This is a genomic window from Vibrio sp. B1REV9 (assembly GCF_905175395.2).
GTDB lineage: Bacteria > Pseudomonadota > Gammaproteobacteria > Enterobacterales > Vibrionaceae > Vibrio > Vibrio alfacsensis.
In genome coordinates this window covers 346,029-576,714 of the sequence record NZ_CAJIMW020000221.1, presented here as the reverse complement: position 1 = coordinate 576,714, position 230,686 = coordinate 346,029, and the positions used below count along the sequence as shown (strand labels likewise).

180 protein-coding genes, 4 tRNA genes, 11 pseudogenes and 1 riboswitch (2 of these 196 only partly in view) are annotated in these 230,686 nt (G+C 44.4%); of the genes and pseudogenes, 118 read left to right on the top strand and 77 right to left on the bottom strand.

The genetic code is table 11. The annotated features are described in order from the left end of the window. The 6 genes and pseudogenes from clpP to KHN78_RS02980 all read left to right on the top strand — a co-directional run. Window positions 1-367 carry the 3' portion of an ATP-dependent Clp endopeptidase proteolytic subunit ClpP gene (gene clpP / locus KHN78_RS03005; protein ID WP_211919766.1) on the top strand. The gene continues 260 nt to the left of window position 1, outside the view, so only the last 367 of its 627 coding nucleotides appear in the window; its start codon lies beyond the left edge, outside the window; its stop codon occupies window positions 365-367. 71 nt (window positions 368-438) lie between these two features. Beyond that, window positions 439-1,719, top strand: coding sequence for an ATP-dependent protease ATP-binding subunit ClpX (clpX, locus tag KHN78_RS03000; protein ID WP_128811312.1), 1,281 nt, complete (start codon window positions 439-441; stop codon window positions 1,717-1,719). Window positions 1,720-1,849: 130 nt separating this feature from the next. Then, window positions 1,850-4,201, top strand: a complete 2,352-nt coding sequence (gene lon / locus KHN78_RS02995) for an endopeptidase La (protein WP_128811311.1) — start codon at window positions 1,850-1,852, stop codon at window positions 4,199-4,201. Between the two features lie 191 nt (window positions 4,202-4,392). Beyond that, complete coding sequence (locus KHN78_RS02990; protein ID WP_128811310.1) at window positions 4,393-4,665, top strand: HU family DNA-binding protein; 273 nt, start codon at window positions 4,393-4,395, stop codon at window positions 4,663-4,665. 234 nt (window positions 4,666-4,899) lie between these two features. Continuing rightward, a pseudogene (gene ppiD, locus KHN78_RS02985) lies at window positions 4,900-6,758 on the top strand (peptidylprolyl isomerase). 189 nt (window positions 6,759-6,947) lie between these two features. Beyond that, window positions 6,948-7,262 carry a ComEA family DNA-binding protein gene (locus tag KHN78_RS02980; protein ID WP_128811308.1) on the top strand — a complete coding sequence of 105 codons (315 nt, stop codon included), beginning with the start codon at window positions 6,948-6,950 and terminating at the stop codon, window positions 7,260-7,262. Window positions 7,263-7,401: 139 nt separating this feature from the next. On the opposite strand, the gene rrtA is transcribed toward KHN78_RS02980, so the two are convergent. Further along, window positions 7,402-7,953 (bottom strand): rhombosortase, encoded by a 552-nt coding sequence (rrtA, locus tag KHN78_RS02975; protein ID WP_211919765.1) that lies wholly within the window; start codon window positions 7,951-7,953, stop codon window positions 7,402-7,404. Window positions 7,954-7,956: 3 nt separating this feature from the next. Here rrtA and KHN78_RS02970 point away from each other — a divergent pair, with 3 nt between their 5' ends. Next, window positions 7,957-8,574: a tRNA-uridine aminocarboxypropyltransferase gene (locus KHN78_RS02970; protein WP_211919764.1), complete on the top strand. Its 618-nt coding sequence runs from the start codon at window positions 7,957-7,959 to the stop codon at window positions 8,572-8,574. A gap of 82 nt (window positions 8,575-8,656) precedes the next feature. Here KHN78_RS02970 and KHN78_RS02965 read toward each other — a convergent pair whose 3' ends face one another. From KHN78_RS02965 to KHN78_RS02955, 3 genes are all read right to left on the bottom strand, one after another. Then, complete coding sequence (locus KHN78_RS02965) at window positions 8,657-9,979, bottom strand: anti-phage deoxyguanosine triphosphatase (protein WP_211919763.1); 1,323 nt, start codon at window positions 9,977-9,979, stop codon at window positions 8,657-8,659. 15 nt (window positions 9,980-9,994) lie between these two features. Further along, window positions 9,995-10,579 carry a 5'-deoxynucleotidase gene (gene yfbR, locus KHN78_RS02960; RefSeq protein WP_211919762.1) on the bottom strand — a complete coding sequence of 195 codons (585 nt, stop codon included), beginning with the start codon at window positions 10,577-10,579 and terminating at the stop codon, window positions 9,995-9,997. 113 nt (window positions 10,580-10,692) lie between these two features. Continuing rightward, complete coding sequence (locus tag KHN78_RS02955) at window positions 10,693-11,907, bottom strand: pyridoxal phosphate-dependent aminotransferase (RefSeq protein ID WP_128811305.1); 1,215 nt, start codon at window positions 11,905-11,907, stop codon at window positions 10,693-10,695. A 217-nt stretch (window positions 11,908-12,124) separates the two neighbouring features. On the opposite strand from KHN78_RS02955, the pseudogene KHN78_RS02950 reads away from it, so the two are divergent. The 7 genes and pseudogenes from KHN78_RS02950 to KHN78_RS02920 all read left to right on the top strand — a co-directional run bounded on the left by KHN78_RS02950 (window position 12,125) and on the right by KHN78_RS02920 (window position 19,670). After that, window positions 12,125-13,431, top strand: a pseudogene (locus KHN78_RS02950) (isochorismate synthase MenF). Further along, complete coding sequence (gene menD / locus KHN78_RS02945; protein ID WP_211919761.1) at window positions 13,428-15,137, top strand: 2-succinyl-5-enolpyruvyl-6-hydroxy-3-cyclohexene-1-carboxylic-acid synthase; 1,710 nt, start codon at window positions 13,428-13,430, stop codon at window positions 15,135-15,137. Before KHN78_RS02950 ends, menD begins: the two are co-directional and overlap by 4 nt. Then, complete coding sequence (gene menH / locus KHN78_RS02940) at window positions 15,124-15,951, top strand: 2-succinyl-6-hydroxy-2,4-cyclohexadiene-1-carboxylate synthase (protein ID WP_211919760.1); 828 nt, start codon at window positions 15,124-15,126, stop codon at window positions 15,949-15,951. Before menD ends, menH begins: the two co-directional genes overlap by 14 nt. After that, window positions 15,944-16,810: a 1,4-dihydroxy-2-naphthoyl-CoA synthase gene (gene menB / locus KHN78_RS02935; protein ID WP_128811301.1), complete on the top strand. Its 867-nt coding sequence runs from the start codon at window positions 15,944-15,946 to the stop codon at window positions 16,808-16,810. Before menH ends, menB begins: the two co-directional genes overlap by 8 nt. 131 nt (window positions 16,811-16,941) lie before the next feature. Further along, entirely contained in the window at window positions 16,942-17,931 is a 990-nt protein-coding gene (gene menC / locus KHN78_RS02930; protein ID WP_211919759.1) for an o-succinylbenzoate synthase, read from the top strand. Then, window positions 17,916-19,346 (top strand): o-succinylbenzoate--CoA ligase, encoded by a 1,431-nt coding sequence (gene menE, locus KHN78_RS02925; protein WP_211919758.1) that lies wholly within the window; start codon window positions 17,916-17,918, stop codon window positions 19,344-19,346. The genes menC and menE overlap by 16 nt, the downstream gene beginning before the upstream one ends. Before the next feature lie 135 nt (window positions 19,347-19,481). Further along, complete coding sequence (locus KHN78_RS02920) at window positions 19,482-19,670, top strand: hypothetical protein (RefSeq protein WP_128811299.1); 189 nt, start codon at window positions 19,482-19,484, stop codon at window positions 19,668-19,670. A gap of 11 nt (window positions 19,671-19,681) precedes the next feature. Here KHN78_RS02920 and KHN78_RS02915 read toward each other — a convergent pair whose 3' ends face one another. The 3 genes from KHN78_RS02915 to KHN78_RS02905 all read right to left on the bottom strand — a co-directional run bounded on the left by KHN78_RS02915 (window position 19,682) and on the right by KHN78_RS02905 (window position 23,226). Continuing rightward, on the bottom strand, window positions 19,682-20,587 hold the full coding sequence (locus KHN78_RS02915) for a YeiH family protein (protein WP_211919972.1): 906 nt from the start codon (window positions 20,585-20,587) through the stop codon (window positions 19,682-19,684). Window positions 20,588-20,747: 160 nt separating this feature from the next. Continuing rightward, window positions 20,748-22,622 (bottom strand): MFS transporter, encoded by a 1,875-nt coding sequence (locus KHN78_RS02910; RefSeq protein ID WP_211919757.1) that lies wholly within the window; start codon window positions 22,620-22,622, stop codon window positions 20,748-20,750. Between the two features lie 13 nt (window positions 22,623-22,635). Continuing rightward, a complete protein-coding gene (locus tag KHN78_RS02905; RefSeq protein ID WP_211919756.1) occupies window positions 22,636-23,226 on the bottom strand; it encodes a TetR/AcrR family transcriptional regulator in 591 nt (196 codons plus the stop codon). A 246-nt stretch (window positions 23,227-23,472) separates the two neighbouring features. Here KHN78_RS02905 and KHN78_RS02900 point away from each other — a divergent pair, with 246 nt between their 5' ends. Further along, entirely contained in the window at window positions 23,473-24,345 is an 873-nt protein-coding gene (locus KHN78_RS02900) for a Tim44 domain-containing protein (protein WP_211919755.1), read from the top strand. Window positions 24,346-24,865: 520 nt separating this feature from the next. Here the strand turns inward: KHN78_RS02900 and KHN78_RS02895 are convergent. Both KHN78_RS02895 and KHN78_RS02890 read right to left on the bottom strand, forming a co-directional pair. Continuing rightward, window positions 24,866-24,950 (bottom strand) — tRNA-Tyr (locus KHN78_RS02895). A gap of 95 nt (window positions 24,951-25,045) precedes the next feature. Then, window positions 25,046-25,130: transfer RNA gene (locus KHN78_RS02890), tRNA-Tyr, on the bottom strand. 304 nt (window positions 25,131-25,434) lie between these two features. Here KHN78_RS02890 and KHN78_RS02885 point away from each other — a divergent pair. Together KHN78_RS02885 and vmeF are read left to right on the top strand one after the other, a co-directional pair. After that, complete coding sequence (locus KHN78_RS02885; RefSeq protein ID WP_211919754.1) at window positions 25,435-26,514, top strand: efflux RND transporter periplasmic adaptor subunit; 1,080 nt, start codon at window positions 25,435-25,437, stop codon at window positions 26,512-26,514. After that, window positions 26,514-29,627 carry a multidrug efflux RND transporter permease subunit VmeF gene (gene vmeF, locus KHN78_RS02880; protein ID WP_128811293.1) on the top strand — a complete coding sequence of 1,038 codons (3,114 nt, stop codon included), beginning with the start codon at window positions 26,514-26,516 and terminating at the stop codon, window positions 29,625-29,627. Before KHN78_RS02885 ends, vmeF begins: the two co-directional genes overlap by 1 nt. Before the next feature lie 332 nt (window positions 29,628-29,959). On the opposite strand, the gene KHN78_RS02875 is transcribed toward vmeF, so the two are convergent. The 6 genes and pseudogenes from KHN78_RS02875 to gap form a co-directional block, all read right to left on the bottom strand. Next, window positions 29,960-31,858: a BCCT family transporter gene (locus KHN78_RS02875; RefSeq protein WP_211919753.1), complete on the bottom strand. Its 1,899-nt coding sequence runs from the start codon at window positions 31,856-31,858 to the stop codon at window positions 29,960-29,962. Between the two features lie 118 nt (window positions 31,859-31,976). Further along, entirely contained in the window at window positions 31,977-32,354 is a 378-nt protein-coding gene (locus KHN78_RS02870; protein ID WP_211919752.1) for a hypothetical protein, read from the bottom strand. 250 nt (window positions 32,355-32,604) lie between these two features. After that, a complete protein-coding gene (locus KHN78_RS02865) occupies window positions 32,605-33,552 on the bottom strand; it encodes a ChaN family lipoprotein (RefSeq protein WP_211919751.1) in 948 nt (315 codons plus the stop codon). 83 nt (window positions 33,553-33,635) lie between these two features. Then, window positions 33,636-34,477 (bottom strand): annotated as a pseudogene (gene rlmA / locus KHN78_RS02860) (23S rRNA (guanine(745)-N(1))-methyltransferase). Between the two features lie 96 nt (window positions 34,478-34,573). Then, complete coding sequence (locus KHN78_RS02855; protein ID WP_211919750.1) at window positions 34,574-35,458, bottom strand: D-hexose-6-phosphate mutarotase; 885 nt, start codon at window positions 35,456-35,458, stop codon at window positions 34,574-34,576. 134 nt (window positions 35,459-35,592) lie between these two features. Beyond that, window positions 35,593-36,588 (bottom strand): type I glyceraldehyde-3-phosphate dehydrogenase, encoded by a 996-nt coding sequence (gene gap, locus KHN78_RS02850; RefSeq protein ID WP_128811287.1) that lies wholly within the window; start codon window positions 36,586-36,588, stop codon window positions 35,593-35,595. Between the two features lie 335 nt (window positions 36,589-36,923). Between gap and msrB the strand changes: the two genes are divergently transcribed. Continuing rightward, window positions 36,924-37,334, top strand: a complete 411-nt coding sequence (gene msrB / locus KHN78_RS02845; protein WP_211919749.1) for a peptide-methionine (R)-S-oxide reductase MsrB — start codon at window positions 36,924-36,926, stop codon at window positions 37,332-37,334. 148 nt (window positions 37,335-37,482) lie between these two features. Here the strand turns inward: msrB and KHN78_RS02840 are convergent, their stop codons facing one another. Next, the gene (locus KHN78_RS02840; protein WP_211919748.1) at window positions 37,483-38,304 is read right to left on the bottom strand and encodes a DUF2989 domain-containing protein; all 822 of its coding nucleotides are present in this window, start codon (window positions 38,302-38,304) and stop codon (window positions 37,483-37,485) included. Window positions 38,305-38,405: 101 nt separating this feature from the next. On the opposite strand from KHN78_RS02840, the gene KHN78_RS02835 reads away from it, so the two are divergent. Beyond that, window positions 38,406-38,690 carry a YeaC family protein gene (locus KHN78_RS02835; RefSeq protein WP_128811284.1) on the top strand — a complete coding sequence of 95 codons (285 nt, stop codon included), beginning with the start codon at window positions 38,406-38,408 and terminating at the stop codon, window positions 38,688-38,690. 54 nt (window positions 38,691-38,744) lie between these two features. Here KHN78_RS02835 and ansA read toward each other — a convergent pair whose 3' ends face one another. Continuing rightward, on the bottom strand, window positions 38,745-39,758 hold the full coding sequence (gene ansA, locus KHN78_RS02830) for an asparaginase (protein ID WP_128811283.1): 1,014 nt from the start codon (window positions 39,756-39,758) through the stop codon (window positions 38,745-38,747). Window positions 39,759-39,870: 112 nt separating this feature from the next. Beyond that, window positions 39,871-41,721: a signal peptide peptidase SppA gene (sppA, locus tag KHN78_RS02825; RefSeq protein ID WP_211919747.1), complete on the bottom strand. Its 1,851-nt coding sequence runs from the start codon at window positions 41,719-41,721 to the stop codon at window positions 39,871-39,873. 226 nt (window positions 41,722-41,947) lie between these two features. Here sppA and KHN78_RS02820 point away from each other — a divergent pair, with 226 nt between their 5' ends. From KHN78_RS02820 to KHN78_RS02810, 3 genes are all read left to right on the top strand, one after another. After that, window positions 41,948-43,960: an NADPH-dependent 2,4-dienoyl-CoA reductase gene (locus tag KHN78_RS02820; protein ID WP_164837255.1), complete on the top strand. Its 2,013-nt coding sequence runs from the start codon at window positions 41,948-41,950 to the stop codon at window positions 43,958-43,960. Window positions 43,961-44,144: 184 nt separating this feature from the next. Then, complete coding sequence (locus tag KHN78_RS02815) at window positions 44,145-44,693, top strand: NAD(P)H nitroreductase (RefSeq protein WP_128811281.1); 549 nt, start codon at window positions 44,145-44,147, stop codon at window positions 44,691-44,693. Window positions 44,694-44,795: 102 nt separating this feature from the next. Continuing rightward, window positions 44,796-46,763 carry a DNA topoisomerase III gene (locus KHN78_RS02810; protein ID WP_211919746.1) on the top strand — a complete coding sequence of 656 codons (1,968 nt, stop codon included), beginning with the start codon at window positions 44,796-44,798 and terminating at the stop codon, window positions 46,761-46,763. Window positions 46,764-46,922: 159 nt separating this feature from the next. Here KHN78_RS02810 and KHN78_RS02805 read toward each other — a convergent pair whose 3' ends face one another. Continuing rightward, a complete protein-coding gene (locus KHN78_RS02805; protein WP_211919745.1) occupies window positions 46,923-47,129 on the bottom strand; it encodes a hypothetical protein in 207 nt (68 codons plus the stop codon). Between the two features lie 606 nt (window positions 47,130-47,735). Here KHN78_RS02805 and KHN78_RS02800 point away from each other — a divergent pair. The 5 genes from KHN78_RS02800 (at window position 47,736) to KHN78_RS02780 (ending at window position 52,719) form a co-directional block, all read left to right on the top strand. After that, window positions 47,736-48,065 (top strand): UxaA family hydrolase, encoded by a 330-nt coding sequence (locus KHN78_RS02800; RefSeq protein WP_211919744.1) that lies wholly within the window; start codon window positions 47,736-47,738, stop codon window positions 48,063-48,065. Next, on the top strand, window positions 48,065-49,240 hold the full coding sequence (locus KHN78_RS02795) for a UxaA family hydrolase (protein WP_211919743.1): 1,176 nt from the start codon (window positions 48,065-48,067) through the stop codon (window positions 49,238-49,240). Before KHN78_RS02800 ends, KHN78_RS02795 begins: the two co-directional genes overlap by 1 nt. A 56-nt stretch (window positions 49,241-49,296) precedes the next feature. Next, complete coding sequence (locus KHN78_RS02790; protein WP_211919742.1) at window positions 49,297-50,256, top strand: DMT family transporter; 960 nt, start codon at window positions 49,297-49,299, stop codon at window positions 50,254-50,256. 113 nt (window positions 50,257-50,369) lie between these two features. Next, window positions 50,370-51,512 (top strand): mandelate racemase/muconate lactonizing enzyme family protein, encoded by a 1,143-nt coding sequence (locus KHN78_RS02785; RefSeq protein WP_211919741.1) that lies wholly within the window; start codon window positions 50,370-50,372, stop codon window positions 51,510-51,512. 280 nt (window positions 51,513-51,792) lie between these two features. Further along, window positions 51,793-52,719, top strand: coding sequence for a histone deacetylase (locus KHN78_RS02780; RefSeq protein ID WP_211919971.1), 927 nt, complete (start codon window positions 51,793-51,795; stop codon window positions 52,717-52,719). 245 nt (window positions 52,720-52,964) lie between these two features. Here KHN78_RS02780 and KHN78_RS02775 read toward each other — a convergent pair whose 3' ends face one another. The 4 genes from KHN78_RS02775 to KHN78_RS02760 form a co-directional block, all read right to left on the bottom strand. After that, the gene (locus KHN78_RS02775) at window positions 52,965-53,588 is read right to left on the bottom strand and encodes a cytochrome b/b6 domain-containing protein (RefSeq protein ID WP_223917757.1); all 624 of its coding nucleotides are present in this window, start codon (window positions 53,586-53,588) and stop codon (window positions 52,965-52,967) included. A gap of 423 nt (window positions 53,589-54,011) precedes the next feature. After that, window positions 54,012-54,102 (bottom strand) — tRNA-Ser (locus KHN78_RS02770). Between the two features lie 139 nt (window positions 54,103-54,241). Beyond that, on the bottom strand, window positions 54,242-56,050 hold the full coding sequence (locus KHN78_RS02765; protein WP_211919740.1) for a DUF3413 domain-containing protein: 1,809 nt from the start codon (window positions 56,048-56,050) through the stop codon (window positions 54,242-54,244). A gap of 22 nt (window positions 56,051-56,072) precedes the next feature. Further along, a complete protein-coding gene (locus KHN78_RS02760; protein ID WP_128811274.1) occupies window positions 56,073-56,300 on the bottom strand; it encodes a YejL family protein in 228 nt (75 codons plus the stop codon). An 85-nt stretch (window positions 56,301-56,385) separates the two neighbouring features. Between KHN78_RS02760 and yejK the strand changes: the two genes are divergently transcribed. The 3 genes from yejK to KHN78_RS02745 all read left to right on the top strand — a co-directional run bounded on the left by yejK (window position 56,386) and on the right by KHN78_RS02745 (window position 60,111). After that, window positions 56,386-57,384, top strand: a complete 999-nt coding sequence (yejK, locus tag KHN78_RS02755) for a nucleoid-associated protein YejK (RefSeq protein WP_211919739.1) — start codon at window positions 56,386-56,388, stop codon at window positions 57,382-57,384. A 180-nt stretch (window positions 57,385-57,564) separates the two neighbouring features. After that, window positions 57,565-58,872: an Hpt domain-containing protein gene (locus KHN78_RS02750; RefSeq protein WP_223917756.1), complete on the top strand. Its 1,308-nt coding sequence runs from the start codon at window positions 57,565-57,567 to the stop codon at window positions 58,870-58,872. Between the two features lie 75 nt (window positions 58,873-58,947). Further along, a complete protein-coding gene (locus KHN78_RS02745) occupies window positions 58,948-60,111 on the top strand; it encodes a chemotaxis protein (protein WP_211919738.1) in 1,164 nt (387 codons plus the stop codon). A 101-nt stretch (window positions 60,112-60,212) separates the two neighbouring features. On the opposite strand, the gene nhaC is transcribed toward KHN78_RS02745, so the two are convergent. Further along, window positions 60,213-61,649, bottom strand: a complete 1,437-nt coding sequence (gene nhaC / locus KHN78_RS02740; RefSeq protein WP_211919737.1) for a Na+/H+ antiporter NhaC — start codon at window positions 61,647-61,649, stop codon at window positions 60,213-60,215. A gap of 439 nt (window positions 61,650-62,088) precedes the next feature. Here nhaC and asd point away from each other — a divergent pair, with 439 nt between their 5' ends. Then, window positions 62,089-63,219, top strand: a complete 1,131-nt coding sequence (gene asd, locus KHN78_RS02735; RefSeq protein WP_211919736.1) for an aspartate-semialdehyde dehydrogenase — start codon at window positions 62,089-62,091, stop codon at window positions 63,217-63,219. 38 nt (window positions 63,220-63,257) lie between these two features. Here the strand turns inward: asd and KHN78_RS02730 are convergent, their stop codons facing one another. Together KHN78_RS02730 and KHN78_RS02725 are read right to left on the bottom strand one after the other, a co-directional pair. Beyond that, window positions 63,258-64,109 (bottom strand): ion transporter, encoded by an 852-nt coding sequence (locus KHN78_RS02730; RefSeq protein WP_211919735.1) that lies wholly within the window; start codon window positions 64,107-64,109, stop codon window positions 63,258-63,260. Between the two features lie 62 nt (window positions 64,110-64,171). After that, entirely contained in the window at window positions 64,172-64,810 is a 639-nt protein-coding gene (locus KHN78_RS02725) for a YchE family NAAT transporter (RefSeq protein WP_211919734.1), read from the bottom strand. A 665-nt stretch (window positions 64,811-65,475) separates the two neighbouring features. Between KHN78_RS02725 and adhE the strand changes: the two genes are divergently transcribed. After that, on the top strand, window positions 65,476-68,178 hold the full coding sequence (gene adhE / locus KHN78_RS02720) for a bifunctional acetaldehyde-CoA/alcohol dehydrogenase (RefSeq protein WP_211919733.1): 2,703 nt from the start codon (window positions 65,476-65,478) through the stop codon (window positions 68,176-68,178). Between the two features lie 155 nt (window positions 68,179-68,333). Here the strand turns inward: adhE and KHN78_RS02715 are convergent, their stop codons facing one another. The 3 genes from KHN78_RS02715 to sodB all read right to left on the bottom strand — a co-directional run bounded on the left by KHN78_RS02715 (window position 68,334) and on the right by sodB (window position 70,448). Beyond that, window positions 68,334-69,023, bottom strand: coding sequence for an SDR family oxidoreductase (locus KHN78_RS02715; protein ID WP_128811267.1), 690 nt, complete (start codon window positions 69,021-69,023; stop codon window positions 68,334-68,336). A gap of 193 nt (window positions 69,024-69,216) precedes the next feature. Then, the gene (locus KHN78_RS02710) at window positions 69,217-69,720 is read right to left on the bottom strand and encodes a VC2046/SO_2500 family protein (RefSeq protein ID WP_128811266.1); all 504 of its coding nucleotides are present in this window, start codon (window positions 69,718-69,720) and stop codon (window positions 69,217-69,219) included. A 143-nt stretch (window positions 69,721-69,863) separates the two neighbouring features. Continuing rightward, window positions 69,864-70,448, bottom strand: coding sequence for a superoxide dismutase [Fe] (sodB, locus tag KHN78_RS02705; RefSeq protein ID WP_128811265.1), 585 nt, complete (start codon window positions 70,446-70,448; stop codon window positions 69,864-69,866). A gap of 242 nt (window positions 70,449-70,690) precedes the next feature. Between sodB and KHN78_RS02700 the strand changes: the two genes are divergently transcribed. Both KHN78_RS02700 and KHN78_RS02695 read left to right on the top strand, forming a co-directional pair. Continuing rightward, entirely contained in the window at window positions 70,691-71,026 is a 336-nt protein-coding gene (locus tag KHN78_RS02700; RefSeq protein WP_099079483.1) for a Grx4 family monothiol glutaredoxin, read from the top strand. 75 nt (window positions 71,027-71,101) lie between these two features. Beyond that, window positions 71,102-71,731 (top strand): DsbA family protein, encoded by a 630-nt coding sequence (locus KHN78_RS02695; protein WP_211919732.1) that lies wholly within the window; start codon window positions 71,102-71,104, stop codon window positions 71,729-71,731. A 118-nt stretch (window positions 71,732-71,849) separates the two neighbouring features. Here the strand turns inward: KHN78_RS02695 and KHN78_RS02690 are convergent, their stop codons facing one another. After that, window positions 71,850-73,175 (bottom strand): Na+/H+ antiporter family protein, encoded by a 1,326-nt coding sequence (locus KHN78_RS02690; protein ID WP_211919731.1) that lies wholly within the window; start codon window positions 73,173-73,175, stop codon window positions 71,850-71,852. Between the two features lie 28 nt (window positions 73,176-73,203). Beyond that, on the bottom strand, window positions 73,204-73,848 hold the full coding sequence (rnt, locus tag KHN78_RS02685) for a ribonuclease T (protein ID WP_211919730.1): 645 nt from the start codon (window positions 73,846-73,848) through the stop codon (window positions 73,204-73,206). A gap of 472 nt (window positions 73,849-74,320) precedes the next feature. Here rnt and motY point away from each other — a divergent pair, with 472 nt between their 5' ends. Next, window positions 74,321-75,202: a flagellar protein MotY gene (gene motY, locus KHN78_RS02680; RefSeq protein ID WP_211919729.1), complete on the top strand. Its 882-nt coding sequence runs from the start codon at window positions 74,321-74,323 to the stop codon at window positions 75,200-75,202. 151 nt (window positions 75,203-75,353) lie between these two features. Here motY and KHN78_RS02675 read toward each other — a convergent pair whose 3' ends face one another. From KHN78_RS02675 to KHN78_RS02625, 11 genes are all read right to left on the bottom strand, one after another. After that, a complete protein-coding gene (locus tag KHN78_RS02675; protein WP_211919969.1) occupies window positions 75,354-75,788 on the bottom strand; it encodes a DUF2753 domain-containing protein in 435 nt (144 codons plus the stop codon). A gap of 142 nt (window positions 75,789-75,930) precedes the next feature. After that, entirely contained in the window at window positions 75,931-76,347 is a 417-nt protein-coding gene (gene gloA, locus KHN78_RS02670) for a lactoylglutathione lyase (protein ID WP_128811260.1), read from the bottom strand. Window positions 76,348-76,378: 31 nt separating this feature from the next. Further along, window positions 76,379-77,020, bottom strand: a complete 642-nt coding sequence (gene nth, locus KHN78_RS02665) for an endonuclease III (protein ID WP_211919728.1) — start codon at window positions 77,018-77,020, stop codon at window positions 76,379-76,381. Between the two features lie 79 nt (window positions 77,021-77,099). Then, entirely contained in the window at window positions 77,100-77,792 is a 693-nt protein-coding gene (locus tag KHN78_RS02660) for an electron transport complex subunit E (RefSeq protein ID WP_010645729.1), read from the bottom strand. Continuing rightward, window positions 77,785-78,423: an electron transport complex subunit RsxG gene (gene rsxG, locus KHN78_RS02655; RefSeq protein WP_211919727.1), complete on the bottom strand. Its 639-nt coding sequence runs from the start codon at window positions 78,421-78,423 to the stop codon at window positions 77,785-77,787. The genes KHN78_RS02660 and rsxG overlap by 8 nt, the downstream gene beginning before the upstream one ends. Before the next feature lie 7 nt (window positions 78,424-78,430). Beyond that, the gene (rsxD, locus tag KHN78_RS02650; RefSeq protein WP_211919726.1) at window positions 78,431-79,477 is read right to left on the bottom strand and encodes an electron transport complex subunit RsxD; all 1,047 of its coding nucleotides are present in this window, start codon (window positions 79,475-79,477) and stop codon (window positions 78,431-78,433) included. After that, window positions 79,477-82,005: an electron transport complex subunit RsxC gene (gene rsxC / locus KHN78_RS02645; RefSeq protein ID WP_211919725.1), complete on the bottom strand. Its 2,529-nt coding sequence runs from the start codon at window positions 82,003-82,005 to the stop codon at window positions 79,477-79,479. The genes rsxD and rsxC overlap by 1 nt, the downstream gene beginning before the upstream one ends. A gap of 8 nt (window positions 82,006-82,013) precedes the next feature. Beyond that, on the bottom strand, window positions 82,014-82,592 hold the full coding sequence (gene rsxB / locus KHN78_RS02640) for an electron transport complex subunit RsxB (RefSeq protein WP_211919968.1): 579 nt from the start codon (window positions 82,590-82,592) through the stop codon (window positions 82,014-82,016). A 17-nt stretch (window positions 82,593-82,609) separates the two neighbouring features. Next, window positions 82,610-83,188, bottom strand: a complete 579-nt coding sequence (rsxA, locus tag KHN78_RS02635; protein ID WP_042523119.1) for an electron transport complex subunit RsxA — start codon at window positions 83,186-83,188, stop codon at window positions 82,610-82,612. 311 nt (window positions 83,189-83,499) lie between these two features. Continuing rightward, window positions 83,500-85,797: a formate C-acetyltransferase gene (gene pflB, locus KHN78_RS02630; protein ID WP_211919724.1), complete on the bottom strand. Its 2,298-nt coding sequence runs from the start codon at window positions 85,795-85,797 to the stop codon at window positions 83,500-83,502. 388 nt (window positions 85,798-86,185) lie between these two features. Further along, a tRNA-Asn gene (locus KHN78_RS02625) sits at window positions 86,186-86,261 on the bottom strand. A 558-nt stretch (window positions 86,262-86,819) separates the two neighbouring features. On the opposite strand from KHN78_RS02625, the gene uvrB reads away from it, so the two are divergent. The 3 genes from uvrB (at window position 86,820) to luxU (ending at window position 90,957) form a co-directional block, all read left to right on the top strand. Then, window positions 86,820-88,850 carry an excinuclease ABC subunit UvrB gene (uvrB, locus tag KHN78_RS02620; RefSeq protein WP_211919723.1) on the top strand — a complete coding sequence of 677 codons (2,031 nt, stop codon included), beginning with the start codon at window positions 86,820-86,822 and terminating at the stop codon, window positions 88,848-88,850. Window positions 88,851-89,212: 362 nt separating this feature from the next. Continuing rightward, on the top strand, window positions 89,213-90,616 hold the full coding sequence (gene luxO, locus KHN78_RS02615; protein ID WP_211919722.1) for a quorum-sensing sigma-54 dependent transcriptional regulator LuxO: 1,404 nt from the start codon (window positions 89,213-89,215) through the stop codon (window positions 90,614-90,616). Next, window positions 90,613-90,957 carry a quorum-sensing phosphorelay protein LuxU gene (gene luxU / locus KHN78_RS02610; protein WP_128811254.1) on the top strand — a complete coding sequence of 115 codons (345 nt, stop codon included), beginning with the start codon at window positions 90,613-90,615 and terminating at the stop codon, window positions 90,955-90,957. Before luxO ends, luxU begins: the two co-directional genes overlap by 4 nt. 76 nt (window positions 90,958-91,033) lie before the next feature. Here the strand turns inward: luxU and KHN78_RS02605 are convergent. Further along, window positions 91,034-91,928: pseudogene (locus KHN78_RS02605) on the bottom strand (YvcK family protein). Between the two features lie 173 nt (window positions 91,929-92,101). Further along, window positions 92,102-92,234: riboswitch (molybdenum cofactor riboswitch) on the top strand. Between KHN78_RS02605 and moaA the strand changes: the two are divergent. The 14 genes and pseudogenes from moaA to KHN78_RS02535 all read left to right on the top strand — a co-directional run bounded on the left by moaA (window position 92,223) and on the right by KHN78_RS02535 (window position 106,083). Further along, window positions 92,223-93,213, top strand: a pseudogene (moaA, locus tag KHN78_RS02600) (GTP 3',8-cyclase MoaA). (Overlaps the previous riboswitch by 12 nt.) Before the next feature lie 96 nt (window positions 93,214-93,309). Then, entirely contained in the window at window positions 93,310-93,822 is a 513-nt protein-coding gene (moaB, locus tag KHN78_RS02595) for a molybdenum cofactor biosynthesis protein B (RefSeq protein ID WP_128811251.1), read from the top strand. A 26-nt stretch (window positions 93,823-93,848) separates the two neighbouring features. Then, complete coding sequence (moaC, locus tag KHN78_RS02590; protein WP_211919721.1) at window positions 93,849-94,325, top strand: cyclic pyranopterin monophosphate synthase MoaC; 477 nt, start codon at window positions 93,849-93,851, stop codon at window positions 94,323-94,325. After that, complete coding sequence (gene moaD, locus KHN78_RS02585; protein WP_211919720.1) at window positions 94,325-94,582, top strand: molybdopterin synthase sulfur carrier subunit; 258 nt, start codon at window positions 94,325-94,327, stop codon at window positions 94,580-94,582. Before moaC ends, moaD begins: the two co-directional genes overlap by 1 nt. A 1-nt stretch (window position 94,583) precedes the next feature. Next, complete coding sequence (gene moaE / locus KHN78_RS02580; RefSeq protein ID WP_211919719.1) at window positions 94,584-95,039, top strand: molybdopterin synthase catalytic subunit MoaE; 456 nt, start codon at window positions 94,584-94,586, stop codon at window positions 95,037-95,039. 553 nt (window positions 95,040-95,592) lie between these two features. Beyond that, entirely contained in the window at window positions 95,593-97,224 is a 1,632-nt protein-coding gene (locus KHN78_RS02575; protein WP_211919718.1) for an ABC transporter substrate-binding protein, read from the top strand. 106 nt (window positions 97,225-97,330) lie between these two features. Next, a complete protein-coding gene (oppB, locus tag KHN78_RS02570; RefSeq protein ID WP_211919717.1) occupies window positions 97,331-98,251 on the top strand; it encodes an oligopeptide ABC transporter permease OppB in 921 nt (306 codons plus the stop codon). 15 nt (window positions 98,252-98,266) lie between these two features. Then, on the top strand, window positions 98,267-99,169 hold the full coding sequence (oppC, locus tag KHN78_RS02565) for an oligopeptide ABC transporter permease OppC (protein ID WP_211919716.1): 903 nt from the start codon (window positions 98,267-98,269) through the stop codon (window positions 99,167-99,169). A 30-nt stretch (window positions 99,170-99,199) separates the two neighbouring features. After that, window positions 99,200-100,171, top strand: a complete 972-nt coding sequence (locus tag KHN78_RS02560) for an ABC transporter ATP-binding protein (protein WP_211919715.1) — start codon at window positions 99,200-99,202, stop codon at window positions 100,169-100,171. Continuing rightward, on the top strand, window positions 100,168-101,160 hold the full coding sequence (gene oppF, locus KHN78_RS02555) for a murein tripeptide/oligopeptide ABC transporter ATP binding protein OppF (protein WP_317984245.1): 993 nt from the start codon (window positions 100,168-100,170) through the stop codon (window positions 101,158-101,160). The genes KHN78_RS02560 and oppF overlap by 4 nt, the downstream gene beginning before the upstream one ends. Window positions 101,161-101,400: 240 nt before the next feature. Beyond that, on the top strand, window positions 101,401-102,429 hold the full coding sequence (locus KHN78_RS02550) for an extracellular solute-binding protein (protein ID WP_211919713.1): 1,029 nt from the start codon (window positions 101,401-101,403) through the stop codon (window positions 102,427-102,429). Further along, complete coding sequence (locus KHN78_RS02545) at window positions 102,429-103,472, top strand: histone deacetylase family protein (RefSeq protein ID WP_211919712.1); 1,044 nt, start codon at window positions 102,429-102,431, stop codon at window positions 103,470-103,472. Before KHN78_RS02550 ends, KHN78_RS02545 begins: the two co-directional genes overlap by 1 nt. 190 nt (window positions 103,473-103,662) lie before the next feature. Then, the gene (locus tag KHN78_RS02540) at window positions 103,663-104,607 is read left to right on the top strand and encodes a glutathione S-transferase family protein (RefSeq protein WP_211919711.1); all 945 of its coding nucleotides are present in this window, start codon (window positions 103,663-103,665) and stop codon (window positions 104,605-104,607) included. A 201-nt stretch (window positions 104,608-104,808) separates the two neighbouring features. After that, on the top strand, window positions 104,809-106,083 hold the full coding sequence (locus tag KHN78_RS02535; RefSeq protein WP_211919710.1) for an MgtC/SapB family protein: 1,275 nt from the start codon (window positions 104,809-104,811) through the stop codon (window positions 106,081-106,083). Window positions 106,084-106,165: 82 nt separating this feature from the next. On the opposite strand, the gene pta is transcribed toward KHN78_RS02535, so the two are convergent. Both pta and KHN78_RS02525 read right to left on the bottom strand, forming a co-directional pair. Beyond that, on the bottom strand, window positions 106,166-108,331 hold the full coding sequence (gene pta / locus KHN78_RS02530; protein ID WP_128811239.1) for a phosphate acetyltransferase: 2,166 nt from the start codon (window positions 108,329-108,331) through the stop codon (window positions 106,166-106,168). Between the two features lie 134 nt (window positions 108,332-108,465). Then, window positions 108,466-109,662 (bottom strand): acetate kinase, encoded by a 1,197-nt coding sequence (locus KHN78_RS02525; protein ID WP_211919709.1) that lies wholly within the window; start codon window positions 109,660-109,662, stop codon window positions 108,466-108,468. 345 nt (window positions 109,663-110,007) lie between these two features. Here KHN78_RS02525 and yfbV point away from each other — a divergent pair, with 345 nt between their 5' ends. The 6 genes from yfbV to KHN78_RS02495 all read left to right on the top strand — a co-directional run bounded on the left by yfbV (window position 110,008) and on the right by KHN78_RS02495 (window position 117,187). Beyond that, the gene (yfbV, locus tag KHN78_RS02520) at window positions 110,008-110,460 is read left to right on the top strand and encodes a terminus macrodomain insulation protein YfbV (protein ID WP_211919708.1); all 453 of its coding nucleotides are present in this window, start codon (window positions 110,008-110,010) and stop codon (window positions 110,458-110,460) included. Between the two features lie 424 nt (window positions 110,461-110,884). Beyond that, window positions 110,885-111,850, top strand: a complete 966-nt coding sequence (locus tag KHN78_RS02515; protein WP_211919707.1) for an ABC transporter substrate-binding protein — start codon at window positions 110,885-110,887, stop codon at window positions 111,848-111,850. A gap of 71 nt (window positions 111,851-111,921) precedes the next feature. Beyond that, window positions 111,922-112,857: an ABC transporter permease gene (locus KHN78_RS02510; RefSeq protein ID WP_211919706.1), complete on the top strand. Its 936-nt coding sequence runs from the start codon at window positions 111,922-111,924 to the stop codon at window positions 112,855-112,857. Continuing rightward, a complete protein-coding gene (locus KHN78_RS02505; RefSeq protein ID WP_211919705.1) occupies window positions 112,854-113,648 on the top strand; it encodes an ABC transporter ATP-binding protein in 795 nt (264 codons plus the stop codon). The genes KHN78_RS02510 and KHN78_RS02505 overlap by 4 nt, the downstream gene beginning before the upstream one ends. Before the next feature lie 140 nt (window positions 113,649-113,788). Further along, a complete protein-coding gene (gene malZ, locus KHN78_RS02500) occupies window positions 113,789-115,615 on the top strand; it encodes a maltodextrin glucosidase (RefSeq protein WP_211919704.1) in 1,827 nt (608 codons plus the stop codon). A 111-nt stretch (window positions 115,616-115,726) separates the two neighbouring features. Then, window positions 115,727-117,187, top strand: a complete 1,461-nt coding sequence (locus KHN78_RS02495; RefSeq protein WP_211919703.1) for a diguanylate cyclase — start codon at window positions 115,727-115,729, stop codon at window positions 117,185-117,187. 101 nt (window positions 117,188-117,288) lie between these two features. Here the strand turns inward: KHN78_RS02495 and dusC are convergent, their stop codons facing one another. Next, window positions 117,289-118,248 carry a tRNA dihydrouridine(16) synthase DusC gene (gene dusC, locus KHN78_RS02490; RefSeq protein ID WP_128811234.1) on the bottom strand — a complete coding sequence of 320 codons (960 nt, stop codon included), beginning with the start codon at window positions 118,246-118,248 and terminating at the stop codon, window positions 117,289-117,291. 156 nt (window positions 118,249-118,404) lie between these two features. Between dusC and KHN78_RS02485 the strand changes: the two genes are divergently transcribed. Continuing rightward, a complete protein-coding gene (locus KHN78_RS02485) occupies window positions 118,405-119,028 on the top strand; it encodes an SEC-C metal-binding domain-containing protein (RefSeq protein ID WP_211919702.1) in 624 nt (207 codons plus the stop codon). Between the two features lie 245 nt (window positions 119,029-119,273). Here KHN78_RS02485 and dsbB read toward each other — a convergent pair whose 3' ends face one another. Continuing rightward, window positions 119,274-119,810, bottom strand: a complete 537-nt coding sequence (gene dsbB, locus KHN78_RS02480) for a disulfide bond formation protein DsbB (RefSeq protein WP_211919701.1) — start codon at window positions 119,808-119,810, stop codon at window positions 119,274-119,276. 85 nt (window positions 119,811-119,895) lie between these two features. After that, on the bottom strand, window positions 119,896-121,482 hold the full coding sequence (gene nhaB, locus KHN78_RS02475; protein ID WP_211919700.1) for a Na(+)/H(+) antiporter NhaB: 1,587 nt from the start codon (window positions 121,480-121,482) through the stop codon (window positions 119,896-119,898). Window positions 121,483-122,124: 642 nt separating this feature from the next. Between nhaB and fadR the strand changes: the two genes are divergently transcribed. Continuing rightward, entirely contained in the window at window positions 122,125-122,964 is an 840-nt protein-coding gene (gene fadR / locus KHN78_RS02470; RefSeq protein ID WP_211919699.1) for a fatty acid metabolism transcriptional regulator FadR, read from the top strand. A 169-nt stretch (window positions 122,965-123,133) separates the two neighbouring features. On the opposite strand, the gene KHN78_RS02465 is transcribed toward fadR, so the two are convergent. Next, entirely contained in the window at window positions 123,134-123,940 is an 807-nt protein-coding gene (locus KHN78_RS02465) for a hypothetical protein (RefSeq protein ID WP_211919698.1), read from the bottom strand. 214 nt (window positions 123,941-124,154) lie between these two features. After that, window positions 124,155-126,230, bottom strand: a complete 2,076-nt coding sequence (gene metG, locus KHN78_RS02460; protein ID WP_211919697.1) for a methionine--tRNA ligase — start codon at window positions 126,228-126,230, stop codon at window positions 124,155-124,157. Window positions 126,231-126,424: 194 nt separating this feature from the next. On the opposite strand from metG, the gene apbC reads away from it, so the two are divergent. The 3 genes and pseudogenes from apbC (at window position 126,425) to KHN78_RS02445 (ending at window position 130,601) form a co-directional block, all read left to right on the top strand. Beyond that, entirely contained in the window at window positions 126,425-127,501 is a 1,077-nt protein-coding gene (gene apbC, locus KHN78_RS02455) for an iron-sulfur cluster carrier protein ApbC (protein WP_211919696.1), read from the top strand. 181 nt (window positions 127,502-127,682) lie between these two features. Continuing rightward, window positions 127,683-128,323, top strand: a pseudogene (gene udk / locus KHN78_RS02450) (uridine kinase). Between the two features lie 190 nt (window positions 128,324-128,513). Then, entirely contained in the window at window positions 128,514-130,601 is a 2,088-nt protein-coding gene (locus tag KHN78_RS02445) for an AsmA family protein (protein ID WP_211919695.1), read from the top strand. A 140-nt stretch (window positions 130,602-130,741) separates the two neighbouring features. Here KHN78_RS02445 and cobO read toward each other — a convergent pair whose 3' ends face one another. After that, a complete protein-coding gene (gene cobO, locus KHN78_RS02440; RefSeq protein ID WP_211919694.1) occupies window positions 130,742-131,347 on the bottom strand; it encodes a cob(I)yrinic acid a,c-diamide adenosyltransferase in 606 nt (201 codons plus the stop codon). A gap of 99 nt (window positions 131,348-131,446) precedes the next feature. Here cobO and KHN78_RS02435 point away from each other — a divergent pair, with 99 nt between their 5' ends. Next, window positions 131,447-131,896, top strand: coding sequence for a low molecular weight protein-tyrosine-phosphatase (locus KHN78_RS02435; protein ID WP_211919693.1), 450 nt, complete (start codon window positions 131,447-131,449; stop codon window positions 131,894-131,896). A gap of 76 nt (window positions 131,897-131,972) precedes the next feature. On the opposite strand, the gene KHN78_RS02430 is transcribed toward KHN78_RS02435, so the two are convergent. Continuing rightward, window positions 131,973-133,532 carry a SulP family inorganic anion transporter gene (locus KHN78_RS02430; RefSeq protein ID WP_211919692.1) on the bottom strand — a complete coding sequence of 520 codons (1,560 nt, stop codon included), beginning with the start codon at window positions 133,530-133,532 and terminating at the stop codon, window positions 131,973-131,975. 313 nt (window positions 133,533-133,845) lie between these two features. After that, complete coding sequence (gene rne, locus KHN78_RS02425) at window positions 133,846-136,989, bottom strand: ribonuclease E (RefSeq protein WP_211919691.1); 3,144 nt, start codon at window positions 136,987-136,989, stop codon at window positions 133,846-133,848. 630 nt (window positions 136,990-137,619) lie between these two features. On the opposite strand from rne, the gene rluC reads away from it, so the two are divergent. Next, the gene (rluC, locus tag KHN78_RS02420) at window positions 137,620-138,582 is read left to right on the top strand and encodes a 23S rRNA pseudouridine(955/2504/2580) synthase RluC (protein WP_211919690.1); all 963 of its coding nucleotides are present in this window, start codon (window positions 137,620-137,622) and stop codon (window positions 138,580-138,582) included. A gap of 156 nt (window positions 138,583-138,738) precedes the next feature. On the opposite strand, the gene KHN78_RS02415 is transcribed toward rluC, so the two are convergent. After that, a complete protein-coding gene (locus tag KHN78_RS02415; RefSeq protein WP_211919689.1) occupies window positions 138,739-139,320 on the bottom strand; it encodes a Maf family protein in 582 nt (193 codons plus the stop codon). 149 nt (window positions 139,321-139,469) lie between these two features. On the opposite strand from KHN78_RS02415, the gene yceD reads away from it, so the two are divergent. From yceD to KHN78_RS02340, 15 genes and pseudogenes are all read left to right on the top strand, one after another. Next, the gene (yceD, locus tag KHN78_RS02410) at window positions 139,470-139,994 is read left to right on the top strand and encodes a 23S rRNA accumulation protein YceD (protein WP_128811220.1); all 525 of its coding nucleotides are present in this window, start codon (window positions 139,470-139,472) and stop codon (window positions 139,992-139,994) included. Between the two features lie 56 nt (window positions 139,995-140,050). Next, window positions 140,051-140,221, top strand: a complete 171-nt coding sequence (gene rpmF / locus KHN78_RS02405; RefSeq protein WP_004414666.1) for a 50S ribosomal protein L32 — start codon at window positions 140,051-140,053, stop codon at window positions 140,219-140,221. Window positions 140,222-140,231: 10 nt separating this feature from the next. Continuing rightward, on the top strand, window positions 140,232-141,257 hold the full coding sequence (plsX, locus tag KHN78_RS02400; protein ID WP_128811219.1) for a phosphate acyltransferase PlsX: 1,026 nt from the start codon (window positions 140,232-140,234) through the stop codon (window positions 141,255-141,257). 5 nt (window positions 141,258-141,262) lie between these two features. After that, window positions 141,263-142,213: a beta-ketoacyl-ACP synthase III gene (locus KHN78_RS02395; protein ID WP_211919688.1), complete on the top strand. Its 951-nt coding sequence runs from the start codon at window positions 141,263-141,265 to the stop codon at window positions 142,211-142,213. 76 nt (window positions 142,214-142,289) lie between these two features. Continuing rightward, window positions 142,290-143,213 (top strand): ACP S-malonyltransferase, encoded by a 924-nt coding sequence (gene fabD, locus KHN78_RS02390; RefSeq protein WP_211919687.1) that lies wholly within the window; start codon window positions 142,290-142,292, stop codon window positions 143,211-143,213. A 34-nt stretch (window positions 143,214-143,247) separates the two neighbouring features. Then, window positions 143,248-143,982, top strand: a complete 735-nt coding sequence (gene fabG, locus KHN78_RS02385) for a 3-oxoacyl-ACP reductase FabG (RefSeq protein WP_211919967.1) — start codon at window positions 143,248-143,250, stop codon at window positions 143,980-143,982. Between the two features lie 245 nt (window positions 143,983-144,227). Beyond that, the gene (gene acpP / locus KHN78_RS02380) at window positions 144,228-144,461 is read left to right on the top strand and encodes an acyl carrier protein (protein ID WP_004406112.1); all 234 of its coding nucleotides are present in this window, start codon (window positions 144,228-144,230) and stop codon (window positions 144,459-144,461) included. Between the two features lie 93 nt (window positions 144,462-144,554). Continuing rightward, window positions 144,555-145,805 (top strand): beta-ketoacyl-ACP synthase II, encoded by a 1,251-nt coding sequence (gene fabF, locus KHN78_RS02375; protein WP_128811215.1) that lies wholly within the window; start codon window positions 144,555-144,557, stop codon window positions 145,803-145,805. Window positions 145,806-145,914: 109 nt separating this feature from the next. Continuing rightward, window positions 145,915-146,730, top strand: a complete 816-nt coding sequence (gene pabC / locus KHN78_RS02370; RefSeq protein WP_211919686.1) for an aminodeoxychorismate lyase — start codon at window positions 145,915-145,917, stop codon at window positions 146,728-146,730. After that, window positions 146,727-147,743, top strand: coding sequence for an endolytic transglycosylase MltG (gene mltG / locus KHN78_RS02365; RefSeq protein WP_211919685.1), 1,017 nt, complete (start codon window positions 146,727-146,729; stop codon window positions 147,741-147,743). Before pabC ends, mltG begins: the two co-directional genes overlap by 4 nt. Then, window positions 147,740-148,372 carry a dTMP kinase gene (gene tmk, locus KHN78_RS02360; RefSeq protein ID WP_211919684.1) on the top strand — a complete coding sequence of 211 codons (633 nt, stop codon included), beginning with the start codon at window positions 147,740-147,742 and terminating at the stop codon, window positions 148,370-148,372. Before mltG ends, tmk begins: the two co-directional genes overlap by 4 nt. Before the next feature lie 24 nt (window positions 148,373-148,396). After that, window positions 148,397-149,359, top strand: coding sequence for a DNA polymerase III subunit delta' (locus KHN78_RS02355; protein WP_211919683.1), 963 nt, complete (start codon window positions 148,397-148,399; stop codon window positions 149,357-149,359). Next, window positions 149,350-150,125 (top strand): annotated as a pseudogene (locus KHN78_RS02350) (TatD family hydrolase). Before KHN78_RS02355 ends, KHN78_RS02350 begins: the two are co-directional and overlap by 10 nt. A gap of 435 nt (window positions 150,126-150,560) precedes the next feature. Further along, complete coding sequence (gene ptsG, locus KHN78_RS02345) at window positions 150,561-151,991, top strand: PTS glucose transporter subunit IIBC (protein WP_211919682.1); 1,431 nt, start codon at window positions 150,561-150,563, stop codon at window positions 151,989-151,991. A 314-nt stretch (window positions 151,992-152,305) separates the two neighbouring features. Next, window positions 152,306-152,707, top strand: coding sequence for a hypothetical protein (locus KHN78_RS02340; RefSeq protein ID WP_211919681.1), 402 nt, complete (start codon window positions 152,306-152,308; stop codon window positions 152,705-152,707). Between the two features lie 110 nt (window positions 152,708-152,817). Here KHN78_RS02340 and KHN78_RS02335 read toward each other — a convergent pair. After that, window positions 152,818-153,407: pseudogene (locus KHN78_RS02335) on the bottom strand (outer membrane beta-barrel protein). A 126-nt stretch (window positions 153,408-153,533) separates the two neighbouring features. Here KHN78_RS02335 and KHN78_RS02330 point away from each other — a divergent pair. Then, the gene (locus tag KHN78_RS02330; RefSeq protein WP_099079546.1) at window positions 153,534-153,626 is read left to right on the top strand and encodes a YnhF family membrane protein; all 93 of its coding nucleotides are present in this window, start codon (window positions 153,534-153,536) and stop codon (window positions 153,624-153,626) included. Window positions 153,627-153,643: 17 nt separating this feature from the next. Further along, a complete protein-coding gene (locus KHN78_RS02325) occupies window positions 153,644-154,789 on the top strand; it encodes a patatin family protein (protein WP_211919680.1) in 1,146 nt (381 codons plus the stop codon). A 245-nt stretch (window positions 154,790-155,034) separates the two neighbouring features. Here KHN78_RS02325 and pyk read toward each other — a convergent pair. Beyond that, window positions 155,035-156,478 (bottom strand): annotated as a pseudogene (gene pyk, locus KHN78_RS02320) (pyruvate kinase). Between the two features lie 307 nt (window positions 156,479-156,785). Here pyk and KHN78_RS02315 point away from each other — a divergent pair. Both KHN78_RS02315 and KHN78_RS02310 read left to right on the top strand, forming a co-directional pair. Then, window positions 156,786-158,002 (top strand): annotated as a pseudogene (locus KHN78_RS02315) (ROK family protein). Between the two features lie 262 nt (window positions 158,003-158,264). Then, entirely contained in the window at window positions 158,265-159,206 is a 942-nt protein-coding gene (locus KHN78_RS02310; RefSeq protein ID WP_211919679.1) for a chemotaxis protein CheV, read from the top strand. A gap of 330 nt (window positions 159,207-159,536) precedes the next feature. Here KHN78_RS02310 and KHN78_RS02305 read toward each other — a convergent pair whose 3' ends face one another. The 4 genes from KHN78_RS02305 to KHN78_RS02290 all read right to left on the bottom strand — a co-directional run bounded on the left by KHN78_RS02305 (window position 159,537) and on the right by KHN78_RS02290 (window position 165,589). Continuing rightward, window positions 159,537-162,611, bottom strand: coding sequence for an error-prone DNA polymerase (locus KHN78_RS02305; protein WP_211919678.1), 3,075 nt, complete (start codon window positions 162,609-162,611; stop codon window positions 159,537-159,539). A 6-nt stretch (window positions 162,612-162,617) separates the two neighbouring features. Beyond that, window positions 162,618-164,021, bottom strand: coding sequence for a Y-family DNA polymerase (locus KHN78_RS02300; RefSeq protein WP_211919677.1), 1,404 nt, complete (start codon window positions 164,019-164,021; stop codon window positions 162,618-162,620). 4 nt (window positions 164,022-164,025) lie between these two features. After that, window positions 164,026-164,718 carry a translesion DNA synthesis-associated protein ImuA gene (gene imuA, locus KHN78_RS02295; RefSeq protein WP_211919676.1) on the bottom strand — a complete coding sequence of 231 codons (693 nt, stop codon included), beginning with the start codon at window positions 164,716-164,718 and terminating at the stop codon, window positions 164,026-164,028. Window positions 164,719-164,848: 130 nt separating this feature from the next. Further along, the gene (locus KHN78_RS02290) at window positions 164,849-165,589 is read right to left on the bottom strand and encodes a YciK family oxidoreductase (RefSeq protein ID WP_211919675.1); all 741 of its coding nucleotides are present in this window, start codon (window positions 165,587-165,589) and stop codon (window positions 164,849-164,851) included. Window positions 165,590-165,902: 313 nt separating this feature from the next. Here KHN78_RS02290 and sohB point away from each other — a divergent pair, with 313 nt between their 5' ends. From sohB to KHN78_RS02250, 8 genes are all read left to right on the top strand, one after another. Then, window positions 165,903-166,964 carry a protease SohB gene (gene sohB / locus KHN78_RS02285; RefSeq protein WP_211919674.1) on the top strand — a complete coding sequence of 354 codons (1,062 nt, stop codon included), beginning with the start codon at window positions 165,903-165,905 and terminating at the stop codon, window positions 166,962-166,964. Between the two features lie 212 nt (window positions 166,965-167,176). Further along, window positions 167,177-167,857, top strand: coding sequence for a (d)CMP kinase (cmk, locus tag KHN78_RS02280; RefSeq protein ID WP_211919673.1), 681 nt, complete (start codon window positions 167,177-167,179; stop codon window positions 167,855-167,857). Between the two features lie 110 nt (window positions 167,858-167,967). Beyond that, window positions 167,968-169,638 (top strand): 30S ribosomal protein S1, encoded by a 1,671-nt coding sequence (gene rpsA, locus KHN78_RS02275; RefSeq protein ID WP_128811199.1) that lies wholly within the window; start codon window positions 167,968-167,970, stop codon window positions 169,636-169,638. 212 nt (window positions 169,639-169,850) lie between these two features. Beyond that, window positions 169,851-170,135 carry an integration host factor subunit beta gene (gene ihfB, locus KHN78_RS02270; RefSeq protein ID WP_005438967.1) on the top strand — a complete coding sequence of 95 codons (285 nt, stop codon included), beginning with the start codon at window positions 169,851-169,853 and terminating at the stop codon, window positions 170,133-170,135. Between the two features lie 140 nt (window positions 170,136-170,275). Then, on the top strand, window positions 170,276-170,569 hold the full coding sequence (locus KHN78_RS02265; protein WP_211919672.1) for a lipopolysaccharide assembly protein LapA domain-containing protein: 294 nt from the start codon (window positions 170,276-170,278) through the stop codon (window positions 170,567-170,569). 18 nt (window positions 170,570-170,587) lie between these two features. Next, complete coding sequence (gene lapB, locus KHN78_RS02260) at window positions 170,588-171,763, top strand: lipopolysaccharide assembly protein LapB (RefSeq protein WP_211919671.1); 1,176 nt, start codon at window positions 170,588-170,590, stop codon at window positions 171,761-171,763. A gap of 94 nt (window positions 171,764-171,857) precedes the next feature. Further along, window positions 171,858-172,559, top strand: coding sequence for an orotidine-5'-phosphate decarboxylase (pyrF, locus tag KHN78_RS02255; protein WP_211919670.1), 702 nt, complete (start codon window positions 171,858-171,860; stop codon window positions 172,557-172,559). A gap of 424 nt (window positions 172,560-172,983) precedes the next feature. Continuing rightward, window positions 172,984-174,831, top strand: a complete 1,848-nt coding sequence (locus tag KHN78_RS02250; RefSeq protein WP_211919669.1) for an extracellular solute-binding protein — start codon at window positions 172,984-172,986, stop codon at window positions 174,829-174,831. Between the two features lie 97 nt (window positions 174,832-174,928). On the opposite strand, the gene KHN78_RS02245 is transcribed toward KHN78_RS02250, so the two are convergent. From KHN78_RS02245 to KHN78_RS02210, 8 genes are all read right to left on the bottom strand, one after another. Beyond that, on the bottom strand, window positions 174,929-175,708 hold the full coding sequence (locus KHN78_RS02245; RefSeq protein WP_211919668.1) for a hypothetical protein: 780 nt from the start codon (window positions 175,706-175,708) through the stop codon (window positions 174,929-174,931). A 198-nt stretch (window positions 175,709-175,906) separates the two neighbouring features. Further along, window positions 175,907-176,476, bottom strand: coding sequence for a membrane integrity-associated transporter subunit PqiC (locus KHN78_RS02240; RefSeq protein ID WP_211919667.1), 570 nt, complete (start codon window positions 176,474-176,476; stop codon window positions 175,907-175,909). Further along, window positions 176,476-178,122, bottom strand: coding sequence for an intermembrane transport protein PqiB (pqiB, locus tag KHN78_RS02235; protein WP_128811193.1), 1,647 nt, complete (start codon window positions 178,120-178,122; stop codon window positions 176,476-176,478). The genes KHN78_RS02240 and pqiB overlap by 1 nt, the downstream gene beginning before the upstream one ends. Further along, complete coding sequence (locus KHN78_RS02230; RefSeq protein ID WP_211919666.1) at window positions 178,115-179,446, bottom strand: paraquat-inducible protein A; 1,332 nt, start codon at window positions 179,444-179,446, stop codon at window positions 178,115-178,117. The genes pqiB and KHN78_RS02230 overlap by 8 nt, the downstream gene beginning before the upstream one ends. Window positions 179,447-179,571: 125 nt before the next feature. Next, on the bottom strand, window positions 179,572-180,579 hold the full coding sequence (locus tag KHN78_RS02225) for a substrate-binding domain-containing protein (protein ID WP_211919665.1): 1,008 nt from the start codon (window positions 180,577-180,579) through the stop codon (window positions 179,572-179,574). 199 nt (window positions 180,580-180,778) lie between these two features. Continuing rightward, window positions 180,779-183,871 carry a beta-galactosidase gene (locus KHN78_RS02220; protein WP_211919664.1) on the bottom strand — a complete coding sequence of 1,031 codons (3,093 nt, stop codon included), beginning with the start codon at window positions 183,869-183,871 and terminating at the stop codon, window positions 180,779-180,781. Between the two features lie 90 nt (window positions 183,872-183,961). Next, entirely contained in the window at window positions 183,962-184,837 is an 876-nt protein-coding gene (locus tag KHN78_RS02215) for a MalM family protein (protein WP_211919663.1), read from the bottom strand. Between the two features lie 69 nt (window positions 184,838-184,906). After that, window positions 184,907-186,148 carry a carbohydrate porin gene (locus tag KHN78_RS02210; protein WP_211919662.1) on the bottom strand — a complete coding sequence of 414 codons (1,242 nt, stop codon included), beginning with the start codon at window positions 186,146-186,148 and terminating at the stop codon, window positions 184,907-184,909. A gap of 902 nt (window positions 186,149-187,050) precedes the next feature. On the opposite strand from KHN78_RS02210, the gene KHN78_RS02205 reads away from it, so the two are divergent. The 3 genes from KHN78_RS02205 (at window position 187,051) to KHN78_RS02195 (ending at window position 194,217) form a co-directional block, all read left to right on the top strand. Beyond that, complete coding sequence (locus tag KHN78_RS02205) at window positions 187,051-189,168, top strand: alpha-galactosidase (protein WP_211919661.1); 2,118 nt, start codon at window positions 187,051-187,053, stop codon at window positions 189,166-189,168. A 375-nt stretch (window positions 189,169-189,543) separates the two neighbouring features. Continuing rightward, a complete protein-coding gene (gene melB / locus KHN78_RS02200; protein ID WP_211919660.1) occupies window positions 189,544-190,917 on the top strand; it encodes a melibiose:sodium transporter MelB in 1,374 nt (457 codons plus the stop codon). 165 nt (window positions 190,918-191,082) lie between these two features. Next, a complete protein-coding gene (locus KHN78_RS02195; protein WP_211919659.1) occupies window positions 191,083-194,217 on the top strand; it encodes an HD domain-containing phosphohydrolase in 3,135 nt (1,044 codons plus the stop codon). Between the two features lie 79 nt (window positions 194,218-194,296). On the opposite strand, the gene KHN78_RS02190 is transcribed toward KHN78_RS02195, so the two are convergent. Next, complete coding sequence (locus KHN78_RS02190) at window positions 194,297-195,202, bottom strand: LysR family transcriptional regulator (protein ID WP_211919658.1); 906 nt, start codon at window positions 195,200-195,202, stop codon at window positions 194,297-194,299. 130 nt (window positions 195,203-195,332) lie between these two features. Here KHN78_RS02190 and KHN78_RS02185 point away from each other — a divergent pair, with 130 nt between their 5' ends. The 4 genes from KHN78_RS02185 to KHN78_RS02170 all read left to right on the top strand — a co-directional run bounded on the left by KHN78_RS02185 (window position 195,333) and on the right by KHN78_RS02170 (window position 198,903). Next, the gene (locus tag KHN78_RS02185; protein WP_211919657.1) at window positions 195,333-197,441 is read left to right on the top strand and encodes a protein-disulfide reductase DsbD family protein; all 2,109 of its coding nucleotides are present in this window, start codon (window positions 195,333-195,335) and stop codon (window positions 197,439-197,441) included. After that, complete coding sequence (locus tag KHN78_RS02180; protein ID WP_211919656.1) at window positions 197,438-197,950, top strand: protein disulfide oxidoreductase; 513 nt, start codon at window positions 197,438-197,440, stop codon at window positions 197,948-197,950. Before KHN78_RS02185 ends, KHN78_RS02180 begins: the two co-directional genes overlap by 4 nt. Before the next feature lie 261 nt (window positions 197,951-198,211). Further along, on the top strand, window positions 198,212-198,568 hold the full coding sequence (locus KHN78_RS02175; protein ID WP_211919966.1) for a hypothetical protein: 357 nt from the start codon (window positions 198,212-198,214) through the stop codon (window positions 198,566-198,568). 11 nt (window positions 198,569-198,579) lie between these two features. Further along, window positions 198,580-198,903, top strand: a complete 324-nt coding sequence (locus KHN78_RS02170; RefSeq protein ID WP_211919655.1) for a helix-turn-helix domain-containing protein — start codon at window positions 198,580-198,582, stop codon at window positions 198,901-198,903. 142 nt (window positions 198,904-199,045) lie between these two features. Here KHN78_RS02170 and KHN78_RS02165 read toward each other — a convergent pair whose 3' ends face one another. Then, window positions 199,046-200,716, bottom strand: a complete 1,671-nt coding sequence (locus tag KHN78_RS02165) for a zinc ribbon domain-containing protein (protein WP_211919654.1) — start codon at window positions 200,714-200,716, stop codon at window positions 199,046-199,048. Between the two features lie 314 nt (window positions 200,717-201,030). Here KHN78_RS02165 and KHN78_RS02160 point away from each other — a divergent pair, with 314 nt between their 5' ends. The 5 genes from KHN78_RS02160 (at window position 201,031) to KHN78_RS02140 (ending at window position 206,058) form a co-directional block, all read left to right on the top strand. Beyond that, on the top strand, window positions 201,031-201,996 hold the full coding sequence (locus KHN78_RS02160) for a hypothetical protein (protein ID WP_211919653.1): 966 nt from the start codon (window positions 201,031-201,033) through the stop codon (window positions 201,994-201,996). Then, a complete protein-coding gene (locus tag KHN78_RS02155; RefSeq protein ID WP_211919652.1) occupies window positions 201,986-204,535 on the top strand; it encodes a hypothetical protein in 2,550 nt (849 codons plus the stop codon). The genes KHN78_RS02160 and KHN78_RS02155 overlap by 11 nt, the downstream gene beginning before the upstream one ends. Next, window positions 204,532-204,717: a hypothetical protein gene (locus KHN78_RS02150; protein WP_211919651.1), complete on the top strand. Its 186-nt coding sequence runs from the start codon at window positions 204,532-204,534 to the stop codon at window positions 204,715-204,717. The genes KHN78_RS02155 and KHN78_RS02150 overlap by 4 nt, the downstream gene beginning before the upstream one ends. Further along, complete coding sequence (locus KHN78_RS02145; RefSeq protein WP_211919650.1) at window positions 204,717-205,052, top strand: hypothetical protein; 336 nt, start codon at window positions 204,717-204,719, stop codon at window positions 205,050-205,052. Before KHN78_RS02150 ends, KHN78_RS02145 begins: the two co-directional genes overlap by 1 nt. A 235-nt stretch (window positions 205,053-205,287) precedes the next feature. Beyond that, on the top strand, window positions 205,288-206,058 hold the full coding sequence (locus KHN78_RS02140) for a phospholipase A (protein WP_211919649.1): 771 nt from the start codon (window positions 205,288-205,290) through the stop codon (window positions 206,056-206,058). A gap of 169 nt (window positions 206,059-206,227) precedes the next feature. Here KHN78_RS02140 and KHN78_RS02135 read toward each other — a convergent pair whose 3' ends face one another. Then, window positions 206,228-207,247: a DUF2955 domain-containing protein gene (locus KHN78_RS02135; RefSeq protein WP_211919648.1), complete on the bottom strand. Its 1,020-nt coding sequence runs from the start codon at window positions 207,245-207,247 to the stop codon at window positions 206,228-206,230. Between the two features lie 9 nt (window positions 207,248-207,256). Continuing rightward, a pseudogene (locus KHN78_RS02130) lies at window positions 207,257-208,320 on the bottom strand (HlyD family secretion protein). 114 nt (window positions 208,321-208,434) lie between these two features. Here KHN78_RS02130 and KHN78_RS02125 point away from each other — a divergent pair. Together KHN78_RS02125 and KHN78_RS02120 are read left to right on the top strand one after the other, a co-directional pair. After that, window positions 208,435-209,295, top strand: coding sequence for a LysR family transcriptional regulator (locus tag KHN78_RS02125; RefSeq protein ID WP_211919647.1), 861 nt, complete (start codon window positions 208,435-208,437; stop codon window positions 209,293-209,295). 112 nt (window positions 209,296-209,407) lie between these two features. Continuing rightward, window positions 209,408-209,950 carry a hydrolase gene (locus KHN78_RS02120; RefSeq protein ID WP_211919646.1) on the top strand — a complete coding sequence of 181 codons (543 nt, stop codon included), beginning with the start codon at window positions 209,408-209,410 and terminating at the stop codon, window positions 209,948-209,950. Window positions 209,951-210,049: 99 nt separating this feature from the next. On the opposite strand, the gene KHN78_RS02115 is transcribed toward KHN78_RS02120, so the two are convergent. Continuing rightward, window positions 210,050-210,946, bottom strand: a complete 897-nt coding sequence (locus KHN78_RS02115; RefSeq protein ID WP_211919645.1) for a 1-aminocyclopropane-1-carboxylate deaminase/D-cysteine desulfhydrase — start codon at window positions 210,944-210,946, stop codon at window positions 210,050-210,052. Between the two features lie 245 nt (window positions 210,947-211,191). Here KHN78_RS02115 and KHN78_RS02110 point away from each other — a divergent pair, with 245 nt between their 5' ends. Continuing rightward, on the top strand, window positions 211,192-212,430 hold the full coding sequence (locus KHN78_RS02110) for a leucine-rich repeat-containing protein kinase family protein (RefSeq protein WP_211919644.1): 1,239 nt from the start codon (window positions 211,192-211,194) through the stop codon (window positions 212,428-212,430). Window positions 212,431-212,568: 138 nt separating this feature from the next. Here KHN78_RS02110 and KHN78_RS02105 read toward each other — a convergent pair whose 3' ends face one another. Continuing rightward, window positions 212,569-213,855, bottom strand: a complete 1,287-nt coding sequence (locus KHN78_RS02105; RefSeq protein ID WP_211919643.1) for a sensor histidine kinase — start codon at window positions 213,853-213,855, stop codon at window positions 212,569-212,571. After that, on the bottom strand, window positions 213,852-214,529 hold the full coding sequence (locus tag KHN78_RS02100) for a response regulator transcription factor (RefSeq protein WP_211919641.1): 678 nt from the start codon (window positions 214,527-214,529) through the stop codon (window positions 213,852-213,854). Before KHN78_RS02100 ends, KHN78_RS02105 begins: the two co-directional genes overlap by 4 nt. Before the next feature lie 157 nt (window positions 214,530-214,686). Between KHN78_RS02100 and KHN78_RS02095 the strand changes: the two genes are divergently transcribed. The 8 genes from KHN78_RS02095 to KHN78_RS02060 all read left to right on the top strand — a co-directional run bounded on the left by KHN78_RS02095 (window position 214,687) and on the right by KHN78_RS02060 (window position 224,514). Continuing rightward, a complete protein-coding gene (locus KHN78_RS02095; protein ID WP_211919639.1) occupies window positions 214,687-215,727 on the top strand; it encodes a glycosyltransferase family 2 protein in 1,041 nt (346 codons plus the stop codon). 2 nt (window positions 215,728-215,729) lie between these two features. Then, window positions 215,730-217,136 carry an ArnT family glycosyltransferase gene (locus KHN78_RS02090; RefSeq protein WP_211919637.1) on the top strand — a complete coding sequence of 469 codons (1,407 nt, stop codon included), beginning with the start codon at window positions 215,730-215,732 and terminating at the stop codon, window positions 217,134-217,136. A gap of 3 nt (window positions 217,137-217,139) precedes the next feature. Then, a complete protein-coding gene (locus tag KHN78_RS02085) occupies window positions 217,140-217,520 on the top strand; it encodes a GtrA family protein (protein WP_211919635.1) in 381 nt (126 codons plus the stop codon). 483 nt (window positions 217,521-218,003) lie between these two features. Further along, window positions 218,004-220,100, top strand: coding sequence for a methyl-accepting chemotaxis protein (locus KHN78_RS02080; protein WP_211919627.1), 2,097 nt, complete (start codon window positions 218,004-218,006; stop codon window positions 220,098-220,100). 483 nt (window positions 220,101-220,583) lie between these two features. Then, window positions 220,584-221,249, top strand: coding sequence for a transcriptional regulator (locus KHN78_RS02075; RefSeq protein ID WP_206513190.1), 666 nt, complete (start codon window positions 220,584-220,586; stop codon window positions 221,247-221,249). Window positions 221,250-221,282: 33 nt separating this feature from the next. Further along, a complete protein-coding gene (locus KHN78_RS02070) occupies window positions 221,283-221,666 on the top strand; it encodes a RidA family protein (protein WP_128811165.1) in 384 nt (127 codons plus the stop codon). Window positions 221,667-221,706: 40 nt separating this feature from the next. Then, on the top strand, window positions 221,707-223,113 hold the full coding sequence (locus KHN78_RS02065) for a cation:dicarboxylate symporter family transporter (protein ID WP_211919625.1): 1,407 nt from the start codon (window positions 221,707-221,709) through the stop codon (window positions 223,111-223,113). A 78-nt stretch (window positions 223,114-223,191) separates the two neighbouring features. After that, the gene (locus tag KHN78_RS02060; protein WP_211919623.1) at window positions 223,192-224,514 is read left to right on the top strand and encodes a CoA-disulfide reductase; all 1,323 of its coding nucleotides are present in this window, start codon (window positions 223,192-223,194) and stop codon (window positions 224,512-224,514) included. Between the two features lie 100 nt (window positions 224,515-224,614). Here KHN78_RS02060 and KHN78_RS02055 read toward each other — a convergent pair whose 3' ends face one another. Then, window positions 224,615-227,026 carry a YgiQ family radical SAM protein gene (locus KHN78_RS02055; RefSeq protein WP_211919620.1) on the bottom strand — a complete coding sequence of 804 codons (2,412 nt, stop codon included), beginning with the start codon at window positions 227,024-227,026 and terminating at the stop codon, window positions 224,615-224,617. A 234-nt stretch (window positions 227,027-227,260) separates the two neighbouring features. Here KHN78_RS02055 and KHN78_RS02050 point away from each other — a divergent pair, with 234 nt between their 5' ends. After that, a complete protein-coding gene (locus KHN78_RS02050) occupies window positions 227,261-227,971 on the top strand; it encodes a hypothetical protein (protein ID WP_211919618.1) in 711 nt (236 codons plus the stop codon). A gap of 167 nt (window positions 227,972-228,138) precedes the next feature. Beyond that, the gene (locus KHN78_RS02045; RefSeq protein ID WP_128811161.1) at window positions 228,139-228,339 is read left to right on the top strand and encodes a DUF4250 domain-containing protein; all 201 of its coding nucleotides are present in this window, start codon (window positions 228,139-228,141) and stop codon (window positions 228,337-228,339) included. 20 nt (window positions 228,340-228,359) lie between these two features. Here the strand turns inward: KHN78_RS02045 and KHN78_RS02040 are convergent, their stop codons facing one another. After that, a complete protein-coding gene (locus tag KHN78_RS02040; RefSeq protein ID WP_211919616.1) occupies window positions 228,360-229,271 on the bottom strand; it encodes a LysR substrate-binding domain-containing protein in 912 nt (303 codons plus the stop codon). Window positions 229,272-229,545: 274 nt separating this feature from the next. On the opposite strand from KHN78_RS02040, the gene metE reads away from it, so the two are divergent. Beyond that, window positions 229,546-230,686 carry the 5' end (the start) of a 5-methyltetrahydropteroyltriglutamate--homocysteine S-methyltransferase gene (metE, locus tag KHN78_RS02035; protein WP_211919608.1) on the top strand. Its footprint extends 1,145 nt past the window's final position, so only the first 1,141 of its 2,286 coding nucleotides appear in the window; it begins with the start codon at window positions 229,546-229,548; its stop codon lies off the right edge, out of view.

Genomic DNA, 230,686 nt, shown 5'->3' with positions numbered 1-230,686 from the left:
TATGTCTATTTACGACACTATGCAGTTCATCAAGCCAAATGTAAGTACAGTATGTATGGGTCAAGCTTGTTCAATGGGCGCATTCCTGCTTGCTGGTGGTGCACCAGGTAAGCGTTATGTTCTGCCTAACTCACGCGTGATGATCCACCAACCACTAGGTGGTTTCCAAGGTCAGGCTTCTGATATCCAAATTCATGCTCAGGAAATTCTGACTATTAAGCAAAAGCTAAATAAACTATTAGCTGAGCACACTGGTCAGCCTCTTGAGGTGATTGAGCGTGATACCGATCGTGATAACTTCATGTCGGCAGATCAAGCAGTAGAATACGGTATTGTGGATGCAGTGTTGAGCCGTCGTGGCGAGTAATTTAGCCAGCGCAATTTGGCTAAATTTGATATACACTCATTCATAAAGAGTAAAGGCTAAGAGGTTAGCGAATGACAGATAAAAGCAAAGAAAGTGGCAGCGGCAAATTGCTGTACTGTTCTTTCTGTGGCAAAAGTCAGCACGAAGTTCGCAAGCTAATCGCAGGTCCGTCAGTTTACATTTGCGACGAGTGCGTCGACTTATGTAACGATATCATTCGCGAAGAAATCAAGGATGTTCTCCCTAAGAAAGAATCTGAAGCGTTACCAACGCCAAAACAGATCCGTGAACACCTTGATGACTATGTGATCGGACAAGATTACGCGAAAAAAGTGCTCGCAGTTGCGGTATATAACCACTACAAGCGTTTACGTAATGGTGATACAACGAGCGAAGGCGTGGAACTTGGTAAAAGTAACATCCTTCTTATCGGTCCTACAGGTAGTGGTAAGACGCTACTTGCAGAAACGTTAGCTCGATTCCTGGATGTGCCATTTACAATGGCTGACGCAACGACACTAACCGAAGCAGGTTACGTAGGCGAAGACGTTGAAAATATCATCCAGAAGCTTCTGCAAAAATGTGATTACGATGTAGCTAAGGCTGAACGCGGCATCGTATACATTGATGAAATTGACAAGATTTCTCGTAAAGCTGAAAACCCATCAATTACGCGTGACGTATCTGGTGAGGGTGTTCAGCAAGCGCTACTAAAACTTATCGAAGGTACGGTTGCATCGGTGCCACCTCAAGGTGGTCGTAAGCATCCGCAGCAAGAATTCCTACAAGTGGACACATCTAAGATTTTGTTCATCTGTGGCGGTGCATTTGCAGGCCTTGATAAAGTGATTGAGCAGCGTGTAGCAACTGGCACAGGTATTGGTTTTGGCGCAGAAGTGCGTTCTAAGAACGAAACCAAAACGGTAGGTGAACTATTTACTCAGGTTGAGCCTGAAGATCTAGTGAAATACGGCCTGATCCCAGAATTCATTGGTCGTCTACCAGTAACAACAACGTTGACTGAGCTTGATGAAGAAGCGCTAATTCAGATCCTATGTGAACCGAAGAACGCGCTAACCAAGCAATATGCCGCCTTGTTTGAACTGGAAAATGCCGAGCTTGAATTCCGTGAAGATGCACTTCGTGCTATTGCTAAGAAAGCAATGGAACGTAAAACGGGTGCTCGTGGTCTACGTTCAATTCTTGAAAGTGTTCTACTTGAAACCATGTATGAACTGCCATCGGCAACCGACGTAAGCAAGGTTGTTATTGATGAATCAGTGATTAATGGTGAGTCAGAACCGCTGCTTATTTACAGCAATGCCGACAGCCAGGCCGCTGGAGCAGAATAAAATCAGCATCAATTAAAAAGGAGGTAAGTAATTACCTCCTTTTTTTATTTCTCTTATTGAATCCAAACAATTAGACCCCATATACTGGCTTAAGTAATACGTTAAACGTGAAAGCGGAAGAGAGAATTATATGAACTTGGAACGTTCCGAGCGTATCGAGATCCCGGTATTACCTCTACGTGACGTAGTGGTCTACCCACACATGGTTATTCCATTGTTTGTCGGTCGTGAGAAATCGATTAGCTGTCTAGAAACGGCGATGGAAACAAACAAACAAGTTCTGCTTGTGGCACAAAAGCAAGCTGACACTGATGAGCCGACCGTAGATGACCTATTTGAAGTAGGTACGGTAGCGACGATTCTCCAACTGCTTAAGCTACCAGATGGCACAGTAAAAGTGTTGGTTGAGGGTCAGCAGCGTGCGAAGATCAATCACTTTAAAGAAAGCGACTTCTTCCTTGCTGAAGCGGAATATATCGTTACGCCTGAGCTAGATGAACGTGAACAAGAAGTGATTGTACGTAGTGCGATCAACCAGTTTGAAGGTTTCATTAAGCTAAACAAAAAAATCCCACCAGAAGTACTGACTTCGCTAACGGGGATTGAAGAAGCAGCTCGTTTGGCTGATACCATTGCCGCACACATGCCATTGAAGTTGGTGGATAAACAGCAAGTTCTTGAAACAGTAGATATTTCAGAGCGTCTTGAGTTCCTGATGGGACAGATGGAGTCTGAGATTGATCTTCTTCAAGTTGAAAAGCGCATCCGCGGCCGTGTGAAAAAGCAGATGGAAAAATCTCAACGCGAGTACTACCTGAATGAGCAAATGAAAGCGATTCAGAAAGAACTTGGTGAGATGGAAGATGCGCCAGATGAATTTGAAGCACTGAAGCAAAAGATTGAAGAATCTAAAATGCCTCAGGATGCACGCGAGAAGACAGAACAAGAGCTACAAAAGCTTAAGATGATGTCGCCAATGTCGGCTGAAGCGACCGTGGTACGTAGCTACATCGATTGGATGGTAAGCGTGCCATGGGCGAAACGCTCGAAAGTTAAGAAGAACCTTGCGAAAGCAGAAGAGATTCTAAATGAAGATCACTACGGTTTAGAGCGTGTTAAAGAACGTATTCTTGAGTACTTAGCGGTACAAAACCGTATCAACAAGCTCAAAGGTCCGATTCTTTGTCTTGTAGGACCTCCTGGTGTCGGTAAAACGTCTCTAGGCCGTTCTATTGCGGCTGCGACAGGTCGTAAATACACTCGCATGGCTTTAGGTGGCGTGCGTGATGAAGCTGAAATTCGTGGTCACCGTCGAACTTACATTGGTTCGTTGCCAGGTAAGCTCATTCAGAAAATGTCGAAAGTTGGCGTTAAAAACCCTCTTTTCCTTTTGGATGAAATTGACAAGATGTCGTCGGATATGCGTGGCGATCCATCTTCTGCACTGCTTGAAGTACTCGATCCGGAACAAAACAACGCATTCAACGATCACTATCTAGAAGTGGATTACGATCTGTCTGACGTGATGTTCGTAGCAACCTCGAACTCGATGGATATTCCGGGGCCGTTGTTAGACCGTATGGAAGTGATTCGTCTTTCTGGTTACACAGAAGACGAGAAGCTAAACATTGCGAAGCGTCATCTTGTTGATAAGCAAGTACAGCGCAATGGTCTTAAGCCACATGAAATTACGATCGAAGATTCAGCAATCATCGGCATTATTCGTTACTACACACGTGAAGCGGGTGTGCGTAGCCTAGAGCGCGAAATCTCGAAGATCTGTCGTAAAGCAGTGAAGAACATTCTACTGGATAGTAGCTTGAAATCTGTGACGGTAACAATGGACAACCTAAAAGAGTACTTAGGTGTTCAACGTCATGATTTCGGTAAAGCGGACGACAGTAACCGCATCGGTCAAGTGACGGGTCTTGCTTGGACACAAGTGGGTGGCGATCTACTAACGATTGAAACCGAAGCGATGCCAGGTAAAGGTAAGTTGACGCAAACAGGTTCACTTGGCGATGTTATGAAAGAGTCGATCCAAGCGGCAATGACGGTTGTGCGTTCGCGTGCTGAGAAGCTGGGCATTAACTCAGATTTCTACGAGAAGCGTGATATCCACGTACACGTTCCTGAAGGCGCAACACCAAAAGACGGCCCAAGTGCGGGTATTGCAATGTGTACTGCACTGGTTTCTAGCTTGACAGGTAACCCAGTTAAAGCAGAAGTCGGTATGACAGGTGAGATCACACTACGTGGTGAAGTTCTACCTATCGGCGGTCTTAAAGAGAAGTTGCTTGCGGCGCACCGTGGTGGCATCAAAACAGTCCTGATTCCTAAAGACAATGAGCGTGATTTGGAAGAGATTCCTGACAACGTCATTGCTGATCTTCAAGTGATTCCAGTACAGTGGATTGATGAAGTTCTTAAAGTTGCACTAGAGCGAGACCCGACAGGCGTTGAGTTCGACGCTAAAAAATAGTGATGTGCAGCAAAAATAAGTAAAACTTTACGCTGATAGGCTCAAAAAGGCTTGTCAGCGTTTTTTTTGGAAGCTAACTTAAGCTCGATAGCTGTCAGCCCTTGAAATATAAGGGGTGACACATTTTTTCTTTACAATGGAACGAAAGTCATCACAAAAATAATCACAGATGACATTAAGGGGAAATCACAGTGAATAAAACTCAGTTAGTAGAACAAATCGCACAAAATGCAGATATTTCTAAAGCATCAGCTGGCCGCGCTCTAGACGCATTCATTGAAGCAGTAAGTGGTACGCTTCAGTCTGGTGACCAAGTTGCACTTGTTGGCTTTGGTACATTTAGCGTACGTACTCGTGCAGCTCGCACAGGTCGTAACCCTAAGACTGGTGAAGAAATCCAAATCGCAGAAGCGAAAGTGCCAGCGTTTAAAGCGGGTAAAGCGCTTAAAGACGCTTGTAACTAATTTCTTGTAACTCTCCTTCCTAGTGATGTCTTATTGATAACGCAAGGTAGAGTTTACAAAGGCTGTTGCGTAATTTTTGCTCAAACGGTGCGTTTGGAACAAAAATTTACAAACAAAGAGCCGAACTTTTTTAAATTATGCGCATCCTACTGATGCGCATTTCTTTTTCTGATATTATTGCGACATTATTTCTATTAGAAGCAGTTGGCTTCATTTGTGGAGAGCAGTTAAATTATGATGGATCGACTACGCGAAGGCGTGAATAGCATCGCGGTCAAAATTATCCTTGGACTTATCATCCTATCTTTCGTTTTCGCAGGTGTAGGTAGCTACGTTGCTGGCGGTAACAATAATGTTGCTGCGAAAGTTGGAAATACCGATATTGCTCGTGGTGAGTTCGAGATGGCATACCAAAATGAGCGTAACCGCATGCAAGCTCAATTGGGTGATTACTTCTCTCAAATGCTGGCTGACCCTGCATACGTGGAATCTTTCCGTAAATCCGTTCTAGATCGTATGATCAATGACGTATTGCTTGATCAACAAGCAGAAGCATTAGGTCTGCGCATTAGTGACGCTCAAGTCCGTAGCATGATTCTAGAAATGCCTCAGTTCCAATCTAACGGTAAGTTTGATCAAGAGGTCTACCAAGCGTCTCTACGTCGTGCAGGCTTCTCTCCAGACTCATTTGCAGAATACATGCGTCGTGAGTTGGTTCGTGAGCAACTATTGAATGCACTGCAAACCAGTGAGTTTACACTACCTGGCGAAGTTCAGGCTGAAGGCAAACTGCTAACTCAAACTCGTGACGTTCGCACTATCACCATCGATTTGGCGGAGTTTGCGAAGAAAGTAGATCTTACTGACGAAGAAATTCAAGAGTACTACAAAGCGAATCCAGATAACTTCACTCGTCCTGAGCAAGTAAAAGTTGCTTACATCGAGCTTTCTGCTGAAGCGCTTAAGAAGCAAATTCAAGTTTCTGACGCAGACGTTAAGAAATACTACGACGAGCATCTAGATAAATACTCAACAGAAGAACAACGTCGCGTTGCTCACATTCTTGTTGAGGGTGATGATGAAGCGAAAGCCCAAGCGATTCTTGATGAGCTAAATGCAGGCGCTGATTTTGCAACTGTCGCAAAAGAAAAATCGGAAGACTTTGGCAGTGCTGAAAACGGCGGTGATCTAGGTTGGATCGAACGTGATGTGATGGACCCATCATTGAAGAAGCGGCATTTGCACTTAAGAACCCTGGTGATATGACAGGCCTAGTCAAATCAGACTTTGGTTACCACATCATTAAGCTAGAAGAGCTTAAAGGTGCTGTTGCGAAGCCTTACTCTGAAGTTGCAGCAGAAATCAAACAAGAAATGATTGACCAAAAAGCCGTTGATCAATTCTATGAGCTACAAAGTGAGCTTGAAAAGGTGGCATTCGAATACCCTGACTCTCTAGACGATGCATCTAAAGCAGTTGGCCAGGAAGTGAAAACAACGGATTTCATCTCTCAAGTTGATGCTCCAGAAGTTCTGAAGAATCCAGCGGTAATTCAAGCGATTCTAAGCCCAGAAGTGAAAGAAGATGGTCTGAACTCTGAAGCGATTGAAATTGCACCTGAGCACATCATTGTTGTACGTGTTGAAGACGCTCGTGATGAAACGGTATTGCCACTAGACGAAGTGAAAGGACAAGTTGTCGCTGAGTTGTCTCGTGTGAAAGGCGAACAAGGCGCAATTGAACTAGGTACAAAAGTTGTTGCAGCGCTTAAAGAGGGCAATACGGATATTCTTGCTGAAAACAATCTAGCATTTGGTGAGCAAGAATCGATTGATCGTCGTTCTCCTTTAGCAACAACGGTATTTGCAATGGCAAAACCAGTTGATGGCAAGCCGATGTTCGGTCAGTCAAAAGATCTAGACGGTAACATCGTTGTTATCGAACTTGACGCCGTTCATGCAGAGCTTGATAGTTCATTAGAACAGCAAGTTGCAACGCAAATGCTACGTGCATCAGCTCAGCAAGACTTGTCTTCTGTGGTTGCTGTACTTCGTGAAAATACAGATATTGAATACTTTGTTGTGAGCAACTAAGCATTCTTGATGTAATTTGTATGTTGACAAAAACGGGCCGCATTCGCGGCCCGTTTTATTTTTTTCGGTAGTCACTTTCATGCCTAGATTGGCTTTTTTAGAGTAGTGTCGATGGTTCGCTAGCGGATACCAAGTGGAGTCAATAGCTGGCGAGATGAATACCTAACATAGCCATAAAAGGGAAAAAACATGAAATGGATTTTAACAATAAGCTTAATGTTGTTGAGCTCTTTAGCTTGGGCTACAGACAGCCAAACTGGCAGCGCAGAGACGTCAAGCAATAAAGCAGCAAAGTATGACGGTATTGAAATTACCGTAAACGTGAATACCGCTTCGGCACAAGAAATTGCGAGTTTGCTTAACGGTATCGGTGAAAAGAAAGCACAAGATATCGTTGATTACCGCAAGGAGCATGGGCCATTTAAAACGGCTGCAGATTTGACGAATGTAAAAGGTATTGGCGATGCTACCGTGAAGAAAAACGAGGATCGAATCCTACTTTAACGGTGTCGTTCGCGTAAAAATCAAGACTTAATAAGAATATCTTGATTACTGAGAAAACAGATAAATCAGCTTCATCCGATTACTGCTGTCCCGAGCCGATGACTTTTAGGGTTCGGGCTTTTTTATTGATTGCGAACGATTAGCCAAAAATACGACGCTTTAAGCCTTTTTCTATGCACACCATTGTTAAGCCACCAATCGCGCCAATCAAATGGGCGTCAATGGCAACCTTTGCACCAATCATTGTCGCAGTGCTTGCGGAGGGGCCATAGAGCTGCTCCCAAGCAATTTTCGCAATCAGGCCGACAACTAACAGCACACTGCTTCTTCTACCCTCGAAAACTTCTCTTAGTGCCCAAAAACCAAAAAGTCCATGCAATACACCGGATAGACCGACATAAATGGACAGGCTGGTAAATAGATTTATCGTTCCAACAAAAGTACACAGCAATATAAAGATAACAAGAAAGTTGCGCGTGGTAGGACGAAAAATAAAACCAATGATCCACAATGCAGCAATGTTCATTCCAAGGTGAGCAAAGTTGGTATGGGTGAGATTTCCTGTTACGATTCGCCACCATTCACCGTGGCGTATATTATAAGCGTGCCATTCGGTAAGGCTTGCCATCGGTTCGGATTGAAGTATTAAACAGATAATGCTGATGATGCTCAGCAATGTATAAAGGTTCACACTATGTCTCGTTATTGTTCTCAATGTGGAAAATCACGCAAAGCTTGTATTTGCCAATGGGTTGTACCGCTAGGAAACGAGATTGAACTTATCATTCTTCAGCATACGAGTGAAGAACATCGTCCTCTGGGTACGGCACGGATTCTCAATTTGAGTTTAAATTGTTGTACTTGTCTGATTGGTGAGGATTTTTCTAACGATGCATTGCTCAATGAATATCTTGCTGATGACCACTATCAACACTTTATTCTGTACCCATCGGAATCTTCGCTTTGTTTGTCTGAACTTACCAATAGTAGCGTGACGAAACACAAAAAAATGCGTCTTATCTTGCTTGATGGTACGTGGAAGAAAGCCTACAAAATGTGGCAGCTTTCGACTAATTTACACTGCCTACCAACGGTCAAGCTACCTGAAGATCTTCAAGGCCATTATACGATTCGTAAAGCACCATCTGAAAATAGCTTGTCGACAGTAGAGGCGGGTTACTACGCTTTAAGCTTGCTTGAGCCAAACAAAGATTTTTCACCGCTTTTGAATGCTTTTGAAAAAATGATTGAGTTTCAAATCGCCCAGATGCCTCCGGGCGTATTTGAGAAGAACTATCTGAAAGGTGAGTAGTCTATTGCAAACGCAAACAGCTTATTGTTGAATGTTTGATTTACAACACACGGTTTACAACGCGTTGTTTATAAAACATTGTTTATAACACAATGGAAGAGAACAACTGGCGATGGAGTTTTTGGGCATGGCCATCGGTCATTGCAGAAATATAGTCCGCGATAACACGCATTTTGGCACTCTCGCACTTTGCTTGTTGCCATAATGAACATGTGTGCTGTGGCAGCAGGCGTTCTGGGTCTGCACTTAGCGCTTCAAACAAATCCATGATGATCTGTTGCCCCTTGTACTCAACAATCTGAACTTGATGCACTTGAATTACATACTTACTAACGAAGTGCTTGAGCACTTCAAGTGCTTTTGCCATTTGTGGTTCTAAACATGCGTTCCATGCAAGTAATGGATTACGAAAAGGTTCATCAACGACTTTAATCGAGATACTGGTGAGCAGGGCGTTAACGATACCGCCAATCGCATCTTTACGTTCATGGTGTTTGCCACTAAATAGCATCTGGCCAATGGAACCAATGTGAGTTTCGAACCATGGGTCACCGCAATCTGCCAGTTTGCTTGCCGCTCCCTCTTGCCATTGCTGACGAGTCACCATGCCCAGTACGATGGCATCTTCTAAATCATGCACGCCATAAGCAATGTCATCGGCCAACTCCATGATGGAGCAGTCGAGCGATTTAAAACGTGTTTTGCTGTGCTCTAAATCTGAGCTTGGTCTGCAACGCATTTGACTCAGTAACGCTGTATCTTCATCCGTTAATGGGGCAATTACCCAATCAAATAAATCTTTGTCACAATCGTAAATGCCTTTTGCAGGGCTCCAGTCTTTTGCTTTGAGTTTGCGTTGATGTTCAACCGGGTTCGGTAAACACTCTGAACGCGTCTGGCTGAGTAGTGCAGGGTACTTGATGAGACCAAGTAAGGTTCGGCGCGACAAGTTCATTCCGAAGTGTTCGGTGTAAGGCTCCAATTTAGTCACAATACGAAATGTTTGCGCATTGCCCTCAAAGCCGCCGTGATCTCGCATCATGTAATTCAGCGCGACTTCGCCGCCATGTCCATACGGAGGGTGCCCAATGTCGTGAGCGAGGCACAAGGAATCTATTAAGCTGTCAGATGGCAGTAAATCTCGAAACTCTGGTTGTTTCTTCTTTAACTGTGCAACAATACCGGTTCCGAGCTGTGCCGCTTCTAATGAGTGGGTCAGGCGAGTACGATGAAAGTCCTCTAAGCTGTTGCCATGAACTTGGGTTTTTGCTTGTAAGCGACGAAAAGCTGCAGAGTGTAGGATCCGTGCGCGATCTCGTTGATACGGGCTACGGTGGTCATCACGACGGATTTTATGCTCATCATCATGGCGTTCTTGCCACTGGCTTGGTAAATCAAATGACACGGGACTCTCCGTTAACTAGCTGATTTCATCTAAAGATAACTCAAAGCTGGGCGCAAAGGTATGGAGGAAATATTCCATTTCAGGGGTTTTTCTTTCTTGTAACGTGATGTCGAGACGTTTTTTTGCCAGAGCAAATTCGTGGTTTCCTGCACTGAGTTCTTCTAAACATTTTAAGTAGGCACAAATGGAGTCGGCTTGTTTGACGATCTTAGCGTCTTCTTCATGGGCGGAATGAGAGAGGAGGTAAGGTGCAAAATCATCTTGAAACTCTTCCGGCAACATCGAGAGCAGTTTTTGCTCCGCTGCAGCTTCTATCTTCTTATATTCTTTTGCAATTTCTGGGTTGTAGTATTTGACCGGTGTAGGCAAATCCCCCGTTAATACTTCACTTGAGTCATGATACATCGCAAGAATAGCAATACGCTCTGGGTTTAGGGTACCGCCAAATTTCTTGTTTTTAATGAGAGCGAGGGCGTGAGCAACAAAGGCGACTTGCAGGCTGTGCTCAGACACGTTTTCTGGCGAGACTGAACGCATCAAAGGCCAGCGTTGGATCAGCTTCATGCGTGCCAAATGGGCAAAAAAATGGCTTTCTTTCATTGCTCTCTCCTGTCTACCCACATATTCAGCTTTATGTTGAGGTGTGGATAATAGATATGAAAAAGGAGCTCACTGGGAGCTCCTCTAAGCATATGAGAGTTCAGCAGTAATTACTACTGGCTGTACGTCGATAGGAATCGCTCAAAACGTCCAATTGCCGTTTCAAGATCTTCTACGTGCGGCAGCGTCACGATACGGAAATGGTCAGGCTTAGGCCAGTTGAATCCCGAACCTTGAACAAGAAGTACTTTTTCCTGTTTCAAAAAGTCGAGCACCATCTGTTGGTCGTTCTTGATGTTGTACATCTTCGTATCAATTTTTGGGAACAGATACATTGCGCCTTTTGGTTTTACACAAGACACACCAGGCACTTGGTTGATCAACTCCCATGCGCGGTTGCGCTGCTCAAGTAAACGACCGCCAGGCAAGATCAATTCGTTAATGCTTTGATAGCCGCCTAATGCCGTTTGAATGGCATGCTGCATCGGTACGTTGGCACATAAGCGCATAGAGGAAAGCAACTCTAAACCACTGATGTAGCCTTGAGCGAGGTGCTTTGGCCCTGTTAGGAACATCCAACCACCACGGAAACCACAAACACGGTACGCTTTAGACAGGCCATTAAATGTCATCACCAAAACATCATCAGTCAATGTTGCAACGGATGTGTGTGTCGCACCATCGTAAAGCACTTTGTCGTAGATTTCGTCGGCAAAAATGATCAGGTTGTGCTGACGGGCGATTTCAATCACTTCAAGTAGGAAATCACGATTGTAGACCGCACCCGTTGGGTTGTTTGGGTTGATCAGAACAATGCCGCGTGTTTTTGGAGTGATCTTCTTTTTAATGTCGTCTAGATCTGGGTACCAGTCCGCACCTTCATCACACATATAGTGCACAGGTGTGCCACCAGACAATGCGACAGATGCCGTCCACAATGGGTAATCTGGCGATGGGATCAGCATTTCGTCACCGTTATTCAGTAACGCTTGCATTGCCATGACGATCAGTTCAGAAACGCCATTACCCACATACACATCTTCGACATCCAGTGAACGAATGCCTTTACGTTGGTAGTGCTGTACAACGGCTTTACGTGCAGAGTAAATGCCTTTGGAATCACAGTAACCTTGAGACGTTGGTAGGTTACGGATGACATCAACCAGGATCTCGTCTGGGGCATCAAAACCAAATGGGGCAGGATTGCCGATATTTAGTTTTAGGATTTTATGCCCTTCTTCTTCCATGCGCTTAGCATGTTTGAGTACAGGCCCCCTAATGTCGTAGCATACATTGTCGAGTTTCGACGACATCCCGATATTTTGCATTGCGTAATTCCTAAAAAATCGTTAATTTCTTTATTAAAATACAGTAATTTGATATTTATTAGAATAAATATCTGTAAATTATCCTGTTGCTGGCTAAGTTTTGTTCGGCTTCAATCACAGGATTTTGCAAAAGATCGCATACCACCTTGATTTGCTTTGGGTCTAAACTTAGAGTAGCCATCAGTTATTCCTTATCCTCACGTATTTCGAGGTTGATTTGTCACAGTTCCATCAAGCCGTAAAGAGAATTATCGAGCGAGTTCAGCAAGCGGAAGGCAATCAAACACGTCTAGTCGAACCTTTAAGTGCGAAACCAAATTTCGCATTTATTGATTGGTTAGAAGCACAACCACTTTTTCCCAAGTTTTACTGGCAGTCCCGTGATACTCGTGAAGAAGTTGTTGCTCTTGGGCAACTCCATACATTCGTAGAACCTGGGCCTGCGTACACCATTCTGGGTGAGGGGCAGAGAGTTTGGGGTGGTCGTTCGTTTGATGGCCAGCATGAAAAAATCGCCGCTGTATGCCGTCGTTCTTTTTTCTACCGCAAATTGAATTGATACGCTTTGATCAGCAATGGTCTCTTGCCGTTAACATTTCTGACGATAAAACGCGTACATTAGCCGGTTTGCAGAAACTGGTTTGTGATGTACCAAGCCTAGCGCCCGTTTCGTCTCACATTTTATCTATTGAACATTCGCCATCGGAATCTCAGTGGCATGACTTAGTTGATAAGGTGCTAACTGGGATTAAAAACGATGACTTCAAGAAAGTGGTCTTGGCACGTAAATCTTCTGTTCATTTAGACACAGAACTCAGTGCTGCTCAGTTATTGAAAGCCAGCTATTTAAATAATCACCATAGCTTCCATTTTTTGTTTAGCTTAGACAGCAAGCACAGCTTTATGGGCTCGACGCCTGAGCGACTTTATTCTCGAGTTGGGCATGAACTGCATACCGAAGCGCTCGCGGGCACGATAGGACGTGGTAGTAACGCAGCAGAAGATATGGAACTGGCAAATTGGTTGTCGAATGATTCGAAAAACCTCAATGAAAATCAATATGTCGTAGACGATATTATCGAGCGTTTACAGCCTCACTCTGAAATGGTTGAAGTCGATAAAGAAGCGAGTTTAGTTCGATTAAGAAAAGTGCAGCATCTCAAGCGTCATATTCATGCGCAATTACACTCTGGAATAAACGGTGTTCAACTGCTTTCTGCTCTGCAGCCCACAGCGGCCGTAGCAGGGTTGCCACGTAAAGAGTCGATGCAGTTTATTCTTGATAATGAGCCGTTTGCTCGAGGTTGGTATGCCGGGTCTATGGGCTATATTAGCCATGAACGCGCTGAATTTTGTGTCGCCATTCGAAGCGCATTGATCCTAGGGGATCAAGTTCAGTTATTTGCAGGAGCAGGTATTGTTCCAGGTTCGATTGCAGAGCATGAATGGTCTGAGTTAGATAAAAAGATGTCGACATTACTTTCACTTATTTCAGAGCATCCACCGCTAGGGGTGGCGTCATGAACGTCGATCAAGCGGTACTTAACCGTATTTGGTCTGAAACCATCTTATTGGAATTGAACCGTTGTGGGGTAAATCATGTTTGCATCGCACCGGGCTCTCGTTCAACCCCTCTAACTTTAGAAGCGGCCGATAACCCGAACCTTACTATTCATACTCATTTCGATGAGCGTGGTTTGGGATTTATGGCGCTTGGATTGGCAAAAGCAAGCGATGAGCCGGTTGCAGTGATCGTGACATCGGGCACCGCGGTGGCGAACTTGCTACCAGCAATTGCAGAGGCGAAGCTAACGGGTGAAAAGTTGGTGGTGTTGACCGCTGACCGACCTGTTGAATTGGTGGGTTGTGGTGCAAATCAGGCGATCAATCAATTAGGCATTTTCTCAGGTCATGTCTCTGACAGCTTAAATTTACCAAGTCCGGCATTATCGACACCGTTGAATTGGTTGCTGACCTCTATTGATGAAGTCATGTTTACTCAGCGTCAAAAGGGCAGTGCCGTGCATATTAATTGTGCATTTCCAGAGCCGCTTTATTCAAATGGTGAGAAAAACGCTTATCAGCCTTATCTTGATACGGTTGCTCATTGGCGAAATAGTACAGCGACATATTGCCAACGTTTTCTGTCTCAAGGTGCAGGCGAACTTCCTAGGTACGGCGATAAAAAAGGCGTGGTTGTTATTGGTAGTTTGCCTTTGCAGCAAGCTCAGGCGGCAAGAACATTTGCAGAAACAATGGGGTGGCCAGTATTTGCTGATCCACAAAGTGGTGTGAGCTCGAATTGGGCCTACTATGATCTGTGGCTTCAGCATGAGGTGTTTGCGCAGCAATTAGGCGAGTGTGATCTGATTGTACAGTTCGGTAGTCGAATTATCTCTAAACGTTTAAATCAGTGGATTGAGAAACAAGTCTCTTTACACTCACAGGTTGATTATTGGCTGATTTCTTCTCGCCCAGAGCGTGACAACCAGAGTCACTTACCTCAGACGCATTGGGTGGCAGATCCTTGTCGTTGGGTAAATCATACGGCTTACACTGAGTCTCTGTATGCTGGCTGGGCAGACCAATTAGCGGAAGATATTCAGAGAGTTATTGAGCAGTCGAATCAACTGTTTATCTCAAATCCTAAAACAGAACTAAGCGAAATTGCATTAGCTGTCGATATTAACGTACGAGCTCAAAATACAGATTTATTCTTGGGCAACAGTTTGTTTGTTCGCTTTGTCGACATGTTTGGCAAGCTTAATGATACAGACGTTTTCACAAATCGAGGTGCGTCCGGTATTGATGGTCTGTTCGCAACGGCCAGTGGCGTGCAACGTGCACGACAAAATCCATTGCTGATCTACATTGGTGATACATCTGCGCTGTACGACCTGAATTCCTTATCTTTGTTTACACATACGAAGTTGCCGACCGTCATCGTGGTGACGAATAATGATGGTGGTGCCATATTCGATTTGCTGCCAGTTCCCCAGTCTCGTCGTGAGCAATTTTATCAGATGCCACATGGGTATGAATTTGAGCATGCGGCAAAGCAGTTTGATTTGAGTTATCTAAAGCCAAGTTCATTGGAAGAATACCAACGTGCTGTAAATGACCACTTAGCAAACGGTCAAAACGCACTGTTGGTAGAAGTGCAAACGCCGGCCAATCAGGCTGCTGAGCATTTAAAGGCATTTAATAAAAACTTACATGCTCTATTCTGAATACCATTCCGCAACTGAAAAACACCAAAGTGGCAATCAGCCCACTTTGGTGTTTTTGCATGGGTTGCTTGGCAGCGGGTTAGATTGGCAAGCATGTTTAAGTGAACTCTCTCAATATCATCGAGTAACCATTGATCTTCCTGGTCATGGACAAAGCCAATTGGTTCATTGCAGTGACCTGAGTGATTGCTGCAAACTGCTCAAATCCACACTATCTTTATTATTTCCCTCACAACAATCTTTTATTCTGATTGGTTACTCAATGGGGGGACGAATTGCAATGCATGGCCTTGCCCATCAATGTTTCCAAGATCTCAATATGAGAGGGGCAATCATTGAGGGGGGAAACTTTGGGTTGCAAACTGTGTCAGAAAAACAAGCAAGATTGAAAAATGATACTTATTGGGCTGAGCGCTTTAAAACTGAGCCACTTGAGTGCGTTTTGAACGATTGGTACCAACAGCCCGTGTTTTCTTCACTAAACCATGAGCAAAGACAAACATTAGTGGCAAAACGAAGTGCTAATCTTGGTTCGGCGATTGCGAATATGTTGCTTGCGACCTCTTTAGCGAAGCAATCCTATTTGCTGCCAACATTGCTGAAACAAGCAGTACCACTCTATTACTTATGTGGTGCGAAAGATAAAAAATTTAGCCAATTGGCCGAAAACTGCGGATTGGCGTATCGACAAATTGAAGGGGCGGGGCACAATGCCCATCAAGAGCAACCTGCGCAGTTTGCGATGCAAATAAATCAAATAATTCATTCTCACTTTAGTGAGAGCAACGAGAACAATGGGAATCACCATGGCTAAAACAGTAGGCATTTCTGAAGAAGAACTTTACGCTCCAGTTCAATGGAAAGATTGCGGCGAAAAATATGAAGACATTCACTACCATAAATCGGTAGATGGTATTGCAAAAATTACCATTGCTCGTCCACAGGTGCGTAATGCATTCCGTCCTCAAACCGTAAAAGAAATGATTGATGCACTTGCAGACGCACGTTACGACTCAGGAGTCGGCGTTATCATCCTAACGGGTCTTGGTGAAGATGCATTCTGTTCTGGCGGTGATCAGAAGATCCGTGGTGATTACGGCGGTTACAAAGATGATCAAGGTACGCATCACCTAAACGTGTTGGATTTCCAACGTGATATTCGTACTTGTCCAAAACCAGTGATTGCGTCTGTTGCAGGTTGGGCGGTTGGTGGCGGTCACGTACTGCACATGATGTGTGACCTAACGATTGCGGCTGACAATGCTCAATTTGGTCAAACAGGTCCTAAAGTTGGCTCTTTCGATGGTGGCTGGGGTGCGTCTTATATGGCTCGTATCGTTGGTCAAAAGAAAGCGCGCGAAATCTGGTTCTTATGTCGCTTCTACAATGCACAAGAAGCGGTAGACATGGGCCTAGTAAACACCGTGGTTCCTCTAGCGGATCTAGAAAAAGAGACCGTTCGTTGGTGTCGTGAAGTGCTACAGCACAGCCCAATGGCATTGCGTTGTTTGAAAGCGGCATTGAACGCCGACTGTGATGGTCAAGCTGGCTTGCAAGAACTTGCGGGTAACGCGACCATGATGTTCTACATGACAGATGAAGGTCAAGAGGGCCGTAACGCATTTAACGAGAAACGTCGCCCAGACTTCGATAAGTTCCCTCGTAACCCATAACCCGTATAAAAGAGAGGAGCCAAGAGCTCCTCTGTTTCGTTATTCGTCCTGAGCGCCTCGCTTTTCTGGGAAGCTAATGGCTTTTCTCATTGCGGTGCTCAGGTTATGTAGCATTACATAGGATTCGAATTATGCGTAAAGCGAAGATTTATCGTTACTGCTTGCCGATGGACAGTGGCGTAATACTGCGTGATAACAAGTTAACTGAGCGTGTCGGTTATATCATTGAGTTGGTTGAGGGTGAAAAGCTGGGCCGAGGTGAAGTGGCGCCTTTGATTGGTTTCAGTCTTGAAAGCACACAAGAAGCGGGCGTTCAACTTCAAGAGCAAGCAGAACGTTGGGTTGCTCATTTACCGATCGACTACAAACATATGTTTCCGTCGGTTGCATTCGGTTTATCGATGGCCCAGTTAGAGCTAACTGGTGGTTTACCTGAGCAAGGTCAGTATCAAGTGGCGCCATTATGTAATGGCGATCCAGATGAGTTGATCCCAAAGCTGAATGAAATGGAAGGCGAGAAAGTCGCGAAAGTAAAAGTTGGGCTTTATGAGCCTATTCGTGACGGCATGCTCGTGAATCTGTTTCTTGAGTCTATTCCACAGTTAACGTTACGTCTTGATGCAAATCGTGCATGGACACCAGAGAAAGCACAACAATTTGCCAAATATGTTGCCCCGTCTCTGCGCCAACGCATTACTTTCTTGGAAGAGCCGTGTCGTTCCCCGGGTGACAGTTTGTCGTTTGCGATAAATACTGGTATTGCGATCGCGTGGGATGAAACATTACAAGATGCTGTGCGTCGTGAAGATTTTAGTTTAGAAGATCTGACAGGTGTAAAAACCATCATCATTAAGCCGACATTAATTGGTTCCGTTGATTTTTGTATTAAGCTCATTGAAAAAGCCAAATCGCTAGGGATGAAAGCCGTTTTAAGCTCAAGTATTGAATCCAGCCTAGGCCTCACTCAACTTGCCCGTTTTGCGCAATGGCAGTTGCCTGATGAGATCCCAGGATTAGATACAATAAGCTTATTCAAAGCGCAGCTCGAGCAAGGTTGGCCGAAGTGTGAACTTCCAATTGTTCCTCTATCAGAGCAGGAGTTAGTGTGGCATTCAGCATAGACACTATTGCGATTGCACCATGGAAGTATTGGGCTCAAGTGAGCCCTTTTTCTATTGCACTTGAAACCACCACAGAGTCATTGAGTTGGCAGCAACTGGCAGCTCGTGTCGACCGATATACTCGCTATCTTCAACTGCAAGGCGTGACGGCTGGGGATGTGGTGACGTTAGTGGGCAAAAACCAAGTAGAAACACTTTGGTTTTACCTGGCGAGTCAGCAACTCGGCGCGATTGCTGCGTTGACCATGCCACAGCCTATAGAGGCACTACAAGGTAAGCTAACCACTCTGTATAAATCGAATCAGCAACGCTTTGTTTGGTTTGCTGATAATGCGGCGACGGCATATTCAGAGACGCAACTATCACAACTTGATGTTACTTTGCTCTCCTATCCTGTGATTGAAAGCACCGAGCTCACTTTCTCAGCAGAAGATTATCAACACGATACACTCGCCTCAATTGTATTCACTTCTGGTTCGACAGGGACACCCAAAGCTGTTGCTCATACGCACAGGCAGCATCTTGCTTCCGCTCAAGGTTTATTGAGTGAGTTTAGATTCAATCAGCAGAACACGTGGTTGCTCTCCTTGCCGCTGTACCATGTTTCTGGACTTGCGATTGTCTATCGTTGGTTGTTTGCTGGTGCAACACTTAAGGTTGGAAGTGGCAGTCTTACTGAAGACATCATTGGTGCATCTCATGCATCTTTAGTCGCGACACAGCTCAAGCGCTTATTGGATGGGAAAGTTGAGCTGTCTCTTACGCACGTTCTGCTAGGAGGCAGTCATGTTGCCCATGAATTGGCATTAAGCGCGACTAAGCAGGGTATAGAAACTTGGCTAGGTTATGGCATGACGGAAGCGGCATCTACCGTAACGGCCAAACAAATTGACCGTGTGAGTAATGCGGGGCATCTTTTGAAAAATCGTGACATTAAGATAGTCAATGAAAGGATTTATATTGGCGGTCAGACGATTGCAAAAGGATACTTTTATCAAGGAGATCTTACATCGCTAGTGGATGATCATGGTTGGTTTGACAGTAAAGATCTTGGTGAGTGGCAAGGCAATGAACTCAAGATCATTGGTCGTGCAGATAACCAGTTTATCTCTGGAGGTGAGAACGTTCATTGTGAAGAGATTGAAGCGGTATTGAATAAGATTGATGGTGTTACTCAAAGTATTGTGGTGCCGATGGAAGATGCTGAGTTTGGTCATCGCCCGATAGCAGTGCTGCAAACCGACACGATGGCAACTAAGGACGAATACGAGATGCATTTACGAGCGCATCTTGAAAAGTTCAAATGGCCGATAGCCTACTACGTAATGCCCCAAGCCTTATTGGAAAGTGGAATTAAAGTATCGCGTAAAGCGGTGAAAGAATGGCTGCAAAGCGAGCTAAAACAGTCGATATAGGCGCAATGGTCTAAAAGGAAATGGTAACAACATAGTCAATTTTGCTATGTGTTAGTCGGAAACGGAATTTCTTATCTTTATAACTCTGAATCATAATCATGCTCAAAGATTAGGAAATTAAGCATAAGGTTCAGGATGATCAAATTCGTGTTAGCTGCATCGGTGTTTTTGCAAATAGGTATTGCAGTTAGCAGTGAGGGATTAACGCGTTCGCTCGCTGAGTTGACCGCCTTTCTCGTTGCGATTGCTTTAGTGTTAGTTCATAAAAGCCAACGTGTGCGAAAGGACGATCAAACTCAGCCTCAAAAAACGGCCCGTAATTAGCGACAGACAAATCAGCTAATCAGTAACCATCCTAATGATGTCGTTGAGATCAGTACCCACAGGGTGACACCAAACATCAGGGGTTTCGCCCCGGCAGATTTCAATTTTGATACTGAAATACTGCAACCAATTAAGAATAAACACACCACAAGCGCTTGTTTTGCGATAGCGAAGATACCTTGATAAATCGCTTCAAACTGAGGGAAGAAATCGCTGAACGCAATCGCAGCGCAGTACCAGAAAATGAAGTAAGGTATAACTAACTTACTTTTACTCTCATCCTTGTTTCCACGAGAAAAAATGACTGCGCTGATCAGAGCCACTGGAATGATCCATAATGCGCGCGCCAATTTTAGTGTTGTCGCTGTGGTTAGCGCTTCCTCTCCGTAGGCTGAGGCCGCCCCCACCACTGATGAAGTATCATGAATAGCAATTGCCGCCCAAGTGCCGAACGTGTGTTGATCAAGACCAAGTGCATGACCAATGACAGGGAAGATAAATAGGGCTAAAGAGTTGAGAACAAATACGGTAGCGAGGGCTAGCCCGATTTGTTCATCTTTTGCTTTGATCGCTGGCGCTACAGCTGCAATCGCACTGCCACCACAAATGGCAGTACCCGATGCAATTAAGTAAGCGGTGGTTCGCTCAAGCTTGATGGTTTTGGCGATCAACATACCAATGACGAGCGTGCCAACAATGGTGGCAATGATTAGGCCAATACCATCAGAAGTGACAGCGAGCGCTTCTTTAAAATGAATACCGAAACCTAGGCCAATAATGGAATAAGACAGCAGCTTCTTCGTGAATGAAGCGATAGGAAGCTCTGTAGGCACAAGGCTAAAGCTGGCTAAAAGGAAACCAATGACAAGCGCAATAGGAGAAGACACAAAAGGGGTGAAGCAAAATAGCAGTGCCAATCCAAAAGGGACATTTTTAATATTCAAAGGGGCAGTTCGAGTGAGTAAAAGAAAGTTTTAAGTATATCGCAACGCGAATGATCAGAAAGTTTTAATGATCTGAACACCCGTTCAGAAAAACTAAACGAAAGTTCAATACCATTGAATCTGTCTTTCATGATTACCGCCAATCGCCCCTTAGAGCTTTCACTTTATCAAACATCGCTTGAGCTGTGGCATCTTTTGGTGCGACAGGAGAACCTGCTTCAATTTCTAACTTAGACCAGAAGCGTGTCGGCAACCCTGAACAAGCGCGGCCTTTTGCACGACTGAAATAACTGCCCCATAAGCCTTTTAATGCCATTGGGATAACAGGCACTGAGCTGCGACGAAGAATAATGTCGATGCCTCGCATAAACTCGTTCATTTCACCATCTGAGGTGAGTTTGCCCTCAGGGAAAATACAGACGATATGTCCCTCATTGAGTGCTGTTTCTACATCGCTAAAGGCGCGACGAATGGAGGTGCGATTATTTGCAGAAATAGGGATAACCCCGGCTCGGCGGAGGAAACGTCGTAGCGGAGGTAAATTGGCATAATCTTCCTCCATGACAAAGCGAATCAAGCGTGGGCAAACGGCGCTTATTAATAGCGCATCCATATAACTGACGTGATTACACACCAATAACGCACCGCCATGTTCAGGCAAGTGATGGAGATTTTTATGTTTTACGCGGTAAATGGTGTGAGTCAGCATCCATACAACAAAGCGTACAACGAAGATCGGGATCTGCAGAAAAATATAGGTGGCCACCAAGAAGTTCAGTATGGCTAAGAGCGCAAACAGCTGAGGAATGCTCATTTCAAGCACGCTCAAGCAAATAATTCCCAGTATGGCGCTGCCTACCATGAACAAAGAATTAAAGATGTTCAGTCCGGCAATAACTTGGGCACGCTCGGTTTCTTTGGCTCGATGCTGCATAAGGGCATAGAGAGGAACAATGAATAAACCACCCGATATACCTATCATCAGTAAATAAAAGAACAGCGGCCACAGATCAGCGTAGCGAATGAACGTCAATAACGTGTGGAATCTTGGTAATTCATCCGGGATGGATGTCGCCATCAAATAGCCGAAAATCGTGATGCCTAGCGCCCCAATCGGAACAATGCCAATTTCAATGCGGTGGTTTGAAAACCAGTTGCAGGCTAATGAGCCTAGAGCAATACCGACTGAAAACAGAGCGAGCAGGAAAGATACGGCCGTCTCTGTACCGTTTAAATACACTTTGGTGAAGTTTGGAAACTGAGTTAAGTAAGCCGCCCCCAAAAGCCAAAACCAGCTAATGGCCATAATGCACTGGAAAACGATACGATCAGATTTCGCAATAGAAAGGGTATGTTTCGTTTGTTTATACGGTTGCCATTTAAATTGAATATCTGGCGCACAGGATGGTGCGAAAGGGATATGCCGACTGGCTAAATAACCAAGTAATGCAAAAATGACCACGCTAAAAGCAGCAATATACTTAGCATTGTCAGCTGAGGCGATGAAACCCGCACCAATCGTACCAATGAGAATCGCAATGAATGTACCTGCTTCAACGAGAGCGTTACCAGGAACCAATTCTTTGTCTGAGAGTTGTTGCGGTAATAATGCGTATTTTACAGGACCAAAAAAAGCGGATTGTGTTCCCATAAGGAAGAGTAGAAGCAATAACACGCTGTAGCTTTCAGTAATAAAACCAATCGCCCCGACGGCCATAATGGCGATTTCAAATAGCTTTACCTTACGAATAAACCATGATTTTTCGTATTTGTCGGCCAGAACACCGGCGGAAGCAGAGAAAAGAAAAAAGGGCAGGATGAAAAGTCCGGCCGCTAAATTTATAAATAAATTGCTCGAGATCGGAAGGGCGCTTGAACCAGCAAAAGCAACAAACAGCAACAGTACATTCTTGAAGATATTGTCATTGAAAGCGCCAAAAAACTGAGTGATGAAGTAAGGCAAAAACTTTCGTTGACGCAATAAGGATGACTGGCTGTCTGATGACATGAATGCTCCTCGATTACCAGTTAGTCAGGTAATTGGAAAGGAGGTTGTTGATGAGCTCTTTTCCATCTATTGGTTCACTAGAGAAGAACTTGTCATCAACACTGAGTAACGTTATTCCATGAACGCCGGACCACAATACACGACTTGCCTGCAGTACCTCGGATCCCGAACGGTGAGGCGCAATTTGTGTAAGCAGTGATTCGAGCATACCTGTCATGCCATCAATGCGCTTAGCATGCCACTCGGGAAGTTGTGCACCGTTCATATTGTGTTCGAATACAAGTTGCCAACGATGGGGGTGTTGCTGTGCAAAATCATGGTAACAGTAGGCAAGCTCGAAGAGTGCCTGCTGAGCATCTTTACTATTCTTGGTTGCCTTTACGGCTTCTTGCTGTAACTCATCTAAAGTTTGCGCAACCGCGTGCAGAAGCAATAAATTGTAGTTACCAAAAATATTGACTAATGTGCTTGGTACATAACCAATCAAATTGGCTATCTTGCGAAGGCTGAGTTCGTGGTAAGAATGCTCATCTAAAAACTGTTTGACCGTGGTTAAGGTCAAATTGACTAGCTCTTCTCTGGTGTGATCGTTTCTGCGCGCCATAATCTAAAACAACTTATTGAACATCGTTCAATATGATAGACAGCTACGGAATATGCGTCAATAAGATAGGGTAGTGAGATGTGTAAGGCTTTGGCAATATTCTGATACATGTCTTCTTATTTGGATTGTTTCATTGTTCCGCCATCGGGGGTATGATGCCAACATGTTCATCTTTAGCATGAGTTCATCTATTCTTTATGAGTGAGCTGAATGCTGAGACACTTATCGTCAACACTAAGGATAACGATGAAACGTTTATTTTCGATTGTTGCTTTACTGATGTTTACTGTCGCCGTTACGCCGATCGCGGAAGCGAAGAAATTCGGTGGTGGTAAATCGTTTGGTAAGAGTTACAAAACTGCGCCTGCTCCTAAACAGCAGCAACAAAACACAAATACCATTGGTAAAGAACAAGGTGCTAAATCATCAAGTAAAAAGGGCTTGATGGGTGGTTTACTTGGTGGTCTTCTTGCTGGTGGTCTATTGGCCGCATTCTTTGGTGGTGCGTTCGAAGGTATCCAGTTTATGGATATTCTTATCATCGGTTTGATTGCTTTCGTTATCTTCAAACTGATGCGCGGTATGCTTGGCGCCAAGCAAGGCAGTATGAATCAGCATCGTCAGCAACCTGCATTTGGCGGCAATGCATCTAAGTTTGAGCAACCAAACATGCAAAACTTTGAGCAGCAACCAAACACAAATGCGGGTGGTTTTGGTGGTTTCGGTTCACAAACTGATATCCCACATAATTACCCACCAGGTTTTGACCAAGCAGCATTCATCAATGGCTCTCGTGAGCACTACCGAATCTTGCAAGGTGCATGGAACCATAACCAGCTGCACACTATCGAAGAATACGTATCTCCAAGCCTGTTTGAAGACTTGAAAGCAGAACGTGCGAAGCTAGATGGTGAACAGCACACTGATGTGATGTATGTTGATGCAGAGATCGTGCGTGCAGACTACGATGCGAGCAAAGCACAATTAAGCCTACAGTTCAGTGGTCGTTACCGTGATGCACAGGAAGGTATCGAAGAAGAAATCGAAGATATCTGGCACCTAGAACGAGATCTAACCGTGCCAAATGCGCCATGGTTGATTGTTGGTATTCAAGGTTAATCACCGACAGCGTTCAATTTAGTCTTAATAAAATCCCGCTTGCTAGCGGGATTTTTTGTATCTGTACTAATCTAAACAACCTTTGAACACTCTTTTGCTCAATGGCTTGTTCAAGTCATTTATCACAACCTTCATAGCATCCTGTATTCGAATTGGTATCAATACTAGGATTAGGAACAATGATAGTAAATAACGACTTATCGATAATTCTCACCTTGTTTTGAAGCATTTTCCCTACGTTAATTCAGAGTACTTAATTTATTTGGTATTACCTTGATCACTTTGGCGTGTTTGAATCGAGTATTGCTTTGCTTGATTCTCACTGTCTTACTGAGAGAAATCTCTTTATATGAAAGGTACGTGGGTATTAATGGTATGCGGGGAATATTAAGTGAACAAGAAAGGAAAGGATTATGTCTGTGGCAAATGACAAAAATCTGGGGAAAGATCCACAAGCGTGGTTTGAAAAGTTAGGTGCACAGAGCGGAAAAAGCCAGCTCGATGAGCTGGCTTCTTAATATGGTGGAGGGGGACGGATTCGAACCATCGAAGGCGGAGCCGGCAGATTTACAGTCTGCTCCCTTTGGCCACTCGGGAACCCCTCCAGGGTATTTTTTATGCTTCACAGAGCAAACTTAAAAAGTGTTTTCCCAACGCGCTTTTCAAGCAATTTCTCACGACAAAGTCACAAGAAGAAATATGGTGGAGGGGGACGGATTCGAACCATCGAAGGCGGAGCCGGCAGATTTACAGTCTGCTCCCTTTGGCCACTCGGGAACCCCTCCAGGGTGTTTTCATGCTTCTAGAGCATGCTTAAAAGCTGTTTTCCCAACACAACTCTCAAGTGCGGAGCGAATCATAGCAAACTCGACCAAGCTGTAAAGCGTTTTTCTTGTGTTTTTACGCCGAATGCTGCCTTTTTGGGCAAAGATGATAGAAACTCACCATTTTGTCTTGGCAGCGAGCAATTTGTCACCAAGTTTCTCGTCTATAACTATTTGTTCGAATTTACACTCCTTGACGTTACTGACGATATGAACTGATAAACTGGCATCAATTTAATGACATAGACCTAATTGACTTCAAATTATGAGCATGAGAGCCACTTTATCTGTTTTAACGCTTTCTATTTTAATGTCATCACCAATGGCAGTTGCGGCACAGCGAGGTCCATCTGCTGTTACGGTTGTGACAGAGCAAGTAGAAGTACACGAAATCAACCAATCTTTATCTCTTATTGGCAAGTTAGAAGCGGCAGAATCCGTGATAGTCGCTTCTGAAGTGTCTGGTAAGGTGAAGCAAATCTCGGTGAGTGCTAACCAGAACGTCTTACAAGGGCAGTTATTGATTCAACTGAATGACGAAAAAGCGCAAGCTGCATTAGTAGAAGCCAACGCTTATTTAAAAGACGAGTTGCGTAAATTGAAAGAGTTTCAGCGTTTGGTAAAGCGTAATGCGATTACACAGACTGAAATTGATGCGCAAAAAGCCCGAGTTGAGATCGGTGAAGCCCGTCTTGATGCAGCAAAAGCCAACCTATCGGATCTTCATATTAGCGCCCCTTTTGCTGGTACCGTTGGTTTCATTGACTTTAGTCGAGGCAAGATGGTGAGCGCAGGCTCAGAACTGCTGACTCTGGACGACTTGTCTGTCATGGAGTTGGATCTGCAAGTACCTGAACGCTACCTTTCGATGCTTTCTGTTGGCATGGAAGTGCACGCTACGACTAGTGCTTGGAATCAGCAAGTTTTTACCGGCAAAGTGAAAGGCATCGATACTCGTATTAATGCAGAAACATTGAACTTGCGTGTTCGTATTCAATTCGATAATCCTGAAAATCACCTAAAACCAGGCATGTTGATGAATGCGTCTCTGGCATTCCCTGCTATTGAAGCGCCAATTATTCCAGTGCAAGCCTTGGAGTATTCAGGCACCAAACGTTTTGTTTATGTGGTTGATGAAAACAACAAGGCAACGCGTCAAGAAGTTCGCCTAGGTGCGCGAGTGGGCAATGAGGTCGTGATTGAATCTGGTGTTGAGATTGGTAACAAAATTGTGGTTCAAGGCATCGTGAACATGCGTGATGGCGTTCAAGTTAAAGAAATCACGGCGCCCGTAAAAGCTGAGGAAAAGAGCTCGAAAAATCAAGCAGCTAAGGACGTGAACTAATGTTGCTCTCTGATGTTTCAGTAAAACGTCCTGTTGCGGCGTTAGTATTGAGTTTGCTGCTCTGTGTGTTTGGTTTTGTTTCATTTACTAAACTTGCCGTACGTGAAATGCCCGACATCGAAAGTCCAGTTGTTTCGATCAGCACGCGCTACGAAGGGGCATCGGCGACCATTATTGAAAGCCAAATTACCTCCGTGCTGGAAGATCAGCTTTCTGGTATCAGTGGGATTGATGAAATCAGCTCAACCACACGTAACAGCATGTCGCGTATTACCATCACCTTTGAATTGGGGTATGACCTAAACACGGGTGTGAGTGATGTTCGTGATGCAGTGGCTCGTGCTCAGCGATCCTTGCCTGATGAAGCTGACGATCCTGTGGTGTTTAAAAACAACGGCTCGGGCGAAGCCTCGCTATATATAAACTTGAGCTCGTCGGAAATGGACCGTACACAGTTGACTGATTATGCCGAGCGAGTGCTGATGGACCGCTTTAGCTTGATTTCTGGGGTGAGCTCTATTGATCTGTCTGGTGGTTTGTACAAAGTTATGTACGTGAAGCTCAAGCCAGACCTGATGGCGGGCCGTTCAGTGACCGCGTCGGACATTACCTCTTCACTACGCAAAGAGAATCTAGAAAGTCCTGGTGGTGAGGTGCGTAATGACTCAACCGTGATGTCTGTGCGTACTGCTCGTACATATAATACACCGGAAGATTTTCAATATTTGGTTGTGAAGCGCGCGAGTGATAACACCCCTATCTATTTAAAAGATGTCGCGGATGTGTTTATTGGCGCGGAGAACGAAAACTCTACCTTTAAGAGTGATGGCATCGTTAATATCAGTTTGGGGGTGGTTCCTCAATCGGATGCTAACCCGCTGCAAGTCGCTAAGTCTGTGCGCAGCGAAGTGGATAAAATCCAACAATTTTTACCAGAGGGTACACGCCTCGCGATTGATTACGATGCGACGGTGTTTATCGAACGCTCGATAGAAGAAGTATATAGCACCCTATTTGTTACGGGTGGCTTGGTTATTCTCGTTCTGTATATCTTTATTGGTCAAGCGCGCGCGACCTTAATCCCCGCTGTTACGGTGCCAGTCTCGCTGATTTCGTCATTTATTGCGGCGTATTACTTTGGCTTTTCAATCAACTTGATCACGCTAATGGCACTGATTCTTTCTATCGGCTTGGTGGTTGATGATGCGATTGTTGTTGTAGAAAACATATTCCATCATATCGAACGAGGTGAGTCCCCACTGCTTGCTGCCTATAAAGGGACCAGAGAAGTAGGGTTTGCGGTTATCGCAACGACGTTGGTGCTTGTGATGGTGTTCCTGCCAATCTCCTTTATGGATGGTATGGTTGGACTGTTATTTACCGAGTTCTCAGTATTGTTGGCGATGTCAGTGATCTTTTCTTCTTTGATCGCATTGACGTTAACGCCAGTACTTGGCAGTAAGATCCTTAAAGCGAATGTGAAGCCAAATCGCTTTAATCAGGCCGTTGATAAGCTGTTTTCACATTTAGAAACTGGTTATCGAAAAGCCCTGAAAGGCGCACTTAAGTTACGTTGGGGGGCACCGCTGGTTATTTTGGCGTGTATGGGCGGTAGCTATGTGTTAATGAACCAAGTGCCAGCTCAGTTGACGCCACAAGAAGACCGTGGCGTTATCTTTGCGTTTGTTCGTGGTGCTGATGCAACCTCATATAATCGCATGTCGGCGAACATGGATATTGTCGAAGACCGCTTGATGCCTTTGCTTGGTCAAGGGTTCTTGAAATCATTCAGTATTCAAACGCCAGCGTTTGGTGGTCAAGCAGGCGACCAAACTGGTTTCGTTATTATGATTCTGGATGACTGGAACGAACGTAATGTGACCGCTCAAGATGCGTTGAATCAAGTGCGTAAATCACTGGCCGGTATTCCAGATGTACGTGTATTCCCGTTTATGCCGGGTTTCCGAGGCGGCTCAAGTGAACCAGTTCAATTTGTTTTGGGTGGGTCTGATTATGAAGAGTTGCTAACGTGGGCTGAATTGTTGAAGAACAAAGCGGAAGAGTCCCCAATGATGGAAGGTGCGGAAATTGATTATTCCGAAAAAACACCAGAGTTATTGGTTACGGTAGATAAGCGACGTGCTGCTGAGCTTGGTGTGAGTGTTCAAGAGATCTCTGATACCTTAGAAATCATGCTGGGTGGTAAAAGTGAAACAACCTACGTCGAACGTGGTGAAGAGTACGATGTTTACTTGCGTGGTGATGAGCACAGTTTTAGCAATGCGGAAGATTTAAGCCAAATCTATCTGCGCACCAATAGCGGTGAATTAGTGACGTTGGATTCGGTAACTCATATCGAGGAAGTCGCGGCATCCATTCGCCTATCGCATTACAACAAGCAGAAGTCCATTACGATCAAAGCGAATCTGTCAGACGGTTACACATTAGGTGAAGCCTTGGATTTCTTAGATCAACAAGCGATAGACAATCTACCGGGTGATATTTCGGTGAGTTACTCGGGCGAGTCTAAAGACTTTAAAGAGAACCAAGCGAGTGTTGCTGTTGTGTTTGCTCTAGCGTTGCTTGTTGCATACCTTGTACTGGCGGCTCAGTTTGAAAGTTTTGTGAACCCACTTGTTGTGATGTTTACCGTGCCGATGGGCGTGTTTGGTGGCTTCTTAGGGCTTGTTGTCATGAGCCAAGGGATGAACATTTACAGCCAAATCGGCATGATAATGTTGATCGGTATGGTAACGAAAAACGGGATATTGATTGTTGAATTCGCGAACCAATTGCGTGATCGTGGTATTGAGTTTGAAAAAGCAATCATTGATGCGGCGGCGCGTCGTTTAAGACCAATCATGATGACGGCATTTACTACTCTGGCAGGCGCGATTCCTTTGATTGTCTCCACTGGTGCGGGATATGAAAGCCGTGTTGCAGTGGGTACGGTTATCTTCTTTGGAATGGGCTTTGCCACCTTGGTTACGTTGTTCGTTATTCCGGCTATGTATCGTTTGATCTCGGCGAATACTCGCGCTCCTGGTCATGTAGAAGCGGAACTGAATAAAGCGTTAAGTCATGACACTAAAGGGCGAATTGCTCACCCGTAAAATGTCAATCGACTAAACCTCAATAGCGAAACCTAAGCACCGACCACGTAAGTGGCTCGGTGCTTTTTTTTGTTGTTTCTCATATATGGGGATATAAACAGGCCCTAATAATCTTAAGTGAGTTTTCCAAACTGGATAGAACGCATTCCCCTTAATATGCCTAAGAGAAGAAAGGACCTTGATGATTAATAAGGTTTGACTAAGCTCGTTTTGGAACACGAACAGGGCAGAGTGGTGCTTGGCCGGATCGAAAAGACTGATTGGCTAGCAATAAGAAAGCCCACCGAAGTGGGCTTTGATTAGATTTAGGAGTGGAAGTTCATGAGCTAAAGTTAAACTGCAAGAGCAGCACTTTGGGCCACGAGTTGATTAAACTCGATACGAGACTGTTGGGCAGTATCGGACAGTTCGAGTTTTCTCTCTTTCGCTTTCACCACATTATCAACAAGGCGTTGCAATTCATCTTGCATTTCTTGTGGCAAATGGTGATCAGCAAAATCGTTGTCGTCACTATGTTCAAGAGCGAACGCGCGGATTTTTTTACGCATTTTCAGTAATTCAGAAAGCGCGAGACGTTCGTCTTCCGCGGCTTCTTGTGCTGCATCACGAGCACGTTCGAACTTAGCCATTGCCATACCCTCGCTTGACCACGGGTCAATATCCGGTAGTTCTTCGATATTAATGGTTGGCTCTACGTAGTCTTCTTGATGTTTGATGTCTAGTGAAGTCGCACGTACTGCTGAAATCATCAGCATCACAGAAATACCCAACAGTGGTAACCCGCCTACGATTGCCGCCGTTTGTAGTGTGCTTAACCCACCCATGAACAACAACACCGTTGGTAAGAATGACAGGGTAAATGCCCAGAACATGCGGTTCCAACGCATTGGTTCTTCCGTCACATTGTTTTGCACCACAGAAGCGAGGATGTATGAAATTGAGTCAAACGTCGTTGCTGTAAAAATGATACAAAGCACAGTAAATACGGCGATCACAAGTGTGCTCATTGGTAGAGCATCTAACATGGCGAAGATAGCGGTTGTTGCGCCCTCTGCATTCAGGATACCTACAACGTCGAGTTCTCCGGAAAGCTGAAGTGATAGACCGTAGTTACCCAAAATCATGAAGAATAGGAAACAGCCGAGTGAACCAAAAAAGATTGAACCCGCAACCATTTGCTTGATTGTACGGCCACGGGAAATACGAGCCACAAATAACCCCATACTTGGAGCAAATACCAGCCACCATGCCCAGTAGAAAATAGTCCAATCTTGAGGGAAGTGCGTGTCGTCAAAGCTGCCATAGCCGCCAAATGGTTCCGCCCATGTCGCCATCACAAAGAAGTTAGAAAGCATACGACCAATAGAGTCTAAACCTGTTTCCAACATGAAGATGGTCGGGCCTGCAACTAATACAAACGCTAGCAGTCCCATTGCACCCCAGAAGTTGATATTACTCAGTACCTTGATGCCTTTTTCCATACCTGCGTAAGAAGAGTAAGCAAAGATAGCGGTACAAATCAGCAGAACCAATACTTGGCTGAATGTGTTTTTAGGCAGTCCAAATAAGTGGTGCAGGCCCTCTCCAATCAGTGGCGCAGCCAAGCCCAAACTGGTTGCCGCACCGCCAAGCAGACCAAAAATAAACAATACGTCAACAACTTTACCGGCCGCGCCTTTGCTGCGAGATTCGCCAAGTACAGGCATCAATGCGCTTGATACTTTAAGAACTGGCTGCTTACGAACATAGAAGAAGTAAGCGATCGGCAGAGCAGGAATTAAGTAGATTGACCATGCGATTGGCCCCCAGTGGAATAAGCCGTAAGTGGCCGCCCAACGTACGGCTTCTTCACTTCCTGGCTCAAGCTGGAAAGGAGGAGATTGATAGTAGTAAGCCCATTCAATACAACCCCAATAAAGAATACTTGCACCGATGCCGCCACAGAACAACATGGCAGCCCAAGATGAGGTTGCAAACTCAGGCTTTTCATCAGGATCGCCAAGTTTGATTTGGCCCATGTCACTGAATACGACATAAATCATAAAGACGAATGCTGCAAGGCCAAGAGCTAAGTAGAGGAAACCCAGCTTATCGGTCATGAATGTTTTTGCTACCGCAATCCATTCAGCGCCTTCGACAGGAAACAAAATTAGAGGAAAAACAATAGAAAGGAGAAGCGCAATAGCGCCAAAAAAAGTGGGTTTATCTATCAGAGAAAATGCATTTTTCACAGTTCATCGTCCGTTAATGAATAGTTAATCATTATGGACTTAGATGAAAAAATGGTTCAAATGAATATGATTGTCGTAACGAAAGAAAGTCTTGTTTAAACCGGTGTAGCACCATGACTCAAACAAGTGCCAGTAGAATACCGCCAACGGTCATAGCTGCGGACAGGTATTGGCCAGCAGAGTAAGAGCTGTCCTCTTCCTCTTCGATGGTATCTGGATGATCCATTCCCAGCGCGCCGTGGGCAAACGATTCAACTTTTTCGCTTACCGTTTTATTCTCGGCTTCTGCTTTTTTGCTTTCGTGGTCAATTTGCTCAAGGGCTGCTAGAAGCGCCTTTCCCTCAGCGGAAAGCGTCACTTTATTTTGCTCAGCTTTTAACGCTGACGCTTCTATATTGGTGGATGTTAGCTCACTGGAAGTAGCGGCTTTTGTTTTATCCACTTGGTTAGATTGATTTGAATAAGTTTGGACCGGTTTGCTTCCTACAGGAGTCATTTGTCACCTCATTTGTACAATGCACTCAATGGCTTGTTGAGTGTGGGTAAAAAGCAGTTGTTTTTATATCGGCTGTTTATGAAATCTCTTTAATTAATTCGATGGTGAAACATTGCCGATGTTATTTCGAAAGTGAATATAAGCAAAAATTAGGCCTGAAAAGCTCAAGTTATTGGAAGCTAAACGGAGTGACGCTTGTATCGTACCGATAACTTGAGCAAGGGTAGGGGCAATGATGAAGTCTTATTGGTTATTTACATTGGAGGTCGTGGTTGCGTTTTGCGAGATCTTTGAAAGCAGCCATGCGATGAGCGTCTTGTACGTAGCGTACTGGCGGGGCCAACACATTAAGTTGGTAATCTGAACTTGACGTTGATACGTCTGGCGTTGGCGTGATGACAACGACTTTTAAATTAGGATTTCGATTTAGGATAGACGCAGCCGTTCCCAACCCATTTTCCGTATGGAATTTACCCGCGATATGAATCACTTGTGTATCAGGGTTCATAGAAAGGAAAGTAACGATAGAGTCCGCCATGGTCTCATCCCATGTCACTTGAGCGGCATACTGTCGCTCAGTTTGTTCTGGTTTCCCATGATGCATGGAAGCCATGAACTTCTCTTTATAAGGACTCTCCCCCGTATTAATGTCTTCGGCAATAAAACGACGCTCTTCGGCATTAAGTTTTTCTATATAAGCCGTTCCCTGACGACCAATACAACGAACAATCTCTTTAGGTGCGTTAGATGCAATGACCGGGATATTTGCTTGTTTAGCGAATTCAACAAGAGGGCGGTAATCGCTTTCGTAGTTCGGCCAGGCATTGCTTTGTTTGATGAAATATTGCTCCCCAATCTTATTATTTAAGTATGCATCGACGACCGATTGTTTATTCCGTGTAATTTGCTCCATAGATAGTGCGACAGGGCGAGCGTCAGAAGCTAACTGTTTTAGCATGTCTGTTTGGAAGCGATGTATTCCGGCATGAGTGTGCCATTCACCGATCAAAATAACGTCCGCTTGTTTGAGGTCGGCAGTCAGTGAGTTAAGGGAGAGTGGCTTGCCGGAGGGGGTATATAGCTGATAATCATAAAAACTGGCAACTTCTGAAGAAGTCGCGCTAGGAAGAGAAGAAGTGGTTGATGTACAACCAGTAAGCAAGCCGGCAAAGATTAAGCTTAGAGTAGAAAAACGCATTGAAAAGCCTCCAAAAATGTCTACTGATATTAATGGAGGCTACGCATTGAATCAATGATAATGAGAATGCTTATCTGTTTTAATTAATCTTCATTGACCACATTTACGGATTTTTTACGGTAAACACGCAACATAAAGTCTGCCTCACACTTAAATAGTGTAGTGGACTTTAATTCTTCGCGGAGTTCATCGCTCGCTTTCCAAGCTAAAGGCGTCATTTGTAGTAAATCAAAAGCGGTTGCATCTTTGAGTGCCATTTCGTAATTGAGCTGCTGTTGATACTCGAGCTCGAGCCCTCAATGGCCTCTGGCTCTTCATTGTGCATTCGGACATCTTGGTAAATACGTTCACGTAATTGATAGAGGTGACGCGCAGCAGGTGTGACGGTAATGATCACGCCATTGTCTTTGATCACGCGCTGTAGCTCTTCGGCTTTACATGGTGCATAAATTCGTAAAATGGCATCTAGCGAGTTGTCCGAAAATGGAAGTCGATGGCTAGAAGCAACGCTGAAATCACAATTTGGATAACGCTTAGAAGCGTAACGAATGGCAATCTTTGAAATATCCAAACCGTATACAGATGCATCGTCACTTTGAGCTCGCAAAGATTGTTGAACTTGGTTGGTGTAGTAACCCTCTCCACAGCCGATGTCTAATAGCTGGTGTTCAGTCCCTTCTGTATATTTCGTGCAAAGACGAGCGACTTCTTGACGCATTGGATCGTAATGGTTTCCCTCTAGAAAGCGACGACGTGCTTGCATCATCTCTTTGTTATCACCTGGATCCTTTGAGCGTTTATGGTGTGCAGGCATCAAATTGACGTAGCCTTCTTTTGCTAAATCAAATTGGTGGTTGTTTTCACACTTAAACGTCTTCTCGGTGAGTGCTAAAGACTGATGGCATAGGGGGCATTGATAGTTCATGACGATCTCTGGACAGACAGTAAGGCGGCAGATTCTATCAAAAAGGGATGCAGAGGCGAAATAAAAAAGGCCAGTCGACCTGGCCATTGTTTGCGATTACTGTGCTGAAATCGTCGTGATCAGCTCATGGCTTTCACCAGGCTGTAGGGTTTTACCTTGTTCGATGCTTGGAGCATGAACACTGGACTCAACACACATCATGGTTTCGTAACCACGGTCTGCCATGTCACCCATACCTTGTGCGCCCTCAGCCCAAGGGTTCCACAAAACGGCTGAGTTGTGGCCTTGGTTTTCTACGCTGAGCGTTCGTGCCAATACTGGGTCTTTCACCAAAATTTGCGCTTCTGGCTGAGTGTAAACTCGATCAATGGTGCCGGTGAGTTGCAATACTTCACCGCCTTGGCAGATTTCGCCGCCTTTTAGGCTATCGATATATTCTGGGCCCATCCCTGTGGTTTGAGCTTGCAGAATATCACCTACATTGAGGTACGTATGCAGCGCGCCTGAGAATGTCCAAGCCTTTTCGTCGATGTTAGTGACTTTCAGTGTCACTTTCAGCTGGTCACTAACTTCAACGATTAGACGAGCATCAAACAGGTGAGGCCAAATACTGAGCGTCTCTTTTGTTGGAAGTAGCGCAAGCTCAACGATGACACCGTTATCATTTTCGCGATGCTCGACTAACTCCCACTCAGAACTGCGTGCAAAACCGTGAGCAGGAGCTGCAATACGACCGAACCATGGCCAGCAAACAGGAATGCCCCCACGAAGGGCTGCTTTACCATCGAAAATCGCTTTTTCGCTCATCCAGATCAGGTCTTCTTGTCCCTCTGGAGCAAAAGAAATAACGTGCCCCCCATGCAGTGCAATGCCTGCGGTTGCCTTTTCGTGAATCACACGAACGACCTTTACCTGATCGATTTCGACGATCGTCACGTTGTCTGATAAAACCGCTAACGTAGGGAGAGTTTTTAATTCCATGAGTCGTTTCCTATGCTGGGGGAGGTTAGCTCCCTCAAATTTCAGATACAAAAAAGGCGACTATTCAGCCGCCTTTTATCTAAATCTTATGTATCAAACACAAGCTTGACTAACGCTAGTTAGCTAAGTAGTAATTACTTAGAAACGTGTGCGATTAGGTCTAGAACTTTGTTTGAGTAACCGATTTCGTTGTCGTACCAAGACACAACTTTAACGAAGTTATCAGTTAGAGCGATACCAGCTTTAGCATCGAATACAGAAGTTTGAACTTCACCGATGAAGTCTTGAGAAACTACTGCATCTTCAGTGTAACCTAGAACGCCTTTTAGTTCGCCTTCAGAAGCTTCTTTCATTGCTGCACAGATAGCTTCGTAAGATGCGCCGTTCTTAAGGTTAACTGTTAGGTCAACTACAGAAACGTTAGCTGTTGGTACGCGGAAAGCCATACCAGTTAGTTTGCCGTTTAGTTCTGGAAGAACAACGCCTACAGCTTTAGCAGCACCAGTTGAAGATGGGATGATGTTCTGAGAAGCACCACGACCACCGCGCCAGTCTTTAGCAGAAGGACCGTCTACAGTTTTTTGAGTAGCTGTAGTAGCGTGAACTGTAGTCATAAGACCAGATTCGATACCGAACTTGTCGTTAAGAACTTTAGCGATAGGCGCTAGACAGTTAGTAGTACAAGAAGCGTTAGAAACGATGTCTTGACCAGCGTAAGAAGCGTGGTTAACGCCCATTACGAACATTGGAGTAGCGTCTTTTGAAGGACCAGTTAGAACTACTTTCTTAGCACCAGCTGTGATGTGCTTACGAGCTGTAGCGTCGTCTAGGAATAGACCAGTTGCTTCAGCTACTACGTCAACACCGATTGCATCCCATTTTAGGTCTTCTGGGTTACGCTCAGCTGTTACACGTACAGTTTTGCCGTTAACGATTAGGTTACCGCCTTCAACTTCAACAGTACCGTTGAAACGGCCGTGAGTTGAGTCGTACTTCAGCATGTATGCCATGTAATCTACGTCGATAAGGTCGTTAATACCTACAACTTCGATGTCGTTGCGCTCTTGCGCTGCACGGAATACGAAACGACCGATACGGCCAAAACCGTTAATACCTACTTTGATAGTCATTATAGTTGCTCCACAACTTAATTTCTGATTAAAGATAACTGGTAGTAAAATTACAGAATCCAGTAAACATCTGCAAGAGATAATCGGACTTAAATTGTCTAAAGTCAAAAAAATGCGACGCTTTTTTTAACAACTCTTCTCAAATGCTCGTTTTTTAAACTTTTTGCTGGTTATTCTACATTCCAGTTGGCGTAATATAACTTTTGAGATAAGAACTCGTAGCAAATCAATTACACATGGTGTTCTGGTGAGAAAGTATGTGCTACAAATGTTACGAGAGGCAAGTTTTTGCAAAAAAGTCATAGCTAAAAAGAACAAAGAAGGAATGCCCATTAATGAAACAACGCGGAATAAAAGTGACGAAGTCTGATAAACAGTGGCGTGAGCAGTTATCAGATGAAGAGTTTCGAGTCTGTAGAGAGCAAGGTACAGAGCCGCCATTTACAGGCAAGTTGCTGCATAACAAAAAGACAGGGGTATATGCATGTACATGCTGCGGCTCGCCGCTATTTGTCTCGGAGAACAAGTATGACTCCGGCTGCGGTTGGCCGAGTTTCGATGCACCTATTAATGACAATGCTGTTCACTATATAAAGGATTTGAGTCACGGAATGGTAAGAACTGAGATTCGATGTGCGGCTTGTGACAGTCATTTAGGTCACGTTTTTGACGATGGCCCACAAACGACAGGTGAGCGTTACTGTGTGAATTCAGTGTCGTTAATTTTCAACAAATCTGACCAATAAGCGTGATATTTGGACAAAGAATGTTTCATCCTTTCAACTGATGTGTTCCATTAATCATCAATATGAAAGGGTTGAATGACAAGAAACTCCCGACATTTGCGGGAGTTTCTTAATTTGTATTGCAGCCTGCTTTTTATTGGACGCGATTTTATCGTTGCTCCGGAAGCATGCTTGGCGAATAGGTCCCTGCTTTTATCGATTTGGATAGCGACTTAGCGAGATCATCTAACTCATCGTATTTTTCTGGTTCGGCGAAGTTATACATTCGTTTTAACGCCGCCTCATCAGCAAGCGGAACATCAAAGCGTTTGGCCACCATCGCCCAAATGTACGCGCGTTCTTTATTGCCAAGTCCCTGATTAATGCTCGCCATTGATTTAAGTATCACTGGATTCACATTGGTTTCATTTGACATCGACAATGCGTTATTTAATAAAACCAGTGTTTTTTGTGGATCTCGACCAGTATAGAAAGTCGCGAGGGCATACTGCATTTCTGGCGTATTGAGTTCTGGTTTGCCCTCTTTTTGCAGAAATTGTCGACGAGCCTGTTCATCACCAGTTTGCGTCCATAAAAAGTATAAGGTCGCGGGATCATCCGATCCTTGCAGTTCGGCAACGATGCGATCCAATTCGTCAATACTGTTCACTAAAGACTCAAAACGTTTTCTTTTTAGTTCGCTTTGATCGATGGGTGATATCTGTGAAGCGAGCTCTAAACACTTTCGATATTCGGCAACGAGGCCATACTCAGTGACTTTGTTCGCCTCGGTTGGTGATTTAAGTAATTCAAACCGATGCCAAACAAGATTCGTTCTTGGTATACGGCATTGCCCGTCATCCATGTTCAATTGCTCGCACTTTAGCTTCGGGTGTTTTTGGCACAACTCTTCTGTTGTGATGTTTCCCTCTAAGCAGCCCGTTAACGTCAATGCTGCGAGGCTTGCTAGTACCCAGTATGTATATTTCATGGTTTCGCTTGTGATCCGTTACACCAATTCATTTCTGTATTCTTGACTCTGTTTACTAAGTCGCTATGTTCTGTGAATAGAATGTAATAAGAAGGTACATTATGGACACTGAACAATTATTAAAAGCGATCACGCCAGAAGTCTATGACCGATTAGTTTACGCCGTGGAAACAGGAAGATGGCCTGAGGGTACAACACTTTCTAAGGAGCAGCGAGATTCGTGTATGCAAGCTGTGATGTTGTATCAATCAAAGCACAATACTGAAGCCCAACACATGACAGTGGCGGCCGGTGGTGAAATCAGTTTCAAATCCAAGCAAGAATTGAAGAAGCAATTTAGCCAAGAAGAGCATGACATCGTTCGAGTGAACCCAAACCTTACCTGATCATCACTGACATTATGGAAAGGTTGGCCCAATCACGAGGATTGGGCCTTTCTGTTACAAGCTCATCTCGCCACGCAACACTTGCTGCATTCTGTCTTTGATTTCTTCGTAGGACAGGTTTTGGCTAAGCAGATAATGCAGTTTTGCTAGCGCAGCTTCTGGTGTCATGTCAAAGCCGCTGATCACGCCAGAGTCTGCCAGCGCACAACCTGTGGCATAGCCACCCATGTTCACTTTTCCCGCTAAACATTGCGTTAGATTGACCACGATAACCCCACGCTCAGAGGCCTCTTTTAGATGACCAAGCAATTCAGGATTTTGCGGAGCGTTACCCACACCAAAAGTCAGTAAGATCATCGCATTCACAGGTTGACGAAGTGTGTTGCGAATGACCTCATGAGAGATGCCGGGGTACATAGTAATGACACCGATAGGTTGCGGTGTGATGTTGTGTACTTTGAATTCACCATCTGGCTTTGTTCCTACCGCAACATTATTGCTGATTTGGATGTTGATGCCCGCTTCTAAAAGAGGAGGTAGGTTTGGTGATGTAAAGGCGTTGAAACCATCAGCATGAGATTTCGTACTGCGATTACCGCGCATTAATTGATTGTTGAAAAACAGCGTCACTTCATTGATCGGATAATTTGCGGCAATGTGCAGCGCATTGAGCAGGTTTGCTTGGCCGTCAGAGCGCAATTCCGCCAAAGGAATTTGTGAGCCAGTCACGATAACAGGTTTGCCAAGATTCTCTAACATGAAAGACAAGGCAGAGGCTGTGTATGCCATAGTATCTGTGCCATGCAGGATCACGAACCCATCGTAGTTATCGTAGTTATCACGAATATCATCTGCGATCTGTTGCCAGTCGGCTGGCGTCATATCGGATGAGTCGATAAGTGGCTCGTACTCATGAATGGTGTATTCCGGCATTTCTGCACGGTGAAACTCAGGCATGCTTGCTAATTGTTTTTCCATAAAGCCAGCGACAGGGACGTAGCCATGGTCGGATTTCTGCATACCGATGGTGCCACCGGTGTAAGCGATGTAGATATGTTTTCTAGTCATCGTTCTACTTTATTTTCATGTAGGGGAACAGTGGCGGGGATTATAGCGAAATGACACCTAATAAAAAGGGGCATCTCGCACAGAGACGCCCCTTTTCATCTGTTAAGTCATGCTATTGCATTTGGCAATTTAGACAAAAAGCGTAATAGCCTTTTGGATCATTGAAGCTTTGCAGCATACTTGCATCGGCTTCCAACTGTTTCGCGACAGGTTGGAGACTTTTTGGCAGTAATCTTGTCGCATCAATACCAAGAGAGACTTTAACTTGATTCATGAGCTCTTGAATAAATTGCTCTGATGGTGAAAGTGGCTCTTCAACCCAATAGATGTTGTAGTCCGTTACGTTTGCAAGTTCAGCAGCTAACTTCACTGCATCATCAAAGTCACCCATTTGATCAACCAGTCCGAACGACTGCGCATCTTGTCCGGTCCAAACGCGGCCCTGTGCAATATCATCAACTTGATCGAGTTTCATTCCACGGTTTTCTCCAACCAGTGAGATAAAACGCTTATAGCCGTGCTCAATACCAAGTTGGAATGCTTGTGACGCGCCCTCAGAAAGACCCGTTGTAATGCCCTCACCAGAGAAAGGCGAAGTGCCCACACCATCCGTATTGATCCCTAGCTTACTAAAGCCTTTTTCAAATGTCGTAATGACACTAAAAATACCAATGGAACCTGTCAGCGTGGTAGGTTGTGCCACAATTTTGTCTGCACTCATCGAGATCCAGTAGCCACCAGAGGCAGCTAAGCTCGACATCGAAACCACAACAGGTTTACCCGCGGCTTTAATCGCTTCAACTTCATTTCGGATCACTTCAGAGGCAAATGCGCTGCCCCCTGGGCTATCAACACGTAACACGACGGCTTTGACTTTGTCGTCATTACGAGCTTGACGAAGCAGGCTTGCAACCGTATCACCTCCGATCGTGCCGCGAGGTTGTTGACCATCCATGATGGTGCCACTTGCGACCACAACCGCGATGTCATCGTTAGCAACATTGAAATTTGGGCGAATGGTGGCGAGGTAATCGTAGTAACCTATTGCGTTATAGCTGTCTTTACCATCACTGCCGAACTCTTTCGCAAACAAGCCGCGGATTTGTTGACGGGTTGCTAACTCATCGACAAGACCAAGCTTGACCGCTAACTGAGCGATGTCGCCATCAACAGATTTCATCTCTGCGAGTAGCTCATCCATGGTTGGATTCAGTACTTTAGCATTGATGTTGCGGTTATTTGCGACGTCATCAACGTATGCACTCCAAAGTTGAGTGATCCAACGCGTTGCTGATTCTTTTGCGGCATCAGACATATCGTCACGAATGAATGGTTCAATCGCTGATTTGTAAGTACCTACGCGGAAAACATGGGTAGAAACGTCTAACTTTTCTAGCAGCGTTTTGTAGTACATAGAGTAAGAGCTGTAGCCCTTAATCAACACACCACCATCAGGCGCTAGGTATACTTTGTCTGCGTAACTGGCAAGGTAATACTGGCTTTGGTTGTAAATGTCACCGACCGCATAAATAGGTTTGCCTGACGACTTGAATTCATTTAATGCTTTGGCGATATAGCGTAATTTAGTTAGGTTCGTTTCTGGTAAATCTCTAAGAGCAAGCACAAGGCCGGACACTTTCGGGTCATCTTTCGCGTGGCGAATGGTATCGACGACGTCAAAAAGAACGTTCTCTTTCGGAAGTTCATTACCCAACATGGACCCTGCGACTGAATCTAATGGGTTCACGTAACGGCGCTGTTCCACGATAGGGCCAGATAAGTTCATGACCAATGCGGACTCTTTCTCGACAACAGGTAGGCCGTCACCTGAGTAGGTAAAGGCTAGGTAAACAACGGCGATAAGCACCAAAAAGATCAGGTTTGCCAATGCCAGCCTAACAAAAGTGATTGTTTTCCAAATCCCTTTAAATATCAGACCAATAAATTTGATGAGTTTTTTCATCTTGTCTCCAAAATGAGATAGTCTTTCCCTAATCCTATAAAGTATGGGTTCTTATCTCTAAGATCTCAAAAGATAACAATTTTTTTAGCTTATCACGCCCAACCGATAATTGGCATATTTTCGATTGAGATTGATCGGTGTTACAAAATTGTAAACGCCCGTTTGATTTTTTGATGACTCAGACGTACTCTGGTCAGACCACAAAAATAAAAATGGATGCTGAATGATGTCTGCCATGTACCCACATTTGTTAAAGCCATTAGACCTCGGTTTCACTCAATTACGAAATCGCGTTTTGATGGGATCAATGCACACTGGTTTAGAAGAGCACAAGGAAGGATTGCAAAAACTTGCCGCGTTTTATGAAGAGCGTGCGAAAGGCGGTGTTGGTTTGATTGTGACCGGTGGCTTTTCGCCTAATTTACGCGGCCGACTGCATCCTTTGAGTGCAGAATTCAGCAAGCCAAAACATGCTAAAGCTCATCGAGTTGTGACCGAAGCTGTACACAAGCACGGCGGTAAAATTGCATTGCAGATTCTTCACGCTGGTCGTTATGCAATGCACCCATTTGCTCAGAGCGCATCCGGAATGAAAGCGCCGATAGCCAAGTTCGCACCGAGTGAAATGAGTGAGCGTCAAATTAAAAAAACGATTGAGGCTTTCGCGAACAGCGCTGAGCTTGCTCAACTGGCGGGCTACGATGGTGTTGAGTTGATGGGATCAGAGGGGTATCTGATCAATCAGTTCTTATGTAAGCGTACCAATATGCGCTATGACGAATGGGGCGGTAGCTATAAAAAGCGCATGCGTTTCCCAGTGGAAATTGTCAAAGCCGTGCGCAAAGCAGTTGGCGATAAATTTATTATTATTTTCCGTCTTTCGATGTTGGACTTAGTCGAGCAGGGCAGCACGTTTGAAGACGTGATTGAATTGGCGAAAGCGCTTGAAGAATCGGGTGTGACCATCATTAATACCGGAATTGGTTGGCATGAAGCGAGGATCCCAACGATTGCTACGCAAGTACCTCGAGGGGCATTTACTTGGGTGACGGAAAAAGTGAAACCTCACGTGTCTGTTCCTATCATCACCTGTAACCGAATTAACACACCGGAAGAAGCTGAACGCATTTTAGCTTCAGGCCATGCTGATATGGTCTCTATGGCTCGTCCTTTCCTCGCTGATCCATATTTTGTCGCTAAAGCAGAACAAGAAAAATCGCAGTTCATTAATACCTGTATCGGTTGTAACCAAGCGTGTTTGGATAACGTATTCAAAGGAAAAAGAGCCAGCTGCTTGGTGAATCCGCTCGCTTGTTATGAAACCGAAATTGTGGTGGAAGAAGCATTTAAGAAGAAAAACATTGCGGTTGTAGGGGCGGGGCCCGCGGGATTAGCGTGTGCCACTACTCTTGCTGAACGTGGCCACAAAGTCGATTTATTCGAGAAGAACGATCGTATTGGGGGGCAATTCCGCCTTGCGATGCAGATTCCTGGCAAAGAAGAGTTTCGTGAAACCATTCGGTATTTTGCTAATCGCCTTGATGAAACCGGAGTAAACCTGCATTTATCGACAGAGGCCAATTACGATTTGCTAACCGAATATGATGAAGTAGTCATGGCATCAGGTGTCGCGCCGCGTAAAGTGAACATTGAGGGCGTTGATAACCCAGACAAAGTGGTGGATTACCAAACACTGATACGTGACAAGACCCCTGTGGGTGAGAAAGTTGCGATTGTTGGTGCGGGTGGCATCGGTGTCGATGTCGCAACCATGATCACCGAACCGGAGGGACAAACTCTGGATGATTGGCTTCACGAATGGGGTATTGATAAAGAAATGTCTCAGCCAGGTGGCTTATATCCGTATCCTGATTCTATTAGTGATAAAGAAGTATGGGTTCTTCAACGTCGTAAGGGGCGTGTGGGCAAAGGTCCGGGTAAAACAACAGGGTGGATCCACAAGCGTACGTTGGAAAAACGTGGTGTGTATCTTGTTGGTGGCGTCTCTTACGATAAGATCGACGATAAGGGGTTACACATTCATGTCGATGGTCAGGAGCGTTTGATTGAAGCTGACAAGGTTGTTATTTGTGCTGGACAAGAATCGGTTCGACCTTTTGAAGACAAATGGTCTCATCTTGGTGAAAAACTGCATGTTATTGGTGGTGCTGACCAGGCGGGTGAATTGGATGCTGTACGTGCCATTCGTCAAGGAGTAAAACTGGCCGTGAAACTGTAGTAAAGCCGTGTTCACTAGTCCTAGCGTTTTCATAAGCTCTAGGCTGCACTTTAAGAGGCCGCACATTGCGTGTGGCCTTTTTTATTCTTTTGTTTAATGCCTTAAGAAATAAGTAGTTATTCGTATTTTTGGATTATGCTAAAGTTAACCAATAATAATGCTTTTGCTGTATAAGGATTTGTTCATGGATGCTCTGGAGCTTTTGCTTAACCGTCGTTCTATCGCTAAATTGTCTGCCCCTGCACCTGAGGGGAAAGCGTTGGAGAATATTATTCGAGCGGGCTTACGCGCGCCAGACCATGGGGCTCTCACGCCTTGGCGTTTTGTTATCGCTCAAGGTGAAAGTTTAAAGAAGCTCTCTGATATCTTAGTTAACGCTGCGGAAGCGGAAAACAGTGATGACGCTGTGATTGAAAAAGTGAAAAATGCCCCATTTCGTGCGCCTATGGTGATCACCGTGATTGCCAAAGTTACCGAGCATGAAAAAGTACCGGCTCTAGAACAATATTTATCCGCTGGGTGCGCTGCGCAAGCAATGCAAATGGCAGCCGTTGCTCAAGGTTTCCAAGGTTTTTGGCGTTCCGGGAAGTGGATGTTCCATCCAGAAGTACACCAAGCTTTTGGACTGAAAGGCGACGATCAAATTGTCGGCTTTCTTTATTTGGGGACGCCAGGCTGTACTGCAATGAAAGTGCCAGAGCGTGAACTCTCTAAGTTTGTTGAGTTTTTATAATCCATTTCGTTCATTGTTTACTGTTTATCTGTACAGTTTTTCTTGATTTGTTAGGGCGACATTAGATAATGTGGCCCTAATTTTCATGATTTATCAAATCTTATGTCTCGTCTCTTTATTGCTGAAAAACCAAGTTTAGGTCGCGCGATTGCGGCGGCACTGCCAAATCCTCAAAAGAAAGATCAAGGCTTTATTCGCTGTGGCAATGGTGATGTGGTTACTTGGTGTATCGGGCATTTGTTAGAACAAGTTGAACCTGATGCCTATGATGATCGTTATAAAAAATGGAACATGGCAGATTTGCCGATCGTTCCACAGCAATGGCAATTAAGACCGAGAAAAAGTGCGAGTAAACAGCTCACGGTGATCCGAAAGCTCCTTAAAGAAGCGACCGAAGTGATCCACGCCGGTGACCCAGATCGGGAGGGACAATTGCTGGTGGATGAGGTTTTGGACTATTGCAAACTGTCGAAAACCAAAAAAGCGGCGGCGCAACGCCTGCTCATCTCAGACTTAAACTTACCCGCAGTTAAGCGTGCATTAAGCTCCATGCGCAGCAACCGAGATTTTATTCCACTGTCTGTTTCTGCTCTTGCTCGTTCTCGTGCCGATTGGCTCTATGGCATGAATATGTCCCGTGCTTACACATTGCTTGGGCAAAAGGCGGGATACCAAGGTGTGTTGTCAGTAGGACGAGTTCAAACGCCAGTGCTTGGCTTAGTGGTTCGGCGTGATGAAGAAATTGAAAACTTCATTCCCAAAGACTATTTCACTTTGCATGCTTTAATTCCTTATCAAGATCACAACGGGTCGTTTGATATTCGTGCTCGTTGGAAGCCAAGTGATGCATGTAAGCCTTGGCAAGACGAAGAGGGAAGAATACTCAATCGAAAACTGGTGGAGAACGTAGCTAACCGTATTGCGAATCAACCTGCTACAGTGACGGAATCAGAGCAAAAGCAAACCAAACAGTCAGCGCCATTGCCTTATTCGCTGTCTGCCCTGCAAATTGATGCCGCAAAACGTTACGGCATGAGCGCCCAACAAGTACTTGATACCTGTCAGGCTTTGTACGAAAAGCATAAGTTGATCACTTACCCTCGTTCAGATTGCCGATACTTGCCGTTAGAACATTATGCTCAAGCGGGTTCGGTGACTTCTGCTATCGCCAATAATGCAAAAGAGCTCCAATCCGCCGTAAAAGGGGCCGATTTGTCTATCAAATCTAAAGCGTGGAATGACAAAAAAGTCGATGCTCACCATGCGATTATCCCAACGCCAAAGCAAGCTAATGTGAATGCGTTATCCGGCAATGAGATGAAAGTGTATCAGTTGATTGCTCGTCAATACTTAATGCAATTTTACCCTGCTGCTGTGTATGCAGAGGCTAAACTGGTATTTGATATTGCGGGTGGGACATTTATTGCGAAAGGTCGTCAGTTGGTGACGCCGGGTTGGAAATCTTTAATGGGGAAAACCGATAAAGAGGACGATGGGATTGATGCAGTGCCTCCGTTAGCAAAAGGGACCATACTGACTTGTCGCGAAGGTGAAATTAACGATCGTAAAACAGAGCCACCAAAGCATTTTACTGAAGCAACATTATTACAAGCAATGACAGGTATTGCGCGTTATGTGGCCGATAAAGAATTGAAAAAAATCCTACGTGAAACGGATGGTCTTGGTACAGAGGCAACACGCGCGGGTATTTTGGATACCTTGTTTAAACGTCAATTATTAACTCGTCAGGGTAAATCGATTCTTAGCTCACAAGCGGGCAGAGGCCTCATTCATGCGCTGCCTATGGATGCGACTTATCCTGATATGACGGCAAATTGGGAGCACCAACTGCAAGGAATGGCAGAGCGAAATCAAGCATATCAGCCATTTATGCTTGCATTAGAACAACGTATTGACCGTTTGATGGGCGAGGTCAAGTCTGGTCCCATTCCAGAATCGCTACGTCATTTGCCAAAAGTGGAACGGCCTGCCTTTAAACGGAAAAAGAGAAACTATTCTAAGAGCGGCGGGGCAAAGCCCAGTAGTAGTGCCAGTCGAAAATCATCGTAAAAGTGGGTATCGTTAAGTCACTATTGAAGTATTAGGCATCTATTGACGCACTAGCATCTATCGACGTATTAGCAACTATGCAGAGCTCGGCTAGACGAGCAAATAAAGCGGCCCATAGTGTGCCGCTTGTGCATCAGCCTCATGAAATATCGAGTTTAATCAGTCAAACAAATCCCCGTTGCTGTGAATTGCACCGCGCACATCATCTTGTGTTAGAACGCGCTTACCTAAATCTTGTTTTACCTGTTTGCCCAAGTCGACAAGTGCATCACGATTTGCCTGAGTTTGACGTTTTCCTGCACTTCGTAAGCAGTAATTGAGTTCGTGATCCTCACTGAAGTTGACCAAATCTTTATCTGCAGCCATTGCCACTCTCCTTAGTTGGTTCATATTCCCACTAAGTCTGGAATGGATTTGATGAATTTCAAGCCGTTGGGAGACTCTAGTTAGTTCAGTAGGCGTGATAAAAGCCATAGATTTTTTAACATTCAACACTAAGTGGTTGATGCTTAAGGTTTACCAAGGTAACTCAGTGCCATCAGCATTAAGAAGCTGACCTAAATTTTTTTGTGTATGTTGTTTGTTGGCTTTTGTAATTTCTGCGGTAGAGGTTTGTGTATCAATCTAGATGTTTTTTGACCAAATACCCCTCTTTGAACGATCACTTTAGTGTGGCGTATATCTCATTTTAAAAAGTAAACGATCTTTTTGTGTTTTCTGTTTGATGATCACTTTCCTCAATTAAGCCGGATTTTCATCAACTTAATTCTAATAAACTCAGTTACTTGCCGCACGCGAATCTGTTTACTTATTTTCATTTCCATAAATCTTTCATCATATGCTTATCAGAACATTCAAAAGTATTACACCAAGATGTGATTTCAATCATATTTTGTCGTTTGTTTAGCTGTATAATGCCGATTGTCGGACAATGGACAATTAACTGTTTAACGATAAGACAGAGTAAATATAATGAAAGCAATAAAACTTTCTTCTACAGACAATGTAGCAACGCTACTTGGTGATGTAGAAAAACACGAACTAGTTCAGATCATTTCAGCAGACAACGAAGTCATCGCAGAAATTAAAGCGCTACAAAAAATCACTTTTGGTAACAAGATTGCGCTTGGCGATATCGCGAATGATGAGCACATTTTGAAATGTGGTCACTCAATCGGTAAGTCGATTGTTGAAATTCCACAAGGTCAACTTGTTCATGTCCAAAACGTTCGCAGCGAGCGCCTAGACATTCCAGAAGCAATCATCGAAGAAATCATTAAACAAATGGGGATCGAACAATAATGACCATGACATTTAAAGGTTACCCTCGTCCAAACGGTACATTTGGTATTCGTAACAGCGTAATGATTGTTGCTATTGATGAGTGTTGTGAAGGTCTCGCACGTAACATCAGCAAAGAAATTGATGATTCAGTTGTTGTAACTAACCACTACACCTGTATGTATGGTGGTAATGAAGAGATGATCGATACGATCATCCATACGGCGACGAACCCGAACATCGCGGGCGTACTTGTTATTGCAATGGGCTGTGGTTCAATTGACCCGCAAATGATTGCAGAGCCAGTACGTAAAGAAGGTCTTCCAGTTCACACGCTAACGGTAATTAAGAACAAAGGTACTATCGAGACAATTAAAGATGGTATTGAGTTAGCAAAAGAGCTAAAAGCATACGCTGATAGCGTAGAGCGTGTTGATGCACCTGTATCTGCACTGCGTATCGGCATCAAGTGTGGTGGTTCTGATACATCAAGTGGTCTAGCTTCTAACCCATCTGTTGGTGCGGCATCTGACAAACTAATTGATATGGGCGCAACAACAATGGCAGGTGAACTACTTGAGCTGCTAGGTTGTGAAGACATTCTTAAAGCACGTTCAGTAACGCCTGAAGTTGGTGAGAAAATTGAGCGTCTGATCGCTGAAGATCTGAAACGTTGGCATGTAATCGAAGGCACGGAAACCATGTCTATCGGTAACAGTGTTGGCGGTTTAACGACGATCGATGAAAAGTCACAAGGTGCAATGCACAAGACAGGTACTCGTCCAATTCAAGACTGTCTTCGCATTAACCACATTCACCGTGAGAAACCAACAACACCAGGTTTCTACCTAACGGAAACAACCATGTTATGTGGTGGTGCGGCAATGCACTTCGCGTCTCTTGGTTGTCAGCTAATCCTATGGACTGCAGGTGCTGCAGGCTTTAACAACTCAATCGTTCCAGTAATCCGAGTGTCTGGTAACAGCTCTCTAATTACTGCAGATATGGATATCAACGCTTGTGGAATCATGGATGCAACAGACACTATCGACAACGTATCGAACAAGATCGTTGAGCGCGTGTTTGATGTTGCAAATGGCGAGCCGACCAACCTAGAAGGTATTGGTTTTGCTTACGCTTCTCTTTACCAAAAAGATCAACGTTTAGAACACGTTATCGGTATTTGCCCACAATAATAATTAAGTTGTATCCAAAAGGAGTTATTGCAACTCCTTTATACGAGATAAATAAAATGAGTAAACCTGCTCCAAATAAATCACTTGGTCTAACTATTGCTCTTGTCTGTGCAGCCCTTTGGGGTGCATCGTTCCCTCTAGGCGGTGTCCTTGCGGGTAAACTGGATCCTGTTGTTCTAGCTGTTGCGCGTTACGCGATTGCAACACTAGGCTTTGTGGTTCTATTTATGTTTTCTAAGAAGCATACGCTTAAGAAAATCCAAAACAAAAAAGATGGTTTTCTATTAGCAGCAGCAGGTGTTTCTGCGCAAGCGGTATTCTTCTACTTCACGATTCTTGCTTACGAATACACGTCATCAGGTGAGATCGGTGTTATCAACGGCATGGCTCCGTTTCTAACCATGGTAGCGGTATTTGTTATCGACAAGATCAAGCCGTCTGCACCAAAAGTATTTGCTGTTGTGCTATCTCTAGTCGGTGCAGGTGTGATTGCTTACGATCCATCGAACAAGATCCAAGGTCTAAACTTAGGTCACCTATTCGCACTGTTCGGTGTACTTGGCTTCGTGACGTACAACTACATTTTGGGTAAATTCGGCTCAGACCTAAACTCTCGTTACGATACATTCTCTAGCTGTTTCTACCAATTCGCAGCAGCAACGATCGCTCTTGTGTTCCTTGGTCTAGTAACTGGCGCAGACTTCGGCTCAGCATCTGTACTGGTTGAGAACGGTAAACACATCGGCAGTATTCTAGCGCTTGGTTTGCTATGTTCTGGTATCGCTTACGCGCTATGGGAAGTGGCAACACTAAAAACACAAGATGCGGTTATCACTACAATGGCACTGAACGTTCTTCCGCTATTTGCGATGATTGTTGCTTACTTCCTACTAGGTGAGGTAATGACACTTCAAAAACTGGCAGGTGTTGTGACCGTAGTTATCGCACTATGTATTTACACTGCAGGCGACAAATTCATCAAAAAGCCTGTTGTACAAGAAAAAGCAGCGGCGTAATTCCTATCAAATTGGCTGTCAGCCGTAGTGCTGACAGCTTCTTTCTCTCAAATCAAATCGCTCCACAATTTGAATATATACGAAAGAATCATTGCCAATATTAGAGAAATAAAATGCAATTTAACGAATTGAAAATTACTGAAGTAGAAGTTATCCACCTACGCGTTCCTGCTCTTGATGAAGCGTGTGAATGGGGTGAAGATGGTGTACTCATCCGCGTTCATACTAACGCTGGTATTACTGGTGTGGGTGAATCTGATAGCTCACCAATGATGATCGAAGCATGCATCAAAGCAACACAAAGCCACGGTTCGTCTCAAGGTCTTGAGCGTCTTCTAATTGGTGAAAACCCACTAGAAATCGAACGTCTATACACTAAGATGTACAACGGCACGCACTACGCAGGTCGTCGTTCTACCATGATCCACGCTATCTCTGCTATCGACATGGCGCTATGGGACATCGCAGGTCAATTCTACAAAGTGCCAGTATGGCAACTTCTAGGCGGTAAATTCCGTGAGAAGATCCGCGCATACGGTACGTTCATCCCATCAGCTGTGAAAGAAGAGAACGTTGCTCGCACGACAGAACTTCTAGCTCAAGGCTTCACTTCACTGAAGTTTGGTGGTGGTCCACTAGGTAAAAACGCTGAAACTGACTACGAAATCATCAAGACAGTTTGTGAAACTGCACGTGGCATCAACAAAGACGTTGAAATCGCGATCGACCTAGCAAGTGCATGGCGCACGGCTGGCCACACGATTGAAATGGCGAAGAAGCTAGAAGAGTTCAACCTACTATGGATTGAAGAGCCAATCACTGATGACGTACTAGCAGGTTACCGTAAGGTTTCTCAATCGACGACGCAAAAATTGGCTGGTGGCGAAACGCTAACAACGCGTTACGAGTTCGCTAACTTCATTGAAAAATCAGGTGCGGATTTCGTTCAACCAGACGTAACACGCTGTGGCGGTATCACTGAAATGGTGAAGATCTACGACATGGCACACATGGCGGGAATGAAACTGGTTCCACACGGTTTCTCAACCGGCATTTTGATTGCAGCAACGGTTCACTTCCTAGCGTCTCGTGAGCACGGTGACCTAATTGAGTACTCTCAAAGCACTAGTCCACTGTTTACGTCACTAGTGAAAAACCAAATCGCATTTGAAGATGGTTACGTAGCAGTACCAAACACACCAGGACTTGGTGTTGAACTTGACGAAGAGATCATCGCGAAATACCGCGTTAACTAGTCAACTCATAGGGATAAGAATTTGGGTTTTATCCCTATATGTTCGTGTGGTCAACGAACAACGGAACAGGATTTAATATCAAGAGGCAGCCAGCAGGTTGCCTCTTTTTTTGTCTGCTTTTTTGAGTCGGGGGGCAGGAATACTAATTATCGTGTGACTTCACTCAAGGTGAGCGTAGTCGCAAGTAAAAGTCCCATTGTTGATAACGATTATTCCCAACGATTGGTATCGGCTTAGCAACTTGGTAAGATTTAACTACGATCAACAACAAGAATATCTGATGCTGCCTCTCATTTACCATCCTATCTACTCGCAGCTTACACTGCCTGATGATCATCGTTACCCCATCATGAAATACCATTATCTTTATCAAGCGGTAAAAGAGAAGATGATGAACGATCGTTGGGGAGGCAGTATTGCGTTTTTCCAACCACAGTCCTTATCAGTAGAAGAGATAAAACGCGTGCATGATGAGGAGTATGTCGAACACCTTGTCAATGGCACAATGCCTGCTGCAAAAATGCGACGTATTGGATTCCCTTGGAGTGAGGCGCTGATTACTCGAACGCTGACCTCAGCCGCGGGCACCGTTCTGGCGGCAGATAAAACCTTGGAACACGGAGTGGCGATACATTTAAGTGGAGGGTATCACCATGCCCATAGAGATTTTGGTAGTGGCTTTTGCTTGTTTAATGATTTGGTCATTGCTGCGAAGCATATGTTAGCGAAAGAGTCGGTCGATAAAGTGTTGATCATTGATAGTGACGTGCATCATGGGGATGGGACAGCAACGCTATGTGAAGATGAGCCTGATATTGTTACTTTGTCTTTTCACTGTGATAAGAACTTTCCTGCAAGAAAACCCGATTCCGATCTTGATGTGCCTCTAGGAAGAGGGACCGGCGATGAAGCGTATTTGCTGACATTCAAAGAAGTGGTGCAAATGGCGGTTAATCTCCACCGGCCTGATATGGTGATCTATGACGCGGGTGTTGATATCCATACAGACGATGAGCTTGGGTATTTTAACGTTTCAACACAAGGGATCTATGAGCGGGATCGGTTCTTAATGCAATTAATGAAAGACCTATCTATTCCTATTGCTGCTGTGGTAGGTGGTGGGTATCGAACTGACCATAGCGATCTTGTACCACTTCACATGCAACTGGTCTGTGCAGCGCATGATGTTTTCCAATCGTGTGATTAAGTTGATAGGGGATTTTAGCGAGTGGGAGCTTGAGAGCAAATCCGTATGTTCATTGTTTGAGTTTGGGCATCCTTGCCCCATTTTATTTTTCTAGCCGTAGACGTTGTTATACACAACGAATGGATGGATTTAGCTTACGCAGTAAGAAGAGACTGCTATATGCCGAGGCGAATAATAAGAATGTTTGTTGGTGATGAACAGTTATAAATACCTAACAAATCCCCTGACATTTTTTGTTAACGGCACTAAATTACTGATTTATAGTCATCATATTGATTTGAACGAATATCGTCGAGACTAAGTTTATTGCTCAGAGGATTGGCGCCACCAATAAGCGAAATGCAGCATTGCAAATAAGGCATGTCCAAAAAATAAATTTGGATAAAGGTGACGGAAAGCTTGTGAATGGATAATAGCCATTCATTTGGACCACTCATTAAAACCGTCAAATACCAAACTGAGCCGGTCGCCACTGCGAGTATGAGTGCCAATATTCCTAGGCCTTCTACTGTTGCCGCTAAGCCTGATGGCTTGGCTTCAGGTAACTCAAGTCTTAATAGTGAGTTGATATCATCTTTTATCACTTGGTATTGACCAGATAGCCAAGGATAAAGATCTTGATATTGACGACGCATGATTACCTTGGCGGCGAAGAGCAGGCTAACCGGAAGTAATGCTAACCCGGAGTAAATATGGATGAAAGCGAGGTCGCTAATTTTGGCTAAAGGAGTATCTCCATGTACATGCATTAAACCACTGGAAAGTAATTGTAGTAGCACCCAGAAAAGTACGGAAAAATGCAGGTATTTTTCGATTTTTGGTAGTGGTGCAAACAGTGATTCAAGACCTAATTTTAACTTACTTTTCATGTCGTACCTTCCAAGCTTTGATTGCTGACAGTGATTGTAGTTCTTTTCCTATCGAGCAAATAGAGAGTAGTTGAGAGTATTCAAAATTACGAGCAACTTTCTTGCTTAGTCGGTTTTAAATAACGTGCTTGGATAGGGTTATAAGGCTGAAGAAACAGGTTCAAACTTGATCGCAACAGTACCGTTGAGATACGAGGCATAAATATAAAAAAGTTTGCTAATGGCTTAGCAGATCTTTTCCAAGTGTGACGGAGTGCTGGGCTTGCATTCAAGGAGGGATTTGGACAAATCTTTGTTTGAGCCTTTTTACTGAATGTGGCGGAGTGCCGGGGTTGCGCTCAACTAGGGATTTCAAAATCCCGTTTGAAACGTTCACTGCCCTAAAACGACGAAAGCCCGCAATAAATGCGAGCTTTCTAAATGTGGCGGAGAGATAGGGATTTGAACCCTAGGTACGCTATTAACGTACGCCGGTTTTCAAGACCGGTGCTTTCAACCACTCAGCCATCTCTCCGTTGTTGACGCGAATAATATAAGGCTTTGAAAAGCATGTAAACCCCTATCTTATTCGTTTGGACGTTTCGTGCGCGATTTTGTGTTGTTTGCTTGCTAAATAGACAAAAAGCTCTCGAAGGGAGAGCTTTTTATTATCATTAATTCGCTTTTGAGTAGAAACGCTGTAGTTCAGTCAGTCCCTGCATAAGCACAGGTAGCTTAGGCGAGGTCTCTCTTAGACGTTTGTAATTGTCGTCAAATAGCTTGTAGTTACCAAATTTATCGATAACCGTGGTTTGAGCGCCAGTTATCAATGCTATCTCACGAGTATCTCCTGCTAAGATCCAGCGACGACGGCTTTCATCAAATAAATTACGACCGCTGCTGTAATCATAAGGGTTTGAAGAAACCCCTAGCATATCTTGCAATAGCGTCACAGAAAGATCGAGGTGGCTCGTACTGTGAGAAAATTCACCAGGCATCATTCCAGGCCAGTGAATGATCATTGGTACCTGAAGCTGGTAGCGACTATAGTTGCTGTTGGCTCCCCAGCTGTTCGTATTAGTTTCGTTGAACTCACTGCCATGATTGGAAGTAATAATGACGATTGTATTATCGAGAAGCTGTTGTTGTTCTAAGGATTTAAGAACGCTATCAACGGTAATATCTGCAGATTTGACCGCTTGTTTGTACGCTTTCTTGAAACGTTCGCCTGCTGATGTTTCTTGATTAGATGAAGTCGGCTCCGATTCAAAGTTATCTACGGTTGTCACTTCAATAAAACTAAACCAAGGTTGTTTTGCTTGCTCTGTAAGCCACTTGTTCCAATCATTGATGGATTGTTTGTCGGTGTGTGCCTGAGAACCATCCAGTTGCTGGGCAAGGTTAAGATTACGGAAGATGACTTCTGAGTACAGATCATCTTCAAAGCCATTACCACTGAATAGACCAAAACTGTATTCTTGGTCGTTAAGGACATCAAGTAGCACTGGGGCTGTGCCTTGCGCTTTAATACCGCTCGCATAGCTGCTTGGAAGGCCATAGAACAAGCCAAACGCACCGTAAGTGTCATTGCTTGAGCTGTAATGATTGACAAAATTTTGGTTGTCTTGCGCAAACTGATACAAGTTTGGCATTTCGTCTTGGTTTAGCGCATCGGCTCGGAGGTTATTAATGCTGATTATCAGCACATTTAACTTGCTGCCACGACGATTGAATTCAAGTTTTTCGAGAGGGTAGTTGATTAAATCTACGTTCTCTTGGTTTTCTGCTAAGCGTTTTAGGTACTCTTCACGATCAAGAAGACCATGTTTTTCCATAAAGCTTTTCGCTGTCATTGGGTAGGAAAGCGGGAAGTTAGAACGTTGGCTCGTTATTGGGTTATAGAAGTACGCATCGGCCCAAATGTAAACCAAATGGCTAGCCATGAAACTTAAGAAAAATATGGCAGCAAGTGGACGGCCTATGTGCTTGTGAGACAGTTTACGTTGTTTGCGCCAAACCCACTCAGAAAGAGCCAGTTGAACAAGGAAGATCAGAGGCATAACAACAAAAAGATGCTGCAAGTCAGCACTAATTGCACTCTTATCTTCACTGAACAGTAATTCCCAAACCACAGGGTTCAGGTGCAAGTTTATTGATTGGTACGCCTGGGTATCGACCAAAAGTATCGTTTGGCCAATCGTGGCGAATATCACTGCCACCAAGCGGAATAATTTCCTAGATGGCAGGATAAACGTCAGCGGGAATAGAACTAACAGGTATAGAGCGAAAACGAGGAAGCCAAAATGACCAACCCAAGATACGGCAAGGTAAAACTGCCCAATTAAGGTTTCTGGCCAAGGCGACTGAACGATATAGCGTGTACCAATCAACATCGAAGCTACGATATTGAAGAATGCAAACCAGTGACCCCAACCAACCAGTCGAGATACGCGTTCGCCGTATGAGTTTCCGCTGTCTACCATGTACTTGTTCTATTTTCCGTGATTAGTGTGATTTTGGCACTTCAAGAGAAGACATCAGTGCTTGAGAAAATTTTTCAGCAATAAGTTTGCGTTGTGAAGCAGCAACTTGTTGGTTTAGGACATTGGTTGCAATATTTCCGGCAATCATTAGCGTCAACTCTGGTGAAGCAGCGTGTTTTTCTAGAACAGCGCCCATTTCAGCAAGAATTTTCTCTACTTGTTCGTCAGTATATTTAGATGTAATCGGCATAAAGACTCTAATAATGATAGTAAAAGCGGCTTATGATAACCTACAATGCCTAACAACTAAAACCTTGTAGCAAGATAAAATCACTATGAGCCTTCATCTTTCAAATGTCATTTTGCATCAACTATGCAAAAACGACCAGGACGAACTGGTTGTTAACTTTCGTCCAGCCGCGCTAGAAAACAATACTTCAACCGAAAACCTGGTTGCGGAATTGCATCGTGTATTCCACTCAAAAGCAGGAAAGGGGTTTGGTTCTTTCCAATCAGACAGCGAATTCCAATTTTGGCTTCAAGAAATGCGCAAAGGTGAGCGTGATTTCTATGACTTCTCACAATTAAGTGCAAATCGGCTGAAAGAAGAACTGGTGAAGTACCCATTCGCCGATGAGGGTATTTTAGTGTTTGCCGAGTACCAGAGTCTGGCGACTGATTATTTGTTTATTGGTATTTTACCAATGAACCAAAGTTTGAAAGTGACAGAAGGTTTGGACATTAGCGCAACGGATTATCTTGACATCACCAAGATGGACATCGTGGCGCGTATTGATTTGTCTAGCTACGACACCGATCGTGAATCAAATCGTTACCTTTCTTACATCAAAGGCCGTGTTGGCCGTAAAGTGGCCGATTTCTTCCTCGATTTCTTACAAGCAGATATTGGCCTAGATACGAAGCAGCAAAACCAAGTGTTGATGCAGGCGGTAGAAGATTTCTGTGCCGATTCTAAGTTAGAAAAACAAGAAGCGAACGAATACAAAAAACAGGTCTATAACTACTGTAACGAACAGATTAAGTCTGGCGATGAAGTTCAGATTGCGGAACTGTCTGGTGAGTTACCAACGAGTCAAGACGGCACCAGTTTTGTGGATTTCACCAAGGCGCAAGGTTACGAGTTGGAAGACTCTTTCCCTGGTGACCGCTCTACCGTTCGTAAACTTACAAAATATGTGGGTGCTGGCGGTGGTTTAAATATTAGTTTTGATAGTTTACTGCTTGGTGAGCGAATCTTTTACGATCCAGAAACCGATACTTTGACGATCAAAGGCACACCGCCGAACCTAAAAGATCAGTTGAGTCGCAATTAATTGAAAAAGAGGGCCATGTGCTCTCTTTTTTTATGACTTAAGAATCGGTTCATGAACCGATGATCATCTATACTCAAATTTTGCGAGAAGTTTAGAGTAAAGATTTGTTATATCAACAAATATCGCTATATCAACAAATCTTGCTATATCAGCATCAGCAAATAATGAGGGCAGGGTAAAGTGCGGCAGCGTAAAATTGGGCGCGATGGTGTTGTATGGCTATTGATCGCGTTATGGGCAACGTTAACGTTGGGAGCATGGTTCCAAGCCCAGCAGACCATGCAAACCATTTTGACCGTGAAAGAGCTTGGAAGTAAGGTCGATGAAGTTCGTAATATATTTCAATTCGAACTGCCTTATCGTGCTCAGCATATTGATCAAGTCTCCCTTAAGTTACAACTCGTTTCAGCCGTTCGCCTTCAATTAGAAAGCCAATCCGATGGCTCAAGTAAAAATCCGGACTTAACGCAACTGTTCTATAACACAGACCGATTTCTCGAAGAAGCAAGAGTGTTTATCGCCAGTGATAGTACGTTAATGGATTTATCGGATCAGCTTTATAAGAGCCGTGAGTCAAACGCGAATTCGGCACAACTTAAAAGTATGTATTATCGACTTGGAGCGCTTGTGTTTGAATCTATGTTCAGCGAGTCTGCGACCAGTGCTGATACTTACCGTCAGCTCGATTCTCTTTTTACGGAATCCCAAACACTTCCTAAGCATGAGCAATCTATATTCTTACGTCGGCTTGCCCAAACATCAAATGTACTTGCCGCTCATGCTCAAGGCGGCCATTTAGCGAATAAATTACTGACACCAGAGTTGCCTAACCAACTTGCTTCTATTAGTGCTGAGCTGGAGAAAAAGCTTGTGGCTTACCTCGGCTTTGTCATATTGCTTAGTGGTAGTGTTATCGCGCTGATTACTTGGTTTTTTCTTAATGAACGAACAAAAGCAATGAGGCCAACAAGTGATAACCGGCCAGCGTCTGATTCAAAAGACAGCACGATAAGTGCGGGTGAAAATTGCGTGCCGCATGAACCTCAATATCTTGGTAAAGAAAAAGAAAAAGAAAAAGAAAAAGAAAAAGAAAAGACAGAACTTTCTCCCGTGACGGCATTCGAGAGAAGCACTATTGTTCATCTTTCTCCAGTTTTAGATATCGAAAAAATGCTCGATTCTATGTCTGGAGATGAGGATGCAATTCGCACTCTGTTAAAGGTTTTCATTAATGAGCATAAAGATGACGCAGAAAAGTTTCGTGTACAACTAAAAAGTGAAAAGCAAAGTGCTCAGCGCATTGTTCATAGCCTAAAAGGGGTGTCGGGTAGCTTGGGTGCCATGCCTTTATATGGTATTGCTCGAGATATTGAATACGCATTGAAAAGTGGCGAGCAAGTGTCAGAAGACCTGATCAATCAATTGAGCCATACTCTTGAGCAGAGCATTACGTTTGCCCAGCAAGTTCTCGACAATGAAAACTGCTAACAGATTGATATTTCTCTGACTTACAATACTGGATATTAAAGTAAAGGTTATAGATTTTTAAACATGGGTATATTTATGTCTTTTCGCCGATTGTCCTCTGTGATGATGACTTGTTTGGCTTTACTGCTATCTGGGTGTTCTTTATTAGAAATCAAAATTGACAGTCAAACCGTTCCATTAACTCAGCAAGAGCTGAATATGCGTATCATGACTCGAGAGTATGCTCAGCAGTTTTTCGCTCAAGTTGAGCAAGCTGCGGATGTGCTGCACGATCGTTATGAGCCAAGAGATAAGGTTCATCAATCCTACATTCTGCTGTGGAAGATAAATGCAGAAGAGGGATTGCAAGCGGCGGCTTATCAAGTGTCGCCAATGGCATCATTGATCGATACTTGGGTGTTCACTCATCAGATGAATCAATTTTTCCATCATGGGCCGGGTAAAGATTTATTTATCTCCGATGAAGCAAAGCTTGTGTCTGCGCATTTAGCAAAGGAAGTGGATAAACTCGCGCAATCTTTATTGAAGAAAGAGGTGTATAGCAAAACAAAACTATTTGTCGCCAATTTTGTTGAGAAGTATCCATTTGCTGACTTAAGTATGATTCGAACTCCTGCATATCGTGCTTGGCTTGAAGCAAGTCAAATCAACGAAGAAGACGCGGTAACGACGCTTGGCACGATGCCAGAGGCGATTGGTGATGTATCGGATCGCCTAAGTTTAGTTTCGGAACAAACGCCCAAAATCATGACTTGGAAAGCGCAATTGTTGGCTTTAAACAGCTCTGCAAGCATTGAGCAAGTCAACGCGGCGTTGAATAGTTTGAAAGTAACCTCCGAATCGCTAAAAGACTTTATCGACAATAACCCTGAATACATGCGTAATTTAGCCGAACAGATGGCAGTAGAGTTGCAGCCGTTGGTTGAAGATATCGATCAGAAAACGGAAGAACGTTTGACTCAGCTGAGTGAAGAGCGCCAAGCGTTGGAAGTGATGGTTGCAAGAGAGCGTCAAGAGATCGCACAGATCATCACAAGCGAGCGTGAAAAATTTGCGAAAGATTTAGACCACGTATCTCAAGAGGTGGTGAATCTTGCAATGGATAAGCTGATCGAATTGGTGAAGAGTACCATTATCTACTTTATCGTGTTCATCTTAGTGATTTTCTTTGCACCGTTGATACTGGGCTATACGCTGGGTAAACGCTCAGCGGTAAGAGCCAGCACTAAATCGGCGTAATCATTTAGAAGTCACAATACGAGATAGCAAACACAAAAAAGGACCGAGTCATCGGTCCTTTTTTATTTATGGAAGGTTTCTATCTATGGAAAGATGAAGACTTAAGCTGTTTGTTGCTTTAGCTCAGCTTCTGTTTGTTCTTCTGTTGCTGGAGCCGTCGGCTCGCACTTATCAACAAACCATCCCATGTAAGAGGTGAAGATGGTGACGATGATGCAGACAAAGCTCAACCACATATAAGGTGCGTAAGATAATGTCGCGACACCTAAGATGCTTGCCATGTAGATACCGTTGTCACTCCAAGGCACCATACCAGAGGTTAATGTACCCCCAAATTCCGCATTACGAGATAGGTTCTTACGTTTGTAACCTAAGCGATCATAGTTTTTGGCACAAATTTTCGGTGTCAAAATCAATGATACGTACATTGCAGAACCAAAGACGTTGCCCATAAATGCAGTACCGATGGTGCTTGTTGCAAGTGACCCCGCGCTTTGTACGCGTCGCTCGAACAGTTTTGCGATGGTCTCTAGCACGCCAACTTTATCGAGCAAGCCACCAAAACCAAGGCCAAATACGATCACTGCGACGGAGCCTAACATGGAAGACATACCACCACGATTTAGAATGGAATCGATAAAATCGACGCCAGAAGTGATCGCAAATGGTGCCCAAGCGGTGTTGAAAGCTGTGAGGAAGTCGACGTCTTGAATCATGACAGCCCAAACAATTCCTAATAGAGAGCCAAAGCTGATCACTGGGAACGAAGGCATGCGCAGTGCCAACAATGCCAACACGATGATCACAGGGACAAAGGAATAAGGGGTAATGTAAAACTGTTGTTCCATTGCTTGAATGACAGATTCCACTTGGCTCATGTCTACTTTACCTGCGAAATGGAAACCAAACGCGGTAAACATGATGCCAGTAATGATGTAACTGATCAGGGCGATAGGCAGCATGCCTTTGATGTGTTCAACCACTTCTACGTTTGACATAGAAGATGCAAGAATAACGGAATCTGAAAGCGGCGACATTTTGTCACCGAAGTAACATCCAGATAGTACGGCACCGGCGGTGATGGGTGCAGGTACGCCTAGGCCTTGACCAATGCCCATCATTGCAATACCTGCGGTACCTGCCGCGCCCCAAGATGTTCCTGTCGCTAACGCCGTCAACGAACAGATAATCATGGTCGCAAGTAAGAATATAGATGGATGGATGGCTTTTAAACCGTAGTAGATAATGGTCGGAACAATACCGCCTGAAATCCAAGTCCCGACTAGTGCCCCAACCGCGAGTAGGATCAATACTGCGCCAAGTCCGTTAGAAATACCATTTAACGCCGCCTTTTCTAGGTCTTGATATTTATGACCAAGTTTTAATCCGAGTAGGATAATAATGAACCAACCAATGTACAGTGCAAGCTGGATAGGTAGGTTTAATTTGGCTGTAAATGAAAATGCCAAAAGTAGAAATAAACCTAGCGAGATCAGTACCTGAGTCAGGCTAGGAAGGCGTGTTGTAACTTGCTTCATGTGTGCCTCTGTCGTTCTCGGAGCAATAGAGGAAAGCCGCTCCCTGTTGTAATCGCGCATAACATACATTAACAAAAATTATATTTCGAACTTTTGGTGCTTTATCTTGACTTTAGTCCGTACAAACGTTTGCATGTAAAATTTACCACCACAAAACTTTAATCTAAGTGGTCATAAATGTTTTGTGGTGTGAACATTTTGTGCTTCAAATGTTGTTTTTCTCATTGAGTGGTAAGACCATGTTTTGCAAAATCGTCACTTATCCTGAGATGAATTTGGTCATATGTAGGAACAAAAGCATAAAAAAGGGAATGGGTAGTGAACTTTTCGCCTGAAGGTTAAAAAAGTTGCGGTTATTTGCACATTAGGGCTTGAGATTTTGTGTCGAAAATTGAACTATGGTGACAGATATCAAAAATATACATGGAGAGTTAAAGCAATGAGAGTAGGTTTAGTAGGTTGGCGCGGCATGGTTGGTTCTGTGCTTATGCAGCGCATGGTCGAAGAGAAAGATTTTGATTTGATCGAACCTGTTTTCTACAGCACATCTCAAATAGGTATTCCAGCCCCCCTATTTGTAAACAGTCAAGTTGGTAAAGAAGCGGGTCTACTTCAAGATGCGTTCGATATTGACAGTTTAAAACAACTTGATGCAGTGATTACGTGTCAAGGTGGTGGTTACACAGAGAAAGTTTACCCAGCCCTTCGTCAAGCAGGTTGGAAAGGCTACTGGATTGATGCCGCTTCTACATTACGTATGGCAGAGGACTCTATTATTACTCTAGATCCTGTGAACCTAGCGCAAATTCAACAAGGCATTCACGGCGGCACTAACACCTTTGTTGGTGGTAACTGTACGGTGAGCTTGATGCTAATGGGGCTTGGTGGTCTATTCGAGAAAGGTTTGGTTGAATGGACAAGTGCAATGACATACCAAGCAGCGTCTGGTGCCGGCGCGCAAAACATGCGTGAACTGATTTCTCAAATGGGTGTCATCAACGATTCAGTAAGCTCAGAGTTGGCGAACCCTGCAAGTTCTATTCTGGATATTGATAAGAAAGTTGCAGATACTATGCGTAGCTCTTCTTTCCCAACAGATAAATTTGGTGTGCCGCTCGCTGGCTCTTTGATTCCTTGGATCGACGTTAAACGCGACAACGGTCAGAGCAAGGAAGAATGGAAAGCGGGTGTAGAAGCGAACAAGATTCTTGGTTTCCAAGATGCAGCAGTACCAATCGATGGTACTTGTGTTCGTATCGGCGCGATGCGTTGTCACTCTCAAGCATTGACGATTAAGCTTAAGCAAAATGTGCCAATGGATGAAATCGAAGAGATTATTGCCACGCACAACGACTGGGTGAAAGTGATTCCAAATGATCGTGATATCACCGCTCAAGAGCTAACACCGGCAAAAGTCACAGGCACGCTTTCTATTCCTGTTGGCCGTCTGCGTAAAATGGCGATGGGAGATGATTTCTTAAATGCATTCACCGTTGGTGACCAACTGCTATGGGGTGCAGCAGAGCCTTTGCGTCGCACATTGCGCATTATCCTTGCTGAGAAAGCGTAACCTCCCTATTATCTAAACGACTTGACTTAAGAGCTCCATCAGGAGCTCTTTTCGTTTCCGGCCACGACTCGATTATCAGGATCTGCTAGTTCGCTTCCGCAGTGCTTGCAATGTATCGCATCAGCATCATGCCCAGAGCGATTACAGTTGGGGCATTTTACCAACTCTTTATGCGCACTCATTTCATTGCTGAGTTCAGCAGTAATAATGCCGGTTGGAACCGCTAGAATTGAATAACCTAATAACATCGTGATTGAAGCGATCGCTTTACCTAAATTGGTTTGAGGAACCATGTCTCCGTATCCTACGGTTGTGATCGTCACGATCGCCCAATAAATGCTTTTCGGGATACTGGTAAATCCGTTATGTGGCCCCTCAATTACGAAGATAAGTGATCCTAAAATAATGACGAGAATCCCAACGGTACTAAAGAAGATAAAGATCTTGCGACGAGCCATCAGAAGCGAGCGTAACAAAACATTGGAATCTTGCAGATAACGAACGAGCTTCAGAATTCGAAAGATTCGCATCACGCGCAGCAGTCGGACGACGCCCATAAATGAGGCGCCTGGGAAAAAGATCGCCAAGTACGTTGGCAATATGGCAAGTAGGTCCACAACACCATAAAAGCTGGTGGCATAAGATTTCGGTTTCGGAGAGCAGTAAAGCCTTAGTAGGTACTCAAGGGTAAACAGGGCAGTGAACGTGTATTCAACATAACGTAACTCTTGAGACCACTCGGTCATTACCGATGGTAAAGACTCGAGAATGAGTACCACAAGAGAAGTAATGATCGCAGCAATCAGGGCGATATCAAATGCACGACCAGCACGAGTGTGAGTGCCAAAGATAATGACATATAAATGATGCTTAAGAGACTTGCGAGGCATGATGTTGCATTGTCAGCGTTAAAATGAAACGGATTACAACATCATACCAGAATTTGGGAAGCTTAGGCTAAACCAGGGAATAGGTTTCTTAGGCCATTTGCGATGAATTCAATCCCGAGTGCACCTAATATCAAACCCATGATACGTGTGATCACGTTGATACCCGTTTGACCAAGGAATCGCACGATCAATGGTGCAGAACGAAATAGCAACCAAGAACAGAAGCAAAACAGCATAATCGTTATGCTAATACCGACCGTGTCCATCATGCTTGGGTAACGCGCGCCATAAACAATCGTAGAACTGATCGCACCAGGACCTGCCATAAGAGGCATAGCAAGAGGCACAACACCAATTTGCTCACGACTTACGTACTCGGTCTTTTCCTGCTTGTTTTGCTTATCCTCACCTAATTTACCGCTCATCATCGAGAACGCAATGCTCAGCAGTAGTAATCCGCCAGCAACTCGGAAAGAATCGAGAGAAATACTGAACATATCTAGCAGCAACTGACCGGCAAATAGTGAAATGATCAAAATGACGGCTACAGCAATATTGGCTGTCGTGGCGGTTTTGTTTTTCTCTTCAGGCGTCATATGACCCGTCAATGACACGAATACAGGCATGATACCGACAGGGTTCACTGCCGCGACCAAACCCAAGAAAAACTGTAGGAAAATCGCTAACTCTAAAGTTTGCATGTTGTTTACTCGTAAATGTTCACCGTAGTGAAAAAGAGAGGAGGTAATTTTAGGCGGTAATGTAAGGCAAAACGGCGGCAGGAAGAAATGAAAAAAACTAACGTATTTGCCCCTCTATTTGTGAGAAAAACTAATTGTTAAATGAAATGTATGCTACATGGAAACGATTTGTTACGTAGAAACTGAATGAGAGAGTGGAGTGAGGTAGTATACTGATTTGCACAAACGTTAACATTCGCACATTTTTGAGAAAAAAAAAGTGGGTTTGTAGAGAGATAAGTCGAAATGGATATACTCTCAGTAGCACAAAAATTTGGCTCTACATGTAATTTTGTTGGCTAAAAATGAAACTTTTTTACACATTATTGTTGTTTCTTAAAGTTTTAAATCTGTATGCTGTTTTTTTGTACTGAAGTTGCTTGGTTTTTATTTTCTTATTTATCAGTTATTTAGGTTGCTTTATTGTGGTAAACCACTACTTTTGAGGTATTTCGAGAGAGAGAAGTGATCCAAGTCAATTTTTTTCACACTCTGAAATATTATACTCAGTCCTGAAAGCAATTTACTAAGACGGTTGTTTGTTAAGTCACTGATGAACAGTAAAAACGAAACACAATAGCCTTACTAAAAAGTTTTTAATATTTGTTAATTTTAGGAGATTCCCTATGCCTGTAACTAATTTGGCTGAACTAGATGCTCTAGTAGCTCGCGTTAAAGCGGCTCAAGAAGAATTTGCTACGTTCTCTCAAGAGAAAGTGGATGCAATTTTCCGTGCAGCATCTCTAGCAGCTAACCACGCTCGTATACCGCTAGCACAACAAGCGGTTGCAGAGTCTGGTATGGGTATTGTTGAAGATAAAGTAATCAAGAACCACTTCGCGTCTGAGTTTATTTACAATAAATACAAAGACGAAAAAACGTGTGGCATCCTTGAAGAAGATGACAACCTAGGCACGATGACTATCGCAGAACCTGTAGGTATTATTTGTGGTATCGTACCAACAACAAACCCTACTTCTACCGCGATCTTCAAATCTCTAATCTCTCTGAAGACTCGTAACGGTATCATCTTCTCACCACACCCACGCGCTAAAAACTCTACTAACGACGCAGCTAAGCTTGTTCTAGATGCAGCAGTAGCAGCGGGTGCTCCAAAAGACATCATCGGTTGGATTGACCAACCATCTGTAGAGCTTTCTAACGCTCTTATGAAGCACGACGGCATCGCTCTTATCCTTGCAACTGGTGGTCCAGGCATGGTTAAAGCAGCTTACTCTTCTGGTAAGCCAGCAATCGGTGTAGGTGCAGGTAACGTTCCTGTCGTTATCGATGAAACAGCTGACATCAAACGTGCTGTTGCTTCTATCCTAATGTCTAAAACTTTCGATAACGGCGTAGTATGTGCTTCTGAGCAAGCTGCAATCGTAGTTAGCGAAGTATACGACGAAGTGAAAGAGCGTTTCGCTTCTCACAAAGCTCACGTTCTATCTAAATCTGATGCAGATAAAGTACGTAAAGTACTTCTTATCGACGGCGCGCTAAACGCGAAAATCGTAGGTCAACCTGCTCCAGCAATCGCTGAAATGGCTGGCGTTAAAGTTCCTGCTGACACTAAAGTTCTTGTAGGTGAAGGTCTAGGTAAAGTATCGATCGATGATGAGTTCGCTCACGAGAAACTATCTCCAACTCTAGGTCTATTCCGTGCTGACAACTTCGAAGACGCAGTTGCTCAAGCGGTAACAATGGTTGAAATCGGTGGTATCGGTCACACATCTGGTCTTTACACTAACCAAGACGTTAACGCAGACCGCATCCGTTACTTCGGTGACAAGATGAAGACTGCACGTATCCTTGTAAACATCCCAACTACTCACGGTGGTATCGGTGACCTTTACAACTTCAACGTAGCGCCTTCTCTAACTCTAGGTTGTGGTTCTTGGGGTGGTAACTCTATCTCTGAGAACGTAGGTCCTAAGCACCTTATCAACAAGAAAACTGTAGCTAAGCGAGCTGAAAACATGTTGTGGCACAAACTACCTAAGTCTATCTACTTCCGTCGTGGTAGCCTTCCAATCGCAATGAGCGACCTAGAAGGTAAGAAACGCGCGTTCCTAGTAACTGACCGTTTCCTATTCAACAACGGTTACGCTGATGAAGTAGTTAAACTGCTTAAAGAGCAAGGCATCGAAGTTCAAACATTCTTCGACGTAGAAGCGGATCCAACACTATCTGTTGTTGAGAAAGGTGCAGAAGCAATGAAGAGCTTCCAACCTGACGTAATCCTAGCTCTAGGTGGTGGTTCACCAATGGATGCTGCGAAGATCATGTGGGTAATGTACGAGCACCCAGAAACTCACTTCGCGGAACTAGCAATGCGCTTTATGGACATCCGTAAACGTATCTACAAGTTCCCTAAAATGGGTAAGAAAGCTGAGCTTGTATGTATCACTACAACTTCAGGTACTGGTTCGGAAGTTACTCCATTCGCTGTTGTTACAGACGACAAGACTGGTGCTAAGTACCCACTAGCGGACTACGAAATCACGCCAAACATGGCTATCGTTGATGCTAACCTTGTAATGAACATGCCTAAGTCTCTAACAGCATTCGGTGGTTACGATGCAGTAACTCACGCTCTAGAAGCTTACGTATCTGTTCTTGCGAACGAGTACTCTGACGGTCAAGCTCTACAAGCACTTAAGATGCTTAAAGAGTACCTACCTTCAAGCTACGCGAACGGTGCAAACGACCCAATCGCTCGTGAGAAAGTACACAACGCAGCAACTATCGCTGGTATCGCATTTGCTAACGCATTCCTAGGTGTTTGTCACTCAATGGCGCACAAGATTGGTGCTGAGTTCCACCTACCTCACGGTTTGGCGAACGCACTACTAATCTCTAACGTTGTACGTTACAACGCGAACGACAACCCAACTAAACAAACTGCGTTCTCTCAATACGACCGTCCACAAGCACGTCGTCGTTACGCTGAAGTTGCTGACCACCTAGGCCTAAGCCAAGAAGGTGACCGTACTGCTCAGAAGATTGAACGTCTACTAGCATGGTTGGACGAGCTGAAAGGCGACCTAGACATCCCAATGTCTATCCAAGCGGCGGGTGTTTCTGAAGCTGACTTCGTAGCGAAACTTGACGAGCTAGCTGTTGAAGCGTTCGATGACCAGTGTACAGGTGCTAACCCACGTTACCCTCTAATCACTGAGCTGAAAGAAGTGCTAATGGCTTCTTACTACGGTAAAGCCTTCGTTGAAGGCGAAACTTTCGAAGGTACTACTGTAATCAAGAAGAAAGCAGACCAAGAAGCAGCGAAAACTGCGCCAAAAGCAAAAAAAGAAAAAGCTGACGCGTAATTAAGAGTTGTTCATGAGATAAGGTTTTCGCTAGCACGAAATCTTAATCGGGAAACTTCAAGCCCCAACCGAAAGGTTGGGGCTTTTTTATTGATTTGTCTCGCCTTGAATTGGTTTATACATTGGTTTAGATAAGGGTAAAGAACGCGTTGGCATTACACTTCTGCTGTCACCACTCTGCCACTGAAATAATCATTAGTCACAATGTACGCCGTGTTTCTAACTAACTCATCTTGTATTTCTGCCCAGTGGCGTTCATCCAATGTTTCAATATCTTTTGCTTGGCTAAGTGATGGAATCACTCCCCCGACACGAATATTGAAAGGGGTTAGCTCTTTCGCCCAACTGGCCGTAAAGCCAGATACCAATGCGGCTATGCTCTCTACGCCAGTAAAATTATTATGATCCTCATGTGAAATAACATTAATGATCACGCCTTTCTTATTACTGGTGCGAAATCGTTCTGCACTGACTTGACCATAGGTATATAAAAAACGAGCGGCTGAGGATAGATGATCGATATAAGAACTCATTGGTTCAGGTGCCATCAGGCTAGGCATGGGAGAGCAAGTCCAACAATTCACGATCACGTCTGGTGTTGTCCCAAGTAGAGACTCGATTTGGTCAAAGAGCAAGTTAATGGATGTGGTATTGGAACGACAAACATTTATCTCATACACCTTGTCTGAAAAAACACGGATCTGTTGATAGGTCGTATCTAGCTCATTTTTATCTTCATCGCACAATATGACCGTAGCGCCAAGGTGGGCAAAGTGACTGGAGCAAGTTCTGCCGAGCAGGGAGCCTGCGGAGGTAATGAGGATGACTGAGTTTTTTATATCCATAGCAACTTCACTGTATGTGTATTTGTAAACAATACAAGAAAGGGTCAAGCTAACAGCATGGATGAAAATTTAGAGCTTCTGTGTGAATGCGTTCAAACAACGCTTGGTCAATGGTAGGTAATGTCTAGGAATTGGCAATGAGTCACATTTCTTACGTGCTTGAAATGTAATTTATATCACGAAAGTTTAGTTACTACGCTTGTACTTGAATTTGATATTGGCGTTGTGCGGTGACTAACTGGTTATAGAGGCCAGCTTCGGGGATCAAATTTTTATTGCGCTCACCTAAGCTACGTCGTTCATGGCCTGATAGGTTATGGTAAACCTCTTCGGGCAGATCAAACGTGTCCTGAGGCATGTAGGTTAGGGCATCGGGTTTTAAGTAGTGACTGAGTTTTGCTGATGGTAGCCCTGCACAATGGAACTGTTTTGCTTGCTCTGCAGCGATGTCGTAACTGCTGCTGTCTGAACGCAGTACTTGCGGCTGAGACAAACCAAACTGATGGCGAAGAATATCATCGCTTGTTTTTGTTTCTTGGACTTCTTCGACTGGAACGACATCGCGCACGTCATTAGAAAACATGGACATAATTAGAGCAAAATCGGCACGACGACCATCATGTACAGCATGATTGATACCATTGCCGAACTGAAGCTCGTTGATGATTGCCGCTTTGTCTAAAGTATGAATTTGCATGATGTTCCTCGTTGATGCTTCTATAACGGCATAAAGAGGGATAACTTTAGGGTTAATTCTTTAAGAGAGATGAATCAGAAACAAAAAAGCTCGTGAAATCACGAGCTTTTGAATCAGACTAAATTGAACTTGGGGGAAGTAAATTACTTCGCTAGGTTCTCAGCTACGAAATCCCAGTTTACAAGCGCCCAGAAGCCGTTCATGTAATCAGGACGTACATTGCGGTAGTCGATGTAGTAAGCGTGTTCCCATAGGTCAACCGTTAGAAGTGGAGTAGTCCCTTCTTCTGTTAGTGGTGTCGCTGCGTTAGAAGTGTTCACGATTTCTAGAGAACCGTCAGCTTTCTTAACTAGCCAAGTCCATGAAGAACCGAAGTTGTTGATTGCTGCGTCTGTGAACTTCGCTTTGAATTCTTCGAAAGAACCGAACGCAGTATTGATTGCTTCAGCAACTGCGCCAGTTGGCTCACCGCCGGCATTTGGTGCAAGACAGTGCCAGTAGAACGTGTGGTTCCAGATTTGAGCTGCGTTGTTGAACACGCCACCAGTTGAAGTTTTGATGATTTCTTCTAGCGTTTTGCCTTCGAACTCAGTACCAGGGATCAGACCGTTTAGCTTAACAACGTAAGTGTTGTGGTGCTTACCATGGTGGAAATCTAGAGTTTCTGCTGAGATGTGTGGTTCTAGTGCGTCTTTCGCGTAAGGAAGAGCTGGTAGTTCAAATGCCATTGCTCGATTCTCCATAGATATGAAAGGGTTACCTTTCTATTGCTTCCAATGATTTTATTTATATGTAGTCGTTACGACTGACTTGAAAAGTATTTTAGCAAGTTTTTACTTTATTAAAACCCCGATATGAAAATATTTTGGGATCGGAAAGTAAAAGCCGCATCAATTATATGGTTTTTATTCTGCATTTATTGAGTAGAATGTGGCAATAATTAAAGTTCACATCCATGAATGAGGAAGCGATGGAAACTATCGATAAAATCAAACAGCAGATTTCTGAAAACTCAATCCTGCTGTACATGAAAGGATCACCGAAACTGCCTAGCTGTGGTTTCTCTTCTCAAGCAGCACAAGCATTAATGGCTTGCGGTGAGAAGTTCGCTTACGTAGACATTCTACAAAACCCAGACATCCGTGCTGAGCTACCAAAATACGCTCAATGGCCAACATTCCCACAACTATGGGTTGAAGGCGAGTTGATTGGTGGTTGCGACATCATTTTGGAAATGTTCCAAAAAGGTGAACTTCAGCCTCTTATCAAAGAAGCGGCTGCGCGCGTTGAAGGTGACGCTGAGTAATTCGTAAATACTCACATTTGGCGATAGAATATAAAGGAGCCGCATTGGCTCCTTTTTCTTTTTTAGGTTAGTGGAATGAACATAAAGCTTTACTACGTACATGACCCTATGTGCAGTTGGTGTTGGGGTTACAAACCAACCATTGATAAATTGAAACAGCAACTGCCAGGGGTGATTCAGTTTGAGTATGTGGTGGGTGGGCTTGCGCCAGATACTAATCTGCCAATGCCACCAGAAATGCAGCAGAAAATTGAGCAAATTTGGAAACAAATCGAAGCGCAACTTGGTACCAAATTTAACTACGATTTTTGGACGCTATGCACTCCGGTGCGCAGTACGTACCAAGCCTGTCGAGCAGTTATCGCAGCAGGTTTTCAAGATTCTTATGAGCAGATGCTAGAAGCAATTCAGCACGCGTACTATCTGCGCGCTATGCCACCTCATGAAGAAGCGACCCATTTGCAGTTAGCAAAAGAGATCGGATTAAACGTTCAACAGTTTAAGAACGACATGGATGGCGCGTTACTAGAGGGTGTTTTTGAAGATCAATTGAGCTTAGCGAAAGGTTTGGGCGTGAATGCTTACCCGAGTCTGGTTCTACAAATTGATGATGCTTATTTCCCTATTGAAGTGGATTACTTGTCGACAGAAGCGACACTTAAGCTTATTCGAGAGCGCATCATTGAGAATATGCCTGCGCAATAAGCTTGGCTTTATTCGTTACGATGTAAATCACTAAAAGCCGCTCAGTCCGAGCGGCTTTTTTGTAACAGTCCGTTTTACCGTCTTAATATCCGGTTGTTTTAAGTCCTATGACAGGGGACTAAAGTACCATCGCAGCAATCCAACCGAAGATGATCAGTGGGATGTTGTAGTGGATAAAGGTTGGAACAACGGTTTCCCAAATGTGCTCGTGCTGTCCGTCTGCATTTAGGCCTGATGTTGGACCTAATGTTGAGTCAGACGCTGGAGAACCAGCATCACCTAGAGCGGCTGCCGTACCCACGAGTGCGATGGTTGCCATTGGCGAAAAGCCAAATGCCAGCGCGAGTGGAACGTAAATCGTGGCTAGGATTGGGATGGTTGAGAATGACGAACCAATACCCATCGTAACTAATAGGCCGACAACGAGCATAAGTAGGGCTGCGAGAGGCTTGTTATCGCCAATACTGGTCGAAAGTGATTGAACCAGTGTTTCTACGCCACCGGTTTGTTTCATTACTGCTGCAAAGCCTGCTGCCGCGATCATAATGAAACCGATCATCGCCATCATGTGTACACCTTTAGTGAAAACATCATGGGTCTCTTTCCATGCGATAACACCGCCGAATGTAAACACCATGAAACCAGCGAGAGCACCGATGATCATTGAGCCAGTGTAAAGTTGCACGCTGAGTGCGGCAATAATACCCAGAGCGGCAACAAAAATGTGCTTCTTATTGAGTTTTTCACCTGACTCATGAACAACAGTTAGTTCCGTTTCTTTGTATTCACGTGGCTTACGGTAGCTGACAAAAATAGCGGTTAGAAGACCAAAAATCATGCCCGCACCAGGCAATAGCATAGCTGTTGGGACTTGGCTCGCGACAACGTCGGTCAAACCGTTGTCATGTAAGTTCTTTAAAAGAATATTGTTAAGGAAAATACCACCAAAGCCGATCGGCAGAACCATGTACGGCGTGATCAGACCAAAAGTTAGGACACACGCAACCAAACGGCGGTCAAGTTTCAGTTTCGCAAATACACCAAGTAGAGGCGGAATTAAAATTGGAATGAACGCAATATGGACAGGGATAACGTTCTGAGAAGACATGGTGACAAGAACAAGAGCGATAAGTACGGCGTACTTTAGGCCTGTTGTAGAAGCAGCGCTGTCTTTACCATTTAAACGTTTGATAACGCTTTTAGCAAGTAAGTCAGTGATTCCCGATCTTGAAATAGCAACGGCGAATGTGCCAAGCATTGCGTAACTCAACGCAATAGTTGCACCACCACCAAGGCCACTTTCAAATGCGGAGACGGTGTCTCCGAGGCTCATGCCAGCAACAAGGCCACCAACGATGGCACTAAACGTGAGGGCTACCACCACGTTTACGCGCATCAATGCCAATACAAGCATGACGCACACAGATATAACGACAGGGTTCATACTATTCCCAATATGTTGTGTTTATTTATTATTCTTCGTCGACAAGCGGCCAACCGCCTAGGGCCTTCCATTTGTTGACGATGCCACAGAATAGCTCTGCAGTTTTTTGTGTATCGTAAAGCGCTGAATGTGCTTCACGATTGTCGAACTCCATCCCAGCAGTTTTACATGCCTTGGCCAGTACGGTTTGTCCATAGGCAAGTCCACTTAATGTCGCGGTGTCAAAAGTGGCAAAAGGATGAAAAGGGACTCTTTTCAGCTTACAGCGCTCATTGACTGCATTTACAAAACTTAGATCGAATGCTGCATTGTGTGCAACCATAATCGCACGAGAGCAGTCTTCTGCTTTTTGCTCTTTACGAATAAGCTTATAAATTTCTTTTAGTGCTTCTTGCTCAGAAACTGCGCCACGTAAAGGGCTAAACGGATCTCGAATACCGATAAAATCCAAAGCTTCTTTCTCTAAATTGGCCCCTTCGAAAGGCTCGATATGAAAATGAATGGTGGAAGCCGGATGCAGATCGCCGTTTTCATCCATCGATAAGGTTACGGCACAGATTTCCAAAAGTGCATCAGTTTGCGCATTGAAACCTGCGGTCTCAACGTCAACTACCACTGGGAAATAACCACGAAAGCGTTTTTTCAAGGTTAGAGCTTCATTTTCTATAGTCATGTTGGTTTATTTTAGTGTGACGAACATTGCATTATTGCAGATTATATCGATGAGAAAAACCGCAATTTTGGATAAATGTAAAATTCTGTTTTACGTATCCTGCCGCAGATTTATAACCAAAAACTGTGGTTGAGATCATCCACTATTGGCGTGATGTTATTTATCGCTTTATTTACTTGCTAGAACGGCGTAAAAACCGTACAGAGCATAAAATAACTTGGCGGTATTTCTCTTTATGCATTTATTTAACTCGTTGTTACTTAAGTAAATAGTATGAAAACTGGCTTGGGGTGGATGTTTGAGTTAGAGAACATAAAGGGTAATGCTATTTTTAATAGGTGTTTAAAATAGGCATGACATGGTGACAAAAGCTCGATATTGGCGAGATTTTTGCATTGTTTTTGCATAGATAGTTTCGTTTTTAATTGATTCAACGAAGCGGCAATTGACTGCCGTGAGAGATTGTACCCAGATGAATAGATGGCTAGTAACCACCGGTATTGCGTTGTCCTTGTTCAGTGTGAGCAGTGTTGCCTCGATGGGGAAGCGTTATGTTGCCACACCACAGCAATCTCAGTGGGAAATGGTGATGAATACGCCTTTGGAGTGCCAACTTGTTCATCCGATTCCAAATTTCGGTGATGCGGTATTTTCATCTCGCGCGAGTAAAAAAATTAACTTGGATTTTGAGTTAAAAATGCGTCGTCCCATGGGAGAAACGCGCAACGTGAGTTTGATTTCTATGCCTCCGCCATGGCGTCCAGGCGAGCATGCAGATCGTTTAACTAACCTCCAATTTTTCAAACAGTTTGATGGCTATGTGGGTGGGCAAACAGCTTGGGGTATACTCTCTGAGTTAGAGAAAGGGCGTTATCCTACGTTCAGTTATCAAGACTGGCAAAGCCGTGATCAAAGGATTGAGGTCGCATTGTCATCTGTGCTTTTTCAAAGCAAATACAATGCGTTTAGTGATTGTATCTCGAATTTGTTGAAATACAGTTTTGAAGACATCGCATTCACCATTCTTCATTATGAACGTCAAGGCGATCAGCTGACTAAGGCTTCGAAAAAGCGTCTCGCTCAGATTGCCGATTATGTTCGACATAATCAGGACATTGACTTGGTATTAGTTGCTACTTATACCGATTCGACGGATGGTAAAAGTGCAAGCCAAAGTTTGTCGGAGCGCAGAGCTGAATCGCTACGGACGTATTTTGAGTCACTCGGTTTGCCAGAAGATCGAATCCAAGTTCAAGGCTACGGTAAGCGCCGACCAATTGCAGACAATGGTTCTCCAATAGGCAAAGATAAGAACCGCCGAGTGGTTATTTCTCTTGGGCGAGCACAAGTCTAACGAGACATAAAAAGTGGAACGACTGAAAAACGCTGGAGTTTTACTCTGGCGTTTTTTATATCGCATGATGTCTTTAGTTCTTTAGTTCTTTAGTTCTTTAGTTCTTTAGTTCTATAGCTTTTTATATAGCGGGAAGTGCGGTTTATGAGTCTCAGTTTAAGCGGAATTTTGCGATGATTTCGCAGTTTGTTGCGGTATCAATTTTTTCTACTTGCTTGGCGATTGATGGATTTGGGTGACGCTTCATAAAATCTATTAGTGCTTTTGTACAACAGCCTATGGAGTCAATGAAGCTCGCGCAGTTCTTGTTTGGGCATTGAGGAATCAATGTCAGTACTTTTTCTGAAGCCAATTGAAGATATTTGAGCTCATACTCGGTATCTCCCACCCAACGCCAAAATTGCGCAAGATTGTGGCATGAAATGACAGAAATTAAGAGGCGCTCATCGGCATCGATTTCAATGCACTCGCTGATGTCTTCACTTAAGCTAAGTGCTTGTTGATAGTGAAGAATGCTGCGAATAGGGTCGTCGAGTTGAAGTGCCGTATCGGCAAGAAGTGTGTGTTGTTCCCATTCACTGATTATTATCGCTGTCCCGCATATTCATGTTGCGGTAAAACTTAAACGATAATCATTATCAAGTAAAGTGGTCTATTTATCTGTTTTGATAAGTTACAGGCAGATCTCAGATCTGCCTGTAATGGGCAAGTTTTAATGTGAGGGAGTATTAACCCTCTAGTCCTGCAGATGCTTGTTTGTTTTGGATCAGTTCAACCATGTAACCATCAGGATCTTTAACGAAAGCGATATGTGTACTGCCACCTTTTACTGGACCTGGCTCACGCGTAACGTTACCCCCTGCCGCTTTGATTGCATCGCATGTTGTGTAGATATCGTCCACACCAATTGCGATATGACCAAAAGCGGTGCCTAAGTCGTACTCTGTCTTACCCCAGTTGTAAGTCAGTTCGATAACAGCACCGTGAGATTCATCACCGTAACCTAGGAATGCAAGCGTGTATTCGTACTCTTTGTTTTCGTTAGTACGAAGCAGCTGCATACCCATTACTTCAGTGTAGAACTTGATTGATTTGTCTAAATCACCCACGCGTAGCATGGTGTGAAGAATTCGACCGTTTGACATTTTTTGCTCCTAGCGATTGTTTCAGACGGGGTTATTCGTCTGGGTACACTTTTTCTTTGAACTCACATAAATCTTCGATGATGCAGCTTCCACAGCGTGGTTTTCTTGCCACGCAGGTGTAGCGACCATGAAGGATCAGCCAGTGGTGTACATCAAGCTTAAACTCTTTTGGCACCACTTTGAGAAGTTTTTCTTCCACGTCATCGACGGTTTTACCCATCGCAAATTTAGTTCGGTTAGAAACGCGGTAGATGTGCGTGTCCACTGCGATGGTTGGCCAACCGAAAGCAGTATTCAGTACCACGTTAGCGGTTTTACGCCCCACACCCGGCAACGCTTCAAGTGCTGCACGATCTTCTGGCACTTCGCCGTTATGTTTCTCTAGCAAGATCTTACAAGTCTTGATGGTGTTTTCCGCTTTTGAATTGAATAGACCGATGGTTTTGATGTATTTCTTTAGACCATCAACACCCAAATCAAGAATGCCTTGCGGTGTATTCGCAACAGGGTAGAGTTTGTCTGTTGCTTTGTTCACGCTTACATCCGTAGCTTGTGCAGAAAGCAGGACGGCGATGAGTAACTCAAACGGCGTGCTCCAGTTGAGCTCAGTTTGAGGATTGGGGTTGTTTTCTCGAAGTCGTTCGAGAATTTCAATTCTTTTGACTTTGTTCATTGCTGACTTCCAAACCCGTCTTTGCGGTTTATGAAAAAGGCCCTACGAATGGTAGAGCCTTGATTTTAGAATTCTTATATTATGCGTTAGTTACCCGAGCACGCTCAATGGCTGGTTTTTCTTCTTTTGGCTGGCGTGCCTGAATTGAGCTGTCGATAACATTTTTCAACGCAATCAAAAGTCCTACGCCGATGAAAGCACCCGGTGGCAACAATGCCAGTAGGAAGCTGCTATCGAAGTGGAATACTTGAATACGCAGTGCGGCAGCCCAGTCACCTAATAGTAGGTCGGCACCATCAAATAATGTTCCGTTACCGATAAGCTCACGCATCGCACCCAGTACAACCAATACTGTTGTCATACCTAAGCCCATCCAAAAACCATCAAGTGCAGCAGGCAGTGGATCGTTCTTTGATGCGTATGCTTCTGCTCGGCCGATGATAATACAGTTGGTTACGATCAGTGGGATGAAGATACCCAGAGATAAATACAGTCCGTAAGCATAAGCGTTCATCAATAGCTGAACACAGGTCACTAATGCTGCGATGATCATAACGAAAACAGGAATACGGATTTCTTTCGGGACGTAGTTACGGATCAGTGAAACCGTCACGTTTGACCCTACTAGAACCAGTAAGGTTGCAATACCCAAACCAAGTGCGTTGGTAATGGTAGAAGAAACCGCAAGAAGAGGACATAGCCCAAGAAGTTGCACTAAGGCTGGGTTATTACTCCACATGCCGTTTTTCATTAGCAGTTTATTTTCACTCATGACTTTCTCCTGCACAGTCTAGCGGCTGGTTCAGAATATCATTACGGGATTTATTTACGTAATTTACCGTGTTTCTTACCGCTTTCACTACCGCACGAGGGGTAATGGTTGCGCCAGTAAACTGATCGAAGTCGCCACCATCTTTGCGAACATGCCAAGAATTCCAGTTTTCTTCGGTTACTTGTTTACCTGTGAAACTCAAAATCCAATCCGTTACGCGCAAGTCAATTTTATCACCTAATCCCGGTGTTTCTTGGTGGCTTAAGATTCGTGAACCAAGAATTTTGCCTTGATTATCGATACCCGTAATGATCTTAATTTCACCATTATAGCCATCTGGGGCGATAGATTCGATCGCCATAGCCGTTGGTTGACCATCTTTGGTTGCGATATACGTTGGCATTGAGCGCACGGTGCCTAAGTCGGGTGCAGATACCATCGTACATGACGCGACCAAATTATTGTCATGCATCTCTTGTGGGATAACTTGGTTGAGAACAGAGAGCAGTTGTTTTTGCTCCTGTAGCTTAATTTGATCTTTAGTTAGGTACTGAGTCAGTGCCACAAGACCGGTTGTTGCACAGGCGAAGATTGCCAGTGTCAGACCATTTTTTCTAATAGCGGTTAACATGTTTACCTCAGTGACCGTAAGTTCTTGGTTTGGTGTAGTAGTCGATCAACGGTACGCACATATTGGCAAGCAGAACGGCGAATGCAACGCCATCTGGGAAGCCGCCCCAACTGCGAATAATAAATACCAATGCGCCGATCAAGGCACCGAAAATTAAGCGACCTTTCACCGTGGTAGAAGCTGATACAGGATCCGTTGCGATGAAGAATGCACCCAACATCGTTGCACCTGATAGTAGGTGGAAGATTGGTGACGCAGTTTCTCCCGGCGTTAGTAAGCTAAATACACCGCTTAAAATCGTTAAGCTTGCAAGAAAACCGGCTGGAATGTACCACTGGATGATGCGCTTTTTGATCATGATAAGGCCGCCAATGAAGTAGGCGATATTGACCCATTGCCAACCAATGCCCGCAAGACTGCCAAACATGGGTTGAGATAGCACTTCACTAGGGGTTGCTCCAGAGTGGATACCTGTTTTAAACGCATCCAATGGTGTTGCCATTGTCACGCCATCGACACCGGCGCGCACTTGTTGTAGCGATAAACCATCAAAATCGTAGCCAGTGAAGATGATCGATAAAGTATCAGCAAAGCTGACATGCTCAGTCATCAAGGATGATGGTGCGCTCCAACTGGTCATTTGCAGCGGAAAAGAGATCAGCAGTACAACATAAGCAACCATTGCAGGATTGAATGGATTTTGACCAATGCCACCGTACAAGTGCTTGGCAATGACAATCGCAAAGATCAAACCAATGACCATGATCCACCATGGAGACCACGGTGGAATCGCGACAGCCAGTAGCCATGCGGTTACGATTGCACTGTTATCACGCAGCGCACGCATTGGCGAGCGTTTACGAGCTAGCATGACTAAAGCTTCGAGTGAAACTGCGATGGCAATCGCGAACATTAATTGGATGAGCGTTCCCCAACCAAAGAAATAGGTTTGAGCCACCAAGCCAGGGAGAGCGCAAAGCGCTACCCATTTCATTAAGTCAGGCGTACTGCGACGGCTGTGAGCATGTGGTGAACTGGCAATAAAAAACGACATTACTCGTTCTCCTCAGTATTATTTTTATTTGCTTCTTGCTGAGCTTTACGTGCTTTAGCGCGAGCAATGGCAGCGGCAACCGCGGCTTTCTTCGGATCGACTTCTGGTTCTTCAGAATGAGCTTCCGTTTCAACAGATTCTGTTTGTGCTTCTTGCTGAGCTTTGCGTGCTTTCGCGCGAGCAATGGCTGCGGCAACAGCTGCTTTCTTTGGATCCACTTCTAGTTCTTCAGAAGGAGCTTCTGCTTCAACAGATTTTGTTTGTGCTTCTTGCTGAGCTTTACGTGCTTTCGCGCGAGCAATGGCAGCAGCGACAGCGGCTTTCTTTGGATCTTCAGTTTGTTCAGCAGGTGCTTCCGTTTCTACAGATTCAGTTGATTGTTCTTGCTTAGCTTTACGCGCTTTGGCACGAGCAATCGCAGCGGCAACAGCAGCTTTCTTCGGATCTTCAGCTTGTTCTGCAGGTGCTTTCGCTTCTACAGATTCCGTAGAGTCTTCTTGCTTAGCTTTGCGTGCTTTCGCACGAGCAATGGCAGCGGCAACTGCAGCTTTCTTCGGATCTTCAGCTTGTCCTGCTGGTGTTTCCGCTTCTGCAGATTCCGTAAAGTCTTCTTGCTTAGCTTTACGTGCTTTAGCGCGAGCAATTGCAGCGGCAACTGCGGCTTTCTTCGGATCACCGGCTTGCTGTGCAGACGTTTCTGAATCTATAGATTCGGTTGAATCTTCTTGTTGTGCTTTTTTCGCTTTAGCTCGGGCAATCGCTGCAGCAACAGCTGACTTCTTATCGTCGGCATTGTCTACAGGTGCTTCGCTTTGTTCTTTTTCTGCCTTACGTTCACGAGCGAGACGTTTGCGTTCTTCACGCAATTTCGCCATTTCTGAGTTATCCGGTTCAGCTGCGCCTGATTGAGCCGCGGCCGCTTGTTTGGCTTTTGCTTTCGCAATTGCAGCGGCAACTGCAGGTTTCATTACTGGCTCAGCTTGCGCTTCGGCGTTTTCTTTTTGCGCTTTCACTCGAGCAATCGCGGCAGCAATCGCATCGTCACCACCCGATGATTTCATATCTTTACGACGGTCATCTGCGGCTTTCTTAAAGCGATTCTCACGTTCTGCTTTTTCGCGTTCCATACGTGCTTTTTTATCTTCGAAGCGCAACTTGGCCCGTTCTGCTGATGCCGCTTCTTGAGCGCGAGTACGGATTTCAGCTTTCGCTTGGCGATAGTATTGAACCAGTGGAATTTCACTAGGACACACAAATGCACACGCGCCACACTCAATACAATCTTTTAGGTTTAGTTCTTCTAACTTGTCGTATTCTTGGCTCTTTGCATACCACTGAAGTTGCTGTGGCAATAGCGAAGCAGGGCAAGCTTCAGCACATTGGCTACAACGGATACATTCCATTTCGTATTGGTCCGATGCAATCTCTCGACGTTTCGGTGCCAAAATACAGTTTGCTGTTTTTGTAATTGGAACTTGAGCGTGGGGCAGGGTGAAGCCCATCATTGGACCGCCCATGATCAGGCGCTGAAGTTTTTTATCCGCTTTGTAGCCAAATTCATCCAACAGTGCTTGAACGGGTGTGCCAAGAAGCGTCCAAACGTTACGTGGTTGCTTAAAGGTTTTCCCTGTCAGCGTCACGATACGATTGATCATTGGCTCGCCATCAACAACGGCACGTTTAATTGAATACAGAGACCCCACGTTTTGCACCAAGATGCCAATGTCCGCAGGAATAGCACCGCTTGGCACTTCTTTGTTGGTCAGAATTTTGATGAGCTGCTTCTCACCACCAGATGGGTACTTGGTTGGGATAACACGGATCACGATGTCTTTGTTCGTCGCCGCTTGCTCCAGCGCTTTGATTGCCGCTGGTTTGTTATCTTCTATACCGATGATGGTCAGTTTAGGCTTAAGGATATGCTCAACGATCTCGATACCTTGGATCAGTTCATCAGCATGTTCCTGCATGAGTTTGTCATCGGCAGTGATGTAAGGTTCACATTCTGCCGCATTGACGATAAGAATTTCAGTTCGCGCAATACCTGATTGGATCTTCTTAGCCGTTGGGAAGCCTGCACCCCCCATGCCTGAAATGCCAGCAAGACGAATAACGTCAATCAGCGTGTCGGCAGATTCCTGTGTGTAATCGGCAACCGGCGCTTTCTCACACCAAGTGTCGTTACCATCAGGGGTAATCACGGCGCACAGCTCGCTCAAGCCCGATGGGTGAGCAACAGTACGTGGTTCGATCGCGGTAACTTGACCAGAAGTCGGGGCATGAACAGGAACGGTGAAACCACTGTCTGAAGCCGTTAATTGTTGACCTTTCAACACGGTGTCGCCGACGGTAATCAATAGATTACCTGCTTTGCCGATGTGCTGTTTTAGAGGTAGAACGATTTCCGACGGAATGGCTGCATGAACCAAGTCCGTTTTGTTAGATTGCTTTTTATTTTCTGCCGGATGCACGCCACCTGGGAAATCCCATAGCGAACCAGTACGAATTTGTTCAATCAAAGACAACATATGAAACCTTATTTAATTGAATCAGTCACGTTCGCTGCGTTGGCAGCATCCGTAATGTTAACCACTGGAATAGTATTGAGTTTCCACTTCCAGCTCTCTGTGGTGGTTTCCACAGGAATCATTTCAATACAGTCTGTTGGACAAGGGGATACACACAAGTCACAACCAGTGCATTCGTCTTTGATGACGGTATGAACGGCTTTTGTGCCGCCGACAATCGCATCTACAGGACAGGCTTGAATACACTTAGTACAACCGATACACATATCTTCATGGATGAAAGCAACGGTTTTTACTTTGCTGTCGAGATCGTGTGCCGACTCTTCTGCTTCTACACCCATCAGATCCGCCAGTTTTTCTATGGTCGCTTGACCACCAGGAGGACACTTATTGATTTTATCACCGTTAGCTATCGCTTCAGCGTATGGACGACAACCTGGGTAGCCGCATTGTCCACACTGAGTTTGCGGAAGAATAGAGTCAATTTGGTCAACAATGGGATCCGCTTCTACTTTAAAGCGAATCGATGCAAAACCAAGTATGGCACCGAATACAGCAGCAAGGGCTGCAAGTGCGATGATCGCTATTAAATGGTACTCATCGTTTACTTCACCAAACCTGTAAAGCCCATAAAGGCAAGAGACATCAGGCCTGCGGTGATCATCGCAATCGACGCACCCTTAAACGGTACAGGTACGTCAGCCGCAGCGATACGCTCACGCATGGAAGCAAACAAGATCAGAACCAGTGAGAAGCCGACAGCCGCACCAAACCCGTAAATGATCGATTCGATGAAGTTATGGTTCTCATTGATGTTAAGCAGAGCTACACCCAGAACCGCACAGTTCGTCGTGATCAATGGTAAAAAGATGCCCAATAGACGATAAAGGGTTGGGCTGGTTTTGTGCACAACCATTTCGGTGAATTGCACCACAACGGCGATCACCAAAATAAAGCTCATGGTTCTTAAGTATTCAATGCCCAATGGACGAAGAATGTAGCTTTCTACTAGATAGGCACACACAGATGCAAGCGTTAGCACGAATGTCGTCGCTAGGCCCATACCAATGGCAGTTTCCAGTTTTTTAGACACGCCCATGAAAGGACACAAGCCCAAAAACTTCACCAGTACAAAGTTGTTTACTAGCACCGTGCCAACCAACAACAAAATATATTCGGTCATAGTTATTACGTTCATAAAATCCGATCCCAATATTATCGTGTTTTGTGACACCAATAACAACCAGTGAACGGTGTGGTTTTATGCACACGATGGAAAAATATACGTCTCTGTGATGGGAGTGGATGAATTAATAAGAAATTGAAAACTTTGATGAATGGTTGTTAACAAGGCAAGCGCAATCACAGCCACTGATTTAACGCACGTGTTGTTGATGGTTTTGGTGTCACTCCTTGTGGTTTGCCAGAAACGAAAAAAGCTCATACCCCTAATGAGTTAGAGGCATGAGCTTTGATTATTTTACAATCTGGCGATTACAGTCTTTCTGTAAAGGTTCGGCTGATCACGTCTTGTTGTTGCTCTCGAGTGAGGGAGTTAAAACGTACCGCATAGCCAGACACTCGAATCGTCAATTGAGGGTACTTCTCTGGATGTTCAACGGCATCCAATAACATCTCTCGGTTTAGAACGTTGACGTTAAGATGTTGGCCACCTTCAATCGCAATGCCCTCGTTGCTTGCTTCGTGATGGAAGTAACCATCCATCAATGCGGCTAGGTTTTTCTTTTGACTCAACTCATCTTTACCCAATGCGTTAGGCACAATTGAGAAAGTGTAAGAAATACCATCTTTCGCGTAAGCAAATGGCAGTTTAGAAACCGATGCCAAAGACGCAACCGCCCCTTTTTCATCGCGACCATGCATTGGGTTTGCTCCTGGGCCAAATGGCATACCTGCACGACGGCCATCTGGTGTATTACCCGTTTTTTTGCCGTAAACCACGTTAGATGTGATCGTTAGGATCGATTGAGTTGGCACTGCTTCGCGGTAGGTGTGCATTTTCTGAATTTTCTTCATGAAGCGCTCAACCAGATCACAAGCGATGTCATCAACACGGGCATCGTTGTTACCAAATTTTGGATAATCACCTTCGATTTCAAAATCAACGGCGATGCCATCTTCATCACGGACAGGTTTTACGGTCGCGTATTTAATGGCTGCCAACGAGTCAGCGACAACAGACAGACCTGCAATACCACACGCCATAGTGCGGTGCACGTCGCGATCCATCAATGCCATCAGTGATGCTTCGTAGCTGTAACGGTCATGCGAGTAATGGATGATGTTCAACGCTGTGACGTATTGCGTTGCTAGCCATTCCAACATGTTATCGAAGCGTGGCATCAAAGCATCAAAGTCGAGAATTTCATCTTTAACTTTGTCCACTACCGGGCCAACTTGCGCTTTTGATTTTTCATCGATACCACCATTGATGGTGTAAAGCAGCGCTTTTGCAAGGTTGGCGCGTGCACCAAAGAACTGCATGTGCTGACCAACAATCTGGGGGCTCACACAACATGCAATCGCGTAGTCGTCATTGTCGAAATCAGGACGCATTAGATCGTCGTTTTCGTATTGAACAGAAGAGGTATCAATCGACACTTTTGCCGCGTATTGCTTGAACGCTTCTGGCAATTGCTCTGACCAAAGAATCGTCATGTTTGGCTCAGGAGCAGGACCCATAGTATGCAGCGTGTGCAAGTATCGGAATGTGGTTTTAGATACCAGCGTGCGGCCATCAACACCCATACCAGCCATGGCTTCAGTTGCCCAGATTGGGTCGCCAGAGAACAATGAATCGTATTCTGGTGTACGAAGGAAGCGAACCATGCGCAGTTTCATGATGAAGTGGTCGATCATCTCTTGCGCTTGTGATTCATCAATCAAACCATTTGCGATATCGCGTTCTAGGTAAACGTCTAGGAAAGTCGATGTACGACCTAATGACATTGCTGCGCCATTTTGTGATTTAACTGCCGCCAAGTAACCAAAGTAGGTAAATTGAATCGCTTCCTGCGCTGTTTTTGCAGGTAGCGACATATCAATGCCGTATTTCAAACCCATTTGACGAATGTCTTCAAGCGCTTGAACTTGGTCTGCAATCTCTTCACGCAGACGAAGCGTTTTCTCAAGATCGCCACTACGCTCTAGGAAAGTTTGTGTCGAGTTATATTGTTCTTTTTTGTCTGCTTTTAAGAAGTCGATACCGTAAAGGGCGATACGACGGTAGTCACCAATGATACGACCACGGCCATAGGCATCAGGAAGACCAGTGATGATGCCTGATTTACGACACGCTAGGATTTCTTTGGTGTATAGATCGAAACACGCTTTGTTGTGAGTTTTACGGTATTCAGTGAAGATCTTTTCGACCGTAGGGTCCAGTTCTCGGCCGTAAACTTCGCATGAGTTTTTCACCATGCGAATACCACCATTAGCGATGATTGCCCGTTTTAGTGGTTGATCGGTTTGTAAGCCAACGATCTTTTCCAGATCTTTGTTGATGTAACCCGCATCGTGAGAAGTAATCGTTGATGGCAGAGCGGTATCAAAATCAACAGGAGCGTGTGTGCGGCTTTCTTGTTTAATGCCTTCAAGCACTTGGTTCCATAATGCTGAAGTGGATGTACTAACCTCGGCTAAAAAAGACTCGTCTCCCTCATAGGGTGTGTAGTTTTTTTGGATAAAGTCACGAGTGTTGACAGAGTCTTGCCATTCACCGGCAGTAAAACCAGCCCATGCGTCTAGCATATCAGTCGTCGGAATAGTCATAAGTAAACCCCTAAGTTATTGATAAATAGAACGGAGGCGACGAGTTGGACGGAACCATTCTTAACTGTGTCAATCGTAGAGGGTTACCATGTATGAGTAAAATGAATGCTTTTCATTTTTTAGATTACAAAATTGCATTAATATAAAATTCAATGCTTTATGTGTAATTCTGCTTTAGAACATACAAATATATTGCTTGATACAGTGAACTTTTGGGCAAATTAAAACTTATGGGTAAATCAATAGTAATACGGATTGAGTGATGGGCTGGTAGTCAGTCGGATTGACAAAGGGTGATTTGATGGCGCAACTTAACATCGCCCTCATGTTGCTATCGGAGAGCAGATACGAAAAAGCCGCGTCGTTCGACACGGCTTATTCTGGAATGTGGCTCCTCCTGCTGGGCTCGAACCAGCGACCTGCGGATTAACAGTCCGTCGCTCTACCAACTGAGCTAAGGAGGAATTGCTTTGCTTGAAAGCGGGGCGAATATTACCGAGCACTTAAAAACGTGTCAATATTTTGAAAACACATTTTTGTGAAAAATATTTCTTCTCAGGCTTTACATTTTTGTAGTCCTTGCCAGTAAAGGGCTAGCATTACTTATCCACTAAAATTGTGGATAAGTGTGTTGATGAAACCTGAGTAACATTATTTCATATGCAACAAGTGTTGTTTATGTGCGAGTTTTTCATTCAATTACGCGTCTAATACGCCGATAAAACAAGAGATTATTGAAATTGTAGTAAATGTAATCAAGCTGGTTGAAAATTGTTTTATTGGGGATAAAAAGACTTTTTAGCCAATTTTGGGGAAAACTTGTGGAAATAAATCTTTAGCGAACCAAGGGGGCCCGTCTTGTAGGGCGAAGAAATATACCAGAGTCGGAAAAAAATGGCTAGTGTTAAGTCAATAAATCGCAAAAATTAATGACAATGGGCTATAAATCCTAGACAAACGTAGATTTCATTTCTCAAGGTGTATATATATACAGCTTCAGTGCAGTAAAATTGAGGAAAAGTATGAGTAAAGTTTATGAGCTGGTCTCTGATTATCAGCCATCAGGCGATCAGCCTACGGCGATCAAAAAGTTACTAGAGGGACTGGATGATGGCTTGGCCCACCAGACACTTTTAGGCGTAACGGGATCGGGTAAAACTTTCACGTTGGCAAATGTGATCGCTCAGGCCCAACGTCCTGCAATTTTGCTCGCACCTAATAAAACACTTGCTGCGCAACTTTATGGTGAAATGAAAGCATTTTTCCCAAACAACGCGGTCGAGTATTTTGTTTCTTACTATGACTATTACCAGCCAGAAGCTTATGTGCCGACAACAGACACTTTTATTGAAAAAGATGCTTCGGTTAACGCTCATATTGAACAAATGCGTTTGTCGGCGACCAAGGCACTATTAGAGCGCAAAGACGCGATTATTATCGCCTCGGTATCGGCTATCTATGGTTTGGGTGATCCAGAATCGTATCTACAAATGATGCTGCACTTGCGTCGTGGTGATGTGATTGATCAGCGTGATATGCTGCGTCGATTGGCGGAACTACAGTATTCCCGTAATGACGTTGCTTTTGAGCGTGGTCAGTTTCGCGTTCGAGGGGAAGTGATCGATGTTTTTCCTGCGGAATCGGATCAAGATGCTGTTCGCATTGAAATGTTTGATGACGAAGTGGATTGTATTAGTGTCTTCGATCCGCTGACTGGAGTGGTGAAACAACGTGATTTGCCTCGTTTTACGATTTATCCCAAAACGCACTATGTGACGCCACGAGATCGTGTGCTTGAAGCGATCGAAAACATCAAAGTTGAGTTGGAGTCACGCAAGAAGTATTTGCTAGACAATAACAAACTACTTGAAGAACAGCGTATTAGCCAGCGGACACAATTTGATATTGAAATGATGAATGAGCTCGGCTTTTGCTCGGGCATAGAAAACTATTCGCGTTACTTAAGTGGTCGAGCGGAGGGGGAGCCGCCCCCAACACTATTTGATTACTTACCTCATGATGGCTTGCTCATCATTGATGAATCACATGTGACGGTTCCTCAAATTGGCGCAATGTACAAAGGTGATCGCTCACGTAAAGAGACTTTGGTTGAGTATGGCTTTCGTTTGCCGTCTGCGCTGGATAACCGTCCAATGAAGTTTGAAGAGTTTGAAGCCATCTCGCCACAAACGATTTTTGTTTCTGCGACGCCAGGAAATTATGAACTTGAAAAATCAGCGGGTGAGATAGCAGATCAGGTTGTGCGCCCAACAGGGCTGCTCGATCCGTTATTAGAAGTTCGCCCAGTGGCGACTCAAGTTGATGATTTGTTGTCTGAGATTCGAATTCGTTCAGCAAAAGACGAGCGTGTTTTGGTCACTACACTGACAAAACGAATGGCGGAAGATTTAACAGAATATCTTCACGAACATGACGTTCGTGTTCGTTATTTGCACTCGGATATCGATACCGTAGAGCGGGTTGAAATTATTCGTGACCTACGTCTTGGCGAGTTTGATGTGTTGGTTGGAATCAACTTGCTGCGTGAGGGTTTAGATATGCCCGAGGTTTCGCTGGTGGCGATCCTTGACGCGGATAAAGAGGGCTTCTTACGTTCGGAGCGTTCACTCATTCAGACGATTGGTCGTGCTGCACGTAACATTGAAGGTAAGGCGATTTTATACGGTGACTCGATCACTAAATCGATGAAAAAAGCGATAGATGAAACGGAACGCCGTCGTGAAAAGCAACAGGCCTACAATGCGAAGATGGGGATTGAACCGCAGGCGTTGAAGCGCAATATCAAAGATATTATGGAACTGGGTGATATTACCAAGTCTAAGCGTCAACGTAATAATAAGCAGGTACCGCTGTCTAAAGTAGCAGAGCACTCGCAAACTTATGAAGTGATGTCCCCACAACAATTGGACAAAGAGATCAGCCGCCTTGAAGCTGCGATGTATCAGCATGCTCAAGATCTTGAGTTTGAGTTGGCCGCGCAAAAACGTGATGAAATAGAGAAGTTACGCGCGCAATTTATTACCAACAGCTAGATTATTACCAACAGCTAGATTATTACCAACCATTAGCCTATTACCAACAGTTAGAGGGTATTCATCGTTTATCCGTTCTGATGGGTCGACCTAGCGGTTAGGGATGCCATGGATACAAAAAAAATAGCCAATAGGCAGTCGGATCTATTGGCTTTTTTTGTGGGCACAGAACCCACTAACAACGTCAGTTGGCTAGGTGACCCGAGGGGTCACTTGAAAGACAGCATGGTTTGTGCCATTTTTTAACATATTGATATTTAATCTAAGTCACTTTGTAAATTTAAGCATTACAGATAGTTTGTTTGCAAAATGCAATGCGTAATGCGATTATTATTTAAAATACAACAAAAAATGGCTAGATTATGCAACATAAACCAGATGGTCAAAAGTCTCGTTATCTTTTGATGGTTGAAGATACCGCGTCTGTCGCCGCATTATACCGTTCATACCTTACGCCTCTTGGCATCGACATTAACATTGTTGGTACTGGCCGAGAAGCGATCGATAGTTTAAATCATCGCACCCCTGACCTTATTCTGTTAGATCTTCGCTTGCCAGATATGACGGGCATGGATGTGTTGCATAAGGTTAAAGATAGTCACCCAAGTGTGCCTGTTATCTTCATGACTGCTCATGGTTCTATTGATACTGCAGTAGAAGCCATGCGTCATGGTTCTCAAGACTTCCTTATCAAACCATGTGAAGCAGACCGATTACGCGTTACCGTAAATAATGCGATTCGCAAAGCCACTAAGCTGAAAAACGAAGCTAACAATCCGGGCAACCAAAGTTATCAAGGTTTTATCGGCAGTAGCCAAACCATGCAGCAGGTATACCGGACTATTGACTCCGCAGCCAGTAGTAAAGCGAGTATCTTTATCACCGGTGAGAGTGGTACGGGTAAAGAAGTGTGTGCTGAAGCCATTCACGCCGCGAGTAAACGCGGTGATAAGCCATTTATTGCCATTAACTGTGCTGCTATTCCAAAAGACCTCATTGAGAGTGAGTTGTTTGGTCACGTAAAAGGTGCGTTTACGGGCGCTGCTAATGATCGTCAAGGCGCCGCAGAACTCGCCGATGGTGGTACCTTGTTCCTTGATGAGTTGTGTGAAATGGACTTGGATTTACAAACCAAGCTTTTGCGATTTATCCAAACGGGGACATTCCAAAAAGTGGGTTCTTCAAAAATGAAGAGTGTGGACGTGCGCTTTGTATGTGCGACGAACCGAGACCCATGGAAAGAGGTACAAGAGGGGCGCTTTCGTGAAGATTTGTATTACCGATTATATGTGATTCCTTTGCACCTACCACCACTGAGAGAACGTGGTGAGGATGTTATCGAAATCGCTTATTCGTTGTTAGGTTACATGTCTCATGAAGAAGGTAAGAACTTTGTTCGTTTCTCTCAAGACGTTATTGATAAATTTAATCGCTATGAGTGGCCAGGAAACGTTCGTCAATTGCAAAACGTTCTGAGGAATATCGTGGTACTCAATAATGGTAAAGAGATTACCATCGATATGTTACCGCCTCCGCTCAATATGCCGCTTGTTGGCAGAGCTATGGTAAGCCCAGTGCCCCAAAAGGCGATAACGGCGTCAGACATTACCCCGCTATGGATGACTGAAAAAGAAGCCATTGAGCAGGCGATCAAGGCTTGTGATGGGAATATTCCTAGAGCCGCGGGTTATTTAGATGTTAGCCCATCAACGATTTATCGTAAGCTCCAAGCTTGGGGTACGAAAGAAGAAAAACAAAACGTATGAATATGGATATATTAAATCAGAGTAAGATAGACCAGTTGTCGGTGGATATTGGCAGTGACAATGTGCCTGTTTTGTTGGAAATATTTCTTGGTGAACTGGACACTTACGTTACGAATCTTTCTCGCTTTCAAGCCGAGGAACAAGATGCTTATTTAAGAGAGATCAGCCACGCTCTTAAGAGCAGTGCGGCGAGTTTCGGTGCAGATCAGCTCTGTGAGCTTGCAAACACGATTGATATTAGAGTGAAGTCATGTGAGATCATGCCGCAAGGGCCAGAAGTGAATGAAATGCTTGAGTTGCTTGATAGAACTCGAGAAGCATACCGCGCTTGGACCAAATAACCTTGTTAGCATACGTTTAGAAACACAGAGCCCATCACAGGATGGGCTTTGTTGTATGTTCTTGTTGATAATCGATTTATTTGGCGACCAATTGATTTTCAACTGCAAGTTTTAACTTGTCACGATCATGGCGCCAATCGCGGTTTGTTGAAGCTAATGATTCAGTGACCACATTCCAATTGTCTAGTACTTCTTGTTCTGTCACTTCAGTCAGCACGACATCAATTTTTCGCCCTTGGCAGGCACGTTCACACCATTCCAGTTTTTGAGCCATGTTCATGCGGCCAGCTGGACCATATTCAGGGCTTAGGTTCGCGACGAAAATCACTTTCGCTTTATTGTTGGTCGCGATGGCTTTGCCAATTTCGGGTAGCAACAGTGGTGGCATTATACTTGTTAAAAAACTCCCGGGACCAAGAATAATGACATCAGCTTCTGATAAGGCGGTGACCGCTTCTTTCGTCGCAGGCACTTCTGGTGATAAATCGAGACGACGTAAATCGGTGTCCATTTCATCGATATTGGTTTCGCCAGTGACTATCTGTCCGTCGACAGAAAGCGCGGTTAAATCGGAAGGATGCTCAGACATTGGCAGAATATTGACATCGACTTTGAGCATATTGCGGATCAGATTGATCGCATCAAGTGGGCGTACGGATAAGTTGTCCAACGCTGTTAGCATCAGGTTGCCCAGATTATGACCGTCGAGTTCACCTGTTCCTTTAAACCGATATTCGAACATCATTGAGCTAATTGAGGGCTCAGTGATAAGCTGGTTGATGCAATTGCGAGTATCCCCCCAAGCAATGCCCCCTTGGCAATGACGAATTCGGCCCGTAGAACCACCATTATCCGTTGTTGCAACAATGCCAGTCGCATTGCTACCAAAGTCTTTGAGTGCCGCCAACATACGGCCTAACCCGTGACCACCGCCAACTGCGACCACTTTTTTTTTCGGTGTAGATATTCATTTCGTTCTTCTAATAATTGGGCAAAAACGACTACAATTTATCTTAATGAAGAGTGTAACGGTACTTAATAAGCGGTAAATTGTGTCTATTAAGCGGTTTTTTCGTGCTTAAGTCTGGATCCCATTACAAATTTTAAGTATTTTACACAGCAAAGCTATCAGGGGGATTCCCCTTGGTTGCCATAACTCCGAGCTCACTATGCTAAGTCTAAGATAGGCGTTTTGAGCCAGTGACATTCTGTCACAAGGGCATGATTGGAAATGAGCATGCCTCCCGTGTTTGGAAAGGTGTTCCGTGGCGCAACAATTCGAAGACAAATTTCATCGTAAGTTCTATTACTTGCGTCTGTCTGTGACTGACGTATGTAATTTCAAATGTACCTATTGCCTTCCTGACGGCTACAAGCCATCGGGCAATAAAAACTCGTCCTTTTTATCTCTACCAGAGATCAAACGCGTTGTTAAAGCGTTTGCAGATTGTGGTACCTCAAAGGTTCGTATTACTGGTGGTGAGCCGAGTTTACGTAAAGACTTTACTGACATTATTCACTCAGTCGCAACCACGCCGGGTATCAAAAAAAGTCGCAACGACGACCAATGGATACCGCATGGCGAAGCAAGTGGCAGACTGGCGTGATGCCGGCCTTACTCATATTAACGTTAGCGTTGATAGCTTAGATCCTCGCATGTTCCATCAAATCACGGGTGAAAATAAGTTCACTGAAGTGATGAATGGTATTGAACGAGCATTTGAAGTGGGTTTTGAGCAAGTGAAAGTCAACGTGGTACTGATGAAAGACCTCAACCACAACGAACTTCCGGCTTTTCTTAACTGGATTAAAGATCGTCCTATTCAGCTGCGTTTTATTGAATTAATGCAAACCGGTGAGATGGATGATTTGTTTACTAAGCACCATGTCTCTGGTGTTGCAATTCGAAATCAATTAATTGCTAATGGTTGGTTACTTAAAGTTCGTTCTCACAATGATGGTCCTGCACAGGTATTCGTTCACCCAGATTATAAAGGTGAAATTGGTCTGATCATGCCTTATGAAAAAGACTTCTGTGAGAGCTGTAATCGACTTCGTGTATCGGCATTGGGTAAACTGCACCTTTGTTTGTTCGGTGATCATGGTGTTGAGTTACGTGACCTGCTAGAACGTGACGAGCAAGAAAACGAATTGATTGAGCGTATCCAAGCGCAACTACAAACGAAATCCGTGAGTCACTTCTTGCACGATGGCAATACTGGTATGACGCCACATCTTGCGTCTATCGGTGGTTAAATTCAGATTTTACATCAGGAGCTGACGTGGCTTCTGATGACTTTTCCAGAATCGATACCTAGCGTATCAAAATCAAATTAGAGAATAGGTGAACAAATGGGTCACGCTGAAAGCAAATTCCAAGCTGCAAATATTGCCGTTCTAACGGTCTCTGACACTCGTACTGAAGAAAATGATACCTCTGGCGGCTACCTCGTTGAGCATGCAAAAGAAGCGGGTCATAACGTCGTTGACAAACAGATCGTTATTGATGATATGTACAAGATTCGTGCGATCGTTTCTCAGTGGATTGCAGATGAAAACGTCCAGGCAATCATGATTACCGGCGGTACTGGTTTTACTTCTCGTGACAGCACTCCAGAAGCACTTAAGCCACTTTTCGACAAAGAAGTGGAAGGTTTTGGTGAGCTATTCCGTCAAGTATCTTATGAAGAAATCGGCACATCAACGATTCAGTCTCGTGCGATCGCAGGTTTTGCTAACCACACCGTTATTTTCGCGATGCCTGGTTCAACAGGCGCATGCCGTACTGGTTGGACAAAGATCATCAAGCAGCAACTGGATGCAAGCCACCGTCCTTGCAACTTCATGCCACACTTATCTGTATAACCTTTCTAAAAGGCGAACAAAAAACGATGACCCAATTTACCCATATCAATGCGTCCGGCGAAGCAAACATGGTGGACGTATCTGCAAAAGCGGAAACCGTTCGTGAAGCACGCGCAGAAGCGTATGTTCATATGGCGGCAGAAACACTACAACTGATTGTTTCTGGTCAGCACCATAAAGGTGATGTGTTTGCAACAGCACGTATTGCTGGCATTCAAGCTGCAAAGAAAACTTGGGATTTGATCCCACTTTGTCACCCGCTATTGTTGTCTAAAGTTGAAGTTCAATTGGAAGCAATTGAAGCGGAAAACAAAGTTCGCATCGAGTCCGTATGTAAGCTTGCTGGCAAGACAGGTGTAGAAATGGAAGCGTTAACAGCGGCTTCTGTAGCAGCATTGACGATTTACGATATGTGTAAAGCGGTACAAAAAGATATGGTGATTGGTCAAGTTCGTTTATTAGAAAAAACGGGCGGTAAATCAGGACACTTCAAGGCGGAATAATGATTAAAGTACTTTTCTTTGCTCAAACTCGCGAACTTGTTGGTATTGATAGTCTTGAGCTAGAAGACCAATTTGATAGCGTAGAAGCGATCCGAGCACACTTAGTCGATGTTGGTACAAACCAAGATGGTAAGTGGGACCTAGCTCTTGAGCCGGGTAAGCTGTTAGCAGCGGTAAATCAATCGATTGTTCCGTTAGATACGCAAGTAAAATCGGGCGATGAAGTCGCTTTCTTCCCGCCGGTAACAGGGGGCTAAGATGGATCCTCGCGTTTCTGTACAAGTAGAAGACTTTTCTGTTGATCATGAGTACCAACGACTATCAGAGGGGACAGCCTCTGGTGCGGTAGTGACATTCATCGGTAAAGTTCGCGATATGAATCTTGGCGATAATGTCATTGGACTACATCTTGAACATTATCCGGGCATGACTGAGAAAAGTCTGATTGATATTTGTGATGAGGCCGAATCACGTTGGCCACTGCTAGGCGTTCGTGTTATCCACCGTGTTGGAGATTTAGATACCGGCGACCAAATCGTTTTTGTTGGCGTTTCTAGCGCACATCGTGGCGCAGCGTTTGATGCCTGTGAGTTCATCATGGACTTCTTGAAAACTAAGGCTCCATTCTGGAAAAAAGAGCGAACAACCAGTGAGAACCGCTGGATTGAGTCGCGTGAGACAGATCATCAGGCAGCGCAACGCTGGGAAAAGTAAATCCATTACAGCGTTACCTATTTGATATGAAAGGCCAGAGGTTTACTCCTCTGGCCTTTTTTATTCTGCCTTTTGCTCTTTTATTTCTTGTTCTAATGCGAATTCCACCTAGTATCCATCTGCTTTTTAGTCACGGTGATGTTGCTCACAATAAAGCAATATCGAGCGATACATATATGATTATTGGTTAGACGATAAGAGTTGCAAATGTTAATTTGTTGCGAAATACCTAGCGAATGATGCTAAAAATTCGTTTAATTTTAGATTTATCGATAGTTTTAGCTGTAAAGTGGACGTGTTAGTTCCTATTTCGCTAAGCAATACTTTTTGTTTGGTATTTATTGCTAAATATAAGCACTGATTACAGAATTATTAGTTTTTTTGCCGATTGTTTATGGCAAATTACTTTGATGATTGCTAATGTGTGCCGCAGTCTTTGTAAGGTTTTAGAGTTTTATGCTCAAAATGTGCACAAAAAAATTCTAAAGCACTGACCGTTCCAGAGCCTTACAAAGAAGTCATGGATGCTAATGAAAAACTTGGAGTTTTACGCATGTATAAGAACAAAATCACCAAAGCCCTTCTTCTAAGTGCTGGTCTGGCAGTGTCTGCTACTTCTACTATTGCTTTTGCTGCTGATGTTCCAGCAGGTACTAAACTTGCTGATAAACAAGAACTTGTTCGTGGTAACGGTACTGAGGTTGCGACGATTGACCCGCACAAATCTCAAGGTGTTCCAGAGTCGCATGTGATTCGTGATCTTCTTGAAGGCCTAGTAAACCAAAATGCTGATGGTGACACGATTCCAGGTGTTGCTGAACGTTGGGAAACACAAGATAACAAAACGTTTACATTCTACCTGCGTAAAGATGCAAAATGGTCTAACGGCGATCCTGTAACCGCGCAAGATTTCGTGTACAGCTGGCAACGTGCAGTCGACCCTGCAACGGCTTCGCCATATTCTTGGTACATGGAATACACCAAGATGAAAAACGCGAAAGATATCGTTTCAGGGAAGAAAGATAAGAGTGAGCTTGGTGTAAAGGCGACTGACGATCACACACTAGTGGTTGAGCTAGACACCGCTGTTCCTTACTTTGTCATGATGGCGGGCCACACAACAATGAAACCAGTTCACCAAGCAACGGTTGAAAAGTTTGGTGACCAATGGACTAAACCGGAAAACTTTGTTGGTAATGGTGCCTATGTTGTTAACAAGTGGGTTGTGAATGAGCGTCTTGAACTGGTTCGCAACGCTCAGTACTGGGAAAACGATAAGACCGTTCTCAATAAAGTGACTTACCTTCCAATCGAGAACGGTGTTGCTGAGATGAACCGCTTCTTGTCTGGTGAAATCGATTTTACGTCTAAGCTGCCAACTGAGCACTTCAAACGTTTGAAGAAAGAACACCCTGAGTCGGTATCGGTTGAGGGTAGCCTATGTACGTACTACTACTCATTCAACACCAAAAAAGAACCATTTAACGACCCTCGTGTTCGTAAAGCAATTTCTTACGCGATTGACCGTGACATCGTTGCAAATGCGATTCTTGGCCAAGGCCAGAAGCCTGCTTACTTCCTCACGCCTGAAATTACAGCGCACTTCGACCCTGAACTACCTGTTTACGGCAAGATGACGCAAAAAGAGCGTAACGCTGAAGCTGCACGTTTACTTGAGGAAGCGGGTTACGGTAAGAGCAATCCTCTTAAATTCTCTCTTCTATACAACACAGATGAAAACCACAAGAAACTAGCAGTAGCGCTAGGCTCTATGTGGAAGAAAACACTTGGACTAGACGTTACGCTCGAAAACCAAGAGTGGAAAACATACCTATCTACTAAAGACCAAGGTGATTTCGAAGTCGCGCGCGCAGGTTGGTGTGGTGACTACAACGAAGCATCTTCTTTCCTAACCCTTATGGTGAGTTCGAACACAACGGGTGGTCAGCACTGGGGCAACAAAGATTACGATGCTCTGATTGAAAAGGCGATCCAATCGACTTCAGAAGAAGAGCGTACGGCAATTTACCTAGAAGCTGAAAAACTGATGGCGAAAGATATGCCAATCGCGCCTATCTATCAGTATGTTCGTTCACGTCTGCTTAATCCGCACGTTGGTGGTTTCCCTGCAAACAACGCGGAAGAAAAGATCTACTCAAAAGATCTTTACATCAAAGCTCAGTAATAACTTAGCTTCAAGACTATAAGAATAAGGCCTGCACGTACCTATTTTGGACGTGCAGTGCCTACTATCAAATTTTTTAACTGTCACAGACTGAAAGAGTGAGTTTATGCTTAAATTCATCGCAAAAAGGATATTTGAGGCGATCCCGACCATGTTGGTTTTGATCACCGTGTCTTTCTTTCTCATGCGTTTCGCACCGGGTAACCCATTCTCGAGCGAGCGTCCTTTACCGCCAGAAGTTATGGCGAACATTGAAGCCAAATACGGTTTAGATAAGCCTGTATTTGAGCAATATACCACCTATCTGACTAATGTTATCCAAGGTGACTTTGGGCCATCGTTCAAATACTTAGATTACACCGTTAATGAGTTGATCGCGGTAGCATTGCCTGTTTCTGCAAAAGTCGGTTTTATTGCCTTTATTTTCACCGTTATTCTCGGCGTAACGATCGGCACAATCGCCGCACTCAAACAAAATTCGTGGCTGGATTACACCATCATGTCTACTGCGATGGCAGGAGTGGTAATGCCATCTTTTGTGCTGGCACCTGCATTGATTTATGTGTTCTCTTTGCATTGGAATTTATTCCCAGCGGGCGGGTGGCATGATGGTTCGTGGCAATATTTGGTGTTGCCAGTGATTGCCATGTCATTGCTTTATGTCGCCACGTTTGCTCGTATCACCCGTGGTTCAATGATTGAGACACTGAATAGTAACTTTATTCGTACTGCTCGTGCGAAAGGGTTGAGTTACCGTTACATCATCATCAAACACGCTCTAAAACCGGCGTTACTACCTGTTGTGTCGTACATGGGACCTGCGTTTGTCGGCATTATTACTGGTTCGGTGGTTGTTGAGACCATCTTTGGCCTACCTGGCATCGGTAAACTGTTCGTCAATGCCGCGTTTAACCGTGACTACTCGCTAGTGATGGGAGTGACCATTTTGATCGGTTTCCTATTTATTCTGTTCAACGCTATCGTTGATATTTTGCTAGCAATGATTGACCCGAAAATTCGCTACTAACAGGGAAGTATGGTTATGTTAACGAAAAAAGAGAATCTTCAAGCGGTCGAAAAATTTGCAGAGAATCTGGAAGTTGAAGGCCGCAGTTTATGGCAAGACGCCCGCATCCGCTTTATGCGTAACAAAGCGGCGATGGTGAGCTTGTTTATTCTTACATTGATGACCCTTGCGGTGATCTTCTTGCCTATGATGGCACCTTACGCATTCGATGATACTGATTGGTATGCGATGCACGTTGGCCCAAGTGCTGAGCACTGGTTCGGTACTGACAGCTTAGGTCGTGACCTTTACGTGCGCACGCTAATTGGCGGTCGTATCTCTCTGATGGTAGGTGTTCTAGGTGCATTGGTTGCGGTTGTGATTGGTACACTTTACGGTGCAGCTTCTGGCTTCATTGGCGGTAAAGTTGACCGTATCATGATGCGTATTCTTGAAATCCTATACGCGGTTCCGTTCATGTTCCTAGTTATCGTACTGGTAACATTCTTCGGTCGTAACATCGTTCTTATCTTCGTCGCTATCGGTGCTATTGCATGGCTAGATATGGCTCGTATCGTACGTGGTCAAACGCTAAGCCTACGTAGTAAAGAGTTCATTGAAGCGGCACACGTTTGTGGTGTGAGCAATTGGAAGATCATCACTCGCCATATCGTGCCAAACGTACTGGGTATCGTAGCGGTTTACTCAACGCTACTTATCCCAAGCATGATTCTTACTGAATCATTCCTTTCATTCCTTGGTCTTGGTGTACAGGAACCAATGACAAGTTGGGGCGCACTTCTACAAGAAGGCTCGCAAACAATGGAAGTGGCAATCTGGCAGCTGGCGTTCCCAGCCGCATTCATGGTTGTGACTCTATTCTGCTTCAACTACGTTGGTGACGGTCTGCGCGATGCGCTGGATCCAAAAGACAGATAATTAAAAATAGAAAGAATAAAGGAAGCAATGATGAGTTTATTAGATGTCAAAGATCTGCGCGTAGAATTTACCACGCAAGATGGTATCGTAACCGCAGTAAACGATTTGAACTTCTCTCTGAATCAAGGTGAAACCCTAGGTATCGTAGGTGAGTCTGGTTCAGGTAAATCACAAACCGTATTCGCTATCATGGGTTTGCTAGCGAAAAACGGTATTATTTCTGGTAGCGCGAAGTTCGAAGGTAATGAGATTCTTAACCTACCAGAAAAAGAACTGAACAAGGTTCGTGCTGAACAGATCGCGATGATCTTTCAAGACCCAATGACCTCACTGAACCCATACATGAAAGTAAGTGACCAGTTGATGGAAGTACTGATGCTACACAAAGGCATGGGTAAAGCCGAAGCGTTTGAAGAATCAGTGCGTATGCTTGAAGCGGTGAAAATTCCAGAAGCTCGTAAACGTATTACCATGTATCCACACGAGTTCTCAGGCGGTATGCGCCAGCGCGCAATGATCGCCATGGCGCTTTTGTGTCGTCCAAAACTGCTTATTGCGGATGAACCGACAACGGCATTGGATGTTACGGTTCAAGCGCAGATCATGGACCTGCTTAACGAACTGAAATCTGAGTTCAACACCGCAATCATTATGATCACGCACGACCTTGGTGTCGTAGCGGGTTCTTGTGACAAAGTTCTGGTTATGTACGCGGGTCGTACCATGGAGTACGGCACAGTAAACGAAATCTTCTACAACCCAAGCCACCCTTATGCGGAAGGTCTATTGAAGGCAATTCCTCGTCTTGATACTGAAGGCGAGATTCTGCCAACAATTCCAGGCAACCCGCCAAACTTGCTTCGTCTACCACCAGGCTGTCCTTACCAAGATCGCTGCCACCGTGTGATGGATCGTTGTAAGCGTGAAGCACCAATTTTGACGCCGTTTGGTGATGGCCGTCAGCGCGCATGTTTTTCTGAATGGGAGGCTTGGAACAAATGAGCACAGATAAAAAATTAATTCTGGATGTTTCTGATCTGAAAGTTCACTTCAGCATTGCATCTAAATCAGCATGGCCTTGGTCAAAGCCTTCAAGCTTAAAAGCCGTAGACGGTGTAAATGTTCGTCTATACGAAGGTGAAACGCTGGGCGTAGTAGGCGAGTCTGGCTGCGGAAAATCAACATTTGCTCGTGCGATCATTGGTCTTGTGGAAGCCACAGAGGGAGAAGTGGTTTGGTTGGGTCAAGATCTTACAAAGATGAAAGACGTCCAACGCCGTGAAACGCGCAAAGAAATCCAAATGATTTTCCAAGATCCTTTGGCGTCTTTGAACCCTCGCATGACAGTGGGTGACATCATCGCTGAGCCGCTAGAGACGTTCTACCCAGAACTGACTAAGCAAGAAGTGAAAGATCGTGTGAAAGAGATGATGACAAAAGTAGGTCTGTTGCCGAATGTTATCAACCGTTACCCGCACGAGTTTTCTGGCGGTCAGTGTCAGCGTATCGGTATTGCCCGTGCGTTAATACTGAAACCTAAGATGATCATCTGTGATGAACCCGTATCCGCATTGGACGTATCTATCCAAGCTCAGGTGGTTAACTTGCTGAAAGAGCTTCAAAAAGAACTTGGCTTATCGTTGGTATTTATCGCCCACGATTTGTCAGTTGTGAAGCACATCTCTGATCGTGTACTGGTAATGTACTTGGGCAATGCCGTTGAACTGGGTGAAGCAGAGGCGCTATTTGCCGATCCAAAACACCCATATACGCGCGCCTTGATGTCGGCGGTGCCGATTCCAGACCCAGAACTTGAGCGTAAGAAAAAAATTCAAATGCTGGAAGGGGATCTGCCATCGCCAATCAATCCACCATCAGGTTGTGTGTTCCGTACCCGCTGCCCACAAGCAACGGACGTGTGCTCACAGACAAAACCAAGTATCCAAGGCACTGATATCCATGCTGTGTCTTGCCTACACGTTGAAGTGTAACTAAATTCAGCCTGTGACGGGCTTAAGCGCGACTCCTTTGTTTGGGTCGCGCTTTTTTTATACCTGTCATTTTGACAATCACTAAAGTCATAAAATGTCCATATAATAGGTAAGGCCTATTGATAATTGTGAGCAATATCAACAAATAGGCTTAGGTGATCTTGCTATACCGAAATTACTGCTATTTAATCCGCGCGGCACAATCCCGTGTCATGACAAAATGATAGTATGTTAACGTAAATGAAAAATTCTCTTGTTGCTTCGGCCCTAGTTGGCCTTCTTTCTTCTTCTCCTGTTTGGGCTTCTACGACACTTAATATCTACAACTGGTCTGAATATCTTCCTCAGTCAATCATTGAAGATTTCACCAAAGAAACCGGTATTAAAGTTAATTACGCGACGTTTGAAAGTAACGAAACCATGTACGCTAAGCTAAAGCTTATTGATGGTGAGGGTTATGATATTGTCGTGCCATCGACGTATTATGTGTCCAAATTGGCGAATGATGGATTACTGCATCGCATCGACAAGTCTAAGATCGACTCTTTTTCACAGCTTGACTCAAGTATTATGAATCAAAGCTTTGATCCTCAAAACCAATACTCTCTGCCTTACATGTGGGGCAGTACAGCAATCGGTTATAACTCCGATGTGGTTGATGGTAGCAAATTAACCGGATGGGCGGATTTGTGGAACAGTGAATACGCCGGTCAACTTTTGCTCACCGATGATGTGCGTGATGTGATGGGTATGTCATTGATCTTAGGTGGCCACAGTGTGAACTCGCAAGATCCGAAAGAACTGCAACAAGCGTATGACCGTTTAACTAAGCTTAAGCCAAATGTGATGGTCTTTAACTCAGATGCGCCTCATGTTCCGCTGATCACGGGTGAAGTGAATGTTGGTATGCAGTGGAATGGCACGGCTTACCGTGCGCTTCAAGAAAACCCTGCGATTCGTTTTGTTTACCCACAAGAAGGGGCGATTTTCTGGATGGATAACATCGTTATTCCAGAAAAAGCACAGAATAAAGATGCGGCTTACACTTTTATTAACTTTTTGCTAAGACCAGAAAACCAAGCAGAAGTGGTAAAAGAAATCGGTTATGCCGTGCCAAACCTACAGGCTCTCACTCATTTGCCGGCAGAGATTCGCGATAGTGAAATTATTTTCCCATCAGAAGATGTGAAGAAAAAAGGTCAATTTCTAGGTAGTGTTGGTGATGCTGTGGGTGTTTACGAGCGTTACTGGATGGAGCTGAAAAAGTAATGAAAGTTATCTATAGCGAAAAGCAGCGTTTGCATCGCGTTAAATACGAATTTCTTTCTGGCGAACCAACCCCTTGTTTTGAAAAGCCAGAACGTGCAGATATGGTGTTAAATGCTATTGAACAACACGGTGGTTTTAGCGTGATGGAGCCAAACAATTATGGCTCAGAGCCAATGACTTGGGTTCATACGCCTGATTACGTGGCTTTTTTGCAGTCGGCATGGTCGGAGTGGGAAGAGCGGTTTGGTAGTGAGCACGATGCGTCACCGTACTGTTTTGTTAGTCCACGTCATTTACGTCATCGTATTCCGAAAGATATCGAGGGTAAACTCGGTTACTACAGCTTTGATATGACCGCCGCAATCACGAAAACCAGCTGGGAAGCGATTCAATCAGCGGTCGATTGTGCGTTAACTGCCGCCGATCTTATCGCTCAAGGTGAGCAATCGGTATTTGCATTGTGTCGTCCGCCGGGCCACCACGCAGCACCTGATTTGATGGGCGGTTACTGTTATATCAACAATGCGGCGATTGCAGCAGAGTCATTGCGTCGTCAAGGTAAGCAAAAAGTGGCGATTCTGGATGTTGATTACCACCATGGTAATGGTACGCAGAGCATTTTTTATGAGCGTGATGATGTACTGTTTGTGTCCATTCATGGCGATCCTGACTACGATTACCCACATTACATTGGTTTTGCGGACGAAGAGGGTGAGGGTGCTGGTAAAGGCTTTAACCTGAATCTCCCGCTTCCTCAAGGTAAAACGGACTGGACGCTCTATGGCCCTGCGTTGCAAACGGCATTAGAGAAAATTAACCAGTTCGGGGCTGATGCTTTGGTGATCTCACTTGGGATGGATACTTATGAGCATGACCCAATCAGTTACTTTAAGCTTAACCGAGACAATTACGCAGAGATCGGTCGTCAGCTAGGGGCATTAAGCTTACCGACGCTGTTTGTGTTTGAAGGTGGTTATGCGGTTGATGACTTAGGTTACAATACCGTCGCGGTTCTTGATGGATATATGAATCACGCCAAGTAATATTTGTGCTTCCACTTCACTTTCTGTAATGAGGTGGAAGCCTTGTCTTCTCAAGATTTTCTCTCTTTTGTTTTCTCTTTTCTATTTGTCTCATTTCAATATTTCGAACAAGTTCAGCGAATCTTTCCTATTTATTCTCTTTTCTCTCTTTTTATACTCTTAAGGAAAATATGATTTAGGAGTGCGAATAATGGGAAAGTTAGTCGATGGTGTGTGGCATGATATTTGGTACGACACCAAAGCAAGCAAAGGTCAATTTGTGCGTGAAGATGCGGGCTTTCGTGACTGGATTGAAAATAAGTCAAATGCCCAGTTTCAACCAGAATCTGGCCGTTATCATCTCTATGTATCTCTCGCGTGTCCTTGGGCGCATCGCACTCTGATTTTTCGTCAATTAAAAGGTTTAGAGGCACACATTGACGTCACCGTTGTATGCCCTGATATGCTCAGTGAGGGATGGCAAATGGGGTTGCCAGAACCCCTATTTGGCCATACTCGAATGCATCAAATCTATACACAAGCAAAGCCAGATTACACGGGCCGAGTTACCGTTCCTGTACTGTGGGATAAAAAGACCAATACCATTGTCTCTAATGAGTCTTCTGAGATTATTCGCATGTTTAATTCTGAGTTTAATGATCTAACAGGTAACGATGATGATTACTACCCAGAGCATTTACGTGATGCCATTGATGGATGGAATGATTATGTTTACCCAAATATTAACAATGGTGTCTATCGATGTGGTTTTGCCACGACTCAAGAAGCGTATGAAGAAGCTTTTGATTCGCTTTTCTCTGCGCTAGATAAAATTGATGCACATTTAGCGGCTCACAGATACTTAGCAGGCAATACCATTACTGAAGCAGACTGGCGATTGTTCACCACACTTGTGCGCTTTGATGCGGTTTATGTTGGTCATTTTAAATGCAATAAACAGCGAATTGCCGATTACCCCAATATTCAGGGATACCTTAAAGAGTTATATCAAGTTGAAGGGATTGCCGAGACTACGGACTTTTACCACATTAAGCGGCACTATTACTTTAGCCATACCGGGATCAATCCAACTCAAATCGTGCCAAAAGGGCCGTATTTAGATTTGGATACACCTCATGGGCGAGACATCATATAGATTCAAACTTTTCCTAAAAAATGCGATGTAACCTCAACTTGGGATAAGAAAGTCTATATTTCTGAAAGGCTACGGTTTTCGCGAGTTGCGGTTATGTAATATGGCGTTTTTCTTTTTCTCAATATCTATTTATCATCACAGCTTATTCCTGAGATTTACATAAACTGGTGATATAACAACCGATCTTTGTCGAGGTGGGGTATGGATATCAACGAGTTTGTCAGCGGTGATCATCAGATCTGGAATTTGTTTATAGCATTACTGCTCGGTGCGATTGTCGGCACGCAACGTGGTTGGGTAATGCGCAACAGTGTTGAGGGCAGTCGTGTTGCGGGGATTCGCACTTTTTCGCTCGTTGGCTTGCTTGGTGGTTTAGTCGGTATTCTTGCCTCGATATATTCACCATTGTTACTTGGTTTTGCACTTATTGCGTTGGTGATTCTCGCTTGTATTGCTTTTGTTGCTCAGCAAAAGAAGAGTGAAGATATCAGTATTACTGGCGTAGTCAGTCTTATTGTTACGTTTGTTTTGGGCAGCTTAGCGGTATCTGGTGAAGCGGTGCTCGCTGCCGCTGCCGCTGTTATTACTGCTGTGGTTTTGGATAATAAAAAGGAGCTGCATCAAGCACTACAGCGTCTTCAAGAATACGAACTTGATGCGGCACTGCGCTTGTTATTGATCTCGATTGTATTGTTGCCTCTTTTGCCAAATCAAGCGTATGGACCATGGGGAGCGCTGAACCCTTATGAGATTTGGTGGATGGTAGTGTTAATCGCCAGTATTTCATTTGTGGGTTATTTCGCCATCAAGATAGGTGGGACGAAACGAGGGATCTTATTTACTTCTGTGTTTGCTGGTTTGAGCTCCTCTACAGCATTAACGCTTCAATTTTCTCATTTGTCTCGTGAGCAGCCAAGCATTAGCCCGTTATTAGCAAGTGGGATCTTACTCAGTTGCGGAACCATGTTTCCTCGATTGCTCATAGTTTTGTCTGTTTTGAATCCTCAACTCGTTCGTTTGCTGTGGCCAATTGTCATGGTCATGATGGCTGCATTGTATATACCCGCTTGGTGGATTTGGCGTAAAAGCGAGGTTGAACAGGTTCAGCAATCCAATAAGCAAACGAACCCTCTCGCATTACAGTCAGCCCTGTTCTTCGGTGTGGTGCTGGCTGTCATCATGTTGTTGTCTCATGCGTTGTCCAATTGGTTTGGTAGTGCAGGTGTATTGATATTGTCAGCGTTATCTGGGATTACTGATGTGGACGCCATCTCTCTCGCACTTGGACGACAAAGTACGCAGTCGTTAAGCGTGACGACCGCAGCTCTTGGTATTTTGCTTGCCGCTTCAGTGAATACGATTGTGAAAATGGGGATGGTAGTAGCGATTGGCGATAGAGCACTTTGGTCTAAAGTTGCCCCAATCATGACGGGGTGTGTATTGTCTGGTGCCGCTTTGTTTTTGGTCATTTACTGATTTTTTAAAGGCCTTTTAAGTTATTGAATCTAATAAAAAACCTCGCCGTGGCGAGGTTTTATTTTTGGAAGAAGCTAAGTTATTAGTTAACTGCTTTTTCGCGAGCTTGGTCAGCTTGATCCGCCTGAATCGCAGTTAGAGCAACTGTGTACACGATATCGTCTACTAGTGCACCGCGAGATAGATCGTTTACAGGCTTGCGCATACCTTGCAGCATTGGACCGATAGATACTAGGTCTGCTGAACGTTGTACCGCTTTGTAAGTCGTGTTACCAGTGTTTAGGTCTGGGAATACGAATACTGTTGCTTTACCTGCTACTGGAGAGTTAGGCGCTTTAGAAGCAGCTACGTTTTCCATGATCGCTGCGTCGTACTGTAGAGGACCGTCGATCACTAGATCTGGACGTTTCTCTTGAGCAATCTTAGTCGCTTCACGTACTTTATCTACGTCTGCACCCTTACCAGATTCACCAGTAGAGTAAGAGATCATAGCAACGCGAGGGTCGATACCGAATGCTGCTGCAGAATCAGCAGATTGGATAGCGATTTCAGCAAGCTGTTCCGCTGTTGGATCTGGGTTGATCGCACAGTCACCGTAAACCAATACTTGGTCTGGTAGTAGCATGAAGAATACAGAAGATACGATAGACGCATCAGGTGCAGTCTTGATGATTTGGAACGGAGGAACGATAGTGTTTGCAGTGGTGTGAACCGCACCAGAAACTAGACCGTCAACTTCGTCATTCTCAAGCATCATTGTGCCTAGGAATACTGAATCTTGTAGTTTTTCACGAGCAACGACTTCAGTCATGCCTTTCGCGCCACGTAGCTCAACTAGACGAGCAACGTAGTTTTCACGAACTGCGTCTGAATCGATGATCGTTACGCCAGCACCTAGTGTTACGCCTTGTTGCTCAGCAACGCGACGGATCTCTTCAGGGTTACCTAGAAGCACACATTCCGCAATACCGCGCTCAGCACAGATAGCCGCAGCTTTTACTGTACGTGGCTCATCACCTTCAGGAAGAACGATACGTTTACCTGCTTTACGAGCGAACTCAGTTAGCTGGTAACGGAATGCTGGTGGGCTTAGACGGCGAGATTTCTCAGTACCTTCCGTCATAGACTCGATCCAGTTGCCGTCGATGTGACCTGCAACGTGTTCATTGATGAACTCGATACGCTCTTTATCGTCAGCTGGAACTTCTAGGCTGAAGCTTTGTAGGTTCAGAGAAGTCTGCCAAGTGTTACCTTGTGCTTTGAAGATAGGAAGACCAGTTTCGAATGCTGGCTTACATAGACCAACGATCTCTTGAGGGATATCGTAGCCGCCAGTTAGAAGAACTGCACCGATCTCAACGCCGTTCATTGCTGCAAGTGCTGCTGCAACGATTACGTCTGGACGGTCTGCTGAAGTAACAAGTAGAGAACCTGGTTTGAAGTGTTCAATCATGTTTGGCAGAGAGCGTGCACAGAAAGTGATGCTCTTAATGCGACGAGTCGCGATATCACCTTCGTTGATGATGTCAGCATTTAGGTGCTGAGCCATATCAACTGCGCGAGTAGCGATCAGATCGATGCTCCATGGCACACAACCTAGTACACGAATTGGAGAAGTGTTGAAGATTTCCATCACTTTCATTTCGTTTTGCTTCGCGCTGTCTGCATCGTCAAAGATTTCAGATAGGTCAGGGCGAGTACGGCCAGCTTCGTCAACAGGTGCGTTTAGCTTGTTGATGATTACGCCAGAGATGTTTTTGTTCTTAGTACCACCGAAGTTAGAACATGCAACTTCGATACGCTCTTTAAGTTGAGCTGGGTTATCTGTGCCTGGAGTAGCAACAAGAACAATTTCAGCACCAAGTGTTGCCGCGATTTCTGCGTTCACTTGGTTAGCGAATGGGTGCTTACGAGTTGGTACTAGACCTTCGATAAGTGTTACGTCTGCATCTTTGTTGATTTGGTTGTAACGCTCAACAACAGTTTCTAGCAGTTCGTCCATGTTGTCGTTACCAATTAGGCTTTCAGCAACAGACATCGCCATTGATTGACCGATCTTCATATCGCTGTTGTAGCCAACGATAGTTGAAGTTAGATCAGGTTGATCACCGCCAGAACGTGGCTGTGAAATTGGTTTGTAGAATGAAACCTTAACGCCTTTGCGCTCCATAGCGCGAAGAACACCCATACTTACGCTAGTTAGACCAACACCAGCGCTTGTAGGGATAAGCATAATAGTACGAGACATTCGTAGAGTACCTTTAGCTATTGGGGGATAAAAGCTCAACTCTTATTCTGTGAGATTTAGAGAATAGGAGTTGAGCCCCTAAAAAATTCTTTGGAAGAAAAACTGGCTAGCCGATGGCTAGCCAGTTAATTCGATTAAAGACCTGCTAGACGAGCAGTGTCTTCAGCAATTACTAGCTCTTCGTTAGTAGAGATAACCATTGCTGGGATGCGGCTGTTTGCAGTAGTGATAGTACCTTCACCACCGAAACGTGCTTTAAGGTTTGCTTCGCTGTCTACTTCGATACCGAAGATAGCTAGACGGTTAAGAACCATTTCACGGATTGGGCCAGAGTTCTCGCCGATACCGCCAGTGAAAGTGATTGCGTCTAGACGACCTTCCATAGAAGCTGTGTAACCTGCTACGTACTTAGCTAGACGGTGACAGAACACGTCCATTGCACGAGTCGCTTCTTCTTTCTCACCGTAGTTGTCTTCAACGAAACGACAGTCAGAAGTCACTTCAGTTAGACCAGCAAGACCAGACTCTTTAGTTAGCATGTTGTTGATTTGTTCAACAGAGTAACCTAGAGCGTCGTGTAGGTGGAAGATGATAGCTGGGTCGATGTCACCACAACGAGTACCCATTACTAGACCTTCAAGAGGAGTTAGACCCATAGAAGTGTCTACAGATTTACCGTTCTTGATTGCACATACAGAAGCGCCGTTACCTAGGTGACAGTTGATGATGTTTACTTCTTCAACTGGCTTGTCTAGTAGGTTAGCAACTTCACGAGTGATGAATAGGTGTGAAGTACCGTGCATACCGTAACGACGGATGCCGTGCTCTTTGTATAGGTTGTATGGAAGAGCGTATAGGTAAGACTCTTCTGGCATAGTTTGGTGGAACGCAGTGTCAAATACAGCAACGTTTTGTAGACCAGGGAAGTTTACTTTAGCCGCTTCGATACCGATTAGGTGCGCTGGGTTGTGAAGAGGTGCAAATGTAGCAGCGTCTTGAATACCCTTTAGTACTTCATCAGTAATAAGTGCAGATTGAGTGAACTGCTCGCCACCGTGTACGATACGGTGACCGATTGCGCCTAGGTTTTCTTTAAGCTCTGGCTTAGAAGCAAGAATAGTTTCTACCATGAAAGATAGTGCTTCTACGTGAGCTGCGCCTGCACCTAGTTGAGCTTCGTGCTTGCCATCAAGTTTCCACTTCATACGAGCTTCTGGAAGACCAAGACACTCAGCAAGACCGGTTAGGTGCTCAGCACCAGTTTCTGCATCAACAACAGCAAATTTAAGAGAAGAACTACCACAGTTTAAAACTAAAACTAGCTTAGACATGTATGACTACCTGTTATTCGTCTGACAAAAAATCAGTTAAGGATGAAAATTAATCACAAGAATAGACGATACCAGCGAAGCTGCGTACCACTCTTGGTCAAAAATTGTTCTAAATCCGTATAAAGAAATAGTGATGAACCCATTCATCACTATGCAGCGATCCGTGCAGATAGGTCATCTCGGAGTTGCTTAAATTGTAAATAACGGCAACAATGAGATTGAGGGTCTGCAAAGGATAGCGATAATGGGCAATGATAACAAAAAATTTTTGAAAGAATATTAACTTTCATCAATTTTTTGCGCCTTCAGTTGATATGTTCAACTATTTTTTAGTGAGAGAGTGGTATGAGTAATAAAGTCGGATTGTTCCATAGCCTGAAAGATGGTCAAAGCTACATGGAGATCTGGCCGGTTCGTAAAGAGCTGAACGCCATTTTTCCAGAGCAACGCATAATCAAAGCGACTCGCTTTGGTATTAAAGTGATGCCTGCTGTTGCTGCGATCAGTGTTCTTACCCAGATGGCGTTTAATAACTATGACGCATTGCCACAAGCCATCGTCGTTGCACTGTTCGCAATTAGCATGCCTTTGCAAGGTATGTGGTGGTTAGGTAGTCGATCAAATACTAAATTGCCACCAGCGCTTGCATCTTGGTATCGAGAGCTGCATCAAAAAATTACTGAAACGGGTTTTGCACTGGAGCCTGCAAAGGCAAAACCACGGTATAAAGAGTTAGCGGTGATTTTGAATCGCGCGTTTCGTCAGTTAGATAAAGCATCACTAGAGCGTTGGTTCTAACTTTTTAGTCGTTATCTCACTGTTAGGTTGGCCTTGATAAGTCGACCAAATCATTTTTCATGTTGACACTGAACTAGTGGTCGTATTCATGACGACCGCTAGAAAGTCTCGTCAGAGTTTGCATCTTTGATCCCTTTCAATTCAACTTCGGCTTTTGAATTTGCCGTTTTCTCTTCTTGCTTCTCTCTTCTCCATTTTCTCTGCTTACCTATATTTTCTGTTCGACAATATCAGTCTTGTGATCACATTTGTTGCTTGTTTGTTAAATGTAACTTTTCTTTTCCGGTACTTAACGGTAATAATGAATCACGAGATGCTTAAAAAACGCACAGAAATTTAAACGGTACTCTTATTTCTTCAATGAGAACGAGCCTATGTTCTAACGAAATGAGAGACAAGGATGGAGCTACATCAAGGAGATATGATGAACACCAAACGACTATTCGCTACTGCTGCTTTGGCCATTACGGCTGCCATTTCATCGACTGCTGTTATTGCTAATACCGCAACGGTCGCCGTTTCTCAAATTGTTGAACATCCCGCTTTAGATGCCGCCAGACAGGGCTTGCTTGATGGACTGAAAGCAAAAGGGTATGAGCAAGGTAAGAATTTGGAATTTGATTACAAAACGGCTCAAGGTAATCCTGCTATTGCGGTTCAGATTGCGCGTCAGTTTGTGGGAGAAAATCCAGATGTACTGGTAGGCATTGCGACACCATCAGCACAAGCATTGGTATCCGCGACGCGTACTATTCCAATTGTGTTTACCGCTGTCACCGATCCGGTAGGTGCTAAGCTGATAAAAACGATGCAACAACCGGGTAAGAATGTAACGGGTTTATCCGATCTGTCTCCGGTTGCGCAACACGTTGACTTAATAAAAGAAATTCTTCCTGCTGCTAAGACTATTGGTGTGGTCTATAACCCTGGTGAAGCCAATGCTGTGACCTTAGTGAAATTACTAAAGGAGAACGCGCAGGCAAAAGGGTTAACGGTTGTTGAAGCAACAGCATTAAAAAGTGCAGATGTGCAATCCGCAACTCAAGCTATTGCAGCGAAATCTGATGTTTTTTACGCACCGACCGACAATACGGTTGCCAGTGCTATTGAGGGGATGATTGTGGCGGCGAATCAAGCGAAAAAACCAGTGTTTGGCGGTGCGACATCTTACGTGGAAAAAGGCGCAATTGCAGGGCTAGGTTTTGATTATTACCAAGTCGGCGTACAAACTGCAAATTATGTTGCGGCTATTTTAGATGGACAAGAGCCAGGAAAACTTGATGCTAAAGTGGCGACGGGTTCTGATCTTGTCGTGAATGAAGGTGCTGCAACGAAATTGGGTATCCAATTACCAAGCTCTGTTGTTAAACGTGCGACCAGCATGCAGTAAGCGTAGTTTTTAGGTCGGTGCTTACCGGCCTATTTTATGCTAAACCTAATTTGTGCAGAAAAGGAGCAGTTATGTCTGCATTTGCTTTTTTTGGTGCGCTCGAGATAGGACTTATCTACGGCTTGGTCGCCTTGGGCGTTTACCTTACATTCCGTGTTCTCGACTTTCCTGATCTTAGTGTTGATGGCAGCTTTCCTATGGGAGCGGCAGTGGCGGCTACTGCGATTGTCGCAGGCGTTAATCCTTGGGTCGCTACGGGCTTGGCGGTTATTGCTGGTGGGATGACCGGTTGGGTGACCGCTTTCCTTGCCGTTCGCTGTGGAATTCTTCATCTATTGGCTTCTATTCTTACCATGATTGCGGCGTTTTCCATCAACATTCGCATCATGGGTAAACCCAATATGGCGCTATTAGGTGAAGAGACGATTCTTACGCCTTTTGAAGCGATGGGTGATCCCATGTTTATTCGACCTCTCGTGGTTGGGATGCTTGTTCTGGTTTCAGCCTGGCTTGTCGTTCGTTTGTTAAACAGTGACTTTGGCCTTGGTCTGCGCGCCACGGGCGTTAATGCACGAATGGTCGCCGCTCAAGGTGCAAGTACCGGATTCTATACCTATTTTGGTTTAGCGCTCTCTAATGGTTTTGTTGGGTTTGCTGGGGCGTTGTTTGCTCAAACGAACAGTTTTGCTGATGTCACCTCAGGCGTGGGAACCATTGTTGTCGGCTTAGCTGCGGTAATTCTTGGGCAAACGTTGATTCCTGGACGGAAAATTTGGGTAGCAGTTTGCGCCGTTATTCTTGGTTCGGTGCTATATCGACTCGCGGTTGCGTTTGCCTTGAGTTCTGGCATGTTTGGTTTGCAAGCATCAGACCTTAACTTGGTGACGGCGTTATTGGTTGCCGTTGCGCTTATCGCGCCGAAGATAAAACAATCCCTTAAAGCTAAGCAGCGCGTCATGGATGCGAAACAAACGGCATCTAAAAATGGATCAGGAGAGGCACTATGATTGAACTGAATGATATCCAAGTGACCTTTAATCCCGGAACCATTTTAGAAAACAGGGCGTTGAAAGGTGTCTCGTTGGAAGTGCCAGAGCACCAATTTCTTACCGTAATTGGTTCAAACGGAGCCGGTAAGTCGACTCTTCTTGGTGCTGTTACTGGCGAAACGCCGATGATTGGCGGACAAGTCATCATCGATGGGCAAGATGTCACGCGCAAAAGTGTGGATCAGCGAGCAACGCAATGTGCGCGAGTGTTCCAAGATCCGTTGGCGGGCACCTGTGGTGATCTGTCCATTGAGGAAAATATGGCCTTAGCATACATGCGTGGCAAACGACGCGGCTGGGGTATGGCCCTATCTTCAAAACGTCGAAAGTTGTTTCAAGATCGCATTAGTATCTTAGGCTTAGGTTTAGAAGATCGCTTAAGTGACAGCATAGGGTTGTTATCTGGAGGCCAGCGGCAAGCGGTCAGTTTGGTCATGGCAACGCTGTCAGACAGTAAACTGTTGTTGTTAGATGAACACACGGCGGCACTTGATCCTCGTATGGCCGCCTTTGTTATCGATTTAACCAAGCGAATTGTCAACGAATTTGATTTAACAGTAATGATGGTGACGCACTCCATGAAAGATGCACTAGCTTGCGGCGATAGAACCGTAATGCTGCATCAAGGTAAGATTGTCTTGGATGTAGCAGGCGATCAGCGTGCTAATATGCAGGTCCCAGATTTATTAGATATGTTTTCAAAAGTGCGCGGTGAAGAATTAGCAGATGATAGTTTGCTGCTGAACTAATTTTATTAACACTGCGTCTACGCCTACCAAGTGTGATCCTCCTTGTGAAAATGACCTATCCGGTAATTTAAAAAGGAGGATTTTTAGGCAATTACTCTTTAATAAAATAGTGGAATATTCCAATACTAAGAGCACTTGCCATGACCCTTCCATTTATCTTCCATAGCCAGACATCAGATGGTTTGTCGTTTGATGGTGAAACGCTTACCGTCATTTTGAAAACTGAGAGTATCGCCTTTGATCGTGTACATGTTCGATGCGAACCTGACAATGAAGAATACTTGATTGAAATGTCCCAATGTGGGCGAGCTGGGGATCTATTACTTTGGCAAGCGCAGTTTGCTGCAAACCAAGATCGGGATGTTACGCACTACGTTTTCAAGTTGGTAAAAGGCAGTCAGCAGTTTTGGCTCGATGGGCGTGGTGTACAAAAGCGAATGCCACCTAAAGAGTTTCATTTTAAGCTCAATACGCAGTCTCAGCCGCCGAGTTGGGTTCAAAAGCAAGTTTTCTATCAGATCTTCCCAGACCGTTTTGCAGCGAGCCAAGATGAACTCGCGATTCGCAAGGCTTACGCTCAGTACGATCCAGATACCACGGTGAAATCTTGGGGCGAGGCGGTCGGCTCTCACCAAAACACCGGTGCCCGAGAGTTCTTCGGTGGCGATTTGAAGGGCGTTGAGCAGAAATTGGATTACTTGGATGAGTTGGGTGTCACGGCTTTGTACTTTAACCCTATTTTTACTGCACCAAGTAACCATAAGTACGATACGAAAGATTACCTTAATATTGACCCTATGTTCGGCAACAACGAGCAGTTTGCGGGGTTATGTGAAAAGATCCGAAGTAAGCAGATGAGGATTGTTTTGGATGCGGTGTTTAATCATACATCCGTACATCACCCATGGTTTGATATCAAACAAGAAGCTCATGGGGCGTATGGTCATCCTAAATCTGACTTCCGTGATTATTACTTTTTTGAAGGAGAATCTAACCGTTATATCGGTTGGAAAGGCATTGGGAACTTGCCGGTACTGAATTTTGAGAACGAGCAAGTACGTAGCAAGATTTACCAAAGTGACGACGCAGTGATCAAGCATTGGCTTAAGCCGCCGTATTCTGTTGATGGTTGGCGGTTTGATGTTATCCATATGCTCGGTGAGGGAGAGGGCGCGAAGAATAATGCTCATTATGTTGAAGCGTTTCGTCAGGCAACCAAGTCGATTAATCAGGAGGCCTATGTATTAGGTGAGCATTTTTTTGAAGCAACGCAATGGTTGCAAGGTGGGCAAGAGGATGGCGCGATGAACTATTATGGCTTTGCGCACCCTGTCAGAGCGTTAATTGCTAAGCAAGACATCATGTACGATCCTATCGATATCAGCGTGGGTGACTTTAAAGAATGGATAGATGAAGCTAGAGCCAAAATTCCGTTTTCTAATCAACTCTCACAGTTGAATCAGTTAGATAGTCATGACACAGCACGCTTTTTCACGCTGTTGGAAGGGCATGAGAAAAAGATGAGTTTGGCGCTGAGATTCCTGATGACATATGTTGGGACACCTTGCCTTTATTATGGTAGTGAAGTTGGTTTAGAGGGGGGCTTAGACCCGGATAACCGACGTTGTTTTCCTTGGAGTGAGGTCGAAAACTCACAATGGCTAGGTCGGTACAAGCAATCTATCGCGATCAGAAAGCAATACCGTGCATTGCAATCAGGCAGTTTTCAATGGCTGTATGAATCCAAACAAACCGTGGTTTTTGCGCGTCAACTTGGAGAAGAAACGATCGTAGCAGCATTTAACTTCAGTGAAGATGTAGAATTAATTGACATTCCGTTATGGAAACTTGGTTTAAATGCTAAACACTTGATTCAAATTTGCGATTCAAATGAGAAAGTTGACTACGAGCGTCATATTTCTGTCAATATCCCAGCATTGACGTCCAAATTATGGCAACTGAAGTGACACCGGATAGTGAATTTATTACAATTTATGAATACATAAATAAAAAACTATAAACAACCCTTGAATAGCATATGCTGTTCAAGGGTAGGTATAAGGCAGTCGTGGTAATTAATGGGTAATCAAAGGCGATTCAGTTTCAAGTTTGTCATTTTCTTTCCGTTTTTCTTGTTTTGCGTCGTAATGGTCGTGACAGCAAAAAATTATTATGACGCGATGAATCGATATATTGATTTAGAATACGCACAAGTTGACCGTGCATTAGGTCGTGCCATCAAGGTACTCACTGCTTTAGATTATAGTTTTATCAATTACTCCAATCCAACGCATCCCTTATTCAAAGAACACAACCATAAGTTGGAAAATGGTTTGTGTTACATATGGCCGATCGATGTATTACTTCTTGAAAATACGCATTCTGGCGGCCTGCCTGCTGTTGAACTGGATTATATGATTGTGGGTCAAAAAGCACTTTGCGAACCAGATAGTGAGCTATTTAAACTCGCTGAAAAAAAGGCGGGTTTTGCTCCCTCTCTTTCATTTTTGCATGATCTTGAGTCTCATATTGTTGGTATTCATTACATCGATGAACACGGCTATGTCATATCTTCCCCTGAAACTTATGCAAAGTACTTTACTCAAGAGTTATGGGATACGTTAAAAGCGAGGCCATTTTGGCAAAAAACGGCTCAAGATACCGTTAAAGTGACGATGTCCGGCCCTGCACCGATGCTCGACCGTCATGAAGGGCAGGTCATTAGTTTAACGGTTCCTGTCTATCACGATGATCGGCATCAAGGCGTATTATCGATAGATTTTGATGTCGAGGAGCTGCTTAAAACAACCAATAACCTTGCTGGACGCGTGCACCTAATTTCGAACGTAATGGCGCTGCCTGAAAATAGCACTCGTATCGAATCGATTGAAAATGATCGTTTGAGTGATAACCATACCTTGTATTATGAATACCATGTGTGGGATGAATTCAAAAATCTCATGGTGTTCGAAAAATACAGTGTCGCCGTTGCTTTCTTTATTTATGTATTGAGTACAGTTGCGTTGTTTTTGGTGAATGCTAGAACGGAGCGCCGTTATTTTGAAAATTTGGCCGCAAAAGATCCGATGACAGGTTTGTTAAATCGCCGAGGCATACAGACAGTATGGCGAAATAAAATGACGAAGAAAAACGTAGCCTTGGCAGTATTTGATATCGATGACTTTAAATCCATCAATGATACTTTTGGTCATGATGTTGGTGATGATGCTATTCGTCTTGTGGCGGATTGCATTAAACACAATATTCGTCATTCTGATGTGGCTTCTCGTTTTGGTGGGGAGGAGTTTGTTGTAGCGATCTATGATGAAAACATTCAGAGTATGAAACGGATCCTAGAGCGAGTTTCGCAGTCTATCGTATCAAGTTCAACTAAAGTGGTAGAGCAAGGCTTTACTGTCTCAGGTGGCGTGGTGTTTCAATCTTCGACGGAACTAGCAAGTTTTGATGAGTTATTCAAAGCTGCAGATGAGAAATTGTACCAAGCGAAAACAACGGGTAAGAACAAAATTTGCTATTAATTTTACTTGGTGCGTCTTGTTCTAAAATATGGGGCCGTTATTGAAAAAGGGCGATTGAATCGCCCTTTTTGATATTGGTTTATTAATGAGATGGGCGCAGATTACGCGACTTGCGTTTGTCGTTTATCTCGATAACGCTGAATATGTTCAACAATCGGAGCCGCTTTGTTGAACACGCGAATTTCGCGGAAAAGTTCATTTGCTTCTGGATAAGCTTGGCGCAAGTAAGAAAACCATTGTTTAACACGGTTTGGATAGTACAAGCCTTTGTCGCCTTTCATTTCAAATTGCGAGTAGTAAATCAACAGTTCAACCACTTCTGACCAAGGCATCGGCTGGTGGTTGTGTTTGACCATATTGCCAAGATTCGGAATATTAAACGCGCCGCGACATACCATTAAAGAGTCGACGCCCGTTGTTGCGATACAGCGCTGTCCATCTTCATAGTTCCAAATCTCACCATTGGCAATTAATGGAATATCAAAGCGTTCACGAATTTTAGTGATGTATTCCCATTTGATCTCAGAGGCCTTGTAACCCCCTTCTTTTGTACGAGCGTGCACAGTCAGTTCATTCGCGCCTGCAGATTGAATAGCATCAACAATCTCAAAACAGTCTTCTGGGTTTTCCCAACCAAGTCGAATCTTTGCTGTTACTGGAATGTTGGCAGGAACGGCGTCACGACAGGCTTTAACGACGTTATGAATAAGCTCAGGATGTTGCAGTAACGCTGCCCCCCCTTTACTTTTGTTCACCAACTTGGCAGGACAACCAAAGTTTAAGTCGACGCCGCGTGCGCCCAATTCCGCCGCTTTGATTGCATTTTCAGCCATCCAACGAGGATCTTGACCGAGCAACTGCACATGAACAGGCACGCCGGAAGCGGTTTGCGAACCTTGAAGTAGTTCGGGACACAAACGATGGAATACATGATCAGGCAGTAACTGATCGACGACACGAACGAATTCGGTGACACACAGGTCATAGTCGTTTATTTCGGTCAGAATTTGACGCATCAAATGGTCTAAAACGCCTTCCATCGGGCCTAATACAACTCGCATAGCTTGCCTAATAAAGTTTGGTGAGAAAATGGAACGCGATTGTAGCGGTGTGGAGGATGTTTGTCATTAAAAGAGTCAGCCGCTTGACTCCGCATCAACTAGCATCTTATTAAAGCTAGGGTATAATGCCGCCAAATTCATGGGAAACCAGATGTCATGCAATACACACTAATTGAGAAAGGTGAAGTTCAGTTTGAAGAATCTTCACTATTTATGGAAGGTGCGGTACTGGCTGCCAACCTAACCACGAAACCTTTAGCACCAGAAACCTGGTTAGCACCGCTTTTTGGCGAGGACTACAAAGCGATTCAACCTCTTGTTGAACTGCAGATCCACAAGCAGCATAACTATATTTTACGCAATGAATATTCCATTCTTGCGTTGACTGACAGCAATGCGGAGCAATTGGCAGACTTTGCTGAGGGTTTTATGTCTGTTTGGCCAATGATTGAAGAGCAGTGGCAAGACGTAGCGCTCAATGACGGGCTTGAGCGCATGCTGCAAGCGCTATTGACGACAATGATGTTAGCGATTGATGAAGAACAAACGCAGCAATACATGCGTGAAGCAGGTATCGATACTCCGCCAGCATTCAGTGACTTCGTTGAGCAATTTGATTTAATGATCAATGAAGTGGCTTTGGGAGCGGATGAGTTGATGGTTGGCAAAAAATCGAAAAGTCTAAACCCATTCAAAGGGGTTGGACGTAACGATCCTTGTCCTTGCGAAAGTGGCAAAAAATTCAAACAGTGCTGCGGAAATACCAATTCAGACAATTGATTGGCTCGTAAGTCGTACTTAAAAGTAGCTTCGAACTAGGCGATATTGTTGAAGTCAGTTCTCGTCCTCAATGTGTCAACCCATTTCAGGGCGAGACACTTAATTTGGGTCTAGATACTTAGCTCAGGCCGATACACTTAGCTCAGACAACAGAAAGATGTATAAAAGCGACGTGTATGACGTCGGCTTTTTTATGTCTATGCTTTCAACAGTACGATGTGTATCACTAAGGCTAGTGAGAGTTCTTATCGGATAGGGTTCTTGTTTTTGGTGTTAAAGAACTGAGCAATGACAATAAATGCGAGTACAACCAAGTTACCTGCAAAGATAATCACAAGCCACTGAGGCATCGAAAGACCAAGGAATTGCCATACTACTTTTGCACAATCACCGTACGCTTCAAACATCCAAGGAGCCCACTTGTTAAGGGGAGCCCAACTTGGGAACGTCACGAAAAGATCACAAGTAGCAAAAGGTGATGGGTTGAATTGGTACTCAACATGCTGCATCGCGAGCATCAAACCCTTGTAAGCACTTGCACCCCATGCGGCCAATGCGGCCCATCTTACTACGACATTATTCGGTGCGATGAAACCGAGCAATGCTGCGCCAGCAATACCTAACATCGCGACACGTTCATAAATACACATTACGCACGGTGCTAACATCATGACGTGTTCGAAAAACAGCGCACAAGCTTCAAAAAAGACAATTGCTAAAAGGAGGAGGAGCCAAGATAAGCGTCCTTTCGAAAATTGATTAAGTGATGCAAAAATAGCCACGGGTTTCAATCCTGTTTGAAATAGAAAAAGCTCTGAGTAATCAGAGCTTTTTATCTTGGATAAGTTTCCTTATCAACATAAATTTTTAGTGACCAACAGAAACGGCAGGCGTTAAATCGGCACTGCTTGGTACAACCCACCCAGCTTCGTAGAAAAATGCTGTTGCAGGTTCCAAGAAGAACATGATTCCCATTAGGCCAACAAGAGCCAACACGATAGTGTATGGCAGAGCCATGACAACCATTCGGCCGTAAGATAGGCGAACAAGTGGAGCGAGTGCAGAGGTTAATAGGAATAGGAATGCTGCTTGACCGTTTGGCGTTGCAACCGACGGTAGGTTAGTACCTGTGTTGATAGCAACCGCGAGTAGGTCAAATTGGTCACGAGTAATTAAACCCTCAACCAATGCTGCTTTTACTTCGTTGATGTACACCGTACCAACGAATACGTTATCAGACACCATTGAAAGTAAGCCGTTTGCCACATAGAACAGCGCTAACTGCGTACTCTTATCTTCAACGGCAAGAACCGCATCGATAACAGGCTTAAATAGCTCTTGATCGATGATTACTGCAACAATAGAGAAAAATACAGCAAGTAGCGCAGTAAACGGCAATGCTTCTTCAAACGCTTTACCCATCGAGTGCTCTTCTATAACACCTGTAAATGACGTTGCTAGAATAATCACCGATAGACCAATCAAACCTACCGCGGCTAAGTGAAGTGCCAGAGCGGCAATTAACCAAACGGCAATAATGCTTTGCACCCATAGTTTTGCTACGTCTTGGTTTGTGCGAGTTTTACGCTCTTCACGATCAAAGTCTACAAGGATTTGACGGACGTTGTCTGGCAGACGAGTACCGTAACCAAATACTTTTAGTTTCTCGACAACCGCACATGTGATCAAGCCACAGAAGAAAACAGGTAATGTCACTGGTGACATGCGGATTAGGAACTCACCAAATAGCCAACCTGCTTGGTCGGCGATAATTAGGTTTTGCGGCTCACCCACCATGGTTGTTACACCACCCAAGGCTGTACCAACACCTGCGTGCATAAGTAGAGAACGTAGGAATGCACGGTAGTTTTCGAGGTCATCACGAGTCAATTCAGTAATGGTGTCATCTTGAGTATGATCGTGGTCACCAATTGGGTTACCAGAAGCAACTTTGTGGTAAATAGAGTAGAAGCCCACAGCGACGCTGATGACTACCGCGATAACAGTCAGTGCGTCTAAGAATGCTGACAAGAAAGCCGCAGCAAAACAGAACGCTAATGAAAGTAGAGTCTTCGAGCGAATGCCAAGCAAGATCTTAGTGAAGATAAACAGTAGTAGGTTCTTCATGAAGTAGATGCCCGCTACCATGAATACCAACAGTAACAATACCTCTATGTTTGCTACAAGTTCGTGCTTTACTTGACCCGGTGTCGTCATACCAATGGCGACGGCTTCGATGGCGAGTAGACCACCTGGTTGAAGTGGGTAACACTTTAGCGCCATCGCAAGCGTGAAAATAAATTCCGCGACAAGCAACCAACCAGCGACAAATGGGTCAATTAGAAAGAAGACGATTGGGTTAAGAATTAGAAAGGCAATAATGGTAACTTTGTACCAATCTGGCGCCTTACCAAGAAAGTTCTTGATAAAGGCATTTCCGAGCGACATCGGCATGATATTTCTCTTTATAACAAAATGATGAATAGACACTATTAAATAGTGCTTAAGTATCTGTTTGTTAGACTTATTGGTTAGTCTTTTAAAACAGCAACTTAGAAAAACAACAATCCATTATGGTACTGCAGTCTTGCCAAGTTACTTCCCCTGAACTTAAGCACCGCTTACTTTTGACCGCAAACTCTACACGCCGGCATTTTTTAGTCAATCACAAAACGTAATGCTTCCGACTAAAGCCACTTTTTTATTGTAATAACGCGATCAAAACGGCGTTACTATAGCATGAAAAGCTTAAGAAAAATCACCTAGCATTTTAAATGCAGTGCAATTAGTAGAAAAGAGCAGTTAAGAGAGAATATTCATCCGGCAATACAAATTTATTTTGCATATTTTGAACAGAAAAATGTGACGAAGTAAGCTTTATTTATTCTTGCTTTGTGGTGGAAGTGATTTAATCAAATTATCAGTTTTACCCATTTGGATTCGAAGAATCGCTATTTTTAATTGAGAATATATATAGAGTATTAACTCTATATTGAGATTTCGTTTCATTTATTGATCGTTAATTTTCGCAAATCGTTAAGTAGTGGTATGATGAGTCGCATCGACCCTTAGAAATCAATATTGGATAAAAATAGAATGGTCATTAAGGCTAAGAGCCCTGCAGGGTTTGCAGAAAAATATATTATTGAGAGCATTTGGAACGGCCGTTTTCCACCTGGCTCTATTTTACCAGCTGAACGTGAACTATCAGAACTCATAGGCGTTACTCGGACCACATTGCGTGAAGTATTACAGCGTTTAGCTCGTGATGGATGGTTGACCATTCAGCATGGTAAACCAACCAAAGTAAACCAGTTTATGGAGACATCGGGTTTACATATTTTAGATACGTTAATGACGCTAGACGTTGATAACGCAACGAACATCGTAGAAGATTTACTTGCCGCGCGTACCAATATCAGCCCAATTTTTATGCGCTATGCTTTCAAAGCAAATAAAGAGAGCTCTGAGCGAACAATCAAAAATGTTATTGATTCTTGTGAAGCGTTGATTCAAGCCCCGTCTTGGGATGAGTTTATGTCGGCTTCCCCATACGCTGATAAAATTCGTCAAAGTGTTAAAGAAGACAACGAAAAAGATGAAGCGAAGCGTCAGGAAATTTTGATTGCGAAAACATTCAACTACTACGATTACATGCTATTCCAACGTTTGGCATTCCATTCTGGTAACCAAATTTACGGTCTGATCTTCAATGGGTTGCGAAAGCTTTATGATCGTGTGGGTAGTTACTACTTCTCTAATCCAGCTTCTCGCGAATTGGCGCTAAAGTTCTATCAACAGTTGTTAGAGACGTGTGAAACAGGCCAACGAGACCAATTGCCAGTATTGATCCGTCACTACGGTATGGAAAGTGCGCAAATCTGGAACGAAATGAAGCAAGAGTTGCCAACTAACTTTACTGAAGATGATAGCTAAGTTGAACACTAAAGCTAATTAGCGACGAGTTAGTAAACTTAAGTTATTAGCAAACTCAAGTTAGCAAACAATCCTCAGCAGACTATTTTGCTGAAAAAGGGATGCAAAAACCGCAGGCGAGAGCCTGCGGTTTTATTTTATGCGTTGATTGTATGTAGTGGGATATTGCTTATGCAAGACGTAACGTGGGCAAGGGCCGATATATGGTTTCCACGATATCTGATAATATTTGTTCATAGCTATTAAATATAGCGAGAGAAAATTCAGAAGTAATTCGGTAGAGCTCGTCTTCATTTAGCTCGTGATTGCGATCATTAATATATTCATTCAAAGTATGTATTGATTTTGTCGGCATCGGTGCCGTGATGCTTAATGGCGTAATGACCGCTAACTGATTGAGCTTTCGAATCATGACTGAAGCGTAGTTTTTAATTCGCATTGCGCCATCTGGAGTATGAATATCTTGAATGCTAATACGTAGTTGAGTCAGCGTCTCTAAGTTGTCGATGACCGTTTGCCAATTCATCTGATATTCGTTGTAGAGATCCTCTCTTTGAATTACAGCAAGCCAAGCTATGGTTACCTCATCCATCAAAAACAAGGTATGGCGAATAAGTCGGCCATGTTCTAATTGATTACGAGCCAAAGAGTGTTCTTGCCACTGTTTCAACAACTTCTCAACTTTGATTTGAAGCACGCGATACATGGGCTTATTTTCAAAGCGAGACGTCTCTATTAATTGATGTAGCATACCGCGCAATTCTTGATTGATTGTCGCTATCTCTTCGTCATGATTTTGATGATCTTGAAACGTATGATGGGTCACCGCTCGGTGGCGACGAAGTAAGTAAGTGACATCGCGTAATAGAATAAGTAATCGATACTTACGAGCGTGCTGCTTTGCTCGCTTATCCGCTAAGTGGTAGATCCCGACCAGAATGGCAACGGAGATCAAAGTAGAAATCAAAACAAACATAACCAACTCCTTGTTAGTGCTTTTGACCTAGCAACTAAGTGGGAGCAGTTTTGATGCCAATAATTAAGTTGTTATAAAACAAATGGTTGTGAATATATTGTGAAAGGCTGCGTACACATTTGGTGCGTCCACTCCCCAAAAATGTGAATCTGGTCAAAAAAAAATCCCCACCGAATTAGGTGGGGATAATTTATTTTCGTCGTAAAGTAACGAATTACATTACACGCATACCAGGTTGAGCACCTTCGTGTGGTTCTAGGATCCATAGTTCGCTGCCACCAGGGCCCGCTGCTAGGATCATACCCTCAGACATGCCAAACTTCATCTTACGAGGTTTTAGGTTAGCGACCATCACCGTTAGCTTGCCTTCTAGCTCTTCAGGTTTGTACGCGGACTTAATACCTGAAAATACTTGGCGAGTTTCACCACCAATGTCCAGTTGGAACTTAAGCAACTTGTCTGCTTTCGGTACTTCTTCGCACGAAATGATGCGAGCAATACGCATATCAACGGCGGCAAAAGCATCGAACTCAATCTCTTCTGCGATTGGATCTTTATCAAGCTCAGTTTGGCTTGCTTTAGTCTTCTCAGCTTCTGCTTTTTCTTTTGCTGCCATTTCAGCTGCCGCGTCTTCTTTCGATGCTTCGATCATTGCTTCGATGTTCTTAGGATCGATACGGTTGAACAGTGCTTTGAACTTAGTGATCTCATGATCAGTAAGCGGTGCTGCAATGCCTTCCCATGTTAGCTCTTCGTTTAAGAATGCTTCAGTACGCGCTGCTAGTGCTGGCATAACTGGTTTCAGGTAAGTCATCAGAACGCGGAATAGGTTGATACCTACAGAACAGATTTCTTGCAGTTCCTGATCTTTGCCTTCTTCTTTTGCGACAACCCATGGTGCTTTTTCATCAACGTATTGGTTAGCTTTATCTGCTAGCGCCGTGATCTCACGGATTGCACGACCAAACTCACGAGTTTCGTAAAGCTCTGCGATGCGGTCTGCTGCAGCAATGAACTCGTTGTATAGTTCAGGCTCCGCAAAGTTTTCAGAAAGCTTGCCGTCAAAACGTTTAGAGATGAAGCCAGCGTTACGAGATGCTAGGTTAACGATCTTGTTCACAACATCAGCGTTTACACGTTGCGTGAAGTCTTCAAGGTTAAGGTCTAGGTCGTCGATACGGCTGTTTAGTTTAGCCGCGTAGTAGTAACGTAGACACTCTGGATCTAGGTGGTCTAGGTAAGTGCTTGCTTTCACAAACGTACCTTTAGACTTAGACATCTTCGCACCGTTTACGGTTACGTAGCCGTGTACAAATACGTTGTTTGGCTTACGGAAACCACTGCCTTCTAGCATAGCTGGCCAGAATAGAGAGTGGAAGTAAACGATGTCTTTACCGATGAAATGGTAAAGTTCCGCAGTGCTGTCTTTCTTCCAGTATTCCTCAAAGTCTAGACCGTCAGTTTTGTCACATAGGTTCTTGAAAGAAGCCATGTAGCCAACCGGTGCATCTAGCCATACGTAGAAGAATTTGTTTTTCTCACCTGGGATTTCGAAGCCGAAGTAAGGTGCATCACGTGAGATATCCCACTGCTGAAGACCAGACTCAAACCACTCTTGCATTTTGTTAGCCGTTTCTGATTGCAGAGAACCAGAACGAGTCCATTCCTTTAGCATGCTTTCGAACTGAGGAAGATCAAAGAAGAAGTGCTCTGAGTCTTTCATGACTGGAGTCGCACCAGACACAGCTGATTTAGGGTTGATCAGTTCAGTTGGGCTGTACGTCTCACCACAGTTATCACAGTTGTCACCGTATTGGTCTTCTGACTTACACTTCGGACAAGTACCTTTTACGAAACGATCTGGTAGGAACATTTCTTTCTCAGGGTCAAACAGCTGAGAAATAGTGCGGCTAGAGATAAAACCGTTTTTCTTCAGCTCTAGGTAGATGTGAGAAGCCAGTTCACGGTTCTCTTCTGAGTGTGTGCTGTGGTAGTTATCAAAGCTAATATCAAAGCCAGCAAAGTCTTTTTGGTGCTCTTCACTTACAGCAGCGATCATCTCTTCTGGTGTAATACCCATCTGTTGTGCTTTTAGCATGATTGGAGTGCCATGAGCATCGTCAGCACAGATGAAGTTTACAGTGTTGCCACGTAGGCGTTGGTAGCGAACCCAGATGTCAGCTTGAATGTGCTCAAGCATGTGACCTAGGTGAATCGAACCGTTAGCGTACGGAAGGGCACAAGTTACCAATAATTTCCTTGGAGTAGAGAGTCTTGGATCGTTTGCCATACTTAATATTCGCTTCTTGAGAGGTATAAAAAAATTTTGATGGATAATACTACCCCATGAGCTCCATAACGCCAAGGCATCAAGCCATGGATTGCCTTAGTTTTTTTGGGGTTCTGAATCGACTCACTGAGTGCTACGATTAGAGGTACTGTACCCAAGCGCCTTTAGGTGACTTGAGTATAAAAGGAGACCTTATGCATCAGTTCACTTCAAAACAAGATTTTTGTCATTGGCTCAACCAGTTTCACCACCCACAATTAGTGGAAAGTTGGGCAGATATCCATGGGATCGTTGGGATCCCAGCCCAAGGCGGTATTCAAATTACACTGCCTTTTGCGAGTAACGAACTTCAATCAGCGCTAGGCGATTGGATCAAAGAGCAGCAATCTTCGGGGACCGTACCTGATTTTCCTTACCAGATAACACAAGCGGTTAAATCACTTGAAACCCAAGTGAATAATGCGGTGAAAGGCGTAAAAAATATCATTGCGGTCAGCTCTGCAAAAGGTGGAGTTGGGAAATCGACCACATCAGTTAACCTCGCATTAGCCATTGCCAAGTCCGGCGCGCGAGTCGGCTTACTTGATGCAGACATCTATGGCCCCTCAGTACCAATGATGCTTGGTCAAGAAGATACAAAACCTGATGTGCGTGACGCGAAATGGATGTCTCCGATTTTTGCTCACGGAATCTATACTCATTCTATTGGTTATTTAGTGGATAAGTCAGAGGCAGCTATTTGGCGTGGTCCTATGGCTTCGAAAGCGCTGTCGCAACTGTTGACCGAGACCGACTGGCCGGAGTTAGATTATTTGGTCATCGATATGCCGCCGGGCACCGGGGATATTCAGCTGACACTTTCGCAGCAAATTCCAGTAACAGGCACGGTCATTGTAACAACACCGCAAGACTTAGCTTTAGCTGATGCACGTAAAGGTGCCGCCATGTTTCATAAAGTGAACGTGCCGGTTGTGGGGGTCGTTGAAAATATGAGTTATCACATTTGCGGTCAATGTGGCGCTGTTGAACATATTTTTGGCACTGGTGGAGCAGAGAAAATATCACACGAGTTCGGCTTAGCATTATTAGGACAAATTCCTTTGCATATTTCAATGAGAGAAGACATTGATGTCGGTATGCCAACTGTTGCAAGACGTCCGGAAAGTGAGCATGCCGGTTACTATAAACAGCTTGCTGATCGTGTGTGTAGTACGATGTATTGGCAAGGAAAGTCGAAGCCAGATGCAATCAGTTTTACAATGGTAAACTGATTAAATAGCTTGCTGTGGTTGAAAGTTGTTCATTTTAACGTTTGCTCGGAGATTAATCCTCTGGGTAAATAGAAAGTTATAACTAAACCCTAAATCCAGCTAGTATCTAAGGGGTGAACTCCCTATAATCAGGCAGTTTATCTAATTATGTGACTAGAAAATCATCATCGGGTGCAAACTAATGTCTGATATTAATCAATGCGTCATCGTAGGTATTGCTGGCGCTTCTGCTTCTGGAAAAAGTCTGATCGCGAGCACGATTTACAATGAGCTTCGCGAGAAAGTGGGCGATCATCAAATCGGTGTTATCACGGAAGATTGCTACTACAACGACCAAAGCCACCTAAGCATGGAAGAGCGTGTAAAGACTAACTATGACCACCCGAGCGCGTTAGACCACGACTTGCTATGCGATCACCTAGAAAAATTGGTGCGCGGTGAAGCAGTGGAAGTGCCTGAGTACAGTTATGCTGACCATACTCGTACCGCAACGACAACCCTAATGACACCGAAAAAGGTTATCATTCTCGAGGTATTTTGTTGCTTACGGATCCTCGCCTGCGCGATCTTATGCACGCGACTGTATTTATGGATACGCCATTGGACATCTGTTTATTGCGTCGCGTGAAACGTGATGTTGAAGAGCGTGGCCGTACAATGGAATCTGTTCTTAAACAATACCAGCAAACGGTTCGTCCAATGTTTATGCAGTTTATCGAACCATCTAAGCAATATGCGGATATCATCGTACCTCGTGGTGGTAAAAACCGTATCGCGATTGATGTTCTTAAAGCACACATTGCAAAACTTCTGAAAGCTTAAGCTTTTAGACGGCTATATCACTTTATTTTTGAATGAAGAAGTGGCACCTTAGGTGTCACTTCTTTTTTTTGTTTTTAAATTAGCCAGTTGTAAAGCAGATAAGAGACTTTTTCGCAAACTAAGGGAACGGTCTTAGGTATGCTGAGTCAGCTATTATAATTTTGAGAACACTCGAGCAAGGAAAATGCGAATGAAGAAACTGCTCTTAATTGTTGCCATACCGGTTGTGGTGATTTTGGCCGTCGTTTTAGCGTTGGTTGTTTTTGTTAACCCTAATCAGTTTAAGCCACTTATCGTGGAACAAGCACAAAAGCAAACGGGTCTAGAACTGGTTGTTGAAGGAGACATCAGTTGGCAGTTTTTCCCATCAATTGGTTTTGAACTTGGGCGAACTGAGTTAAGAAACCCACAAGGCTTTAGCAAGCCAAACTTGTTTAAAGTCGATACTGTGGGTGTTGATGTTTCTGTTATGCCACTATTGAGCAAACAGCTAGAAATTGGCAAGGTCACTCTGGATGGCGCTGAGTTCTATCTTGAAACATTGAAAGATGGCACTAAAAACATAGATGCGCTAACCAAAGCACAAACTCAGCAAGCAGAACAAACGACAGAAGCGGCGTCAGAACAAGCTGCAGGATCGCAAAGTTCAGGTTCTGATTGGACGATCAATCTTGCAGGCGTCTCTATCTCAAATGGCTATGTTGAAGTTCAAGACAAGCAAGCTGGCACCTATATCAAGCTTTCTGATATCTCGCTAAACCTCTCTCAGTTTGCTTTTGATCACTGGACAACGGCTGATTTTGGCGTGAAAGGTGAGATGAATGCCCAAACGTTCACTGCGCAAGGCAAAACGGATTTCAAATTGGCAAAAGGCCTTGCCAGTTACGCATTGAAAAACATCAACTTTGATGCAACTTATGCTGATGCTACTAACAAGATTGAATCAGCAACCATTGGTTTAGATGCGTTTGAGTTCAATAAGGTAAACAACCTAAGCTACGCGCTAAAAGGTGAAACGGGTGGCATGAAGCTGGATATGCAAGGTGGCGGTGAGCTGTCAGTCGATAAGGCGATCAGCAAAGTGCAACTAAACAAACTGACATTGAACGCAAACTTTGATGGTGATGCTCTGCCTCAGTCGCCAATGAAAGTTGACGTGACTTCAGATCTTTCGTTTGATTTGACCAAGAGTCACTTGAGTTTTGTGTTAGAGAAACTGACCGCGAATGCGATTGCGCTCAATGGTAAAGCAGATGTCACTCTGGGCGACATCCCTAAGGTACGTTTTGCTGTGCATAGTCCAAACATCGATTTAGATGAATTCCTAGGCTTAAACAAGCAAGCACCGGCGGATAACAAATCTACATCAGGGGGAAATAGTGCCCCAGTAGGCCCAGAGGTAGAGCCGGATCTATCAGCATTGAAAACATTGGATGTGAGAGGTGATATTACGATCGATCAGTTCAAACTGGCTAACGCAAAAATGGAAGCGGTAAACGCGAACTTTTCGATTGATCGCGGGGTATTTGAGTTAGCATCTTTCAGTTCTAAGCTTTACCAAGGGACGATTTCAGCAACCGCTAAATTAGATGCTCGTCACTCTCCTGCAAGCTATAGTGCAAAGCAATCAATCAAAGGTGTACATGTGCAACCACTACTTGTTGATGTTGCAGATAACGACATGTTAGAGGGCACGGGTAATATTGATGTGAACGTCAGTGGCAAAAGCTTGACGCCTACAGGGATGAAGAAAAACCTTATCGGCACGATCGCGATTAACTTTACTGATGGTGCCGTAAATGGCATTAACGTTGCACAATTGATTCGCGAAAACTATGCGAAGTTCAAAGGCCATAGTCTAGAGGGGACTGACGAAACGAAGAAAACCGACTTTAGTGCGATGACGGCGACCCTCAAGTTGAATAAAGGCCAGGTTTCTACCGATGATCTTCAAGCTCAATCGCCTTTATTGCGTGTGCGTGGTAAAGGGGCTGCGAATTACTTAAATAAGACAGTGGACTTTACGATCAGCACTTCGGTTGTTGGGTCGTTAGAGGGTCAAGGTGGTAAGAATATCGACGAACTTAAAGATATTACCATTCCAATTAATGTTTCTGGTAAATGGGCAGATCCTAAGTTCAAGTTAGTTTTTGATGATGTGTTGAAGCAAAAAGCACAGAAAGAAATCGATCGTGGCGTTGAAAAGCTAACGGACAAAATTAAAGATGAAAAAACGAAAGAAGCCGTAGATGGATTGTTAAAAAATCTGTTCCGCTAGTTTAGTTTTCTGGTCTCGGGAAGAACCGTTGTAAGGGAGGGTTAGCATTATGCTAACCCTTTTTATTGCCTATCAGTTAGATGTAAAGTCTGGGGACAAACGAGCAAGTGAGCCGGTAATTTAAATTGGTACTGGCAAATTTACCAATCAACGCCTTTGAGTGCTTTAACGCCCGATTCAAAAGCATGTTTTACATTCTTTACTTCAGATACAGTATCAGCCATCTCAATAAGAGTACGATGAGCCCCACGACCAGTTATGACCACCGACTGCATTTTAGGACGATTGTTCAGCGCTTCAACTACGTCAGCTAAGTCAATGTACCCGTAGCTAACCATATAGGTCAGTTCATCAAATAGAATCACATCGATAGATTCGTCTTGCAGCATACGTTTACATTCTTGCCATACTAACTGCGCGGCTTCAGTATCTTGACTCTTGTTTTGAGTCTCCCATGTAAAGCCAGTTGCCATTACTTGGAACTCAACACCTAGTTTTTCAAGTAAGTTACGTTCGCCATTATCCCATGTGCCCTTAATAAACTGAGCTACTGAGCACTTTAGCCCATGCCCAACAGCGCGCGCAATAGTGCCAAAGCCCGATGTTGACTTGCCTTTCCCATTGCCAGTAATAATCAGTAATAGGCCTTTTTCTTCCTGAGCGGCCGCAATTTTTGCGTCTACCTGTTCTTTGACTTTTTGTTGGCGAGCTTTGTGACGCGCGGCTTTGTTCTCTTCGATAGACATAATACTTCCTGTGATTCGTGTGCTTGGGTTTGCTCAATTATCTCGCTATGATAGATCAACAAATCGTGAAGAAAAACCACCGATAATTCAGGGAATAAAATGAAGAAAGTACTGGTAGTTTGTATGGGTAATATTTGTCGCTCACCAACAGGCGAGGCGGTACTGAAAGCAAAATCACTGGAGCAGAGCATCCCTTTAACCGTTGATTCCGCCGGTACAATTAGTTGCCATTCAGGAAGTCGTCCTGATTCACGTGCGATGCAAGCGGGGGAAGCGAGAGGTTATTCATTTAAAGGCATGAAAGCCCGCAAAGTAAAAATGTCGGATTTTGAAGAGTTTGATCTGATTTTAGCCGCTGATAAGGCAAACCTTAGCGATCTATTGGATCTATGCCCTGTTGAACATCAGTATAAAATTACACTGTTTTTGAGCCATTCCGATTCAGATTACGATGAAATTCCAGATCCATACTATGGGGGAGATGCAGGCTTTGAGTTGGTACTTGATCTCATAGAAGAAGCATCAGACGTCATTTTGAAAAAACTATAGTCTGCATCATCGATAAATAGCGAGTAATCACCAGATTAACAAAAGGGATGAGTCATGCTCATCCCTTTTTGTGTTATTAACCTGCTAATACGTCTGTCGCGACTTTGTAGCTAGGGTCTTCTTTGACATTGATTTCCACCAAACTGCCTGCTTTATCGAGAAGCTTACGGCAATCTGGGCTTAAGTGGCGTAGGTGCAATGTCTTGCCTAGGGCTGCGTAACGTTCTGCGAGCGTTTCAATCGCTTCAATCGCTGAATGGTCGGTTACACGAGAATCCGCAAAGTCTACGATGATGTCTTTTGGATCGCCGTGAGCGTTAAACAGTTCAAGGAAATTGGCCGCAGAACCAAAGAAGATTGGACCGTGGATCTTATATTCTTTTGAACCTTCATCATTTAAGCGTGTATCTGCGTAAATGTGTTTTGCGTGTTGCCATGCGAACATCAGTGCTGATGCAATCACACCAACCGCGACGGCGACGGCAAGGTCTGTGAGTACAGTGACGACCGTAACGAGAACAATAACGAAGAAGTCTTGCTTAGGCACACGGCGTGCAAGCTTGAATGTTGCCCACTCAAACGTACCAATCACAACCATGAACATGACACCAACAAGGGCCGCTAGTGGGATCATCTCAATCAGTGATGATGCAAACAAGATGAAAATCAGCAGTGCGACTGCAGCAACGATACCGGATAGACGGCCACGACCACCCGAGTTTACGTTGATCATTGATTGACCGATCATTGCACAACCACCCATCGCGCCAAATACAGAACATGTCATGTTCGCCATACCTTGGCCGATACATTCGCGGTTGGATTGGCCACGAGAGTTTGTCATCTCATCGAGAACGGTCAGTGTAAGCAATGATTCAATGAGACCGATAGCTGCCAGAATAATCGCGTAAGGCAAGATAATTTGCAGAGTTTCAAGCGTAAACGGTACGGTCGGAATAGCAAATGTTGGTAGTGAGCCTGCTAGGGTTGCGGCTTCGTCACCAGACATTGTGCGTAGAAAATCGACAACGGTGCGTGTTTCAAGATCTAATCCAATCACAAGAGCGGTAACGGTTACGATTGCAACCAAAGACGATGGTACTGCTGTTGTGAACTTAGGTAGAAAATGAATGATAGCCATTGTTAATGCCACAAGGCCTAGCATGAGTAACATTTGCTCTTGAGGAAGCCACGTTAACATACCGTTGATGTCTGGTGCTTTGAATTGACCAAGCTGAGCTAGGAAAATGACAATAGCAAGACCATTGACGAAACCAATCATGACAGGGTGAGGCACAATTCGGATAAACTTGCCCAGCCTAAATAGACCTGCAGCAATTTGGAGGATGCCGGCTAGCATGATGGCAGCAAAGAGATATTGAACACCGTGGCTAGCGACAAGAGAAACCATTACAACGGCCATTGCGCCAGTTGCACCAGAAATCATGCCTGGACGGCCACCAAAAATTGATGTGATAAGGCCTACAATGAATGCCGCGTATAGACCAACCATAGGGTCTACGCCGGCGACGAATGCAAAGGCTACAGCTTCAGGTACCAATGCGAGAGCAACGGTCAGACCTGATAGCACATCGTTCTTTACGGAGTGCTTAGAAAATTGCGGAAATTCGAACATGTTTATTATCGAGCTCTTTTAGCTATGAATTTTCTCTCGACACATATTCGTGTTTGCATCAGTACTAATAACAGGTATATCGCTTACAATTATCAGTACAAACTGTGATGGAAAAGAGCAGCATCAGAATGGTGTCGAAAACTAGAGTCGGCGAATGCTACCTAAAAGTGTGATTAAGTTCAAGAATGATACGAATAATGAACCACAAATGTGATCAGTCATTGATATTAATGTGAACAATATGAATGAGAGAGATAAATAGCAAAAAAGGCTGCCTTTCGGCAGCCTTTCAATTAGTTAGCGTATTTTTTGATTAGCTAAAGTTTGGTTTAGTCATTTTTGCTGACGCACGGTTTGTCGCAACTTGGCTACCCGCACCTTTAGGTGCGTATCGCTCAGCTTTTAACGGTGCAGGCGCTACAGAAATTTCGCGAAGCTCTTGAGGGCCAGGTGCTTTTGTCATCGGTGCGCTAGCGTGTGGCTTAGACGCAACCTGAATAACGTTCGCTTTAGTCTCTACAGCTGCGATAGGAGCCTTGTCAGCGACTTCTACAGAAGTTTCTTTCGTCTCTTCTACAGCTGGAGCTTGAACTGGCGTTTCTACCACGACGCTTTCAGTTTCTTCCGTTACTACTTTAGCTACTGGAGCTTCAACGGTTTCAGCGATTGGCTCAACTGGTGTTTCAGCCGTTTCTGACGCAGTGTTCTCAGTCAAGACTGTTTCCACGATAGGCGCATCTACGGTTGGTTCTACTGTCTGTTGAACGTTATCTTCAACAACTGGTGCCTCAGTAACAGCCATTGGTACTTCTGCAATCACAGGTACTTCTGCAATCATAGGAGCTTCGCGACGAATGATAACTTTACCCATTGCCATTTCAGGACAAGCAAAGCCACCTTGCATTGCTGGTACTGATGATGCTGCCGCTGTTGGTGCTACTACGTTTTCTTCTTTTACTTGCTCTTCTTTCTTAGGAGCTGGTTTTGGAATGTAACGTGGCATTACTTTACCCATTGCCATCTCAGGAGAGGCAACGCCACCCTTACGTAGGCGGAATGGGTTAGGGCGACGATCACGACCACGACGGCGACGTTGACCACTTGCACGTAGGTGACGTGGTGAACGGCGATTACGACGTTGTTTCTCACCTTGCTTGTTGTCTTGTTGCGTTTCGGCTGCTGAATCTAAAGTTGGCTCAACCACTTTCTCAACAGGCGCTTCTACAGGCTTAACCGCTTGAATTGATTCTTCAACAACCTGTTCAGATGCAAGCTGATCTTTAACACGCACAGATTTGTTCAGTTTGCGACGTTGACGGCGCTCTTTCACTTTTTCTGCTTTCGCGTTTGGCTTCGCGTTGCTTTCTTCTGATTTTGGTTCAGTACGAGCTTCCGCCGCTAACAGCAGGCCTTTTTCCGCTACTTTTGCATTTGCTTTGGACTCTTGAGCTTTTTCTGCTTGCTGAGTTTTAGGCTTACGCTTCTGATTGCGGTTTGGCTGTTTGTTCGTTTGCTGTTGTACTTCGTTCTGCTCTGACGTTTGCTCATCACGAGGTTTACGACGACGCTTGTTATCGCGATTATCACGGTTTTCGCGGTTGTCACGATTATCGCGTTGATTACCACGTCGGCGGTCGTTACGATCACGTCTAGGACGCTTGTTATCGCGACTTGGTTTCTTCTCTTCTTGTTTTGGTTCTTCTTTTGCTTCTTCAGAACCACCAAAGAAGAAGTTACCTAGTGCTTTGATCAGACGACTGAATAGACCTGGTTTCTCTTCTTGTTCCGCTTCTTTCTTCTTAGCTACAGGCGCAGGTTTTGAAGTTGGAGCTGGAGTTGGAGCGGTTTGAGGCGCAGCAAAACCTTTTAGTACAGGTTCTTCAATACGCTTTGGTTTGATTTCAGTTTCACCCGTATCTTTACCTTCTGCTTCTTTCATTGCTTCCAGTTTCTTTGGAAGTAGGTAAGAAAGCAGATCAAACTCTTCGCCTTCACGAACACGGATCACTTCAAAGTGTGGTGTTTCCATATCTGAGTTAGGAACAACCGTTATTTTCACTTCTTGGTTACGTTCAATGTGGTTCACAGAGCGACGTTTTTCGTTGAGAAGGTAAGACGCGATTGGCACTGGTACTACGGCAAGTACTTGCGCAGTGTTGTCCTTTAGCGCTTCCTCTTCGATCAGACGAAGAACAGAAAGTGCAAGAGATTCGTTGTCACGAACCACACCTGTGCCCGTACAACGAGGACAAATATGGTGACTTGCTTCTGCCAGAGAAGGACTCAGACGCTGACGAGACATCTCTAACAAACCGAAGCGAGAAATACGGCCGATTTGAACGCGGGCACGATCTAGACGAACGGCTTCACGTAAGCGGTTTTCTACTTCACGCTGGTGGCGTACAGGTGTCATATCGATAAAGTCGATAACAACTAGACCACCAAGGTCACGTAGACGCAATTGACGAGCGATTTCGTCTGCTGCTTCTAAGTTGGTGTTCAGTGCTGTCTCTTCGATATCACCGCCTTTCGTTGCACGAGCAGAGTTAATATCGATAGAAGTTAGAGCTTCTGTTGGGTCGATTACGATAGAACCACCAGACGGTAGGCGCACTTCACGTTGGAAAGCCGATTCGATTTGGCTTTCGATTTGATAGTGGCTAAATAGCGGCACTTCGCCTTCGTATTTCTTAACGCGGCTGATGAAATCAGGACGAACCAGTTTGATGTGCTCTTTAGCACGCTCATAAATGGTGTTGCTGTCGATTAGGATTTCACCGATGTCACGACGTAGGTAGTCACGAATTGCACGAACGATAACGTTACTTTCTTGGTGGATTAAGAAAGGAGCAGGGTTAGAATCTGCCGCGCCCTTAATCGCACTCCAATGGTTAAGTAGTACGTTCAAATCCCACTCAAGTTCTTCTGCACTCTTACCAACGCCTGCAGTACGTACAATTAGACCCATGCCTTGTGGCAGTTCTAGTGTGCTTAGTGCCGCTTTTAGTTGAGTACGCTCGTCACCTTCGATACGACGAGAAATACCGCCAGCTCGAGGATTATTAGGCATAAGAACAAGGTAGCTGCCTGCTAGAGAGATGAAAGTAGTTAGAGCTGCGCCCTTGCTACCACGCTCTTCTTTTTCCACTTGTACGATGACTTCTTGACCTTCAGTCAGCACTTCTTTAATGCTTGGACGACCTTGGTAAGTGTAACCTTCAGGGAAATATTCGCGGGCAATTTCTTTAAGAGGGAGGAAACCATGACGCTCAGCACCGTAATCAACAAATGCGGCTTCAAGGCTTGGTTCGATACGTGTAATACGTCCTTTGTAGATATTCGCTTTTTTAGATTCATGCCCTGGACTCTCGATATCAAGATCGAAAAGTCGCTGGCCATCAACCAGAGCGACACGCAACTCTTCTTTTTGAGTTGCGTTAATTAACATTCTTTTCATTGAAAATTCTCGTTGTCTTTTCTTTATATTTTTAATTACTTGCCACTTTTTTTCGCTATTTCACGGTGCCTGATCCCATGGCTATGTTTTGCAGCCTCCCGGCTGGAAGGGGATGCTCTGGGGCACTTCAGTCATCACAAATTTTTTGGGTTTCTTTGGAAACGTAAACTTGTGACCCGCTATTCGGGCGGTAGATACTCAACGTGAATATGCGAGGAGTAGAGAGGCAAGTGTGTTGAATTCAACGTGTCTTACGCCAGTGCTGCACTTGAGCTTCAACAGCCTACTCTCATTGCTGGGGATAAATGAATGGTAGTGAACAAAATGTAACCAAACCCTCCTTAGCAGCTGTGAACTATAGCAGTGCTCGTGGATATCAGCAATCGGCTTTCACGCAAACGATAGAAAAATCAGCGCTAAATTCAATTTTTATAATTTATAACTGGCTGTTTCATAAGCATTTGGAAGTGGTATATTGATAAAGATACGCAATATACACTGAACTTAGATGACGGTTTTCATAAATTAAACAAAAGGTTGGCGGCCTATTGAGTCCTTTTTGCGGTGCGCTAATTCTTTTGTATCAAGAATAATGTGAAGTCGTGCAGATTTGCGTTTACAATAGCGGCCATGAGCGAAATAAGAACACAAGTCCAGTTCGTCGACATTGACGAAGATATGGCGGGTCAGCGTATTGATAACTTTTTACGCAACCAATTAAAAGACGTCCCGAAAAGTATGATTTACCGAATCGTGCGTAAGGGGGAAGTGCGTGTAAATAAAAAACGCGTTAAAGCTGAGTATAAGCTGAAAGCTGGTGACCTTGTGCGTATTCCGCCAGTCACGGTTGAAAGTAAAGAAGCGGATGTAGCACCAAGTACCAAGTTGAATAAGGTCGCAGAGCTAGAAAATATGATCATCTTTGAAGACGATCATCTGCTGGTTTTGAATAAGCCATCTGGTACGGCGGTTCACGGCGGCAGCGGCCTTAAATTTGGTGCGATTGAGGCACTAAGAGCGTTGCGTCCTGAGGCTCGTTTCCTTGAGTTGGTCCATCGTATTGACCGCGATACCTCGGGTATTTTGTTAGTAGCGAAAAAGCGTTCCGCACTTCGCCACTTACAGGCGCAATTCCGCGAAAAAACGGTTAAGAAGTTTTACTTTGCACTCGTAATGGGGCAATGGAAAAACAGTTGTAAGATGGTGAATGCGCCGCTGCTAAAAAACGAAGTGAACAGCATCGTGCGAGTTAATCCAAATGGCAAACCATCTGAGACACGCTTTAAGATCTTAGAAAAGTTTGATCAAGCGACACTCATTCAAGCGAGTCCAATTACGGGCCGTACTCATCAGATTCGTGTGCACACTCAATATGCAGGACATCCTATTGCATGGGATGATCGTTATGGTGATCGCCGATTTGATGCTTACACAGGACAAGTAGGGCTCGACCGTTTGTTCCTGCACGCTGCAAATATCAAGTTTCAACATCCAACCAATGATGAGTGGATGGAAATCAATGCACCGATGGGCGCGAAACTTGAAAAAGTGCTTGTTGGCTTGAGAAAAAGCGAATTGATCAAGGCAAAATAACAATACAAAAGGGAGTCATGGACTCCCTTTTGTCCCTCTATACTTATTCATTTGAAATTTAGTCATTTGAAACGTAGCCATTCGAACGTAATCATTTGAGACCATGTCGGGTTGATGTTTTTAAGTTTGGCCACTGTATTATTGGATGCTAGAGCACTAGAGCACATTAAATCCTTGAGCTTGAAGCATGTCGATTAAGTCGATCAAAGGCAGCCCTATAAGCGTGTTAGGATCTTTGCCGACCAATTTTTTAAATAAACAAATGCCCATCCCCTCACTCTTAAAGCTGCCAGCGCAATAAAATGGCTCTTCTTTATCGACGTAACGTTCAATTTGTTCTTGGGTTAGATCTCTAAAATGAACTTCGAACGTATCTACTCCGACTTCGGTGTGTTTTGTCACTGAGTTGTATACGGCAAGTCCAGTGTAAAACGTAATTGCTTTACCACTTTGAGCAAGTAATTGTTCGATAGCGCGTTCTCGGTTGAGGGGCTTACCAATAATCTGACCATCAATCATGCAGACTTGATCACTACCAATCACCAAACTGGCTTGTCCTATATTGCAGGATGTTGCTTTGTCGATAGCCAGTCTTTTCACCAGTTCCAATGGTGTTTCATTCGGGAAAGGTGTCTCATCGCATTGTGGGGACAAACAAACGAAAGGTAACGACAGTTTTTCGAGTAATTGTTTACGAAAAGGTGAAGTTGAGGCTAAAACAAGTTGGTAATTTTTCATTTTGAATTACAATTCACGCAAGCATTTTCTATAGCATAATCGATTGAAATTGATTCTGGCTAATGCTCTGTATGTTAAGCGTAAAAAAGTATAACTTTTTTGCCTTTTTCTTTGACTAATTTTGATTTGGAAGATAATATTCGCGCCCTATGCAAAAGGTAAAATTACCGCGAACGGTTGATCCGGCTAAAGCGGCACAAAAACGATTAGATTACGATGGCATCATCCAAGCTAGTCTTTTTAAACGCTTAGCGGAAATGACTGATGGCGTAAAACGCGACGCAGAAGTCTCATTGTCATTTGAGATAGATGAACAGCGACTTGTTGTTATCTCTGGTAAAGCTAACATCGAAGTCGAATTAGAGTGTCAGCGTTGTAATGAGGTATTCACGCATCCGTGTGAAGTTGAATTCCTTTACACTCCTTACTACGGTGAGAAGACAGAAGAGGAAGCACCAGAAATTTATGATTTGGTAGATCTAAATGAGTACGGTGAATTAGACCTTATACAACTGGTTGAAGACGAGTTCATCTTAGCATTACCTCAAATTGCAATGCATGATGAAGCGGATTGTAGCGTTGATTCAAATAACATGGTTTTTGGTGAAATTCCTGAAGAAATTGAGGAAGAAAAACCGAATCCATTCGACGTTTTGAAAAGTTTGAAAAAGTAATAGGTATTCTCTAATACTTTCTCAGCTTTGAACCCAATAGTATAGGAGTAGGGTCAATGGCCGTACAAAAGAGCAAGAAGTCACGTTCAATGCGTGGTATGCGTCGTTCACACGATGCACTAACTACAGCTGCACTTTCTGTAGATGCAACTTCAGGTGAAACTCACCTACGTCACAACGTAACTGCTGAAGGTTACTACCGTGGCAAAAAGGTTATCAACAAGTAAGGTTGATCCTTTGCAAAATATTACCGTTGCACTTGATGCAATGGGCGGGGATTTCGGTCCACGCGTAACAGTGCCTGCCGCCGTGCAGGCACTGTCTCATTTCCCAGAGCTAAAAGTGATTCTTATAGGTGATCAACATTTGATCACGTCTCAATTATCTCAATTAGGTATATCTCCTAGTTCTCGTTTAAGCATACGCCATAGCGAGAAAGTAATATCAAATTCAGAAAAACCATCATTAGCATTGCGTAATAGCCAAGGCAGTTCTATGCGCGTGGCCATCGATCTCGTTTCTGAAAACGAGGCAGATGCTTGTGTGAGCGGTGGAAACACTGGCGCACTGATGGCGCTTTCCCGATTTATTCTTAAGTTACTCCCTGGCATTGAACGACCTGCTTTAGTTTCGGCGTTACCAACCATAAGCGGAAAACGTACTTGGATGCTTGATCTTGGTGCGAATGTATCGTGCGATGCAGATAGCCTGTTTCAGTTCGCTGTGATGGGGAGTGCACTAGTAGAACAGCATTTACGACGTCCCCCTCGTGTTGCTGTGCTTAATATCGGTGCTGAAGAGATAAAAGGGAACGATTTAGTCAAACGCTGTGCTGAAATGCTTTCTCAGACCGACGCCGTTAACTTTGTCGGTTATATTGAAGGTAATCAAATTTTACATGACGTTGCTGATGTCATCGTGTGTGACGGCTTCGTTGGTAATGTATGCTTGAAAGCCAGTGAGGGAACAGCTCAACTTTTTATCGAAAAAATAAAAACCAGCATGATGGCTTCATCAATAAAAGGTTGGATTGCTAGAAAGTTGTTTTCTCGGCTATTTAATGAACTAAAAACACTGAACCCCGACCAGTATAACGGCGCAAGTTTGCTAGGATTGCGCGGCATTGTCATAAAAAGCCATGGAAGTGCGGATGTATCTGCTATTGTCAATGCACTTGGTGAGGCAGTACACGAGGTCAAACGACAAGTACCCAGCCGTATTAGCGATCGTTTGGAAGCGGTTTTACTCGAGAGGCATTATTAGTCTTCATGTATAGCAAAATTTTAGGTACTGGCAGCTACCTGCCATCTCAGGTGCGTACTAACGCAGATCTCGAGAAAATGGTAGATACAAGTGATGAGTGGATTGTCGCTCGCACGGGTATTAAAGAGCGTCGAATTGCAGCAGAAAATGAAACGGTTGCAGACATGGCATTCTACGCAGCTGAAAATGCTATCGATATGGCCGGCATTGATAAGAACGATATCGATCTAATTATCGTTGCGACCACGAGCAGTAGCCATACTTTCCCTTCATCTGCGTGTCAGGTGCAGGCAAAGCTTGGCATTAAAGGTTGTCCTGCTTTTGACTTAGCCGCTGCTTGTTCGGGCTTTGTATACGCATTGTCTGTCGCTGATCAACACATCAAATCAGGTATGTGTAAAAACGTACTTGTTATTGGTGCAGACGCATTGTCGAAAACGTGTGATCCAACAGATCGTTCAACCATCATCCTATTTGGTGATGCAGCGGGCGCGGTGGTCGTCGGCGCGAGTGAAGAGCCGGGCATCATTTCTACGCACGTATACTCTGATGGTCAATTTGGTGATCTTCTGAGCCTCCCTGTGCCAGAGCGTGGCAAAGATGCTGACAAATGGCTGCACATGGCGGGTAACGAAGTGTTCAAAGTAGCAGTAACTCAACTTTCTAGGTTAGTGAAAGATACACTTGAAGCCAACGATATGCATAAGTCGGAGCTAGATTGGCTTGTGCCACATCAAGCGAACTACCGCATTATTTCTGCGACAGCGAAGAAACTTTCGATGTCACTAGACCAAGTCGTGATTACATTAGATAAGCATGGCAACACATCAGCAGCAACAGTGCCAACTGCACTGGACGAAGCGGTTCGTGATGGTCGAATTAAGCGTGGTCAAACATTGCTTCTTGAAGCGTTTGGCGGCGGATTCACTTGGGGCTCAGCTCTGGTGAAGTTCTAAATTTCATAACAGTTCAAAATTTAAGATGCGCTAAGGTGCATCTTATTTCTTTTTACTTTGCTTAAAGGAAAACAACATGAGCAAGTTTGCTATCGTATTTCCAGGTCAAGGTTCACAAGCTGTAGGTATGCTTGCTGATCTAGGCGAACAATATGACGTAGTAAAACAAACATTTGCAGAAGCATCTGACGCACTAGGTTACGACCTATGGGCGCTTGTTCAAAATGGACCTGCAGAAGATCTGAACCAAACTTTCCGTACTCAACCTGCTTTGCTAGCTTCATCTGTTGCTATCTGGCGTGTATGGCAAGAGCTTGATCTTGAGCAACCAGCAAACCTAGCGGGTCACAGTCTAGGTGAATACTCAGCGCTAGTATGTGCTGGCGTGATTGACTTTAAAGAAGCAATCAAACTGGTTGAGCTACGTGGTCAACTTATGCAAGAAGCGGTACCAGCAGGTACTGGCGCAATGTACGCGATCATCGGTCTAGATGATGAAGCGATTGCAAAAGCTTGTGAAGAAGCTGCACAAGGTGACGTCGTTTCTCCAGTAAACTTCAACTCGCCAGGCCAAGTTGTTATCGCGGGTAGTAAAGATGCCGTAGAACGTGCAGGCGTACTATGTAAAGAGGCAGGCGCGAAGCGTGCTCTTCCTCTTCCTGTTTCAGTACCGTCACACTGTGCACTAATGAAACCAGCAGCAGAGAAGCTCGCAGTAGCACTTGAGTCTATCGAATTCAATGCACCACAACTTCCTGTGATCAACAACGTTGATGTGACAGCAGAAACGGATCCGGCAAAAATTAAAGACGCACTTGTTCGTCAACTCCATAGCCCTGTTCGTTGGACAGAGAGCGTTCAGTTAATGAATGAGCAAGGCGTAGAAAAGCTGCTTGAAATGGGCCCAGGTAAAGTTCTAACTGGTCTAACAAAACGAATCGTTAAAACGCTAGATGCAGCGGCTGTAAACGATGTTGCTTCTCTAGAAGCGGCAAAATAATCAGCCTACCGAAGCATAAGGAACGCAAACAATGATGAATCTAGAGGGCAAAATTGCTCTAGTAACTGGCGCTAGCCGTGGTATTGGTCGCGCGATCGCGGAACTTTTGGTTGAGCGTGGTGCAACAGTAATTGGTACCGCAACGTCTGAAAGTGGCGCGGCAGCGATCAGTGAATATTTAGGTGCAAATGGCAAAGGCCTAGCACTTAACGTAACTGACGTTGAGTCTATTGAAGCGACACTGAAAACCATCAATGATGAGTTCGGTGCGATCGATATCTTGGTAAATAATGCCGGTATCACACGCGATAATCTACTAATGCGCATGAAAGATGATGAATGGAATGACATCATCAATACGAACCTAACGCCTATTTACCGCATGTCTAAAGCAGTTCTACGTGGCATGATGAAAAAACGTTCAGGTCGTATCATCAATGTGGGTTCTGTCGTTGGTACAATGGGTAATGCTGGTCAAACGAACTATGCTGCAGCAAAAGCCGGCGTGATCGGCTTTACTAAGTCAATGGCTCGTGAAGTGGCTTCTCGTGGCGTAACAGTAAACACGGTTGCACCAGGTTTCATTGAGACAGACATGACAAAGGCGCTAAATGATGATCAACGTTCAGCAACGTTGTCGAATGTGCCAGCAGGTCGTTTGGGTGATCCACGTGAAATTGCATCAGCAGTTGTGTTCTTAGCGTCACCTGAAGCCGCTTACATTACTGGTGAAACTTTGCATGTAAATGGCGGCATGTACATGGTTTAATGCACAGTTCATGCAAAATTAGCTATTTTACTTTGTGAAAAATAGCCTATAGTTGCAGTTAACTGTCATGAAGTTGTCACGGTTATGCGCAAGATTTGTGCATGATTTAAGTCAAAAATGTATTGAAATTCGGTTAATTTCGCTAAATTTGTGGTTTGACCAGCAAGGACCCCCTTGCAACTTTCAATAGTTCGAATAAACTACGGAATCATCGCATTAGGCGAAATCTGTAAAGGAAAAGAAAAATGAGCAACATCGAAGAACGCGTAAAGAAAATCATTGTTGAACAGCTAGGTGTGGACGAAGCAGAAGTTAAAAACGAAGCTTCATTCGTAGACGATCTAGGTGCGGATTCTCTAGACACTGTAGAACTAGTTATGGCTCTAGAAGAAGAATTCGACACTGAGATTCCTGACGAAGAAGCTGAGAAAATCACTACTGTTCAAGCTGCAATCGACTACGTAAACAGCGCTCAGTAAGTTTCTCTCCCAGGCGGTCTCCTAGACCGCCTGTGTTCTTTCTAATTTCTTCTATCCTCTCATAGAAACATTCAATTCCCGGAGAATTATATCGTGTCCAAGCGTCGTGTAGTTGTCACTGGCATGGGTATGTTGTCACCGGTCGGCAACACAGTAGAATCATCTTGGAAAGCCCTGCTAGAAGGTCAAAGTGGTATTGTTAATATCGAACACTTTGATGCTACGAATTTCTCAACTCGTTTTGCAGGTCTTGTGAAAGACTTCGATTGCACAGAATACATGTCTAAAAAAGATGCTCGTAAAATGGATCTATTTATCCAGTACGGCATTGCCGCGGGTATCCAAGCATTAGACGATTCTGGTCTGCAAATTTCTGAAGACAACGCAGCTCGCGTTGGTGTTGCAATCGGTTCAGGCATCGGTGGTTTAGAGCTTATCGAAACGGGTCATTCAGCACTTGTTGAAAAAGGCCCTCGTAAAGTTAGCCCATTTTTTGTTCCATCGACCATCGTAAACATGGTTGCTGGTAACTTATCTATTATGCGTGGCCTTCGCGGTCCAAATATTGCGATTTCTACAGCATGTACTACAGGTCTTCATAATATTGGCCATGCAGCACGTATGATCGCATACGGTGATGCAGACGCAATGGTTGCTGGTGGTTCTGAGAAAGCTTCAACGCCTCTGGGTATGGCTGGCTTTGGTGCTGCTAAAGCGTTATCTACTCGTAACGATGAGCCTCAAAAAGCATCTCGTCCATGGGACAAAGGTCGTGATGGCTTCGTTCTTGGCGATGGTGCTGGCATGATGGTACTTGAAGAGTACGAACATGCTAAAGCTCGTGGTGCTAAGATCTACGCAGAACTTGTTGGCTTCGGTATGTCTGGTGATGCTTATCACATGACTTCACCAAGCTCAGATGGTTCAGGTGGCGCTCTAGCGATGGAAGCTGCAATGCGTGATGCGAATATCACTGGTACTCAAGTAGGTTATGTGAACGCTCACGGTACATCTACACCAGCTGGTGACGTTGCTGAAATTAAAGGCGTGAAACGCGCTCTTGGTGAAGAGGGTGCGAAACAAGTACTTGTCTCTTCTACTAAGTCGATGACCGGTCACCTTTTAGGTGCTGCAGGTTCTGTTGAAGCTATCATCACAGTATTGTCTTTGGTTGATCAAATTGTTCCACCAACCATCAACCTTGATGATCCAGAAGAAGGTCTAGATATCGACCTTGTTCCGCATACTGCGCGTAAAGTAGAAAATATGGAATACGCTATTTGTAACTCGTTCGGTTTTGGCGGTACAAACGGCTCATTAGTATTCAAAAAGTTCGCTGAGTAATTACTCAGACTGTTTTACAATTTAGTCGCGAAACTTGTATTCTAACGGCTCGGTGCTTAGCATTGAGCCGTTTTGTTTTATTTGTTGATCAGAAAGCAAGGGTATCTCAATGTTCTGGGTTAATGGACTACCACAAACACATGTTTCGCTTGGTGACCGTTCTTTTCAATATGGTGACGGCTGTTTTACTACGATTAAAACTAAGCATGGTCAGCTAGAGCATTGGCCCGCGCATATTGAACGTATGGAAGCGTGTTTAACAACATTACAAATTCCTTACCCTGATTGGAATGCTGTTTTGGATTGGTCGATGCTGGCTGTCTTGAAAGACGAGTCTGCAGGAATAAAAATTCATATCAGCCGTGGGGTCGGAGGACGGGGCTATAGCCCAAGTGGTATCGAAAGTCCGGTAGTGACCATTTCGAATTTTTCATTTCCTTCTCATTATTCGTTATGGCAAGAAAATGGCGTGCAGTTAGGCGTTTGTGAAACTCGCCTTGGCATTCAACCACTCCTTGCAGGTCATAAGCACAATAACCGGATAGAGCAGGTACTTGCAAAGGCAGAAATCGATGGTTCAGATTTTGCGGATGCGGTGACGTTAAATGTGCAAAATCATGTCATTGAAACTACAATGGCAAACCTTTTTTGGGTTAAAGATAATAAGACATACACACCGGAATTAAGCTTGTCGGGTGTAGCTGGCGTGATGCGCCGTAAAGTGTTGGAATTGCTTCGCGCCGAAAGTCAGCAACTCATAGTCGACACTTTCACACTACCAGATTTGGCTGAAGCCGATGAAGTGTGGATATGTAACTCGCTATTAGGAGTTGCTCCGGTAACGAGCCTTTCAACGTCAGATAATAAGATTGTTTTTCCGATAGGAAAATTAACACGACGACTTCAAGGGAATTTAAATACGTGATTAAAAAACTGTTTGCTTTTGTTGTACTGATCGCCGTTATTGGTGCAGCAGGTGTTTTTTACGTTGTTTCACAAACTAAGCAATACGTTAACTCGCCAATTCTTATCACACAGCCTCAGCTGTTTACGGTTGAAAATGGCACTAGCTTCCATCGGGTCATGCGTGATTTGGTTAATGATAAAGTCATTGAAGCATCTGACTACACGCGTTTGATGCCTCGCCTTTATCCTGAGTTGCTTCAGGTGCGAGCGGGAACTTATCAAATACAACCTAATGTATCTTTGTACCAAACGCTTGAGCAACTAAATACAGGTAAAGAGCACCAATTTGCGATTACCTTTGTTGAGGGCAGCCGTTTTTCCGAGTGGGTAGAGCAGCTTAGTGATGCGCCTTATGTAAAGCATGATTTGACTGGGCTGTCTGAAAAGCAGATGGCAGAAAAGTTAGGTATTGAGCGAGAAAAACTCGAGGGTTTGTTTCTAGCAGAGACTTATCACTACACGGCAGGCACAAGTGAAACTCAGATCCTTGAGCGAGCGCACAGCAAACTGAATACAATTCTTGATGCCCATTGGGATGAGCGTCAGGAAAAATTACCATTAAAAGACAAATACGAAGCATTGATTTTGGCTTCTATTATAGAAAAAGAGACCGCGATTGATTCAGAACGTGAGCGTGTGGCGTCGGTATTCGTTAACCGTCTTAACAAACGAATGCGTCTTCAAACGGATCCGACGGTAATTTACGGTATGGGGGATGCGTACGATGGTAATATCCGTAAGAAAGACTTACGTACGCCGACACCATATAACACTTACACCATCAATGGATTGCCCCCAACACCAATCGCAATGGCGGGTGAAGCATCGATAGAAGCGGCATTAAATCCAGAAAATAGCAACTATCTATATTTCGTAGCAAGTGGAAAGGGCGGACATGTGTTTTCGAAATCCCTTGCTGAGCATAACCGTGCTGTACGTGCCTATTTAAGAGAACTAAGAAAGAATAAATGATGAAAGCAAACTTTATTGTGGTTGAGGGCCTAGAGGGCGCGGGTAAAAGCACTGCGATTCAAACCGTTTTAGATACGCTGACAGCCGCCGGCATCAAAGACATTGTGAATACTCGTGAACCAGGTGGTACGCCGCTAGCAGAGAAAATGCGTGCATTAGTAAAAGAAGAGCACGAAGGCGAAGACCTAAAAGACATGACTGAGCTACTTTTGCTTTATGCTGCACGTGTTCAGTTAGTGGAAAACGTAATTAAACCTGCGCTAGCAAATGATCAATGGGTCGTAGGCGATCGTCATGACTTGTCCTCTCAAGCTTATCAAGGTGGTGGCCGTCAAATTGATGCGTCACTGATGAAGAATTTGCGTGATACCATCTTAGGTGAGTTCAAACCTGCTTTCACCCTATATATGGACATCGATCCCCGTGTTGGCCTTGAGCGAGCACGTGGTCGTGGTGAGCTAGACCGTATCGAAAAGATGGACATCAGCTTTTTTGAACGCACTCGTGAGCGTTATTTAGAGCTCGCAAATGCAGACGACTCCATCGTAGTGATCAATGCTGAGCAGACCATTGAAAACGTTTCACAAGATATTCAAGCAGCTCTAAATGAGTGGCTTGCAAAGCAGTAAGCATAATGTGGATTGAGGTGATTCATGTTGAATGACTTTCCATGGTTACAACCCGTTTGGGATAACCTCAAAACAAGCCTAGACGCAGATCGAATTCCCGGAGCATTGTTATTGCAAAGTGAAAGAGGTTTAGCGGTCGACAAGTTGGTTGAGTATTTTAGCCATGCGTTGTTGTGTCAAAATTACAGTAGCGAACCTTGTGGTTTTTGTCATAGCTGTCAGCTAACCAAATCTCATAGTCATCCAGATTTACACTGGGTTAAGCCTGAGAAAGAAGGCAAGTCGATTACGGTCGATCAAATTCGTGCGTGCAATCGTCTTGCTCAGGAGTCATCTCAGCTAAATGGTTACCGCGTGTTTATTGTGGAGCCCGCCGATGCAATGAATGAATCTGCATCTAACGCATTATTAAAAACGTTAGAAGAACCAGGACAAAAGTGTTTGTTCTTATTGGTGACGCATAATCAAGATCGTTTGTTACCGACGATTCAAAGCCGTTGCCAACACTGGGTCGTGACATCTCCATCTCGTGAACAAGCGATGGCTTGGCTTAGCGACAAAGGTGCCTCGTCAGTTCCTGAGTATGCGCTCAAGCTCAATATGGGATCACCTATTAATACGCTAGAAGCATTGCAAAGTGGTGAATTAGATGAATATCAGACATTCGAGCGTTGCTTTATCGAGACACTTACATTGCCTACGTCGGATATTTTAAAATGTGCGTCACTGATGGCTAAGAGCCCTGATAAAGCGTTGGATTGGGCTTGGTATCTGCTAACTGATGCTCAGAAAGCCCAGTTTGGTGTTACTGAAACCGAACAATTACCGGGTGCAACGCAGTTTAAGCCAGATAGTTATAACGGACTTTACGTGGCATCTCAGAAGTTACTTGAGTTAAAAGCGCAAGTTCAACACTTTCCTGGTTTAAACCTTGAACTACTATCAATGAATTGGTTAATCGAATCACGAGAGGCATTATGTTCGTAGATTCCCATTGTCATTTGGACAAACTAAATTATGACGATCTTCATCTCAATGTAGAAGACGTTATCAATAAAGCAAAACAAGCTAATGTAAAAGAGCTTCTCTCCGTTGGTGTGACGCTGGATTCCTTTCCTAAAATGTTGGAAATGATCACCCCGTACGACAACGTCTACGCATCTTGTGGCGTACATCCGTTAGATGTAGAAAGTGCTTTTTCTATGGAGATGCTTCACAAATACGCTTCCCACGACAAGGTGGTTGCGATCGGTGAAACCGGTTTGGATTATCACTATAAACCTGAAACCGCAGCCTTACAAAAAGAGCGTTTTGAGCAGCAAGTTGATTTAGCGGTAGAGTTGAACAAGTCACTTATCATCCACACTCGTAATGCACGCGAAGACACTCTCGATATTTTACGTAGGGGTGGGGCAGATAAATGTGGCGGTGTGATCCACTGTTTCACGGAAGACTTACCATTGCGGAAGCGGCCCTTGAACTGGGTTTCTATATTTCAATTTCAGGGATTGTGACGTTTCGTCAAGCGACGGAACTGAAAGAAGTCGTGAAAGCTTTGCCTCTTGAGAGGCTTCTAATTGAGACCGATTCGCCTTACTTGGCACCAGTGCCACACCGAGGAAAAGAGAATCAACCCGCTTACGTTGTTGAAGTTGCCGCCTATATTGCGCAGTTGAAAGGGTGCTCGCTAGCTGAGGTTGGACGAAAAACCACCGAAAATTTCCGAAATCTTTTTTTGCAACAAAAACTATAAATTGCATTTAAAAAGGAGCTTTGGCTCCTTTTTTGGTTATAAAGTCGACAAAATGAGCGTTTTGGTTGATGTTTACTGATTTTGTTGATTTAACTGCTTTCAAATAGTGCAAATGTAATTTTGTTACTAAAAATAACATGGCCATTTATTTTATTTACGGAATGAAATTAATCGGCCTGATGCATATTTACTTATAAAACAGATGTTTACATGTAATAAAATGCATTTCACGCACTGTTTTTCGGTGTGATCTGAGACTTGTTTTGAAACTAAATTTCGTAACTATGTGGAAAGTTTGAGGGTCATCAATATATATTTAGAGCCGGAAAATATAATGCAACGTGTGGTTACATTTTCATTGGGTGCTAACATTTAGGCTACGGGGGTGTGCCGTTAGTGCCCAAATAATACTTATAATTTATCAGGAGCATAAACATGTTTAAGAACCTTTTTGCAAACCTGCAAAAAGTTGGTAAAGCTCTGATGCTACCAGTATCAGTGTTACCAGTCGCAGGTATCCTATTAGGTGTGGGTGCTGCTCACCTAAGCTTCATTCCAGAAATCGTTTCTAACCTAATGGAACAAGCTGGTGGCTCAGTATTCGGCCAAATGGCACTTCTATTTGCTGTTGGTGTAGCACTTGGCTTCACAAACAACGACGGTGTAGCTGGTCTTGCTGCTATCGTTGGTTACGGTATCATGACCGCTACGCTTGGCGTAATGGCTGGTATCATGGGCGTTGAAAAAATCGACACAGGTGTACTAGGTGGTATCCTTGTTGGTGGTGTTGCTGCTTGGGCATTCAACCGTTTCTTCAAAATCCAACTTCCAGAATACCTTGGCTTCTTCGCTGGTAAGCGTGCCGTGCCAATCATTACTGGTTTCGCTGCGATCTTCCTTGCAGTTGTACTTTCTTTCGTATGGCCACCAATCGGCGGTGCAATCTCTGCATTCTCTGACTGGGCTGCACACCAAAACCCACAACTAGCGTTTGGTATTTACGGTGTTATCGAGCGTACTCTAATCCCATTCGGTCTACACCACGTTTGGAACGTACCATTCTTCTTCGAAGCTGGTACTTGTGTGAACGCTGCTGGTGAAACTCAAAATGGCGTACTAACTTGTTACCTAGTTGCTGATGAAGCATCTCGTGCTGCTGGTAATGGCTTCGGTCAACTAGCGGGTGGTTACATGTTCAAGATGTTCGGTCTACCTGCTGCAGCAATCGCGATTGCTCACTGTGCTAAACCAGAAAACCGCGCGAAAGTAATGGGTATCATGGCGTCAGCTGCTCTGACTTCATTCCTAACTGGTATTACAGAGCCAATCGAATTCTCATTCCTATTTGTTGCACCAGTACTTTACGGTATCCACGCTCTACTAGCGGGTTCTGCATACGTTGTTGCTAACACTCTAGGTTTTGTACACGGTACATCATTCTCACACGGTCTGATTGACTTCCTAGTACTATCTGGCCACGCTCAGAAGATGGGCCTAATGGTTGCCGTTGGTCTAGTTTACGCAGTGATTTACTACGTAGTGTTCCGTGTTGTGATCACAGCACTTGATCTGAAAACTCCTGGTCGTGAAGACGAGTCAGCTGAAGAGTCAGCGACAGCGGCTTCAGAGATGGGTGGTGAGCTAGTTGCAGCATTCGGCGGCAAAGCAAACATCACAGGTCTAGACGCATGTATCACACGTCTACGTGTTGCAGTAGCGGATACTGCAGCAGTTGACCAAGATCGACTAAAACAACTAGGCGCTGCAGGTGTTGTAGTTGTAGCAGGTGGTGTTCAGGCTATCTTTGGTACTAAGTCTGACAACCTGAAAACAGAAATGGATGAGTGGATCCGTAACCAAGGTTAATCTCAATCATTGATAATTCAAAAGGAGGCTTCGGCCTCCTTTTTTGATCGCTAAAGCTTATTTTTGAACACACCGTTTATTTTCAAATAAAAAAGTTTATTTTCGAACGCTAGCGCTGCTTTATTGCAAAAGTTTCTGTCGATAAAAACTGTTGTTCTCTCGCATTACCATTTGTCCAAAATTCAACGTGATCTTGTTCTCAGCCTTACATTCTTCATTCTATTCCAGGCTGATTCTTACCCATGATTGACACAGTATTTTAGTGATATGTTTGAATTATGTACGCTGTTTTTTTTAAAGGGGAGAGATGAGGGATGAAAAAGCAAGTCGTCTTAGCGGCAGCGTTAATACCGAGTTTTGGTTCACTAGCGAATGAGCCGAGCAATTTTTCTGTCGGTATGGCTGTAGATCAACAGTTAAGCGTTGTTATTGAGGTGGAAGACAAATATCGTGGCATTATTGGTAATGATGGTATGGCGTTTGACTACATCGCTAAGCGAGGTTCGTTTGAGCAAGGTATGCCTGTGACGTGGTATGTCGGTGTTGGTGGTTGGTACGAATGGGATGATGAATTTGGTTTGCGTGTTCCCTTAGGACTAAACTGGGACTTATCTAAGGGATGGGATCTTTATGCTCAGATTCACCCAGAATTAGAGTTGTATAAAGGGCCAGATCTTCAAATCGGTGGCGCGGTCGGTATCAAATACAACTTTTAACGTTACCCACGCTTTGATGCCGGTATTTACCGGCATTTTCATGTATAGGGACTAAATTTTGTGTCTAGAGCAGAATTTTTGTGTCTAGAATTCGGTTGAGTGAACGGTGTTTAGAAACGATAGGTGATGCCAATATTCGATTGGAATTGGTTCATCCAATCGGTTTCAAATTTTATAAAGCAGCTTGAGCCATCAGTTGGTAGCACGCAAGCACCGGAAGTGTCATTGTCCACGACGGTGCCAAGCCATCTAACTTGGGCGGTAAAAGCAAAATGTTTCGATATTTCATATTCAACACCACCAAACGCACTCGCAGAAAACCCATATTTATTATCAACCCAATCTACGTCCGCATAAGACGCACCAAGCCCAAGTCCAACGTATGTTTGCCATCTAGGTGATACTGGGTAATAAATACTGCTCTGAAACTGAAGATAATGAATATTTGAGTTGTTGCCTATATTTTGCAGCTCCGAAGATTGGTTTGAGTAGAATAAGCCAATTCTGCCTTGTTCTAAGGTGTCTCTATTGCAAATGCAAAGTTGAGTGCTGGGTCTATGTCATAGGTGCGATCGTTTTGATCTTCAACAGAGCCGCCTCCTGTATAGCCGATAAAAGGGGTAATACTGACGTTTGCTTGAGCATCGATAGAGAGGCTCAATAATACACTGCTAACTAACCAGTTAGATGGATTCTTCATTTGGTATCTCCTTATTACGACTAAGCTAATTGTGATGCCTTAGCCAAAATCGTGCGACTAAATAAAGCAATTCTTGAACATGATTCACACAGGTGTTATTAATTTGTTACAAACAAGGAGGTGTCTATGGAACACGATCTAAAATCTGCCCTACTTATTGTCGTTGTTGTTTTCGCAGTCCTGCTCTCATTTGGAATTATTGCGATCACAACGGCCTAACGACTGTCAATCTAGCCATGATCCGGAACAGCGGTATTATAACTGATTGCCATGTCGAACTTGATGTTTCTGTTTATGAACATTTTAGGCGTGGGAAAACTGCTCTTATCGCGCAAGGAGGAGGGCAGAGAGGGATTTTTACCGCTGGTGTATTAGATGCTTTTTTACTCTCTAATTTTGATCCTTTCGACGAATTCTATGGTACCTCTGCGGGTGCGCTGAACTTATGTGCTTACCTATGCCGACAACATGGCTTGGGTAAAGCATTCATTACTGATTTAACGACTTCCCCTGAGTTTTTTAATCTAATTCGATATATACGAAATAAGCAGTATTTGGGCCTAGAATGGGCGCTAGAGCGGATTCAGGATTATCCGTATAAACTCGACCTTGATTTAGGAAAAAGAGCCTTAGGGAAGCGCAGAGCGTTTGCTGCGGTGACAAATGTAAATTCGCTTGCGGATCAATACTTGCCAATCTTAAGCGATGATTGGCTAAATACAATGGTTGCGACCTGTGCGATCCCTAAGCTGTACCAAGGTACTGTAGAGGTCAACGGGCAAAAATATGTGGACGGCGGAGTATCGGCTTCGATTCCTGTTCAAGAGGCTTGGCGACAAAATGCGCGCAATATCATCGTGATTCGTACTGAACCTTTTTCTGAATCGGAAGCGAAAGCGCAAAGTGAAATTTGTGACAGTAGCGTTGAATGGTATCGCGAGTCCATTAACTCGGTACAAGAGTCTTGGCAGCAAAAAATGAGCCAGTGGAAAGCGGACTGGGGATCGTTTTTACAGCAAAAAATTCATGCAGCGCACCATTCTAAGTTTTCCGGTCGTAAATTACTTAATGGTGGTCGTTGGTTATTTGGAGCAGATAACTTGTATCGGCTCAGCCATCTTGTTGGCGAGAACTTTGATTCCGGGTTAGCCGATATGCTCATGATTCACTATCAGACATTTGAACTGACGCAGGCATTCTTATCGACGCCACCAGATGACACGTTTATTTTGCAGTTGGCACCAAAAGAGGAGTTACAGTCGTCATCGCTATTGAGTGATCCAGAGGCATTAGAGCATGATTATCAACTTGGACTGCAAGTCGGTTTTAACTTGATTCAATTGTATGATCAGCTCAACATTGATGGCAGGGAGAGCGCATAATTTGGGCTAAATGACTATTCTGACAAATGGTAGTCATTCATGAATGATAGCTTCACAAGTGACAATTTCTACAATTGAAAACTTCTGCAAATAATAAGCTCTACAAATAACGATTACTCTACGAATTATCCAAGGGCTCTGTAATAGAGCCCTTGTGGTATGTGTACTTTTTGGTTTCTTTCGCTCGCTATTTCGAAAGAATCTTGTATTAAGTTATGGCGGTTTTGGCGCGATGTGGTACTGAATCACGCGGAAAGGATACGCATACAGTTTGTTGAGCCAACGACATCCATAATATCGCCTTGAGTGATGATCACTAGATCGCCTTCATCCAATAGCCCTTGTTCTTTGAGTGTTAAAATCGCTTCCTGAGCAGTGCTCAAGCCTACGCCGCCTTTTGAATCAAAATAGACCGGGGTGACACCACGGTAAAGTGCAGCACGGTTCAGTGTTGACTCGTTTCGTGACAGCGCAAAAATCGGTAATCCTGAGCTTAAACGAGACATCATCAACGCAGTACGACCTGACTCCGTAAGGGCAATCATCGCTTTGACGCCTTCCATGTGATTGGCCGCGTACATTGTTGACATGGCAATGGTTTCTTCTGCCGTTGCAAAGGTGCGGTCGAGTCGGTACGTAGAGAGACTGGCTTCTGACATTTTTTCTGCACCGATACATACTTCTGCCATCGATTTCACCGTTTCAACAGGGTACAGCCCCGCAGCGGTTTCTCCTGAGAGCATGACGGCATCGGTGCCATCGAGTACAGCGTTTGCTACGTCCATCACTTCCGCACGGGTTGGCATCGGTGCTGACATCATGGATTCCATCATTTGGGTCGCTGTAATAGCAACGCGATTTAAACTGCGTGCTCGGCGTATCAGTTTTTTCTGAACACCGATGAGTTCAGGGTCACCAATTTCTACCCCAAGGTCACCGCGAGCGACCATCACAACATCAGAGGCGAGAATAATGTCATCAATCGAATCATTATTAGCAACGGTTTCTGCGCGTTCTACTTTAGCAACAAGCTTCGCTTCTAGGCCTGCATCTCGAGCTAAACGTCGAGCGTAGTGCATGTCTTCACCATTGCGAGGGAATGAAATTGCAAGGTAATCCACTTTAATTTTTGCAGCGGTTAAGATATCTGCTTTGTCTTTTTCTGTGAGTGCATCAGCAGAGAGGCCTCCGCCTTTTTTTATTGATGCCTTTGTTATTTGATAGCGGACCACCAACGGTCACTCTAGTGTGGACTTTATTACCCTCTACGCTTGTCACTAGCAGTTGCACTCGGCCGTCATCAAGCAACAGAATATCGTTAGGCGATACATCTTGTGGAAGTGCTTTGTAATCTAAGCCTACGGCGTCTTGGTTGCCTTCTCCTTTTGCAAGGTCACTATCTAGTGTGAATTTATCACCAACATTGAGTTGGATTTTACCATCTCTGAACGTGGAAACTCGGATCTTTGGACCTTGAAGATCCCCTAAAATGGCGACTTGGCGTCCAAGCTTTGCTGCGATAGCTCGAACTTTTTGTGCGCGCTGGATGTGGTCCTCACTGGAGCCATGAGAGAAGTTCATGCGTACCACGTTCGCACCAGCTTTTATGATGTCCTCAAGGACGTTGTCTTTATCAGTTGATGGGCCAAGCGTTGTGACAATTTTTGTTCTTCTTAATATTGAAGTCATAGATTCTCCGAAGAATTCAGGTGTAGGGCAGATCACTCGACTAAGTATATGCATAGCCAGTAAAGGTTGTTCGTATTTTCCCTAAACGGTCATGGTAAATACGGTGCAGTCTGTTTTTTCGTCAATTTTAAAGAGTAAAATAAGTGACGTTTTAGATAATTTATCAGGTGTTGTTTGTTGGTTATTTGATTGAATACACAAACGAACATGTTTCTACGTGATGCTTGTCACGGGGATTTATCAATTCACTTCACAATTCCTTCGCAAAGTAAAAAAATTACTCGGTTATAGAATTTCGGAGTGCAAGATGTACATGGCTCAACCGGGCCATATTGATCATATCAAACAGGTCAATGCTGGTCGTGTATACAAACTAATTGACCTCAAGGTCCAATATCTCGTATTGATTTGTCCAAGCAAAGTGAGCTTGCGCCTGCGAGTATCACTAAAATCACTCGAGAGCTTATTGAAGCCCATTTAATCCATGAAACAACCGTTCAAGAGGCAACTAGCCGTGGTCGTCCAGCGGTCGGATTGCAGGTCAATAACGAAGGTTGGCAATTTCTATCGATGCGTCTTGGCCGTGGCTACTTAACCATTGCATTACATGAGCTTGGTGGAGATGTGCTTATCGATACTAAGATCGATATCCATGAGCGTGACCAAGAGGACGTTCTTGAACGCTTGCTCTACGAAATTGATGAGTTCTTCCAAACATATTCTGATCAGCTGGATCGTGTTACCAGTATTGCAATTACGCTGCCTGGTCTGGTTAATTCCGAGCAGGGTATTGTTCTGCAAATGCCTCACTATAATGTTGAAAACTTGGCACTAGGTCCAGAGATCTATAAAGCCACAGGCCTGCCGGTCTTTATTGCTAATGATACGAGAGCGTGGGCGTTGGCTGAAAAGCTGTTTGGGCACTCTCAAGATAACGATAACTCTGTACTTATCTCGATTCACCATGGTTTAGGGGCAGGGATCATTCTCGATGGGCGTGTGCTACAAGGTCGTCATGGTAACATCGGTGAGCTTGGCCACATTCAAATTGATCCGAACGGTAAGCGTTGCCACTGTGGAAATATAGGATGTCTTGAAACCGTCGCAAGTTCACAAGCCATTCGGGAAGAAGTGGTCACTCGTATCGCGGGTGGTGAGGCATCGATTCTTGCTGAACAAGAAGAGATGAGCATTGAGAGCATCTGCGAAGCGGCAGCGAATGGTGATCCTTTAGCAGTCGATGTGATAGAAAAGCTAGGGCGCTATTTGGGTTCGGCGATTGCTATTGTGATCAACCTGTTCAATCCAGAGAAAATTTTGATTGGCGGTGTGATCAATCAGGCGAAAGAAGTCCTTTACCCTGCGGTCCGTCGTTGTATCGAAGAACAGAGCCTACCGGTTTACCATAAAGACTTAGAGCTGGTAGAGTCGCGCTTTTATAAGCAGGCAACGATGCCGGGAGCCGCGCTGATTAAGCAGGCCTTGTATGACGGTCAGTTACTGATGAAAGTGATAGAGGGATAATCTTTTTCTGTCTGATTGAGTTCTTTGCAAAGGGTGGGCAGTCAAGTTCGCCCTTTTTTGATTTTCATTTTGATGTAGAGCACCAATCTGAGCTTAGCTCCGTTGCTATATCCGGAGCATTAATGTAATTTCCATTAGCAATTTACCCTAGTACCTTAAGGTTACTATCGGGTAGATAAAACACTCATAAAAAAGTTTATTCTGTTGTTTCAACAGGGTTTCTATTAAGAGTGAACGTTGTCATTCAAAGTTAGGTAGTGGTATGTCCGGAGTGTTAAATACGGTTGATCAGCGCACAAACCTGGTCGGTGAAAACCGATTGGAGCTTTTGCTGTTCACGTTGAATAGTCGTCAATTATTTGCGATTAACGTTTTCAAAGTGAAAGAGGTGATTAAACTTCCTCCATTAACGAAACTGCCGGGTTCTCACTATAACATTCGTGGTGTCGCGTCTTTACGTGGTGAGGCTGTGCCTGTGATTGATTTACGTTGTGCGATTGGTTTTCCTAACTTGCGCGGTGAACCTGAAGAAGAGAATTTGATTATCACGGAATACAACCGTTCCATACAAGGTTTCTTAGTTGGGCCGGTTCGCAATATCATCAATACTGCGTGGACCGAGATTCAACCCCCACCGTCGACATCCGGTCGTTCTAATTATCTCACTGCCATTACTCAAGTTAAAGACGGTGAAGCGTCTCAAATCGTTGAAATCATTGATGTAGAAAAGGTGCTAGCCGAAATCGTACATTATGATGTAAGTATCTCTGAAGGTGTTTTGGATCATGAGCTTAGCCAAGCAATGATTGGTCGTAATGTGCTTATTGTTGACGATTCTTCCACAGCCCGTAATCAGGTTCGAGATACGTTGTCTCAGCTTGGTTTAAACATCATTGAGTGCCGAGATGGCCTTGAAGCATTAACGGTATTAAAACGCTGGTGTGATGAGGGAAAAGACGTAGAAAAAGAGTTGTTAATGATGATCACCGATGCCGAAATGCCAGAGATGGATGGATATCGATTAACGCATGAAGTTCGTACAGATCCACGCATGGCGAAATTGTACATTACGTTAAATACATCACTCAGTGGCAGCTTTAATGAAGCGATGGTACAAAAGGTTGGATGTGACCGTTTTATCTCTAAATTCCAACCTGATCTCTTGGTTCAAGTAGCCCAAGAGCGGATGCGCCAAATCGTATAACAAATATTTCTTATCTTGTTACAAAGTAACCCATAAGTGCTGGTGATATATACGTCACAAATTGCTATAATTTTTTACATATTTTTGACAGCGAAATATGTAGGTATATCACGTCACTTTTCACCTATGAGTCTTTTTTGACTTATTAACATAGGGTACTTCTATTTAATGATATGGCTAACATCAAAAGTCATCATGACTTTGTCTTTGTTACTGTATAGGAAATACAAGAGTAAGCGTACGGAAACGATGGCTGAAAATTAATTCAGCAGAATCAAAAAGGGAGGCTTGACCTCCCTTTACTTTTTCCCGCCATTAAAACGCGGTGGCTTAATGGAAGTCACGGGATTTACTTTTCAGCTCAGCAAGGCTGTGTGTACAATCAATAAGCTTACCAGCGATCACGTGTGTGACTTCTCCCTCACGCTCTAAAATGCCTTTGACTATCAAGACTTTTGAAGTGAGATACGCTTGCTTTTGAGCGCGGGCGGTTGCTCGCCATACCACGACATTAATATTGCCAGTATCATCTTCTAAAGTGAAAAAAGTGACGCCAGCAGCGGTACCAGGAGATTGTCTGCCCGTGACGACTCCTACGACGGTCACTAAGGACTTGTGCGCTTTTTCTACGAGCTGTTTCATTCGGGTAAAGCGCGGTAATTGACCCGCTTCCTCTAGCAAGGTTATTGGGTGGCGGTTAAGCGATAATCCAGTACTGGCATAATCTTCAATTAAGTTCTCATACTCAGATGGTTGTATTTGGTAATTCGGCATCGATTCTTCCATATGATTGAATAAGGGCAAATCAGATAGCGAATCCATTGCTGCCCAGCGAGCGTTATAGCGGTTACCAGACAGGATCTGAAACGCATTGGCAGAGGCAAGTAATTCAATATCACGGCGGTTTCGTAAGATCTGTTTGACCTCTTGGATTGAGCGATAGCCTGTGTTCGGACGATGTTCGATCAATCGTAAGATACTTTCTTGATTCAGCCCTTTTACTAAGCGAAAGCCCATTTGAACACCAAAACGGCCATTGGAACATTTAACCAAATGGTGCTGATACGAAGAATGATTGACGCAGACAGGTAACACCTCTACTCCGTGTCGGCGTGCATCTTGGACCAGTTGCGATGGACTATAAAATCCCATCGGTTGGCTATTTAGTAGGGCAGTATAGAACTCCGCGGGGTAGTAGAACTTCAGCCAAGCAGAGCAATAAGCCAGCACGGCGAAAGAGGCAGAGTGACTTTCTGGGAATCCATACTCACCAAAGCCACAAATTTGGTCAAAGATTCGCTCAGCAAAGTCTAAGTCATAACCGCGTTCACGCATCCCATCGATAAGTTTTGGTTTGAACTTAGCGAGATCGCCGTTCTTTTTCCATGCTGCCATTGCTCGGCGCAGTTGGTCGGCCTCACCGCCACTGAACCCGGCCGCCACCATCGCCAGTTTGATCACTTGTTCTTGGAAAATCGGCACGCCCATGGTGCGCTCTAGTACGCTTTTGACTTCTTCCGATGGATAGCTGACAGGCTCTTCGCCATTACGTCGCTTAAGAAATGGATGCACCATGTCACCCTGAATTGGGCCTGGGCGAACAATGGCAATCTGTACCACTAAGTCGTAGTAACGTGTCGGCTTTAAACGTGGCAGCATGCTCATTTGCGCGCGAGACTCAATTTGAAATACGCCAACCGTATCTGCTTTTTGGATCATGTGATACACGTGCGGGTCGTCTTGTAAGCGCGTGATCTCGGCAATCGACAGTGATCGCTGGTGGTGCTTCTCAATCAGTTGAAAGCATTTACGTATCGCGTTCAACATGCCGAGTGCGAGCACATCGACTTTTAATAGCTTTAAGCTTTCTAAATCATCTTTATCCCATTGAATAATGGTGCGATCTTCCATTGAAGCATTCTCGACAGGCACCAATTCATACAAAGGACCAGAAGAAATCACAAAGCCGCCTACGTGCTGAGATAAATGACGTGGAAAGCCGATGATCTCGTTCACTAACTGGATAAACTGCTGACCTTTTAACGATTCCGGCTGTAATCCCAACTCGATGATTTGAGCCTGCCAGCCTTGGTCACGATCTCGTCGATTAACGTTCTTGATGAAGAAGTCCAATTGAGTTTCTTCAATCCCCAACGCTTTACCTACTTCTCGTACGGCACTTTTAAAGCGATAGCTGATCACGGTTGCAGCTAAAGCAGCACGCTCACGGCCATACTTTTTATAGATATATTGAATGACTTCTTCACGACGCTCGTGTTCAAAATCGACATCAATGTCTGGTGGCTCATCTCGCTCTTTGCTAATAAAGCGTTCGAATAAGACCGAGATTTGTCTTGGGTCGACAGCTGTAATTTCAAGGCAGTAACACACCACCGAGTTTGCCGCAGAGCCACGCCCTTGATAGAGAATGCCTTGTTGCTTGGCGAACATCACGATGTCGTGAATGGTGAGAAAATAATACTGGTACTCCAACTCTTTGATTAGCCTGAGTTCATTTTCAATCGTGTGATTGATTTTGGCAGGTACGCCATCAGGAAACCGCAGTTTTTTTCCCCGCTCAACCAACATACGCAGATAAGAGTCTGGCGTGTAACCATTCGGGATGAGTTCTGTTGGGTATTCGTATTTCAGCTCTGAAAGCTTGAATTCGCATAAACTGGCGATATGAGTGCTTTCTGCTAGCCATTCGGACTTGTAAATTCGAGACAGTTTATTCAATGGACGCAATGCTCGTTCTGCATTGGATGAACGACTAAAGCCGAGCTTGTCGACGCTACAACCATGCTTAACTGCTGTCAGGACATGTTGCAATGGTAAGCGTTCAACAGCATGCATTAAAACGCCGCCACAAGCGGTAATCGGCAATTGGAACTCGTTTGCTAATAATTCACAGTGTGTGGTGTAGGCATCGTCGTCACCACCTAAATGACGCTGAATCGCAACCCATAAGCGGCCGGAGTGATGCTGCTGAAGCCAACGTCCCCAGTAATGGTCACTCTCTTGATGAGTTGGGAGCCACAGCACGAAACAGTGACGAATCGACATCAAATCCCATTCAGACAATTGATAACGACCTTTCTCACTGCGGCGTCTCGCATTGGTGATGATACGGCACAGTTCTGCATAAGCTTTACGGCAAGGGCAAAGCAGCACCACTTGGCATTCTTCATTGAGCCAAAACATGCTGCCGACAATTTGTTTGATGTCGAGTTTATGTTGCTCGATGGTCGCATGCGCTTTCACTACGCCCGCAACCGAGCACTCGTCCGTGATCGCAATGGCTTGATAGCGATAAAACGCCGCCTGCAACACCAGCTCTTCTGCATGAGAAGCGCCGGTGAGAAAGGAGAAATTGGACTGACAAAACAGTTCTGCGTAACTCATAACGACCTAACAAAAATAACCATGGAGAAACCAGTGCTTGTGTTGATCGCGAAATACCCACAACCAGCGGCCTTGCTTGGTGTGTGCAATGTAGTAATCACGCATGATCTCATCGCCATCCCACCATCCAGAGACAATCCGTTCAGGCCCATGTACGAGAGAGACTTGCTCTTGTAGCACGATAGGTGAGGGTAATTGCATCGCGGGGCGCAGCAGAGCAGGGATACTGTTGATCGGCACATCCGGCTCGTCAGCTGGGCGATATTGGCTGGCTTTCTCTGGCCTTGGGTCGCAGGCAATATTGGGTTTGAGTACCGCGCTTTTGCCCAATTTCGCTTGCAGTAAAGAGAGCAGCTCTAAGGCGTTCATTTGTCCTTTTTGCCCAGCAAAGAAGTCGCGTGCAGAGCTTAAAGGTTCACCTTGGCGCTCTACTTTTAACGTTAGGCCGATAACAGGGCCGTTTAACGTGACTGATTCCAGACTCAAACTTGCGAGCTGTTGCCAACGTTGGCACAAGTAATCGCCTTGCGCGGATGTGAGCAGAAGGTGCTGTGCTTGTTTGTCTCGTTGGTGTAGGGTTAGGCACAGTTCAAACGCGACTTTATCGCGTAGTTTGAGAAAGGTTTCGAGCTGACGAAGTAATTTAGCCAGTGGTTTCTCCACCCATTGAACGTTTTCAATCTCAAACAACAGTTCTAAATAGACTTGGAAGGATTCGGTTGGATGATAAAAATCAACAGGGTGTTTAAATTGCCCAGTCAGTCGACCAACGTAATTCACCAAATCAATATCGAAACGGCGAGCGATGTCTTGCAATGGCAGTTCAAGCAATCCTTGCAGTGTGGTAACGCCTACACGCTGTAACTTCTCAACAGTGGCGCGGGATAAATCGGTAAGTGTTAGTGGTAATGGTGATAAAGCTTGCTGCATAACCGATTTGTCTTCGCTGATAAAGTTTGTACTTGCTAATGCCATCAACTTGGCAGAAAAAGGAGAAAAGCCACAACCGAATTGAAAACTCAATTTGAGTTCTGCTAAGTGAGCGCTGACTTTATTCCAATAGTTTTGTAGCCCGTCATACAGATTAAGCATTGGGGTGGCGCGCAGCAAAATACCTTGGTTTGGCATCAATACGACATCAGAAGTAATCAAATACAGCCATTGAGCAATTTCTTGTAACTTGCTCAGTTCGGTTTGCGGATGATAAGGGTGCACTTGCAAATCTCGACACAAGGACGCGGCACTGCCTAAGCCCATGTTTGGCTTAATGCCTTGTTGCTCGGCGATCTCGTTGTATTGAATGATCCGACAGCGTTGGCTTTCTACAATCACCACAGGCTGCTCTTGATTATCACCAAAGAGGGCATCGAGTTGCAGGTGAGGGAAGTGCAAGTAAATCCACAAAGCCATATCACTAACCTTGATTCGCCAATGGAAAATTGACCACGGTCGATGAAATATGAGTTGTGCTTGGCATCACCAGTTGCGGGTAGTGGTGCTGGAAGTTGATATCGACGCTGCCTTTGCTCCAACCGCCTTTTCGTTTGAGAACTTCCACGCTAACGCCTTGTTCATAGCCTTGCAGCTTCAGACTCAATGAAACAGGCAAAGACAAACGGTTGGTCATGTTGGGTTTGAGCATAAACAGAGGGCAGCAGCCTTGCTCACTTGCCACTTGCAGACGTTTTACTTGGTGGATTTCTAACTCATCTTGCCATAGCAAAACGTTGGTACACGCGCCGCTTTTGAGGCATTGCTCAGCCGCCCATAACGCATCTCTGGAATGATCTGGCGTCACAATCCATACTTGGTTAATGTCCAAACCAATGCTGTGCAGGAACAATGAATTCATCAGCGCTGGTGGTTGAATGAATGCCGTTACCCCTCTTGAAAGCGATGCTTCTAAGTAAGGCGCAAGCAAACGCAGTTCACCAATACTGCCAATTGACTCCATTTCTACTACGCCATAGGGAGGGAAACCACCGCCGAGTAGTGCATCTAATTCTGTAAAGCCAGAACTATGCAGAGTTTGATGAGTATCTGCTTTGGTTAAATTTGCTTGCCAAACAAGATGTTGGCTTTTTAAGTGTTGAATGATGTCTTGCATAGAATTACACCTGTATATTTGTACAGTATATTTCCATAAGAAAAAGTCGCAAGATTTTTGTAGTGAGGAAGATGAAAAAAGACAGCGTTTGCTGTCTTTTTAATCGATTGTGTCAGGTGATTTAAGCCGATTACTTTGGTTGTGCGTCAATACACTGGCCGTTTACATCAGTGACTGTTGGGTCCATCAAGTGAAGATATAACGGCATAATGTCTAAAGGCGTTTTTAGTGTGTTTGAATCTTCGCCCGGGTAGGCTTTTTCGCGCATACGAGTGCGTGTCGCACCTGGGTTGATGGCATTAACTCGCATTGGCGTATCGCTCAATTCATCAGCGAGAACTTGCATCATACCCTCCACCGCGAACTTAGAAATGGCGTATGGGCCCCAGAAAGCACGCCCAGAGTGACCAACGGTCGAAGAGGTAAAGATGATGCGACCCGCTTCTGCTTTACGCATGATAGGCAGCAGCGCTTGAGTCATCAATACTTCGGCTTTCACATTGATCTGCATGATGTCATCGAAGTCTTCTTCGTTGATTTGCTCAAATGGGCATAGCGCGCTAAGTACACCTGCATTGTGTAATAGGCCATCTAAACGACCAAACTGTCCCTCAATGGTTTCGGCCATATCAATATAGTGCTGTTTAGTCGCACCTTTGAGATCGAGTGGGATAATGGCTGGTTGAGGATAACCCGCGGATTCAATCTCATCGTAAATGGACTCAAGGTTTTTCACATTTCGACCGAGTAGAATCACTGTAGCACCGTGTTGTGCGTAAGAAAGTGCTGCCTGGCGACCGATGCCATTTCCTGCACCAGTAACAAGAATGACTTTACCTTTTAAGGCATCTGCTGAAACGGAGTAGTTCACGGTGATTATTCCTTATTATTGTATATAGTTCCGATATATAGACGCGACATCCAAGCGACACAGTTAGATAGGCATATCTGAGATGATATGAACATAAAGCGTGCTGTTTCTCACTGGAAAACCTTGGTAATCGTGACAAGATGGTTACAATACACCAATTCATGTGTTATACCAATTCCAGCGCTTGAGTTGCATGTTTACTGTGTTGCTGTACCGGTTTTTATATTGGAACAAATAGTTAGCCGTTGTACACAAATGGTGTTTTACATGATATGCATAGGCAAATTACTGGTATGAGATAGAGGAACTCTCATTGGAATTTTTATTAGATTACGGCCTGTTTTTGGCCAAAATTGTCACCGTTGTTGCAGCCGTCATCGTATTGTTGGTGATTGCAAAATCTGCGGGCAGTCGCTCGGGGACTGCGAAAGGTGAATTGGAAGTAACTAACCTTTCAGAACGCCATAAAGAAGCGATTGAGCAACTAGAACATCATCTACATGATGAGGCATTCATTAAAGCTCGTGATAAAGCCGTTAAGAAAGAAGAAAAAGAGAAAAACAAATTACGTGAAAAAGAAATCAAACAAGCTAGTAAAGATGGCGCGCTAGATAGCAAACGTGAACCTCATCTATTTGTATTGGATTTCAATGGCAGCATTGACGCCAAAGAAGTGGGCTCTTTACGTGAAGAAATCACGGCTGTGTTAGCGGTGGCTCGAGAGGGTGATGAAGTGCTGCTTCGCTTAGAGTCTGGCGGCGGCATGGTGCATGGCTATGGTTTGGCATCTTCTCAACTTGATCGCATTAAGGCCGCGGGATTGCCATTGACTATTTCTGTCGACAAAGTAGCAGCAAGTGGTGGTTACATGATGGCATGTGTTGCAGACAAAATTGTATCTGCACCTTTTGCAATTGTCGGGTCTATCGGTGTCATCGCACAGATTCCAAACTTTAATAAGTTACTGAAAAAACATGATATCGAATACGAGCAACTTACCGCAGGTGAATACAAGCGTACGTTAACCATGTTTGGTGAAAATACAGACAAAGCGCGTGATAAGTTCAAGCAAGAATTGGAAGAAACACACGTTCTGTTTAAAGATTTTATTCGTGAACGCCGTCCTGCGCTGGAGCTTGAGAAAGTGGCAACAGGTGAGCACTGGTTTGGTACGCAAGCGAAAGCGTTGGGGCTTGTGGACGAAATCAGCACATCAGATGACTTAGTCGTCGCTGCATGTAAAGAAAAAACCGTGCTATCTATCCATTATGTGCAGAAGAAAAAGCTAGCAGACAAGCTGGCCGGTGTGGCAAGCAAAGTCGCTGACAGCGTGGTGCTTAAATTAGCGGAGCGTGGTCAGAAGCCGATCGTTTAATCACATAGATAACGTTCGAACATAAAAACAGCGAGAGTGAAGATTCTCGCTGTTTTTATTTGAACTTTTCATAATGGCGTGAATCAAAAGCGTATTGGAAATGTAATGCTTTACGCGACATTTTTCCTCGCTCCATGGCGCGATTCGCCGTATAATGCGCGCCTCTAAAACCGAGCAAATTGCTGAAAAAGAAATTATAGGTGGAGAAGAACATGTCCTCTCAAACTCCGGTTGTAACCGTTGATGGACCTAGCGGCGCAGGTAAAGGCACGCTGTGTATGTTGCTAGCTAAGAAGTTGGGCTTTCAACTTCTCGATTCTGGCGCAATCTATCGTGTACTTGCACTTGCTGCAATTCACCACGGTGTAGACACTGAGTCAGAAGATGCACTTGTCCCACTCGCGACTCACCTAGATGTTCAGTTCATCGCTGAAGGCGACCTCGTTAAAGTGATTCTTGAGGGCGAAGACGTTTCTGGTGAACTTCGTAAAGAAGAAACGGGGATGGCCGCGTCTAAAGTCGCTGCTTTGCCGCGTGTTCGTGAAGCATTATTGCGTCGTCAGCGTGCGTTTGAATCAGCACCTGGCCTCGTTGCTGATGGCCGAGATATGGGTACGGTTGTGTTCCCAACGGCGCAAGCAAAAATATTCCTTGATGCGAGTGCAGAAGAGCGTGCAAATCGACGCCTTAAACAGTTGCAAGATAAAGGGTTAGATGTTAAATTTGCTGACCTTTTAAGCGAGATCCAAGAGCGTGACGGTCGAGATCGTAACCGCCCAGTGGCACCACTACGCCCTGCTGAGGATGCGCTTGTGCTAGATTCTACGTCGATGACTATCGACGAAGTGGTAGAAAAAGCACTACAATATATCGAATCGAAGCTAGCTGAGTAATTACGCTCAGCTAGACTAAGAGCGTTGGTCGCAAGGATGATGACTGGCGAATTTAATAACCCCATGCGGTAGGATACCCGTGGAAGTTTAATTTATTGAAGATTAAATAAATGACTGAATCTTTTGCTCAACTCTTTGAAGAGTTTCTAAACGAAACAGAATTCCAACAAGGCAGCATCGTTAAAGGTACTGTAGTAGCTATCGAAAACGGTTACGTTCTTGTTGACGCTGGTCTTAAGTCTGAATCTGCTATCCCTGCTGAACAATTCAAGAACGCTGCTGGCGAACTTGAAGTTGAAGTTGGTGCTGAAGTAGACGTAGCTCTAGACGCTGTTGAAGATGGTTTCGGTGAAACTCAACTTTCTCGTGAGAAAGCTAAGCGTCACGAAGCTTGGATCGTTCTTGAGAAAGCTTACGAAGAAGCTGAAACTGTTGTTGGTATCATCAACGGTAAAGTTAAAGGCGGTTTCACTGTTGAACTAAACGGTATCCGTGCTTTCCTTCCTGGCTCTCTAGTAGACGTACGTCCAATCCGTGACACTGCTCACCTAGAAAACAAAGAGCTAGAGTTCAAAGTTATCAAACTTGACCAAAAGCGTAACAACGTAGTTGTTTCACGTCGTGCAGTTATCGAATCTGAGAACAGCGTTGAACGTGACGAGCTTCTAGAAACTCTACAAGAAGGTTCTGAAGTTAAAGGTATCGTTAAGAACCTTACTGACTACGGTGCGTTCGTTGACCTAGGTGGCGTTGACGGTCTTCTACATATCACAGATATGGCTTGGAAGCGCGTTAAGCACCCATCTGAAATCGTTAACGTTGGTGACGAGATCCAAGTTAAAGTTCTTAAGTTCGATCGTGAGCGTACTCGCGTATCACTAGGTCTTAAGCAACTAGGCGAAGATCCATGGGTAGCAATCGCTAAGCGTTACCCAGAAGGTCACAAACTAACTGGTCGCGTAACTAACCTAACTGACTACGGCTGCTTCGTTGAAATCGAAGAAGGCGTTGAAGGTCTAGTTCACGTTTCAGAAATGGATTGGACTAACAAGAACATCCACCCATCTAAAGTTGTTAATGTTGGCGACGAAGTTGAGGTTATGGTTCTTGAAATCGACGAAGAACGTCGTCGTATCTCTCTAGGCCTGAAACAGTGTAAAGCTAACCCATGGCAGTCATTCGCTGAAGCACAAGCTAAAGGCGACAAAGTTACTGGTAAGATCAAGTCTATTACTGACTTCGGTATCTTCATCGGTCTAGACGGCGGCATCGATGGTCTAGTTCACCTATCTGACATTTCTTGGAATGTTGCTGGCGAAGAAGCTGTACGTGAGTACAAGAAAGGCGACGAGATCTCTGCAGTTGTTCTAGCAGTAGACGCTGAGCGTGAGCGCATCTCTCTAGGCGTTAAGCAAATGGAAAACGACCCATTCAATGCTTACGTTGCTGATAACAAGAAAGGTGTTCTAGTTAACGCTACTGTAACTGCTGTTGACGCTAAAGGCGCTACAGTTGAAATCGCAGAAGGCGTTGAAGGCTACATCCGTGCTTCTGAAGTATCTCGCGATCGCGTAGAAGATGCTTCTCTAATCCTAAGCGCTGGTGATGTTGTTGAAGCGAAGTTCACAGGTGTTGACCGTAAGAACCGCGTAATCAACCTATCTATCAAAGCTAAAGATGAAGCTGAAGAGCAAGAAGCAATGGCATCTATCAACAAGCAAGACGAAGCTGCTTTTGGTAATGCAATGGCTGACGCTTTCAAAGCTGCTAAAGGCGAATAATTTACTCGCTTAAGCTAAAAAGGAGCCGCAAGGCTCCTTTTTTATTATCACGATAAAGTTAGTACTAATACTAATGTCGATAATTGCTTAAAAAAAAGCCATTTCTTGATTGCGCATTTTGCATAAAATTTGTCTAGAATTGATAGCAAGTGTTTGTTGGAATTAGTATTACTTACTATAATAGGTGGTAAAGACACTCAAAGAGGGCAACCATGACTAAGTCAGAACTGATTGAAAGACTCTGCGCTGAGCAAACACATTTATCAGCGAAAGAGGTAGAGGATGCTGTAAAAGACATTCTAGAGCATATGGCCTCTACGCTAGAGAGCGGTGACCGTATTGAGATCCGTGGCTTTGGTAGTTTTTCTCTTCATTACCGCGAGCCTCGTGTAGGCCGTAACCCTAAAACGGGTGATAAAGTAGAGTTAGAAGGTAAATACGTACCTCACTTCAAGCCTGGTAAAGAGCTTCGTGAGCGCGTAAATATTGATAGCTAAGGCTATCTCATTAGTTTGAAAAAGCGGCATACTCTCGTGTATGCCGCTTTTTTATAACTAGAATATTGGTAATATACGTGGTCTGAAGAAACATTTTCCTGCATAATCTTACCTACTTACTCCTCAAAGGGTGATGTAACATGAAAATTATAAAAATCATTGCTGTTTTAGCTCTCTTTTTAATTGCACTGGCATTAGGCTCTCAAAACCAAGAGATTGTCACATTCAATTATCTTTTGGCGAAAGGTGAATTCCACTTATCAACACTATTGGGTGTGGTCTTTGTGGGCGGCTTTGGCCTTGCATGGGTGATTTTTGCTAGCATTCAATTTAAGACTCAACTTCAAGTTCGCCGTTTGAAAAAGAAACTTAAAAAGTATGAGCCCGCTGTTGCAGAGAAACCTGCAAAGCCAGCAGTAGCAAAACAGGCATAAGGATAAGGCTTAACTTTAATGCTTGAACTACTCTTCTTGTTATTGCCTATAGCCGCTGCCTATGGCTGGTACATGGGGCACCGTAGCGCTCAGCAAGACAAGCAGAAGCAATCTCATCAAATATCCCGTCAGTATGTGACGGGTCTTAACTTGCTTCTATCTGATCAGTCAGATAAAGCGGTTGACCACTTTATTGAATTGCTCCAAGTTGACGATGAAACGATAGATACTCACCTAGCGTTGGGTAATCTTTTCCGCTCTCGCGGTGAGGTCGACCGCGCGATTCGTATTCACCAAAACCTTATTTCTCGTTCTGGTTTAACACTAGATCAGAAGAATCTCGCACTTCAACAGCTTGCTAAAGACTACATGGCCTCGGGTTTCTTAGACCGAGCAGAAAAAATCTTTGAGCAGTTGGTAGAAGAGCCTGACCATCGCGAAAGCGCACTTCAGCAGCTTGTGACTATTTACCAGCAGACGCGAGAATGGGAAAAAGCCATACATTACGCCAATCAGCTGGCTAAGATGAGTAAGAAGCGCACTCGAATTCGCATAAATATTGCTCATTTCTGGTGTGAGCTTGCCATGTTGGATCAAGCGGATGGTCATACCAATAAAGCGATTCAACATTTCAAAAAAGCATTATCAGAAGATCCAAAATGTGTACGAGCGAGCATTGCCCTTGGGCGTATTTATTTGGAGTCAGAAGATTACAAACATACCATCAAGTACCTAACGGGTGTGCTTGAACAAGACAAAGACTTCATTAGTGATGTTTTGCCGACGGTCGCAGAGTGTTACCACCACTTAGGCCAAGAAGACGAGTTGGTCGAGTTCTTACGAGCCTGTATTGATAAGAAAGCTGGCGTATCATCTGAGCTCATGCTGGCGCAGTTAGTCGCGCATCATGAGAGTGTCGGTGCAGCGCAAGAGCTGTTGACCAAGCAATTACTTAAAAACCCAACTATGAAAGGTTTCTACCGTCTGATCGATTATCATATTGCGGAAGCTGAAGATGGCCGTGCAAAAGATAGTTTATCGACGCTACAGGCAATGGTTGGTGAACAACTAAAAGTAAAGCCACATTACCGTTGTAGAAAATGTGGATTTTCTACTCATTCCCTTTATTGGCATTGTCCATCTTGTAAGGGATGGGGGACGATTAAGCCAATCCGCGGATTGGACGGTGAATAAATTTGATGCAGCAGGCAGAATTTTTTGTCCGCTGCATTTTTTTAACTTTTTTTCTTTAACAAGAACTCAAGAACAAAAATAATTAGGAGATGAAATGATCGACCAAAAAGTTATTGTCGCACTGGATTATGATAACCAAGCGGATGCGCTTGCATTCGTAGACAGAATTGATCCTGCGTCATGTCGCCTTAAAGTAGGCAAGGAAATGTTTACGCTATTTGGTCCTGATTTCGTACGTGAACTTCATAAACGCGGTTTCTCTGTGTTTCTAGACCTGAAGTTTCATGATATCCCAAATACGTGTTCAAAAGCGGTGCGTGCTGCTGCAGAGCTGGGTGTTTGGATGGTGAATGTGCATGCAAGTGGTGGTGAGCGCATGATGGCAGCATCGCGCGAGATATTAGAGCCTTATGGTAAAGATCGCCCATTACTTATCGGTGTTACGGTGTTAACCAGCATGGAGCAGAGTGACCTTGCGGGTATTGGCTTGAATGTCGCTCCTCAAGAACAAGTCATTCGTCTAGCGACGTTAACGAAGAACTCTGGCCTAGATGGTGTTGTATGTTCTGCACAGGAGTCTTCTTTACTTAAGAATGAACTTGGCAAAGAATTTAAATTGGTGACGCCAGGTATTCGTCCAGTCGGCTCAGAGCAGGGTGACCAACGTCGTATTATGACACCAGTCGATGCGATTCAAGCGGGTTCGGATTACTTAGTGATTGGTCGCCCAATTACTCAAGCGAATGATCCTGCCGCAGTACTTAAATCCATCAACGACAGCTTAGCGAACATGTGAGTTTCGTTAAATTGAAAGCGAAAGGTGAAGTGGAAGCACTTCACCTTTTTTTATTTTTCCTGTTCACATCTACATATCCGCACATTTGGAAGTATCGTCTCTAGTTTATGCCATAGATGATGGTACTGTTCTGATCACATTTTACTAACATAACTCGCTGCGGCTGAGCGAAAGTGCAACCATGTGTTATGGATGGGTTGCGTTACAAATGTGTAACGAATACTATGATGTGGATGCATTCACTGCGTTGTAAGGTCTAGGATGGCCTAGTGAAACTCTTTGATATTAGTGCAGAAGTGAGTCGGACTTCACTTTGTATTAGTCACGATTATTCCCTCTACTATGCTTGGAGCATAGTTCCTTTGAGATTCACTTGTTGCTATCCCGTAAGCCTTGCCGTGCATACACAACAAGGAAGAATACGATGATGAAAAACCTGCCAATTGCGGCACTGGCGACATTGGCTGCAACAAGTTTTCAGCTTAATGCCACTGCGCTTCCAGCAGATATCGAATGGATTTCAAATAACAATGAGCCGCTATTTGCTTCAGAAGAAGCGGTGAGAGGCGGAACGTACCGCACTTATATTCCGAGTTTTCCTCAAACTCTACGTAGTGTCGGTCCAGATGCGAACTCAGGGCTACGTCAATATTTAATGGACGGAACGCCAAAGCTTGCTCAACGCCATCCTAATACTGGCAAGTGGATCCCTCAATTGGCGAAAGCATGGGCATTTGGTGATGATTTTAAGACGGTTTATTTTCAGCTAGATGAAACCGCAAAATGGTCTGATGGTGAGAAGATCACCGCCGATGACTACGTGTTTATGATGAAGTATTACACTTCGGAAGACATCATTGATCCATGGTATAACGATTTCTTCAAAACAAGCATTGTTGGTGTTGAAAAAATTGATGATTACACCATTAAAGTGAATCTTGCCGTGGCACAAAGTCATGATTCGTTGATGGTATTGATCAATATGCCAAGTAATGGTTTTCAACCACGTCCGGAGCACTATTTTGATGGTGAGAAAGACGAAAATAACGATGGCATGCCAGATAACTTTGTTCGTAAATTTAACTTCAAAACAGAACCTACAGCAGCCCCTTACTTTATTGATAAAGTGAAAAAGGGCAAAAGCGTTACGTTTAAGCATGTCGGTGAAGATTGGTGGGGTTACAACAATCGATATTACAAGAACCGTTACAACGTAAATAAGGTGCGTATTACCGTCATCCGTGATCAAGACATTGCGATGAAGCATTTTGAAAAAGGGAACCTGGATTACTTTGAGATGGTTCTGCCGAATCTTTGGCACGATAAAACGGGCAGTGATGGTTATAAAAAAGGTTACATCCAAAAATACTGGGGCTTCAATCAGTCTCCTCAAGGTGCGGGTGGTTTATGGATGAATACCGCCATGCCGATGTTAGATAACCTAGAAGTGCGTAAAGGCATCATGGCAGCAACAGACTATGATGGCATGATCGAAAATATCATGCGAGGGGATTACTCTCGCAAACCCCATGGCCTAGGGTTTGGGCATGGTGAGTATGATAACCCAGATAACACGCCGCCAAAATTTGATGCAGCAGTAGCGATAAAACATTTTGAGAATGCGGGCTTTGATAAAGTCGGTTCAGATGGTATCCGCGTCAATGATAAAGGCGAACGTCTAAGTTTTGCCATTACTTATGGGTATAACTTCCTAACACCAAGAGTCGCGTATTTGAAAGAACAGGCGAAATTGGCGGGGCTTGATTTTACTTTGAATCTTGTCGATGGGTCCTCTGCGTTTAAGTACGTATTGGAGAAAAAACATCAGTTAGCTTTCTTGAATATGGGGTCAGGTGAAATCCCAGCTTATTGGGAGTACTTTCACTCAGACAATACCAATAAACCTCAAACCAATGCGCATACTAACTACAGTAGCCCAGAGCTTGATAAACTGATAGAAACGTACGATAACGAATTTGATCAGCAGAAACGCTACGAGTTGTCTCGTCAGATCCAGAAGTATGTGGGCGATGCGAACGTTATCGTGCCTGGTTATATGGTGCCATATACACGTTACGCTCATTGGCGTTGGGTCAAGATTGCCAAAGACGGTATGACAAAAAATACCGAGTGGATTTTGCACCCGATGGACATTGGTAACTTCTGGTTAGATACATCGGTTAAGAAAGAAACAGAAAAAGCAATGAAGAGCGGTAAAGCCTACCCTGAGGCAACAGTGATTGACGACCGATATAAGCTTTCTGCTAACTAGTTGAGTTATTTTCTAATTTGTTAATTAAAAAGCCCCGAAGCTCAATTGGTCGGGGTTTTTGTTTAACGCTCTAAAATGGTTACGCAGCATATAGACATTAAAAATACAAACCTAGCCCTATTAGCATACCATGTGAAGCTGTATCGTATTCAAAGGTGCCTTTATTGGCGTAATCTACCCAAGTAGATTTGTACGCAAGATTTATATCAGACCAATCATTCATTCGGTAACGGAGTCCAATCTGTGTGGCGTAAGTAAAACGGGTGTCTGCACCTAAGCCTGCATCGAGGCTCGCATGAAAGCGCCAATTATTCGTGAGGTCATTAAGCCATCTTACGCCCATCAAAAAGTCGACCCAGTCGTCTTTAATATTTAACCTGTCGACGAGAATACGATTGTCATTACGATACACTTTGCCTTTGATGTCATTGTCCCACCAACGTAAACCAAACATATAGTCAATCATTCCGAACGAATACACTTCACGTTGAAACGCTTTTGCTTCAAGCACTCCTTGGCGTACTTCCAAATCTGCACGATAGGTTACGTTAGGTAATAGACCAGACAAGTTGTTCACATCACCGCTCAAATTCATAAAGCTATAGTCGATGTAGTAGCCCCACTTGTTTTGATATACGCCCTCTAAACGAGCCATCGCTCCAATATCGATATGATCCATGATGAACTTCGGGTCAACATCCAAACTGGATGAAAAATTACCCATGGTCGCATCACCGTTTATATTGAGTGCCAACATATAGATTTCCACGCTGTGTTGCCAAGGGCTTTGTGGTGATGTTGTTTCTGCAGACAAAGTACAGGGAATTACGGTAAGTGAGGAGATAAGAGCAATGGAGGGGAGATCTATTTTAGTCATATCAACGTCCGTGTGAATGAAAATACTAAATTGATTGCGCATAATTAGCGTAGAGCATAGGTGCAAGGAATTCCAAAACACAGGGGAACAATAGGTTGAGTGATAGGTGATTGGTTGGTGGAAAGAACAAAAAACATCGCCCACTCAACTCTTATATATTTTTAACTAGAAAGAGCTTCGGTGAGTGGGCGAAAATAATCAGAGTTGTGTTGCGATTTGATCGGTTAGGTTGTTTAACCCCATAGAAAGGGCATCCACTAAAGCATCATAACCTTCATCCTGCAATGGCATATTAATCTTGATAGGAGCGCTACTCTTGGCTTTGCCATTGGCATCAATGAGTAGCCATTCCCCTTCAATTTCCGCGTTACCATCATAACTGCCATTAAACTTGCTAAGTGTCAGTTGCAGTTTATTATCGCTAGTTTGATCAAGAAGGTTATTCACTTCAACAGGCCAATATTGGCTTTGTTTGCCACGTAATTCATTGATCACACGTTGAGTGATTTGTTCAGAAATACTGTGCGCCCACTGATTGTGTTTTGCCTGAATGATTTGGGTTTCTGAAGTACGATAAACAATACCACTATCGGCGAGGTAACTTGCAAGCACTACTGGACGCACGACCAACTGAGGGCGTTGAGCGATCACTGAATCGTTTATTGTTATGGCGCTTGCTTCTGGTAATACATATAGCGCGTTCGAGTTTTCCGGTGCGCTGCTACAGCCTGCTAAAAGAGCAGAAATCAATAAAAGTCCACGTTTCATTATTTTTGCCCTCTAACTGGGATTGGATCATTGATGTCATCTTCACCAAATACCAATGAGTTTGGTTTCTCATTGAGCTGTTTTAATACAGGTTTGAACTCACTCATCACTTGTTCAAGCTCTTGCAGTGTTGATTCCATTTCACTGTACATGGTTGAGTTTGGACCGTAGCCATCCAGTGTTTTTTGCAGTTGCTGTAGGCTTTGGCGAATATCTGCCGGAATTTGTTGTGTGTCGCTTTGATTCAGAAGTTTATCAACGCTACTCGCAACACGCTCTGCAGACGCTAGCGTGCGCTCAGATGTTTTCAATGTCGCATTTAAGGAATCTAACGTCTCTTCCATCGGTAAACGGTTGATCTTGGTTAGGAACTCATTGACTTGTCGTTGAACTTGAGCAAACCCACCTTGTTTGGTTGGGAATACATCTAGTCCTTCAAACTGGCTAGGCACATAAGGTTTTTCTTCAGGATAGAAATCCGTATCAATATACAACGCCCCTGTCAGTAAGTTACCGGTTTTGAGTGTTCCTCGTAGCCCTTTAGCAAATTCGCTTTTGAGCTGCTCTTTAAACATTGGCAGTTTGGTTGATGGTAAATCCTCATACACACGACCCAGTTCGATGCGAACCAGTACAGGGATCTTCTTCGCGGAGAAATCTTCCTCTGGCGTTGGCATGCGCATCGGCACTTTCATGACGGTGCCAATACGAAGGCCTCGATACTCAACCGGAGCTTTGCGTTTTAGCCCGCGTACGGATTCTTCAAACATCATGACGAACTGAATGTAGTCGTCGTACATACCCTCTCGAACTTGTTTGACATCGTCGAATAGGCGGAACTGTGTCATGTTTTCGGTGACTTCACTGCCCGTACCTGCACCAGGAATGGTGTCAAAAGTGACACCGCCAGTGATCAAGCTTTCTAATGAACCAAACTTAACTTCAAAACCCTCTGCATTGAGCTGTAAATCAATGCCGGAAGTTAGCCAGAAGTGCGTTTTCGTGCGCACTAGGCTATCGTATGGCTTAAAGATAAACAGTTGATATAAAGCTCTACGTGAGTCGACATCAAAACTGGTTTTTTCAACTCGACCAACAGTAAACCCTTTATAGATGACAGGATCACCCACGCCGAGTTTACCTGCCTCACGGTGGGTAAGTACCAAACGTAAACCCTCAGCATCAGGCGCTGCCACAGGAGGTATATCAAGGACATTAAAATGCTCTTTTACTATTTTAGAGTTGCCTGGTTGCAGTTGGATATACGCGCCAGAAAGTAGAGTTTCTAAGCCAGAGACACCATCGCGGCCTATACGAGGTTTTACTACCCAAAACATCGAATCTTCACTCAACATTCGTTTCGCGTCTTTGTTCATTTGTGCGGTAGCAATGATGTGATCGTAGTCTTTGCTGAGCTTGACGTCAGTGATTACGCCAACTTTTACATTTAGCGCTTTAATCTCAGTTTTTCCGACTTCGATACCCTCAGCGGTTGGGAGCTTGAGTGTGATCTGTGGTCCAGTACTGGTTACGTATTGGAACAGCATCCAAGCCCCCATCGCTAGCGCAAGAATCGGCACTATCCATATCGCAGAAACCTGCTTTTTAGGCTTTATTTGAGCGGTTGTCTGATTATCGTCACTCATATTTAGCTTTCTCAGTTAAGTTATTCGTTCGTAGTTTCTGCGTATTATGATGAGGTAGTTGCCAAAGCAAACGTGAATCAAAAGTCATGGCAGAAAGCATGGTTAAAATGACTACGGCAGCAAAGGATAGCGCCGCAGGGCCTGGGTAAATCGCCATTAAATTATGCAGCTGAACCAGCGCAACTAATATAGCGACAACAAAAATATCGATCATCGACCAACGGCCAATAAATTCAGTAACGCGATACACCTTAAGGCGAGAGATACTCTCTTCGGGTGGTAAATACTGCGCTTTTTGAGCATTGTAATAGAGCCAAGCTAGCGCCAGCATTTTCGCCATGGGAATAAAAACACTGGCAAAGAAAATGACCATCGCAATCGGGTAAGAGCCAAGGTTCCAAAGCAATACCACCCCTTCCATGATGGTTGAGCCTTCTGATTTCCCGAGGCTAACGGTATACATCATCGGGTATAAGTTAGCAGGGATATAAAAAATGATAGCAGCGAATAATAATGCCCATGCTTTTTGCAAATTATCGCTCGGGTTATAGCGATGAATAGGGCTATGACAACGAATGCATTTTTGGTGCTTTTTGTCAGCGATAGGATTGAGCTGGTGGCAAGTATGGCAGCCGATGTGATTGTGGGTATGGTGCGTATCACCCTCTTTGATGTTTGGAACATCGATCACGGGAATAAAGTGGCCCCATAACCAGCTTCGGTCAACCATAGAAATGCATTTTACGACCAATACGGTATAGAGACAAAATGCCCAAAACGAGTTGCCCATCCCGATTTCTGCAAGCGCTGCAATTTTTATCAAGCTCACGAGTACGCCAATTAAGAAAACATCCACCATTAGCCATGGCTCGACACGGAAGATAATTCGGCACAGAACGGTGGCCGTACGTTGGTGCTTCTTAGACAACGTGTTTTGGCGAGTTTTTAGGGCTTGGAGATGCAGAAAGAGAATAAGGCTGACGTAAATACCGGGAAGGACCAATACTGTTCCAAGTAGCAGCGCACCGAGCAAGGCATTATGAAATTCAGCCAACATTTTGGCCGCATGCATTAACGTAATTTCTTGCGATAAGCCTTGTACGCTAAATGACATAAAGGGAAATGAAACACTCAATACCAACATAATCAAACACGCAACAGATACCGCAATGATGCTTTGGTAAGGTTTGGCATTGATTTTTGTCAGTGAATGATTGCAGCGAGGGCAATGTGCTTTTTGCCCTTGATCGATGTCAGGAATGCGAACCACTAAGCCGCATTCTTCACAGGCAATCAGTTGTTGTGAGTTTGGTTGAGTATTCATTCAGTAACTATTTTTGAAAGTTAGGCAGTAAGAATACTATTTTTTTGCAATATGCGCTTGTTTTACTTGGGTATAGCTTTCGATTACTTGTCTCTAGATCAGGGTTACATAGCTATAGCACCTGTTTACTTGGAGTTTGAGCCTACAGATGCACGACGCACAAGGATTGGCATAAAGAGTTTACACTCAGAACGTTCCATTTCTTGACCTGCAACCAACTGTAGGGAAAGTTTCACCGCTTCGTTTGCCATTACTTGAATTGGGTAGCGAATGGTTGTCAACCGAGGGTATATATAACGGGCGATATGGCCATCATCAAAGCCAATGACGGACATGTGCTCAGGGATGTTAATGCCATTTTCTTGCAGTAAGGTCATACAGCCAGCGGCCATATAGTCATTGTAGGTAGCGATTGCCGTCACCGGAGTGTTTTTGGCTAACAAGTTGACAATGGCCTGCTCACCGCCAGTTTCATCTGGCTCACCATATTCAATGTACTCTTCGCGAATCTCGATGCTGTTGTCGCGCAGCGCATCTAGATAGCCTTCGCGTCTGTCATGAGCATCTTCGATATCATGATTTGAGCAAAGATAACCAATATGTCGATGACCATTACGAATAAGATGCTCCGTCGCGATGTATGAACCTTTACGGTTATCGAGAGCAATACAACGAGAAGCCATGTTTGGTACTACTCGGTTGATTACGACTAGGCCGGGAATATCACCTGCGAGTGATGTGAGCTCGGCATCGGTCATGCCCTTACTGTGGACTACTAACGATTCACATTGGCTGTCGAGCAGCATATTAATGGCATTGCGTTCTTTGAGCGCATCGTGATAACCACTACCAATAAGAAGCTGCTTTCCTTGCTCGTTTGCAATGGTGTCGATGGCTTTGACCATGGTGCCAAAAAACGGTGCCGATACATCGTTAACTAAAACACCAATGGCATTTGAGGATTTGTTCACCAAAGCACGAGCATTGGCATTGGGGCGATAACCAAGTTTTGCCATTGCTTCTTTAACAGCAACAATAGCTGCATCACTAGTGTGAGGCGCGTTATTGATCACGCGAGATGCGGTTGCAATGGATACGCCTGCTTCTTTTGCGACGTCTTTGATAGTAGCCATAGGGAGGGAACTCAGGATCTGAAATTTGCTTTATTTAACAATGCAAAGCGGATGAACTCAAACACCCAAGTGAGAATAGTGGCGGTGTATCAAGCTTTTAAAACAAATAGAAGTCGCTTGAACAAAAAATCCCCAAGCCGAAACTTGGGGATAGAACCACACTGACGTGTTGTGGGGTTATTATGTTTCTTTGGACGTGTTATTGAGCAGGCTTGAATGTCACTCGGTACGCGTATTGATTGTCCGTTAATTGGAATTCTTTGTGTACGCTTGGACTCCAAGAGTCATCACCGCCGACACCCATGTGTTTATGGTCTATGCGCACATAAATCTTCTCTTCTGCAACCAAATCGTTAGTGTGTTTCGCTGCTGCTAAGTGCTGCTGAGCGTACTGACCCACATTGAACTGGAAGTCACCCGAGATTTCTAACTCATTCACTTTCAACCATTGCGTACCACAACGTAGACCGCTATCGGTTGGGAAAATGTACGGCGTATGCATTTGCTCAAGTGTTTGTGTGTGCTGGCCAAAGCGCGCAGCTGCCAAACGATCTGGGTAGTTTTCAAATGGACCTAAGCCTTGCCATGTGATCGGCGCGTTTTGCTTGTTTAATGGCAGTTCTAGTTCCAAACCGATACGTGGCATTGGTGGTAAATCATCAGCCAATTTCACGTCGACAGCCAATGCCATCTCACCGTTATTGCTCAGGGTGTGCGTCCAAGTCGTGATCGCTTGTACTTCACCATTAAAGTGGTAAGCGAACGTCGAAGTCACTTTCACCGCATGTGCCAGAGTTTCACTGTGGCAAACGACGCATTGGCGCTCCCACTGGCCGATACCCGCCATATCCCAACGACACATCCAAGCGTTTGGATCGACGTTGTCGATTTCGCTCACGCCGATGTCGTTATCCAGTGGCGCACGGAAGAAGTTATCTTGTGGTGCCGCGAGCATTTGTGCTTCGCCATCGACACGCCAGTCGGTCATTAAGCCCGTTTGGTTATCCCAACGCCATTGATGTTTTTCATCCAAGCTAGACACCAATATGGTGTTGTCTTGCTGCGTTAGCATTGGCGCTGGTTGCGTTTCCAATGTTGGCAGAGCAAGGCCTGCTGTATTGCGTAGTGACATTTGCTCAGAAGCGACTAGGTGTTCTGCGTCTGCCCAAGGCGTCGCAGCAATCAGAGTAATGTCGGTATTTAAGTGGTATTGCGCTTCCGCTTTTGGCGTGAAATTAAGGGCAATCTCAATGCTTGCTTGGCTGTCGGCTTCTACGCTAAGAGCGAATGAACCCGTTTGGATAACTTTGCCATCTTCCAATAGTGACCAGTTCAATTGCTCATTATCGGTCGCGCGGAACAAGTTCTCGTTAGTTACCAATAGTGTGCAAGCTTCTTTGTTTTGTTCTTGCAGTGATACGGTGATCATGCGTTGGCAGTATTTTGCTTCTTCCAACGTTGGATGAACCGTGCGATCTGGGAAGATCAAACCGTTGATGCAGAACTGACGGTCATTGATTTCATCACCAAAGTCGCCGCCGTAGGCCCAGAAGTGTTGACCGTTCTGATCCCATTGGCTCAAGCCTTGATCCACCCAATCCCAAATAAAGCCGCCTTGTAGGCGAGGGTAATCGCGGAACGCATCCCAGTAATCATTAAAGCTACCCAGACTGTTGCCCATCGCGTGTGCGTATTCACACAAAATCAAAGGGCGAGTTTCATTTGGCAACGACACCCATTTCTTGATTGCCCATTTAGGCACAGCTTCGTCTTCAATGACCGTATTCACGCGCGCGTACATTGGCGCAATGATGTCGGTTGCTGTGGTGTTTGAACCACCGCCTTCGTACTGCACTGGGCGAGAAGGATCGTAGTTTTTAGACCAAGCGTACATCGCATTATGGTTGCTGCCGTGACCGGATTCGTTACCTAAAGACCAGATGATGATCGATGGGTGGTTTTTATCACGCATCACCATTTGGGTGTAGCGGCTCATGTAAGCGTGCGCCCATTGTGGATCGCTCGATAGGCGATTCATTGGCTGCATGCCATGCGTTTCGATGTTCGCCTCATCGCACACGTACAAGCCGTATTGGTCACACAGTTCGTACCAACGAGGGTGGTTTGGGTAGTGCGCCGTACGTACCGCGTTGAAGTTGTATTGCTTCATCAGGCAGATGTCACGGATCATGTCTTCTTCTGTCATCACATGACCAAGCTCTGGGTGATGTTCGTGACGGTTCACACCGCGGATCAGCAAAGGCTTACCGTTTAGCTTCAATTGGCCATCGGTGATTTCGACTTTACGGAAGCCCACTGGGTACGCTTCGCTTTCTAGGTGCGTGCCGTTTTCATCCAACAGTGAAACGACTAAGCGGTAAAGGTTCGGTGTTTCCGCTGTCCATTTCTTTGGCTCGCGTACGTGCAATGTTTGGAATACCACGTCATCCCACGTGCCACGCTCGTCAATGCGACGGTTGTGTGGACAGTCGATGCGAGGTTCTGTTACGGCTTGTTCGCCATCAAACAGCTGCACTTGAACTTGGTAGCTATCTGGCGCAGAAATCGAAGTCACAACCGACAGAGAACCATCGCGGTAACACGCGTCTAAATCCGGTGTGATGAACACATCTTCAATGCAGTGCTGTGGCTTAGACAGCAAAGTCACGTCGCGGAAGATACCGCTTAGCCACCACATATCTTGATCTTCTAGGTAACTGCCATCACACCAGCGAATGACCATTACCGCTAAGCTGTTGTCACCTGCGACAAGGTAAGGCGTTAGGTCGAATTCAGATGGTAGGCGGCTGTCTTGACTGTAGCCGACCCAAGAGCCATTACACCAAAGGTGGAAAGCGGAGTTCACGCCATCAAAGATAATGCGCTGCGTATTGGCTAAATCTTCTGCGGAAAGTGACACGGTAGTGCGGTAGCAACCCGTAGGGTTATCACTTGGTACAAATGGTGGGTTCACTTCAAACGGGTACTTTACGTTGGCGTAGATAGGCTTATCGTAGCCTTGAAGTTGCCAGTTAGATGGAACAGTAATGTCATCCCAGTTGGTGTCGTTGAATTGCGTTTCAATGAACTCACCATCAACTTGCTCTGGTGCATCAAACAGTTTGAATTTCCATTGTCCGTTCAGCAATTTTCGCTGAGCATGAACACCATCGCGTGCATGGTCAATATTGCGGAAGCTGGAAAGAGGGCTATGAGCCTTAAGGCAGTGAATGTTCACTGATTGTGGGTTTTCCCAGTCGCGTCTTTGGAGAATGTCTGAAAATGCCTTCATGGTGTTCCTACTTAACTTTTTGTTTCTAATTTTGTTTCGCTCCCGCAATAGGTGCAGAAGCGAGTGAGTCTGCATTTTTGTCGTGAAGCGTTATTTCGCTAATTGCTTCACGAGATAATCATTCGCTTGAGTAAAGCCTTGCTGTTCCGCTTGATTCGCAATCTCAGCGGCTTGTTTTACATCGTTATCTTTGAGTGCTGTATCGATTTGAGATTGATACAACGACCATTCGTCTTGCGTTTCTGACGATGCAGCCGGCATTAACTCTGTCTTGGTTGTTTCATCGGATTGTGTGCCCAATTCAGCCAACAGTGTTAGCACGGCATTGTTGTTGGAGGCACTTACCGTCACGTCGATAACACCAAAAGGTTGGTATTTCGCCTTGAGGGGAAGTTGTTTATTGCCAATGACGTTTTGCGATTCAGCGTAAACTTCTTCTTGGCGCTTACGGTTTAGTTCCGCGCCTAATACTGATGGATCTGAAGCAATCACGATGTACTTCGCACCGTTGAGTTGCGGGTTTATTGTTACCACTTTCTCGATACGCTCCAAGCCGCGCATGCCCGTTGTGTGGTAGTTAAAGTCTTTCGCTGAGTAATCGTTTAGAAGCTGCCATTTTGCGTCATAAATAAGAACGTTCGCAGCAAATAGCGCGTTATTATCAACATAAGAGCGCACTAAGAAAGAAAATGGCGCATCAGACGAAATCTGGTAGGTCATCACTGGCAGTGCTTGTGATGATGCGGAACCTGAAGAAAGTAAAACCGCGCGGCTTACGCTTGGCAAATCTGCATCCATGACCATTTGCTGGTGGAATGGAACCGATAGGGCAGTCAGAGGCAAAGACGCCAATGTTGAGCAGCAAGCTTGATTGCTCAAATCGGTATTGAACGCTTGTTCTGGTAAGCCACTGCATGCTGTTAGAGACAGTGCAATAAATAAAGTAGCGAGCGGTTTTAGTTTCATCTGTTTTGTCCTGTTTGGGGGGAGCACGTCGCTCTCCCCATTGGGTTCAAAAATAGTAGCCGGATTGGGTTACCACCATGTTTCGACGTTAAAGCCGAAAGTTACTTCGTCTACATTTTTCGCATTGATACTTTGTGCCTGACCATAGGTTTCAGAACCACGGTTCCACTCGTCGGTTTTTTCTGAGTAGGTTGCGAATAGACGAATGGATGGACGAGCCCAAACCCCTTTACCTGCTTGAAACATTTGTGCCACGGTCACTTTGTACATGTCGTTAGTACCTGCGCCGTTTTGTGCTTCAACCGATTCGTAACCAACTTCTAGTGCGGTTGCCATGTATTCGGTCCAGCTGTATTGAGGGCGAGCACCAACGCTAAACCATTTATCACCATCGTTGTTATCAAGATTTTTGTCTTGGTATGCGATGGAATACATCACTTGGAAATCTTCATTCACGTTCAGATCGCCAGAGTTGAAGATTCGCCAGCTGTAACCATCATGCTCAACACCTGTGCTGTACTTGCGATTAGATCCACCTTCAGCACTCATCAGGCCGCCAGCCAGCGCATCAGTTCCATATTGGAAAGCGAACGTATTTGAACCGTAGTCCCAAGCTTGGCGGTAAAGCGCTGAGAGCATAGCGCCAGACGTGGTGATGTCGCTTTGGTCATAGCTAGAGTTTTGAGTGAAAACGTAGTTCAAGCCAACGGTTAGATCCGCGCTGTCGCTCAGTTCAATGTCGCTTAGTCGAGCATCAATGTTGTGAAGCGTACGGTCATCAGCGCTGGATTTTGGTGCCATCCACGCAATATGACCTTTTGCAAAGCCAAGATCCCAGTTTTCAATACCGATACCTGTGCTTGAGGTATCCCAGTATTTGATATCGATCATGTGGACTTCATGACGACGGTAAAAACGTTCACCAGCCCAAATCGTGGCATCTGCTTGACCATCGAACAGACCGTGACCCGCAGACCACATTTGAATAAGGCTAACATCACCCCAGCTTTCACCACTGCCAAGGTATAATGTAGTATCAAAGTAGGCCTCGCCTTGCTGCCAAACGTCCGCTTTTACGCCTGCTTCCCACCAGTTCAACTCATTACCAAGACGATAGTTACCGTAACCTTGGGTTGCACGAATCACGTCATTACGTTCACCTTTTCCGTCATTGTGCTGGTCGTTATCGGTGTAAATGTTGCCCCACTTGGCGTAGCCAAAGTACGTTACGTTTTCCACTGCTGCGATCCCAGCAAGAGGGGCTAGGGCTAGGGTTAACCCAAGCGCTCTTACAAGCGTCTTTTGTTTCATGAAGTGTCTCCATTTTATTTTTATTTATGGATTTGTTTTTTTATTTGAGTCCTAACTCGCTGCGCAGTGTAAATAAACTCTGGAAACGTTTTCATGATGAGGTTGGCATTTTTGGTCTATTGACGGGTTTATTACTATTTTGTGTGATTTTGATCTCTTAATTTTGCTCATTCGGCAAATGTTAAGCTCGATTTTTAAGATAGTTGTCTGGAATCGTTTTCTTGATCTGGGGTGTATGTGGATAAAAAGTTGGCGGGTGGTGAGCTAGGGAAATAGTAAAGATGGTTTTAAGGCGTTGTATTTGCTTATTTATATTGAGGTTGTGAAAAGTTGGAGGAGGAAAGGTAGCCCAACTGAAGTCAATTGGGCGTGTGAGACAAAGAAGTCTATACAGCAAGTGTTTGTGGCTGTTGAGCTCACGGCAATCGCTAGTATCGTCAAGCTGGGATTATGAGTTAGGACCCAAGAGAGACACTCCACAGGAATCTCGAAGTCCTAAGAATACGGTGGTCGGTTAACCACTGCAAGGGGCGAACGGGCTAAGTGAGTGTTATGTAGGCAAATGAAATCGTGCATTCATAAAGAAGATCGAGTAAACGGTGAAATTCTATAGTTTTATTGATGTTTTTATGGTTTTAGGTTGTTGAATTATAACTTTATTTTTTATTTCTATGTTTTGGTCTGGACTGGGTCTAGATTGGGTGCTCTGCTTTTCGTCATCTGTAAAAACGCAAATGAAATGACGGTTTGAAGTGAAACATAAGGCAAGAACAACAATAGTACACTAATTAACAGTTTTGAAATTAGATTGTAAACGTTTCCATGAATTTGGTGTGGGTCACAGATTATTTTGTTTTTTTCATTATGATGCGACGTAATTTCCAGTTCCAAGGTAAGACAAGATGATGGATAAAGCATTGATTGAGCTAGCAGGTCAGCAGACGCAATTGATTGTAGAGTTAGGTGAGTACGCCGAGATCCTACATTGGGGACAAAAAGTCAGTGGTGATCTTGAACGTTACCGCCTAGCTCTGCAACGCCCTGTGCCATACGGACGGCTAGATGCAGACGTTTCAATGACTCTGCACCCTGAGCTTGGTCGCGGTGTGTTTAGTAGTCCTGGTGTAGAGGGGCATCGTAACGGACAAGATTGGGCGCCTGTGTTTGTTATCACGGATATTCAACAGACCAAAGATAGCTTAGTGATTGCAAGCGAAGACACTATTGCAGGCTTACACTTAACGACAGAGCTCAAGCTAGATGCACACGATGTAGTGAAAACTCGTCATACATTGACTAACGCCAAATCGGGCGTTTACCAAGTCAACCGTCTTGCCAATACCTTACCTTTACCCGCTCGTGCAAATGAGCTGATGACATACTACGGCCGTTGGGTGCACGAGTTCCAAACTGTTCGCCAGTCTTTATTGCAAGGCGGTTACCAACAAGAAAACCGCCGTGGACGTACCTCACATGAGCATTATCCTGCGCTTGTTGTTGGTACAACAAGCTTCGATGAAATGAGCGGTGATGTGTGGGGCTTCCATTTTGCATGGAGTGGTAATCACAGATTGCGTGTGGATGTAAAAGCGGATGGCCGTCGATACATGCAAGCGGAAGTCATCTATTTGCCAGGGGAAATTGCGCTGAACGAGGGGGAAAGCGTAACCACTCCATGGCTGTATGCGAGTCACAGCCATACTGGCCTTAATGGTATGAGTCATCATTTCCACTCTCATGTACGCGAAACGATTTTACCGAGAGATTTCACGGACAAACCTCGCCCGATCCACCTCAATACGTGGGAAGGCATCTACTTCGACCACGATCCAGAGTACATCATGTCGATGGCAACTCAGTCGGCGGAGATGGGGGTTGAACGCTTTATCATTGATGATGGTTGGTTCAAAGGGCGCAACGGTGACAAAGCTGGGCTAGGGGATTGGTTCCTATGTGAAACTAAGTATCCAAAGGGTTTGCAGCCGATAGTTGAGCACGTGAATAAACTCGGTATGGAATTTGGTCTGTGGTTCGAGCCAGAGATGATCAATAAAGATTCGGATTTATACCGTACTCATCCAGAATGGTTATTAGCCGTTGACGGTTACGAGCAGCCAACAGGTCGCAATCAATATGTGATTAATCTGCAAAACGACGATGCATTTAATTTCTTGTTTGAGCGCTTGGATCATTTCTTATCGACTTACAACATCGCCTACATCAAGTGGGATATGAACCGTGAAGTTGTACAGCCAGCTCACCTTGGTCAGGCTGCGGCGCACAACCAGACTCAACGCTACTATGATCTAGTGGATAAAGTTCGTGAAAGACACCCGAATGTAGAGATTGAATCTTGCGCCGCTGGTGGTGGCCGTATTGACTTTGAAGTGTTGAAACGTACTCATCGATTCTGGGCTTCGGACAACAACGACGCACTCGAGCGTCAAACCATTCAGCGTGGTATGAGCTATTTCTTCCCGCCAGAGGTCATGGGCAGTCACATTGGAGCAAGCCATTGTCACAGCACAAGGCGTCGCCACAGCATTGAATTCAGAGGTCTGACGGCACTGTTTGGTCACATGGGCATTGAGCTTGATCCGGTGAAAGAAGATCAAGCAGAAAAGCAAGGTTTTGAGCGCTATATTAATCTGCATAAAATGCTGCGCCCACTGTTGCATAGCGGTCGAACATGGCGTGTGCCAACTGACGATAAAGCACATCAAATTCATGCGGTTGTCTCAAACGATCAATCGGAAGCAGTGGTGATGATTGCGCAGCTTGCGATGCCAACTAATTCGCTAAGTGGCCACTTGCGATTACCGGGGTTAGATCCAAAGGCGACATATAGCGTGTCCGTTTTAGATAAACCATCGAATTACGATGATATCGTTAATTATCAGCCACCTTGGACTGAATCGGGTTGCGAACTGTCAGGAGCTTGGTGTGAAGAAGTGGGATTAACTATGCCAATTCTTGATGCAGAAAGTGCAATGTTAGTGAAGTTTGAGCGTATTAGTTAACACTTTTCACTAAACTTCGCGATATTAGCGACATATCGATTATAAATCGTCAACGTATGCCGTGCATCCTATAAGGTTGTACGGCTTTTTGCGTTGTATTTTTATCAGTTAAATTGAAATTGTTTTCAGTGTCTAAATTATTAAGTTTATGATAACTAGCTAGTTTTTATTAGGTTTGGTCACGTTGTTTGTCTGAAATATTGTTCGATGTCTCATTTTAAAAACTTCCCTGTAAACGTTTCCATAAAGTGGTAATGGATCACAGTAACAAAAGTGGCAGGTCAGTAGCATTAGCATCGAAATATAAATAAAAGACGTCGACGTTATGAATTCTAGTTAGGGGAATGAATAGCAGTACGACACTAAGGAACGATTATGTCTGATAAAATTACGCTACAAACCAAGCTGTCTTACGGTCTTGGCGCACTCGGTAAAGACTTTGCCTGTGCACCTATCTACATCTTCTTAATGTTCTACTTCACTGACGTAGCCGGCTTGTCTGCTGCTTTCGTTGGTACCATCTTCTTAGCCGCTCGTATTATTGATGCGATTACTGACCCAATGATGGGTGTGATCGTTGACAACACGCGCTCAAAATTCGGTAAATTCCGTCCTTGGATTGTGATTGGTACGCTTTTAAACGCAGTAGTGCTGGTTGGCCTTTTCAGTACTCACATGTTTGAAGGCACTACGCTTTACATCTATGCAGCAGCGGCATACATCCTTTGGGGTCTAACGTACACCATTATGGATATCCCTTACTGGTCAATGATTCCTGCGTTATCAAGCTCTCGTCAAGAACGTGAAAAGCTTGTGGTATGGCCACGCCTATTCGCGAGCCTTGCATGGTTCATTACTGGTACTTACGGTCTTCACATTGTTGGCGAGCTTGGTAACGGCAACCAAGGCAACGGTTTCTTCAATGTAGCTATGTTAATCGCGGTTCTGTTCGTGATGAGCGCATTCTTAATTGCGCGTAACGTAAAAGAAAAAGCAGCACCAGCAAACGCAAAACCAGCAGAGAAATTCAGCTTCAAAGACGTTTTGACTATCATCGGTAAAAACGACCAGCTTAAAGCGCTGATCGGCACGGTTCTGTCTTTCCAAATTGCGAACCTATTGGTTGGTGGCTTCGCGATTTACTACTTCTCTTATGCACTGGGTAACGCAGAGCTATTCCCAGTTTACATGGCGGTTGCGGGCGCAGCAGAAGTGGCGGGTGTGTTCTTGTTCCCACGTCTTGCAGCATTCCTTCCACGCAAGCTTCTATGGCCTATTGCTTGTGGCTTCCCAATTCTGTCTTGTGTACTTCTACTACTGATGGGCTTCATCGCTCCAGCTAACGCACTAATGATTGGTATGGCGGGTGCGGCAATTAAATTCGGTGTAGGTATAGCGAACGCGCTGCAAACCGTAATGCTGGCTGACGTTGTGGACTACGGTGAGCACAAAACAGGTCGTCGTAGCGAGAGCGTTATCTTCTCAGTACAAACCATGCTTGTGAAATTCGCAGGCGCAGCAGGTGGCTTCATCGTGGGTGTGGGTCTGTCTGTTGTGGGTTATGTGCCAAACGTAGAGCAATCAGCAAGCACCATCATGGGTCTAGAATTTATGATGATTGGTCTGCCAGCGATTATGATGACAATCAGTGGTGTGATTTATCAACGTTACTACCATCTGCACGAAGGCTTCAACAAAGAAGAAGCTGAGCAACAAACTCAAGTTGAAAGCGTACCAGCACAAGCGTAATCGACCGCTTTCACTTAAGTACCTTAAACTCAATTTAGTCACTAAGTTAAAGCGCCTCCAGAGATGGGGGCGTTTTTTTAGATCCAAATTTTATTAGCGAAAGTGGGCACGCTAGGTAATAATTTCAATTGCTTAAGGATGGATTTACCTTTATTAAGGATTGTGATGAAAAAGCGCACCCGCATCTCGTTAAGAACGGTTCTAGGGCTGATGTTTATCTTCTGCACTTTCGTAACCGCTAGTGTGGCGATTACTCTGCAATATCATTTTGCTAGAAAATCAGAGCTTCAGCATACCCTTACTCGATATCAGGCGATCGCCACGGGTGTCTCGGGTTATTTATCTGATCTACAAAACTTAGCGGAGACCGTTGTGCGCAGTGGGGCTCAGTTGGTGTCACTGACGGGGGTAGATACTGCTCAAAAAAGTATTGTTATTCCGCTGTCTAAACTACTGGTTAGAGAGCCGAACATTCACAGCATTTTTGTCGCTAAGGCGAACAATGAGTTCTTCCAGTTAATCAATCTTTCTTCGGAACAAATACGTTCCCGTGTGGAGGCGCAACTAGGAGATAAATGGTTGCTGGTTGTTCATAGTGGAGTGAAAAGAGATCGCCGTAAGGTAAGTATTTACTTTGATGAAAACTTCGTTTCACGCCACGTTTCAGAAGAATTCAGTAACTTTATTCCGACTCAGCGTAGTTGGTTTCAAAGTGCTGATTATGATGAAATCTATAACACCTCTCCTTATCTCTTTAATACGCTAAAAGTGCCTGGTGAAACTTTTTCAATCAAGGTGCCGGAGTCTGATAGCGTGGTTGGGGTAGACATTCTTCTTTCCTCGTTAGAAGCGCAACTAACCCACCGTTTTGTAGAAAACAAGAAAGTTTCAGAAGCAGAAGCATTTATTTATAAAGCGAATGGACGTTTGATTGCAACCAACAAGATGCTCGATGTTGAAGATCAATTGCCGTCAGTTCTACCATTGAGTTTGTCTGATGAGCAAAGGGCTTTGGTAGCAGCAACGCCTGAGCTTAAAGTCTCCAATCAAAACGATTGGGGGCCAGTTGATTATACCGTCGGTGGACGCCCAAAAGGTTTCTCGATTGATCTGTTCAAGATGATTGCTGAAATGACAGGCTTAAAGTTCAAGTTTGTGAATGGCCGAAGCTGGGATGAACTAGTGAGTGACTTTGGGAAAGGTGATATCGACATCCTTCATTCGATTGCCGATCAAGATGATCTCTCTTATCTCGGCGTCGTTGGTAATCCTCTTTATCATGCGAAATTTGCTTTTCTGACCAAAGAAGAAAACCAACATATCAATACACTTGATCAAGTCAGTAACAGTAAAATCGGTTTGCTGAAAGGGTGGAGTATTCAAGATGATTTGAAAGAAGCTTACCCGGAAATGACGATCATCAGCTATGCCTCATTACATGATGCCATTGATGGGGTGATGAATGGCGATATTGTCGCAGTGCTTGATATTCGACAAATTTTGAACAACAAGGTACGAGAGGCATTTCGTCAGAACTTAGCGATCACTTTGGTTAAGGACTCGAATCTTTCTAGCGCTTTTTACTACTTGATAAATGAGGAACAAAGACCTTTAGTTGAGATCATTAACCTTGCCATTGATGCCATCACTCCTGAACAAAGAAAAGAGTTGCGTGAAAAATGGTTCGAGGGCGAGACGGCACAACCCCCTTATACTTTCACGCCTTACGAAGAGTTGGTCAAATTTGCTCAAGTCCCTAACTTCACTGATTCGGTCCAGAGGGTTACTCTCGATGGTCAAGACAAGTATGTGTTTGTTTCCAAATTAACCTACAAGGAAGAGCGTTATTTTGCGGTGGTGATTCCAGAATCCTATGTAATGGCAGGGGTCAATGAAGCCACCTTATATGCGGTTGGTGCTTCTTTATTTGTGCTTGCGTTGCTAATTCCTGTGGCATGGATGATGGCCAAACCGATTTCGGAGCCCATTAATGCCTTAAGAAAACAAGTAAGATTCGTGAGAGACCGTGAGTATGAAAAAGTGCAGCGTGTGCATTCTCGTATCGAGGAGATTCACCAACTAGGGCTTTCGGTAGTGCGAGGCAGCAACTCACTTAAGGAATTTGAGCAAAGGCAAAATGAGTTCTTTGAGTCTGTGATTCAACTTATCGCCCGAGCGATCGATGAAAAGTCTCCGTACACGGCAGGGCACTGTAACCGTGTTCCTGAGATTGCGTTGATGCTGGCAGAAGAAGCAGAGAAATCAGACCAAGGTGCGTTTGAAGCGTTCACTTTTGAAAATGATGAAGAGCGTCGTGAATTCCGCATTGCCGCTTGGCTCCATGATTGCGGCAAGATCGCCACGCCTGAGTATGTGGTTGATAAAGGCAGTAAGCTAGAAACCAACTACAACCGCATTCACGAAGTGCGCATGCGATTTGAAGTGCTGTGGCGAGATGCGCAGATTCAATACTTACTTAAAAAGCTAAAAGCCTTAGGTATTGAGGATAAACCGAAGCAAGCACTTGAACAAGAGTTTGCAGAGTTGCAAGAAGGGTTTGAGTTTATCGCCAATGCAAACGTGGGTGCAGAGTTTATGTCGGAGCAAGACATTGAACGCCTGCACAAGTTGGCCGAGAAAGAGTGGACGCGTTACTTCGATTGCGGACTAGGTTTATCGCCATTGGAAGAAACACGCTATCAACCACAACCAACACCGGCTACGGAGAAGTTACTTTCTGACCGTCCTGAGCATGTAATTGAACGTGAACAGTCGTTTGATCTTGACCCTGAGTTTGGCATCAATATGACGGTGCCAGAGAAACTCTACAACCATGGCGAATTGTATAACTTGGCCGTACAGCGCGGTACGTTGTCAGCAGAAGAACGCTTTAAGATTAATGAGCACATGATCAGTGGGATCAAAATGTTAGAAAGCATACCATTCCCACCAGAACTCGATCGCGTACCTCGCTACGCGACTACGCACCACGAAGCGATGGAAGGTTTTGGTTACCCGAGAGGTTTGATGGGTGAGGAATTATCAATCCCTGAGCGCATTCTGGCAGTTGCAGACATATTTGAAGCGTTAACCGCAGCTGATCGACCTTATAAGAAAGCCAAATCATTGAGTGAGGCAATCAACATTATGTCGAAAATGGCACTCGGTGGGCACATTGATAAAGATGTCTTTAAGCTTTTGCTCACCAGTGGCACTTATTTAAGTTACGCCAAGCGCTACCTACCGGATGAGCTTATCGATGATGTTGATATCGATGGTTATTTAGAGAAGCTATCTTAGCTTTCACAAGCCCGAAGATTGTGCGTAAGAGCCTAAATTCTTACGCACACTTTTACGCGCCAATTATTATGCGAAAACCTCATACATTAAAGTCTTGTTCAAACTTGGTTTTGACAAAGTCGATAAAGGTGCGCAGACGTTTAGGTTGGTAGCGGTCACGGTGAAAAATGGCGGATAGTGGTACGGATGGGATTTCCCATTCCGGCATCACCTTAATTAATTCACCTTTCTCGACTTCCTCGTCACAGTAACTCAGTGGCACACGAATAATTCCGTTACCGTGTAGTGCGCCCATCACAAGTGCGCGGCCGTTCTTACAACGCAGATTGCCTTTCACTATCACATCACTGTGCTCTTTCGGGTTAGCAACGTTGCGGTAACTCCAGCGAGTGACTGAGCCGGTTAGGGTGCGGTGTTGCGTCAATTCTTTGGGTACCAGAGGCTCACCATACTGTTTAAGGTAGTCAGGGCTGGCAAGCGTGACCATATCAACTATCATTAATTTGCGTGCGATAAATCCGGCACTCTCTAACTCTCCCATGCGAAACGCCACATCAAACTGATCTTCAATCAAATCAATTCGTGGCGAAGAAAAGTCCAAATCAACCACTACGTTTGGGTATTGCTGCATAAATTCACTCACGTACTTGGCGATGATATCTTCACCAATGTAGCCGCCAACACAATTTACGCGCAGTAAACCTCGAACTTCTTGGGTATCATCCACAGCTGCGATTAAGGCTTGGTCGATATCATGAAGTGCTTTTTCACACTCTTTGTAAAAGCGTTCACCTGCTTGAGTTAACCGCAACGTACGTGTCGTGCGGGTGAGTAGTGTCACGCCCATTTGGGTTTCTAGCCCACTGATTTGTCGAGATACATGAGAACGTGACACCGAAAGAGCTTCAGCAGCTTTAGTGAAATTACCCAGTTGCGCGATCAAAACGAACGAGCGAATGTCAGCAAGGTTTATTTTATTGAGCATGTTGAATGACTTGAAGAAAGAGTAACCTTAAGATTATCACACTTATTCAGTGTTCCTTAAAACAAGAACTCTTGAGCTTTAGTGACGCTCACGTATGATTTCCCATGTTTCCACTGTTATAGAGTTCACAATGCGTTTATCAATTATACGCCATACTGCGTTTCACTTTTTCCTGACGTTAGCACTCACTTTGTTTTCGTTATTCGTGCACGCGCAAACGACGGATACAGGATGGCTTACGAACCCGCAACACCCGTCAGTACAAACGCGTCTGGTGCTTACCGGGCAGCAAGATCGTCAAGCCAAAACCGTAACGGGATACCTTGATGTCAAACTCAGTGGTGATTGGAAAACCTATTGGCGTTCGCCGGGTGAGGGAGGCGTTGCGCCCTCAATTAAGTGGGACAATTCTCAGAACCTGACGAACGTAGATTGGCAATGGCCTTATCCTAAAAAGTACGAGCTACTTGGTGTCGAGACGTTAGGTTACAAAGGGGATACCGTTTTCCCGATGACGTTCCATGTTGAAGACATGAACAAACCTGTGATGATTGATGCGACCCTGACGTTGTCTTCGTGTACCACGATCTGTGTATTGACGGATTACCACATTCAACTCGCTTTCATTCCGTCTTATCTGCAAATTAATGAAGACGCGATGTTTACCTATGCGCAAGCTTTGAGTCGTGTACCGCAAGCCTCCCCATTTATTGATGTGACCCAAGCTATTTGGGATGCCGAGCAATCTAAACTTCAAGTAAAGGTGAACAACACACAAGGTTGGAATGCACCAGAAATATTGGTTGATGGCGTAGAGGACTTCACTCGAGATTACAGTTTTAAACTTGAGGGAATACAACATGAGGGCAATACCCTAACCGCCAATTACCGAGTAAATTCGTGGCTTGGTAAAGTGAATTTGGCAAACCAAGGCGTTGTGGTTTCTGTTAAAGATAGTAACTTATTGGCGGAGGAGTCCGCATTGGCCAGATCTGGGGTTATTACCGAGGCTTTGCCGAACACCTCGTTATCAAGCATCTTTTTGTTTGCGCTATTGGGTGGTTTGATTCTCAATATTATGCCGTGTGTACTGCCGGTGTTAGGCATGAAACTGAGCAGCATTGTTGCCGCCCAAGGTGTCGAACGTCGCCAAATTCGCACCCAATTTCTTGCTTCTTCATTAGGCATTTTGACGTCGTTTTGGATTCTTGCAGGCTTTATTTTGGTCCTTAAACTGACTGGCAACGCAATTGGTTGGGGCCTTCAGTTCCAAAGTCCTTGGTTCCTTGGTGTGATGGTTCTGGTCACTGCGCTATTTGGTACAAACATGTTAGGTTTGTTTGAAATTCGCTTGTCATCAGGTGCGAATACCTGGCTAGCGTCTAAGGGCGACAATTCACTGTTTGGTCACTACGTTCAAGGAGTGTTTGCAACCTTATTGGCGACACCATGTTCAGCGCCTTTCCTTGGCACTGCTGTTGCCTTTGCTTTAGGGGCGGATGTGATCACCTTATTTGCTGTTTTCACTGCATTGGCAATAGGCATGGCTCTACCATGGATTGTCGTCGCTATCTTCCCTGGTATCGCATTAAAACTGCCTAAGCCAGGACAATGGATGAACGTTGTGAAAATCGTGTTTGGTATCATGATGCTAGCAACCAGCGTTTGGTTGTTGTCTCTGATGGCGAATCACTTACCAATATTCTGGCTAATACTCATTGGCTTAGTTGCGTTTATGTACATCATGGTTTGTGTGAAGCGTGTCTATGGCAATAAAGCGTTGGCGTTATCTGGCAGCGTCTCTTTAATCCTGATTGTTGGTGGTTTAGTGCTGGGCAGTATGACGACTAAGCATTGGGCCACACCATTGCCAGAAGATTTGGCGTGGCAGAAGTTATCAAGTCAAGCTATTGCGGATCACGTGGAAAATGGTCGTGTTGTATTCGTTGATGTAACAGCGGATTGGTGTGTGACCTGCAAAGCCAACAAGATAGGGGTAATCTGGCAAGATCCGGTGTATTCAATGTTGCAAAGCCCAAATGTGGCAACCTTAAAAGGCGATTGGACGCATCCAAACGGTTCCGTTACTGACTTCTTGCGAGCGCATGGTCGTTTTGGCGTGCCGTTCAACATCGTTTATGGTCCTGCCGCCCCAGAGGGGATCCCTTTGCCTGTTATTCTAACTGACGAAGTGGTCGTTAAAGCCATCGAACGGGCAAGCGGAGGCGTGACGAAGTGAGTACTGTAAAAAAGCACAAATCGTTCAAGTATTGGTTTAGTCAAGCGTTGCAAATAGTACTCATGGTGACCGTACTGTCTATTGGTATGGATTGGTATCGGACCAAAGACATTCCAAACGAACAAGCACCCCCATTGCGTGTTCTGATGGCCAATGGTGAGTATTTGGATGTCATTGGCAAAAGTTATGATGAACCTATTGTCGTCTATTTTTGGGCAACCTGGTGTGCTGCGTGTAAGTTTGTCAGCCCAAGCGTAAGTTGGTTGAGTGACTACTATGAAGTGGTGGCGGTGTCGGGAGCTTCTGGCCCAAAGGAAAGGGTCGAGCAATTTATGCAGGTCAAAGATTATCGGTTTAACAATATCAATGATCCCAATAGCCAAATTATGCGAGATTGGCATATCAGCGTCACACCAACCATCTATGTGATAAAAGAGGGTGAAGTGAGTTCAATTACCACTGGTGTGACAACACCGATTGGAATACTAGCACGGATCTGGATGACATAATTACGATGTCTAGCACGTCGATTTTTTTGCACGCTTTTACAATGTAATCAGTGTGCAAGAGGGCATGACGTGCTAAATTTTTTAATCTTGATTGTGAACTGTCGATAAAGTGAAATAACGTAAGTCTTTGAAATTATAGTACTGTCATGTCAGTGTCACTACGGTCGAATATGACAATAGTACGACAGTCATCCAGACGTCGTTGGAGAGAAAGGATTTTTTCGGCACGCTTGGAGAGTCAAACAAAAATAGGGAAATATGATGCAAACAGGGAAGACGATTTTAACCAGTTACTTCGAGTGGAAAGGGCATGATATTACTGTTCAATGCTCAATGTTAAGTGGAAAAGAATGGGTTTATGTTGATGATGTGTTGGTCTCAGAAAAACGCAATTGGCGTTTAAAATCGAGCCATCCGATTAATATTGAGAACGACGATTTAGAGATTCAATTACACATGCACTTTTTTGGGGCTGTCGCAGTTTATTTAATACGCGACAAAAAATGTGTGGATGAGTACAAATTTGGTATGACTCATCGTCAAGTTCTTAAAGGTATATCTATCGCTTTTGTTAGTGGGTTGTTTTTTGGATTAGTAGCAACTGCAGTCGCAACATAAGGGGTAGATGGATGCAATTAGACACCTCAAAAATTCGCAATCTTAGACAAAGCCGAGCATGGACACAACAGCAATTGGCCGATATATGTGGCTTGAGTTTGCGTACCATTCAAAGGGTAGAACTGCATGGTAGTGCCTCACTTGAAACTGGACGCTCTCTCGCTTCTGCATTTGAAATAGACTATTCCGTGTTATTAGTCGCAGCGCAGGAAGACGGTGCAGGTAGCGATGTTGGCCAAGATCCTAGTCCACTACCTAATGCGTTAGTTATTGGCGTAGGAACATTTAGTTGTGGCGTCGCCGTTGGCGCACTTGCGATGCTTGTCATTCAATAGAGGTTCGTTTGAACTGTTAGATATGCTCACTCTCTAGAATCCATCTGAGTTAAGAAAACACAGAAAGATCCGGGTTTGACACCGAGTCTTTCTGCTTTTCGTTAGTGCAATCTAGAGCTATTTTTATTAGTGAAATCTAGCGTTACTTCAGTTTAGCAAGATAAGCCAACAGTTCTTTTTTGTTGTCACGAACTCGGTATAGAGTGTCCATAATTGGCTGAATTAAATCACTCGCATTTTTGTTATTGGCTTTGTCCGTATTGCGAGACTTGAGCGCGACACCAACCATAAATAGCCCAAACAGGCCTGCACCTAACTCTAGGGTTCGGGTTTGATAGATGAGTGCCCCACATCCTACCGCGACTAATAGCACCAAAAACTTTGACAGTAAGCTTGTTTCACCGTAATCATGTATTGATTCAGGCATTTCCCAACGGCCTTTACTGATGTTGTAGTAGTACTCACTATATGTTCGATACCTATCATTTTTCTGACGACGAGAGTAGCCAATCAACAGGTAATCACCCACCTCAGTGTGCGCCATTAAAGAGTCAGGTAGCCATTGTTCAAAAATCTCGCCGGTTTCATCCTCTACGGTAAGTTTCCCGGATAGTTTAGAATCGCGAACACGATGTCTAGTGGTTTTCGTGTCGTAAAAACCGTGTTTATCGCGAATCGTGTAGGTTTCAGTGTAGGTTACATCGCTCACATCGGTATTCATCTTGCGGTCTGTGACCTGAACCATATAGCACCAAGCGCTACCATCAAATTTCTCATTTGGACTTAGCGCATGACGGTATATGAATTCCTGTTGGTGAGACTGATAAAACTCTTTCATTTTATCTAGGCGCATTTCACGAATACTTTTTCTAGAGGATTCTTTGGGTTGAGGTTCCTCTACAAGCAGTTGCGACTCTTTGGTGTCATTCATGCAAGCGACAGAGTCAGGTTCATTCTCTGATGACGGCTGCATATTCTGATGGATAGTTTGACTTGTCCCGCACTGAGGGCAGTACTCTAGGTCTAATTGAATACGGTGGTCGCAAGTCCCACAAAAGATATCATCATCACGATTTGTGCGTTCAACCTTATGGAAACCTAGCTGGTATTTACTTATCTCTAAAATTTTTGCCAGGGTTGCGGTAATGCTTTCTTTACGGGCGAACTCTTTTTGGAAAGCAGTAACGTTGCTGTTATATAGAGGCACCATGCAGGCTACGCTAATAAAAATACCAACTAGAATCGCACCATCACCCATATCTGACATACCAGCCACAATTGCGGTGGCGATAATTGCCAGTATCAGGCCGAGACCGATAAAGCCTCCCATGCGGGGCTTGCTGCAGTTATAGTGATTGGTTAGGGTGGATACTTGCCCATCATCATTGTGAAGAATGACGCCAGAAGCGAGCAAGTCATTAGTCACAATCCCTTTTGCTGCATCGTCTAATAGGTAGTGTAGATTAATGTCAGTTGGCTCAAGTAAGCTGATGACAGTACCATTTTTTAGATTGTTGAACGCCTCGTTTTCAGCGTTGATGCTGATCTGTTTGACCTCACCATCGGCATTTTCTAGGGTAATCCACCAATAGGAAAAGGTAATGTTGCCGCCTTTATTACGACGCTTGTAATAGAAACTGTTTTTTAGACGACCTGTAAAGGTTTTGGCTTCCGGGCAAGATTGAATTAGGTCATCAAGTAGGTTTGGTTCGATATCCGTTAACGTGAGCAACTTTTTGCTTTCCTCAACTTCCTCTCCGCATTGAGTGCAAAATTTATCCTGAAGATACAGGCCGTTACCGCAATGGTGCATTGGTCATCCTTACTATGAGCCGATAATAAACCGGCGCAGATTAGCTGAATGAAAAATATTTGATGAAAGAATCTAGTATTTGGAGTGCGTATTTGTGAGTTACATCAACAATCAACAGTTATATATTCTGCTTTAGGTGGATTTGTTAATTTTTTGTATTGAAGTGCAAATAAGAGACCGCTAATAAAAATGCGAGTGGTTGTATATTGAGCGAGTAAAAAAATAAAAGTGAGCAATGTGCTCTTAGTCAATTAATGGCATACAAAATAATGTAAAATTCGCCGAATTTTTGAAATTGGAACAGAAAACCCAAAATGAAACGGAATATATGTTGGATTGTACTGTTGTTAGTATTAGCCGGTTGCTCTAGTCCTCCACCTATCCCTTATGAAGCACCTACGTTGTCATTCACGCTCAATTTACCAGATTATGCTGATGAATCAGTAAAGAACAGTGAGTTACAAGATGCACTTGTGCAACGCGGCTTAGTGCTCGATCGCTTTGGTCGAATTGTACCTTTGGACGAGGGTAGTTGCCTTTATCCGATAGCGACTCGTACTGCTTTGCTCAAAGAGCTTGAACAGTACCAATCTTCTTCGTTTGGTTACACTCTTGTCTCCTTAAAAAAACAAGGTGATGATTACTTCTTTTTCCCAAACGATAGTCGTTCACAAACACTTGAATCTTTAACTCTTTCTTTTGATAGTGTTTTGTTTGATTTGACGAGCATTGATAAGGGAACCTTAGTTCGAGATTGGACAACTCATTTCGCTTACCTTGACCAAACATTGTTGGTTACTGGCGAGCAGCATAAGCTTTTAAAGAAAAAGCACCTGTCGTTTGCTCTAAGGAATATTTTGATTGTGACTGGTCAACGTGCTTCTACCGTAGGCGAATTGTCGATGCAATTTGTAGATGCGATAGATACGACTCGCTTTTTAGTACTCACGCACGGTGATGTTTTACGAAGCTGCCAAGCGCTGACTCAAGGTACGATGATCAGTACACCCACCGAACCCTACAGCCGAGAAAGTATCAAATCTCAGGTAAAACTTGTTTCATTGTTGCCAGCTGATGCGGATTTTAATCAACTTAAGCAGCAACAGTCTCTACTATCAACTGGGCGCTACCTAACCTATCGAGGTGATATTGCGACTTTAATTGACCGCTGCTCGGCAGGGCAGGGGCAAAGTAACCAAGCGTTATGCCACTCCAAAGCTGACGATAGCAGTGCACGGAAAAAGAAAGTGATCGTCTTTGGAGGCAAACATGGTGCCTAACCAAAATGTGACCGCAACGAAACCCAGCAAGGGATCCATCCCTATTTTGTTGCTGTTTTTTATCATACTACCTGGCCTACTAGCTTATATGTGGGTTGAGGTGTCGTTGAATACGGTGCTTGTTCAGCTTTATGCCTCAGGCCTAGAAACTTTAGTGGGCGAATATGCAGAGTTGGCTGAACATGTTGAGTTGATTGGTCGTATCGTCAGTGGATTTGGTTTGGCGTTAGCGGTCGCAACTGCGATTCCGAAGCACATGCTTGCGTTAAACATGGTGCCATTTTTTGGTGCTTTCAGCCGCCGCTTTGTGGTGTTTATGCTGCTTTGGATCGCATCGGTACCTGCGCTGCGCATCACGGTTGATCAACTTGTCATCTCGACATCGCCAGAAACTAAGCTGGCGGCGGTGCGCTCACTCTTGTTTAAAGAAGTCTTAGATCGCCAAATGGTGGTTTTTGATCGTGCTGAGGCTATGAACTCGATCGTTGCCGATGACGAACGTCGTAAGCTTCTCGTTGCATTATTGCCATCATTGGCTTTGATGTCTTCTGCTGTTGATAGCACGATTGCCGCTCAGACCGAAAATATGATGGTCACTTTGATGGAGCGTGATCAAGAAGCGTATTTTAATAGCAAAATTTTTCCACTCTATAAGCAAGCACGGGCACAATACGATAAAGAGCTAAAACACTATTTGGCAACCCAAAAAGCGATCGCAAAAATTCGCCAGAACTATACCGGTCCAAGTGCGTTTAAGCGTGAGTTTGGTGAGTTGCAACGTAAAATAGATGCACAATTGGCTCAAGAATGGTTGGTTTATCAACAAGGTTTTGATAATGATGCGGAATTTGTTGAACCCTTGGTTAAACGGTATGTAGAAGTATATCGTGGTCAAGTCCAACGCTTACGTGCGAAAAGCTGTGATTCTAATTGTGTCGATGCATTACGCCAACAGTGGCACGACTATATGCAAAATGAAATAGATTCGGGCCGAATAGCAGGCCTGCGTCTATTGAGTTTAGATGATGAGCCTTGGCTATATAACAAGTATTTAGCAGGTATTACGCGTTCATTTAGAGCTAAACTGCAAGATGCTCGAATCGCTTATCTGGAGCACCGATACCCGTTTGACGATGATCTAGAGCAACATGAATTTGTCGCCCAAGCGGCCATTAAGCAAATCGTGGTGCAAGTTGCTCGGGATCAAGGTTACAAAGTGTCGGCAACGTGGTCACGCACTGATTCAACGCCGATTCGCCGTTCGTTGCAAGAACGTGCTCGTGTGGAAATTGATAAAACATGGCGTCAATATCAAGCTACTAGCAAACTAAAATTTAGCAATCGAAATATGGATAAGGTCGATATTGCTAAGCACAGTAGCACTCGAGCGATGTTCAAGCAGATCTTAAAAGAGCATTACTATAGTAGCTACCAACATACGACAGGGCGCGAACAGCTATTTAAACGTTGGGTGGCATCGCTAGACAACGCAAACTTCGTGCGTATGTTAACCGATGCAACGGCACAATCGGCATTTGCCCCTGGAGGCATGTTCTATCAAATAGGCAGTGATGCGGTTCGTTTATCATTTATCCCGCCAGTGGCAATTACCGCGAGTTTGTTTGCTATCTTCTCCCTGCTTTTCCAGTTTGGTCGTGCGAGTTATCAAAGCAACCGTGTGATGGGCGTCAGTTACTTTAGTGTGATCGGTATCGGGATTGCCTTAATTGGTACAGTCGGAATTAATCATAGAAACTCATACGCAATGGCCATGAATGAGTTTATTGAACAGACGGTTGTACAGACTGCTGAACTGAGCTTGTTTGATAAAGCGACAGCCACATTATTGGGTGGCATCATCGATATTGAAGAGTGGTTATTGCATGTAACTGGTGGCCAAGGGTTAACCGCACTGTCAAGTTTGATTGATACACAGGCACAGAGTGAGCGACCTAACAACATTTACCGTACTTTCGAACAGACTCAACGGCTTGATCAGTTGGCACGAGATTTAGTTGTTATATCAGGCCAAGTCGAGGTCCCGTACGACTTTAACGTCGCTGTCATTAAGCGCGATGAAAGGATGGGATTTTATGCTGGTTTGAATTATGGCAGCGATGGTCAGTTAGAGGAAGTTGCACTACCAAACATCTTGGCCAGTAAAGAGGTGGGCTATCTATTGGATCAGAAATGGTTCCTCAAGCCGAATCCAGCCCAAGATGCTTTGTTGCTATTACAAAACTATGACTCAATGGAAGGTTGGAAAGAGATCAAGCAGATGGGGCGAGTGTCTATACGCGAACTTCTTGAACAGCGAGCATTGACCGTGATGCAGCGCTCTAATAATCCTCAAATAAAGCGTATTCATAATACGGATAGAGAGCGCTATAACAGTTTGATTTTTGTCCAGCGTGGTAATGGGAGTATTTATGAGTGTTTTCAGATGCCACCGTTAACCATTGAAAATTTGTTGCAGATCTCTCGCCAAGAAGAGATTGAAGGCCAGAGCCGATTTAAATGTAGAGGGGATCTGTTTTGATTACAAAATTGAAGCAAGCCATTAAGTCACACCGCTGGTTGATCATTTCGGCCTTGGTGGCTTATGCGGCTGCGACGGGCTTGGTGCAGTATCAATCCCACTTACAAGATCAAACATTGCAGGAACTTCAGCGCACTGCAGAACGAATTAAATTTAAATTGAAATTAGTAGGCATGGAATAATGAGTGAGCAAGCAATATCTGAGCAATTGGCTACTGAGAATGAAAGCAAGTCGGGTTGGCTATCGATTGATAAGTTGGTTGTGATTATTACAGCGGCCTCCACACTGTACTTTATGCATGCGGAACATCGCGAAAATATGAATAATATTCAGCGTACGACACAAGTTTTGCAGAAGTACGAGCGTCAACTTGATCTTGCCATTAGTGCGGACAAAAACGTGCTCGATACTTATCAAACCAACTTAAAAAAAGTATTGGGTTCGCTTGATCGTGAGCAAAAGCTATTACTTGAACAGCTTGTTGCTATAGACAAACAAACTTCTTCGAAAAAGTAATCATTTTTCAAGAAAAAACATAATAAGGTCGATATGCTAAGTTCAACAGAACCTAGTATCGACCTTTCGTTCTTCTTTTGGAATGTTGTTCATCATTGGAGCCAGGTTCAGAAAAGTTGCTTATTTAAGGGAGTTTTCTGGCTTGATCTTAATTATTTGAAATAAAAGAAATAGTAGTATTTTTAGTTTCTTCTATACTCATGTCAATGTATTACGTTCCTTAATAAGGATAGAAATGTTTACGTTTAAAAAACTGGGGTGTGGGGCAGTACTCTCCCTCATAATCGTGTCTCCAACCATGGCTAGCGAGAGCCGTTTTTCCGCACACAGCGACAATTATTTGCTTCCGTTTTATACCGAGTCGAAAGTTAACCAGAAGCGCTTTGCGCCACTCAACCCAAACGGTCACGCTGCAAAAGATGTATTTATCCAATTTCAGATAAGTATGAAATACAAGCTTTTAGCCTTTGGGGATGATGGACTTTTTGCTGCGTACACGCAGCGCTCGAATTGGGAGGCTTACGATGACTCTGCATATTTTCGAGACGATCAATACAATCCTGCACTTTTCTATCGTTGGAATATGGAACAGTGGCAACTTGCATTGGGCTTTGAGCATCAGTCTAATGGGGCTGGGGGGGCAGATGAAGTTAGCTGGAACCGCGCTTATCTCGACACAAAGTGGAATTTCGATTCAGGCTTCGTGCGCTTAAAGCCGTGGATAGATGTGGGTAATAAAGACTATAACCCAGACATTGTCGACTATCTTGGGTACGGTGAGTTGGAACTAGGCTGGCTTCCGGTCAATGATAATGAAGTAAAGCTCACGGTTGCGAACTTGTTTACTAAAGATTGGCAATATGGCTTCTACCGACTCTCTTGGAATTTTCCGGTTTATCAGGGGCTACGGGGTTATATGAAAGCGGAAACTGGCTACGGCCTTACGATATCAAATTATGATTTTGATGAAAGTGCTTTCGGAGTGGGGGTTGCATTTGATTTTTGAGGATTGATACAAAGGTCAGTTTATATCGCATCATAAATCGAAAGCGCAAATCAGTGCGAAGTTAGGCCGACAAACGTATGACAGTCGTGCCGGCCTGAACATGTGAATACGTAAAGTCCAAAAAAGTGGTTTTTGTGTAGCCATTAAGTACTCTTTTTAGTGATGAAACTCACTTATCCGTCAGTGCCTGAACCTCAGAGAATTTCAACAACATCACGCGAATCCAATGGTGTACCACCCACATCACCATAGCAGTGAGCAACACTGCGACAAATATTGAACTGAAGCGATACAATATAGAGAAGAATGCGTCTTTCTGCTCTGGTACTAATGACGTGGTTAGTGGAACTGAAAGTGCAGACATCGCAGAAAATGCAATTGCGCCTTTCACTTGTCCTTTTGTTAACCAGAGACAAAAGGGGCCCATCGCGATGGTAAACGCAAGCCAGAATAATAATCCGTGACCAAACCAACTTCCTAAGATTAATTGAACTGCCATTCCCGCTATGCAGCCTAAAGCCGTACCGATAATGCGGATTTTTGCCATTGCCATTGAACCAGCTAGCGTCATTGGCGTAAGGATGATGAGTATCGAAGCCTGTGCAGAAAGTGAGTCGTACAAATCACCTACTTGGAACACGACAAATGCCGTCATTGCCACCACCCAGCCCATGGCAACTTGGCTAATGTAGTCGATATCGCTTTTAACTGGTGTCGTCATTTCGGCTTGAACCATTTTAGATTCCGGTTCAGGAAACAGCCAATAGGCGAGCGCGCAAACAAAGATGTTACAGAACGAGATAACCCACAAGTTAACGTTGAATTCTTCAATATCGATAAAGTCGTAGCTAGCAAAGTTAAGCACGATTGACCCCACTAACAGACCCATGTAACCAAATAAATAGGTTTTCTGGTTCATCATTGCGATGCATTTGAACAGCATCATGATTCCAACCGCAGCCAACATCAGCGTAGGATGGAACTGAAGGTATTCCAAAATAAACGTGGCTTGTACCGTGCTCCAAATTGCAGAGAACAGCACCATGAGCACCATAGGGAGGCTAAAATGGTCTAAACGGCCAAGCACAAACAGCGGTAGCATGACGGCAAAGAAACCATAAGACCAACCAAACAGCATGCTCAAGGCCAATCCCATCGAACAACCAAACCAAATTCGTAAGGTTTTCATGATCATCACCTAGTAGACAAAGTGGAACCAGCTCGCAAGGTAGATCTGTGCTTTAGCCATCAGCTGCCAAAATGGACTGTTGTCTGGATAGAGTACAATGGTAGCGCGTGAACCCACAAAAAGAGAGGGCGGCAATGCTTCTTGGCTCGTCAGATTCACACGAGTGCGCTGCGCGTCGCGAACCCAGCGGTTATTGGCCTCAACTTTGGTCAACGCACCATTGGTGTCTGCTGCGCAGCTGCCACACCGTAGTCTCGGCTGGATAAATCGAAATCATAGACCGCACCAGGATTGGCATCAAATGCGACTAACGCATGGTAGGTTTTATCTACACTCGCAACCGATTTTTCACGAAAGTCTGCAGCAACCCACATGGAGCCTGTCGGAACAAATGTCAGCATTGGCATGTTGGTGTTTGCCATGGATCCGACTTCCAATTGTAAGTTGGTTACCACGCCATCACTTGGTGCCAGCACCTCGGTATTAGCAAGATCAAGTTGTGCTTTTTCAATCCCATTTTGTGCGATTCTTACTGCAGTACTCTGACCTTTTTTTGCGCCCAACTGCGCTTCAATCACTTTTAAATTTTGCTGTTCGGCTTTGAGTGCCGAGCGAGAAACTTGGTTTTGTGCAAAAGCACTATCTAGAGTGGACTGAGAGATGACTTTTTGACTCGACAGTTTTTGCAAACGCATGTACTCACGATGAGCATTATTGTAAGTGGCTTGAGCTCGAGCGATGTTGGCAATGGCCGCCTCGCGTTGAGAGTAAAGTGTGGCTTCTTTCTCATACGCGGATTGCAAAGACAACTTAGCTTGTTCAAGAGCAATTTTGTATTTGCGATCGTCAATTTTAAACAAGACATCGCCTTTGAGGACGGATTGATTGTTATCAATTAAGACCTCGGTGACTTTGCCTGAAACTTCTGGTGCGACTTGGACTACGTAACCTTGAACGCGCCCTTCTGTGGTAATGGGAGCATGGCGATCAGCAATGATAATGTAGAAAAATAGCACAATGAATAGGACAATAAGTGTTCGCATCCAGTGTTTGAATTTATGATCCGCTGTCATAAGAGATTCCTGAATTTTTGATGCTGGCAAGCAAATAAGAGAGCGAATTATAGAGAAGTTGATCACATTTCAGTAGAATCGAAATAAGAACATGAATGACCTAAAAGTAGGACAATGAACGTTAGTTTTGATGATCTTTATCTGTTTAGCCAAACCATCGTACATGGCGGCATCAGCGCAGCGGCAGAGGCCAACCAATTGCAACGTTCGAAAGTGAGCCGCCGTTTGCAAGAATTGGAAAGAGCTTTGGGTTGCCAATTGTTGATTCGTACCACGCGAACCATAGAGCTAACAGAACATGGGAAGCGCCTATTTGAGTTAGTAGGACAACCGATTGAACATATTCAGCAAGGTTTGAATGTGATGGACGACTATCAGCAGGAACTGACAGGAAAAGTACGGTTAGCCATCCCATCGGCATTGATGAGCTCTGCGGCGTTTAACTCGATCATTAATGAATACACCACACGTTATCCTGATATGTCGGTGGAGATTGAAAACCACCAAGAGAGTGTTGATCTTAAGCGTCAAGCGTTCGATCTTCAGTTATTACCGAGTGTGGCGAAAGTCTCTGACGACAGCTACGTGCAGTTTAGTTTATTGCCATATCGAAGCCATTTTGTCGCCTCAAAAGGGTATCTTGATACCCATCCTCCGCTTGAAAGCATTGATGACCTTGAGCATCACCGTTTGTTAACTAACCGCTATAACGCTGATTTGTTGGATCCCAAATATCATGTCACTGTGAAATCGGATGATTTGAACTTATTACGCATAATGGCGATTGCAGGCAACGGCATCGCTTTTATTCCTCAAGTACATTCTAAGCCCGCGCTAGAAGATGGCCAGCTCGTTGAAGTGCTGCCAGAGTACTCGCATTCGCAACAACATCTGACGTTGATTTATCCGTCTAATCTTTTTTTACCAAATAAAGTGAAAGCCTTGATTGAGCTTTTTCGAGAAAAATTCCAATAGCGTGAGCGAACAATGACTTTGCATGATTGCTTCATTGGGTTATGCGGAGGTTTTGATACATTGTCACCATCTTTCTTGGACCTTTCTTGGATACGCTTCATAGGATATAAGTATGCTGTCGAAAAACACCACTGGTTTAATTGTTGTCGATGTGCAAGGTAAGCTTGTTAGCTTAATGCACGAAAGTGACGGCTTGATTGAAAATATCACTAAGTTGGTAAAAGGGGCGAAAGCACTGGATTTACCCATCGTTTGGCTAGAACAAAACCCTGAGCGTTTAGGGCCAACGGTAGAGCCTATCCGTGAAGTGTTGGCAACCGACCATCTAGCAATCGCGAAGTACACGTTTGATGGCTGCAAAGCGTCCACGTTCAAACTTGCGGTAGAGAATGCCGCCGTCGACACATGGTTAGTGTGCGGGATTGAAGCGCATATTTGTGTGTATCAGACAGCGGTTTCGCTGCGCCAAATGGGTTTCCGAGTAGAGCTAGTAACGGATGGGATCTCTTCTCGAACGCCTGCGAACAAAGCACTAGCATTGGCAAAACTGACCGCAAGTGGTGTTGGTTTAACTGGCGTAGAAATGTGCTTGTATGAAATGGTCGAAGATTGTCGTGCGCCAGAATTCAAAGAGATTTTGACGCTAATTAAATAGTAGAAGTTAGGGGCTGCTTATCTTTCTTTGTAAAAATCAGCTCGAAAGGTCAACAGACCCTAATTAGTTAACGGATTTCAGTTAGCCGATAGATCTTAGTTAGTCGAACTCACGTTGATATCTTGGCAGCATCGATTCGTTGCCAAGTAACCCGCCTTGATGAATGTAGATGAGGGTTTTGTCTTCGTTTTCCGCTAGCCATGGTGGCAAACATTGCCACATATAAGGGTCATAAAGCAGGTCGAATTCAATATGAGTTTGATCGTGCAATGCTTGCCATGTTTCGTAATCATCTTGATATAAACGACCAAAATGATGCTTGTCGCGCACAGCCAGAATGGTTGGGTGGTTTTCCTGTTCGAGCATATTGAATTGCTCTGTCAGATAATCGGCATCACCAACGCAAGCACAGGTGAGTACTTCTATACCATGAGGTTTGAGATGCTTACTTAAATACAGTGCTGTCGTCCCTGTGCCTGATGGCAATGCCACCACAAATTGTTTGTTGCCCTCTAACCGTGTCCAGTCAAGGATCTCCATAGCGAGTCGCTTTACGCCGGCTTCAGAAATACTGGCTCGTCCACCCTCTGGTATGAATAGTGTTGTTTCATCAAGTCCACGAACCTGTTTGATGTATTCACTTGGATGAAGCGCGGACTCGACCTCTTGCATCGCTGTGATTTGCATCCCTAGATCAACGGCGCCACGATAGTTACCTATGGGGAATTGCTTCAACCATGATGGGATGTGTTGAACATAAAACTCAAACTGCCAGCCTTTAATTTGTGCTAGAGCAGCCAGAGAATACATGGCATTCGATTGAGCGGAACCATAGCTGATCACGGTGCGAATGTTGCTATTCTGTTCTTCCAATAATGCCATAAACTTTCGCGCTTTGTTCCCAGAAAAATGAGAATGCAGCATGTCATCACGTTTGATGAAGAAGGTGTGGCCATTATAGCAATGCTGAGTGATTGGGCTTTCAGAGAGTTTCATGCGACTGCTGACGTGCTTACCACGTGACCTTTTGGTTGAGAGGGCACGTAGTGTAACGTCAATAAAACCAGATAAAAAGCCACTACTTCTGCATTTTAGTTTCTTCTTGTTACGTTAAACCTGTTTGTACTCCTAGTGCTTAAATTATAGAAAGCTCAGTATTTCTGTTGATTCTCTGTTCTCGCTTTTCTAGTTTAAGCCACGTAAACTGCGCGCCTCAATTCAGACAATAGGAAAGCTTAGGTTTGCAGACTCTAGAACAATTAAAATCAGGACAATTATTAGGAATCAAACAACTTAAGTTAGCCGAGGGGCTAACGGATTTTCCTATGGAGATTATAGAGCTTGCAGACACACTGGAAGTGCTAGACCTTTCGGGTAACTTACTTTCTGAGCTTCCTGAAGAATTGGAAAAGCTGACGAAGCTAAAAATCATCTTTGCTTCTAACAACCAATTCACGCATTTGCCAGATGTGTTGGGCAAATTGCCAAATCTTGAGATGGTCGGGTTTAAAACCAACAAGATAAAAGTGGTGAGTGAAGCGTCGCTTCCGACTCAATTACGTTGGTTAATTTTGACTGATAATGAAATTGAAACACTTCCAAATAGCTTAGGTGAAAGGCCGAGATTGCAAAAGCTAGCGCTAGCAGGAAACCAAATAAAGCAACTGCCAAGCAGCATGAAAAACTTGGTTAACTTGGAGTTAATTCGCCTCTCTGCCAACCAACTTGAATGTTTCCCCAATGTATTGACGCAGCTACCAAAGTTGGCGTGGTGTGCTTTCGCAGGGAATCCTTTTTGTCTGCATCCCTCTTCGTTAGACAGTGTGCCTAAAGTCTCGAAGAGCAGCTATTCACTCAATCACGTGCTAGGGCAAGGGGCGAGTGGGGTGATCTCTCATGCCAATTGGCTGGATTTGGATTACGATTTTCCAAATGAAGTTGCTGTGAAAGTATTCAAAGGTGAAGTGACCAGTGATGGCTTCCCTCAGGATGAGCTCGAAGCCTGTTTACAAGCGGGGCAGCATAACAACTTGGTGAAGTCGATTGCACAAGTTGATGACGTTACTGAGCTTGCGTTGGTGATGGAGCTTATTCCAGACAGCTACTACAACTTAGGCTTGCCACCAACACTAGATACCTGCACAAGAGATACTTTTCCTGCAGGCTTCTCACTGACAATTAAGCAGATTACTCTAATCGTTGAACAGATGATTGATGTGTTTCACCACTTGCACGACAACAAAGTGTGTCATGGCGACTTGTATGCGCACAATACTTTGGTTAATGCGCAGGGTCAGATGATATTTGGCGACTTTGGTGCGGCAAGTATTTATGATTATTTATCACAGGAGCAGCAAACGGCAATCAGAACGATTGAATCTCGCGCGTTACGATTTTTCATTGATGATTTGTTGTCTGTTTGTGAGCAATCGGAAGTAGGGTGTCATGAATATCAACGCCTAGCAGAACTGCACATTTAGAACGAAATAAAGCTAGAACAAAATAAAACTAGAGCGAATAAAACGTCATATCTGTATTCTGAGGCCTTGGCTTGCGCCAATTTTAACGTTTGTCTGGCACAAATCGAGGCCTCATGTATTTATGCAAGATCGCTTCGGTTACTCTTGATGTTCTGAAGCGATTTTAATCACAGCCTCACAGCCGCCTTTTGGGTGTGTAGCGATTTTAAATTGCCAGCCATATCGTTGGCATAAGTCATCGACAATCATTAATCCTAAGCCATGACCATCGGAGTGAGGAATATCAGAAAGCCCATTCCCTTCATCTCGAACTGAAATTTGCTTATCGTCCATGTGGACGTGAATCGCACCGGATGGTGTTGCCGCGATGCCATTACGGACAAGGTTGCCTAAAATAATAGTCAGCACAGCATTGGTAGCACGCGTGGTTGGATGGCCATCTATTTGTATATCGAAATCAAGATTTTTTTCATCGGCTTGAGCTTGGTTTTGCGCAATGATTTGTTTTATTTCTTGCTCAGTAATACTTCTTGTTGGTGAATCATCGGTGTTTCGCTCATAACGAACTAACCCTAGTAGTGCATCAACCATGGTCGACATCTGTTGCGTCGCCTCTTGAATACGATGGACTTGTCGCGATTGAAAATCCGTATTAGCACTTTTAGCCAACATACTGCTTGAGCCTTTCATGACAGTCAGTGGCGTGCGTAACTCATGACTGGCATAGCGAGCAAAGGCTTGTTCTCGTTTGATGACCTGGTTAATCTTATGCCGGTACTCATTGAGCTCTGTTGCCAGAGCCTGAAATTCTTTAGCGGAGCCCTCTGGCACACTAAAAGTTTGCGTTGGGTCACCTTGGTGCTGATCCAATTGATTTTTCAGCGAGTTAACGGGTTCGATTAAGCGTTGAGAAAGCTTGAGTAATAGATTGCCGAATAAAAAAATGAGCACCGCCACCACAGAAAGTACCATGGCGACCACCATAATGAATTCTTCAGACGTAATTTCGACTTCATCTATAAGTGAGATAAGAATGATGGGATGCTCTTTACCTTGGTAAGTGTAAGTACTCATATAGATCATTCTTGAATACCGTTCATCCCCAACTTCATCAAGAAAGTGTTTTTTGCCAATGAGGTACGATTGGTACTCTTTTGGGACTAACGCGACATCATTATAGGCGATGGTCAATAAATCGAGTTTAAGACTGCCTTGATCGGGATAAGCTTGAAAATGTTCTATGGCTTCTTTTTTATCGATCATGATGCGGCGTTCACCGACTCGATCTTCCGACCAAAGCAGCGAGCCTGTGATGATACAAAAACAGAAAATACCAATGACAACCGAGACTAGAGAGAAAAACAGCGCAAGGCGACCCGTCATACTTTGCGTACTTTGCGAGCTCGATAGCAATCGCTGAATCATTCACCAGACTCCAAACGAAAACCGACTTTAGGAATGGTCGTCAATAAGTGCTTCTCAAATGGCTTATCTAATTGATTACGTAATTGATAGATATGACTGCGTAATACATCATTATTTGGTTCGTTTTCTTGCCACAAACGAAACGCCACTTCTTCTCGGCTAACCACGTCGGGGGCATTTTTTACGAGCATTTCTAAAATAGTGTAAGTGGTTGGATTTAAGGCGAGTAATTTGTCTTGGCGATACGCTTTACGTGTCTTTTGGTCGATAGAAACCTCTCCGTATGACAACTTGCTCGATGCTACCGTGCCCCGGTAACGGCGAATTAACGCCGTCATGCGCGCTTCCAGAATATCCAGATCAAAAGGTTTGGTAAGGTAATCATCGGCACCGTGTTGGAACCCTTTGAGCATATCATCTCTGCTGTCGAGCGCAGTGAGCATCAAAACCGGTGTGTTGTTGCCTGCATCGCGGAGTTTATTGCAGACAGTGAGGCCGTCCATTCGAGGTAACATCAAGTCAAGTAAGATGATATCGAATGTGTTTTCCATTGCTAATTTAAGGCCGAGTTCACCGTTGTCCGCATAGTCGAGTTCCATACCTGCACACTCAAAATAATCGAACAGCATGCCTGCTATTTCTCGATTATCTTCCACTAACAGAACACGTTTCATGTATTGCTCTCCAATTTGGCAGTTTTTGAGATTGCTTGGGGGTATGTGCCTTAACCGAACATTATGCACTAAGGGTGTGAAAAAGATGTCAACAACAAGTCTTTCACGCCGTTCTTTGTAAGCTGCATCCATTCATCGGATACAGTGGAAGAGTAGCATGACAACCTTCAATATTCACGAAGCAACCTTTTCAAAGGTGAGCCAACACTCTGAGCCTCAAACAGTTTTGTCTGTTGTAGTGCCATTCTTTAATGAGCAAGAAGTCTTGCCTGAATTTCATCGCCGCTTAACTGCTGTATTGGATGGTATGCCTGAACGCTGTGAAATTATCTATGTTGATGATGGCAGCAAGGATGACAGTCTGAAGCTTGCACAGAACTTTATGCAGTCCGCGAGTGATATTCGATGTATTGCGCTTAGTCGTAACTTCGGTAAGGAATCGGCGATGAGTGCTGGTCTAGAGCATTGCCGAGGTAGAGCGGTGATCGTGATTGATGCGGATTTGCAAGACCCTCCAGAGCTTATTCCGGAAATGGTCTCTATGTGGCGTGAGGGTTATGACGTCGTCAACATGCAGCGTAGCGAGCGTCATGGTGAAACATGGTTTAAGCGTTTTTCTGCCGCGTGTTTTTACAAAATTCTAAATAGTATGGCAAAGCTTGATGTGCCTGAGAACGTCGGTGATTTTCGCCTACTGAGCGCAGAAGTTGTTAAACACATTAATGCGCTACCAGAGCGCAATCGATATATGAAAGGTATCTTTTCTTGGCCGGGATTCAAGCAGGCAACGGTTCAATTTGAGCGTGATGCTCGCTTTTGTGGCGAAACCAAATGGAACTACCTCAAACTCATTGGTCTCGCGATGGACGGCATTACGTCATTCTCTATTCGACCACTGCGCTTAGCGACAGTCGTTGGTGGACTTGTTGCGTTGAGTGCCTTTGTTTATGGCGCATTTATTGTGATGAAGACGGTCGTGTTTGGTGACCCCGTTTCTGGTTATCCATCAATGATGGTAGTGCAGCTTGCGTTGGGAGGCATTCAGCTACTGTCTATCGGCTTATTAGGGGAGTACATCGGTCGTATTTTTGTCGAAACCAAACAACGCCCACTGTATCTCGTTCAGTCTGTTTACGAGCAACCGGCAAAGCATCAAATCATCCAGCCTTTAAAGTTTAAATTAGGAGAAACCGCGTAATCATGAGTATTAATAAAACCCACCTGTGGTTGTTATTGGCATTTGCTCTTGTACTTCGTCTCATCTCACTCGCGGCTTATCCTTTGATGGACACCACTGAGGCACGTTATGGCGAAATGGCGCGTTTGATGGTGGAAACGGGTAACTGGTTGACACCCCAATTTGATTATGGCGTGCCTTTTTGGGGTAAACCGCCGCTGTTTACATGGATGAGTGCGTACGGCATTGAACTCTTTGGCTTGAATGAATTCGCGGTGCGGGCTCCTCATTGGCTGGCAGGCGTTGCGACTATTGTATTGGTCGCTTTTATGACTTATCGAGCAGGCTTCAGTGCACTGATTGCTGCGTTAGTACTGGCCACGTGTGGCATTTTCTCTATCGCGGCTGGCGCAGTCATGACGGATATGGCTCTGACGTTAGCAATGACAATGTCGATGGTCGGTTTTTATTACTGTTGGTTGGGCAAAGATAAACACAGTCGATTGTGGGGCTACTTGGGTTTCTTTGGCTTGGCGTGTGGCTTATTAGCTAAAGGTCCTGTCGCCATCGTGATCATGGGGATAGCTGTATTTCCATGGCTTGTACTGCAGCATGGTTTCTTTGGTGCATTTAAAGCGCTGTGGCAACGATTCCCGCTTTTATCCGGCTTGGCTCTGATGCTGGTGGTTGCCTTACCTTGGTACATTATGGCAGAACGTGCGACGCCGGGTTTCATTGATTATTTTATCGTTGGTGAACACTTTAAGCGTTTTGTTGTGAGCGGCTGGGAGGGGGACTTATATGGTTCTGCTCATGATGAGCCACGCGGTATGATTTGGCTGTTCTGGTTACAGTCAGCAGCGCCTTGGTCACTTGTATTGCCAATATTGGCGTGGAAACGCCGTAACGTATTGAAAGCAATCGAGACTGATCATCAAGGGCTATTTAGTTTTTTAATGTGCTGGTTAATCTCACCTATGATCTTGTTTACGATGGCAGGTAATATTCTTCCTGCTTATGTACTGCCGGGCGTGCCAGCGTTAGGCATCTTGATTTCTATGCTGGTGGATAAGTACGACTTTAAATGGCTGAGCGGCGCTGCAGCGGTGTTACCCGCGTTGTTGATGATCGCGATGTTAGTACTGAATATGGGTAAGGCAGACAGTAAGAGCGACCGCGTGATATTTGAAAACATAGTTGATAGTGCACCTGCTTTCTATGTTGGTAAACGCCCATTTTCCGGCCAGTTTTACAGTCAAGGGCAAGCGAAGAAACTCGACAGTGTAAACGAACTTAACAACCTAAAAACGTTTCACTTAATTGGTAAATCGGATGAGGTGGATGCTTTGATTCACAAGCAAGCCTTGAGCTGCTCCCCTGAGTTTACTGCCAAATCTAAGCGCTCGCTTTACACCTGTGTCGCAGGGTAGGATATGAGAAGATTATTTAAATTCGCGTTCGTGGGAGGTGTCGGCTTTATCGTCGACACTCTCATGTTTACCGTGTTGTACCAATGGTTCGGCATGGAGCTAATGATCGCTCGTGGCATCGCTTTTTTGTTTGCCGCGACGACAACTTGGTATGGCAATCGTAAACTCACTTTTTCTCACGCTGAAAAATACAACTCATTGGTACAGTGGCAAAAATTTATGGCAAGCGCCTGTATCAGTGCATTACCAAATTTCATCGTATTCAAAGGAGTAACGTTGATACTAGGAACTCAAGACCTGATGGTGTATGTGGCATTGGTCATGGGGATACTAACGGGAATGGTGAGTAACTATTTATTAAGCACTAAATGGGTATTTCGATAGAAGGCTCGCCCTAGGCTGTCAAACCTTTGGCTTTTGTGGGCAAGTAACGAATTGAAAAGTATCGATAAATCCAATTATAAAAATAATTTGTGACGCATATCACATTTACTGTTGTGTAGATTCTTTTGTTATCAAGCTAGTAATAGTTTTCTTATTAAGAGTTTTGGGTAACTGATATTCTACAAAAACACAATAAATACAGTTGGTTATAGTTAAAATTTTAAAGTGGAGTTGGGTTTGGCAATTACCAGTGATGAGCATCAATCAGCCTGATAGTTATCGCTGTTAATAAGGTTTATTCTTTCATTCTTTTTCTGTTCATATTCTTTCATTCTCTGTTCGCTTTTCTTGTTTAAAATCCACGAAAATTTTAATGGTCAATTTATATCAATCACGGTAACTGCTGAGCGTTTTAAAGCGTTATAACACGCGAGAATGACCGGTTATTTACTGAGATTGCTATCATCAGCGATAGAGACGAACATGTTTAATAGTATACGTACGCGAATTGCAGTCAGTGCGGGCGGCGCGATGGCGTTCACCCTATTGATTGCGATGGGGATGACAACCAACGCTTTTACCGATGTGAGTGAACAGGTCACGGCGAAAGTCAAAACGCAACTGACAGACGCGACTACGACGGATTTACAAAACACCGCGATTCAGCAAGGGTTGAATGTTGCCAACCAGCTTCATCCTGTATTAGCTAACCTCAAGCAAGCGCGTTCTATTCTAGAATTGAGTTCAAAAACAAATGCAACGCCAGATCTTATTGTTAAACAGTTTATCGCGGCGCTAGAAGCACAAAATAAGGCCGTATTTGCAGGCTATATGGTGTGGCAAGATAAAGCGTGGCCACAACAAGCGACATTGAATTCGGCAGATGGTTTTAATAGCCAAGGCTACCTTGCCCCTTTCTTCTCCCCAAATTCTAAAAATAGCTTCGATGCGGTTGCGATGGAGAGCTTTAATAATACAGCGTTAAATAGCAATGGTGAGCGAATTGACGATTGGCATTTGATGCCTTACCAAACCGGTAAAACGTTTGTGATGGAACCGTATATGTACATGGTTCGTGGCAAACAAGAGCTCATTACGACCATCAGCCAACCAATCAAACAAGATGGCAGGATTATTGGCTCATTAGGTTTCGACTTGTCGCTGCATGAGTTGCAAAGCCAAAGTGAACAATTTGCGCGTCATTTGTTTGATGGTCAGGGAAAAATCCTTATTACATCATGGAAAGGTATTACCCTAGCCGACAGTCGTTCCGCAAGTATGGTTGGTAAAAAAGTTTCCTCAGAATTGGCTGCACAATGGTCAAAGATTCAATCTATTGCGAAGCGACAAGGTGCGGGTCTAGTAACGTTTGGTGGGGACGAGTATGCCATTACATCGATTGATACAAGCGATGCGCCATGGGTGGTGATGGTGTCGGTTCCAACGACTCATTTGAAAAAAAGCGTTGACGAATATACAGCATGGAGTGATGAGCAGAATGCCAAAGCACTAGAGCAAGGCGTTTGGGCTGGGATTATCGCCGCTCTGATTGGGATCGCGGCAATGGCTTATATTGCGAACTCTTTGGGTAACATACTGAGCAATCTGGTTGAGCGATTTAAAGACGCGGCACAGGGCGAGGGCGATCTGACTTATCGTATTGAGGTCAAGGGTAAAGACGAAACGGCGCAACTTGCACATTGGTTTAATACTTTCTTATCCCGTATGCAAGAAATGCTATTGACCGTTATGGCGACAGCAGATCAAGTGGATAAGAACGCGACAGAAGGTCAAATGCGTGCGGCAGAGTCTCGTGACCAATTGAATGCCCAAGTCAATGAGGTGAACTCGTTGGCAACGGCGATTAATGAAATGAGCGCAACCGCGCACGAAGTCGCAAACTCAGCGGTTCAAGCAGCTGCAGCTGCAAGCCAAGTTCAGAGCAACAGCTTAGATGGCATGGCTCGCATGAGCAATGCCGCAAATGCAGTCGACAGTTTAGCCCTACAAGTGAATGATGCTCAGCAACAAACTCAAAACCTTGTGGCGTCAAGCACGGCGATTCAGAGTATTTTGAGTGAGATTGGAGGCATCGCTGACCAAACTAACCTACTTGCTCTAAATGCGGCAATCGAGGCGGCACGTGCCGGGGAAGCCGGTCGTGGATTCGCAGTGGTTGCTGACGAAGTACGTAACCTGGCAAATCGCACTCAAGGCTCGACGGAAGAGATTCGCACTATGCTATCTCGATTAGAGCAAGAAACGCATTCTATTGTCGTACTGATGGAGCAAAGCCAAAAGCAAGCTATTGATACAAAAGGTGAAACACAAGCTGCTCACTTGGCGTTATCTGAGATCAATCAAGCAATAGATGTGATTAACGATATGAACAATCAGATTGCGTCAGCGGCTGAAGAGCAAAGCTCAGTCGCAGAAGAGATCAACCGTAACGTTGTGATCATCAATGACACGGCAGTAGAGGTAATGGACACCATGACCTCATCGGTAGAAATCAGTAATGAACTCACAATAAAAGCAACCGATCTGCATGACGAGTTAAGCAAGTTTAAGTTGTCGTAATGGTTGTTTTAATGTCCATGATTTTCCGAGCATGATTATCATTAACATTGAATAACCTACTAGACCGAGCCAATAAGCTCGGTCTTTTTTATTTCATGTTGTTTATTTTGGTAACAGGGGCCATAGGGGTAATAGAAATATTGAGCTCTCGTCTTTTTGAGATCTCCGTCGTCTTATTGTTAGCCGCCGGTCGTGTAGGTCGATTTTTTATCGAGGTAAAAATTTGTTCTAGATCAGTAAAGTGCTCAAAAATGCAACTTTATATTTTAAATATTTAAACTTTGATGGGATTTAAAAAATTAAACCTAATTGCCGGTTTTTTGGTGATCTGGTTCGAAATTTGTACGCAAGCTTAAGTAAATAAACGCATTTTGCTGTGATTTTGTGCGTTCGTTTCGGTTTACAGAAGTTTACTTAGCATTGCTGAATTAACTCTAAAGAAGTAGTTTATTGCCATTGAGTTCAAAATTGTAAACCAAAATAATGAGTGTAAATCAAGTTCGATTCAGCGATGAAGATCGACAGTACTTAAGCAACTATTTCCGAGTTGCTGACACTGTTGCCGACTTAATTGGCCCTTATTGCGAGGTGGTCATTCATTCGTTTGAAAGTCTGGAAAATTCAGTGGTGAAGATCGTAAATGGCCATCACACCGGCCGTAAAATCGGTTCACCAATTACCGACTTAGGCTTAAGAATGTGGCGAGCGTTTGAGAAGACTGGAGAAGTCTCACCAAAAAGCTACTTCACCAATGCTGCTGATGGTTCATTACTTAAATCGACCTCGTGTATTTTGGCCGGTCCCGGGCAAAAGCCGATTGGTATGCTCTGCATCAATATGAACTTGTCATACCCATTTCCGGAGATCGTTAAAACGCTTTTGCCTCAGTGCAATGTGTCACAAACCCTGGTCAGTGAGACATTCAGTAATAACGCAAATGATGTGATCAAGCAGGCATTGAGCGCGGCAATAGTCGAAGTCGAGCAAGACGCGACGATCTCATGCAAAGGTCGTAACAAAGCCATTATTCGTTGTTTGTTTGATAACGGCGTGTTTGAGCTAAAAGAAACGACCACACAAGTATCAGAGCAACTTGGAATCAGTCGTCAGGCTGTTTACAAGTTTATCCGCGAGTTTAAATCAGAATAAATTTATCATTTTTAATTAGTTAGGAGTTTTATTGTGAAACAGATTATTGCCACTGAACAAGCCCCTGCAGCCATTGGTCCTTACTCTCAAGGTACGGCTTATGGCGAGATGGTTTACACTTCAGGCCAATTGCCTTTGGTTCCTGAAACCATGCTGTTTGTTGAAGGCGGCATCAAAGAACAAGCGCGTCAGTCTTTAGAAAACTTAAAAGCGGTTTTAGAAGCAAGCGGTGCGGGCCTAGACACAGTATTGAAGACGACATGCTTCCTATCCGATATGGAAAACTTCGCGGCATTTAACGAAGTGTACACGGAAGTGTTTGGCACAGAGAATGCACCTGCTCGTTCTTGCGTTGAAGCAGCACGACTACCAAAAGACGCATTGGTTGAAGTTGAAGCCATTGCATACAAAAAATAACCGATTTTCGGACATAAATGGGTATCAATAGGAGATTCTCATGAGCGTTTCATTCATTGGATTGAGTATCCTGTTCTTTGGGTTCTATGCGTTACTCGCGAACTTCAAAAAACAAAAGAAAAGCTTTAACTTCCGCGTACTGAGTGCGCTTGCTGCTGGTCTGTTATTCGGTGGTGCGATTCAGTTGGTGTTTGGCGTTGGCAACGTAGCAACGGCTGGTTTTGCTGAACTGATCTCTGTGTTCGGTAAAGGCTATATTAAGCTTCTACAAATGATCGTTATCCCACTCGTATTTGTGGCGATGATCTCTTCGATCATGAACGTAGAGGGCGGTGGTGCGCTATCACGTATTGCACCAAAAATCATCGGTATTCTACTTTTCACTTGTGCTATTTCAGCTGGCGTTGGTATCGCAAGTATCTACCTATTCGGTATCGATGCAAACGCACTCGTCAGTACCATTGGCTCTAACGGTGCAATTGAAGCTCGTGGTGATGCACTAGTCGCAACGCAAGATGCAATGACGAACAGTGGCCTGTCAGGTATGGCGCTGTCTATCATCCCAACCAACATTTTTGACATGCTAACGGGCTCAGAGCGTACATCAACACTATCAACCGTATTGTTTGGTATGTTCCTTGGCTACTGTATCCTGCAAGTGAAAAACCGTAAGCCTGAAAAAGTGCAAAGCTTCGTTGATTTCATCAACTCTGCAAAAGAAGTGGTACTTTCAATGGTTCGTGAAATTCTAAAGCTGACGCCTTACGGTGTATTTGCTCTGATGACCACGTTCATGATGACAAACGATTTGTTCGCACTAGCAGAAATGGGTCGCTTCTTACTAGCAAGCTATGTGGCAATTGGTGTAATGTTCGCTATCCACTTCGTGATGGTATCGATGTTCGGTCTGTCTCCTGCGAAGTTCATGAAGAAAATCTGGCCAGTGCTAGTATTCGGCTTCGGTTCTCGCTCAAGCATGGCGGCTATCCCACTAAACGTTGAAACACAAACTCAACGCTTAGGTGTGGACGAAGAAACAGCAAACATGTCAGCAACATTTGGTACGAGTATCGGTCAGAACGGCTGTGCGGGTATCTACCCAGCGATGCTCGCTATCATGGCAGCGCAAGTGATGGGCATGCCTGTTGACCTAAGCTTCATCCTACAATTGATTGCGGTTATTACGATTGCTTCATTCGGTATCGCAGGCGTGGGTGGCGGTGCAACGTTCGCAGCAGTAGCAGTATTAACCATCATGGGTCTAGACATTACGGTTGTGGCGATTTTGGTTTCTATCGAAGCGTTAATCGATATGGCACGTACTGCGCTTAACATCTCTGGCTCTATGTTGTCAGGTGTTGTTACCGCGAAGAAGAATGGCTCTCTAAACACAGAGCAATACAACGCAGATGTCGCTGTAACGACAGCGAAAGAAGCGGCAGTATAATTTGCAAAACTTAATTAAGAGCACCCAAGATGGGTGCTCTTCAGTTTTTCCTGAGTTCAGGTTATTTAGGTAATAGATATGAAAGTTGTTGTCGTAGGCGGTAGCGCTGCTGGTATGAGTTTCGCGGCGAAATACAAACGTAATCAGCCATCAGATGAAGTGATTGTACTAGACAAGCGTGATTACATTTCCTTTGGTGCATGTGGTTTACCTTACTTTGCTGGTGGCATGTTTGATGACACTGAGCGCATGATCTCTCGTACGCCAGAGCAAGCGATTCAATCAGGCTTAGATGTACGTGTTGAAACTGAAATGGTGGCATTTAACCGCGCTGAAAAGCAGATCACAGTACGTCACCAAGGTGAAGAGGGCGTACTCGATTACGATATGCTGATCATCGCAACTGGTGCACGCCCAATCGTACCGCCGTTTGGTGAGTTCAACCCAGAGCACGTATACACGCTAACCAGCATGGAAGATGGCTTAGCAGTGAAAGAAGCGCTTAAGGACAGCAACAAACAACGTGTTTGCGTTATCGGCGGTGGCTTTATCGGGCTTGAAGTGTTTGATGCAGCGCATTTGCTTGGTAAGCACGTCACCATCATTGAACGTGAGCAGCACGTGATGAGCCGCCAGTTCAGTCCTGAAATGATTGACGTGGTAGAAGGCGCGATTCGTGAATCTGGCGCTGAGCTAAAAACCGGTTGCAGCGTATCAACCATTCGCGACGCAGAGCAGGGTGGTTACATCGTAGAAACCGACAATGGCAATGTGGAAGCAGACGTTGTGATCATGTCACTTGGTTTTAAACCAAATACAGAAGCATTCGAGTTACCAAAAGCCGCGAACGGCGCATTGCTAGTGGATGAGTTTGGCGCAACAGAAGATGCACACATTTACGCTGTCGGCGACTGTGCAGTGGTTCACCATATGGCGCTAGGCAAATCAGTGTATGTTCCATTGGCAACCACTGCTAACAAGCAAGCTCGCATGATGGCGGATAAGCTATCAGGCAAAGACACTTACATGAGTGGTTTCTTGGGCTCGTCTTGCCTGAAAGTGCTGGACTACGAACTGGCATGCACAGGCGTATCTGAGTTGCTTGCCAAAGAACACGGTTTGGAAGTGAAGACATCAACTATTTCAGATAAAAACCAAACCGATTACTACCCAGGTCAAGAAGACATTAAAGTGAAGCTGGTTTACCACCCAGAAACCAACGTGTTACTTGGCGGCGAAATCGTAGGTAAGAAAGGTGCCGTGGGCCGAATCAACGCATTGGCCGTTGCCATCACCGCGAAGATGACCACACAGCAGTTAGGCTACATGGACTTCTGTTATGCTCCACCATTTGCACGTACTTGGGATGCACTAAACGTTGCCGGTAACGTAGCGAAATAAGCTTTCTTTCTAAATAATATTTAGCCAAAACAAAAGGGCTCCAGAATTAACTCTGGAGCCCTTTTTAGTATTCAAATTCTATTGAACTAACGGTAGTCGCTTAACGATGTTTAGGTTTGCGTTGACCTGCTGGTTTACCTTGTCCTTGTGGACGGCTTTGTCCTTGCGGACGACCTTGACCTTTTGAGTGACTTTTACCTTGTGAGCCAGCACCATTTGAACGATTTGGGTTGTTGCCGCCAGTTCGTGAACCGGTATTAGGGCGTTGGCCGTTTGCACCATTGTTTTGGTTAGCACGGCCCTGGCCATTTTGTCCGCCTTGTGCTTTACCAGAACCGTTACGATTGCCTGCAGGCTTGCCATCGCGAGAACCACCCTCAGAACGTTTGTTCAAGTGACCACCAAAACCCGGTTGGTTTTTGGTGTGCTTAGTGGCAAAGCGGTTTGCACCATGGCGGCCTGATTTACGGCGTTGCGCAGGTGTCAGAGCATCCACATCTTCAGCAGGAACCAAACAGCTAGGCTTATCACCGATCAGGTGTTTTTTGCCCATGTTGATCAGTGCTTCACGGATCAAAGGCCAGTTCGCAGGGTCATGGTAGCGAAGTAGTGCTTTGTGTAGGCGACGCTGGCGTTCACCTTTCGCTACTGGTACATCTTCGCGTTGCTTGTATTTTACGCGTTTCAGCGGGTTCGTCTCTGAATAGTACATCGACGTCGCATTACACATTGGCGATGGGTAAAAGTTCTGTACTTGGTCACACTCGAAGTTGTTTTTCTTCAACCATAGTGCCAAGTTCAGCATGTCTTCGTCTTCGGTGCCAGGGTGTGCAGAGATGAAGTAAGGGATCAGGTACTGCTTCTTACCAGCTTCCGCGCTGTACTTTTCGAACATCTCTTTAAAGCGATCGTAGGTGCCCATGCCCGGCTTCATCATCAGATCCAGAGGACCTTTTTCGGTATGCTCAGGAGCAATCTTCAAGTAGCCGCCAACATGGTGAGTCACCAACTCTTTTACGTATTCTGGTGATTCAATCGCAAGATCGTAACGCACGCCAGAAGCGATCATGACTTTCTTCACGCCTTTTACTTTACGTGCCGCACGGTAAAGATCGATGGTGTGTTTGTGGTCGGTGTTGAGCTTGTTACAGATGCCTGGGAACACACAAGAAGGACGACGACAGTTCGCTTCTGCTTTCGGATCGCTACAACCCAGTCGATACATGTTTGCTGTTGGACCGCCTAGGTCAGAAATCGTACCGGTAAAGCCAGGAACCTTATCGCGGATCTCTTCTAACTCGTTAATGATCGAATCTTGAGAGCGGTTTTGAATGATGCGACCTTCGTGCTCTGTGATAGAACAGAAAGAACAACCACCAAAACAGCCACGCATGATGTTAACCGAGGTCTTGATCATGTCGTAGGCAGGAATTTTTGCTTTGCCGTACATCGGATGAGGAACACGCGCAAACGGCAGACCGAATACGTAGTCCATCTCTTCTGTCGTCAATGGAATTGGCGCTTGGTTGACCCACAGCTCACGATCACCATGGCGCTGTATGAGAGCGCGGCCAGAGTATGGGTTCGTTTCCAAGTGCATCACACGGCTTGAGTGCGCATACAGGATACGGTCGTTGTTAAGCTTCTCGAAAGGAGGTAGGCGTACAGCAGTGGTCGCCGCGTCATGACGTGATGGACGAATCGTAATTGGTTGAGCAATGGGCTCCTCCTTTTTCGTCTCACATTCCGTTTCTACTTCGTAAGGGTTCTTCGGTACAAACGCTTCCTTACGTGGCTTCTCAATGCGAGAAGAATCGATGATCGTGTAACCAGCAGGCTCCGCAGACAAGTTAACCGCAGTACCGCGGATATTCGTGAGGGTAGAAATGTCTTCACCATCCGCTAGTCGATGGGCCACTTCGACCAAGGCACGTTCTGCGTTACCGAACAATAGGATATCTGCTTTTGCATCAAGCAGAACTGAGCGGCGGACTTTATCAGACCAGTAATCATAGTGCGCAACACGGCGCAAACTTGCTTCAATGCCACCTAGTACAATAGGTGTGCCTTTGTAGGCTTCACGACATCGTTGCGAGTAAACCAAGGTTGCACGATCTGGTCGTTTGCCGCCTTCATTGTTTGGTGTATAAGCATCATCATGACGAAGCTTTTTATCAGAGGTGTAGCGGTTGATCATGGAATCCATGTTACCCGCCGTGATCCCGAAGAACAGATTTGGCTTACCAAGTTGCATGAATGCATCTTTATTTTGCCATTCTGGTTGAGCAATGATACCTACACGAAAACCTTGTGCTTCTAACAGGCGGCCAATGATCGCCATACCAAAGCTCGGGTGGTCCACGTATGCGTCACCCGTGACGATGATGATGTCACAACTATCCCATCCTAGGGCATCCATTTCTTTGCGGCTGGTCGGCAAGAATGGTGCCGTACCAAAACACTCAGCCCAGTATTTTTTGTACTCATGAATAGGAGTAATGTCGTTGGTCATATTTTGCTCTCTGTTCCAGGGAGCGCGAATTATAGCGATTTGGTGATCAGGTATCTATACCCAAATTCCTGATAGTGCTTAGTTGCACGGAAATTCATTGATTGAGAATGGGTTCTCAAGATAAACACTTGATACTCCTTTTTAGCCCTAAGGTTATAGAGAACAGCCGTCGCGAAGACGATGTGGGTTTAGGTGGTTTGGCGATAAGTGATTTGATATTATCGCCATCCCAAAATGACTTTTGAGTTTGTATTCAACATGATTCAACAACTGCTGTTAACTTTTCCTCCAATGTTGTTTGGCGCACAAGCGCTGTTAACGCTGCTTATGATTAAGGGCGATATTTGTCCGGGGCAACGTGGACGTTTGCATAAGATGTTGCCATCAATTGGCGTACTTTGGTTAGCAGTGGCGTCACTTCGAATTGAAGCATTCATGATCGTGTTTGCGATTTTCTACTTCTACTCTCAAGTTCAGACGAAGAAAACCCGAGAAAAAGGCCCTCTTTGGGCATTGCATTTAGCCAATGGTCTGGCATTTGCGTATGTGAGCATCCAAATATTCGAGCAACCCCATTGGGCTGCTGGCGCGTCGATGGCGTTGATGGTTTTCTTTCTTGGTGCTGTTTTTGCGCAGTTGCTTTTGGTTATTGCGCGCAGTCGTCTGCAAGCGTTCCAACGAATTTTGCCAGTAACGGGCGTTGTCTCCGGTATGATGCTTGTGGTGATGACGTTGTTTTCTGCCTATCAGTTAGATGAATCCACATTGAATTCTGTAACACAACATATTCTAGCGTCATTGGCGATGTTAGTGATTGCCATCGTTGTCTGGTGCTGGCATATGTTCACACACAAACTTGCAAATAAGGTTCAGTTGGCGGCGGCATTGCTACTTGCACTTGCTTCCATGACGAGTTTACAAGGTTTGTTCCAACTTGGTGCTTAAGCAAAACTGAAGTTGGGTCCATCAAGATAAAGAGTTGAGATTATTTAGACCAAGCTCACTTTCAAATCATTAGATTGAGTCTACGCTTACTAAATAACCTCATATCAATGTCGTATCGACATTGAGCAGAATAGAGGTTAAACACCTTGGTTTAGAGGAGTGTCGCGATGGACTTAAGCAATGTTACGAACTGGGATAGCATCATTTTGCTAGGTATCGTTAATGAGAAGCTGCGCTTAGAGTGCGACAGCTTTGAAGATCTCGTTTCAATGTATGAAATGGATGTTGAATCAGTTGTGGGTAAACTTGATATGCTCGGTTATCAATATGACCCACTCACCAACCAATTCAAATCTTACGAACGCTAATCTCAATTATTTATTATGACTTAAGCCACTTTGATTTCGTCAAGGTGGCTTTTGCATTGTTGACGTGCGGTTGCAAAAAACGCTTGTAGATAACGTTTATCTTTCTCTGAATTTCGCGTTGCTGCAAATAAACGACGCCATAGTCCGTCACCAAAAGGTTTACTGGTTATTAACCCTTGGCGAGAAAACTCTGAAATCGCCCAGTTTGGGAGTGCCGCGACCCCTAATCCTGCCGATACCATTTGCACAAGCATTAGCGTGTTATCCGCCTGTTTCCATTTCGCAGGCTCAATACCTGCCGGTTGCAAGAAGTGTTTCACGACATCGAGCCTTTGTTTTTGGACTGGGTAAGAAAGCATGGTTTGATCGGTAAGATCAGCCGGTTCTATCGTATCTTTATTGACTAAAGGGTGAGTGGTAGAAGTGATTAATCGCATTTCAAAATCAAACAGGGGTTCGTAATGCACTTCGGAACGTGGTTGAATATCGGAGGTGATGACTAAGTCTAGCTCTCCGGCTAATAGCGCGGGTAGAGGTTCAAATCCGAAACCAGAAGAAAAGTCTAATGTGACGCTTGGCCAAGTGAGTTGGTATTCCTTGAGGGCAGGCATTAGCCACTGAAAGCAAGAATGGCATTCAATCGCCATGTGTAGCCGACCATTTACATCTTCTTTTAAGCTTGCAATATCGTTTTCTGCCAATGCCAGTTTTGGCAAAATATCGTCCGCAAGACGAAGCAAGATCTCGCCCTCCGATGTGAACTTAACCGGGCGAGTTTTGCGTAAAAACAATTGCCCACCAATACGAGATTCTAGATCTTTAATTTGATGAGAGAGAGCAGATTGCGTCAGGTGCAATGCTGTCGCGGTCGCAGTGAGTGATCCGGTATCTCTTAACGAAGTGAGGGTGCGCAAATGTTTTAATTCCACCATGAATCTCTTTCATCCTTATTTCCCTGTCATGACTATTCTTAACTTACCCATATTATCCGGATATGTAAACGTCTAGACGGCTAATTATTGCTTAATGAACATGACTATGAATTTTTCTAATAAACACGTTGAATAATTGGAGATTGTTCATTGAGGCAATGGGAGTGATAGTTTTAGCCATCCAGACATCTTGATAAATATTCTTCACGTAAATCACCTACGAAAGTTCTTGATGTTCTGCCTTAAGATAAAACAGTGAATAAGGAATACGGACATGGCAACGACTACGCATATTCTTGGCTATCCTCGCATTGGAGAAAAGCGTGAGCTCAAATTTGCACAGGAAAAATATTGGCGCGGTGAAATCAACCAAGCGGAACTGAAACATGTAGGAGCATCGCTACGCGATAAAAACTGGAACATACAATCAGAAGCTGGGCTTAGTTTTACAACAGCAGGGGATTTTGCTTGGTACGATCACGTATTAGCGACGACATTACTTCTTGGGCATGTTCCAAAACGTCATGCGACAGGTTTCCCTGATTTGGACACTCTATTTACAGTGGGTCGTGGTCAATCGAAAGCTGATTGTGGGTGTTCAGGCGCTGCTGCCTCAGATATGACGAAATGGTTCAACACTAACTATCACTATATTGTGCCGGAGTTTAGTAAAGGCGATACCTTCGAAGTGAGTTGGCCACAACTGTTTGAAGAAGTGAATGAAGCGGTCAAAGCGGGCCATAGTGTAAAGCCAGTATTATTAGGGCCATTGAGTTACTTATATTTGGGAAAAGAGGTTGAGGAGGGCTTTGATCGCCTCGCATTGCTTCCTCGTTTACTTGCGGCTTACCAAGCCATACTTGCTAAACTGGCAAGTCAGGGAGTGAAGTGGGTGCAGATTGATGAGCCTATTTTGTCTCTTGAACTTGAAGAGAAGTGGGCTGATGCGTTCAAATTGGCTTATCAAGTTATTCGCTGCGACATAAAGGTATTGCTCACTACTTACTTTGATTCCGTTAGCGATACGTTAGATAAGATTGTTGGTTTGAGTGTGGATGGATTACACATTGATTTGTCGGCCGCACCTGAGCAACTGGAGGAGGTCGTCGAAAAATTACCCGATGGTTGGGTGCTTTCTGCGGGCGTCGTTAACGGTCGTAATGTGTGGCGTTCTGATCTAAGTGAGCAGCTTTTGCGTTTGCAACCTGTTAAAGATCGACTCGGCGATAAGTTGTGGATCGCAACGTCTTGTTCACTACTTCATAGCCCTGTGGATTTAGATTTAGAACCAGCACTGAGCGAGGAAGTAAAAAGCTGGTTTGCGTTTGCGAAGCAGAAAGTCTCTGAAGTCGCGTTATTGGGGCGAGCTCTCGATGGCGATCAAAATGCGATTTTAGCTTGTGACACGTATAGTC

Bases quoted from the DNA above. Each gene is read 5' to 3' on its own strand.
- clpX (WP_128811312.1), top strand. From the start codon at position 439: ATGACAGATAAAAGCAAAGAAAGTGGCAGCGGCAAATTGCTGTACTGT.
- luxO (WP_211919722.1), top strand. From the start codon at position 89,213: ATGCAACATAAACCAGATGGTCAAAAGTCTCGTTATCTTTTGATGGTT.
- KHN78_RS02325 (WP_211919680.1), top strand. From the start codon at position 153,644: ATGATCCGGAACAGCGGTATTATAACTGATTGCCATGTCGAACTTGAT.
- asd (WP_211919736.1), top strand. From the start codon at position 62,089: ATGAGAGTAGGTTTAGTAGGTTGGCGCGGCATGGTTGGTTCTGTGCTT.
- KHN78_RS02540 (WP_211919711.1), top strand. From the start codon at position 103,663: ATGGGAAAGTTAGTCGATGGTGTGTGGCATGATATTTGGTACGACACC.
- rsxA (WP_042523119.1), bottom strand. From the start codon at position 83,188: ATGACCGAATATATTTTGTTGTTGGTTGGCACGGTGCTAGTAAACAAC.
- KHN78_RS02395 (WP_211919688.1), top strand. From the start codon at position 141,263: ATGTATAGCAAAATTTTAGGTACTGGCAGCTACCTGCCATCTCAGGTG.
- KHN78_RS02815 (WP_128811281.1), top strand. From the start codon at position 44,145: ATGGATGCTCTGGAGCTTTTGCTTAACCGTCGTTCTATCGCTAAATTG.
- nhaB (WP_211919700.1), bottom strand. From the start codon at position 121,482: ATGCCGATGTCGCTCGGAAATGCCTTTATCAAGAACTTTCTTGGTAAG.
- rnt (WP_211919730.1), bottom strand. From the start codon at position 73,848: ATGACTATAGAAAATGAAGCTCTAACCTTGAAAAAACGCTTTCGTGGT.
- nth (WP_211919728.1), bottom strand. From the start codon at position 77,020: ATGAACAAAGTCAAAAGAATTGAAATTCTCGAACGACTTCGAGAAAAC.
- KHN78_RS02465 (WP_211919698.1), bottom strand. From the start codon at position 123,940: ATGTTTGTTTTGATTTCTACTTTGATCTCCGTTGCCATTCTGGTCGGG.
- yejK (WP_211919739.1), top strand. From the start codon at position 56,386: ATGAGCCTTCATCTTTCAAATGTCATTTTGCATCAACTATGCAAAAAC.
- KHN78_RS02165 (WP_211919654.1), bottom strand. From the start codon at position 200,716: ATGCACCATTGCGGTAACGGCCTGTATCTTCAGGATAAATTTTGCACT.
- KHN78_RS02115 (WP_211919645.1), bottom strand. From the start codon at position 210,946: ATGAAACTCTCTGAAAGCCCAATCACTCAGCATTGCTATAATGGCCAC.
- vmeF (WP_128811293.1), top strand. From the start codon at position 26,514: ATGTTGCTCTCTGATGTTTCAGTAAAACGTCCTGTTGCGGCGTTAGTA.
- KHN78_RS02980 (WP_128811308.1), top strand. From the start codon at position 6,948: ATGAAATGGATTTTAACAATAAGCTTAATGTTGTTGAGCTCTTTAGCT.
- KHN78_RS02840 (WP_211919748.1), bottom strand. From the start codon at position 38,304: ATGAAATATACATACTGGGTACTAGCAAGCCTCGCAGCATTGACGTTA.
- menB (WP_128811301.1), top strand. From the start codon at position 15,944: ATGGCTAAAACAGTAGGCATTTCTGAAGAAGAACTTTACGCTCCAGTT.
- KHN78_RS02145 (WP_211919650.1), top strand. From the start codon at position 204,717: ATGAGTGAGCAAGCAATATCTGAGCAATTGGCTACTGAGAATGAAAGC.
- menD (WP_211919761.1), top strand. From the start codon at position 13,428: ATGAACGTCGATCAAGCGGTACTTAACCGTATTTGGTCTGAAACCATC.
- menH (WP_211919760.1), top strand. From the start codon at position 15,124: ATGCTCTATTCTGAATACCATTCCGCAACTGAAAAACACCAAAGTGGC.
- melB (WP_211919660.1), top strand. From the start codon at position 189,544: ATGTCTGATAAAATTACGCTACAAACCAAGCTGTCTTACGGTCTTGGC.
- KHN78_RS02060 (WP_211919623.1), top strand. From the start codon at position 223,192: ATGAAAGTTGTTGTCGTAGGCGGTAGCGCTGCTGGTATGAGTTTCGCG.
- KHN78_RS02865 (WP_211919751.1), bottom strand. From the start codon at position 33,552: ATGCGTTTTTCTACTCTAAGCTTAATCTTTGCCGGCTTGCTTACTGGT.
- KHN78_RS02170 (WP_211919655.1), top strand. From the start codon at position 198,580: ATGCAATTAGACACCTCAAAAATTCGCAATCTTAGACAAAGCCGAGCA.
- moaD (WP_211919720.1), top strand. From the start codon at position 94,325: ATGATTAAAGTACTTTTCTTTGCTCAAACTCGCGAACTTGTTGGTATT.
- menC (WP_211919759.1), top strand. From the start codon at position 16,942: ATGCGTAAAGCGAAGATTTATCGTTACTGCTTGCCGATGGACAGTGGC.
- KHN78_RS02050 (WP_211919618.1), top strand. From the start codon at position 227,261: ATGACTTTTGAGTTTGTATTCAACATGATTCAACAACTGCTGTTAACT.
- KHN78_RS02245 (WP_211919668.1), bottom strand. From the start codon at position 175,708: ATGACTAAAATAGATCTCCCCTCCATTGCTCTTATCTCCTCACTTACC.
- fabG (WP_211919967.1), top strand. From the start codon at position 143,248: ATGAATCTAGAGGGCAAAATTGCTCTAGTAACTGGCGCTAGCCGTGGT.
- KHN78_RS02810 (WP_211919746.1), top strand. From the start codon at position 44,796: ATGTCTCGTCTCTTTATTGCTGAAAAACCAAGTTTAGGTCGCGCGATT.
- luxU (WP_128811254.1), top strand. From the start codon at position 90,613: ATGAATATGGATATATTAAATCAGAGTAAGATAGACCAGTTGTCGGTG.
- KHN78_RS02660 (WP_010645729.1), bottom strand. From the start codon at position 77,792: ATGAGTGAAAATAAACTGCTAATGAAAAACGGCATGTGGAGTAATAAC.
- dusC (WP_128811234.1), bottom strand. From the start codon at position 118,248: ATGCGAGTTGTATTAGGCCCGATGGAAGGCGTTTTAGACCATTTGATG.
- moaC (WP_211919721.1), top strand. From the start codon at position 93,849: ATGACCCAATTTACCCATATCAATGCGTCCGGCGAAGCAAACATGGTG.
- KHN78_RS02210 (WP_211919662.1), bottom strand. From the start codon at position 186,148: ATGAAACAAAAGACGCTTGTAAGAGCGCTTGGGTTAACCCTAGCCCTA.
- KHN78_RS02795 (WP_211919743.1), top strand. From the start codon at position 48,065: ATGACCATGACATTTAAAGGTTACCCTCGTCCAAACGGTACATTTGGT.
- KHN78_RS02310 (WP_211919679.1), top strand. From the start codon at position 158,265: ATGTCCGGAGTGTTAAATACGGTTGATCAGCGCACAAACCTGGTCGGT.
- cmk (WP_211919673.1), top strand. From the start codon at position 167,177: ATGTCCTCTCAAACTCCGGTTGTAACCGTTGATGGACCTAGCGGCGCA.
- msrB (WP_211919749.1), top strand. From the start codon at position 36,924: ATGAAACAACGCGGAATAAAAGTGACGAAGTCTGATAAACAGTGGCGT.
- KHN78_RS02055 (WP_211919620.1), bottom strand. From the start codon at position 227,026: ATGACCAACGACATTACTCCTATTCATGAGTACAAAAAATACTGGGCT.
- KHN78_RS02905 (WP_211919756.1), bottom strand. From the start codon at position 23,226: ATGGCGCGCAGAAACGATCACACCAGAGAAGAGCTAGTCAATTTGACC.
- KHN78_RS02205 (WP_211919661.1), top strand. From the start codon at position 187,051: ATGATGGATAAAGCATTGATTGAGCTAGCAGGTCAGCAGACGCAATTG.
- oppC (WP_211919716.1), top strand. From the start codon at position 98,267: ATGTTAACGAAAAAAGAGAATCTTCAAGCGGTCGAAAAATTTGCAGAG.
- KHN78_RS02505 (WP_211919705.1), top strand. From the start codon at position 112,854: ATGATTGAACTGAATGATATCCAAGTGACCTTTAATCCCGGAACCATT.
- lapB (WP_211919671.1), top strand. From the start codon at position 170,588: ATGCTTGAACTACTCTTCTTGTTATTGCCTATAGCCGCTGCCTATGGC.
- KHN78_RS02765 (WP_211919740.1), bottom strand. From the start codon at position 56,050: ATGGTAGACAGCGGAAACTCATACGGCGAACGCGTATCTCGACTGGTT.
- KHN78_RS02100 (WP_211919641.1), bottom strand. From the start codon at position 214,529: ATGAAACGTGTTCTGTTAGTGGAAGATAATCGAGAAATAGCAGGCATG.
- KHN78_RS02250 (WP_211919669.1), top strand. From the start codon at position 172,984: ATGATGAAAAACCTGCCAATTGCGGCACTGGCGACATTGGCTGCAACA.
- KHN78_RS02495 (WP_211919703.1), top strand. From the start codon at position 115,727: ATGGGTAATCAAAGGCGATTCAGTTTCAAGTTTGTCATTTTCTTTCCG.
- KHN78_RS02550 (WP_211919713.1), top strand. From the start codon at position 101,401: ATGAAAAATTCTCTTGTTGCTTCGGCCCTAGTTGGCCTTCTTTCTTCT.
- KHN78_RS02140 (WP_211919649.1), top strand. From the start codon at position 205,288: ATGTTTACGTTTAAAAAACTGGGGTGTGGGGCAGTACTCTCCCTCATA.
- KHN78_RS02185 (WP_211919657.1), top strand. From the start codon at position 195,333: ATGCGTTTATCAATTATACGCCATACTGCGTTTCACTTTTTCCTGACG.
- rsxG (WP_211919727.1), bottom strand. From the start codon at position 78,423: ATGTTAACCGCTATTAGAAAAAATGGTCTGACACTGGCAATCTTCGCC.
- KHN78_RS02545 (WP_211919712.1), top strand. From the start codon at position 102,429: ATGAAAGTTATCTATAGCGAAAAGCAGCGTTTGCATCGCGTTAAATAC.
- pqiB (WP_128811193.1), bottom strand. From the start codon at position 178,122: ATGAGTGACGATAATCAGACAACCGCTCAAATAAAGCCTAAAAAGCAG.
- tmk (WP_211919684.1), top strand. From the start codon at position 147,740: ATGATGAAAGCAAACTTTATTGTGGTTGAGGGCCTAGAGGGCGCGGGT.
- cobO (WP_211919694.1), bottom strand. From the start codon at position 131,347: ATGTCTATCGAAGAGAACAAAGCCGCGCGTCACAAAGCTCGCCAACAA.
- KHN78_RS02120 (WP_211919646.1), top strand. From the start codon at position 209,408: ATGCTGTCGAAAAACACCACTGGTTTAATTGTTGTCGATGTGCAAGGT.
- rsxD (WP_211919726.1), bottom strand. From the start codon at position 79,477: ATGTCGTTTTTTATTGCCAGTTCACCACATGCTCACAGCCGTCGCAGT.
- sodB (WP_128811265.1), bottom strand. From the start codon at position 70,448: ATGGCATTTGAACTACCAGCTCTTCCTTACGCGAAAGACGCACTAGAA.
- KHN78_RS02725 (WP_211919734.1), bottom strand. From the start codon at position 64,810: ATGCAAACTTTAGAGTTAGCGATTTTCCTACAGTTTTTCTTGGGTTTG.
- gloA (WP_128811260.1), bottom strand. From the start codon at position 76,347: ATGTCAAACGGTCGAATTCTTCACACCATGCTACGCGTGGGTGATTTA.
- KHN78_RS02090 (WP_211919637.1), top strand. From the start codon at position 215,730: ATGAGTATTAATAAAACCCACCTGTGGTTGTTATTGGCATTTGCTCTT.
- KHN78_RS02835 (WP_128811284.1), top strand. From the start codon at position 38,406: ATGGACACTGAACAATTATTAAAAGCGATCACGCCAGAAGTCTATGAC.
- KHN78_RS02970 (WP_211919764.1), top strand. From the start codon at position 7,957: ATGTCTCGTTATTGTTCTCAATGTGGAAAATCACGCAAAGCTTGTATT.
- imuA (WP_211919676.1), bottom strand. From the start codon at position 164,718: ATGCAAGACATCATTCAACACTTAAAAAGCCAACATCTTGTTTGGCAA.
- pflB (WP_211919724.1), bottom strand. From the start codon at position 85,797: ATGACTATTCCGACGACTGATATGCTAGACGCATGGGCTGGTTTTACT.
- KHN78_RS02415 (WP_211919689.1), bottom strand. From the start codon at position 139,320: ATGAAAAATTACCAACTTGTTTTAGCCTCAACTTCACCTTTTCGTAAA.
- KHN78_RS02045 (WP_128811161.1), top strand. From the start codon at position 228,139: ATGGACTTAAGCAATGTTACGAACTGGGATAGCATCATTTTGCTAGGT.
- rluC (WP_211919690.1), top strand. From the start codon at position 137,620: ATGAGCGAAATAAGAACACAAGTCCAGTTCGTCGACATTGACGAAGAT.
- fadR (WP_211919699.1), top strand. From the start codon at position 122,125: ATGGTCATTAAGGCTAAGAGCCCTGCAGGGTTTGCAGAAAAATATATT.
- KHN78_RS02775 (WP_223917757.1), bottom strand. From the start codon at position 53,588: ATGAAAAGTAAGTTAAAATTAGGTCTTGAATCACTGTTTGCACCACTA.
- KHN78_RS02095 (WP_211919639.1), top strand. From the start codon at position 214,687: ATGACAACCTTCAATATTCACGAAGCAACCTTTTCAAAGGTGAGCCAA.
- KHN78_RS02745 (WP_211919738.1), top strand. From the start codon at position 58,948: ATGTCTTTTCGCCGATTGTCCTCTGTGATGATGACTTGTTTGGCTTTA.
- uvrB (WP_211919723.1), top strand. From the start codon at position 86,820: ATGAGTAAAGTTTATGAGCTGGTCTCTGATTATCAGCCATCAGGCGAT.
- oppF (WP_317984245.1), top strand. From the start codon at position 100,168: ATGAGCACAGATAAAAAATTAATTCTGGATGTTTCTGATCTGAAAGTT.
- KHN78_RS02780 (WP_211919971.1), top strand. From the start codon at position 51,793: ATGCTGCCTCTCATTTACCATCCTATCTACTCGCAGCTTACACTGCCT.
- KHN78_RS02300 (WP_211919677.1), bottom strand. From the start codon at position 164,021: ATGGCTTTGTGGATTTACTTGCACTTCCCTCACCTGCAACTCGATGCC.
- moaB (WP_128811251.1), top strand. From the start codon at position 93,310: ATGGGTCACGCTGAAAGCAAATTCCAAGCTGCAAATATTGCCGTTCTA.
- KHN78_RS02525 (WP_211919709.1), bottom strand. From the start codon at position 109,662: ATGTCTAAGCTAGTTTTAGTTTTAAACTGTGGTAGTTCTTCTCTTAAA.
- KHN78_RS02040 (WP_211919616.1), bottom strand. From the start codon at position 229,271: ATGGTGGAATTAAAACATTTGCGCACCCTCACTTCGTTAAGAGATACC.
- KHN78_RS02085 (WP_211919635.1), top strand. From the start codon at position 217,140: ATGAGAAGATTATTTAAATTCGCGTTCGTGGGAGGTGTCGGCTTTATC.
- malZ (WP_211919704.1), top strand. From the start codon at position 113,789: ATGACCCTTCCATTTATCTTCCATAGCCAGACATCAGATGGTTTGTCG.
- KHN78_RS02155 (WP_211919652.1), top strand. From the start codon at position 201,986: ATGGTGCCTAACCAAAATGTGACCGCAACGAAACCCAGCAAGGGATCC.
- KHN78_RS02900 (WP_211919755.1), top strand. From the start codon at position 23,473: ATGAAACGTTTATTTTCGATTGTTGCTTTACTGATGTTTACTGTCGCC.
- KHN78_RS02700 (WP_099079483.1), top strand. From the start codon at position 70,691: ATGGAAACTATCGATAAAATCAAACAGCAGATTTCTGAAAACTCAATC.
- KHN78_RS02445 (WP_211919695.1), top strand. From the start codon at position 128,514: ATGAAGAAACTGCTCTTAATTGTTGCCATACCGGTTGTGGTGATTTTG.
- KHN78_RS02230 (WP_211919666.1), bottom strand. From the start codon at position 179,446: ATGAATACTCAACCAAACTCACAACAACTGATTGCCTGTGAAGAATGC.
- KHN78_RS02910 (WP_211919757.1), bottom strand. From the start codon at position 22,622: ATGTCATCAGACAGCCAGTCATCCTTATTGCGTCAACGAAAGTTTTTG.
- metG (WP_211919697.1), bottom strand. From the start codon at position 126,230: ATGGCAAACGATCCAAGACTCTCTACTCCAAGGAAATTATTGGTAACT.
- KHN78_RS02330 (WP_099079546.1), top strand. From the start codon at position 153,534: ATGGAACACGATCTAAAATCTGCCCTACTTATTGTCGTTGTTGTTTTC.
- KHN78_RS02820 (WP_164837255.1), top strand. From the start codon at position 41,948: ATGTCTGCCATGTACCCACATTTGTTAAAGCCATTAGACCTCGGTTTC.
- moaE (WP_211919719.1), top strand. From the start codon at position 94,584: ATGGATCCTCGCGTTTCTGTACAAGTAGAAGACTTTTCTGTTGATCAT.
- KHN78_RS02430 (WP_211919692.1), bottom strand. From the start codon at position 133,532: ATGTTCGAATTTCCGCAATTTTCTAAGCACTCCGTAAAGAACGATGTG.
- KHN78_RS02135 (WP_211919648.1), bottom strand. From the start codon at position 207,247: ATGAAAACCTTACGAATTTGGTTTGGTTGTTCGATGGGATTGGCCTTG.
- KHN78_RS02225 (WP_211919665.1), bottom strand. From the start codon at position 180,579: ATGGCTACTATCAAAGACGTCGCAAAAGAAGCAGGCGTATCCATTGCA.
- rpmF (WP_004414666.1), top strand. From the start codon at position 140,051: ATGGCCGTACAAAAGAGCAAGAAGTCACGTTCAATGCGTGGTATGCGT.
- sppA (WP_211919747.1), bottom strand. From the start codon at position 41,721: ATGAAAAAACTCATCAAATTTATTGGTCTGATATTTAAAGGGATTTGG.
- acpP (WP_004406112.1), top strand. From the start codon at position 144,228: ATGAGCAACATCGAAGAACGCGTAAAGAAAATCATTGTTGAACAGCTA.
- KHN78_RS02695 (WP_211919732.1), top strand. From the start codon at position 71,102: ATGAACATAAAGCTTTACTACGTACATGACCCTATGTGCAGTTGGTGT.
- KHN78_RS02920 (WP_128811299.1), top strand. From the start codon at position 19,482: ATGATCAAATTCGTGTTAGCTGCATCGGTGTTTTTGCAAATAGGTATT.
- ptsG (WP_211919682.1), top strand. From the start codon at position 150,561: ATGTTTAAGAACCTTTTTGCAAACCTGCAAAAAGTTGGTAAAGCTCTG.
- oppB (WP_211919717.1), top strand. From the start codon at position 97,331: ATGCTTAAATTCATCGCAAAAAGGATATTTGAGGCGATCCCGACCATG.
- pta (WP_128811239.1), bottom strand. From the start codon at position 108,331: ATGTCTCGTACTATTATGCTTATCCCTACAAGCGCTGGTGTTGGTCTA.
- KHN78_RS02575 (WP_211919718.1), top strand. From the start codon at position 95,593: ATGTATAAGAACAAAATCACCAAAGCCCTTCTTCTAAGTGCTGGTCTG.
- KHN78_RS02885 (WP_211919754.1), top strand. From the start codon at position 25,435: ATGAGCATGAGAGCCACTTTATCTGTTTTAACGCTTTCTATTTTAATG.
- nhaC (WP_211919737.1), bottom strand. From the start codon at position 61,649: ATGAAGCAAGTTACAACACGCCTTCCTAGCCTGACTCAGGTACTGATC.
- KHN78_RS02340 (WP_211919681.1), top strand. From the start codon at position 152,306: ATGAAAAAGCAAGTCGTCTTAGCGGCAGCGTTAATACCGAGTTTTGGT.
- KHN78_RS02305 (WP_211919678.1), bottom strand. From the start codon at position 162,611: ATGAGTTACGCAGAACTGTTTTGTCAGTCCAATTTCTCCTTTCTCACC.
- KHN78_RS02515 (WP_211919707.1), top strand. From the start codon at position 110,885: ATGAACACCAAACGACTATTCGCTACTGCTGCTTTGGCCATTACGGCT.
- KHN78_RS02355 (WP_211919683.1), top strand. From the start codon at position 148,397: ATGTTGAATGACTTTCCATGGTTACAACCCGTTTGGGATAACCTCAAA.
- KHN78_RS02785 (WP_211919741.1), top strand. From the start codon at position 50,370: ATGCAATTTAACGAATTGAAAATTACTGAAGTAGAAGTTATCCACCTA.
- KHN78_RS02710 (WP_128811266.1), bottom strand. From the start codon at position 69,720: ATGCAAATTCATACTTTAGACAAAGCGGCAATCATCAACGAGCTTCAG.
- KHN78_RS02105 (WP_211919643.1), bottom strand. From the start codon at position 213,855: ATGATTCAGCGATTGCTATCGAGCTCGCAAAGTACGCAAAGTATGACG.
- KHN78_RS02125 (WP_211919647.1), top strand. From the start codon at position 208,435: ATGAACGTTAGTTTTGATGATCTTTATCTGTTTAGCCAAACCATCGTA.
- KHN78_RS02265 (WP_211919672.1), top strand. From the start codon at position 170,276: ATGAAAATTATAAAAATCATTGCTGTTTTAGCTCTCTTTTTAATTGCA.
- KHN78_RS02065 (WP_211919625.1), top strand. From the start codon at position 221,707: ATGAGCGTTTCATTCATTGGATTGAGTATCCTGTTCTTTGGGTTCTAT.
- gap (WP_128811287.1), bottom strand. From the start codon at position 36,588: ATGACTATCAAAGTAGGTATTAACGGTTTTGGCCGTATCGGTCGTTTC.
- fabD (WP_211919687.1), top strand. From the start codon at position 142,290: ATGAGCAAGTTTGCTATCGTATTTCCAGGTCAAGGTTCACAAGCTGTA.
- rne (WP_211919691.1), bottom strand. From the start codon at position 136,989: ATGAAAAGAATGTTAATTAACGCAACTCAAAAAGAAGAGTTGCGTGTC.
- KHN78_RS02790 (WP_211919742.1), top strand. From the start codon at position 49,297: ATGAGTAAACCTGCTCCAAATAAATCACTTGGTCTAACTATTGCTCTT.
- rpsA (WP_128811199.1), top strand. From the start codon at position 167,968: ATGACTGAATCTTTTGCTCAACTCTTTGAAGAGTTTCTAAACGAAACA.
- yceD (WP_128811220.1), top strand. From the start codon at position 139,470: ATGCAAAAGGTAAAATTACCGCGAACGGTTGATCCGGCTAAAGCGGCA.
- ihfB (WP_005438967.1), top strand. From the start codon at position 169,851: ATGACTAAGTCAGAACTGATTGAAAGACTCTGCGCTGAGCAAACACAT.
- KHN78_RS02075 (WP_206513190.1), top strand. From the start codon at position 220,584: ATGAGTGTAAATCAAGTTCGATTCAGCGATGAAGATCGACAGTACTTA.
- KHN78_RS02870 (WP_211919752.1), bottom strand. From the start codon at position 32,354: ATGACTCCTGTAGGAAGCAAACCGGTCCAAACTTATTCAAATCAATCT.
- KHN78_RS02955 (WP_128811305.1), bottom strand. From the start codon at position 11,907: ATGCAAAATATCGGGATGTCGTCGAAACTCGACAATGTATGCTACGAC.
- KHN78_RS02195 (WP_211919659.1), top strand. From the start codon at position 191,083: ATGAAAAAGCGCACCCGCATCTCGTTAAGAACGGTTCTAGGGCTGATG.
- KHN78_RS02760 (WP_128811274.1), bottom strand. From the start codon at position 56,300: ATGCCGATTACATCTAAATATACTGACGAACAAGTAGAGAAAATTCTT.
- KHN78_RS02190 (WP_211919658.1), bottom strand. From the start codon at position 195,202: ATGCTCAATAAAATAAACCTTGCTGACATTCGCTCGTTCGTTTTGATC.
- motY (WP_211919729.1), top strand. From the start codon at position 74,321: ATGAATAGATGGCTAGTAACCACCGGTATTGCGTTGTCCTTGTTCAGT.
- yfbV (WP_211919708.1), top strand. From the start codon at position 110,008: ATGAGTAATAAAGTCGGATTGTTCCATAGCCTGAAAGATGGTCAAAGC.
- KHN78_RS02510 (WP_211919706.1), top strand. From the start codon at position 111,922: ATGTCTGCATTTGCTTTTTTTGGTGCGCTCGAGATAGGACTTATCTAC.
- pabC (WP_211919686.1), top strand. From the start codon at position 145,915: ATGTTCTGGGTTAATGGACTACCACAAACACATGTTTCGCTTGGTGAC.
- ansA (WP_128811283.1), bottom strand. From the start codon at position 39,758: ATGACTAGAAAACATATCTACATCGCTTACACCGGTGGCACCATCGGT.
- lon (WP_128811311.1), top strand. From the start codon at position 1,850: ATGAACTTGGAACGTTCCGAGCGTATCGAGATCCCGGTATTACCTCTA.
- KHN78_RS02690 (WP_211919731.1), bottom strand. From the start codon at position 73,175: ATGAACCCTGTCGTTATATCTGTGTGCGTCATGCTTGTATTGGCATTG.
- KHN78_RS02855 (WP_211919750.1), bottom strand. From the start codon at position 35,458: ATGGAATTAAAAACTCTCCCTACGTTAGCGGTTTTATCAGACAACGTG.
- KHN78_RS02800 (WP_211919744.1), top strand. From the start codon at position 47,736: ATGAAAGCAATAAAACTTTCTTCTACAGACAATGTAGCAACGCTACTT.
- KHN78_RS02730 (WP_211919735.1), bottom strand. From the start codon at position 64,109: ATGCCTCGCAAGTCTCTTAAGCATCATTTATATGTCATTATCTTTGGC.
- pyrF (WP_211919670.1), top strand. From the start codon at position 171,858: ATGATCGACCAAAAAGTTATTGTCGCACTGGATTATGATAACCAAGCG.
- KHN78_RS02240 (WP_211919667.1), bottom strand. From the start codon at position 176,476: ATGAAACGTGGACTTTTATTGATTTCTGCTCTTTTAGCAGGCTGTAGC.
- rsxC (WP_211919725.1), bottom strand. From the start codon at position 82,005: ATGTTGTCTTTGATTGAACAAATTCGTACTGGTTCGCTATGGGATTTC.
- KHN78_RS02175 (WP_211919966.1), top strand. From the start codon at position 198,212: ATGCAAACAGGGAAGACGATTTTAACCAGTTACTTCGAGTGGAAAGGG.
- KHN78_RS02485 (WP_211919702.1), top strand. From the start codon at position 118,405: ATGCAATACACACTAATTGAGAAAGGTGAAGTTCAGTTTGAAGAATCT.
- KHN78_RS02805 (WP_211919745.1), bottom strand. From the start codon at position 47,129: ATGGCTGCAGATAAAGATTTGGTCAACTTCAGTGAGGATCACGAACTC.
- KHN78_RS02220 (WP_211919664.1), bottom strand. From the start codon at position 183,871: ATGAAGGCATTTTCAGACATTCTCCAAAGACGCGACTGGGAAAACCCA.
- KHN78_RS02160 (WP_211919653.1), top strand. From the start codon at position 201,031: ATGAAACGGAATATATGTTGGATTGTACTGTTGTTAGTATTAGCCGGT.
- KHN78_RS02560 (WP_211919715.1), top strand. From the start codon at position 99,200: ATGAGTTTATTAGATGTCAAAGATCTGCGCGTAGAATTTACCACGCAA.
- KHN78_RS02435 (WP_211919693.1), top strand. From the start codon at position 131,447: ATGAAGAAAGTACTGGTAGTTTGTATGGGTAATATTTGTCGCTCACCA.
- KHN78_RS02215 (WP_211919663.1), bottom strand. From the start codon at position 184,837: ATGAAACTAAAACCGCTCGCTACTTTATTTATTGCACTGTCTCTAACA.
- adhE (WP_211919733.1), top strand. From the start codon at position 65,476: ATGCCTGTAACTAATTTGGCTGAACTAGATGCTCTAGTAGCTCGCGTT.
- KHN78_RS02715 (WP_128811267.1), bottom strand. From the start codon at position 69,023: ATGGATATAAAAAACTCAGTCATCCTCATTACCTCCGCAGGCTCCCTG.
- KHN78_RS02080 (WP_211919627.1), top strand. From the start codon at position 218,004: ATGTTTAATAGTATACGTACGCGAATTGCAGTCAGTGCGGGCGGCGCG.
- yfbR (WP_211919762.1), bottom strand. From the start codon at position 10,579: ATGAAAGAAAGCCATTTTTTTGCCCATTTGGCACGCATGAAGCTGATC.
- KHN78_RS02535 (WP_211919710.1), top strand. From the start codon at position 104,809: ATGGATATCAACGAGTTTGTCAGCGGTGATCATCAGATCTGGAATTTG.
- apbC (WP_211919696.1), top strand. From the start codon at position 126,425: ATGCATCAGTTCACTTCAAAACAAGATTTTTGTCATTGGCTCAACCAG.